This window comes from Alloalcanivorax dieselolei B5 (assembly GCF_000300005.1).
GTDB classification, from domain to species: domain Bacteria; phylum Pseudomonadota; class Gammaproteobacteria; order Pseudomonadales; family Alcanivoracaceae; genus Alloalcanivorax; species Alloalcanivorax dieselolei.
The window spans coordinates 3,153,573-3,381,366 of sequence record NC_018691.1 but is presented as its reverse complement, the minus strand read 5'-3'; the positions used below and the strand labels follow the sequence as shown (position 1 = coordinate 3,381,366).

Below are 227,794 nucleotides of genomic sequence, written 5' to 3'. Positions count from 1 at the left end.
ATGGTGGTCAGCGTAAAGGTGAGGCCGAGAGAAAGGGCTGATCTGGGTCAAAGAAAGTGAGGGTGAGAGAGGCTCCAGCGGCCCGGACCTCGGGCACATGAAATCGGAGGTCGCTACAAGGCCGCTGTAGGAGCCAGCCTTGCTGGCGAAGAGGGCACAAAAAATTCGCCAGCAAGGCTGGCTCCTACAGCGGCTTCGTGGTTCGGCCTGTGGGAAACGGCCGCGATTCGCGTGCTAGTGACGGTCCATTCCGGGGGCGCCGTGCCAGTAGCCGTCGCAGCGCGCTTCGTCCACCAGGGCAAGCGGGTCCCGGTGGTCCGGCTGGCCCCGGCGCACTTGATCAAAAGCCGCCACCACGTCCGCCATGGGCTCGTTGGCTACCACCAGGCGCGCGCTGCTTATCCCCATTTCAGCCATCACCGGCAGTTCCCTGCGCAGGTCCTGGGGCCAGGCGGAGAGGGTCTGGACGCCATTGAGAGTGAACAGTCTTCGACCGTCCTGACTGAACAGGGGCAACCCCTGAGGGTCGTCCCGGCAGACAAACTGGCAGCGGTCCTTGGCATGGCCCCGCCGCCGGGCGGTGAAGCAACGGGCCGACCAGGCCAGCGCCAGATGTCCGTAGGCATGGACCTCGCACGGCAGAGCCAGACCCTGTTCCCGCAGTGCTGTCAGCAGAGCGGTGAGCGCCTGCCGGGACAGCTCCAATGGCGCGTGCCAGCGCTGCATACCGGAACCGGCCAGCAAACGGATGGCTTCCACGTTGTAGAGGTTGAGAGGCGCGCCGCCGATAAAGGGAAGCCTTGCTTCATTCAGCAACTGCACGGCGCTCATGTCATTGGCTTCCACCGGCAGTTCGCCGTTATCGCACAGTCGGCGCAGCGCGCGCAGATCGGCACCAGCCTCGATCAGGGTCTGCGAGGCCAGCACCACGGTCTTGCCCTGCGCGCGCAGTTCCCGGGCCAGCCCGAGCCAGTGATCCAGTTTCATGTCCCGCCGCCGCCCGCACACGGTCTCACCCAGATAGATCCGCTCCACCGGCCAGTCCGCCGCGTGCTCATAGAAGGTCTCGTAGTCCCGTTGGTGCCAATAAAACGGCACCGGTCCCAGGGCCAGTTCCAGCATGCCGATGCCTCCTATTTCCAGCGGCGCTCATAGGCGCCCAGAGTGGTGGTGGTGCCTTCGGACAGGTTGCCCAGAGCGCGTTGCCAGGCTGGATCCGGCTGGAACGTGGACGGCGTCCGGGAGAGACGGTCCAACGCCTGGCGCCATACCCGGGTGACTTCACGCACGTAGGCGGGACTGCGTTGCCGGCCTTCGATCTTCACCGCGGCGATGCCGAGGGCTTGCAGTTCTGGCAGCAGCTCCAGCGTGTTCAGGCTGGTGGGTTCCTCGATGGCGTGATAGAGCTCGTCATCGACCCGGAAGCGGCCCTTGCACAGGGTTGGATAACCGGCTTGTTCGCCAGGACCATAACGGTCGATGAGCACGCCGTTGAGACGGGAGCTGAGTCCGCCGTCCTGTTCTTCCCAGCGCACGTGTGCAGCCGGCGAGCAGGCGCCGTGGGTATTGGGGGATTCACCGGTGAGATAAGAGGAAAGATAGCAGCGCCCCTCCACCATGATGCACAGGCTGCCGAAGCCGAACACTTCCAGGGCCACCGGCGAAGCCGCGGCCAGTTGTTTTACCTGATCCAGTGACAGCACCCGGGGCAGCACCGCGCGGCGAATGTCGAAATGGCGATGATAGAAGTGCAAGGCCTCGGCGCTGGTGGCGGAGCCCTGCACGGACAAATGTCGGGGCAGGTCCGGGTGGCGGCGGCTGGCATACTCGAGCAAGCCCAGGTCCGCCAGAATCAAGGCGTCCACACCGAGATCCGCGGCCTGATCCACGGCCCGGGTCCAGAGCGGCCAGCCGTCGTTTTGCGGATAAGTGTTGATGGCGCAGAATACCCGGCAACCTTGCCGGTGGGCGTAGTCGATACCTTCCCGGGCCCGTTCCGGGGTGAAGTTGAGGCCGGCGAAGCGACGCGCGTTGGTGATGTCCTTGAAACCCATGTAAACCGCGTTGGCGCCTTCGTCCACCGCGGTTTTCAGTGCCGGCAGATTGCCGGCGGGGCAGACCAGTTCCGGGGAACCGTTCATGTCTCCTCCCTTGCCAGATGCTTTGGGCGGTCAGGGTAAAGCCGCCGGGCCGCACCGGGCTGACCTGGGTCAAAGGGAGGGCCGGACGTCAGACGTCAAGAACCAATTGATTCTCCATACGCTCAGCGTGACGTCGATCATGGGTGACCATGATCAGAACTCGGTCGTTCAAGGTGGAATGCAGCGTGTCGAACAGCGCGTCGGCGGTGGCCGGTTCCAGACCGGTGAAGGGCTCGTCCAGCAGGATCACCGGACTGTCCCGCAGCAGCACCCGGGCCAGTGATAAACGCCGTCCCTGCCCGCCGGAGAGGTGCATGCCGTTGGTGCCGATCCAATGATCGAGACCGCCGCGTTGTCGCACCAGATCCGCCAGCCGGGCCTGTTCCAACACTTGCCAGAGGCGCTCGTCGTTGGCGTCCGGTCTGGCCAGACGCAAATTATCCCTCAGGGTGCCGGTAAACAGCTGCTGTTGCTGTAACAGCAGGGCGAAACATTGGCGCCAGGCGTCGCTGTCCGCCCGTTCCTGGCTGACACCGCCGAATCGGATCTCGCCAGCACTGATCCGTTGCAGGCCCATCAGGCAATGCAACAGAGTGGATTTACCACTGCCGCTTGGACCGACGATGGCCAGCGGGACGCCGGCTCGCGCTTGCAGATCAAGACCGCTGAACAATGCTGGCTGACCCGGCCAGGCGAAACTCAGTCCGCGGACCCGCAAATGGCCGTCGGCCCGGGGAATCTCGCTGCCACAGGCGGCCGGCGGCGGGATCGGCGTGCCGGTCAGGGTGTCCAGGCGCGTCACGGTGGCGCGGGTATCCGGCCAGCCCTGCCAGGCCTGGGCCAGGGGCAGGGTCACCTCGGCGGCGGCCAATACCAGCAGCATCAGGGCTAGCGCCATCGGCGCGTCGATCATCTCCTGCCGCACCGGTGTGATCAGTATCAGCAGCATCGCCACCGCCAGCCATTGCATCAGACTCTGGATCAGGGTCTGGGTGATGGCGTGCCGCAAGGCCAGTCGATGTTCGAGTCCGGCCAGATCGGCCAGGCGGCGGCGCCACTGTTCGAGCAATGAGGGCCGCAGACCATAGGCGAGCACATCGGGCAGTCCGTGGAGAGTCTGTACCAGATCCCCGCGCAGTTGCTCGCGTTGCCGGGCCCGCTGTTCCAGTGGTTCGGTGGAAACTTTCGACAAGCGCCGCAGCAGCAGGAACATCACGATAAATCCGGCCAGCATGGCCAGGGCCGCCACCGGTCCGGCGATCCAGAATCCGGCGAGCAGCAAAACGACGGCGGTGGCGGTGGCCACCAGGGCGGGCTGACCCTGTCCGAGCCAGGCGTTCTCCAGACGCTCCACATCGCCCAGCAGACGCTCCAGCAAATGGCCGCTGCTCAGTGACGACAAGGGCCCGGGTATGCGCGGCAGAATCGCTGCGAACAATTGCGTGCGCAGGCGCTGCATCACATGGAAGGTGGCGTCATGGCTTACCAGCCGCTCGAAATAGCGGGACACGGTGCGGCCCACCGCCAGGGCGCGAATGCCGGCGCTGGGAACCAGCAGGTTGAACGCCACCGCCGGGCCGCCGGCGGCCAATCCGGCCAGCGCCGCGGCGCTGATGAACCAGCCGGACAACCCCAGTAGCGCCATGGCGGCAAGAGCGGTAATCAGTGCCAGTAACCCGGCATTGCGGAGTCGCGGGCCTTCCCCTTTGAATTGATGACGAAGCCAGGTGATGCGATCAGCCATGGGCCTGCCCTTCCATGGACACGGGTGAGGGGCCCAGCCACAGGCTCTGGTCGGCCAGGGTGGCGAGCGCCGGGGAATGGGTGGCGATCACCAAGGTGCGTTGTCCCTTGCGGGCGCGCAGCGCCGCGATGATGCTTTGCTCCAGTGTTTCATCCAGCTCCGCGGTGGGTTCGTCGAGCAGTAGCAGTGGTGCCGGACTCAGCAGTGCCCGGGCCAGCGCCAATCGGCGGCCTTGCCCGCCGGAAAGACCGCCGCCGTTCTCGTCCAGCGCGGTGTCCAGTCCGGCGGGCAAGTGGTCCAGGCCGCACTCGGCCAGTACTCGATGTAAAGCCGTGTCATCGGCATCCGGGGCGACCAGCCGCAAATTGTCCGCCACCGTGCCGTGGATGAACCACGGATGCTGCCCGGCCCAGGCCAGATTGCCGGTCGCCTGCGCCAGCAGTGGCGCCGGCCGGCCGTCATGGCGTATCTCGCCGGTGTCCGGTGCCAGCAGACCGGCGATCAGTTTTAACAGGGTGCTCTTGCCGGTGCCACTGTCGCCTCTGAGTACCAGGCACGCTCCGGCTGTTACGGTCAGAGAGCAGTCGTGCAGCAGAGTTTCCTCGCTGCCAGGGTAACGGAACGACACCTGGTCGAGGGTCAGCGTGGTGGCGGTGGTGGAGACGTCAGCGGAAACGGTGGTGGCGCCGCTATCCTGAAGCAGTGGCGCCAGGACCTCGGCGGCGGCGCGGGCAGCGGCGCGGTCATGATAGCCGGCCGCCAACTGACGCAACGGCTGATAGAACTCCGGTGCCAGCAGCAATAGCCAAAGTCCGGTGGCGAAATCGAGCCGGGGACCGGGACCGATGGCGATCAAATTGAGCAGGTGCAAACCCACATACAAGGCCACCAGGGCCACCGATAGCGCCGCGAAAAGCTCCAGCACGGCGGACGTAAGAAAAGCGATTCGCAGTACTTTCATGGTGCGTTTGCGATATTCGCCGTTGACCGTATCCACTGCCCGTTGCTCCGCCGCTTCACGGGCGAAGGCTCGCAGCGTCAGCACGCCACGCAGACGATCGAGAAAATAGCCGCCGAGAAAGCGCAAACTTTCCAGCTGTCGATCCGCCGCCCGCTGCGCGCCACTGCCCACCAGCATCATGAAGACCGGGATCAAAGGCGCGGTACACAGGAAGATCACACCAACGATCCAGTCCATGCTGAACGCGGCCAATAAGAACAACACCGTGGCCACGCTGGCCACTCGCCGTTGCACCGCGAAACCGGCGTGATAGCGACCCACCGCGCCGGCTTGTTCCAGCAAAGCGGTGCTGGCTTCCCCCGCGGTCAAGGTACCGCCGGCACCGCGCAACAATGCCTCCGCCACGGCGCCGCGTACTGCCTGGCTGATATCGGCGGCGGCGCCGGCACTGAATCGGGCGCGGGCGGCTCCGGCCAGGGCCCGCAACGCCAGCGTCAGCAATAGCAGGGAGGCGGGCAGCCATAAAGAGGGCTCGCTGTTGAGCAGACCAGCGGCGAGCCAGGCCAGCAGTCCCGCCTGAATGATCGCCAGCGGCGTATCCGCCAGCGCGCTCAGGTATAGCCAGCGCACCATGTTCTTGGCGTGTTGCCGTTGTGCATCCAGCCAGAGGCCCGGGCTGGCCGGGGGTTCCGCGGACGCCGCGGGAGAATCTTGATGTAAATCAATAGGCATGCCGGTTTTCAACTCTTCTCTGGACCGCCGACGTGAACAGGGGCAGGGCCGGTGCTATGCTGAACCCGGCTTCACCAGCGCGAACAACGATGGGGATCAATGGTAGACCCGATTGCTCAGGCTTTCACCCGCAGTCTGTAATCGCATGGATGAAAGTCAACTGGCAAATTTTTTATGGCCACCGTACATGGTGGCCACGCTGCGGGTCGTCGCGGGGCAACGTTAAAAATTACGCCCGGCAATTTTTAATCCTGAATCGTTTCTTTGTCGACACGGAAACGCTGCTTCCATCGTATACGCGCACCGGTAAACAGAGGGCCACGGAGGGTCTTCAGCAGGATATTTCTGCAGGCAAGGAATGGCTGGCCGTCAATATCTCCATGGGATGGAGCGGATCGGTTGAGTCCGATCCGGTTGGCGAACCGCCAATGTGTATTCAGGGGAGAAACGCAGATGATCGACGCTACTCTGGTTGAGTTGTCGCGGGCGCAGTTTGCCCTGACAGCAATGTACCATTTCCTTTTCGTACCTCTGACTCTGGGACTGTCCTTCATGATAGCCATCATGGAGAGCGTCTATGTCATGACCGGACGCACCATCTGGCGTGACATGACCAAGTTCTGGGGGTTGCTGTTCGGCATCAACTTCGCCATGGGCGTGGCCACCGGTATCGTCATGGAGTTCCAGTTCGGTACCAACTGGGCTTACTACAGCCACTATGTCGGTGACGTGTTCGGCGCGCCTTTGGCGATCGAAGGCCTGATGGCGTTTTTCCTCGAAGCCACGCTGGTCGGTCTGTTCTTTTTCGGCTGGGACAAACTGGGCAAGGTCCAGCATCTGGCGGTGACCTGGCTGGTGGCCCTGGGGTCGAATCTGTCGGCGTTGTGGATTCTGATCGCCAATGGCTGGATGCAGAATCCGGTGGGCTCCTTTTTCAATCCCGACACCATGCGCATGGAAGTCACCGATTTCGCCGCGGTGATTTTCAATCCGGTGGCGCAGGCCAAGTTCGTTCATACGGTGGCCGCCGGTTACGTTACCGGCGCTGTGTTCGTATTGGCGATCAGTGCCTACTATTTGCTGCGTGGCCGTTATAAGGCGCTGGCCAAACGCTCCTTCACGGTGGCGGCTTCGTTCGGACTGGCGGCGGCGCTGTCGGTGGTGGTGCTCGGTGACGAGTCCGGTTATGCCATCACCGAGAATCAGAAGATGAAACTGGCGATGATCGAGGGGATGTGGCACACGGAAGAGGCGCCGGCGTCGTTTTCCTTGTTCGGTATTCTGGACCGCGAGGCCCAGGAAACGCACTATGAGTTGAAGATTCCCTGGGTCATGGGGTTGATCGCCACGCGCAGCTTCAGCAAGGAGATTCCCGGCATCACGGAACTGGCGGCCCTTTCGGAGATGCACATCCGTGATGGTTTGCTGGCCTACGACGCGCTGGAAACCCTGAAGGTCGATGAGGCCAACCCGGAGGCCAGGGAGACTTTTCTTCAGAACCAGGAATATCTGGGCTATGCGTTGTTGTTGAAAAAGTACGTGGAGGATCCCCGTGATGCCAGCGATCAGCAGATCGTCATGGCGGTACAGGATTCGCTGCCCAATGTGTTCGCGTTGTTCTGGTCGTTCCGTTTCATGGTGGCCATCGGTTTCTACATGATCGCGCTGTTTGGCCTGGCGTTCTATCTGGTGTCGCTGCGTCGCCGGGTGCCACGCTGGTTCCTGAGGGTGTCCTTTTACACCTTGCCGTTGCCCTGGATCGCCGCGGAGCTGGGTTGGCTGGTGGCGGAATACGGCCGGCAGCCCTGGGTCATCGAAGGGGTGTTACCTACTTTCCTTGGCGTCAGTTCCATCGGCATCAGTGACATTCTCATTTCCCTGGGCGGCTTCATGATTTTGTACACGGTGCTGGCGGTGATCGAGGTCCGCCTGATGCTCAAGTACATCCGCCAGGGGCCGGAAGAGGACAGCGGTGACGATCCCGCCAAACTGGATGCCGGCCTGTCACCGGCCTTTGCCAAGTCCAAGGACTGAGGGAGGAAACGCCATGATATTCGATTATGAAATGTTGCGTTTGATCTGGTGGGCCTTGCTCGGCGTGCTGCTGGTGGCCTTTGCCGTCACCGATGGCTTCGACATGGGCGTGGCGGCGCTATTGCCGGCGGTGGCCCGAAGCGATGGCCAGCGCCGCCAGGTGATTAATACGGTGGGGCCGGTGTGGGAAGGCAATCAGGTCTGGTTCATCCTCGGCGGCGGCGCCATTTTCGCCGCCTGGCCGGCGCTTTACGCGGTCAGCTTCTCCGGATTCTATCTGGCCATGTTCCTGATTCTGTCGGCACTGATTATCCGGCCGGTGGCGTTCAAGTTCCGTTCCAAACGTGAGGAAACAGCCTGGCGTGCCCGTTGGGACGCGGCACTGTGCTTCAGCGGCGTGGTGCCGGCGTTGATTTTCGGTGTGGCGGTGGGCAATGTACTGCAAGGCGTGCCGTTTCATTTCGACAGCAGCCTGCGGCCTTTCTATACCGGTTCTTTCTTTGCGCTGTTGAATCCGTTTGCTTTGCTATGTGGTCTGGTCTCGCTGGCGATGCTGATGCTTCACGGTGCCACCTGGCTGCAGATCAAGGCGGATGGTGAACCGGCCGAGCGCGCCCGCAAATACGGCATGATCGCCGCCGTTGTCGTGATCGTACTGTTCGCCATTGGTGGATTCTGGGTCAGCAACATGGACGGCTACCGGATCGTCACGGCAATGGATCCGCAAGGGCCGAGCAATCCATTGCGCAAGGAAGTGGTGTCGGAAGCCGGCATCTGGCTGAACAATTACCGTGCCCAGCCGGTTCTATGGCTGGTGCCCCTGGCCGGTTTCGCCGGCGCCGCGCTGGCGTTGATGGGACTGTTCTGGCGTGTGGGTGCTTTGAGTTTTCTCGGCTCCAAGCTCTCGGTGGCCGCCATCATCACCACGGTGGGGGTGTCCATGTTCCCGGTGATTCTGCCGAGCAGCACCGATCCGGGCCACAGCCTGACCGTCTGGGACAGCTCCTCCAGTCATTACACCCTGGGCGTGATGCTGTTCGCCACGGTGGTGTTCCTGCCCATCATCCTGCTGTACACCGCCTGGGTGTATAAGGTGCTGTGGGGCAAGGTGCGCGAAAGCGACGTCAACAAGGACATGTACTGAGGAAACGAATATGTGGTACTTCAGCTGGATTCTCGGCGTGGGCCTGGCCTGTACTTTCGCCATCCTCAATGCCATGTGGTTCGAACTGTCCGAAGTGGACGAACAGGCCCGTGAGGCCGAAGACGAGGGATGATTGGGGGAAAGCGGGAACGGAAAGTGCCGCCGCCGTACCCCCCAACGACCGGACGGAGCGCGAACCAGGGGACGGGGAGCGGCGACGGCAAAGTCAGGCTACCGGTTCACCGTTTCCACGGTCTTGACCTGGGTCAAGGGAATACCGGTTAGCGCGATGGGCTGTTTTTCAGACGGGCTTCCAGATAGTTTTTCAACGCCAAGGCGTTGTTGTGCTCGGTATCGCGGGCGGCGTAAAGAAGCGTCAGAGGGCGGCCGGCACAAGTCTTGAGCAGAGCCTCGACCGGTTCCGGATTGGCTTCCAGCTCTTCATGATAACGGCACTGAAATTCTTCCCAGCGTTGTGGGTCGTGGCCGAACCATTTGCGCAACGCGGTGGAAGGGGCCAACTGTCGAAACCAGTGATCGGCGGCCACGTGATCTTTCTTCATGCCCCGCGGCCAGGCGCGATCGACTAGCGCGCGATAGCCGTCGCTGTCGTCCCGGGCGTCGTAGACGCGTTTGCATTGAATGCGAGAGGGCAGTTGCATGATGGAACCCCGATGACCTCAATGAGCCGTGGCGGTGGCCGCGCCGCCCAGGCGTGCCAGCGTCTCCATCGCTTCCTCGATGATGCGGTTCAGACGTTGCTCCGCCGTTAGCATTTGATGAATCTGTCCACAGGACTGACCGGCGTACAAAGCCATGTCATCCAATTCTCCACGGGCATCCGCCAGCGGTGAATCCGTGGAGAACAGGTAAACCGGTTGCCCGTCCTGTTCTCCGATAATCTCGGAAATATCCGAATGCCGCAAATCCTCGTATTCCCCTCGGGTAACGCGGTTGCGCAACACTCGCACCGGAGCGGGTTCATGCCAGTTGCGGGAGAAGTGGTGGCAGTGAACGGTATCGTCGGCGCCGGCTTGAATCAGTCTCTGTTGATGATGAACGTGAGCGTTGGCCTCCTCGGTGGCAAGGAAGGCACTGCCCAGGCTGGCGCCTTGGGCGCCAAGAGCCAGGGCCGCCACCAGTGACCGGCCATTGGCGATGCCGCCGGAAGCTACCACGGGGACCGGGCAGGAAGGGATCAGCTCGGCCAGCAGACTCAGAGTACCGACCTGGCCGCGGACATGGCCGCCGGCCTCCCAGCCCTGGGCGATGATCACCTCGGCGCCGGCGTCGATGGCCAGCTCCGCGTCCCAGGGGCTGCCAACCTGATGAATAACGCGAACGCCTTCGCCAGTCAGGTGGCGTATCAGGGCGCTGTCCACATCCCAGAACAGCACCACGAACGGCACCTGAAGGGTCACACAGATTTGCACCTGCTGACGAAGCAGGGCGCGCTCGGTGGCCGCGGGAATCAGATTGACCGCGAACGGCTTGTCGGTGAGTTGTCGCAGCGCCTGGATTTCATTGCGGATCCGTTCCACCGGCTCGCGCACCATGCCGAGCACACCAAAGCCGCCGGCCCGGCACACCGCCGCCGCCAATCGGTGGCGAGCGACGCCACCCATGCCGGCCAGCAGGATGGGGAAGGTGCAGCCCAAGTGATCACAAAGCGGGGTGCGCAGTGCCGGTGGCGGTGTTACCACTGCCATATTTGATCGACCTGTTCGTACAGCTCCACCAGCGCGGCCCGGCCCAACAGCTCGATGCCGGCTTGCAGCGGCAGGTGGGCGAGACCACGTTCTTCCAGATCCTCGCGCACCGCATAGACGGGAACGCCGCTTTCGGTGAGGTTGGTCAGATCACGCAGCAGTTCCGCCGGCTGGCTTTGTTGCCAGCTCCCCAGCGTGAGCGGCGGCTGCCGCTGGTGCAGTACCGCGTACTGTACACCGTGACCGCTAAGCAGCACCTGCAAATCGCCGCCGGCGCCGCGCATGGACTGGGTCAGCCAGAGGATGGTGTCGTCCTGCTCTTCCACCGTGGTGCGGAACGCCTGATCGATAACCTGCAGTACTTTCATGGGGCTTACCTCGTGCCGATGGTCAGGGTGTTGAAGGCGTCGCTGGCGTAGCGCCACAGGTCCGGTGGTCCGCCCCGGCCGCAACCGTCGATGACGTCATTGACGCCGCGCTCGTCCACGCACAGGCCGCAGTTGATCCATTCGAAACCCAGCTCTTTGGCGGCGGCTTTTTCCTGCAGAGCACGGATCCATTCGCGGGTCAGCGGATGATCTTCTTCCGCAGCGTCACGGCCGTGCACCGCGTTGCCGTGGGGAGACTGTCTGGCGAAGGCCAGGGCCACGGCGCCCTCGTAAGCGAATATGCGCACCGAAGCGCCGCGTCCCAAAGCCGCGTCGAGTAAGCGAAAGAAGGTGACGGTACGCTCGCTTTCGAAGGGCGGATCCATGAAGGCGAAGGTCAGCGTTTTCGAGGTGCTCATGGAGCCTCCTAGTTCCAGATTACTTTGGCGCCGGCGAGCAGGGCGTCGACGGCATCGCCGACGTCACCCACCGCCACATCGGCTTTCAAATCCGGCGCTTCGATTTCGCGCTGTTTCAACGAAAAACCATCGGCGCTGACGGCGACGCCACTGGCGATCAGGGCGTCGAAGGCCTCGTCGCGGGCGTCCCGGCGGGCGGGCGCAACGCCGTTTTGTACTAATAGAACGCGCACCTGATGGCCGGCCTCAAGAAGTTGACGGGCCAATCGGTATTGCGCTGTGCAACGGACCTCGGTAAACGGGTCCTGGCTTTGAATAAACAGATAGTCGGACATGGGCGTCTCCAGGATCAGGAGCTGAGGGAAGTCAGTGGACGTTCTTCCAATAATCGCTTGCGCAGCAGGAAGTCGCCGAAATGTTCGCCGTCCCGGCGTTGGCCGGCATAGCGTTCGAGCATAGGCGCGAGCAACGCGAGGAAGCGTTCTTCGTCCACGTTGCCGGCGTACAGTTGCGCCAGCCGGTCACCGTGAAAGCTGCCGCCCAGATACAGGTTGTACAGTCCGGGGGCTCGGCCGGTGAGGGCAATCTCGGCCAGATAGGGCCGGGCGCAGCCGTTGGGGCAGCCGGTCAGACGCAGGGTGATGGGTTTCTCGCGCAGCCCATACTGACCTTTGAGCCGCTGAAACCGTTCCAGCAATTCGGGCAAATAGCGCTCCGCCTCGGCCATGGCCAGACCGCAGGTGGGCAATGCCACACAACTGAGGGTATGAGCCGCCTGGGCCTCCGGGGTGAGGCGCCAGTCCAGCCCCAGGTCCTCGAGGCGCCAACGTACCTGTTCGAGTTCGTGTTCCTCGATGTGGGTCAACTGCAGATTCTGGTTGGTAGTCAGCCGCAGGCGGCCGCCGTACTGTTGCAGAAAACCGCCCAGTTGCGTGCGCAGGGCATCGTCCACGCGACCGCTTTCCACATAAAGGGTGGCGTGCCAAAGACCATCGTCGCCCTGTTGCCAGCCGAGTCGGTCGCCGTTGTGTTCGAAGTGGATGCCGCGGGCCGGCTCCAGCGGGCGACCACGATGGCGTTCCAATTCTTCCAGGAACCAGGGCAGGCCGAGACGGTCGAGGGTGTACTTGAAACGGGCCCGGTGGCGATCCTGCCGATCACCGAAGTCGCGTTGGATGCCCATTACCAGTTCGGCGAAAGCGGGCGCTTCATCGGCGTCGATAAAGCCGATTTCCTCCGCCAGACGGGGATAGCTGTCCTCGCGATTGTCCAACTGGCCCATGCCGCCGCCGACACAGACGTTGAAGCCGATCAGATCGCCGTTGTCCACCACCGCGATATAGCCCAGATCCTGGCCATAGATGTCGACGTCGTTCACCGGCGGCAGCACGAACCCCACCTTGAACTTGCGCGGCAGATACAACTCGCCGTAGACCGGCTCCTCGTCGTCGCGGACCGGCGTCGGTTGCCGGTACCAGATGTCCGCATAGGCGCCGGTTTTCGGAATCAGACGATCGCTGGTGATTTGCGCCAGTTTCTGTAGCCGCTCATGAGCCTGGGACAAGTACGGATTGGCGCCGCACACCACGCCGCGACTGTCGTCGCCGCAGGCGGCGATGGTGTCCAGCCCCAATGGGAGCAGCCCCTGGATCAACGGGCGCAGATGCGGTTTGCGCACACCATGCAATTGAAGGGTGCCACGAGTGGTGATGCGCAGACCCCGTTCGGCGTAAAGACGGGAAAGACAGTCCAGGCCCAGCCATTGGTGTTTGTCCAGCACGCCGCCGGGGATGCGCAGCCGCACCATGAACTGGTAGGCCGGTTCCAGGCGGCGCTGGCGGCGATCAGCGCGGCGGTCGCGGTCGTCCTGCTGATAGATGCCGTGAAACTTCATCAGCAGAGGGTCCTCGCCCGGCACCGCGCCGGTGAGCAGGTCGTCGAGCCCCTCGGAGATGGTACCGCGAAGGTGACGGCTGCGGGCCTTCAGTTGTTCGTTCTCGTTCAGTCGTTCCAGCGGCTGACGGAGATCGGGGTGGGGATCGCTCATCACGCTCTCCTCAATACAGGTTGCGGTGCAGGCGCTTTTCCCGGCCCAGTTGTTTCCAGGCGCCGTCTCCCTGGCGCTGGTCCAGGGCGGTTTTCAGTCCGCTCTCAAGGTCGCTCAATCGACCCTTGTCGCCGCACAGGTAGAGGTGTGCGCCCCGGTCGATCCAGGTGCCCAGGCGATCGATCTGGTCGAGCAATGGGGTGATCAGGCCGGCGCCGGGCTGGTCTTGATAAAACACGGTATCCACCCGTTCCAGCACACCGTCGGCGCGGGCCTGCTGAATATCCAGTTGATAAAGAAAGTCGTCCTCGAAGCGCTGTTCGGCGAACACCAGCCAGCAGGGCGGACGTTGGGATTGTTGCGACAAGGCTTGCAGGAAGGCGCGATAGGGGGCGATGCCGGTACCCTCGGCGATCAGGATCAGCGGCGCGTCGTCGTCCGGCAGCCGAAAGCGCGCATTGCGGTGCGGATACAGACGGACCGGGTCGCCGGGCTGTAGGTCCAACAGGTATCGGGAGGCGATGCCCTGCTCATGCCGCTCCCGGAAAGGATAGTGGAAGGCCTTGACGGTAAGATGCAGCTCGTCGTCCAGCACCGCCAGACTGTTGGCCACGTCGTACAGACGCGGCTGCAGTGGCCGCAGGGCTTCCACCAGGGCTTGTGCCGGCGGGCGCGCCGGATACTGGTGGAGCAGGTCGAGCAGTTGATGGTCTCGCAGAAACGCCCGCTGCCGACGGCTCTCCGCCTGACACAGTTCGAGCAGGGCCGGAGCCTGGCTTTGCTCCGCCCAGAAAGCAAGAAAGCTGGTGCCGGCGATGGTCAGATCCCGCGTCTGACGCAGCGCTTGCACCAGGGGCTGAGCGTCATCGTTCACGGTCACCGGTTGCTCGCCGGACAGCTCGCAGGCGTCCAGCACCGCCGCCACCAGCTCAGGCGGGTTGTCGGCCAGAATGCCGACGGCATCGCCGGGGAACAGGTCCGGAATCGCCTGATCCAGAGCCAGTTCCAGATGGTGTATTGGCTGGGCGCGATCCGCGGCGCTCAGATTCTGGTTGACCAGTACCTCCACCGTTAGTGGATGGTGTTTGTCGTAGCTGGGAGGGCTGGAGGTGGGTGCCCGGGCCGGGCCCTGTGCAGTGTCCGTGGTGTTGGCTTTGGGCAGTTTTTCCAACAGGCGGGCGATCCAGTCCCGGGCTGGCTGTTCAAAATCCACGTCACAGTCCTGCCGGGCGATTAGCCGTTCACCACCGAGGGCCTCCAGACGCTGGTCGAACTCCTGGCCGGTGACACAGAAGCGTTCGTAGCTGCTGTCGCCCAGGGCCAGTACGGCGAATTTCAGGTTCGCCAGTTGCGGTGCACCGTCACCCATCAGGCCCTGATAAAAGTCCTGGATGGGTTCCGGCGGATCGCCGTCGCCATGGGTGGCGGTGATGATCACCAGATGATCCCGGCGCGCCAGCTGTCGGGGGCGCAGACGGGCCAGATCGACCACTTCCGTGGCGATGCCGGCGTCACCGCAGTGCTCGCTCAAGGTCCGCGCCAGATGCCGGCAGTTGTCGGTTTCCGTGCCGTAACCGATCAGTACCGGCTGGGTGCCTTCCGTTCCGGCAACGGCGGCCGGCGCGCTGTTGGCGGCAGCGAGATAGCCGCTCAACCACCAGCGTTGCCGCTCATCCAGGGTCTCCAGCCATTGCCGGAGCTGGCTCCATTGAGGGTCGGAAAAAGGGGGCGGTGTGGCTTGCGCCGTCATTTCCGGCTCCGTGTTTCAACATCAGGCCGACAGTATGAGTGTGTGTTTTGAATACGAATAATGAAATAGAATGCGGTTTAACTTTAAAGAAATTGATATAAGTCATGGATATCGATCTGGCCCGCACCTTTCTGGAGATCGTCCGCACCGGCAGTTTCATGGCCGCCGCCGAACGGTTGCACATCACTCAGACCACGGTGACCGCCCGCATCCATAACCTGGAAGGCCAACTGGGCTGTCGCCTGTTCGTGCGTAATCGGGCCGGTGCCCGCCTGACGCCCCATGGTGAGCGCTTCACTCCGCATGCGAGCCAGCTGGTCCGCACATGGGAAGCCGCGCGACGGGAACTGCCGCTGCCGGAGGGGGCCGAGGACATGCTTGTGCTGGGCGGTGAAACCAGCCTATGGAACCCGCTGCTGCTGAACTGGGTTACCCGTTTGCGGCAGCAGCATCCGACCGTGGCTACTCGCGCTGAAGTGCATGACAGCGAGGCCTTGCATGAACGTCTCGAGCGCGGAGTGTTGGACGCGGCTCTGGTGCACCGACCGGCCTATTGGCCGGGGATGCAAGTAGAGCAACTGCTGGAGGAGAAGCTGATTCTGGTACGCGCGACACAGAGTGAAGAACCGTATGTTTATGTGGATTGGGGCGCCGATTTCCGCAAGCAACATGATATGGCCTTGCCGGAACGTGCCCGGGCTTCCATTTCCGCCAATTTCGGCCCTTTGGCCATCCAGCTTTTGCTGCAGCAAGGCGGCAGTGGTTATTTCCGTACCCGAGTGGCCGAGCCTCATCTGCGGGAGGGCACCTTGGAGCGGGTCGCCGATGCGCCGGAATTCACCTATCCCGTCTATCTTGCCTATGCCCGGGAAAAACGTGGTCCCTTGCTGGATGCCGCTTGTCTGGTGTTAAAAGCGGTGGCGGCAGAAAGCGCTGACTGGTCATCGTGAAATTGAACCCCGTTGCGGACCCGAGGCCGTCCCGGGCGGGACGCGCCGCCCCGATCAAGCTATCATGCGGGGCCAATTTTCATCATTCCGCCGGGTCCGGCCCGGCGTGACTGGGAGAGAGATTATGCAAGACGTGGTCATCGTCGCCGCCACTCGCACCGCCGTCGGTGCTTTCCAGGGTTCCCTGGCCAATCTGCCCGCCACCGCCCTGGGTGAAGCGGTGGTGCGCAAACTGCTGGCGGATACCGGGGTGGCGGCGGATCAAATCAGCGAAGTGATTCTCGGCCAGGTGCTCACCGCCGGTGCCGGCCAGAACCCGGCGCGTCAGACCGCGATCAACGCTGGCCTGCCGCAGCAGGTGCCGGCGCTCACCATCAACAAGGTATGCGGCTCCGGCCTCAAGGCGGTGCACCTGGGCAGCCAGGCAATCCGCTGCGGGGAAGCTGACATCATCATCGCCGGCGGCCAGGAAAACATGAGCTTGGCGCCTTATGTGCTGCCCAAGGCCCGCACCGGTCTGCGTATGGGGCACGCCTCGCTGGTGGATTCGATGATCCAGGACGGCCTGTGGGATGCCTTCAACGACTACCACATGGGCATCACCGCCGAGAATCTGGCGGAGAAATACGGCGTTACCCGGGAGGAGCAGGACGCCTTCGCCGCCGCCAGCCAGGCCAAGGCGCTGGCCGCCATCGAAAGCGGCCGCTTCAAGGACGAGATCACGCCGGTAACGATTCCCCAGCGCAAGGGCGACCCGAAGATATTCGACACCGACGAGCAACCGCGCGCCGGCACCACCGCCGAGAGCCTGGCCGGCCTGCGTCCGGCGTTCAAGAAGGATGGCACGGTGACCGCCGGTAATGCCTCCACGCTGAATGATGGTGGTGCCGCGGTGATGTTGATGAGCGAAGCCCGCGCCAGGGAACTGGGGCTGCCGATCCTCGCGCGTCTGGCCGGGCAGGCCAGTGCCGGTGTGGATCCGGCGATCATGGGCATCGCGCCGGTGTCCGCCACCCGCCGCTGCCTGGAACGGGCCGGCTGGACCCTGGATCAGGTGGATCTGATCGAAGCCAACGAAGCGTTCGCCGCCCAGGCGCTGTCCGTGGGCAAGGAACTGGAGTGGGACGCGGAGAAGGTCAACGTGAACGGTGGCGCCATCGCTCTGGGCCACCCGATCGGTGCGTCCGGCTGCCGAATCCTGGTCACTCTGCTGCATGAAATGCAGCGCCGTGACGTCAAACGCGGTCTCGCCACGCTGTGTATCGGTGGCGGTCAGGGCGTAGCTCTGGCGGTGGAACGCTGATCATAACGGCAACGATGGCGGCGGGCCGTCGTCGTTGCCGTGTTATTCCCGCCGCTCCGGTTCGCTCCTTGGCGGCGCCGCGCAAGACTCCCGCAGCACCAGATCGGTGTGAACCGCGATACGGTTGCTCTCTCCCTCCGGAGGGCGTCCCTCCATTTGCGCCAGCAGCAGATTGACCAGTCCGAAGGCCACTTCTTCCGCATTCCATTTCAACGTGGTGATCGGCGGTTCGTGCACCAGAGTCCATTCGCTGTCGCCGATACTGATCAGTGACAGGTCATCGGGAATGGAACGATGTTGCTCCCGAACCGCGCGTAAGGTGCCGGCGAGAATGCGGGTGCCGAGCACGATGAGTGCGGTGGGCGGTTGCTCTTGTGTCAGCAGTGAGCTGACCTCGGCGGCGGCATCCAGGCCCTGCCACTGGGGACGGACAATGGCGTTGTCCCGTGGCAGGCCGGCTTTCTCGAACGCCTCTCTGAACCCGGCGATGCGTTCTCTGCCAGGCCAGAGTTTCACCAGTGGTGTCAGCAAGGCAATGCGCTGGTGACCCAATTCCAGCAGATAACGTGTCGCCTTGCGCACGCCACTACGGAAGTTCGTTGCCACCGCTGGAATATGAGCAGGGAAGTCACCGCCGATCACCGCCACCGGCGCGCCGAAATGTTCAATGGCGCTGACCAGCGGCGCGCTGACTTCACTGCCCGGTGCCAGTATCAGACCATCGACGCGGCGGCGTTTGAATTCCTCGATGGCTTCCATTTCGGATTGCGGCTGGTCGGCACCGAAGCTCGCCAGCATCAACATCAGGCCACGGCTGCGTAGCCGCGAAGCCACGGCGTTGATGATCGCGCCGTAGAGGGGGTTGGACACATCGGTCACTAAAAAGCCGATGGCGCGGGTTGAGCGGGTACGAAGACTCCTTGCCAGCCCGCTGGGTTGGTAACCCAATTTGGCCATGGCGGCGTCCACCTTGCGTTTCATGGTATCGCTGACCGCCAATCCATTGATAACGCGGGACACGCTGCCCACGGAAACCCCCGCCTCGCGCGCGACGTCCTTGATGGTTGATGTCGTCATCCGTTTTTCGAGCCCTCTTCTCCGTGACTGTCTGCTCGCTCACCCGGAGAGTGAGGTCCGCGGAGCAGTGCGAACGCTGGGATTGTATCGTTTCAGGTATCGCCGTGTCGCGCCGCTCCGTGGGGAGGATTACATCAAGGAGGGCAAGTATAACGTGATCTCGGGAAACAGGATCAGAATGGCCAGGGTCAGAATGTCCATGGCGATGAACCAGGTGACGCCGCGAAAGATCTGTGCCAACCGCACCTTGTCGCCCGCCACCGACTTGATGATAAAGACGTTGATCCCCAGAGGCGGAGAGATCAGGCCGATTTCCAGATACTTGATCATGATGATGCCAAACCAGATCAGGTCGTATTCCAGCCCCTTGATGATCGGCACCACCACCGGCAACGTCAGCAGCATGATCTCGATGGCGCCCATGAAGGTACCCAGAAAGACATAAAGCAGTGACAGCGATACCAGAATCACGATGGGTGGCACGTCGTTGAATCCGGCTGCCCAGTTGGTGAGATCACCGGCGATGCCGGTGAGCGCGGTGAACGTGGTGACCATATAGGCGCCGATGATGGCGGCGAACAGCATAGACGTGCTTTTCAAGGTTTCCTTGAACGCATTGGAGGCGTCGGCCATGCCTATCCGCCGGCTCAACAGACAGAGCAGGAAAGCGCCGAACGAACCGACCCCGCCGGCTTCGGTGGGCGTGAACACCCCGGTGTAGAGACCCGTCACCACCAGCACGATCAACACGATCATGCCCCAGGCACCCTTCAGGGAATGGATCTTCTCACGGAAGCCGACACGCGGCACCGGTGGCGCCAGGTCCGGGTTGAGCCGGCAGCGCAGCATCACCATTGCCACATAGATGCCCAGGGAAAGCAGCCCGGGAATCACCCCGGCGACGAACAGCTTGGCGATGGATTGTTCGGTGAACACTGCGTAGAGAATCATCAGGATACTCGGCGGAATCAAAGATCCGAGAGTGCCGGAGGCAGCCACCACGCCGGCGGCCAGGCCCTTGTCATACTTCCAGTTGAGCATTTCCGGCAACGCCATTTTGCCCATCGCCGCCGCCGTGGCCAGGCTGGAACCGCTGATCGCGGCGAACAACGCGCAACCCACCGAGGAGGCCACCGCCAGGCCGCCGGGGATCCGTGCCAACCACAGGCGCGCGGTGGCATAGATGTCCCGGGTGAAGCCGCCTTCCGTGGCCAGATAACCCATCAGCAAAAACATGGGAATGGTGGTGAAGGTGTATTCCGCGGTGCTGGAGTAGGGCAGCTCTCCGAGAAAGGTGTTGGCGGACTGAAACGCGCTGGCGAACATCATGGTGTCGTCGCCCCGGGCGGCGAGCACCAATACCAGACCGCCGTAACCGGCGGCCACCAGGGAGACGGCGATGGGGATACGCAGCAGCAAGGCCAGAATCATTAACGTGGTGACAACAATGCCGATCGTTTGAGGTTCCATCACCGTTTATCTCCAGACTGATCCCGCCGTCCGAAGCGATCCACCTGATCGTCCAGACCGGCGTTTTCCAGGGCCAGCTGCAATTCTGATTCCGCCTGCTCCGGTTGTGACGAGGGCCAGATCAATTGCGTCAGCATGCGCAGGCACCACCAGCCCAGACCGAGGGGGATCAACATGCGTGCCGGCCATTCCGGGATATAAAGAATGGCGCTGAAGCCGTAGCCGCCGGTCTTGAACGACTCGTGGGCGCTGAGCCAGCCGAGCCAGGCCATGTGCCCGAACACCAGGATGCCCGCCGCCAGGCCGGCGCAAAAAAGCGCCTTTTGGACACGGGCGGGCAGCAGGTCGGTAAACACCGTCACTTCCAGATGCGCACCCATGGATTGCACATAGCTGAGCGGCAGGAACACTATGGCCACCAGCATCATTTCGCTGACAATCAGGCCGTCCGGAAGCGATTGCTGAAACAGCGCCCGGCCAACCACATTCACGAAGGTCAGCATCATCAGCGCGGCCAGTATGAGCTGGGCCAGGAAGACCAAAATCGTGTCGATCCGATCCATCGCCGTGGTGATCGTCGCCGCCAACTTGTTGCTCGCCATTACCGAGCCCTCCTTATTGCGGACGTTGACGGTCCCAGGGGTAGCCTTCCGCCTCGACTTCACGGGCGACCTTCTCGATCTCCTCTTTGTAAGCCTGGTGCAGGTCTCCGGCGTGTCGGTTCCAGCGCGACATCTGTTTGATCATTTCATCGTCGCCCAGTGCCAGGCCTTTCTCCCACGCCTGCCGTTGCGCCGGGGTGAGTTCCTGGAAAATTAACGGGTTGTCGGGATCGTTCTTGAGAAGCTCACGTTGCTCCGCTTCGTCTTCGATGCCCGCCCTGGCCATGCGCACCATCAACTCGGTACGCAGACCATCGAACACGGCCTGTTCTTTTTCGCTCAGCCGCTGCCAGGAATTGAGATTCATCATCACCACGTTGGAGTTCTGCCCGACCTTGGGCTCCACCACATACTTGCTGACTTCGTTCTGGCTGTTGGGGCCGATTAGCGGTACATAGGTCATGGCGCCGTCGATGGTGCCCCGGCCCATGGCCGAATAAATCTCGGAGAAATACAGGCTCACCGGGTCCACCTTCCAGTCGGCCATTTTGGCAACTTTGGCCATGGTGCCGGGCATGCGCACCTTGTCCCCCTGAAAATCATCGGGGGTGGTATAAGGGTGGGTTTTACTGATTAGAACCTGCGGACCGTTGGAGAGGTGCACCACATACTTCATGTTGTTCTTCTTCTCTTCCTCCCGCAGGGGCGGGAAGTTCTCCCGAACCCGGCGGAATGCCTCCGTCACCACGTAGGGGTCACTGGAGCCGATCCTAGTGTTCTCCATGTACCAGAGGGGAAGTTTGTCCGGCGTGTAAGCCGGGGACATGTAAGCGAGATCGGCGATCCCCGCGGTGACCGCCTGAGCGGCATCCTTGAGTTTCACCAGGCTTTGCATGTAGTAGATCTTCACCTCCACCGAGCCGCCGGTCTTTTCCTTGACGGTGTCGGCCCACCATTCCCAGGTTTGATGCACACGGCTGCCGGTGGGAGCCAGGGGCAAGGCGAACGAGAGCGTCTTGGTCGCCGCGAAAGCGTTTCCTGCGAGGAACGTCGAAAGCGCCAAAACCATTGCGATACCGGTTTTTGTCATTTTCATCATGGTCTTTACCTGTCTTTTTTATCGCCGATGATGGCAGTGAAACACGGCCTGGCGGCCGCTATTCATTGCCCTCCAGATCAATCTCGAAATTCTCCAGGAAGCGCGAGACCATCATGTAGAAGCCGATGAGCAGGTGGAGCTCGACCAACTGCTGCTCGCTCATCATCGATTCCATCTGCCGAAAAGCCGTGATGCCGGCCTTGGTGTTGAGGGTGACGGTGTCGGTGTAGTGCAGCACGGCCCTTTCTTCATCGTTGAAAACCGGGGCATCGGGGCCGTCATAGAGAGCATTGATTTTTTCCTGGGGAACCCCTTCCTTGGCGGCCAGACGCTTGTGCTGATGCACCTCGTAACCGGCCCGGCAAAGGATGCCCACGCGCAGAATCACCAGCTCACGCAGTTGCGGATCGAGGCTGCCCGTGCGTAGCAGGGCGCTGCCCAACGCCAGAAACCCTTCCGCCGCTGGTCCGCCGTGGGCGATCATCCGATAGATGTTTAGCGGCGGGCGCGAACCGATCATCGCGCGCAGCGTTTCGGGGATGTCGTCCATGTTCTTGTAATCGATACGAGCCATTGTTTCTCTCCAGATCGTTAGAAGATGCCGTTACCCAGCCCGCCATCGACGAACAGAGCGTGCCCGTTGACGTAGCTGGACTCGTGGGAAAGCAGGAAAAGCATGGAATAGGCCACTTCCCAGCCCGTTCCCTGGCGGCCGAAGGGCACGGTCACGGCGCGGTTGGGACGCCTTGCGCTGGCCGCTCTTCCCATCGGTGTGTCCATCAATCCAGGGGCGACCGCGTTGCAGCGTATGCCCTTGGCATGCCCGGCCATGGCGACGCTTTTGCACAGTGAAAGCTGTGCGGCTTTCGACGTTTCGTAGGCCGGATTGCGGCCCGTGGGGCGCTGGCTGGCTAGCGAGGAAGTCAATACCACGGCGCCGCCTTCCGTCATCAGGGGCAGGGCGGTCTGACAGGCCAGCATATGACTGCGCAGATTGACCGCGTGCTCGAGGTCCCAGCTTTCCGGCGTGATTTTGTCAAGAGGCAGGCCATGGCTGATACCGACGTTCAGCACCAGCCCGTCCAATTCACCCAGCGCCGCTTTGGCGTCATGAATGAGTTGGATCACCTGTTCCGGCTTGGACACATCCACGACGTGCGCGCTGGCTTGGCCGCCTGCCTCTCGGACCCGGCGCGCGGTGTCCTCGACACTGGCCTGATTGATGTCCGCGCAGGCCACCTTGGCGCCTTCACGGGCGGCGAGAATGGAAATCGCTCTGCCGTTGCCGACCGTCACTTCCTCGTCGTCGCTGTCGCGCTGTCCGGCGCCGATCACCAGGACATGCCGTCCGCTCAGACGGCCACGGCCGGGCGACAAGCCTATGGCTTCCTCGAACATCTGCGTGACGGGGTTGATCTCTCTCTCCGGAATGTTCATGGGCAGCCTCTCCTGTGCGGTGCATGGCAATATTGGCATTGAGACGAAAATGAAACGATTCAAAAAATGATTTTAGGTAGGTTCCAGTATTTCAATGAATAACCCTATATTATGGTTTTTATTGGAGTCAATAAAAAATGAATCGATTCAATTTTGAGTCAAAAGATGCATGATGAGCACCGGCTGGCGCCGATCAGCAGCGGAAAATGGGGATCGGAACGGCATGATTTGCCGGGAACATTTGCCGGCACGAAAGTGGGGGGAGGGGAGAAAGGGCCGCAATGAGCGGCCTTGAACGTCGAGGCCCGGATAAGATGGGCCTCAGTGCGGTGTCTCGATCGGAGGAGATCCGGAGGCGTTTTTGTTGTTAGCGGGTCATGCCTTTATAGGCCTGATAGCGCGAACCAGCTTCGTATTCCTCCACCCGCTCTTGAGCCAGGGCCTTGAACCCGTCCGGCTCCCAGGTGTATTCCTTGCGGCCGTCGTCGCGGGGGATGCTCAGCGTTACCGGCTTGCCGGCGATCAACGCCGCGCTGATGTCGTGAGCGGCGTCCACGCCCTTGAACGAATAATGGGTGTGGCCCTCCAGGCAATTTTCCGAGGAGGGGAATTCCTGACCATTCACCTGCATCAGACGGGAGGGATCCGGGGCGCTCAGAGTCATGGTTTTACCGTCGTTCTGACCACAGCTTTCCGCCGGCGCATCGAACACGCCGAGGAACTGTTCGGTGCTGCCGATGATGGTCTCGAAGGTGAAGATCATTTGCATCTCACCGTCGGTGGACAGCGCGGCCACGGACAGACGATTGTCTTCTTCGGCCTGAGCCACGGTTTCCCAGGTGCCGCCTTCGGCTTTGCCGAGCGGATACAGATCCTCGGCCAGAGCGGACGGGCTGAGCAGAGGGAGGGCGATCAGGGGGATGAGTACGCGTTTTTGCACAGGGGGGCTCTCCTTTGCGCGTCGAAAACGCGCAAGTTTAGGCGGCCCGTGCGGCGTCTTCAAAGGCACCCTCTGGAACGGTGACCTGAGTCTCAAATGAGTGGCATCGTATCCGGTGTCAGCTTACCCGCCGTTGTTGGCCTGCCCAGAACGGTTTGCGCAGCTCGTATTTGAGGATCTTGCCGGCGCCGGACATGGGCAGGGCATCGCGGAACTCGATGCTCTTGGGGCATTTGTAGCCGGCGATCAGGTCACGGCAGTGAGCGTCGATGCGCTGCTCGTCCAGTTGCTGACCGGGGGCCGTTACCACCACCGCATGCACGCGCTCACCCCAGCGTTCATCGGGTACGCCGATCACCGCGCATTGGGCGACTTCCGGCAGCTTCAGCAGGGCGTTTTCCACTTCCGCGGAATAGACGTTCTCGCCGCCGGTGACGATCATGTCCTTGATCCGGTCGACCACGTAGATAAAACCGTCCTCGTCCATGTAGCCGCCATCGCCGGTGTGCATCCAGCCGTTGCGCAGGGCCTCGGCGGTCTGTGCCGGCTTGTTCCAGTAGCCTTCCATGACCATGGGGCCGCGCGCGATGATTTCGCCCACCTGGCCCGGCGGCACGTCGTTATCGTTTTCGTCGACGATGCGGACTTCCGCGTTGGGCAGCGGATAGCCGGCGGACTTGAGTTTGCCGGCGCGGCGTCCCTCGGCGGTGTGGTGCCAGCCGCTGAGGATCGAAATCACCGGCGACAGCTCGGTCATGCCGTAGCTCTGCGAGAATTCCGCGCCGGGCAGGACTTCCATGGCCCGCAGCAACAGCGCCTCGTCCATGGGGGAGGCGCCGTAGCGAAGGTACTTCAGCGCTGAAAGATCGTGCCGGGAGAAGTCCGGATGATCCAGCAGCATGCGCAGCATGGTCGGTACCAGAAAGGTTTCTTCCACGCCTTCCCGCTCGATGGTGTCCAGCACCACCGCCGGATCGAATCCCGGCAGAATCACATGGGTGCCCTGGCGCACCGCGATCTGCACCACCGAGGCCATGCCGGCCACATGAAACAACGGCGAGGAGTACAGCGCCACCGGATGACGGCTGCGTTGCACCGCCGCCATCTGACCCAGGGTGCCGGAGTACAAATTGCGATGGCTGAGCATCACCCCTTTGGGCGCACCGGTGGTGCCGCCGGTATATAGAATGGCGGCCAACTGTTGGTGACTGGCGATCTGGTCGTCCAGTTCGGGCGCGTCGGCGATCCAGCTTTCGTAGCCGGTGAGATCCGCCGGTGCGTCGTCGTCCAGATAGATCACTTCTTCCAGAGCCTCGGACAACTCTCCCAATCGCGGCACCATGTGAATAAAGTTACGGTCCACCAGCAGCACCCGGGTGCCGCAGTCATCCAGAGAGTAGGCGATCTCCCTCGGGCTCCAGCGGATGTTCACCGGGTTGATCACCGCGCCGCGCCACCAGCAGCCGTAAATGCTTTCCAGGTAACGGTCCGAGCCCAGGGCGAGAATACCGACGCGGTCGCCGGGTGCCACGCCGAGTCCCTGCAGGGCTCCGGCCATCCGGGCCACCCGCGGGACCCACTCGGCGTAGCTGTGACGCCGGCCGTCGCAAACGGTGGCGGTGCGCTCGGGGCATTGTTGCAAGGCCTTGTGCAGGGATTGCGTGAGGTACATGAGAGATTTTCTCCAGGAACCGTTACATGAGGTTGGGCAGGAAGGTGACCAGATCCGGGAACAGGATCAGGATGGCGACGGTGATGACATCGAGGACGATGAACCAGGTCACTCCGTGGAAGATCTGGCCGAGGCTGACGGAGCGGCCCACCACACCTTTGATGATGAAGCAGTTGATCCCCACCGGCGGTGTGATCATGCCGATTTCCAGATACTTGATCATGATGATGCCGAACCAGATCAGGTCGTATTCCAGCCCCTTGATGATCGGGATCACCACCGGCAGCGTCAGCAGCATGATCTCGATGGAACCCATGAAGGTGCCCAGGAACACATAGAGCACGGTCAGCGACAGCAGGATCACCACCGGTGGCACATCCAGGTTGCCGGCCCAGGAGGTCAACTCCGAGGCGATGCCGGTGAGGGCGGTGAAAGAGGTCACCATGTAGGCGCCGATCACCGCGGCGAACAACATGGACGTGGTCTTCAGGGTTTCGTTCAGGGCGCTGCGGGTTTTTTTTCCGTCCAGACGGCGAGTGACGATACACATCAGGAACGCCACCGCGGCGCCCACCGCGCCGGCTTCCGAAGGTGTGAAAATACCGCTGTAGAGACCGATCACGATCAGCGCGATCAATGCCAGCATGTTCCAGCTTTTCTTCAGCGCCGCCATCTTCTCGGCCATATCGACCTTCGGCACTGGCGGCGCCAGTGCCGGATTCATTTTGCTGCGAAGCATGACGAAACCGACATAAATACCGAGGGACAGAATGCCGGGAATGATGCCGGCGATGAACAGCTTGGCGATGGACTGATCGGTGAATACCGCGTACAGGATCATCAGAATGCTGGGCGGAATCAGCGAGCCAAGGGTGCCGGAAGCGGCCACCACGCCGGTGGCGAGGCGCTTGTCGTAGCCGTGCTTGAGCATTTCCGGAATCGCCATGCGGCCCATGGCGGCGGCGGTGGCGAGGCTCGATCCGCTGATCGCGGCGAACAGCGCGCAACCCACCGAGGAGGCCACGGCCAGGCCGCCGGGGACCCGCGCCAGCCACAGCCGGGCGGTCTGATAGATATCACGGGTGAAACCGGCTTCGGTGGCCAGATAGCCCATCAACAGAAACATGGGAATGGTGGTGAAGGTGTATTCCGCGGTGGAGGAATAGGGCAGATCCGACAGGAACTGATTGGCGGTGCTTAAACCGCGCGCCAGATCGAACTCGCCGGTGCGTACCGCCATGACCAGTACCAGGCCGACATAACCGGTACTGACCAGAACCACGGCAATGGGAATACGCAGCAATAACAGGGCCACCATTACCACGGTGACCACAATGCCGATCGTAACCGGATCCATTGGATCTCCTGTTGTTATCGTTCTTGAAGGGGCGATGCGCCCGAAATATTCAGAGGGCCTGTGCTATCCCGATAATCAACAGTCAGGCGTCCTCGGATTCGCGCAAAGTGCGTTCCACCTCGGACTCCGGCGGCTCGCGGTTCCAGGGCATCAGCAGTTGAATCAACATGCGCACGCACCACCAGATCAGGCCCAATGGAATCAAGGCGCGCACCGGCCACTCCGGTAACTCCAGCGTGCTGGCATAGGCGATTTCTCCCCACTCATAGGATTCCCAGGCCTTGCCGGCGCTGAGCCAGGCCATCCAGGCGAACATGACGATGCCGATGATCAACCCGAGCGAGACCAGGGTTTCCTGTAGCCAATGGGGCAGGTGATCGGTGAGCACGGTGACTTCGATATGGGCGCGAATGGACTGGACGTAGCTCAGTGGCACGAACACGATCGCCACCATCAGCATTTCCGAAAGCAGCAGATCATCGGGGACCGGGCTGCGGAAAAAACTCCGCCCCACCACGGACACAAAAGTGATGCCGACCATGGCGGCGAGCAGGGCCTGGGACAGCCATACCAGGACCTGATCCACCCGGTCCATCATACGAACGGGCCACGGCATTCGAGACATGGATCAGTTCCCGGCGACTTTTTCGGATTGCCAGGGGTAGCCGTTATCCGCCACTTCTTTTTGCACCGCGCGCAACTCGTTCTGGAAGCTTTCGAAGACTTCCAGGGCACGGGGGTCACGCTTCGCCAGTTTTTCCGCGTAGGCGCGTTCGACCGGTTCCAGGGCGGCTTGCCAGGCTTTTTGCTGTTCCTGGGTGAGGATATGGAATTCGGTGGGGAATTCCTTATTGGTACGCATCATCTCACGCGCATCCTCGGCTTCCTGGAGACCGGCGCGGGCCATGCGGGTGCGGTACTCATCGTTCAACTCGGCAAACACCTGCTGTTGTTCCGGCGTCAGGCTGTTCCAGGTATCCAGATTCATGTTGACCACCACCATGGACTGGCCGATACCGGTTTCCACCGCGTACTTCGCCACTTCGTGGTGTTTGTAGGGAGGCATCAGATAGGTGTAGGTCTGGGCGCCGTTGATGGTGCCGCGATCCATGGCGGAATAGATATCGGCGAATGCCACCTGCACCGGTGTCACGTTCCAATTGGCCTGCTTGGCCGCCTGTACCGCTCTCGGTGTCATGCGGACCTTGTCGCCGTCGAAGTCATCCGGCGTCAGATAGGGACGGCTGGTGCTGGCGTTGACGCGCGGACCGCTGGAGTAAGCGATCAGATGCACCATGTTGTTTTTCTTCAGTTCCTCGGCCATGGCTGGGGTTTTTTCCAGCACACGGTGCCAGGCTTCATTGGCGATGTAATTGTCACCGGAGCCGATTTCGGTCTGCGACAGCGTCCACAGCGGGAAGCGGGATTCCACGTACTCCGGGTTCATCGGCGAAATGTCGGCGAGCCCGGAGCCGAGCGCCTGGGCGGAGTCATGGTACTTGACCAGGCTTTGCAGCCAGTGGACTTCGATTTCGATTTCGCCGTTGGTGCGTTCCTTGACCTCATTGGTCCACCAGCGCAGCACCTCGTTGCTGGGGCGGTCGGTGGGAGGTGCGGGGGTGGCGTAATGGAGCGTACGGGTGTCCGCGCCGGCCAGAGCACTGGTGAGGGAGAAAGTGATGGCCGCGCCCGCGACCATCAGATGTTTTTTCAGCGACATTGGTAGGGCCTCCGCTATTACTATTCTTATTTAATGGGTCGATCCATTACATTCGAGGCAGAGGCGGCCAGCGGGCCGCCCTATTCGAATTTCAGTCTGTCGGTCCCCCGGTTGGGCAACAATGACCTATCGCGACAAAAGATTTGGCGTAAAGCGCCAGCGGGTTCAGCGTTCCGCCACCTTATCCCGTTCCCAGGGGTAGCCGCTTTCCTTTACTTCCGCCGCCACTTCCCCGAGACGCTCCTGAAAGCGCTCGAACACCGATACCGCCTGGGGTGCGCGCTTGCCGGTTTTTTCCGCGTAGGCGCGTTCTACCGGCAGGTAGCCAGTTTCCCATTGGGCCCGTTGCCGGGCATTGAGAATGTGGTATTCGGTAGGGAATTCGCGGTTGCTCCGAATCATCTCCCGCGCCTGTTCCAACTCTTCCAGGCCAGCTTCCGCCATCCGCAATTCCAGTTCCCGGTTCACTTCCTCGAACACCTTTTGTTGCTCCGGGGTCAGGCTGTTCCAGGTGTCCAGGTTCATTGCTTCCAGGATCATGGCTTGGCCGTTACCGGTTTCGACGATGTGCTTGGCGACTTCGTGGTGTTTGAACAGCGGCACCAGATAGGCGGCGGACTGGGCGCCGTTGATGGTGCCGCGATCCATGGCGGAGTAAATGTCGGTGAAGGTCAGATTGATCGGTGTCACCTCCCAGTCCGCCTGCTGCGCCGCCTGCACGCTGCGCGGCGTGAGCCGCACACGGTCACCGTCGAAGTCTTCCGGCGTCAGGTAGGGCCGGGTGTTGCTGATCAGCACCCGTGGCCCGGTGGAGTACACCGCCATGAACGCCATGTTGTTGCGCTGCAGTTCTTCCTGGAGAGCGGGCGTGTTCGCCATCATCCGCCGCCACGCCTCGGCGGCGATATAGTGATCCCCCGGACCCACCTCGGTTTGTGACAGCGCCCAGAGCGGAAAACGGGCGGCGGTGTAATCCGGTGTCATCCCGGCGATATCCGCCAGGCCGGAGCTGATCGCCTGGGCGGTATCCGCGTATTTCACCAGACTCTGCATCCAGTGGATTTCGATTTCGATCTCGCCGTTGGTACGAGCCTTGATCTGTTCGGCCCACCAATGCCGGGCCCGATTGTTGGGGCGATCGGTGGGCGCTACGGCGGTGGCGTAATGCAGGGTCCTCGGCTCGGCCTGGACCGACGGGGAAAGACACCACAGCGACAATGTGGAAAGAACGCACAAAACACGAACAAAAGGCGTCATGGCATGGCCTCCGGTATTGTTATTGTTCCGATCATCCCGGCGGTGTTCCGGCGACGAACAGAGCGTGTGGAGCGGCGGACGGCGAGGTTCCCCACTGCAGGCCTGATTCCAGTCTGAAGGGGCGGGGCGCCGCCACAATGGCCGGCTCCGACAAAGCCATTGGCGAAAACGATCAAGGCCAGTACGGGGGGCGGGTTTATATCGTGGCATAGAAGGACCAGCATTACTCTCCATCTTGGACAGCGAAGCCGCGTTAGGCCTTTGCGGGAACGCCGTGAATACGTCCCTGTAGGCTCCCGGTCGAACGTCCCTGTTCGACAGGGTCCCACAAAGGGCTAACGCGGCTTCGCTTCGAGGTAACCGGCGGGCATGGGCGTTCTTACGAGCGACGCCAAACCATTAAGGAGAGGTGGGGGAGCCATCTCTCCTGTCCAGAAAGATTCGTCGTCGTTGGAGCCCGGAACGCTGCGGCTCACTCGAAACGGGTCTGCACGGAGGCCTTCCGGGACCCTGTTTGACAGGGACGTCAAACCGGGAGCCTACAGGGATGTATTTACGGCGATCCCGGAAGGCCTCCGTGCAGACCCGTGCCTTGATGGAGATATCCGCTTCCGATCAATCGCGATATCGGGCAGGGCGGAAAGGTTGCGATTTGTGCTCGTTTTGTTATGTTATAACAAATTGGCGCAATGCCATGGAAAACCGGTTCTTCAGGGCAAGCTCCGGCGGTTTTTCGTATCATGGCACTTTTCCCGGACCCGACTGTTTTCCTATGACCGATACCCTGACACTTTGCCGCCCCGATGATTGGCATCTGCATTTTCGTGACGGAGCCATCCTGGCCGAAACCGTGCCGGTGACCGCGCGGGTGTTCCGCCGCGCCATCGTCATGCCCAACCTGACCCCACCGGTCACCACCGTGGCCCAGGCCGAGGCCTATCGTCAGCGCATCGTGCCCCACATTCCCGCCGGCGTGGAGTTCGAACCGCTGATGGTGCTTTACCTCACCGACCAGACGCCGGTGGAAGAGGTGGAAAGGGCGGCCGCCAGCGGTTTTGTGCATGCTTTCAAACTGTACCCCGCCGGCGCCACCACCAACTCGGATAGTGGCGTTACCGATCCGTCGCGGATCGCCCATCTCTATGAGGCAATGGAGAAGCACGATGTGCCGTTGCTGGTGCACGGTGAGGTGACCGAGGCGGAGATCGATGTGTTCGATCGCGAAAAGGTCTTCATCGACCGTTATCTCACCGACATTCGCCGCCGCTTCCCGGCCTTGCGTATCGTCTTCGAACACGTCACCACCGGCGAAGCGGTGGATTTCGTCAAGGAATCCGGCGACGCCACCGCCGCCACCGTGACGCCGCAGCATCTGATGATGAACCGCAACGATCTGCTGGTGGGAGGCGTGCGTCCGCACAACTATTGTCTGCCGGTGCTCAAGCGCCGGACCCATCAGGAACGTATTCAACAAGCGGTGCTGGAAGGGCATCCGCGCTTCTTTCTCGGTACCGATTCCGCGCCGCATGCCCGTGACAAGAAAGAAGCCGCCTGCGGTTGCGCCGGCTGTTATTCGGCGCGGGCGGCCTTGCCGTTGTACGCCACTTTCCTGGAGCGCCACGGCGCGCTGGACAAGCTGGAAGGTTTCGCCAGCCATTTCGGCGCGGATTTTTATCGTCTGCCGCGCAATCCGGACACCGTCACGTTGCGGAGGGATCCCTGGGCGGTGCCGCAACAAGTGCGGGCCGCGGGAGAGGAACTGGTGCCGTTCCTGGCCGGTGAAACGCTGCCCTGGTCGGTGGCGCCGTGACCCTTTTGCCGGTGGTGGTGCTGACCGGATTTCTTGGCAGCGGCAAAACCACGGTGCTGAATCACTGGCTGTCCAGACGCGATGATCTGGCGGTGATCATCAATGAACTGGGGCAGGTGGGCATCGACCAGGCGCTGGTGGGTGAGACATCGGTGCCGGTGAGTCTGCTGGCCGGCGGCTGCGTTTGCTGCACGGTGCAGGGCTCGTTGCGCACCACCTTGCGTAATCTGTTCATGGCCCGTGCCGCCGGGGACGTGCCGCGCTTTTCCACGGTACTGGTGGAAACCACCGGCGCCGCCGATCCCTTCGGCGTCACCTCGGTGTTGGAACAGGACCCGTGGCTGCGGCGCCATTTCCAGCTGCGATCGGTGATCACCACGGTGGACGCGCGATCCGGCATGGCGGGGTTGAGCCGGCATCCCGAGGTGATTGAGCAGGTGCGTGCCGCCGATGTGCTTTTGTTAACCAAGGCGGATCAGGTGGAAGCGGAACAACGCGGGCCGCTGGAAGCCGCCCTGGCGGAGCTGAACCCCGGCGCCGAACGGCGGTGGAGCGAGCAGGGGCGGGTAGAACCGACGTTGCTGAATCGCGGCTTTCCACGCCGTTGCCGGGTCACCGGGCAATTGAGCGCGGTGGCCGACCCCGCCGTCCCGCCGCTGGCTGCGGCATCGCTGGCAAGCCGGCACCGGTTCCACGCCGCAGATCTGCGCTGGCGCGGCGCGGTGGACTATTTCGCGCTGCAGTCCTTGTGGGCGGACCTGCTGGAGCAGTGTGGACCGCATTTGGTGCGGCTCAAGGCGCTGGTGGCTGTCGATAAACTGGACGGACCTTTGCTGGTCCAAGGTGTGGGTGGCCAGCCGCTGGAGATGTCGCCGCTGCCGTCGTGGCCGGGTGATGATGACGACAGCCGGCTGGTGCTGATTACCGATGGCGACGACCCGGCCTTTCCCGGCCAGTGTCTGGCGGCGTTCCGCACGGCTCTGGACCGCATACGGCACTGATATTCCGCATTTGAAGAGGAGCACCACCATGCGACGGTTGGCGATAGCGATGGCGTTGAGCACTTCGGCGGGGTTGGCCCAGGCGGCGGGCCCTCATGTGCACGGACAAGGCAACCTGGACCTGGCTATGGCCGGCGGCACGCTGCTGGTGGAACTGTCGCTGCCGGCCGCGGACGTGGTGGGTTTCGAACATGCCCCAAGGGACGACGAGCAGAAGGCGCTGGTGGAAGACGCCCTGGCCCGGCTGGGCAAGGGCACCAATGTGCTGGAACCGGCGCCCGCCGCCGCCTGCACGGTAGCTCGCGAGAGCGTGCACAGTGGCCTCTCCGATTCCGAAGCCGAAGAGCATGATCATGGAGAAGAAAGTCATGATCACGACCACGGCGGCCATGCCGACTTCGAAGCGCGCTATCGCTGGCACTGCGATCACCCGGACAAACTGGCGTGGATCGATGTGCCGTTGCTGGAATTCCTTAACGGCGTCACGCTCAAAGTGCAACTGGTCACCGATCAGGGCGCCCGTGCTGACAGCCTGAAGGCGCCCCACACCCGGTTGTCCATGGACTTGCGATAGTGGGACGTGCGATGAGGGTAGTGCAATGAGGGAAGTGCAATGAGCACCGAAGTGTTGCGCTGCCAGGACCTGCGTTTCGGCTGGCGTGATAGTCCGGTACTGATGCTGGAATCGCTTTGCGTGGCCGCCGGGGAGAGGGTGTTTCTGGGTGGTCCCAGCGGTTCCGGCAAATCCTCGTTACTGGCCCTGATCGCCGGTCTGGTGTTGCCGCAAGAGGGCTACATAACGGTGGCCGGACAGGATCTGGCGAGCCTGTCCGCCGCCGGCCGCGATCGCTGGCGCGCGCGTCACCTGGGCATCATCTTCCAGCAGTTCAATCTGGTGCCGTACCTGAGCGGCCTGGACAACGTGCTGTTGGCCGCTTCGCTCTCCGGCATCGGCCGCGCATCCGGCAAGGAACGCGCTCTGGCCCTGGCGGAGCGCCTGGAGCTCTCCGAAGCGCTGCTGGTTCAGAAAGCTATCGAGCTGTCGGTGGGCCAGCAGCAACGGGTAGCGGCGGTGCGAGCGATGATCGCCGAGCCGGCGCTGCTGATCGCCGACGAGCCCACCTCGGCGCTGGATGACCGCCGCCGTGACCACTTCATGACGCTGTTGTTGCGTGAGAGCGAGCGCCAGAACAGCGCGGTGTTGTTCGTCAGTCACGATCAACGGCTGGCGGCGCATTTCGACCGGCATCTTGATTTGCCCACCCTCAACGGAGCGACGCCATGCTCTGGCGATTGACCCTGCGCAGCCTCTGGCACCGCCGCGCCACCCTGGTTCTGGTGGTGCTGGCCATCGCTTTGAGCACCGCTTTGCTGGCGGGAGTGGAGCGGGTCCGCCAGGAAACCCGTGACCGGTTCACCAGCACCGTTTCCGGGGTGGATCTGATTGTCGGCAAACCCAGCGGGGCTCTGAATCTGTTGCTCTATAGCGTATTCCGCCTGGGCGAGCCGGTGGCGAATATGGACTGGGAAAGCGTCGAGGCGATCACCGAGCGGCCGGAAGTGGCCTGGGTGGTGCCCATTTCCCTTGGTGACAATCTGCGTGGTTTTCCGGTGGTGGGGACCACCACCGATTACTTCCGTTACTACCGTTATGGCCGGGACGAGACGCTGCGTTTCAGCGCTGGAGAGCCGTTCGATGATGTGTTCGACGCGGTGCTGGGCGCCGGGGTGGCGGCGCGGCTGGGACTGAAGGTGGGCGACGAGGTGGTGCTGGGGCACGGCACCGGCACGGTGTCGGTGCGGCGTCATGACACCATGCCGTTCAAGGTCCGTGGTGTGCTCGCCGCCACTGGTACGCCGGTGGACCTGTCGGTGCATATTTCCCTGGCGGCGATGAGCGCGATCCACCTGGATTGGGTGGCGGGGACACCGCTGCCGGGCCGCCACACCAGCCCGGATCAGGCCCGCTCCCGCGATCTGCAGCCGGATTCGGTGACGTCGTTGCTGGTGGGGCTGAATTCCCGGGTCGCGGTGTTCCAGATGCAACGCTGGATCAATACGCGGGCGCCGGAGCCGCTGCAGGCGGTGATTCCCGGCGTCGCCCTGGGCCAGATGTGGCGCATGCTGGGAATGGTGGAGCAGGCGCTGAGGGTAATCTCGGTGGCGGTGCTCGGCGTCGCCCTGCTGGTGATGCTCAGCGCCTTGCTCACTGCCCTCAACGAGCGGCGCCGGGAAATGGCGATTCTCCGAGCTCTGGGCGCGCGGCCCTGGCAGATCGGACTATTGATGGTGGGGGAGAGCGCTTTGCTGTCCCTGGTCGGCGTGGTGGCGGGCGTGCTGCTGTTGCAGGGCGTGGCCGCGTTGGCGATGCCGGTACTGAGTGAGCGCCTGGGCATGGCGCTGAGTCTGTGGCGGCCGGCGCCGCTGGAGGCGTTGTGGTTGCTGGTGGTGCTGGTCAGCGGCACCCTGGTGGGATTGATTCCGGCCTGGCGGGCCTATCGTCACACCCTCAGTGACGGGCTCACGCCACGCTATTAGAGAGGTCGAGAGAGTATGAGATTCGCTTTGGTGGTGGTGTTGGCGATGCTGACGCTGATGGCGCGGGCGGCGCCGGTGACACTGGAATGGGACCATCTGATACCGGAAGACTGGAACCCGGAAAAGGAAGTCAACGAACTGGCCGAGCGTATCAACCGCACCGAGGACGAAGACCCCGAGGCGATGTCGATCATGGACGACATCCAGGCGCTGTGGAACAGCGCGCCGTTGCAGCAAAGTCTGGACGACAAGGACATCCGGCTGACCGGCTTCGGCGTGCCGCTGGAGGGCGACGCCGACCATGTGCGCGAATTTCTGCTGGTGCCGTATTTCGGCGCCTGTATTCATGCGCCGCCGCCGCCGCGCAATCAGATCATCCTGGTCCGCGCCAGCGGCAAGGGCGTGCCGCTGGATGCCATCATGGGCGCCTTGCAGGTCACCGGCACGCTCAAGGTGACACCGGAAGAAACCGAGTACGGCCAGGCCGGCTACAGCATGAAAGCCAGCGATGTGAAAATTATCTCCGAGCCGATGTATTAGGCACCTGAATTTTCGTTTGCCTGAGTGGTCGGACGTCAATTCCAAGGCAGCTACGAAGTACCTGTAGGAGCCAGCCCTGCTGGCGAATCACTACGGCGGCGGGAGACAAAGCCCTTCGCCAGCAGGGCTGGCTCCTACAGTGAGGATAGGGGCCAAAGCCGCTGCGTGAAACGCTCCCTCTCCGCAAAACAATGTCTAACGTGTAGGAGCGGCCGGACGGTCGCGATATGCTGTCGGCTGATCTGGAATGATGGAGTCAGCCATGCCGCAACACATGGACAACGCCGAACAGGCGGTGGACCGGGTTCTTGAACTCACCGGCGGCGAGGTGCGCCTGGGACTGCCGCTGGGTCTGGGTAAACCCAATCGCTTCGTGAATGCCTTGTACCAGCGGGTGAAGGCCGACCGGTCCCTGTCCCTGGAAATTTATACTGCTCTGTCCCTGGGGCGGCCCGGTGCCGGCAGTGATTTGGAGCGGCGTTTTCTCGAACCGTTCGCCGACCGTGTGTTTGCTGATTACGAGGAACTGGATTATTTGCACGCGGTGCGCAAGGACGCCTTGCCGGAGAACATCCGTGTGTTCGAGTTCTTTTTCCAGCCCGGCAGCTTGCTGAACAGCACGGATGCCCAACGGCATTACATCAGCGTCAACTACACCCACGCCGCCCGTGACATCAATGCCCGGGGCGTCAATGTGGTGGCGCAACTGCTGGCCACACGGGAGCGTGATGGGCGGCGCCAATACAGCTTTTCCTGCAACCCGGAGGTGACTCTGGAGTTGCTGCCCATGCTCAAGGCGCGCCGCGACGCCGGCGAAACCATCGTCGCGGTGGGACAGGTGCACCATGATTTGCCGTTCATGGAGAACGATGCGTCCCTGGGCCGCTGGTTGCCGGAGATGGATATTCTGCTGGATGACGAGCAGGCGCAGACCCGTTTGTTTTCCACCCCGAACATGCCGGTCAGCCACCAGGACCATTTCATCGGTTTGCACGCCAGCACCCTGGTTCGCGATGGTGGCACCCTGCAGATTGGTATCGGCGCCCTTGGCGATGCCCTGGTGCATCACACCCTGCGCCGTCAACACCACAACGATGAATATCGCGCTCTGCTGGGGCAACTGCCGATGTCCGACAGCCAGCGGCAACTGATCGAACGTGAGGGCGGGGTGGGGCCGTTTCAGCAGGGGCTTTACGGCTGCAGCGAAATGATGACCCATGGGCTGCTGACCCTGATCGATGACGGCATTATCCGCCGTGCGGTGTATGACTGGCCGGCGCTGCAACGGCGGGTGCTGGCGGACGCGGCGCTGACGCCGACCCTGGCGTTGCTGGATGATATGCGTGACAGCGGGGATCTGCCGGCGCGCCTCGGCGCCGACGATCTGAGCCGGCTGCGCCACTACGGTATCGTCCAGGAAGCACTGACGTTGCGCGACGGCGGCGATAACCTGTCGCTGCCCAACGGCGTGGTGGTCCCCAATGATCTCGAGGACGGCGCCACCCGCGAGGCGCTCAAGGCGGTACTGGGACGCGGACTGCTTGGCGGCACCGTCATGCACGGCGGTTTCTTCCTGGGGCCGCGGGCGTTCTACCAGCGTTTGCGTGAACTGGACGACGACACCCGCGCGGCCATCAACATGACGCGGGTGAACTACATCAACGACCTGTTCGGTGAGGAGGCGATCTGCCGTTTGCAGCGGCGCGATGCCCGTTTCATCAATAGCGCTTTTTCCATCACCCTGCTGGGCGCGGCGGTGGCGGACCAATTGGACGATGGCCGCGTACTCAGCGGTGTCGGCGGTCAATACAACTTCGTCGCCCAGGCCCATGAACTGGCCGGTGCCCGTTCCATTCTGATGGTACGGGCCTGGCGTGAACGTGGCGGTGAGGCGCAATCCAATGTGGTGTTCTCCTACCCGCACAACACCATTCCCCGGCATCTGCGCGATATTGTGGTGACCGAATACGGGGTCGCCGATCTACGCGGGCGCAGTGACGAGGAAGTGGTGATGGCGACGCTCAATATCACCGACAGCCGCTTTCAGGCGCAGCTGCTGAAACAGGCCCAGGAAGCGGGCAAGTTGCGGCGGGATTACCAGATCCCGGAACCGCATCGCCATAATACCCCGGAAGCGCTGCAGCGTCTGGCGGCCCGGGCCGGTGCCGGAGCGCTGCCGTCGTTCCCGCTGGGCAGTGATTTCACCAATACTGAACAGCGCGTTCTGGAAGCGCTGACCTGGCTCAAGGCCAAGGTCAGCCAGAAGGAATACCTCAAGCTGGGCCGCAAGGCGCTGTTCCAGGATTACCACGCGGAACGCTACGGCGAGGAACTGGCGCGGATGGGACTGGCCGACCCGGACGGCCTGCGCGAGCGGCTGTATCAGCGTCTTCTGCTGACAGCGCTGGAGGCGACGAAGCCTCGCTAGAGTTGACAGTTGATAGTGGACGGTTGACAGCGAGAAAAGACAATAACTAGATCTTTAGCCGCTGTGGGAGCTTGCCTGCAAGCAAATATCGCTAAACGCCTGGGCGTGCCCCATTCGCTTGCAGGCAAGCTCCCACAGAAAACTGCCTCAGCGGTTGTCGCCGCCGTTGTTGTCTTCGCTGTCCTTGTCCTTGCCTGGCCGGCCCCGTCCGGACAACACCCGCCAGAACGGAATGCGGCGGGTCACCGCCACCATTTCATCCACGGTATCGCCGATACCGGAGAGCCGGTCCACGGTGTCGCGCAGTCCCACCAATTGGTCCACGTGTTCGGAGATCTTGAACACCACCATATAGAACTCGAGCAGGGCGCGCAGTGCCGAGGCCATGAATAGGAAGCCCAGTGGCGCGCCGATGAACAGGAAGAACAGGCCGCGCCAGGTGGAGGTCATGAACGCTTCCACGGTGAGATACAGCAGCCCCAGAGCGATGGCGGCAAGCGCCACGCCGTACACGCCGGGAATCACCTGGATGATCATGTAGCGGTCGAAGCGAAAGCTCACCAGCTCCTTCCAGTACTGCACCATCCAGAACAGGCCACGGCGCAGTTTTTCATTGAACGGATCGTGGGCCGGCGGGGGCCGGGTATCGTCGGCGTCGGGCGCGGTGTCATCGTTGTGCGGATCTACCATTTGGCGTATTGCTCCTCGACAAAGCCGGGCTGACCGGACAGGGGCAGGGTGGTGCCATCGGGTAGCCTGAGCTCGCCGTGGAACACCCCGAACAGTTGATGGAAGTTGCTGGCGAACAATCCCAGATTGAGGCGCTCGCGGTGTTCGCCGTGTGGCTCGAAGCGCAGTTGCAGGCGGCCGCAGCGGCTGCGCATCCGCCACGGGGCCATGAGGTTGTCCCGCTGATAGTCGAAGCTGACGCCATCGAGCTTGATCAGGCGACCGTCCAACCACAGGCAGTTTTCATTGACGCTGGTTTCGTTGACGCCGCAGGACACGTTCAGGCCCACCCGGTGACCGTCGATGCAGGCGGAAAAACAGGCCCAGTTCCAGAAGGTTTCCCGCCGCATGTAACCGGCGGAAAAATCGTGGTGGCCACCGACATTAGCCAGATCCGCCAGTGACCATTCGCGACCGCGCCAGCGCAGTCGGCCGCGCAGACCGACACCGGCCACTTTGTTGGCGTAGACCCAGCCGTTGACACCGGTGCGGGTGCACAGGGACATGGGCTGGTAGCCTTCCGGCTCTTCCAGCGCCACATCCAGTTCCAGCCCGGCGCCGCGCACGGTCAGGGATTTCTCCCGGGTGCCGCCGTCGGCACGGTAAGCCAGGACGATGTCGGTGCCGCCACGGCGGAAGCGGCTTTCGCCGTTCACCGGCGAGTCCGACATACACAGACCGCGCCCCAGCGGCGCCCGCCAGGTGTGTTCTTCCAGGGTGCCGGTGGCGGGTTGGTAAATATAGAGAAAAGCCACCCCCAGATAAGCGGTGTCCGCCAGGGCACAGCCGATCAGCAGATCGTCGCTGATCACGCCGAGATACTGGAACTGCTTGTAATGGAAATGACGAGCCCGGCGCGAGGCGGGCGACCCCATCGGCGTTCGGTAATCGCAGGCACGGCCGTTGATGGTGGTGACGGAATCGGGGAACAGGCCGAGCCGGACCTGTCCCCGCGGCCCGACCAGCGGTTCAGGCAGGGGATCGAAGTTCATTAAAAGGCCAAGAGTCCGGCACCAGAAAGCCCGGTGCGTTGTTGTCGGTGCGAATCATCACCACGGATTGTTTGCGCTGAACATAGTCTTGCAGCTCGGCGGGGGCAACTGGCGAGGTAAAATTGTCCGACAACAGTTCGGGAATGGCCCAAAAGGCCCGGGGTATCGGGCGGGCCGGGGAGTTCCAGTGCCCGGCCCGGCACCAGAAGCCACTTTGATGCCCATGAGCGGCCTGTGCCGGTGACGGACAGGGTGGCGCCGGGTAGAACAAGCGCCCGCGAGTCAGCGCCTGCCGATGGTCGATGGGGGCGATCGGAGGTTCCGCCGCGCTCACGTCCAGGCTGCGGGGTAGCTGGTGCTGAAACAGGTGTTCGGCTTTGCTTTGCAGGGTGTCGCGTGGATTGGGGCCCGGCCATTGGCCGTCGTGGCCGAGAAAGAATTTCAGCGCCAGCTCCCAGTGCAGGCACCGACCGCTGCCATGGTCGAACAGCACCATGTCCAGCTCTCCCAGAGTGCGTCCCTGTCGGCGCAGAGGGACGTTGCGCGCCAGCAGTTCAAGGCGCTGACTATGGGCGAGCAGGGCAGCCACCAGGGCTTCGAACCAATGGCCGAGACGACCTTGCACGGGAGGGGCGCCCGCCGCCGCGGCCCGATGCGGCCAGTCAGGGTCCTCGGTCAGGCATTGCTCCAGCAGAACACCGGCATCCTGGTCGGCGCCCGCTGGTGTGGCGAAGAGAGGCGGGGCTTCGATCAGCCATTGAAACAGGCGGATCGCCGGTGGCCCCTCGAACGGGATGGAGGGATCAGTGTTGATGGTTCAGTGTGTCCTCCAGGACTTCCCGAACTTCTTCGGCCCAGGCCAGCCAGGCCTCCTGGTCGAGAATGCCCCGGCGCAGGGTCAGATGTTGAAAGCGGCTGTTGCCTTCACTTTGTCGCTCCAGCTTTCTGGCTTCGGCTTCGAAGTTGGCGAGTCGCTCCTTGCGTTGCTGGACCAGCTGATCCAGCTCGCCAAGCAGGGTTTCCGGGTCGGCCAGGGCGCCCCCGGCGACTTTCACCATGAAGGCGTCCCGGACCCGGGCCGGCGCGGCCGGGCGGCGCAACCATCGCACCAGTTCCTGTCGCCCCTCATCGGTAATGCGGTATAGCTTCTTGTCTGGCTTTCCGTCCTGGGGCACATGGCGGTAATGCACCATGTTCTGTTCGTTCAATTTTCCCAGTTCCAGATAGATCTGCTGGTGGGTGGCGTTCCACACCAGGCCGATGCTGTTGGCGAACTCCCGCGCGAGGTCGTAGCCGCTGGCTTCTTCGTCTTGTAACAGGACAAGAATGGCATGGCGCAATGACACGGCTGGCTCCTCGTTTTTGTTTATCGGTCTCTCTACTGCGATAGTAGAGAGCGAAATTGTGCCTGCGCAATCCGTTGTATAAGCAGTTTTGTAAAAACTTAGTGAGGTTATATCCCAGCCTGATACCCAGGTAATACTTTGTTATGAAAGCGTTTTATTGATGAGTACAACGGATACATTCAGTGACGACATGTGCACAAAAAGGAGAAATAAACAAGGAAGCAAAGCACAAAATCAGAACGTCATCTGCATGCCACAATAATAGTGCACGGAATGGAGCAACTGCTGGCGCTCCAATTTGGGGATGACCTTGCCGATAACGCCAAAGCTGGCGCGGCGAGTGGTATCGATGCCAACGGCGGCTACTTTACGCAAAATGGGGCCAAAATGAAGCAGGGCCACCGGTTTTTCGAAGTACCAGTCCAGAGCGACCTCGGTCATTTCACGCAAATAGGCGACCAAAGCGGCGCGGGCCTCGGCCTCTCTGCCTTCATCCGCCAGCCGCCGTGCCTGGCGGCCCTTTTCCGCCAACGCCTCGTCGATGGGGAAAGCGACGTACCAGGTGCCGCCGTCCTCCGATTGGAAACGGATGTCATCCATGTAGCGGGCGGCGGCCTGATTTTGCTCCAGATCCATCTTTCTGGCACTGCGGCCCACCACCAGGCCGGTAGCTTTGGCTATGGTGTCGCAGGCCATGCGGATCAGGCGGGTCTGCCCGCTGCCAAGACCGGCCATCGCCGCCGGTTTGAGGAAAAAAGTCCCCAACGCCTCCTCGACGAAGGTCTTCATGATTGTTTCCACGGTTTCAGGCTCCGCTTTCCGCGCGCCCTCGTTCATGCGGCGAATAAAGCCGTCGGTGGTCCGGTGGAGGGTTTCGCTGGAGGGAAAAGCCACGTAGGTCTTTGTTGTCATCGTTTGCTTCCGGTCTTCAAGGAACAAGGACAGAATTAGGGTGAACAGGCCCTGGCATATTAGCGGTTCCCGGCCGGCGCGGGCACGACCGCGGCGTCGGCACACCAGGGCCGGATCGGCAAACGGCGGACCGATCGGCTCTTTCTTTTGCCCGGCGAATGCCGGATGATGCGCCTCCTGACAAATCGGAGAGACGGATGATAACGGTGGTCACACCCGACGCGGAACAGGTTACGCGTTGGCTGCAGCAGGCGAATATCCAGCACTATATTTGTGATCAGTGCCATGGGTTGCACCTGAGTGAGTTGCAGTCCCGGGAAGGGGTGGTGGACGCGCGCTTGTTCGTCGAGGAAGACGGTTTGCTACTGACCAGCGAACTGGAGATTCGCCCCGGCGCCCTGTTCGCGGTGCAGGCGGAGCTTTCCGCTCTGAACATGCAGTATCCGTCCCTGAAGCTGTTCCTGGACGTCAATGACGACTCCATGCCAAGGCTGGTGGCCTGCGACCTGCTGCTTGGCCGTCAGGGCGTCACCTTCGATCAGTTCATCTATTTCGTGCAGGCCACCGTGGACGGCACGGTACAACTGCTGGAAGAATGCCAGCAGGCGGGCTGGCTGTTCTGGCCTGACGAAGAGGGTGCGCCCGCGGAACCGGGCGCGCTGCACTGAGCGTTTCCGGACGCTTGAGGATGAGCGTCCCGAGACGCTTGAGGATTCACCGAGGATCCTTCGCTGGAACCCACAATCAGCCCTTTCGATGCGCAGGCCGGTGAGCGGCGGGCGCAGCTTATCGACAGCCTGGTGACCCGGCATTACGCGGTCATGCCGGGCTATTTCCCCACACCCCTGATCCGGGCCCTGCGCCGCGAGGCGTTGTTGCGTGATGCCCGTGGCGAATTTCAGGAAGCCGGTATCGGCCGCCGCGAGGATCACCAGCACGACCAGCGCGTGCGCCGTGACCGCACCTGTTGGCTGAACGGCTCGACCCTGGCGCAATGCCGCTTGCAGGAAGAGCTGGAACAGCTGCGGCTGGCGGTGAACCGGGAGCTGTTTCTCGGGCTGTTCGATCTGGAAGCGCACTTCGCCATCTACGATCCCGGGGCCTTTTACCGGCGCCACCTGGATGCCTTTCGCGGTAATTCCGGCCGCGTGTTATCGGTGGTGCTGTACCTGAATCAGAATTGGAACAGTGACCTGGGAGGCCGCCTGCGTCTGTGGCCGGAACCGCACAGCCGGGTGGTGGATACGGAGGTGGAACCTATGGGCGGCACGCTGGTGTGCTTCCTGAGCGAGCACATTCCTCATGAGGTGCTCCAGGCCCAGGCCCGGCGGATCAGCATCGCCGGCTGGTTCCGCTGCAACAACACCACCGCCGAACGGCTCGATCCGCCACGTTGAAAAGGGATCCGCTGGCACGCAACACGCCAGCACGCTTGCACGCTAAGCAGGGCGGCATCGAGGACCCTGCGTAGTGAGTTCACGAACCGGCTTCTGTTGTGACTTCCCAAGCACTCAGGCCTCTCCGTCTGACTTCGGGCTGGCAAGCCTGGCGTGCAAGCGTGTTGCGTGCCAGCGGAAACGGTGTATCCCCCCCTTGAAATCGCTTCACCACCCCCCATTTATCTCCCCGTGACCACAGCCGGCTGAAGTGTCACGTCCCAAACAGGCGTCCCGATGAACGGGATGTCCGGTAAATTGTCCACCCCTTTGCCTGCGGGGAACGGGTGGTATGAATCTGGAGACGACGTGATGAATACTTTGGCACCTCTTTTTCGACACAGTGTGGGTTTTGACCGCTTTGACGAGTGGCTGGACGGCCTGCGTTCCGATCAGTCCGGCGGTTATCCCCCGTACGACATTATCCGCGACGCTGATGGCCGCTATCAGGTGGTGATGGCGGTGGCCGGCTTCCGTGAGGCCGAGCTTACCGTAACGGTGCAGGAGAATGTTCTGCGCATCACCGGTAAACCCGGCGCCGAGGAGCAACAGGGCCGCACCTGGCTGCATCGCGGTATTGCCCGCCGTGCCTTCGAGCGCACCTTCCGATTGGCCGATCACGTGCAGGTGGACAACGCCGCGCTGAATGATGGCTTGCTGGTGGTGCATCTGAAACGGGTGGTGCCGGAATCCGAGAAAGCCCGTCAGGTCCCGATCAACAAGGATTGATACCAATATACTCAGGGGCCGGTAACACCTGCCCCTGACATTCCCTTCCGTTATCAGGCTCCCCTCTATATAGCCAACTTGTCTATTCAGCGCCCTGACACCGTTGTCGGCGGCGGCGCAGAATCGAAGACACAAGCCCGGAATGCGCGCCCCCTGACGGGAGAGCGCGTGATTCCGGCTGCGGACAAGGAGGCGGACCCATGAAACGCTTGTACTACGTTACCGGCACTCTCGACAGTGTCCAGAATATCTCCCGGGATCTGGACGTGACCGGGATCGACGAAGGCCGCATGCATGTTCTGGGCAAGGATTCCGGCCCGGTGATCCGGGCCCAACTGCACGCCACCACCATCTGGGAAGATACCGAGATCATGCATGCCGGTTTTCTCGGCGCGCTGTTCGGCGCGCTCGGCGGTTTCATCATCGGCTCGGCGCTGGTGGCGATGGAACCCTGGGGCCAGCAGCTGGCGCTGAGCGTGGTGGTCTTCAGCACCCTTTTCTGCATGTGCTTTGGCGCTTGGCTGGGCGGCATCTACGGCATCTCCAGCCGCAACCATCACCTGCAGCCCTACTGGAAAGACGTGGAGGACGGCAACTATCTGGTGATGGTGGATGCCGATACCGAGGTCCAGGCGCGCCGCGTGGAGCGGATGATGGAGCAGCGTCACCGTGAGGCCAGGGAAGTCGGTCACGAGGACGGTTTCAGTCCGTTCAATTGAACTTGCAATGGCATAAACGTTTGGCCACAATGCGCGCTCGCCTTCACGGGCGCGTTATGGCCGACCTGCCGGTCCCCTCGCAACGATAAATCGCGCAACCCGCCAGGCCCGGAAGGGAGCAACGGACGCGGTGGACTTGTGTGCCGAGGTGCGGCTGGCGGGAAGGCCTCCATCTCCCCTTTTCTCACCCGCCATCACGGCATTCTCTTCCCACGCTGTTGCAACCCGGCCAGATTCGCTAGCATACGGCATTCGCAAAGCTTATCGCTTTTGCGAAGCCCGCATCCTTTTGGCTGGAGTACCATGAGTTACCAGGTTCTTGCCCGCAAGTATCGCCCGCGCACCTTCGATGAACTGGTGGGCCAGGAACACGTTTCCCGGGCGTTGATGCACGCGCTCGATCAGGATCGCCTGCACCACGCCTACTTGTTCACCGGTACCCGTGGTGTTGGCAAGACCACCATCGCCCGCATCCTGTCCCGCTGCCTCAATTGCGAGGAAGGCGTCAGCAGCCGCCCCTGCGGTGTTTGTCCCACCTGTCAGGAAATCGGCGAGGGCCGTTTTGTCGATCTGATCGAGGTGGATGCCGCCAGCCGCACCAAGGTGGAGGACACCCGTGAGCTGCTGGAAAACGTGCAGTACGCGCCCAGCCGTGGCCGCTACAAGGTCTATCTGATCGACGAAGTGCACATGCTCTCCGCGCACTCGTTCAACGCGCTGCTGAAGACGTTGGAGGAGCCGCCGCCCCATGTGAAATTCCTGCTTGCCACCACCGATCCGCAGAAACTGCCGGTGACCGTCCTGTCGCGCTGCCTGCAGTTCAGCCTCAAGGCGTTACCGGCGGAACAGATCGCCCGCCACCTCAAGGATCTGCTCGAGCGGGAAATGATCCGCTTCGAGGAGCCGGCGCTGCTGGCGCTGGGTAAGGCCGCGCGCGGTTCCATGCGTGACGCTCTCAGCCTCACTGACCAGGCCATCGCTTTCGGCGGCGAGCAACTGACCACCGGCGCCGTGTCCGGCATGCTGGGTACCGTCGACCGGGCTCATGTGCGGACCTTGTTGCGGGCGCTGGCCGAGGATACGCCGGCGGCGGTGCTGAACGCGCTGGCGTCGGTGTCCGAACACGCCCCGGATGAATTGGCATTATTGGACGAACTGGTATCGGCGCTGCACGAACTGGCGGTGATCCAGGCGCTGGGCGAAGGCGAGGACGCCGACATGCAAGCGCTGGCCGGGGAGTTCACCGCCGAGCAGGTGCAACTCTATTACGATGTGGCCCTGCGCGGCCGTCGTGATGTGCAGGATGCCCCGGACAGCCGCGCCGCGCTGGAAATGACGCTGCTGCGCATGGTGCTGTTCTCACCCAAGGGCGTGCTCGCCGCGGGGGAGGGCAGCGCCCCGGCAAAAAAGCCTCGGCCCGCCCGTAACGACGCCCCCGCGGCGTCGGGCCCCGGCGCTATGAAGGCCATGCTGGACGGCGGCACCGCCAGTGCCAACCAGCAACCCGGGCCGCAAGAGGGCGCCACGGTAAGCGCGCCGCCGGCTCAACAGGCGATGGCGGCAAAACCGGAGCCCGAGCCTGCTCCGGCCCCGCGGCCTGAAGCCCGCGACCAGCCTCGGAATGAATCAGAGCGCCCGCGGGAGCCGGCACCGCGGTCGGAGGCCGGAGCGGCAGCCCTGTCGCAGGCTTTGGAGACCGCGCCAGCGGCGCCTGAACCCGAACCCAGGCCTGAACCGGAACCCAAGCCGGCGGCCGCCGAGCGTCCCGCACGCCAGCAGCCGGATCCCGAACCGTTGGGCGAGCCCCGGGACAACAGCGAAATCGGTTCCTGGTGGGCGGCGCTGTTGATGCGGCTGCCGCTGGATGGCGCCGTGCGCCACCTGGCCCGCAACGCGGTGCTGGCGGAGCGTGACGAGCATCAGTGGACGCTGGAACTGAGCAGTGGCCACCAGGTGCTGGTCAACAATGAGCGCCTGGAGGAACTGGGCGGCGCGCTCAGTGATTACTTCCATCGCCGTATCCGGGTCCAGGTGCGTTACCATGAAGCGGTGGCCGGCACGCCGGAGCTGCTGGACCAGCAGCGCCGTCAGGAGCGGCTGGAAGAAGCGCGGGCATCACTGCTCGCCGACGACACCGTGCAAACGCTGATGAGCCGTTTCGGCGGCCGCCTCGACGAAGACAGTATCCGCCCCCGCGACTAGCCGCCGCCGGGGCCCCGTAACAGGTACCAAGAAGATGGACTTCGACATGAACGACCTTCTCAAGCAGGCTCAGGCCATGCAGGAGAAGATGAAAAAAATGCAGGAAGACGCCGCCAATGCTGAAGTCACCGGCGAAGCCGGCGCGGGTCTGGTCAAGGTGGTGATGAATGGCCGCCATGACGTCAAGAAAGTGGAGCTCGACAGCAGCCTGATGAGCGAGGACAAGGAATTCCTCGAGGATCTGTTGGCCGCCGCCGTCAACGATGCGGTGCGCCGGGTCGAGCGCAACCAGCAGGACGCCATGAAGAACATGGCCGGTGGCGGCCTTGGTGGCTTCCCGTTCCCGGGCCTGTAACGGATTGATGTCATGAAGCATCCGCCCCTGGTGGAATCCCTGATCGAAGCCTTTACCTGTCTGCCCGGTGTGGGCCCCCGGTCCGCCCAGCGCATGACCTACGCGTTGCTGGAACGTGGCCGCGAGCAGGGGCGTGAACTGGCCGGCGCATTGCAGGCGGCGATGGACGGCGTCAGTCACTGCGAACGTTGCCGCAACTATGCTGAGCGGACCAATGCCGAGCAGAATCTGTGCGCCATTTGTCAGGATCCGCGCCGGGATCCGTCGCTGATCTGTATTGTGTCCTCGCCGGCCAATGTGTTGGCAGTGGAGCAGTCCGGCGAATTTCGCGGTCATTACTTCGTGCTGATGGGCGAGCTGTCACCACTGGACGGCGTCGGGCCCCGGGAACTGGGCCTGGATGTGCTGGAGCAGCGCCTGCGCGACGGTGAAATCCGCGAGCTGATTCTGGCCACCGGCACCACCGTGGAAGGTGAAGCGACCGCTCACTATATCCTCGATCTGGCCCGGGAAGCCGGCGTCAGTGTCACTCGTATCGCTCAGGGGGTGCCCATGGGCGGCGATCTGGAGTTCGTTGACGGCGCCACCCTGGCCCAGGCCTTGCGTGCCCGCCGTCCGTTCGCGGATTAGCGGACAATTGAATTTTTGTGATGGAAGCCTTGGTGCTTCGTAGCGGGGTCTTGCGGGTCCCCCGGGTGTCCATGACCCGCCGTAAATACGTCCCTGTAGGCTTGCGTTCGGCGTCCTGCCTCACACAGTCATGGACACCCGGGGGACCCGCAAGACCCTCAGTCACAGCCAACCGAAGGGTTCTTCTTTCTTTTTTACCGTCGTCAAATTCGAAGCCGGACATTTCAGAACTTGAGGAGTGTTGCCGGTCAGGGCCTTCCAGGACCGTGTTTGGCCAGGGATGGCCAAACCCGAGCTTACAGGGATGTACTTGTAGCGTGTCCTGGAAGGCCCTGACTGGCAACACTCCCCCTCTAGAAAGGAAAAACGCCAGATTGAAGGGAAACTCTTCCCGCTAATCCGCGATGAACCTTTTTATGCTTGTGAGGGGGGAGCCCGGGGGTTTTATCTTTTGGCGTCCGACGTGTCTTTTATTGCGCCCCCTCCCGCACCATGTAACAGTCTCCCTGGCTCGGAAAAATACAGAATAAGGAGAACAGCATGGCTTCGATTATCCTGCCCCGCGTGTTGGAAGTGGGCGCCGGCGCCATGGCGCGCCTGCCGGCGGTACTGCAAGGGCTCGGTTGCCGTAATCCGCTGATCGTTACCGATCGGATGATGGCGCAACTGGGTTATCTGGAGCGCCTGCGGGGGCTGCTGGCGGAGGCGGGCATGGGTGGTGATGTGTTCGCCGATACTTTGCCGGAGCCCACCGCCGCTTCCCTGGAAGGCGGGTTGGCGATGGTGCGCGACGGTGATTATGACGCCGTGGTGGCCCTGGGTGGCGGCAGCCCCATCGACAGCGCCAAAGCCATCGCCGTACTGGGCAGGCATGGCGGCATAATCAATGATTACCGCTTTCCGCGTCAGGTGGATGAAGCCGGCTTGCCGGTGATCGCCATTCCCACCACCGCCGGCACCGGTTCGGAAGCCACCCGTTTCACCATCATCACCGATGAACGCACCGATGAAAAACTGCTCTGCGTCGGCGCCGCCTTCATGCCGGTGGCGGCATTGGTGGACTACGAACTGACCGTGTCGGTGCCCCCGCGTACCACTGCGGACACCGGCATTGACGCCATGACCCACGCCATCGAAGCCTACGTCAGCCGCAAGGCCAACGGTTACAGTGACAGCCAGGCCCTGGCGGCGTTGCGGTTGATTGGCCCTCATCTGCGCCGTGCCTATCACGATGGCGAGGACCGGGCGGCGCGGGAAGCGATGATGCTCGGCGCCACTCTGGCCGGGGTGGCTTTCTGCAACAGCTCGGTGGCGCTGGTGCACGGCATGAGCCGTCCCATTGGCGCTTTCTTCCATGTGCCCCACGGCTTGTCCAACGCCATGTTGCTGCCGGCGGTGACGGAATATTCGTTGCCGGCGGCCTCGGCCCGTTACGCGGATTGCGCCCGCGCATTGGGATTCGCCGGGCTGGATGATGACGATGCCCGCGCCAACGCCAAACTGCTGGATACTCTGGTGGCGATCAATGACGAATTACAGGTGCCGACACCGGCGGGCTTCGGCATCGACCGCGACCGCTTCTTCGAGGTGCGTCACACCATGGCGGAGCAGGCCCTGGCCTCCGGTTCGCCAGGAAATAATCCTCGGGTGCCGGAAGCCGAGGAGATCGTGCGGCTCTATGAGGCGCTTTGGTGACTGGAGCAGTAAACGGCGCCAAACACGGTCCTGGAACGCTGCCCGCCGACTCTCCACGAGCTCTGCAACGAAGCCGCTGTAGGAGCTTGCCTGCAAGCGAATCTGTTCACCGGAAGCCGAATTCGTTTGCAGGCAAGCTCCTACAGCGGCCTTGTCGTCCGGTCCGTGGGAAGCGGCCGGGCGGCGCTCCGCTTTAGCCGCGAATGGCGCGTTAGCGAGCCGCCGTTGACGAATTCGACCTCCAGATTGCGCGTTCCGGTCTTTGTCCGGTCAGGCGGGTTTTGCTACCTTGTGAACCAAGCAAGCGCTAGGTATGGCTGGCGCCAGGGCGAAATCACAGGAGGTTCCGTGTCCGCACTCGATTATTTCAATGACACTCACCGGATGGTTCGGGAAACCGTCAAGGCCTTCGTCGAGCGGGAGATCCGCCCGCACGTGGATGAGTGGGAGGAGGCGGGGACTTTCCCCCGTGAGCTGTACGTCAAGGCCGCTCAGGCGGGGCTATTGGGGATTGGCGCGCCGGAGCGTTGGGGTGGCACTGGCGAGGACGTGTTCATGAAGGTGGCCGCCTGCGAGGAGATGGTGCGCTGCACCTCCGGAGGCGTCGGCGCCAGCCTGGGCTCCCTGGACATCGGTTTGCCGCCGGTGTGGAAGTGGGGCAGTGAAGCGCTGCAGGAACGGGTGGTGCCGGCGGTGCTGGCGGGGGAGAAAATCTCCGCGCTGGCGATCACCGAGCCCGGCGGCGGTTCCGATGTGGCGAATCTGCGCACCCGGGCGGTCAAGGACGGTGATCATTATCGGGTGAACGGCTCGAAAACCTTCATTACCAGCGGCGTGCGCGCGGACTATTACACGGTGGCGGTGCGTACCGGAGACGCGGGATTCGGTGGTATCAGTCTGTTGCTGGTAGAGAAAGGCACGCCGGGTTTCACGGTGGGCAGACAGTTGAAGAAAATGGGCTGGTGGGCGTCGGACACCGCCGAGCTGTTCTTCGAGGATTGCCGGGTGCCGGTGGAGAATCTGATTGGCCCGGAGAACGGCGGTTTTTACTGCATCATGAGCAACTTTCAGATGGAGCGCCTGATTCTGGCCGTCACCGCCAATATGACCGCCCAGGTGGCGTTCGAGGAAGCGCTGGCCTATGCCCGTGAACGTCAGGCGTTCGGGCGACCGCTGGCCGGTTTCCAGGTGACCCGCCACAAGCTGGCGGAAATGGCCACGGCGGTGAAAGCGAGCACCGAATTCACCTACCGGGTGGCGGCGCGCATCGCCGCCGGCGAGGATTGCGTGCTGGATGTGTCCATGGCCAAGAACCAGGCCACCCAGTGCGCGGACCGGGTAACCTGGGATGCGGTGCAGATCTTCGGTGGCAGCGGTTTCATGCGCGGCACCGTGGTGGAACGGCTGTTTCGCGACAACCGCATCCTCTCCATCGGCGGCGGTACCTACGAGATCATGAACGAGATTATCGCCAAGCGACTGGGGCTGTAGGGGTAACGCCGGCCAGCCTCCGGCGCTCAGGTGCACTCCGCCCGTGACGGCTCCAGCTTGCAGCGAATCCGTTTTTGCAGGTTGAGCATGTCGGCATTGTAGAAACCCTGCTGCTGTAGCTGAACGCGGGCTTCCTGCATCATGACTTCGTATTCCTGCTTGTCGGCGTCGGGAATCTGTACCCACCACTTCTTGTTGACCGCCTCGGCCTCACGATCCAGTTGCTCGATCACCCGATCCAGAGTGTTGTAGAAGTACTCGCGGGATTTTTGCGCGATCTCTTCCGGGAAACGGGCCTTGGTGCCGATCAACTGAATCGAAAGCTGCATCAACGGATAATCGATGATGCCGCCGTCCGGGCTCAGGCCCTTGTACAGTTCCAGTATTTCATAGGCGATCAGCGGGGCGGCGATCACGTCGACCACGCCGTTATTGAATTTGGTGGAGAAATTGGTGATATCGGAGGACACCGGTGTGGCGCCCACCTGAGCCACCATGATGGCCTGGGTTTCATCGAACTCCAGCACCGCGACTTTCTTGCCCGCGGCCTTGGCCAGCGAATTGATTTCCCGATCGTTGACGAAGATGTAGGCGGCGCCCGCCGGTGCCACGCCGAGCACTTCATAATCGCCGCTGGTCATGGGTTTGGCGCTGCGCGGATCGGACAGAACCTGCAGCAGCACTTTCATATGATCCATGGTCGGCAGGCTGCCAATGGAATCGATGGTGCCGCTGTATTGATTGAACTGGCGGCCACGCAGGCCGGTGATCAGGGACGCGTCGCAGACCCCGGCCTTGAGATCCTCGGCGGCGATGGCTTCATTGGTATAAGCCACCAGTTTGGCTTTCAACCCCCATTGCAGCGCGGCGGTCTGCCAGTCCTTCATGGCGGTCATCACCGGACCGACGTTACCGGCCAGATCGAACACGCAGATACGCCTCTCAATCAGATCGGCGGCCTGGGCCAGGGGGACGGTCAGCATGGCGCACAGCGCCAATGCTACGCGAAGACTTGTTATCATGGTTATTGTCCTGCTTTTGAGTAAAGTTGGATCATCCCTAAGAGATAGATCATGGCGGTGGCGGGCATCACCGCTCAATACCGGAGCGACAGCCGATGACGGCGCCCCGGTCTTCAAAATGACGGACGTTTCGGCAGGTGCGTAGACCGTGTTATTGAGGGCGTCCTTGGGAAGACGGCCACGCCGGCGCGATTGCCTCCGGCGTGGCCGTTCCGACTCGGAACTGCCGACTTAGAACCGCCGACTCAGAACTGCCGACTCAGAACTGATAGTTCCCGAGCCGGTTGGCGTGCTGGCGATAAAGGGTGACCGGATCGGTACTGAACAGGTCATGCAGCCCGAGCACCTGATTCACCTCATCCAGATGGTTCATGCGATAGTCGTCGCGGATCACCATGCCCAGGTGGCTGGAGCAACTGCTCACCAGCCCATCGTTTTTCTCGCCGAGGAAAACGATGGCGGTGGCGCCGAGCAGGACGTCGGAAGGGTCGAGGAAATTGGTCAGCGGCTTGGCGCCACTCCAGGAGAAATAAGAGACACCATTGCTGCCTTCCCTGGGACCCTCGCCGCAATACTCACTGGGCATGCCTTCCGGGTATTGCTGGTTGAAGGCGATGGTCTCTTCGGTGGTGAGCGCCTTCAAGGCCGCCAGGATGTCCTGTTCATTGCCGCCACCGGAGAACAGATCGATCAGCCCGGCCAGGGCATTACCGAGAAAGCCGATCAGATCACCGCTGAAAGGCACGTCGTCCACCACGCCCTGCAGCACGTCCGCCAGCCGGGCGCCCCAGTTGACGCCGCCAACACCGGTGGCGGAGGCGACCATGTCCGGGTAGACCGAGGCCACGTAGCGGATGGTGGGGCTGCCGTGACTGTGACCGATCAGGTTGACCTTGTCGGCGCCGCTGATGGCAAGAATATCCTCCACCTGTCGTGCCAGCTGCTCGCCGCGCACCTCGGTGTCCTGGGCGGCGGCGACCTGGGTCACGTAGACTTCGGCGCCGCTTCGTCGCAGTTCCTCGGGGATGCGATACCAATAGTCCACGCCAGCGGCGGTATCGAAGCCGAACAGGCCGTGCACCAGCACGATGGGATAACGGGTTTCGGTGTAGTCGTCGGCATGGGCGGCGGTCAGCCACGAGAACAGCAGGATGCCGAGCAGAGCCTTCAGCGCCACTGTAGTGACGTCAGCCTTCAGCGGATTTGCTCTCAAAAGAGTCTTGATTGACGTTTTCATAAGCTTCCCTGTTTGTCTGTTGTTTTCGGTATCGTTTGTCGAGCCCGTCGCGGATGAACCAGAACATCAACCGCGCTGCGCTCTTTCTTGCCAATGACCGATTCCATCGGCCACCCTTTACGGTCATGAAAGGAACCCGGCGGGTTCCGGACTGTTTGCCAACAGCCTGCTATGATCCTAACCAGAGCGAAACAGGTGTTCACTAATAAAAATGTCGTAATCCGACGAGCGGCACTTGCCGTCAGAGTGACGGTGTGCGGGTCGGGAACGGTTGCCGTCGAGGGCTGAACGTGACCAAAGGACGTATATACACAATCCTCATCGTGCTGCTGGCGCTGGCGGGCCTGGGCATCTGGGGGTGGCCAGGAGGCGATGGCCCCACGCCCGTGGCGGGGTCGCGCCAGACCCCGCCACAAGCATCGGCGGCATCGGCATTGCACGATTACGCCGGGCGCGGCCGGGAACTGGCCGATTCGCCGCCGCCGTCCTGGCGCGGCACCCGGCCGGACGGGGCTCTGGCCGAGGACGAGAACGGCGACCTGATCGTCAACGAAGCGCTGCGTCGTCGCTTCGATTATGTGTTGTCGGCCTTGGGCGAAGAGGATCTGGAGACACTCAAGGCGCGCCTGGCGGCGGATTTCGAGGCCCGGCTGTCGCCGTCGGCGGCGGCCCGGGCCTGGGCACTGCTGCAACAGTATCTGGGCTATCGCGAGGCGCTGGCGGAGCTGACACCGCCGGGGCGGGATCCGGCCGCGTTACGCCACAGTCTTGAACAGCGACAGGCATTGAGAGGCCGGTTTTTCGACGCCACCACCGCCGAGGCGTTTTTTGGCTTCGAGGACCGTTACGCGGATTTCGCCCTGCAGCGGCGCCGCATCCTTGAGGACAACGAACTGGACGAAGCCACCAGGAGTGAGCGTCTGGATGCGTTGGAAGCTACCCTGCCGCCGGATTTGCGTGAGCAGGTGCGCGCCTCGCGGGAGCCGATGGAGGTGCATGAGGAAGTGCGGGCGTTGCGGGAACAGGGCGCACCGCAGCGGCGGATCGACCAATTGCGTGAGCAACGGCTGGGCCGGGAGGCGGCGGACCGGCTGGCGGAACTGGACCAGCGCCGGGCGCTCTGGCAGTCCCGTTACCAGGATTACCGCGAGCAGCGTCGCGCCATTCTGGAAAGCGGTCTGGCGCCGAGCGATCGGCAGGCGGAAATAGAACGGTTGCGGGAGCGTTTGTTCGAGGCGGGAGAGCGGCGCCGGGTGGAAGTCCTGGACCGGAACCCGGAGCCGGATTCCTGAATCCCCCGGTGGCGGGCGCCACCGGGGGGAGGCCGTCAGGCTTTGCCCTGATTGGCCACCGCTTCGGCGGCCGCGGCGGCGGCTTCGGCGTCGCCCAGGTAGTAGTTTTTGATCGGCTTCAGGTCGTCGTCGAGCTCATACACCATGGGAATACCGGTGGGGATATTGAGTTTGACGATTTCCTCATCGGAAATATTGCCCAGGTGTTTGACCAGGGCGCGCAGGCTGTTGCCGTGGGCGCAGATCAGCACCTGCTTGCCGGCGCGGATATCCGGTTCGATCACGCTCTGGAAGTAGGGGACGAAACGGGCCACGGTGTCCTTGAGGCTCTCGGACAGCGGAATCTCGGCGTCGCTGAGACCACGATAAACGCGGAAACGGCCCGCGTAACGCTCGTCGTCACGCTCCAGCGGCGGCGGCGGGGTGTCGTAGCTGCGGCGCCACACCAGTACCTGCTCGTCACCGTATTTGGCGGCGGTTTCCGCCTTGTTCAGGCCTTGCAGGGCGCCGTAGTGACGCTCGTTGAGGCGGTAGTCACGCACCACCGGGATCCACATCTGATCCATGGTGTCGAGGATCGTCCACAGGGTGCGGATGGCGCGCTTGAGCACGGAAGTGTAGGCGATATCGAACTCGAAGCCCGCTTCCTGCAGCAGGTCGCCGGCGGTTTTCGCTTCCGCCCGGCCTTGCTCGGTGAGATCCACGTCCTTCCAGCCGGTGAAACGGTTTTCCTTGTTCCAGACGCTCTGTCCGTGGCGGACCAGTACCAGTTTCGTGCTCATGGTTGATTCCTGTGCGGTTTTCAAGGCGCGCCAAGGTTAGCAGAAAGCGGATTGCGGGCACACCTCCGGGCGCCTTCGCATGGAGCCGGCGGGGCCTTGCCCGTATAATGCGCCCCATTCGAACGAGCCGGGAGCGGCATGAGCTATATATGGTGTGACAAAGACGAGCAGATCCAGGACTGGGCGCCGCCGGCGGGCCCGCTGTACCTGGATACCGAGTTCATGCGGGATCGGACTTACTGGCCACGGCTGGCTCTGGTGCAGGCGCACGATGGCGATGCCATCCGTCTCATCGATACCACCGGGGTGAGCGCGCCGGTGCTGGGCGCGGTGCTGGCGGACCGGTGTCTGGTGATGCACTCCTGTTCCGAGGATCTGGAAGCCTTGCAGTACTTCACCGGCGAATGCCCGAAGCACATCGAGGATACCCAGATCGCCGCCGCCCTGGTCGGCGAGGATATGCAAATGAGTTACCAGCGGCTGGTGGAACAGCAACTGGGGGTCGCGCTGCCCAAGGGCGCCACCCGTACCGATTGGCTCAGGCGGCCGCTCAGCGCCGAACAACTGAGCTACGCCGAGGAAGACGTGAAGTACCTGCCCGAAGTGACCGGCCGTTTGCGCGAACGTCTCCGCGCCCTGGGCCGGGAAGCCTGGTGGCGGGAAGAGTGCGATCGCCTGGTGGCGGACGTACGGCGGCGCGGGCAGGGCGGTGAGCCGTGGCATGCGGTCAAAGGCGCCGGGGCCCTGCAGGGCGAGGAACTGGCCGCCTTGGCGGCGCTGGCGCGCTGGCGCGAAGAGATGGCCCGGCAGCGTGATCTGCCGCGCAGTTTCGTGCTCAAGGACCCGGTGATGCTGGAGTTGAGCCAGCGCCGTCGCCTGGACCGGAGCGCGCTGCAATCGTTGGGATTGCACCCCAAGCTGATTCAGCGTGACGGGGAGCGGATCATCGCCTGTCTTGAGCAAGGCCGCCGGGAAACGCCGCCGGAGCCGCTGCCGGAACCGCTGGCCCGGCCGCAGCGGGATCAGGTCAAACAATTGCGCGACCGGGTGACCGCTCTGGCCAATGATCTGGGATTGCAGCCGGAGGTGCTGGTGCGGCGCCGCTGGCTGGAGGCGCTGGTGCGTGATCCGGAGTCCTTGCCCGAGCCGTTGCGCGGCTGGCGCCGGGAGCCGGTAGCCGAGCCGTTGTTGGAGATGCTATGACATTGCAAGGCAAGTTGTTCTGTTCTATCTACCGGAGCAGCCGTCGGTCTGAGATGTATCTGTTCGTGGCTCGCGCCAGGGGGCTGGAAGCGGTGCCAAAGGTGTTGCTTGAGCAATGCGGCAAGCTGCTGCACGTCAGCGATATGATCCTGGATCCCAAGCGGCCGCTGGCACGGGCGGATGTGAGCAAGGTCATGGATGAGGTGCGTGATAAAGGGTTTTATCTGCAGATGCCGCCGCCGCCGGACGAGGATCTGTTTCTGGCCGCCGGCCACCCCGACAACCCGCGCGGGAAGCCGTCGTGACGCTGACGGATCCGCCTCTGCGCGAACGGTTCTGGACGCTGCCTCTGGGACAACTCAATGCGCGGGAATGGGAGGCACTGTGCGACGGTTGCGGGCGCTGCTGTCTGGTCAAGCTGGAGGACGAGGACAGCGGCGAGGTGGTGTTCACGGACCTCAGTTGCCGCTATCTCGATACCCGCCGTTGCCGTTGCCAGGTCTACGCGCAGCGGCGGCGCAAAGTGCCGGGGTGTCTTCAGGTAACCGAAGAGATGGCCCGGTCCGACTGGCTGCCGGTCAGTTGTGCTTATCGACTGCGAGCCGAAGACAAACCGCTGCCTGAGTGGCATCCGTTGCTATCCGGGGATCCGGGCTCGGTACGTGACGCCGGGATCAGCGTTGCCGGCCGCGTGGTTCCGGAAAACCGGGTTCCAGAGCGGGATTGGGAAGACCATGTCATCCATTGGGTGGAAAACTGATCCGGACGGACTCGATAGAGAGGCGAGCCCGGGACGTATAGAATGGCTCGAGTACTAAGGGCCTGTGTAGGCTTGAGAGCGTGAATGGGCTCCAGGGAGTAATTGTGACAACGAACGCCTATATGATGGGATGGCTGGCATACGTTTTGGGAAGTCTGGGAGTGCTGGTGGTACTGTGGTATCTGACCAGCCCCCTGATGTCCTGGTTGAAAACCCTGCTGCGGGGTCTGGCGACCGCCATACTGCTGACACCGTGGCCGGTGGCGGCCAATCAGGAAGAATGGGCTCCGGCCTGGGTGGTTAGTCTGTTCGACGGCCTGTTCGCCGGCAACGACAGCGGCCCCTGGCGGGCGGTGGCGCCGTTGGTGGCGGTACTGCTGGTGGCGTTTATCGTTGCCTTGCTGGAGTCCTGGCGCCAGCGCCGCAAAGCGGTGGCCGGGGCCGATGAGGATTATGACGACGACTGACTGCGTTTTCTGCCGGATCCTGAACGGGGATGCCCCCGCCAGCGTGGTGTACCGGGATGAGCGGGCCGTGGTGTTGCTGGACCTGTTTCCGGTCCGCGAAGCCCATTGCCTGGTGATCCCGGTGGCGCACCATGCGCTGCTGGAAGAACTGGAGCCGGAGCTGGCCGCCCATCTTTTTGAGCTGGCGCGACGCACTATCCGTGCTCAGAAGCGGGCGGGGCTGGACGTCAAAGCTCACAACGTGGTGGTCAACGATGGCCGCGAAGCCAACCAGCACGTGCCCCATGTCCATCTTCATGTGATCCCCCGCCGTGGCGGCGATACCCTGGCCACCGCGCTGACCTGGGGGACCCGCATGATGAATGTGTTCGGGCTGTCGAAACGGCGCCATCGTCTGGATCGCCTCGCCGGTCTGCTGGCCGAGCATTTCCCTGGTACTGAAAGCTCCAAGTACTGAACGCGGTCAGGACATCACGGTTCGTGGATCATTGCTGTCCCACAGTTTTGGGGCAGCCCGCTTACACGCAACACGCTGGCACGCTAACACGCCAATCGCGACTCAGCCGCTCCTGCAAAAACCTCTATAACCCGTTGTAGCGACCTCTGGCGCCATGTCTCTGACGCTGCGGCAGGCTTGGGATTTGGCGTGCCAGCGTGTTGCGTGTAAGCGTGCCTGCGAATTATGCGACACCCGTGGGCCCACGGACCGGGATTCTTATTTGGCTCAATACTCCCTGGGCCGGCGACAGGCGCGGACTCTTAGCGGCCAGCGTACCTTGCGTGTTTTTTCTCCCCACGCCTGCTCCAATCGCGGCAGGAAATCCCGCAGTGGATCCTTGCCGAAGCGGCGCGCTTTCGCCAACGCCGACCAGGTGTCCAGATAGGCGGCCAGATCACGCCAGTGCCAATGGCGTTCGATACCCAGGCTATCCGGCGCCTTGTGTTCCGGCCACGGCAGCGTCACGTTACGATAGCCGCTGACCACGCTCCAGCGCGCCGCCGGCCACCAGGGCGCCAGGACCCGGTCGTGAAAGTCGTCGATCAAATCCGGCAGCCCCTCCACCTGGCACAAGCCATAGCTGATGATGGCCAGCAGCGCGTCTTCGCGCAGCACCCGTTCGGCTTCCTTGAAGAACATGGGCAATGGAAACCAGTGCAGCGCCTGGGCCACGGTGATCAGGTCGAAGCTGCCATCGGCGAAGGGCAGGGCGTCGGCGCGGGCGGCCAGATAGCGGCTGGCGCCGGCCGGGGCGCCTCGCAGTTGAGCGAGGCTGAGGTCGGCGCCGATGACGTGCTGGAAATGACCTTCCAGGGAGCGGCACGCCTGGCCGGTGCCGCAGCCCAGGTCCAGCGCCCGCTGGTGCTCGAAACACTGATCACCGAGCCAGCGGAACAGGTTTTCCGGGTAGTCCGGCCGGTGCAGATGGTACTGCCCGCCCCGTTGAAACAACGAGGGACGGTCAGACATCGGGATCGTCGAACCGGGCCGCCCAGAGGGCGCCGTCGGTTCGCTCCAGATCAAGGGCGATGCCCGCGGACCAGCGCTGCGTGCCCTCGGCACACCAGGCAATAGTACCGAACAAATGCAAGGCTTCACCCTGGTTGGGTAACTGCAGCCACAACTCCACGTCGGTGTCGGGACGGATCGAATAGGGCAGTTCCACGCCCAGACCGGCGCGGGATATATCCCGGCATGTCAACGTGAGATCGTCGTCCTCCGTCGGTGGATCCTGGCGCAGACGCATGTTCAGGCCGTTCGGAGCGCGGTGGCGCGAATGACGACGTTGTTCCTTTACGTGCTTCATCGGCTTCACCCATAGATGAGACGGTCCACCAGGGCGGCGGCACCGGCGATGCACAGGGTTACGGCGACCAGAAAGAGCAACAAGAATAAGGCGGGACGAACGCTTTTCGGCAACGGCTCCGTGGGACGGCGCCGGTACTGTTCTTCGCGGGTCTTGTCATTCATAAGCCGGACCTGCTTTTTTCGTATCAGGGGGCCTGATTATCCGCTATCGGCGCGATGAAGCAAGGCCGATAGCGGAAGCGAGTGGTCACATGGCGATCTGGATTTTCTGGAACAGCCACTGATGCAGGCCTTCCGACAGTAACGGCAGATAGCTCACCAGCAGCAGGGCGGTGAACATCACCGCGATCGGCAGCAGATACTTCTCGTAGCGGCGGAAGAAGGAGCCGTGCTGAAGTTTGGCGCTCTCCACTTCATCGTCGCCCACCACCTGACGAGTGAGCAGATGGTTCACCGCCACCGGCGGAGTCAGATAGCCCAACTCGAACGCCACCAGGGTGATCATCCAGAAATGCAGCGGATCGATGCCGTTGTTGAAGGCGACCTGGGCGACGGTGGCGTTGACCAGCACCACGGCGCCGAAGGGCTCCATGATCATGCCGAGAATCACCATGGTCACCACCAGAATACTGGTGGCGATCCAGATCGAGGAGAACGATTCCGGTAGCATTTCCACCAGCCCCGAGCGTTCGATCAGCCCGCCGGTGCCCACCGACAGGGCCATCAGCATCAGCATGGCGCCGATGTGGGTGGTAGTGTCATTGGTGGCGAAACGCAGGGACCCTTCCAGCTTTTCGGAGACCCCTTTCTCGGGGGCGTAGTGCGGATCCACCGCCTCGCTTTTCGCCATGCGAGGTGCGATCAGATAGTGCACCAGCAAAAAACCAGCCAGGAACAGGTTGCGTGAAAACAGGCCCCACAGGTGATTTTGCAGCGTAATGTGGGTCCAGCCGGTGGGTAACTCGCCGCTTTGAAGGGCCTGGTAGCCCTGCCAGAGATCGTTGAAGGACAGTGCGATCATGGGCACCAGGAACAGGGCGAACAGATGCAGCAGGTGATGGCTGAGTTTTTCGTAGAACAGCACGGCCAGCAACATCACGGGCAGGATGATGGGGGCGGAGAACTCATCCAGTTGACGGTCCAGCACGTCGCTGAACAGTACCAGCACGGCGCCAACGACAATGGCGTAAGGCAACAGTGGCACCAGACGTTTGAGGCTGGCCGGCACGGCTTCGGAGAACGGGGCGATGCGGGCCGGCGAGGTGCGCGCGAACTGACTGTAGATGAAGAACAGCAGCAAGCTGAGCATGAATACCTTGAGGCCGGAGCTGAACAGTTCGGTGGTGGTGACGTTCTTGTTGAGCGCGGCGATGATCACCACCAGCAGGCAGGGGCGTAACACCACGCCCATGGAACCGGACATGGCGGTGGTGGCCAGGGCCAGCTGTTTGCGGGCGCCGGCCCGGATCATCTCATTGTAGACGGTGGCCCCGGCGGCGATCACGAAGATACCGGAGGCGCCAGTGTAGGCGGTGGGCACGGCGGTCACCGCCAGTACCACGAAGGCCATCAGTTCCGGTGACATGCGCCAGGGCCGCAGCACGTCGAACACCAGATGGGTCAGCCGGGTTTGTCTGAGCATCATGCCGATCCAGATGTACAGCGCCAGATTGAGAAACATGGTGGACATTTCCATCATGATGCCCAGATACACGGCGATGCCGTGATAGTAGCCCTGGCTGATGAACTGGGAGGACGCGGACAGACACATGAAGGTATAAAGCGGAATAGTCAACAGGGCCTTACCCCAGGAGCCGCCGGATTCCAGTCCCTTGGGAAAGCGGATCAACTGATACAGCGACGCCGCGGTCAGCACGGCGAAGCCGGCGATCCAGAATTGATGCAAGTAGAAGTGGCCGACCCGGACGCCGGATTCCATTGCCGCCGCTTCCTCGACGCGATAGACGGTGGCCGACAGCAGCAGCAGGGCATTGGCGGCCAGTTGCGCGCTGGTGGAGACAATATGGTCCTTTACCGTACGCTGCGGACGCAGGGCGATATGGTGCCGGCCCAGCGTGGTGCGGGTGGCGCAGATCATCAACAGCAGGCAAAGTAATAAGCGCTTGTAATCGCCCAGTGAGGACACCACCCAGGCTACGCCGCCTTCCACGTTGCGAAACATCACCACCGAAGGGGTGACCCTTTCCTGAATGATTTGGTGGCGGTCCCATTTTCCCCGGCAATTCTCCCGTGACCGCTGCAGTGACTGACGGATGGCGTCTTCGTTGACGCTGGGCGTGCCCAGCACGCCGGCAAGTGGATCGTTGGCGGCTTCCGCCTGCCGCCGTTGCAGGGTTTCCCGGGTCAGCTGGCTGATATCCGGATCGGGATTGCAGGTCGGTTCCTCCATGAGACCGGCGCCACGCAGCAGAAAATAACTTTCCCAGGTGTTTTCCCCGATCTTGAGCAACTGTGAATGGATGATCTCTCCGGATGAGAGAAACAGTGCCAGCAGCAATACCAGCAGGGTGGGTAATGAAGCAAACCACTCGGCCGGCGACCGCCGAAGCCAGCGCCCGCTGCCCCTCTTCGCGGTTTCCCCCATGGCTCTTTCTTCCATCGCCCCTTCTCCTTTTTTTGGCTACAGGTTGTTGTTATTGGTGTTGCGTTGCCTTTTTTGTCTCTTTGGTGTTGAACACAAAAAGGGCCCGTGAGAGCCCCTTGCTGTGATTTTGGTGTTTATTGACACCAGGTGGTTACATGGTCACTTGTATCTTATGGAACAACCACTGATGCAGCCCCTCGGACATCAGCGGCAGATAGCTAACCGCCAACAGTGCCGTCAGCATGACCGCGATGGGCAGCAGGAACTTCTCGTAGCGGCGGAAGAAGGTGCCGCTGTGAAGTTTGGCGCTTTCCACCTCGTCGTCACCCACCACCTGCCGGGTCAGCAGGTGGTTGAGAGCCACCGGCGGGGTCAGGTAACCCAATTCGAACGCCACCAGTGTGATCATCCAGAAGTGCAACGGATCGATCCCGTTGTTGAACGCCACCTGGGCGATGGTGGCGTTCACCAGAATCACCGCGCCATAGGGGTCCATGATCATGCCGATGACCACCATGGTCACCACCAGAATGGTCATCGCGATCCAGATCGAGGAGAACGCCTCGGGCAGCATTTCCATCAGACCAGAGCGTTCGATGATGCCACCGGTGCTCACCGACAGAGCCATCAGCATCAACAGCGCGCCGATGTGAGTGGTGGTCTCGTTGGTGGAGAAGCGCAGAGAGCCTTCCAGTTTTTCCGAGACGCCTTCCTCGGGCGCGTAGTGAGGGTCGGTATCGCCATTGCCTTTCATGCGCGGCGCCACCAGGTAGTGCACGACGATAAAGCCGCCAAGAATCACGTTGCGCCAGAACAGTCCCCAAAGATGATTCTGCAGCGTCACGATGGTCCAGCCAGTGGGGATCTCTCCGCTTTGCAGGGCCTGATAGCCATGCCAGGTGTCCATGAAGGACAGCGCCAGCATGGGGATCAGTGCCAGCGCGAACAGGTGCAGGAAATGACGGCTGAGTTTTTCGTAGAACAGCACGGCCAGCAGCATCACCGGCAGGATGATCGGGGCGGAGAACTCATCCAGGTGGCGGTTGAGGACGTCGCTGAAGAAAACCAGCACGGTACCGACCACGATGCCGTAGGGCAGCAGTGGTATCAGCCGCTTCAGACTGTGCGGCAGGGCCTCCGAGAACGGGGCGATACGGGCCGGCGAGGTGCGCGCGAACTGACTGTAAATGAAGAACAGCACCAGGCTGAGAATGAAAATCTTGATGCCGGAGTTGAACAGCTCGGCGGTGGTCACGCTCTTGTTCAGCGCGGCGATGATCACCACCAGCAGACAGGGGCGCAGCACCACACCCATGGAACCGGACATGGCGGTGGCGGCCAGGGCCAGTTGTTTGCGCGCGCCGGCGCGGATCAACTCGTTGTAGATGGTGGCACCGGCGGCGATCACGAAGATACCGGAAGCACCGGTGTAAGCGGTGGGGATGGCCGCCACGGCCAGCACCACGAAGGCCATCAGTTCCGGTGACATTTTCCATGGCCGCAGTACATCGAACACCAGATGGGCCAGTTTGGTCTGCTTCAGCATCATGCCGATCCAGATGTACAGCGCCAGGTTCAGGAACAGCGTGGACATCTCCATCATCATGCCCAGATACACGGCGATGCCATGGTAATAACCCTGGCCGAGGAACTGCGCCGACGCGGTCAGAGCCATGAAAGTGTAAAGCGGAATGGTAAGCAGGGCCTTGCCCCAGGAGCCACCGGATTCCAGATCCCGGGGGCGGCGCATCAACTGGTACAGGGAGGCGGCGGTGAGAATGGCGAAGCCGGCGATCCAGAACTGGTGCAAATAGAAATGGCCGACGCGCACGCCAGACTCCATGGCGGCGACTTCCTCCATGCGATAAACGAAAGCGGAGGAAAGCAGCAGCGCATTGGCGATCAACTGTGCGGTGGTGGAAACAAGATAATCCTTTACCGTCCGTTGCGGCCGCAGGGCGATATGGTGCCGGCCGAGAGTGGCGGTGGCGGCGCAGATCAAGACCAGAAGACACAACAGAAGACGTTTGTAGTCGCCGAGAGTGGAGACGATTTTCGCCACGCCGCCCTCGACGGTGCGGAAGGCGATGACACCGGGTGTAACCCTTTCCTCTATGGTCTGGAAACGCTCCCAGCGAGTCCGGCAGTTTTCCCTGGAGCGTTCCAGAGACTGGCGGATCGCGTCCTCGTTGACCTCCGAGGTGCCGAGCACGTCCGCCAGTGGATCATCAGCGCTTTCCTGCTGGCGCTTGCGTACCGTTTCCCGGGTGAGCTGATCGATGTTCGGGTCCGGATTGCAGGTCGGCTGCTGCACCATGCCAGCGCCACGCAGCAGGAAATAACTCTCCCAGGTATTTTCACCTATCTTCAATAATTGGGAATGAATAATTTCACCGGAAGAAAGAAAAATCGTCAGCAGCAGGATGATCAGGGTCGGCAGGGAGGATACCCATTCCTTGATGGAACGGTTCGCCACGGTAAAGGTTGGTTTATCCATTTTTCACCCGGTTTTTGTTATGCCAGCAATGAGATCGCCGCGTATGAAAACGACCTTTTCGAGCGAGCATATACTTCACCCCTTCGCGCCGGTATGGCCGAAGCGCCGGAAGTGGTGGAGGGAATGGAGAACGGGGCCGGATGCCGGCCCCGCGGTTTCAGATGTTACTCTTGAGGGTTGGCGCATTCCGCGCGGGAAGGGTCGTACTTGCAACGTACCTTCAGTAGAAGGCTGGTCAGGTCCTTGCTGTAAATACCGTCCTGGGTCATCTCGATACGAGCCTCACGCAGCATCTCGTCATAGCCACGCTTGTCTTCCTCGGGCAGCTCGATCCACCACTTCTTGTCCACCTCGTTTTCCGCGTTGTTGATGATGGTCATGGCGCGGTCAAACTGGCCGAACATAAACTTGCGGGACTGCTTGACGAAATCCTCGGAGAAGCGGTCCTTGCGCAGCACGATCTGATTGGTGAGCTGGCCGAGCGTATAGCGAATGATGCCACCGTCGGGCTGCAGCCCCTTGTACAGTTCGAGCGCGGAATAGGCCACCACCGGAGCGAAGCAGATATCCACGGAGTTGTTGTTGAAACGGCCGGCGAAGTTGGTGATGTCCGACAGCACCGGGGACATGCCCACCTTGGCGGCCATCTGCGCCTGGGCCGGGTCGTATTCCATCACCGAGATGGACTTGCCGGACAGGGCGTTGACGTTGTTAATGGCCTTGTCCTTGACGAACAGATAAGCCGCGCCCATGGGCATCAGGCCGCCAATGGTGTAGGGGCCGGAGGCCATTTTTTCGTTGATGGACGGGGTGTCGCTGGACAGCACCTGGATCACGGTGCGCAGATGCTCGTAATCCGGAATCGCGCCGATCGCTTCCATGCTGCCGGAGTAGTGGTTGAACTGGCGTACCCGCAGACCGGTCAGCACCGCGCCGTCGCACTGCCCGGCCTTGAGGGCCTCGGCGGTGATCTTCTCGTCGGTGTAGGGCTTGAGGTCGATGTCGGCTCCCCAACCGGCGGCGGCGGTACGGTAGTCCTTCATCACGTTGTAGACGTCGCCACTGGCACCGATGATGTCAAAGACACACAAGGTCCGTTTCTCGGCGGCATTGGCGCCGGCGGCGGCCAGGCCCAGTACGGTCGCCATCACGGCGGTTAACGCTTTCTTGTAGCGCATGAGATCGTCTCTCCTGGTTTTTTTGATTATCGGGAGGCGGGCCTTCCAGCGGGGAAAGGCCCTCCGGTCCCGTTACAGCAGATCGTCGATGTCAACTTTGGAGCCGGAAGAGGGCTGGTCATCCCAGAAGGTGCCCAGGCCGTTCACCGGAGTCCGCTTGCCCGTGGCCTCGGTCCACATGCGATCGGACAAGCCCTGTATCAGGACACCGGCGATGGCGTCGATCATGGCGTAGTCCGGGTCCAGATTTTCGTCGTTGGCGGCGAAATCGCGAATCGCTGTGCGCAGACGATCGTTGTCGCCCTTGCTGTAAGCGCTCAGCGCCAGGAAAGCGCTGCCCAGACGCACACCTTTTTCGAAGCCCATTTCGGCGGATTGTTCCAGCTTCGGCCAGGGTTGAGCGCCTTCCGGAGCCAACTGTGGCAGCAGGTTCCAGATCGTGGCACGCAGGCCTTCCGGCGCGCCCCACCAGTTCTCGTTGCTCAGGCAGGAGGCGTTGCGGGCGACTTTGCCAACGATATCCCGCGGCACACCGACCACGCCGTCGGCGGCACCGTCGGCCACCAGTGCCTGGGCGCCGGCAATGTTACCCACCAGCCAGACCAGTTGATCCAGTTTGCGATTCAGTTTGGGGCACTCGCCTTCTCCCACCTTGCCGTATTCCACTTCCAGGCGCTGGTAGGCGGTGAGCAGTCGCTCGGCGGCCAGGGCGGACCAGCGTTTTTGCTCGATGCGGGCATCCTGGGCTTCGGCGACCCGGCCTTCCTTCATGGCACGCAGGTAGCGCAGCTCGGATTCCAGCGCAAGCTGTTCGGCGCACACCGCCGAGGTGACGAAGGTCATCACACCCAGGCGGCCGGGATGGGAACCCACGGTTTCGAAGGACATCAGGAGAGGAGTCTGGGCTTCACCCATGATGCAGCCCATGCGGACATCGTCGTAGGCCAGCATATAAGGCAGTAATTCCGCCTGGCCGAAGCTGACCAGAATATCCCCGGTGGTTTTATAGATCATGCCACAGCCCTGCAGCGCCAGCAGGGCGCCGCCGACGATCAGTACACGCGCGGGTCGTAGCACTTTGGTTATTAGAGAACGCATTCCTTTTAGCTCCTTTTTATTGTTCTCGACGTGGAAAATTTGACGGTACACAACGCACGCCCGTTGACACAAGCGCCAATTACAAAAATGCATGTAAGCCATTACATATGGACGCCAGCAAGGGGATCATGGATTTGCACGGGACCAGGGGAAATGACCGTACGTCGGCGCTCTCCTGTCGGAACAGCCAATGAAGTTTACCTAAACGCTGGGCCTCCCGGGATCTTGGTAATAAAATCAGACGGTTACCTTTTAACTTCGGGATCTTTGAGTGGACACTCGTGAACCAGAAGAAAAAAAGGGGACAGAAAGACCGACTGGTCATAATTAACCTCGAGGTAAAAATCGTCGCGGTTTTTATGGTTACCCTTTTCCGGTAGTTTACCGGCCCAGGGCGATTCATTTTTTAAACAGGGACACAGACGTGATGACACAGCCTTCTTCGGTTACCGGCGCTCGCGCCGATCTGTTGCGTGAGCGCTCCGGCCTGGCGCTGGCAAGGAATACAGCCAGAGGCGCCCTGCGTATCATCGAGACCCTTGGTGTGGTGGGCCGCCAGGGGCTGGGCTGGGCGCTGGGTGATCGTGACGCCCTGCCGGAACGGCTGCGCGCCACTTTTGAATCCCTGGGCGCGACGTACATCAAGCTGGGGCAGTTCATCGCCAGCTCGCCGTCACTGTTTCCGGAAGAGTACGTGGAGGCATTTCAGAAATGCCTGGATCGGACTCCGCCGCTGTCCTTCCACTATATCCGCGGGGTGGTGGAGGAGGAGCTGGGCGGCAGCCTTGAGCAGCAGTTCGAATGGGTGGATCCACAGCCGCTGGCCAGTGCCTCCATTGCCCAGGTGCACGCCGCGCGCCTGCACAACGGTGCCGAGGTGGTGATCAAGGTGCAGCGCCCCGGCGTGCGCAATGTGTTGCTCACCGATTTCAATTTTCTCTATTTCTCCGCCCGGGTGATCGAATCACTGGCGCCGGGGTTGAGCCGTTCGGCGCTGTCCGGCGTGATCGAGGAACTGCAGGCGGGGATGATGGAGGAGTGCGATTTCCTGCAGGAGGCCCGCAACCTGGAGCAATTCAACGACTTCCTGGCGCAGACCGGTAACCGCGCGGTGGTGGCGCCGCGGCCGATCCGTTCCCACACCACCACCAGGGTATTGACCATGGAACGGCTGCACGGCATGCCGATTACCGACCTCGGCGCTCTGCGTGAGTATACCGACGACCCCGCAGGAGTGCTGATCACCGCGCTGAATACCTGGTTCTCCAGTCTCATGCTGTGCGATTTCTTCCACGCCGACTTGCACGCCGGTAACCTGATGGTGCTGGAAGACGGCCGTGTCGGCTTCATCGACTTTGGCATGGTTGGGCGCATTCGCCGTGAAGCCTGGGAGGGCATGTCCGGTTTCCTTGAGGCGATTGGCAATGGTGACGTCCAGACCATGGCCCGGTCCATGGTGATGGTGGGCATGACCCGGGAAGCAGTGGACGTGGACGCGCTGGCGCGGGATATCACCGCTTTACAGGACCGCCTCACCCGGGTGGATCCGTCATCGCTGGTGCAGGCCGACCGTAATGATCGCGAGGTCAATCGCTTGCTGATGGATCTGGTGCGCATCGGCGAGGATCACGGTATCCGGTTCCCGCGGGAGTTCGCTCTGCTGCTCAAGCAGTTTCTCTATTTCGACCGCTATGTGCAGGCGCTGGCGCCGGAGCTCGATCTGTTCAACGATCAGCGCGTGGATATGTTTGGCGCTCTGGAACAGATTCCCACGGAAGATGCGTAGGCGGAGCGACCGGTTCACTCCACCGGATTGGCACACTCGGCGCGGCGTGCGTCCAGCTTGCAACGGATCCGTTGTTGCAGGTTGAGCATGTCGCCGTCGTAGTAGCCCTGCTCGCGCAACTGCAGGCGGGCATCGCGCATCATCACCTCATAGTCCTGTTTGTCCCGGTCCGGAATCGGCACCCACCAATGATCCTGCACCTGGCGGGATTCCAGATGCACGCGATCCATCATCTTCTGGTACCCCTCGAAGAACAGCTCCCGGGAGATCTGTGCCATATCCGCCGGGAAGCGATCCTTGTGGCCCACCAACTGCAGGCTGATCTGCGCCAGCGGGTAATCGATGATGCCGCCGTCCGGCGTCATGCCCTTGTACAGCTCCATGATCTGATAGGCGGCCAGCGGTGCCGCCAGCACGTCCACCACGCCGTTGTTGAATTTGTTGGGCGCGCTGACCAGATCCGATGGCACCGGCGATGCCCCCACCTGGGCCACCATCTCCGCCTGCGTCGGGTCGTAATCCAGTACCGCCACTTTTTTGCCGGCGGCCTTGGCCAGGGTATTGATGCGTTTGTCGTTGACGAAAATATAGGCGGCGCCGGCGGGGGCGATGCCAAGGATCACGTAATCGCCTTCCACCATGCGTGAAGCCGATTCCGGGTTGGCCAGCACTTCCAGCAGGATGCGCATATGCTCTTCACTGGGCACGCCGCCGATGGAATCAATGGTGCCGGTGTACTTGTTGAACAGCCGCGCGCGCATGCCGGTCATCAGAGCCGCGTCACACTGCCGCGCCTTGAGCGCCTCAACCATGACCCGTTCATTGGTATAGGGCTCGAGATCGATGTCCAGGCCGTACTCCAGGAAACGGGCCTTCTGATCCTGGGCCACGGAGAAAATCGGCCCGTTGCGGCCGACCAGGTCCCAGATGCAGACGGTCAGATGACGGCGTTCCTGGAACGCCTTGGTGACGGCGCCGGGCGCGGGTTCGGCCATCGCCGGGACGGCGGGGCCCAACAGCGCCAGCAATAACGCAGTGGTATATTTCCAGCCATGGATCATGGTCCGTGTCTCTCCGCCCAGAGTCTAGGAATTGGAGCACTCACCGCGTGACGGCGTGTATTTGCAGCGGATCCGCTTCTGCATGTCGAGCATGCGACCGTCGTAGTAGCCTTGTTTGCGCAACACATTGCGGGCGTCCTGCATCATGCTTTCGTAAACGCGGCGCTCCTTGTCCGGAATATGGATCCACCAGCGATCCGGCACCCGATCTTCCTCTATTTTCACCCTTGCGCGGATGCGGTCGTAGGCTTCGAAGGACGCTTCGCGTACCAGTTGGGCGATCTCGTTGGGGAATTTGTCCAGCCGGCCCACCAGCTGCATGCTGATCTGCGCCAGCGGAAAGTCGACGATGCCGCCATCCGGCGTCATCCCTTTGTACAGCTCCAGAAGCTCATAGGCGATCAGTGGTGCCGCCAGAATATCCACCACGCCGTTGTTGAACTTGTTCGGGGCGCTGACGATATCCGAGGGCACCGGCGTGGCGCCGATACCGGCGACCATCTCCGCCTGGGTTTTGTCGTAGTCCAGCACCACCACTTTCTTGCCGGCGGCCTTGGCCAGGGAACTGATCTGTTTGTCGTTGACGAAGATATGGGCGCCGCCGCCGGGGTACACGCCCATGATCACGTAGTCGCCATGCACCATCTTGTCCGCCTGGCTGGGATGGGCGAGCACTTCCAGCAGGGTGCGCATGTGGTCATTGTCCGGCACCCCGCCGATGGAATCGATGGTGCCGGTGTAGACATTGAAATTACGGGCACGAAAGCCGGTCATCAGCGCCGCGTCGCAGCGGCCGGCTTTCAATTCATCCACCATGATCGACTCGTTGGTGAACGGGATCATTTCCAGGTTGATGCCGTATTCCAGCGCCAGAGCCCGCTGTTCCATGGCGGCGTGAAAGATCGGTCCATTGCGGCCGGCGATGTCCCAGATACAGATTTTACGCTTGAGCGCGGTGCCCGGCGGCATCTGATCGATGCCCACCAACTTGCTGATCGCCTTGAGCCGTACCCGCACCGGCATGTCCCGTGAATAAAAGACGCTGGCCAGTTCCGATACCAGTGAATCACTGATGGTGACCCCGGGCAGCAGCTTTTCCATCTTCGCTTTTTGTTCCGGCGACAGGCGCAGGTCTTCGGCGCTGACGGTAACGACACCAGCGAGCAGGACGAGGAGCGTGGCGGCCCTTAGCAATAAGGCTTTCATAAAGGTCCCTTTTTGTTGTTGGCGTGGGCGCTATGACACGAGGGCCGCTTTCTCGGGCCCGTGCAAAAAGTAATAGCACAGTTGCTTCCGTTGCCGGGCACCATGACGACGTTTGGCTTTGTCGCTATAGCCAAGGGGATGTTGCATATGGGGAGGGGGGCGGCCCGTGGGCCGCGATACGTTATTTCGGCTGCGCGTCCAGGGAAATGCCATTCACGTTGCTGCTGTCCGGGCCCAGCAGATAAAGATAGACCGGTAACAGCTCTTCCGGTGTTTTCAGCGTCATCGGGTCTTCGCCGGGGTAGGCGTTGGCGCGCATGGCGGTGCGGGTGGCGCCGGGGTTGACCGTGTTGACGCGGATCTTCGAGGTATTTTCCAGTTCCTCCGCGAGCACCTGGGCCAGATTCTCGGTGGCCGCCTTGGACACCGAATAGGCCCCCCAATAGGCGCGCCCGCGCCGGCCGACACTGGACGAAGTGAACAGGATGCGGGCGTCATCGCTGTTGCGCAGTAACGGCAACAGGGCCTGGGTCAGATAGAAGGCGGCGTTGACGTTTACCTGCATGACCGAGTCCCAGGTGTCGGCGCTGTAGCCGTTCATTGGGGTGATGTCGCCAAGCAGCGAGGCGTTGTGGAGCACGCCGTCCAGGCGCCCGAACTCTTTCTCGAACAGGCTGGCCAACTCCAGATAATCACTGGGGCGCGCCACCGTCATGTTGACCGGCGCCAGCGCCGGCTCCGGGCCGCCGGCGGCTTTGATTTCATCGTACACCGCTTCCAGTTTGGACTGGGTGCGGCCGAGCAGAATCACGGTGGCGCCGTGCCGGGCCAGCCCCAGGGATACGGCCCGGCCAATGCCGTCGCCGGCGCCGGTCACCAGGATGATGCGATCCTTGAAGGCGTTATCCGGACATTGATACGTCACCGCTTGGCGATTCAGGGACTGCAGATCGTTCATGCCAGACTCTCGCTTGTCAGGGTTTTCAGTAAAGGTAACAGGTCGTCGCCCTGTTCCAGCAGATGGTCCGCCTGCCAGCCGCGGGGGTCGTCATCGGCGTCGATGTAACCGAACGCGGCCACCGCGGTGGCCATGCCGGCGTTTTTGCCAGCCTGAATGTCGCGCAGATGATCACCGACGTAAAGGCAGGCGGCGGGGTTAACACCATCGCGCCCGGCCGCCATCAGCAAACCCTCCGGGTCCGGTTTGCGCTGCCGCACGTGATCCGGGCAGATCACCGCGCCAACCCGTGTTGCCAGACCCAGACCCTCGAGCACCGGCAAGGTGAAGCGTTCCGGTTTGTTGGTGACGATGCCCCAGGGCAGGCCCTGCTGGTCGAGCCAGTTCAGCGTGTCGGCCATGCCCTCGAACAGCCGGGTGCCCACCGCCAGATGGCCGGCGTAGGCATCGAGCAACTGGTTCAGGTAATCGTCGAAGGCAGCGTCTTCGGGGCCCAGGCCAAAGCCGAGTTCGGTCAGTGCCCGGGCGCCGTTGGACACATTGGCGCGCACCGCCGCATAACTCACCGCCGGACGACCGTGCTGTGCCAACAGGTGATTGAGCACACTGTAAAAGTCCGGCGCGGTGTCGATCAGGGTGCCGTCCAGGTCGAAGTAAACGGCCTGCAGAGATTTCATGGAGCCTCGCTCGTGTTTGACGCCGGGTGTCAGACCGCTGTCACCGCGTGCATCAGATAGTTGACTGACACGTCCCGGTTCAGTTTGTACACCTGGGTGACCGGGTTGTAGGTCATGCCGGTGGTGTCGCGCACATCCAGGCCGGCGTCGCGGGACCAGCCCGCCAGTTCAGACGGGCGGATCAGCTTGGCGTATTCGTGCGTGCCACGAGGCAGCAGGCGCAGCACGTACTCGGCGCCGACGATGGCGAACAGAAACGATTTCGGGTTGCGGTTGATGGTGCTGAAGAACACCTGACCACCGGGCTTGACCAGCGCGGCGCAGGCGCGGATCACGGAAGACGGATCCGGGACGTGTTCCAGCATTTCCAGACAGGTGACCACGTCGTACTGGCCGGCCCGTTCAGCGGCGATGTCTTCCGCCGGGGTTTGCAGATACTCCACTTCCACGCCGCTCTGTTCGGCGTGCAGCCGCGCCACGGCCAGCGGTGCTTCCCCCATGTCGATGCCGGTGACGGTGGCGCCACGCCGGGCCATGCCCTCGGAGAGCAGGCCGCCGCCGCAGCCGATGTCGATCACGCTTTTGCCGGGCAGATCCACCCGCTCATCGATGTAGTTCAGGCGCAGTGGATTGATGTCGTGCAACGGCCGGAATTCGGAGTTGGGATCCCACCAGCGCTCCGCCAGGGCGTTGAATTTGGCGACTTCACTGTTGTCCACATTGCGGTGGGTTACTTCGTTCATTGGCTTTCTCCGGCGATTTTCCGTTGCCATTGTTGAGCATTGTGCACCAGTTGGGCCTCATTGAGGGTGAGCAGGTTCCGCTCTTTCAACAGGGCGCGGCCGGCGACCCAGACATCGGTGACCTGATCACGGCTGGCGGCGTAGACCAACTGGGCCACCGGATCGTAGACCGGCTGGGTTTCCAGGCGGGCCAGGTCCACCGCCACCAGATCGGCTTGTTTGCCCGCTTCCAGGGAGCCGATCCGGCTATCCTGTCCCAGGGCGCGGGCGCCGCCCAGGGTGGCCATTTCCAGAATCTCGGCGGCGGGCAGGGCGTCCGCGCGCAGGCTGACGCCCTTGGCCAGGAGGGCGGCGCTGCGCATCTCACCGATCATGTCCAGGTCGTTGTTGCTGGCGGCGCCATCGGTGCCGAGGGCGACATTGACGCCGGCCTGGCGCAGTTTGTACAGCGGCGAGAAGCCGCTGGCCAGTTTCAGGTTGGACTCCGGGCAATGCACCACATGGGTGCCGGTTTCGGCCAGCCACTGGATTTCCTCGTCCAGCAATTGGGTCATATGCACGGCCATCAGGCGCGGTGTCAGCAAGCCCAGCCGGCGCAGCCGCGCCAGCGGCCGGTCACCGTTGTGCTCCACCGCCTGCTGGATTTCGCCGGCGGTTTCGTGCACGTGCATCATGATTTGCAGGTCCAGTTCCTCGGCCAGGGTCAGAGCCTGTTCCAGCGGGCCGTCGGATACCGTGTAGGGGGCGTGTGGGCCGAACCCCAGGGACAGCCGCGGCTCATGGCGCCACTGATCGACAGCGTCGGTGGCCAGCCGTAAATAGTCCTCCGGCCCGGATCCCATCGGCGTGGGGAAGTCCATTAGCGGACAGAAAATAGCCGCCCGCAGACCGCTTTCCAGGGTGGCCCGGGCCACCGCGTCGGGAAAGAAATACATGTCGGCAAAGCAGGTGGTGCCGGCGCGGATCATCTCCGCCGCCGCCAGCCGGGTGCCCTCGTAAACAAACGGGTCACTGACCCAGCGCCCTTCGGCCGGCCAGATGTGTTTTTCCAGCCAGGTCATCAGCGGCAGATCGTCGGCGAGGCCGCGAAACAGGTTCATGGCGGCGTGGGTGTGGGCGTTGACCAGACCCGGGATCAGCAGGTGCCGATCCAGCCGGCGGACCTCCGTGGCCTGCCATTGTTGGTCCGCCAGCGCGCTGGGCAGCAGGTCGACGATGGTATCGCCGCGCACCACCACGGCGTGCTGTTCCAGTACCGTGGTGTCCGGCGCCACCGGCGCCACCCAGCGGGCGTGCAGGATCAGGTCGGCCTGATTGTCGCTCATTCAAGGCTCCTTGCTTCAGCCGGGGCCGCCGCCGGACGGCGGTGGCCATGGTGGTGGCTATTGTGTGGTGGCCAGTATTGTGGCGGCGAGTATAGCCTGTCCCGGGTGTGTGATCCCACTCAAGCAGGCTCCTGGGACCAGCCGGAATACTTATTCAGAGCTTCTCAAGCTGTGCTATCATCGTTGACTTTTCCGGGAGCGTCACCCACGCCACCAAGGATACAAAAGGAACGCCATGACGGACCTCGCAAAAGAAGTTACACCCGTCAATATCGAGGACGAACTGAGACAGTCGTACCTGGATTACGCCATGAGCGTGATCGTCGGGCGCGCTTTGCCCGACGTGCGCGACGGCCTGAAACCGGTGCACCGGCGTGTACTGTTCGCCATGCACGAGCTCAACAACCATTGGAACCGGCCGTACCTGAAGTCCGCCCGGGTGGTGGGCGACGTCATCGGTAAGTATCACCCCCATGGTGACTCCGCCGTATACGACACCATCGTGCGTATGGCCCAGCCGTTCTCGCTGCGCTACATGTTGGTGGACGGGCAGGGCAACTTCGGTTCCATCGACGGCGACTCCGCCGCGGCCATGCGTTACACCGAGGTGCGCATGGCCAAGATCGCCCACGAGCTGCAGGCCGATCTGGACAAGGAAACGGTGGATTTCGTCGACAACTACGACGGCACCGAGCGGATCCCGGAAGTGATGCCCACGCGGGTGCCGAACCTGCTGGTCAACGGCTCTTCCGGTATCGCCGTGGGCATGGCCACCAACATTCCGCCACATAATCTGGGCGAGGTGATCGACGGCTGTCTGGCACTGATCGACGATGACAGCCTGACCCCGGACGACCTGATGCGATACATCCAGGGCCCGGACTTCCCCACCGCGGGTATCATCAATGGCCGCGCCGGCATCGTGCAGGCGTACCGTACCGGCCGGGGCCGTATCTACGTGCGCGCCCGCGCCACCGTGGAAGAGGCGGACAAGAGCGGCAAGGAAGCGATCATCGTCACCGAGCTGCCGTACCAGGTGAACAAGGCGCGGCTGATCGAGAAGATCGCCGAGCTGGTCAAAGACAAAAAAATCGAAGGCATCACCGAGCTGCGCGACGAGTCCGACAAAGAGGGCATGCGCATCTACATTGAGCTGCGTCGTGGCGAGAACGGTGACGTGGTGCTCAACAATCTCTATCAGCAGACGCAGATGGAGTCGGTGTTCGGCATCAACATAGTGGCGTTGGAAGACGGCCAGCCGAAGACGCTCAATCTGCGCCAGCTGCTGGACGCTTTCCTGCGGCATCGCCGTGAAGTGGTCACCCGCCGCACCGTCTATGAATTGCGCAAAGCACGGGAAAAGGCGCATTTGCTGGAAGGCCTGGCGGTGGCTCTGGCCAATATCGATCCGGTGATCGAACTGATCAAGGCGTCGCCGAGCGGCGCCGAGGCCAGGGAAAAGCTGCTGGCCAAGGGCTGGGCGCCCGGCGATGTGCTGACCATGCTGGAACGCGCTGGCGGCGAGGACATCGCCCGCCCGGACAATCTGGACGAGCAGTTCGGTCTGCGTGACGGGCTTTACTACCTGTCTCCGGAACAGGCCCAGGCGATCCTCGATCTGCGCCTGCAGAAACTGACCGGCCTGGAACGGGAAAAGCTGGTCACCGACTACCAGGAGCTACTGGAGCAGATCCGCGAGTTGAGCCTGATTCTGGCCGACCCGGAGCGCCTGCTCGAGGTGATTCGCGAGGAGCTGCAAGCGATACGTGACGAGTACGCCGACGAGCGCCGTTCCGAGATTCAGACTTCCCGCTCCGACCTGAGCATGGAAGATCTGATCGCCGAGGAAACCGTGGTGGTCACACTCAGCCACGGCGGTTACGCCAAGGTCCAGCCCATCGACACCTATGCCGCGCAGCGTCGCGGCGGCCGCGGCAAGGCGGCGACCACGGTGAAGGATGAGGACTACGTCGAGCAACTGCTGGTGGCCGGCACCCACGATACGCTGCTGTGTTTCACCAGCATCGGCAAGGTGTACTGGCTGCGGGTGTTCGAATTGCCGCAGGGCGGGCGTAACTCCCGTGGTAAGCCGATCATCAATTTGATCCCGGCACTGCAGAAGGAAGAGCGAATCACCGCCATCCTGCGCCTGGACGCGGAAATGGTGCGGCAGCAGGGTAATACCGAGGACGAAGACGAGGCCGAGACGGACGGCGCTGATGTCATCGAAGACGCCGAGGGTGTGGAAGTAGAGGATAGCACTCCCGGTCCGTTCATCTTCATGGCCATTTCCAATGGCGTGGTCAAACGGACCGAACTGGCCAAATTCGCCCGGCCGCGCAGCAATGGTCTGATCGCGGTCAAACTGCAGGAAGGCGAGCACCTGGTGAATGTGGCCATTACCCAGGGCGCCGAGGATGTGGTGCTGGTGGCCGGCAACGGCAAAGTGGTGCGCTTCCAGGAATCCAAGGTCCGTGTCATGGGCCGCACCGCTCGGGGTGTGCGCGGCATGAAAGTCGCCGATGGCGAGGAAGTGATCGCGCTGATCGTGCCGCAGGAAGGTGGCCAACTGCTGACCGCGTCCGAGCACGGCTACGGCAAGCGTACCGATATGAGCGAGTTCCCGACCAAGGGGCGCGGCACCCAGGGCGTGATCGGCATGGTGGTCAATGAGCGTAACGGCTCTCTGGTCGGCGCCGCCCAGGTGTTCGGCGAAGAGGACATCATGCTGATCTCCAACCAGGGCACACTGGTGCGTACCCGGGTCGATGAGGTCAGCCATCTGAGCCGTAACACCCAGGGCGTGCGCCTGATCCGTCTTGGTGACGGTGAGGCGCTGTCCGGTCTGGCCACCATCCCCGAGCTGGAAGGCGCGGAGGCGGTCGTCGACGACCTGGAAGAGAACCCGGAAGAAGACGGAAACGGAGAAGACTGAGGTTCCGTTACCTGCTCCCGGCATGACCATTCCGGCCCGGTTCGACCGGGCCGTTTTATCGATACGGAGAAACTGAATGTCCCGCGCTTTCAACTTTTGCGCTGGTCCGGCGGCGTTGCCGGAAGCGGTGTTGCGTCAAGCCCAGGAAGAGTTGCTGGATTTTCGCGGCACCGGCATGTCGGTGATGGAAATGAGCCACCGTGATCAGGTGGTGGTGGAGCTGGCCCGGCGTGCGGAACAGGATCTGCGGGATTTGCTGGGTATCTCCGACGACTACGCCGTGTTGTTCCTGCACGGTGGCGCCAGCACCCAGTTCGCCATGGTGCCGCTGAACCTGATGGGGGACAACGGCAAGGCGGACTACATCAACACCGGTCAGTGGTCGAGCAAAGCGATCAAGGAAGCGCGCCGTTACGGTGACATCAACGTGGCGGCCAGCAGCGAGGATCGCAACTTCAGCTACGTGCCGCCGCAAGCGGACTGGACGCTGTCCGCCGATGCCGATTACGTGCATTACTGTCCGAACGAAACCATTGGCGGCCTGGAGTTTGACTTCATTCCCGAGGTGGACAAGCCGCTGGTGGCGGACATGAGTTCCACCATCCTGTCCCGGCCCCTGGACGTGAACCGGTTCGGCCTGATCTATGCCGGCGCGCAAAAGAATATCGGCCCGGCCGGTATCACTCTGGTGATCGTGCGCCGCGATTTGCTGGGACGCGCGGGCGCCAGTGTGCCGGCGATGCTGAACTATCAGATCCACGCCGACAACGACTCCATGTACAACACGCCGCCGACCTTTGCCTGGTATCTGGCTGGTCTGGTGTTCCAGTGGCTCAAGGACCAGGGCGGTCTGACCGCCATGGCCGCGATCAATGAGCGCAAGGCGAAGCGCCTGTACGACTTCATCGATGCCAGCGGTTTCTACAGCAACCCGGTGGAGAAGGCCGATCGCAGCCGGATGAACGTGCCGTTCGTGTTGGCCAACAGTGATCTGGACAAGGACTTCCTGGACGAGGCGGGCGCCGCCGGTCTGCATAATCTGAAAGGCCACCGCAGCGTGGGCGGCATGCGTGCGAGCATCTATAACGCGGTGCCGGAGGCCGCGGTGGAGGCCCTGGTGGCGTTCATGGCGGATTTCGAGAAGCGACACGGATAAGCGCCGGTGCGCGAAACGCTGACACGCTTGCACGCAACACGCTTGCACGCCATGTTTGATGGCATTGGCAAAAGCGGTGAGCGCGGTGGTGCCCGGCGAGACGATAGGAAACAATAGTGGCACAGTCCCAGCCGTACGCTCACATGCAGCGTGCCAGCGTGATGCGTGCCAGCGTGTAAGCGAGACAGACAATGACCGATTCGTTGGACAGCCTGAGGGATCAAATCGACGCTCTGGATCAGCAACTCCAGACGTTGCTCAATCGTCGGGCCGAACTGGCCCACGCGGTGGCGGATGTGAAGCGCCGCGAGGACAGCAACCCGGTGTTCTATCGTCCCGAACGCGAGGCCCAGGTGCTGCAGCGTATCAAGGAGCGCAACCAGGGCCCCATCGACGGTGAGGCGATGGCCCGGCTGTTCCGCGAGGTGATGAGTATTTGCCTGGCGCTGGAACAACCCATGCGGGTGGCGTTCCTGGGGCCGGAGGGCACCTTCACCCAGCAGGCGGCGCTCAAGCACTTTGGCCACGCGGTGGAAAGCGTGCCGCTCGGCGCCATCGACGAAGTGTTCCGGGAAGTGGAAGCCGGGGCCGCCCATTACGGCGTGGTGCCGGTGGAAAACTCCACCGAGGGCATGGTCAGCCATACCCTGGACACCTTCATGTCCTCCAGCCTGAAAATCTGCGGTGAGGTGGAGCTGCGCATCCACCACCATTTGCTGGCCGGACCTCATACCCGCCGTGACAAGGTCACCCGCGTCTATTCCCACCAGCAGACCCTGGCCCAGTGCCGCCAGTGGCTGGACGCGCATCTGCCCACGGTGGAGCGTATTCCGGTGAGCTCCAACGCCGAGGCCGCGCGGCGGTTGCGCGACGAGTGGAACGCCCTGGCCATCGCCGGTGATATGGCGGCCGAGCTTTATGGTCTGGAGCGGGTGCAAAGCAATATCGAGGACCGCCCGGATAACACCACCCGCTTCCTGGTGATCGGACGCCAGGACACGCCGCCGTCCGGCCGCGACAAAACCAGCATGCTGGTCACCGGCAAGAACCGTCCGGGGTTGCTTTCCGACATGCTGCTGCCGTTCCGCGAACAGGGTATCAACCTGACCCGCCTGGAAAGCCGCCCGTCACGTACCGCCAACTGGAGTTATGTGTTCTTCATCGACTGCGAAGGGCACAAGGAAGATCCATTGTTGAAGAACGTACTGGAAAGGCTGGAAGGGGATGGCAACACCATCCGTATTCTGGGCTCCTATCCCAAAGCGGTATTGTAGAAAAGGTCGGACGTCCGGCCTGAACAAACAGGAAACATCATGACCTGCGATTACATCAAACTGGCCAACGGCGGCGTGCAGCGGCTGCAACCCTATTCCCCCGGTAAACCGATCGAGGAGCTGGAGCGGGAACTGGGTATTCGCGACATCATCAAACTGGCCAGTAACGAGAATCCTCTGGGGCCCAGCCATAAAGCGTTGGAAGCGGCGAAGCGGGCGCTGGAGCAGGTGCACCTCTATCCCGACGGCGCCGGCTTCAGCCTGAAGGCGGCGCTGGCGGAAAAGCTCGGCGTCAACAGTAACCAGGTTACTCTGGGTAACGGCTCCAACGATATTCTCGAACTGGTGGCGCGGGCTTATCTGCAGCCCGGTGAAGAGACCGTTTACGCCGAATACGCGTTCGCCATCTATCCGCTGGTGACGGTGGCCTGTTCGGCCAAACCGGTGATGGTGCCGGCGCATCTCTACGGCCACGATCTGGCCGCCATGGCGGACGCCATCAACCAGAACACCCGCATCGTGTTCCTGGCCAACCCGAATAATCCCACCGGCACCTGGTTCAATGATGTGGCGCTGGACCGTTTCCTCGAGCGGGTGCCGGAAGATGTATTGGTGGTACTGGACGAGGCTTATTTCGAGTATGTCGAAGAGTCTCATTACCCGGATGGCCTGCGCCGGCTGGCGCGCTATCCGAACCTGATCGTTACCCGCACCTTTTCCAAGATTCACGGGCTCGCCGGGCTGCGGGTGGGGTATGCGGTGTCGCATCCGGACGTGGCCGACATCCTCAACCGGGTGCGCCAGCCGTTCAACGTCAATATTCCCGCCCTGGCCGCCGCCGAGGCGGCGCTGGACGATGTCGACCACCTGGAGAACTCCCGTTGCGAGAACACCGCTGGTCTTGGCCAGTTGGTGGAAGGGCTGAACCAGCTCGGGCTGGAGCATATTCCCTCGGTGGCCAACTTCATCACCGTGGATTGCGCCGGTGAGGCTTTGCCGGTGTACGAGGCGCTGCTGCGTGAAGGTGTCATCGTACGCCCGCTGGGCGGCTATGGCCTGCCCAACCACCTGCGCGTCACGGTGGGCACGGCACGGGAAAACGAACGTTTTCTGAACGCCCTGGCCAAGGTCATGAAAGCGGGGGCGCGCTGATGAGCCGTGGCGCCCCGCTGTTTCGACGGGTGGCGATCATCGGGCTGGGCCTGATCGGCGGCTCTTTCGCCGCCGCTTTACGGGAGCGGGGCCTGGCGGGCACGCTGGTGGCCGGCAGCCGTTCCGCCCGGACCCTGGAACAGGGTCTGGCCATGGGGCTGATCGATGAAGGCAGCCAGGACCTGGCGTTGGCGGTACGTGGCGCCGATCTGGTATTGCTGTCGACGCCGGTGTCGGCGATGGAGCGCTCTCTGGCGGCGCTGGCGCCGGGGCTTTCGGAGCGCGCCATCGTCACCGATGGCGGCAGCGTCAAGGGTAGTGTTATTGCCGCTGCTCGCCGGACGCTGGGGGATCATTTCCCCCGCTTCGTGCCCGGACATCCCATCGCCGGCAAGGAAACCAGTGGCGTGGCCGCCGCCGACGCCGGCCTCTATCAGGATCACCGGGTGATTCTCACGCCACTGGCGCAGACCGATCCGGCGGCCACCCGCGCGGTGCGCGAACTGTGGACCGCGCTGGGCAGCGAAGTGCTGGAGATGACGCCGGAACATCATGACCGGGTGCTGGCGGAAACCAGCCACTTGCCCCATCTTCTGGCGTTTTCCCTGGTCGATACCCTGGCACGCCAGGGCGACTCCACGGAGATCTTCCGCTACGCCGCCGGGGGATTCCGCGATTTCACCCGCATCGCCAGTTCCGACCCGGTGATGTGGCACGATATCTTTCAGGAGAACCGGCAGGCGGTGCTGGATGCCCTGGCCCTGTTCCGGGATGGCATCGACGGTTTCCGCGACGCCATCGAAGCCGGTGACTCCGACGCCCTGATGGGTATCATGACCCGCGCCAACACGGCACGGGCCCATTTTCTGGCGCTCAATGCGAGGACCTCCTATACGCGGGCGCGCCATTCGGATAACGAGAGCAGCATGAGCGATCAGCACGATCCCACCTTCGTGGTTCAGCCCGGTGGCAGCCTGCGGGGCCGCGCCCGGGTGCCCGGCGACAAATCCATTTCCCACCGGTCCATCATGCTCGGCGCTCTGGCCGACGGGGTCACGGAAGTGGAGGGCTTTCTTGAAGGGGAGGACGCGCTGGCCACTTTGCAGGCGTTCCGTGACATGGGCGTGGTGATCGAAGGCCCTCATAACGGCAAGGTCACCGTGCATGGGGTCGGCTTGGACGGCCTGAAGGAACCGGGCAAGCCGCTCTACATGGGCAACTCCGGCACCTCCATGCGCCTGCTCACCGGGCTGCTGGCGGGCCAGGCGTTTGATGTGACCCTCACCGGTGACGCTTCGCTGTCCAAGCGGCCGATGGAACGGGTGGCCAAGCCGCTGCGGGAAATGGGCGCCAGCATTCAGACCGGTGACGGCGGCCGTCCGCCGGTGCGGATCCGTGGCGGGCAGACGCTCAAGGGCTTCCACTACGATTTGCCGATGGCGTCCGCTCAGGTCAAGTCCGCGCTGTTGCTGGCGGGGCTTTACGCCCAGGGCGAGACTTCGGTGACGGAACCGGCGCCGACCCGCGATCACACCGAGCGCATGCTCACGGGTTTCGGTTATCCGGTGCGCAGTGAAGGGCCGTTACGCGCGGTGACCGGTGGTGGCGCTCTGCGCGCCTGTCATCTGGAGGTCCCAGCGGACATTTCTTCCGCCGCTTTCCTGCTGGTGGGCGCTTCCATTGCGGCGGACAGTGACGTGCTGCTGCCCCATGTCGGCATCAACCCGACCCGTACCGGCGTGATCGATATTCTGCGTTTGATGGGCGCCGATATCACCCTGGAGAATCAGCGTGACAGCGGCGGCGAGCCGGTGGCGGATCTGCGGGTCAGAAGCGCGCCGCTCAAGGGCATCGAGATTCCCGCCGAACTGGTGCCGCTGGCCATCGATGAATTTCCGGCGATCTTCGTCGCCGCCGCCTGTGCCGAAGGGGATACCGTGCTGCACGGCGCCGAGGAACTGCGGGTGAAGGAGTCCGACCGCATCCAGGTGATGGCCGACGGCCTGAGCGCCCTGGGCGTGGATCTGGAGGTGTTCGAGGATGGCATCCGCATCACCGGCGGCGCCCTGGGCGGCGCCGAGGTGGAATCCCACGATGACCACCGGATCGCCATGAGCTTCGCCATTGCCGGGTTGCGCGCCACGGCACCGATTACCATTCGCCATTGCGCCACTGTGGCCACCAGCTTCCCCGGGTTCGCCGACCTGATGCGGTCGCTGGGGCTGGGCCTGGAGGTTCGATGATTCCGATTATCGCCATTGACGGACCGGTTTCCTCCGGCAAGGGCACCGTGGCGCGGCGGGTGGCGTCCGCGCTCGGCTGGCATCTGCTTGATTCCGGCGCCCTGTACCGGGTGCTGGGGCTGCATGCGCAACACCAGGGGGTGGCCCTGGATAACAAACTCGAGCTGGTGGACCTGGCGGAGAGCCTGCCGGTACGGTTCGTGGAGCGGGGCGGGGACACCCGCGTGGTGCTCGAGGAAACCGACGTCAGCGAGGAGATCCGCCAGGAAAGCGTGGGTGAACTGGCCAGCCAGGTGGCGGTATTGCAGCCGGTTCGCGATGCCTTGTTCGCGCGTCAGCGGGCGTTCGCCCAGGCGCCGGGTTTGGTGGCGGACGGCCGTGACATGGGCACGGTGGTGTTTCGTGATGCCCCGCTGAAGATCTATTTGACCGCCAGTGCCGAGGAACGTGCCCGGCGGCGCTATAATCAGTTGAAAGAAAAGGGGTTTGATGCTACCCTCTCGGCCCTTGTGGAGGATATTCGTACTCGTGATGAGCGGGATATGAAGCGTTCCGTGGCACCGCTGAAACCGGCGGAGGATGCCCTGGAACTGGACTCCACGGACCTGACTGTGGATCAGGTGGTCGCGCGTATCCTCGATGAGGCGGCGGCCCGCTCACTGATCTGACGATCAGGCACAATTGGTTTTCAGAGCCCGAACCGGCTCTTGAAACGGCTTCGGACGCGCCCTGATCGTAGCGGTGCGGCTGGAGCCGTTGCTGCATAACGAACGCCAGCCTCTTACAGTAAACCAGCTTGGGGTGGTGGTCGCTTTATCAATAACCCGCGTCTGCTGGCTGGCGCGTGTATCGTGAGACGTTTTTTCATGACTGAATCTTTTGCCGAACTTTTTGAAGAAAGCCTCAAGGACCTGGACGTTGCCCGTGGTTCCATCATCCGCGGCACCGTGGTCGCCATCGACAGCGACTGGGTGGTGGTCAACGCCGGCCTGAAATCCGAAGGCATCATCTCCCGCGACGAGTTCATCAGCGAGAGCGGTGAACTGGAAATCGCCGAAGGCGATGAGGTGGAAGTTGCCGTTGACGCCATCGACGATGGCATGGGCTTCACCCGCCTGTCCCGTGAGAAAGCCAAGCGCGCCGAAGTCTGGGGCGAACTGGAAGTGGCTTTCGACAAAGACGAGATCGTCAAAGGTCATATCTCCGGCAAGGTCAAAGGTGGCTTCACCGTGGATATCGGTCCGATCCGCGCGTTCCTGCCAGGTTCCCTGGTGGATATCCGCCCGGTTCGCGATGTCACCCACCTGGAAGGCAAGGATCTGGACTTCAAAGTCATCAAGCTGGATCCGAAGCGCAACAACGTGGTGGTTTCCCGCCGCGCGGTCATGGAAGCGGAACACTCCGCCGAGCGCGAAGCTCTGCTGGAATCTCTGCAGGAAGGCATGGTGGTCAAGGGTATCGTGAAGAACCTGACCGACTACGGTGCGTTCGTGGATCTGGGCGGCATCGATGGCCTGCTGCACATCACCGACATGGCCTGGAAGCGCATCAAGCATCCCAGCGAAATCGTCGAAGTGGGTCAGGAAATCGAAGTCAAGGTACTCAAGTTCGACCGCGAGAAAATGCGTGTCTCCCTGGGCCTCAAGCAGCTGGGCGAGGATCCGTGGCACGACATCGTGCAGAAGTACCCGGAAGGTGCCCGCGTCAAGGCGCGCGTTACCAACCTCACCGATTACGGCTGCTTCGCCGAGATCGAGGAAGGTGTGGAAGGCCTGGTTCACGTTTCCGAAATGGACTGGACCAACAAGAACATCCACCCGTCCAAAGTGGTAGAGATCGGCGACGAAGTGGAAGTGATGATCCTGGATATCGACGAAGATCGCCGTCGTATCTCCCTGGGCATCAAACAGTGCCTGTCCAATCCGTGGGAAGCCTTCGCCACCAACTACCAGAAAGGCGACCGCATCTCCGGCAAGATCAAGTCCATCACTGACTTCGGCATCTTCATCGGCCTGGAAGGCGGTATCGATGGTCTGGTGCACCTTTCCGACATTTCCTGGGAAGAAGCCGGCGAAGACGCGGTACGCAACTTCAACAAGGGTGACGAGCTGGAAACCGTGGTTCTGTCCATCGATGCCGAGCGCGAAAGAATTTCCCTTGGAATCAAGCAGTTGACAGACGATCCGTTTGCTCAGTATGTTGCTGCAAACGAGAAGGGCAGCATCGTTAAGGGTACGGTCAAGGCCGTGGACGCCAAAGGCGCCACCGTCGAGCTGGCTGAAAACGTGGAAGGTTACCTGCGTGCCAGCGAGATCAGCCGTGATCGCATTAACGACGCTTCCCAGGTTCTCAACGTGGGTGACGAGGTGGAAGGCCGAATCACCAACATCGACCGTAAGAACCGTTCCATCAATGTGTCCGTGCGCGCCAAGGATCAGGTTCAGGATCGCGAGGCCATGGACAACCTGCAAGGCCAGGATGCCAATGCTCCGAAGACCATTGGTGACCTGATCAAGCAGCAAATGGAAAACAGCAACGAGTCATAATGGCTCCTCCCGGGGGCCGGCCACGAGGCCGGCCCCGCTGGGCAGGGAGCCCAGGGGAGTAGGTTGTAATGGCATCTGCGTTAACCAAGTCCAAACTCATCGCTCGGATCGCCAGAACTTACACCAGCAATGATCTCTCCACCAAGGACGTGGAACTCGCCATCAAAGCCCTGATCGACTACATGGCCGACGCCATGGTAGAAGGCGAACGCATCGAGATTCGGGGTTTCGGCAGCTTCTCCCTCCATTTCCGCGCACCGCGCGTGGGCCGTAATCCGAAGACCGGCGCCAGCGTGGAGTTGCAAGGCAAATACGTTCCCCACTTCAAATGCGGCAAGGACCTGCGTGAACGGGTCAATCGTGCCATGCAGGACGATGACGGGGGCGACCATAACGAGCACCGGAGCGAGCGGCGCCACCATGCCAGCCACAGCGCCAAGGCCATCCGGGGCTGATACCGACGACACCGGGGCCTGACCGACATGCGAACTCTCTACCGTGCTCTGTTGATTCTGGTACTGCTGGCCATTTTCCTGGCCGCATTCTTCTTTGTTACCGCCAACACTCAAATGGTGACTCTGGATATGTTGATCCAGGGATGGCGCTGGCAGGTCAGCCTTGGCGTGCTCGCCGTGGGTCTGCTTGCCGTGGGCCTGTTGGCGGGACTGCTTATCGGGCTGGGCTTTAAAGGACTGCGTGGGTTGTTTGGAAGCCGTTCATGAGTGAACCCCTATGGCTGATACCGCTGTTCTTCTTCGCCATCGCCATGGGATTCTTCCTGGGCCGGCGTGAAGGCAAGCGGCGGCAACGGCGGCGCATGGCGTCGCTCTCCCAGGAATACGTGGCCGGGCTCAATTTCCTCCTCAACGAGGAGCCGGACAAGGCGGTGGAAGCCCTGCTCAGCAGTCTGGAAGTCAGCCCCCAGACACTGGAAACCCACCTCAGCATGGCGCGCCTGTTTCGCAAAAGAGGCGAGTTCGACCGTGCCACCCTGATCCATTCCCATCTGCTGGAAAGCGGCGATTTGCCACGGCCCACCCAGGAGCAGATCCAGCTTGAGCTGGCCGAGGATTATTTCGCCGGCGGGCTGTTCGATCGCGCCGAGGAAGTGCTGCTGGAAATGCTCGACCAGGATTGCGAACAGCGCGAGCAGGTAACGCGCCAACTGATGAAGCTCTACGAGCAGGAGCGAGACTGGCCCAATGCCATCGCCATGGGCGAGCGGCTGATCAAGGGCGACGCCAAGATCGCGCCGATTCTGGCCCAGTATTGCTGCGAGGAGGCGGAAGGGCAGGTGGCCCGTAGCGAGCTGGTGCCGGCCCGTCGCACATTGCGCCGCGCCCTGGGCTTCGACAAGGAGTGCGTACGCGCCAGTGTCGATCTGGGACGCCTGGAAATGCGGGAACAGAACTGGGAAGCGGCCATCGCCGCCTTCCGCCGCATCTGGGACCAGGACCGCGACTTCTTCGATGAATACCTGGACGATCTGCGTCAATGCTATGAGCAACTGGAGCAGGCAGAGGACTTCATCCGCATGCTTGCCGACTACAGCGCCGAGCACCCCAGCACGGCCCGGGTGCTGGTGCTGTCCGGTCAGCTCAAGGAGCGCTATGGCGATCGCGAAGCGGCCAAATTCATCGCCGAGTACATGCAGGCCAACCCTTCCGTTCGTGGTCTGGATCGCCTGATCGACATGAATCTGCAGGTGGCTGATCAAAGCGAAGCCCGTGAACAGCTGGAGTTGCTCAAGCAATTGACGCAAAGGCTGATGAGCGACCGCACCATCTATCAATGCCGTCGTTGCGGCTTTACCACGCCACTGCTGCAATGGCGCTGCCCGAGTTGCCGCCGCTGGGGCACCATCAAACCGCGATCCGAAGGAGACGCCAAATCGTGACCCCCAGCAGTCCCATTATCGTTGCTCTGGATTACCCCCGTGCCGAGGATGCCCTGGCCATGGCGGCGCGGCTGGATCCCGCCCGGGTGCGGGTAAAAGTGGGCAAGGAGCTGTTCACCCGGGCCGGTCCCGATGTGGTTAGAGCGTTACAGGACCAGGGCTTTGAAGTGTTTCTGGACCTCAAGTATCACGACATCCCCAATACCGTGGCCGGCGCCGTGCGCGCTGCCGCCGAACTGGGGGTGTGGATGGTCAATGTGCACGCCAGTGGTGGCAAGCGCATGATGAGCGCCGCCCGGGAAGCGCTGGAAGGCGCCGCCCGCCGGCCCTTGCTTACCGCGGTGACGGTATTGACCAGCCAGACCGGGGACGATCTGCGCGAAGTGGGCATCGCCCGTGCCGCCGAGGAGCAGGTGATGGCACTGGCGCGGTTGACCGAGGATAGCGGTCTGGATGGCGTGGTCTGTTCCGCTCTGGAAGCGCCGATGCTGCGTCGCGCCCGTGGCGAGAACTTCCTGCTGGTGACGCCGGGCATTCGTCCCGAGGGCAGCGCCAGCGACGATCAGCGCCGCATCATGACCCCGCGCCAGGCTCGCGAGCAGGGCGTGTCCTACATGGTTATCGGCCGCCCAATCACCCAGGCGGCGGAGCCGACGGCGGTGGTGGACGAAATCTTACAGAGTCTGTCCTGAAACACTGACGCAAACTGTCTGAAATGGCGGACAGCCTGCTCCGTGCGTCCCGTTTAGAGTGTCTTCTCCAACAACAAACCTTAAGGAGAAGGGAATGAAACTCTATCGTGCATTGTGTTTGGTGGCGGCGCTGCTGGGATCAGCGGTCTGGACCCAGACCGCCCAGGCGGCGGAGGATCCGGCGCTGGACAGCGCCACGGCTTCGGCGGTGGTGGAACAGACCGTCAACCTGAATCAGGCCACGTCGGCGGAGCTGCAATTGCTCAAGGGCGTCGGTCCGAAAACCGCCGAGGCGATCATTGCCTGGCGGGAACAGGAAGGGCCGTTTCAGGATGTGGAGCAATTGCTGGCGATCAAGGGCATTGGTGAGAAAACCCTGCAGGCGATCCGCGACCGGCTGACGTTGTAAGGTAATGCTGTCCCACAGTCGTGGGGCAGCTCGCTTACATGCAACACGCCGGCACGCTAAACCCAAGCCTGCTGCCGGCGACAAGGCCTCTGTAGGAGCTTGCCCTGCAAGCGAATTGTTCTGCGGTCAAGACTTCGCTTGCAGGGCAAGCTCCTACAGAGGCTTCGTAGTTCGATCCGCGGGAAGCTGCTTTAGCGGCGAATGGTGTGTTAGCGTACCGGCGTGTTGCGTGTAAGCGATATTCTTGCTTATGTCGGCCGCTGACTCCGCGGAAACTCGCAAAGATCGGCGATAATGCACTCACCGCACTTAGGCTTGCGAGCCACGCAGGTGTAGCGCCCGTGCAGAATCAGCCAGTGGTGACAGTCGCGTTTGAACTCCTCCGGGACCACCCGGAGCAGGCGCTGTTCCACCTCGTTGACGTTTTTCCCCGGCGCGATGCGGGTGCGATTGGACACCCGGAAAATATGCGTGTCCACGGCGATGGTGGGCTCACCGAAAGCGGTGTTGAGCACCACGTTGGCGGTCTTGCGACCGACGCCGGGCAGCGCCTCCAGGGCGGCGCGATCACGCGGCACTTCGCCACCATGAAAGGCGAGCAGCTGCTCGCACAGTTTGATGACGTTATTGGCCTTGGAATTAAACAGCCCGATGGTTTTGATATATTCCTTCAAACCGTCCACGCCCAATGCCAGAATCGCTTCCGGCGTATTGGCCACCGGAAACAAGCGATCGGTGGCCTTGTTGACGCCGACGTCGGTGGCCTGGGCGGACAGCACTACCGCCACCAGTAACTCGAAAGGGGTGTCGTAGTTCAGCTCCGTGGTGGGATGGGGACGCTGTGCCCGCAGACGGCGGAAAATTTCCGTGCGTTTCTCGCGATTCATGCCTGCTCCTGAATCAGATCGCCGCAGTATAGCGAATCAGTGCGCTATCGCCACGTCGGAACGAACCGGACATCCCCGCGTCAAAAGCAGATTGCCCGGACCCCCGGTAAGAGGGCGAAGAAAAAGGGAGTGAGTATGCAGTTTTCCGCCATGGAAACCCTGATGGTGGCCCTCATCGTACTGGTCGTGGGGCAGCTATTGGTTCATCGATTCCGTATCCTGTCCGACCTCAATATGCCGGAACCGGTGGTGGGCGGGCTGCTCGCCACGCTGCTGGTCACCGGTCTGCAGCTGGCGGGTGTATCGCTGACCTTCGACGATGCGCTGAAAGGCCCCGCCATGCTGTTTTTCTTCGGCGCGGTGGGGCTGGCCGCGGATTTTCGTTTGCTGCGCCAGGGCGGCTGGCCGATGGTGGTGTTCGCGATTCTGGTGATCATCCTGGTGTTTCTGCAGGACGTGGCCGGTGTCCTGATGGCCAAACTGCTGGGGCTGTCACCGTTTTACGGCCTGCTGGGAGGCTCGATCACCATGACCGGCGGTCATGGCACGGGTATCGCCTGGGGCGAAGTGTTCAGCAACGACTTTGGTATTGGTGGCGCCAGCGAACTGGCCGCGGCATCCGCTACCTTTGGTCTGGTATTCGGGGCGCTACTGGGCGGGCCGTTGGCAATGATGCTGATCCGGCGCTATCGGTTGCAGGTCCCCGCCGGTCGCGAGGACGGCGAATACGATGGCGCGGAAAAGCCCCGCCCGATTGCCGCCGCCAGCGTGGTGCGTATTCTCATGCTGTTGTCCATCGGTGTGGTGGTGGGTTCCGTGGCGGAACACTACTCTCAGCACTGGGTGCGTCTGCCGACCTTCGTCTGGGTGCTGTTTGTCTGCATTCTGCTGGGTAACCTGGCGCGCCGTCTGTGGCCGGTGAATGACGCCACCATCGAGATGGTGGGCAATACCTCGCTGAGCGTGTTTCTTGCCATCACGCTGATGAGTCTGCAGTTATTGCAATTGGTGGATCTGGCGCTGCCGATGCTGGCCATGCTGCTGGTCCAGGTGGCGTTGGCGGTCAGCTTCATTGTCTTTATCACCTTCAGAGTGATGGGGCGTAATTACGATTCCGCGGTGCTGTGCGCGGGCCATTGCGGCTTCGCCATGGGTGCCACGCCCACCGCGGTGGCCAATATCCAGGCGGTGACGCAGCATCACGGTCCCTCGCCGTTGGCCTTCATCATTATTCCGGTGGTGGGTGGCTTCATCGTTGATATCGTCAACGCCACCATCATTCAGGGGTTTGTTTCTGTACTTGGAGGGTGAAAAGCAGTTGACAGTTGATAGTGGACAGTTGACAGCGAAAAACAAAGAAAAGACGAAACAGCCTGATCTTTAGCCGCTGTGGGAAGCTTGCTTGCTAGCGAATGGGGTTCGCTCAGGTGTTTGCAATATTCCTGTTTTTATTTTTTCGCTGTCAACTGTCCACTATCAACTGTCAACTGCAAAAAGGCCGCTGGAATCCTTTCCAGCGGCCTTTTTGGTTGTGAGCGCTTTTCGGTTTTAACGTCTTTACTGGGTGATGACGTGGCCGTCTTCAACACGCAGCCGGTCACCCGGTTTGTTGTCCATTTTGATGGTGTCTTCCTTACCATCGAACACGTAAGTGACCTGGTAACCCTCCACGGAGCTCTTGTTGTCCATTACCGTGTTACAACGTCGCTCGGTAGTTGTGGTGGTGTTGTTCTGTTGCATTTTCTTTTGCGCCTGGTTGCCGGCGATACCGCCGACAATGGCACCACCCGCGGTGGCCGCGTCCTTGCCGCTGCCGCCACCGAACTGATGGCCGATCACGCCGCCGACCACGGCGCCAATGGCGCTACCGGTAATACGATGTTGATCCTTCACCGGAGCCTGACGTTGTACCGCCACGTCCTGACAGACCTCGCGGGGTTCCTGCCATTTCTTGACGATGGGGTCCACCTTCGTCACCTCGGCATAGCCGGACTGTTTCGGGGCTATTGCCTGGTAGGCGCCATATCCGATCCCGGCCACGGCAACGGTACCCACGACGGTCAAAGCGACAAGGGCTGCACTCTTCATGGGGGGTCTCCTGTTATTAAAGTTTGCCGTTGTATGGACTTATTATCGTGGATTTTGGCCAGCCCGTTGTATAACAGTAGTAAAATCGCGACTGGCGACACACCAAATTTTTGGCTATCAGAGCGGCTTTTCAGGCGAAAGACAGGTGAAACCGGCGTGACCCGCCGGTTCCGATCAACTGACTTTACCGGTGGTGCGGACGCGGCGGCTGCCGGAGGAGGAAGGGGCTTCACGGCGCTGTTTGGCGGCTTTCATCCGTTTGTCGATAACATTCTTGCCGGCGATGATCAGGCCCAGCCCCAGGAAGGCGCCGGGGGGCAGGACCGCGAGCAGGAAACCGCCGTAGTTGGGGATGATCTCGATGCGCAGCTGTTCCGCCCAGGGGCCCAGCAGCAATTGCATATTGGCGAACAGGGTGCCGGCGCCGACCACTTCGCGCAGCGCGCCGAGAATCACCAGCACGATCAGAAAACCCAGGCCCATCATGAAACCGTCGGTCACCGCCGGCAGCAGCGCGTGCTTGCTGGCGAAAGCGTCGGCGCGTCCGAGCACGGTGCAATTGGTCACGATCAAGGGAATAAAAATCCCCAGAATCTGGTACAGCTCGAAGGTGAACGCCTGCATCAGCATCTCGATCACCGTCACCATGGCGGCAATGATCATGACGAAAGCGGGCAGCCGTATAGCGTCGGTGACGTAGTGACGGATCAGCGACACGGCGGCGTTGGACCCCATCAGTACCACCAGCGTGGCCAGCCCCAGACCAAGGGCATTGACCACCGAACCGGTTACCGCCAACAGCGGGCACAGGCCGAGAATCTGCACGGTGGCCGGATTGTTATTCCACAACCCATCGCGGGTGATCTTGCCGTAATCCACGTCAGCCATCACAGCTCTCCGTTGTCTGCGCTTGGGCGGGCGTCTTGAACACCTCATCTCCGTGTGCCTGATAGTAACGCAGGGCGCCATGTACGGCGCTTACCACCGCCCGGGGGGTGATGGTGGCACCGGTGAAACTGTCAAACCGGCCGCCATCCTTCTTCACTGCCCAACCTGGAGTGGATGGCTGTTCCAGGGACGCGCCATTGAATCCCAGAATCCAGTCGGATTTGCGAATCTCGATATTATCGCCCAGGCCCGGTGTTTCATTATGCGGTGGCACCACTCGCACGCCGAGTATGGTGCCGTCATGGTCGACACCGACGATCAAACGGATATCACCACCGTAGCCGTCCGGCGCCACCGCTTCCAGTACCGCGCCGCTGGCCTCGCCGCCAAGACGGGCGCGGTAGAGCTGATGTTCGCCGTGGCCCAACAAAGGGTCGGTGACGGTAATGCTGTCATCCAATAGCGGATTGTCGTGCCGGGCCGGCGGCATCACCTGGGCCAGAGCGTCCGCCAGGGCGCTTTGCCGGTTGCACTCCACTCGCTGCCGGGTGGCCTGGTTGGTCAGTGCCAGAGTGGCGGCGGTGCCGATGGCGAACAGACCGAGAATCACCGCGTTGCGGGTAATTGCCTGGCCAATCATGAGCCGGCTCCCCGCTTGGCGCGTTCGTGGCCATAGGTGCGTGGCCGGGTGTAGTAGTCAATGAACGGCGCCGCCAGGTTCAACAGCAGCACCGAGAACGCCACCGCGTCCGGATAGCCGCCGAAGGTGCGGATCACCCAGATCAGTATTCCGATCAGCGCGCCGTAAATCAGACGCCCGCGTGAGCTGGTGGCGGCACTGACCGGATCGGTGGCGATGAAAAAGGCGCCCAGCATGGTGCCACCGGAAAACAGATGAAACAGCGGATCGGCATAACGCAGCGGGTCGATCTGCCAGGCGATCAGCGCCGGCACCGCGAGGCCGGCGAGAAAGGCCAGCGGAATGTGCCAGCCGATCACGCGCCGGAACAGCAGATATACCCCGCCGAGCAGAAACGCCAGATTGACCCATTCCCAGCCCAGCCCGGCCCAGCGACCATGCAGAACAATCATACGGTCCAGCGCATCGGCGTTGCCGGCGAAGGTTCGAAAGGTGTCCAGAGGGGTTGCTCCGGAAAGGCCGTCAAGCGCGCCATGGCCGAGGAACTGAAGCACGCTTTCCAGAACATCGGGGGTGCGATAGGGAGCGCCGCCGACCCAGTTGGTCATCGCCACCGGGAAGGAGATCAGCAACAGCACGTAGCCGATCATGGCCGGGTTGAACGGATTCATACCCAGGCCACCGTACAGCTGCTTGGCGACGATAATGGCGAACGCCACGCCGATAAACGTCAGCCACCAGGGCGCGGTGGGGGGCAATGCCAGAGCCAGCAGCACGGCGGTGACCACGGCGCTGCCATCGCGTAAGTACAAAGCGACAGGGCGGCCGCGTGCACGCAGCATGGCCGCTTCACAGAGTAGCGCCACCAGTATCGCCCAGATCACGTTCAGCAAAGTGCCGATGCCGAACAAGAGCGTCAGGATCGCCAGGCCGGGCAGGGTGGCGTAGATCACCTGGCGCATCACCATGCCGGTGTCGACCGGGCCGCGCGCGTGGGGCGAGGAGGCGTTGATCAGCGCCATGTGCGTTGCGCTCCTGGTGTTCCGATAGGATTCATTCTTCCGCCAGTCCGTGTTCTTCCAGGGCCTGTTTCAGGGCCCGCCGCGCCAGATGAGCGTCGTGTTCCAGGGTGCCCAGTTCCGAGGTCAGCCGTTTCAGGGTGTCTTCGTCGGCGGTATCGCGCAGGTGTTTCAACTCGTCGCTCTTGTCCCGCAGTGCCGTTTCCGCGCGGGCGGCGTCCAGCTTGAGGGTTTTCAGGTCCTTGCCGGTATGGGCGAGCAGCGACGCCTTGGTTTCGTCCATCAAGGCGTCCAGGGCATCGCGGGTATGATCGGTTTTGGCCTTGAGTTTTTCCACCCGGGCTTCCATCGTAGCCAGGTCCACCGCGCCGTCGCGGCGGGCCCGGTCAAGGGCGGAATGGGCTTCCTTGTATTGCTTGTGCGCCATCTTGTAGGCGGTCTTCAAGGCATTCAGGCGTTTTTGCCGTTTGGCCGTTTCTTCGTCGCCTTCTGGCTCCTGACCGCCGACACTGGCCGGTTCGGTCGTTGTCGGCGCGGCTGTGGCGGCCGGGGGCGGCGGCGCTGTTTTTGGCGTGGCGGGCGCCGCGGTCTTGGCGTCCCGCAATTGTTGCTTGAGTTCGTCCGCCTTGGCTTTCAGGCGGTCCGCTTCAGCGCGCAACCGGGCCACATCATCGGCTTCGTTTTGTTCCGCTTCCTTGGTCGCTTTCACCGCGGCCTTGTAGGCGGACGAGGCCTCGGCCACGGCCTTTTTCAGTGCCTCCACCGGATCCGGGGCGGCCGTGGGGGCTTCTGCGGGCTTCCCGGCGCGAGCATCACGCAGGGCGGCCTTGAGCCGGTCCGCCTCTGCTTTCAGGGTATCCGCCCGGCTTTGCAGTGCGGCGGCATCCTCCCGCTCTTCCGCCAGCGCGGCCTTGGCCTCGCGCAGGGCGTTCTTGTAAGCGGCGGAGGCGTCGGCGACCTGTTTCTTGAGGTCCGCCTCGGCCTTGGAGGCGTCCAGAGAGGCTTGCTTGAGGGCGGCGGCGTTGTCTCCGGCGGGCGCGGGGGCGCGGTTGGCCTGCTGGCGCGCGCGGCGGCGTGCCTCTTTCTCCGCCTGCTCCTTTTCCACCCGTGCCTGCCGGGCCTCGAACCGCTCACGGGCCCGGTCCGCCTTGGCCCGCTCCGCCGCCTGGGTACGGATCTCACCCTTGGCGTAGCGGTAATACTGCACCAGCGGAATATGGCTGGGGCAGACATAGGCGCAGGCGCCGCACTCGATGCAGTCCATCAGATTCTGCTGTTGAGCCCGCTCCAGATCGTCGTTCTTGGCGTACCAGTACAGCTGTTGGGGTAACAGACTGGCGGGGCAGGCATTGGCGCAGGCGCCGCAGCGGATACAGGCCTGTTCAGGCTCCGGTTCCGGCAGCAGATCAGTGGATGCGGCGATCAGGCAATTGCTGGTTTTCACCAGTGGGATCGCCGGATTGTGCAGGGTGAAGCCCATCATCGGGCCGCCCAGTACCAGCCGTTGCAGTCGGGTCTTGTCGACACCGGCGTGTTGCAGCAATGCCGCCACCGGGGTGCCGAGCAGAATCTCATAGTTACCCGGCCGCGCCACCGCGTCCCCGGTCACCGTGGTGATACGGCTGATCAGCGGCTCGCCGTCAAACAGGGCTCGCTTCAGAGCGTAGGCGGTGCCCACGTTCTGGCACACCACGCCGACCTGGATCGGCAGACCGCCGCTGCCGACTTCCTTGCCGGTGAGTAACTGAATCAGCTGTTTTTCGCCGCCGGAGGGGTACTTGGTGGGTACCACGCGGACGTCGATATCGGCGCCGACGGCGGCAGCCCGCAGAGCGGCGGCGGCCTCCGGTTTATTGTCCTCGATGCCGAGCAGGGTCCGTTCCGGGTTCAGCAGGTACTGCAGCACCTGGATGCCCTGAACGATGTCCGCCGCTCTTTCACGCATCAGACGGTCGTCGGCGGTAATGAAAGGCTCGCACTCCACCCCGTTGATGATCAGTTCGCGCACGCGCTGATGATCACCCAGTGACACCTTCACCGAGGTGGGAAAACCGGCGCCGCCAAGGCCAACGATGCCGGCCTCGGCGATACGTTCCAGCAATTCACCGGGGCTCAGTGCGAAAGGGTCATCCAGCGATGCCCGATCTCCCCAGCGATCCTCGCCGTCCGGTTCCAGCACCAGACATTGGGCGTCCATGCCGGAAGGGTGCTGGATCGGGCGCGGGCCGATGGCAACGACGGTGCCGGAAGTCGGCGCATGGAGCGGAGCGCTGACGGTGCCGTTGCCTTCGGCCAAGTGCTGCCCCTTGAGCACCTTGTCACCGACCTGGACCAGGGGCCGGGCGGGGGCGCCGATATGCATGTTCAACGGCAATATCAGCTGCGCAGGAAGCGGGCCGGGGAGGATCGGTGTGGTGTTGGACTCACTCTTGTGCTCTGGCGGGTGAATGCCGCCGGGGAAGTCGAAAATCTCGCGGCTGCCGCCCCGGAACAGTTTCGCCAACATCACAGATTCACCACGTCGATGCGTTGTTCGGGGCTTTGGCCGGCGCCGGCCGGCCGCTGCCAGGTCCAGGTTCCGAGGGTTGGGGCCACCGGCACCATGTCGATGCAGTCCACCGGGCAGGGCTCCACGCACAGATCGCAGCCGGTGCACTCATCGACGATCACTGTGTGCATCAGCTTGGCGGCGCCGACGATGGCGTCCACCGGACAGGCCTGGATGCACTTGGTGCAGCCGATGCACTCGTCCTCGCGGATATAGGCCACTTTCTTCACCGTGGCATCCTCGCTGCCATCGTCGTCCAGCGGCAGCACCTCGCGTCCGAGCAGTTCGGCCAGCGCTTCCACCGTGACCTCGCCGCCGGGCGGGCAGCGGTTGTGTTCCTCGCCGTTGGCGATGGCTTCGGCATAGGGACGGCAGCCGGGATGGCCGCATTGGCCGCATTGGGTTTGCGGCAGCAGGGCGTCGATCTGATCGACAATGGGATCACCCTCGACCTTGAACTTCTCCGAGGCGAAGCCCAGCGCGGCGCCGAATACGGCGGCCAGTGCCAGCAGTGCGGCGATGGCAATCAGGATCGTGGTCATGATCGCGCCTCCGGACGAGCCGGGCGCTTGGCGTCCAGTCCCTTCATAACTTCACCAGCCCGGAAAACCCCATGAACGCCAGTGACATCAGACCGGCGGTGATCAGGCCGATACTGGGGCCGCGAAACGCTTCCGGCACGTCGGCGGCGGCGATTCGCTCGCGCATGGCGGCGAACAGTATCAGCACCAGGGAAAAACCGAGGGCGGCGCCGAACCCATAGGTCAGCGAGGTCATGAAGGTGGCGTCTTCCTGGCGCACGTTCAGCAGCGCCACGCCAAGCACCGCGCAGTTGGAGGTGATCAGCGGCAGGAACACGCCCAGCACCCGATACAGCAGCGGGCTGGCCTTCTTGACGAACATCTCGGTGAATTGCACCGCCACCGCGATCACCAGGATAAAGCTGATGGTACGCAGGTATTCCAGCGACAGCGGCTGGAGGATATAGGCCCAGGTGAGGTAGGCGAGCACCGACGACAGCGTCAACACGAACGTGGTGGCCAGGGACATGCCGATGGCGGTCTCCACTTTATTGGAGACACCCATGAACGGGCACAGGCCCAGGAACTGGACCAGCACGAAGTTATTCACCAGCACTGCGCTGACAAGAATGAGCAGGTAGTCGGTCATTACAGAAGCCCGTCCGGCCGCTCGACGCCAAGGCGTCGCAGGCCTGTTTTCTCACCAGTTTACGAAGGCGGCATAGTATGGGACAGGGAAATATGCCGAACAAGACGGTTTTGTTTGCCCTACCCGGCGGTTTCGTTATAAGACATCGCCTCTTCGGCTGGATTATGCGGCTATTTTCCTTTTGGAGGCTTGTTGTGAGTCAAGTGCCGTTCCGTTCTCCGGTAGGCGACCGATATCCTGGTTACCGGGGCTGGCCATGGCCGGCTCGACCGGGACCGGCGGACCGTTTTGTGGCGGCTGGGCTGGACATTAACCCGCCTTCTCATGCAGGGTAATGGGGCGCGCGAGTCATGAATAAGCGGTTGTCCCGGCGACGGCCCGCTGATGTTGAACAAGCGTAAAAAGTGTCGTGTTTTCCATACCGCACCGCGTTTTTCCCGGGGGAATGAGATAGGGTACACGGCGTATCGGACCTGAAGATGAATTTCAATGGAGATGTTATGAAACTTTTTCGATTGCTCGGCGTGGCCCTGACGGCTTTGACTCTGAGCTTGCCGCTGGCTGCTCAGGCGCAGCAGGCTGGGCAGCCGGATGAAGTGGCGCAGCTGGCCAGTCTGGTCAATCTGACCGACGATCAGCAGAAGGAAATCCGTGGTCTGATTCAGTCCACCGATGCCGAGGTCCGCAAGCTCCAGGCGGAAGCTCGCAGCCTTCAGGAAAAGCTGCAAGGCGAAGTGAAGCCCGGTTACAGCGAGCGCAATATTACTCGCACGGCGAAGAAACTGGGCGAAGTGATGGGCGAGATCACCGGTAAAACAGTACTGCTGCAAGCTCAGGTGGAATCGGTGATGACCGAAGAGCAACGCGCCGAGCTGCAGAAGAAAATGGAGGAACAGCAGCGTCAGATGCAACAACGTATGCAGCAGATGCAGCAACAACAGCAGCAACAACGCTAAACGCGAGGTTGTCTGGCAAAAAAAAGCGGGCCAAAGGCCCGCTTTTTTTGTGGCCACCGTCCATGGCCGTTTTGTTCAGCCCACTTCCATGCCGGGTTCGGCGCCGCTGTCCGGGGACAGCAGGAAGATATCCTCGCCACCGGGGCCGGCGGCCAGAATCATGCCTTCGGAAACACCGAATTTCATCTTGCGTGGCGCCAGATTGGCTACCAGTACCAGCAACCGGCCGTCCAATTGTTCCGGGCTGTATTTGGCTTTGATACCGGAAAATACGGTGCGCTCGCCGAGTGCGCCGACGTCCAGCCGCAGACACAACAGTTTATCGGCGCCTTCCACGTGGGACGCTTCGATCACCCTGGCGACGCGCAGCTGCACTTTGCTGAAATCACTGATATCAATGTGACCATCACTTTGCTCCGCCGCCCTGGCCGCTCTGTCGTCTTCCTTTTTCGTTGCCGCCGCCGGCGTGGAATCCTTGGACGCTTCCAGCATGGCTTCGATATGAGCCATATCCACCCGCGCCATCAACGGAGTGAACTTGTTGATCGGGTGCTCCAGCAGCAGCTTGTCGGCATCCGCCCAGGTCATCGGTTCGACCGCCAGGAATTGCTCCGCCCGTTCCGCCAGACCCGGCAATACCGGTTTCAGATACAGCGTCAGCAGACGGAACACGTTCAGGGCAGTGGTACACACAGCCAGCACTTCCTGTTCCCGACCCTCTTCCTTGGCCAGGGTCCAGGGGGCCTTGTCGGCGATGTAGCCGTTGGCGTGATCGGCCAGCGCCATGATCTCGCGCATGGCCTTGCCGAACTCACGTTGTTCATAGAATTCGGCGATGCGAGGGGCCGCTTCCTGGGCTTCTCGCACCAGTAATGGATTATCCATCTGGGCACTCAGAGTACCGCCGAATTTCTTGACGAAGTTACCGGTGCGGCTGGCGATGTTCACCACCTTGCCGACCAGGTCGGTGTTTACGCGCTGGGCGAAGTCGGCCAGGTTGAGATCGAAGTCGTCCACCCGGTTGTTGAGTTTGGCGGCGAAGTAATAGCGCAGGTACTCCGGGTTCAGATGCTCCAGATAGGTGCGTGCCTTGATGAAGGTGCCGCGGGACTTGGACATCTTGGCGCCGTTCACGGTGACGAAGCCATGACTGAAAATGGCGGTGGGTTTGCGCAGCCCGGCGCCGTCCAGCATCGCCGGCCAGAACAGGCCGTGGAAGTTGATGATGTCCTTGCCGATGAAATGATACAGCTCGGTCTTGGAGTCCGGTTGCCAGTACTCATCGAAATCCAGCCCTTCACGTTGGCAAAGGTTCTGGAAGCTGGCCATGTAACCGATCGGGGCGTCCAGCCAGACATAGAAGAACTTGCCCGGATAGCCGGGAATTTCGAAGCCGAAATAGGGGGCCTCCCGGGAGATGTCCCAGGGCTGCAGGTCTTCCATCCATTCCTGAAGCTTGTTGGCCACCCCTTCCTGGAGGGAGCCGGAGCGGGTCCATTCGCGCAGCAACTGTTCGAACTGGGGCAGGTCGAAGAATAACTGAGTGACGTCTTTTTCCACCGGAGTGGCGCCGCTGATGGCGGAATAGGGCTCGATCAGCTCCGCTGGCGAGTAGGTGGCGCCGCACACCTCGCAGTTGTCGCCGTACTGATCCGGGGATTTGCATTTCGGGCAGGTGCCGCGGACGAAGCGGTCGGCCAGGAACATGCCCTTTTCCGGGTCGTAGAGCTGGGTGATGGTCTTCTCGACGATGTAGCCGGCGTCCTTGTTACGCTGGAACACCATTTCGGAGAGCGCCTTGTTCTCCGGGCTGTGGGTGCTGTAGTAATTATCGAAGCGGATCAGGAAGTCGGCGAAATCCCGTTCGTGATCGGCTTTCACCTGGGCGATCTGCTGCTCCGGCGTGATGCCGTTTTCCTGCGCCTTGAGCATGATGGCGGTGCCGTGAGCGTCGTCGGCGCAGACATAAAGGCAATTGACGCCACGCAGTTTCTGGAAGCGCGCCCAGATATCGGTCTGAATGTATTCCAGCAGATGACCCAGGTGAATCGGGCCATTGGCGTAGGGCAGGGCGCTGGTAACCAGGATCTTACGGGTTTGGTCGCTCATGGAAGACTACATCGTGGACGGAATCGGACCGGCTATGATACTGGCCATGGCGGTTATTTTCACGCCTGATTCGGCCGCGCCGGCGGATACAAAACGGGTTTGGGGGCGACCCGCGGGAGAATCGGCTAAGGCGCGCTCAGATTGGCGATGGCCCGGTTGCGTTGCAGCGCCTCCAGCACCTGGTCGCGGGAGACCGGTTTGCTGAGGTAGTCGTCCACGCCGGCTTCCCGCGCTTTCTGCACGTAGTCGTTGGTGGCGTGGGCGGACAGCGCGATGATCCAGCTCGGGTCCACTTCCCGGTCCGCCTCGAACTGGCGGATCTCGCGGGTGGCCTGATAGCCGTCCATGACCGGCATTTCGCAGTCCATGAAGATCACGTCCCAGCCCCCCGGCGTCTGCATCGCGTGTTCCAGCGCCTGGCCGCCGTGGTCGAGGAGGGTGGCGTGAATGCCCAGTGAACGCAGGATGGAGTCGATCACCAACTGGTTCACGGCGTTGTCTTCCACCACCATGACATTCAGTCGGGACAGCGGTGAGCCGCCGACGGTGGGGCGCGGGTCTGCCTCGGGGGTGACCGGTTGCTGCTGCCGCAGCAACTGGCCCAGGGTGTTTTTCAGGCCCCGGGACGATACCGGTGTTTCCAGCAGCAGCATGTCTTCCGGCAATTCACCTTCCAACTGGGCGCCAATGGTCTGCAGGATCATCAGGGGCGGATTGCCGAAGGCGCGTCGCGCGGCAAGCAGGTCGTCGCACAGCTGCAGGTTGTCCTCCGCCGCGATCAGGAGATCCACCTCAAGGTCCGCCGGGCGGGTGTTCAGGGCTTCGCGGGCATCGCTGTTCTCATACACTTGCAGGCCCCAGCGGGTGAGCAACTGGGACAGGCTCAACGACAGGGCCGCGTCCTGATTGAGCAGCATGACCTTGCGGCCGGCCAGAGGCCGGTCCTGCCGTGGACCGCGCTGAACCCGGGTGGGCAGGGTCAACCAGAAGGTGGCACCGCGCCCCAGCGAGCTGGATACGCCGATCTCGCCGCCCATCAACTGCACCAGCCGTTTGCAGATGGTCAGCCCGAGTCCGGCCCCCTGGGCCTTGTGGCGGGCGCCGTGGGGGCTCTGGTTGAACACTTGGAACAGATTGCGCTGTTGCGCCTCGTCCAGGCCGAGGCCGGTGTCCACCACCTCCATCATCAGCACGCAATAGCCCTGGTCGTCGGGTGACTGACGCACGGTCAGGTGCAGGGCCACCTGGCCGCGGTCGGTGAATTTGAAGGCGTTACTGAGCAGATTGGTGAGAATCTGCTTGAGGCGGATCGGGTCGGCCTGGATGTGCTGCGGCACCCGCGAGTCAATGTAGGTGTACAGAGGCAGCCGTTTTTCGTTGGCGCGGGCGGTGAACAGCCGCACGCAATCATCCACCAGGGCCTCCAGGTCCACTTCCTGAAGCTCCAGTTCCAGCTTGCCCGACTCGATGCGCGAGTAATCGAGAATGTCATTGATGACCGTCACCAGCGACTGGGTGGACTGATAAATGGTGTCCACATACTGACCCTGCTGGTGCGTCAGATCAGTGCGCCGCAGCAGGTCGGTCATGCCGATGATGCCGTTCATGGGGGTGCGGATTTCGTGGCTCATGGTGGCCAGGAACTCGCTCTTGGCCTGGTTGCGGGCGCCGGCCTTGAACGCTTCCATCTCGGCCACCGCCTTGTCGCGCACGGAATGGGCGTGGGCCTCCTTGAGCCGGGTGATGCGCCGGGCCAGCGCCAGGGACAACAGCACCACATCCAGGAACACGCCGATTTGCGCCAGATTCTCGGTGAGCGTGGTCCGTGGCAGTACGCCGTATTTGTTCAGCGCCATGGTAGCGGCACCGATCATGAAGCAGGTCCAGGCCAGAGTGAAAATGCGCGCGTCGGGATCCCCAGCCAGAGCCCGGGCCACCGCCACCGCCATGATGCTGACATCCATGACCAGGATCGCCAGCACGCAGATCGGGATCAGCGTATCGCGGCTGATGAAGGGGGCCGCCAACAGCAGCACCACGCCCACCGTCACCAGCCCCCTGAGCAACTGGGCCAGCGGCGGCGCCCGCTCCGCCAGACTGAGGAAATTGAGGCTGAACAGCGACGGCATGATGACGATCAGCGGCAGCAGGTAATGCACCGAGTACTGACTGATCAAAGCGGAACCCGGCCACAGATATTGCTGGCTGAACCCGTGTAACGTGGCCATGAACAGGGTCACCACCAGGGACCAGCAAACGTACAGCAGATAAACGCGCTCGCGGATGGTGAAGAACAGCACCAGATTGTAGAGAATCATCACCAGCATGCCGCCGAAGAACAGGCCTTGCAGCAGCGTCCTGTGCTGCAACTGCTGATGAAAACGCTCCGAACTGAGCAACTGCATGGGCAGTTGAATGCTGTGGGCGGAATCCACCAGCATCAGTACGGTGCGCGGCTCGCCGGCGGGCAGCTTTAACGGGAATGCCGGCAGGGTGTGGTGGTCCGGGCGCGCCTGGAAGGGCAGATCGATCCCGGCCCGATACTCCGAGAGCAGCGCATTTTGCCTGTCCAGCACGTACACTTGTAGCCGCCCCAACAGGCCGTAGGGGATTTCCAGGCGCCAGTCGGTGCGCGCTGGATCCCGGTTCTCCACGGGCAGCCGGAACCAGCAATGGTCCCGGGTGAAGCCGAGATTGGGGGCGTGCTCACCGGCCGGTTGCCACGGCCAGCGTTGCGGATCACGGGTCAGGGTGTCGCGGTCGGGTACCTGATTGGCCGGGGCGCAGAAATAGTCCAGGTGGGAATAGGGCGAGAGGTCATCGTCGCCGTTGTTGATGACCACCGCTTCCACGGCGTGCGCGCTTACCGACAGCAGTAAGATGAGCAAGCCCGAAAGTGCGAGCCAGATTGAACGGTTCGGTGCGTCCTTGATCAAAATCGTTGTAACCCGATGAGGCGATCCATCCGGATAGTATTAATTAAGTATGGCGGCCTTGCCACCGTGAAATAGAAAGCCAAAGTAGGGGGGAATGTGAAAGTCCACTCATTTTCGGTGGGACCCGTGGTGGGAGCGGTAGCGCCACGGCGGGTGCGTATATTGGGGGTGATGCCGACCGCGTCGCTGGTGGCCGGGGAAAAGAAGGCATTGGGGAGGATTCGCTGGCGCCGCGAAGGGGAACACCACTGGCGCGGGCCGAAGCATTTTCGCATCAACGGCAATTTCGACAGCAGCGGCGTGGTGGTGCTCTCGGAACTGGAGCCGGGATGCCGTTACCAGTTCCAGGCCGGCTGGGTCAGTGACAGTGCCGTGGCCGATACGGCATTGCAATGGGATGGGGCCGACGACGGGACCTTCCGTACCTCGCCGCTGGATGAAAAAGCACCGGCGCGGTTCCTGTTCGGCTCCTGTTGCTACCGCTTCGTCGGACCCGACCGGGAAGTGGAGGACGCCCGGGCCGACCGGGTGTTCGCCACCATGGCCGGCGTCGCCGAGCACGAGCCCACTGATTTCGTCATGTTTGGCGGCGATCAGGTCTATGCCGATGCCACCTGGCGGTTGGCGGCGGCGTCCACCCAACAGCATTACTTCGACCTGTACCGGCAGAGTTTCGGTCAGCCCAACATCAAGCGGCTGATGTCCCGCTACAACCAGCACATGATCCTTGATGACCATGAAATCGAGAATAACTGGCCGGCGCGGGCGGACGCCGATCTCTGGACCAGCAAGTACCCGGCGGCGATCAAGGCCTACCAGATCTATCAGGCCTCGCATTCGCCGGCGGTGCCGCTGAACGACGCCGGCACCCGGCTGGACCGTGATCCGGATGCGCTCTGGTACCGCTTCCGTTGGGGCTGCGCGGACTTCTTCATGATGGACCTGCGCACCGAGCGAGTGCTGAGCCGCTGGCCATGGCAGAAGCGGATTACCTCCAAGGCGCAGGAACAAGCGGTGCTGGAGTGGCTTAATACCGAACCTGACAGAATCAAATGTCTGGTGTCCTCGGTGCCGCTGTTCCCGGAACAACGCTGGCCGTTCCGCGGCAACGACGCCTGGGAAGGGTTCCGGGGACAGCGTCAGCGGCTGCTGGAGGGTATTCGTGATGCCGGCTGTCGGCGTGTACTGGTGCTCAGCGGCGATGTGCATGCCTCGCTTTACGCACGCCTGGATGCCCGTGGCCGCGCGCCGGTGCACGCCTGGATCTGCTCAGGGCTGTTCTGGCCCACCGCGCTGATGGCGTTTCGCTGGTACCGGCCGATGATCCGTGATCAGCACAGCCTGCGCGGTTTGAGCCGGTTATCGATGGGCAAGGTGTCGGTGCCCGGCGAAGTGCATAGCCGTGATGCGTTTTCGCGGATTGTGCTCGACGATAATGGCGCCTCGCTGACCGCCTACGACCGGCATGGCGAGCCGCTGCCGCAGGTGGGCCGGGAAATCCAATGGTGACGGCGGTTTTTCCCCGCTCGTCACCTGGGCCATAATGGCGCCCCTTTTTTCGACCGGAGCCGTCATGACCGAGCCTTCCCCCGGCCAGGTATTGCGAGAAAAACTGAATCAGGAAACCGCTCCGATACGCTGGTCCGAACTGCAACCGTTCTTCGCCCGGGGCCAGGTGGTGGCGGTGGCCGGCCACCTGGACCTGATCGATGTGGCGGCGGCGTTCGCCGAGGATCAGGCGGCGCAAATCGCCGCCTGGCGACACAGCGGCGCAGTGGATCTGGTCCAGGATGAGCAGGCGAAGGACTGGTTCGAGACCGATCAGGAGCTATGGACTCTGGTGGTCAAGCCCTGGGTGCTGGTCCAGCCTATACCGCTGCACTAAGCTCTCCAAAGCGCTTGCGTCGACTCTGATCTGTCCTGATAATACTGTCCAAAAGAACAGTATTTCGAGGGTGGATCATGGCCAACCAAACCGGTAATCGGGGTACCCTGAGCGAATGCCCGGGCCGTTTCGCGGTAACCCGGATAGAACGGGATGAGCCCCCGGCGGCGCGGCCCACCCGTTACCATCGGGAAATCGCCCGTTCCGTTATTACCCATAATCGCAGCCCGGATCTGCACTTCGACAGCAGCATCAATCCCTATCGGGGCTGCGAGCATGGCTGCATTTACTGTTTCGCCCGCCCCAATCACGCCTATGTGGATCTGTCCCCGGGGCAGGATTTTGAAAGCGAGATTTTCTGTAAGGACAACGCCGCCGAGGTGTTGCGTGATGCGCTGCGCAAGCCGGGCTACCGGTGCCGTCCGCTGGTGATCGGTACCGCCACCGATCCTTATCAGCCGGTGGAACGGGAGCGGCGCATTACCCGGGAGATCCTGCAGGTGTTGTCCGATTGCGCGCACCCGTTCAGTCTGATCACCAAAAGCGCTCTGGTGCTGCGGGACCTGGATCTGATCGCGCCGATGGCGCGGAACGGGCGGGCCAGCGTGGCGGTGTCGGTGACCACCCTGGACAACGCGCTGAAGAATCAGTTGGAGCCACGTGCCACCGCCGGCCGCGAGCGGGTGCGGGTGGTGCGGGAGCTGGCCCGGGCCGGTGTGCCGGTGACGGTGCTGGTGGCGCCGTTGATTCCGTTCATCAATGATCACGAGTTGGAAGATATCGTCGAGCAGGTGGCCGCCGCCGGTGCCCGCAGCGCCGGTTATGTGGTGCTGCGTCTGCCCCATGAACTGGGCGCTCTGTGGGAGCAATGGCTGCAGGCGCATTATCCGGATCGCGCCGGACGGGTGATGGCGACGCTGCGGGAGCTGCATGGCGGCGCCGCCTATGACAGCCGTTGGTTCCATCGCCATCAGGGTAAAGGGCCCTGGGCGTCGTTGTTGTCCCAGCGTTTCCGCAACGCCTGCCAGCGCCACGGCTTGGCGCCCCGGGAAGGTTTCGAGCTGGATGTCTCCGGTTTTCGACCACCGGGCCTGGAAGGCCAGATGAGCCTGTGGGGGGATTAGGATGTCTCCCGGTGCCCGCCGTCTGCGCCATTTTGAACAGGCTTTTACGAATCGACACTTAAAGATGCAGTGAAAAAAGCGTTAACTGAGCGCATCTGAATCATCAACGGAGCGGGGTATGGAAGCGGTACTGATCACTGGCGCAAGTGCCGGTATTGGCGATGCTTTCGCCCGGCAATTGGCGGCGGAAGGGTATAATCTGGTACTGGCGGCGCGACGTTTGCCTGCCCTGCAACGATTGGGTGAGGAACTGGCGGCTTCGTTCAATATCGAGGTGGTGGCGCTGGAATGCGATCTGGCCAGCCCCGATGCGGTGTCGCGCCTGATACACGACCTGGATACTCGTGCGATTCGGCTGGTGGGGCTGATCAATAATGCCGGTTTTGGTGACCGGGGGCCGTTCAAGGATCTGCCATTGCCACGGCAGATGAACATGATCCAGGTGAACGTCAATGCTCTGGTGGCGCTGACCTGGCAGGTGCTACCGCAACTGAGCACCGCCCGCGATGCGTTCATCATCAACGTGGCCTCCACCGCGGCCTTTCAGGCCGGGCCGAATATGGCGATCTACTACGCCACCAAGGCGTTCGTGCTGTCCTTCAGTGAAGCCCTGCATGAGGAATTGCGTGGGCAGGGCATTAGGGTCAGTGCGCTTTGTCCCGGCGCCACCCGTACCGAATTCGCCGAGCAGGCCAACATGAGCGGGACCCGGCTGTTCAAGGCCGGTGCCATGCAGCCCGGCGATGTGGTGCGTCAGGCTCTGGAGCACCGGCGGCGGGCCATCGTGGTAACCGGCTGGCGCAACCGGTTGCTGATCTGGCTTGGCAAATTCTCCCCACGTCTGGTGACCCGTCGTATTGCCGCCTGGTTGCAGGCCTGATGTGAGAGCCTGTTTGCGATCTATACGCCACCGCGTTGCTGCTGGAAAAACCGTCAGACGGCGTCGCGGACTGCAGGCTTTGGTGGGGCCAAAGGCAAAGGCCGGGGCGTCGTCTGACGGTTTTTCCAGCGCAACCCGAAGGGCCGGGCCCCTTTTGCCGCCAGGCCGTGATTACGCTTGTTTATGTAGAATGACTACACCGCACAATCGAAATCACGGCCTGACGACACTTTCTACCAGGTGAGAAGGGAACTCCGGCGCGGCGGTGTATAGATCGCAAACAGGCTCTAAGGAGACCGATCATTGTCGTTGTTGTGGAATCGGCCGGAGCGGCCAAGCGCCACCCTGGTGCTGGCCCATGGCGCCGGGGCGCCGATGGACAGTCCGTTCATGACGGGCATGGCGGAACTGCTGGCGGAGCGGGGTATTCAGGTGGCCCGCTTTGAATTTGATTATATGGACCGAAGGCGCCGCGAAGGCATCAAGGCACCGCCGGACCGGGCCGCCAGATTGCTGGCCCGGTTCGACGCCGTTGTCGGTCAGGTGCTCGAGGAAGCCGGCACCGGATTGCCACTATGGATTGGCGGCAAATCCATGGGGGGCCGCATGGCGACGCTGCTGGCGGCGGACACCGAAGCGGACAAGCAGCCCTGGACCGGCGTGGTGGCCCTGGGCTACCCGTTTCATCCGCCGGGGAAGCCGGAACGTACCCGCACTGAACACCTGCCGTCGTTGTCGCGGCCGACGCTGATCTGCCAGGGAGAGCGGGATCCGTTCGGCAAGCCGCCGGAAGTGGCCGGTTATGCTCTGGGCAGCCGGGTGACGGTGACCTGGCTACCCGATGGCGACCATGACCTGAAGCCGCGCAAATCGGCGCCGGTAAGCCATCAGGACAACCTGCGTGAGGCGGCGGATCGCATCGTTGAGTTCATCGATGCACTAGCGGATGTCAGGCGTCCCGGGCCGGTTTTTCGGTGATCCAGAGGTGGATGGTGCCGGCCACCACCACGGTGCCATCGTCGCGCCGGGCGGTGACAGTGACCGGCAGATCCGGGCCGTTTTCCCAGGCATCGGCGGCCACTTCGGCGGTGGCGACGATGTCGCTACTGGCCTTGGCGGTGTAGTGCACGTCCATGCCCTTGGGAATCCAGCGCAGGTGTTTGGGAATGGACGCTTCGGCCATGGCGCCCATGGCGGCTTCCAGGGCATTACAAATGGCGATGACATGAACCGTGCCGATGTGATTCTCCACTGCCTTGCGTTTTTTGATGTGAACTTCGCAGTAGTTGGGACGCAATTCGGCGATCAGGGGCCGGACGGTGCGGAAATAAGGCGCCTTGCGGCTGAAAATCAGGGAAAACAATTCCCGCCCCTTGGGAATCCGTCGGGTTTTGCGGTACAGATTAAGCAGATAATTGTCGCTCATGGGGGCTCTCCAGAAAGGAAGGCCCCGATTGTGCAGGCGCTGATTCCCGGCACAATGGCCGTGGAAACCCCGGCGGCGGTCTCGTCGTCGATAATTGAGCCGGGCCGGGGTTTGGCTGGCGGTATCGACAAAGGCCATCCCGGGACAGTAGCTATCTCGGGACAGTAATAGTGCTCTCACGGACACAAGGAACAGGAGACTGACATGGACACCCCATTACAGTGGTGGCGCCGCCAGGGCTGGGGCCGGCGTACGGTGGTGATCTGCCTTTTCCTCTACGTGTTGTATCTGGTGGTGGTGGGACTGATCCTGCCCGGCTGGCTGCGTGGCAAAGCGGAGGAAGAGCTGTCCTCGTTGCTGGGCCGGACGGTGACCGTGGAAAAGGTCAGTCTCAATCCCTTTGTGTTATCGGCCACCGTGGAAGGGTTCGATATCGCCGACGACCGTACCGACACTCTGCTGGGGTTTCAGCGTTTGTTCGTCAATGCCCAGTTCTGGTCTTCGCTGTTCCATTGGCGCCCGTGGGTCAGGGAAATCAGCCTGGATGGGCTGGACGCGGGGCTGTGGCGGGGCAAGGGCGGCGAGCTGAGTATCGACGATATTCTCGCCAGGCTTTCACAACCGGCCGCCGATGCGGACAGCGCTGATACGGATAACGCCGATAAGAAGAGCCCCGATACCGTGGCGGACAGCGAACCGGAGCAGCAAGATGTCGCGCCAGAGCAGGAGCAACAGGAACCCCAAGAGCCACAGGAACAGCCGGTAGCGGAAGAAACACCGACCGGCGAGGCTGACGGGGCGCAACAACAGGAATCCCCGGTGCCGGCGCTGACCGTGGACGTGCTGCAATTGACCGCCGGCCAGGTGCGCTTCATCGAGGCCACCGGCGAGGAACCGGTGACACTGACGCTGCCGGTGGAATTCAAGGTCGAGGATCTCACCACCCGGGCGCCGGAGCAGGAAGACAATCGCTATGCCCTGAATATCGAGGGGCCGGATGGTGGCACGCTGGAATGGAGCGGTCGCTTTAATCTCCTGCCGTTGAGCACCGATGGGCAGCTGAGTATGACCCAGGTGGATCTGGTGTCCTTTGCTCAGTTGTTGCGCTCCCAATTCGATTTCCGCATTCCGTCCGGCCATCTGGCGTTGAGCGCGGATTACCGGTTCTCGGCGGAACAGGGGCAGGGCCTGACGGTGAGCAACGGTTCTTTGGAACTGGATAACCTGGTTATCCGCCGTGCCGGCCAGGAAGAGGCCAATCTGACCCTGCCACGCATCGCCGTCAACGGTGTAAGCCTGGATACCGTGGCCCGTGAGGTAATGGTGCCGGAAGTGCGCATCAGTGACGCGGTGGTGAAAGCGGAGCTGGATCAGGAAGGGCTTGATCTGGCCACCCTGTTCCTGCCGCGTAACGCGTCCGAAGAGGACGATGAAAACACCGAAGACAGTGCCGGCGCACCCTGGCGGGTAACCTTGCAAACGGTGGCGTTGGAACAAGCGCAACTGACACTGCTGGACAAAACCGTGAATCCGGCCACGCCGGTGGCGCTGACCAACACCAATCTGACCGTCACCGATGTGACCGTGGGCGACCAGATCAGCTGGCATTGGCAGGGCGACGCGCTGCTGGCGGAGAGTGGCCAGCTCAATCACAGCGGTGAAGGCAGTCTGTCGCCGCTGAACGTCTCCGCGGCGATCAAAGCGGACGCTATCCCGCTTCCGGCGTTCGCGCCCTGGGTGAAACAGGCGGTGCCGATCACCATACGCAGCGGCCAGGCCAGTGCGGACGTGAAAGTGGATGTGTCCGGCGAGGAACCGGTGGTGACCGTGTCCGGCGGCGCTGGATTGAATAATCTTGACCTGCTTGAAGGAAATGGCCAACGCTTCGCCAGGCTGGCGGCGATGCAGGCCAGCGGTGTGTCGGTCAACACCGCCGAGCATCGCGCCACGGTGGCCAATATCGATATCAGCGGTTTGGATCTGGTCAATCGCGTGGACGCCCAGGGCCGGGACCTGGTGTCGCGGCTCGATACTGGCGGTGGTGGCGGTGACACCGGCGGGCCAGCCTGGCGGGTTGGTCTTAAACAGGTCCGTGTGAAGAATTCGAAGCTGGCGCACAACGATGCGTCGCTGTCGAAACCGTTCGCCATTTCCCTGGAACAATGGAACAGCACGGTGCGCAATTTCGACACCGGCGGGGGCCGTGCCGCGATCACCTTGAATGGCAAGGTGAACGGCAACGCGCCTTTGAAAGCGGAAGGCACGGTGTCACCGGATCCGTTGTTCCTGGACCTGAAAATGGATTTCCAAAGCTATGGTATGGAAGGGCTGACACCCTATACCGGGCGCTTTCTCGGCTACGCGGTGCGCCGTGGCCTGCTGAGCGTGAACTCCACGTTGAAGATCGAAAACAATCAGTTGGAAAGCCGCTCCACGGTGGCCGCCGACCGCTTTTTCCTGGGTGACCGGGTGCAGAGCGACGATGCAGTGAATGCGCCGGTGCGGCTGGGTTTGTCGGTGTTGCGTGATTCCTCGGGCATGATCAATCTTCCGCTGAATGTGTCCGGAGATATGAATGATCCCAGTTTCAGTGTTGCCGGACTGGTGTTCACGGTGATCAAGAATGTATTGGTGAAGGCCGCCACCGCGCCATTCTCGTTGTTGTCCAGTCTGGCCGGCGGCAAGGATCTGGAGCAGATCGCGTTTCCCGCCGGTGAAGCCGTGCCCGGTGCGGAGACCCGGCAGAATCTGGCGACTTTGAATGAGGTGCTCAGCAAAAGGCCGGGCCTGTCGGTGGCGCTCAGTGGACAAACCAATGACGAGGATCGGGCCGCCTTTGCCCGCCAGGCTCTGGGAGAGCAGCTGAGTGAAGGCCTGTTCCGTGGTGACTGGCCGGGGGAGCAGGCGGCTCTGGCCGATAGCCGCTGGGGCAAGCGCATCGTCAAGGAATTTGAAAAACGATTCGATACCGACAGCGCCGAGTTGGGCGTGGAAGGCCGCGATGACCAGGCCGATGCTCGCCGCGCCCAGCTGGCCTGGGATCGGCTGGTGGAAGCCGCCGCCAAGGACGTCAGCGCACAGACGCTGCGGACATTGGCGACCCAGCGGGCGGAGAACGCGCGCAACGAACTGGTGGAGCAGCATGGGCTGGATGCGGGCCGCGTCCGTCTCGGCGAACCGGCCATGGACGGTAAACTGGCTGGCATTCAACTTGGCCTGGGCAACGATTAAATGAGTTTGATCTGGGAGCAGCAGCACGACGGGGTGTGTTATCAGGTGCGTCGCCGGCGAACGACTTTGGAGCTGTACGCCAATGGGGTGCAGCACTCCGAATTCCACCCCCGTCGCCTGGTCACCGGCAGTGTCTGGGATCTGTTGTGGCTGCCGGCCTTATTGGGAGAACCGGAGCGGCTGCGGCGGGTGCTGGTGTTGGGATTGGGAGGCGGCACGCTGATTCCGCCGCTGCGCCGGTTACTGAAGCCGGAGTGTCTGGTGGCGGTGGAAATGGACCCATTGCATCTGACCGTGGCGCGGGAAGTGTTTCAGGTGATCGATGATGATATGGAAACCGTGGAAGGTGATGCGGTGCGGTGGCTGCGTGATTACCAGGGGCCGCCCTTCGATCTGATCATCGAGGACCTGTTCGCGCCCAGGGATGAATCGGTAACGCGGGCGGTGGCGGCGGATCGCGACTGGTGCGACAGCTTGAGCCGGCATGTTTCCGAACAGGGTGTGCTGGTGATGAACTTCGGTGATTATCGCGAGTTTCGCGACAGCCACGCGGCCGGTTCCGCCGCCATGGCCGGTTGGGCCAGCCGTTTTCGTCTGTCCTGCGGTGATTGCCACAACGCGGTGGTGGCGTTTTCCCGCTTGCCGGCGCGCAGCGTTCACTTGCGGCGCCGGGTGCAGGAGCATCCGGCGTTGGCTTCATTCGTGCGCGACGGACGCCTTAACTACCATATCCGCCAGCTGAACTAGCCCCTTTCATTTCCGCACCAGAGCTTCATCGCTTTGCAAAAGCGCCTGGGAATAATCCGCGTTGCGCTCCGCTGGAGTGGTCAGATGCACTTTTTCGTCGGGCGCATGCAGACCGGCGAACAATACCCGGTAGGTGAGCACCGCCTGTACATACTCGCGGGTTTCACGGAAGGGGATTGACTCGATCCATACGTCCATCGGACGGGCGTCGCCTGATTCCGGCAGCCACCGGGGAATACGGCCCGGGCCGGCGTTGTAGGCGGCCAGTGCCAGAATCCGGTTGCCGTTGAAACGGCCCAGCATATCGGAGAGGTAGCGACTGCCCAGATTGATGTTGGTCCGCGGATCAAACACCTGATCACGGGACGGTGCCGGCTGCTTCTCATCCAGCGCGACCTTGCGCGCGGTACCGGGCATCAGCTGCATCAGGCCCATGGCGCCGGCATGGGACTGGGCGCGGGGATTGAAGGCACTCTCGCGGCGGGAAATGGCCATCGCCAGCCATGGGTCCAGTTTGTGGCGGGCGCTGGCACGGGCGAATTCCTGGCTGTAGGCGGCCGGGAAGCGCCAGGCCAGCGTGTCCCAGGCCTTGGCCTGGATGGAAGCCTGCACGGTCAAATCGTACCAACCCTGTTCCAGCGCGTACTGGGCCAGACGGTCCTGATGGGGCCGGTCGTTGTGCAACATCAGCCAATGCCATTCTTTCCAGGCGGCGCCGTACTCTCCCATATCACGCAGTAAACGCACGCGGATCACGCCGGGGGGCAGGGTGATATTGGCATCGGGTTGGTAGGCGTGCTGATTGAAGCTGTAGCTCTGTCCGAGGCGATCGGCGGCCAGAAAACCATAGAAATTCCGTTGTTCGGCGGCCTGTTGCCACAGCGGTGTCGCCTGGTTCCGCTGGCCGTTTTCCCAGGCGGCGCGGCCGGCCCAGTAACGCCAGCGGCTGTCGCTGGCTTCTTCGTCGGGCAGATGTTGAATCCAGCGCGCCACGGCGGGCCAGTCCTGTTCGATGATGGCACGGCGAATACGCTGGTCCAGCAGGGCGGTATCGGGGTGATCCGACAACCAGCGGTCCAGCCAGTCCTGATTCTCGCGAACGCCGCGAATCGTGGAATAAAAGGCAATTCGGTTGCCAGCGGCATTACGCAGGTCCGGATCAGTGAGCCCCCATCGTCTGGCCCTTTGTTCGAAGGCCTGGCGGGCGCCGCTGGTATTGGTGTAGGCCATGCGCTGCAGGGCCGCGGAGATCAATTCCTGGCGCCGGGTGGCGGGCAGAGTCGCCGGCAGGTCTCCGACCTTGTCCGGATTATGATAAAGCTGCTCCAGCCATTCACCGGCGGTTTGGTCGGGCTCGTCGAGCATGCGCTTGAGGTAGCGCATCAACCCGGTGGCCCGAGCCTCGAACGCCAGTTGCATGCGTTGCCAGATCTCCTCCTGACCGATGACGCCGGCGGCCCGGGCGGCTTCGAACAGCGGATCACAGGCGGAAGGACGGGATTGGCCGGCCAGCCAGATGTCACGGGCGTCCTGCAGCGCGGCGTCGCGATTACGCCGCAACTGGGCCCGTTGGTAGTAACAGCGGGCTTCGATGGCGCTGGGAGGGCTGTCCATGGCCTCGGCGGCGGCGTCCCAGCGACCGGCCTTGGCGTAGGCGATCAAGGCAATCTGGCGGATGTCCGCCGGCAACGGGGATCGGGGATAGCGGTTTTGGTAGTCGCGCAGACGCGACGGATTCAGTTCCGGCAGGTCTCTGCGCAGGTGGTGGAACTCGAGATAGTCGCGCAGCGGGTAATCCTGTGCGATGCGCGGCTCCAGCCGTGCCAGTGTTTCCCAGTCATTGTCGCGAGCCGCCCCTAATGCGTCCTCGAAGCTTGTGTTCACGGGTTGTGCGGCGCACGCCAGGGCGCTGCAAGCGAAACTGAAAACCAGTACGGCGCGACGGATCATCCTGCCTCCATTCGTAGGGTGATCTCACCATTCTAGCGAGGCGCGGCCGTCAGGCGTGCGCGGCGAATGTAAAACTTGAGGCGGCGCTGGTACCCGGGTTTATACTGTCGCCCCTTTTTCGCCTGCCCCGACCGGTGACCGTGATGGAAAACAGCACACGACTTTTGCAACGCCAGGCGTCCGCGCTGGCGGCACGCCGGGTCGGGGTGGTGGAGGCCGATGACGCGGCCCTGGCCGATCTGCCGTCGGCATCCCTGTGGCGGCATGCCGATGACTTTACCGTGGCGGCGGATCAGTGGCGGCCGTTGCCGGAAGTGCCGGAAGACACCGATCTGTTGATCCTGCCGCTGCCGAAGGCGGCGGACCGCATGACGCTGCTGTTGCGGCATCTGGCCGGCGTGATCCGCAAGCCGCTGTCACTGTGGCTGGTGGGACCCGCCAAGGGCGGGATTCGAGGTGGCGTCACCCGGCTCAAGGAGTTCGCCGATGACATCCAGCTGCTCGACAGTGCCCGCCATTGCAAACTGTACGAGGGGCAACTGAGGCCCGGGCCGCCGCTATCCCTGGCGGAGCAGGCCGTGGTGATCGACGTGCGCGGTGCACGGGTGACCAGCTATCCCGGCGTGTTCAGCCACGGCCGCCTCGACGAGGGCAGTGACTTGCTGCTGGATGCCCTGGAAGCCGCCGATGTCGGTGGTGGCAAGGCTTTGGACATCGGCTGCGGTGCCGGCGTATTGACGGTCTGGCTGGCCCGGGCCGGTTGCCGGGTGCAGGCGCTGGATCCGAGTGCCACGGCGGTGACCGCCGCCCGCGCCACTCTGGCCGACAACGGTTTGAGCGCCGAGATACAGGGCGGCGATCTGTTTGACGGGATCACCGGTCGTTTTGATCTGCTGGTGACCAACCCCCCGTTCCATGATGGCCGTGAGCGTACCACCCAGATCACCCGCCGTTTGATTCGGCAGGCGCCGGAGCATCTGCAAGCCGATGGGGAGCTGTGGCTGGTGGCGAACCGGGAATTGCCCTATGCCCAGTGGCTGGACGACGCCTTCCGGCAAGTGACGGTGATGCGGGAAACCAATCGCTTCCGGGTTTATCGCGCCCGTCGCTGAGGGCTCAGGCTCAGGCGGCGCTCAGCATCCCTTCCGCGCGCATCCAGTCGATGCATCGACGCAGCATGACCTCCAGTGGTACCTGATCGTCAAAGCCGAGCTCCTGTACCGCCTTGGCGCCGCTGACCCGGCTGCGCGTGGAAATCAGCGCCACCTTTTCCGGCGTCAGACGCGGCTCGTCACCGGTGAAACGGGCGGCGATGGGAGACAACTGCCCCAGCAGGCCCAGCGCCCAACGCGGCGTTACTTTGCGGGGCGCGGGCCGGCCCAGCAGCCGCCCGATGGTTTGCGCCAGTTCCAGAAAACTGGCCTCGACGCCGGCCAGGATATAGTTGTGTCCGTCCCGTCCCGCCTCCCAGGCCGCCAGATGGGCCCGCGCCACTTCCTCCACCGCGCCGAAATTACCACCGCCAGGGGGAACGCCGGGCAGACGGCGCTGATCGATCAGGCTGATCATCTGCGACCAGTTATGCGTGTCGCCGGCGCCGATGATGGCGCAGGGGTTGAGGATCACCGTACTGAGACTCTGACGGGCGCCATCACGGACCTCTTCTTCCGCCAGATATTTGGTGCGGTTGTAACCGATCCAATCACTGGCGGCGTTGGAGGGGATTTCCTCGTGGATAATGCCATCCTGCTGGCCCCAGGCGGAAATCGAAGACGTATGAATCAACCTGCCGGCTTGGTTGCGCAGGGCGGCGGTGACTACCGCCCGGGTTCCCATGACATTGTCCTGATACTGCTGATCGCGGCGGCGGCGCCAGAGACTGGTGTTGCCGGCTACGTGGAACACCGCGTCCACCGCCGGCGGCATTACCAGAGTGAGCTCGGTGGCGTTGTTCAGCGGCGCGTGAACAACCTTCAGGCCCGCCTCCCGCAGCGCCTGGCCATCGCTGCCCGGGCGTAGCAGGGCGGTGACTTCCCAGCCCTGTTCCACCAACAGGCGGGCAAGATGGCCGCCGAGAAAGCCCCGGGCTCCGGTGATAAAGGCGCTGGGCATAGAGTCGCTCCCCGTTCATGGTTTGTCTCCGGTTATCGCCTAGCGCGAGGAGCGTGTAAAGCCCGGACCCTCTTCGCGCAGCCGCAGGAAGCTGGCGAACCGGGGCAGGCCGTGGCGGGTGTGGCCGTGATATTTGTAAGTGACGACGCTGCCGATGGCCGGCGGCCGTGCTCGCAACCCATCGCTGAAACCGGTGCCCAGACGGAAATGACGCCCGCCGGGTGTTTTCACCAGCAATGCCCCCATCATCCCGGTGTACTTGCCTTCACCGGGGATCACCGCGACCACTTCCGCTTCCGCGTCCAGATAGGGTTTCACCTTGAGCAGGTCGTTGTTGCGTTCGCCCCGATAAGGGGCGCCGCCACGATGCAGCATCAGGCCTTCGCCACCCGCCGCCACCACCTGCTCCAGATCGCGCATCAGCGAGGCATGGTCGCGTCCCTGGCGCTGGTCGACCATATGCAGGTGGGGCAGGGCGGCATCGTCAATCAGTTTGCGCAGACGCGGCAGGCGCTGATCGAACGGGCCCGCGGATGAGGGCAGATCGAACGCCATGAAATAAATGTGCCGCCAGGGTTCCGCCGGCGGCGTGCGCCGGTTGAGTATGCCCACCAACTGGCTGAAGGTGCCGCGCCCCATCCACAGCTCGCCGTCCAGGGGCTGCCCGGGAAAACCTTCAGTAAAATCCGGCGGGGCATCGATCACGTTGCCGTTGCGTGACAGCAGCCGCTGGCCGTCCCAGTAAGCGCGCACACCATCCAATTTTTCACTGACCCAGTAACCGGTCAGGTCAATGCCTTCTTCATAAACACTCGCTTGCATCAGCGCCGGCGCTTTCGCTGCCCGGGCCGCTTCCGCCATTACCAGAGCAGCGGCGATCAATAATGCGCCGATGAAATACAAAATTGGGCGGGACATCCTTGTTCCTCCTGGTCATCCGTTGACGGGAACCAGTGTAGAAGAGGGCGAAGGGCCAAGAATGCAGGCTCAGGCTGAAATTCGTGTAGGACTATTGCTGCCTGCCAATGGTGATTTACCGACAAGCTATCGGATGAGAGCGCGCCATTAATATATGTATGAGCAGTCATAATACTTTTGGCGAGTTGCACTTTATTGATGGTTAGTATCCAGTAACCCCGTCGGTATAGAAAGACATGAAATAATCCAAAATAGGTTCTCTGATTCATATATCAGGCGGGGTTCTGTCCGCGGCGGCTCCCCGATAAGGCGAATAATAAAGAGAGGATGATTTTATGGATGGCATCACCGAAGAAGACAGCTGGACTTCGGACGGCGGAAGATCCGTCGGTTTTTTTGATCGTGAAAGAACCATCGCCGGTCCCCGGTTCAATCGCTGGCTGGTGCCCACCGCCGCGCTGGCGATTCATCTGTGTATCGGGATGGCCTATGGCTTTTCGGTCTTCTGGCTGCCGATGAGCAACGAAATCGCCAACCCGCCGGCCAGCTGTGCCGACATCGGCCTGATGCAGGCGCTGACCACCACCACTTGCAACTGGACGGTGGCGCAGGTCACTTATGTGTTCGGTATCTTCATCGCCATGCTGGGTGTCTCCGCCGCGATCTGGGGCGCATGGCTGGAGCACGCCGGGCCACGCAAGGCCGGTTGCATCGCGGCGCTGTGCTGGGGGGGAGGCATGATCGTCGGCGGTATCGGCGTTATGGTCCATCAACTCTGGCTGGTCTATCTGGGCGCCGGGGTACTCGGCGGCGTGGGGCAGGGGCTGGGCTACATCACGCCGGTGTCCACCCTGATCAAGTGGTTCCCGGACCGGCGCGGCATGGCCACCGGGTTCGCGATCATGGGCTATGGCGGCGGCGCCATGGTCGGTGCGCCGCTGGCGGTGTTGTTGATGGGATACTTCTCGGCGAATGGCGGCACCGGTGTGGCCATGACACTGATCGTCATGGGCATCATCTACATGGTGGTGATGGCCAGTGGCGCCCTCGGCTTCCGGGTGCCCCCCAATGGCTGGCGGCCACAAGGCTGGCAGCCTCCCGAGGATCACGGCGCCAACGCCATGATCACCAAAGGTCATGTGCATTTGAACCGCGCCTGGAAGACCCGACAATTCTGGTTGATCTGGGGCGTGCTGTTCCTGAACGTCACCGCCGGCATCGCCGTCATTTCCATGGCCAGCCCTATGTTGCAGGACGTGTTCGGCGGCAGCCTGGTCGGTCTTGATGATGCTTCCGCCACTCTGTCCGAAGCGCAGAAGGCGGCCGTTGTCGCGGCGGCGGCGGGTCTGGTCGGGCTGATCAGTCTGTTCAATAGTGTTGGCCGTCTGTTCTGGGCATCGTTATCCGACAGGATCGGACGCAAGAACACCTACCACTGTTTCTTTGTGATCGGCATTGCCTTGTATTGTCTGTTGCCCACCTGGGGACACCTGAACATGGCGGGTGTGTTCGTGATTTCCATCTGCATCATCCTGAGCATGTACGGTGGCGGTTTTGCCACGGTGCCGGCTTATCTGGCGGACATATTCGGAACTCAGATGGTGGGGGCGATTCATGGCCGCCTGCTCACCGCCTGGACCGCGGCCGGTCTGATCGGTCCGCTGATCATCGCCGCTCTGCGCGAAGCTCAGCTCGATGCCGGTGTGGCGCCCAGCCTGGTTTATGACCGCACGCTTTATATCATGGCGGGGCTGTTGCTCCTGGGTCTGATCTGCAATGCGCTGGTGCGTCCGGTGAAGGCATCCGACCAGATGACGGAAGAGGAAGTGGCCCATGAGCGATCGCTGCAGCATGAGCATCGGGTAACCGCCGATGCGAACACCGCCGCGCGTGGCAAGTTCGGCATTATGGGCGTGCTGTGTTGGCTGGGCGTCGGTATTCCGTTTCTGATCGGTTTGTATATCGCGTTGGAGAAAGCGGCGGCACTGTTCTAGACCGGGCCGGGTCCGGGATGCCGGTCGCCGGCCAGCAGTTGCGCGAAGGTACAGACCTCGCCGCAGCGGTCCGGTGCATAACCCGGCAAGGTGTCGAGTTCGTCACCGAATTCCGGCGAACGCATCAGGTCCAGCAACTGGCGCAGGGTGTCATGCTCGAGTTTGTCCTTATGACAGACCAGCAGGTAGTGCTCGTTGGCCAGTTCGATGAACTCGAGTCCGAATTGACGGGCCGCCGCCTCCACACCAAACCCGGCATCCGCCATGCCGGCGGCCACATAGGCGGCAACGGCGGTGTGGGTGAATTCCTCCTGATCAGAGCCGCGGATAGCGTCGAGGGCGATACCCTGTTCCCTCAGCAGCAGGTTGAACAGGACACGGGTGCCGGAATAGCGGTCGCGGTTGATGAAGCGGATATCCGGGTTGGTCAGATCCCGCAGGCCGCCGACGGCCGCGCGGTTTTCGTGGCGGACGATCAGGCCCTGTTTGCGGGTGACGAAACGGATGACCCGCAGGTTGTCGAGATCGAGCTGATGCTGGTAGATCGCCATGACCTGATCCGCCAGCCGCGGGCACACCGGAAAATGAAAGCTGGCGAGATCCGATTCGCCTCTGGCCAGCACATTCAGCGCATTGGCCGGATTGGTGTACTGCAAATCCAGCTCCACCCAGTCCGAGAAATCCGGCAACAGCGCCACCGCGTAACCGTGGCTGGCATGCAGGCGCAGCACCGGGTGCGCACCGGCGAGCAACTGTTGAAGCTGGGTGTTGAGTTCGGAGGCCAGGCTGTGAATCTGCGGTCCGAGGCGGGCCTTGAGGCGCTGTTCGGACCACAGCAGCTTTTCACCCAGGGGCGAGAGTCGGGTGCCATGCCCCTTGCGCATCCGCACCAAGGGGAGGCCGAAGAAGTCGGCACCGCGATTGAGGAGGTTCCAGGCGTGGCGATAGGAAATGCCGGCGTCCCGCGCGGCCATGGTCAACTTGCCGGAGTCGCGCACCCCTTCGAGGAGGCGAAACACCACCGGATCAAACAGTTCGCCCTGTTCGGTGGTGAAGACCCAGGCGGGTGAAATACGCAGCTTTTTATTAGGCATGACAGTTCATATTTTTAGACGTAATGGAGAGTGCTAGGTTTGATAAATAGCCTGTTGCGCCAAAAAAATTAGGATTGGTTATTCATATGTATAAGCACAATAACCACACTGACCAGAGCTTGTCCATGTCCACTCCGGAAGAGCGTTGGCCGCCGGCGTGGACGCCGGAGTTGATCCAGCGGGAAGTCGATGCCCTGAAGGACAAACCCGGAGCCATGTTACCGATCCTCCATGCAATCCAGGATCGCTTTGGCTATATCCCGGATGCGGCGGTGCCGATCATCGCCGAGGCGATGCGCCATACCCGTGCCGAGGTCCACGGCATTATCCGTTTCTATCATCATTTTCGAACGCACCCGATCGGCAGCCATGTGGTGCAGGTGTGCCGCGCCGAAGCCTGCCAGGCGGTTGGTGGCCGCCGGCTTGAAGCGCATATCAGGGATAAGCTGGGCGTGGATTTTCATCAGACCAGCGACGACAACGTCTTCACCCTCGAGCCGGTGTACTGTCTGGGCAATTGCGCCTGCGGGCCGTCGATTCGGGTGGACGACGAGATTCATGGCAGGGTCACCGCCGCCCGATTCGATCAATTGGTGGACGAGCTGGCCACGACGGTGGTGGAGGTGAAGTGATGACGGTGACCGTTTATGTGCCCCGTGATACCACCGCCCTGGCTATGGGGGCGGACCGTGTGGCCGCGCGGATCGAGCAGGAGGCGCAGGCGCGCGGTCTGGACCTGAAGCTGGTTCGCAATGGTTCGCGTGGTCTGTTCTGGCTGGAGCCGCTGGTCGAGGTCGAGACCGCCGAGGGGCGTGTCGCCTATGGTCCGGTAGCGCCGTCCGATGTTGCTGAACTGGCCGACACCGGCCTGTTCGAAGGCGCCCAAACTCATTCGCTGGCCCACGGCCGCACCGACCGGATTCCCTACCTCAAGGCGCAGCAACGGCTGACGTTCTCGCGCATTGGCATTACCGATCCACTGTCCATTGACGACTACCGTGCCCACGGTGGCTTCGCCGGCCTGGAAAAAGCGCTGCCGATGACGCCCCAGGCGATTGTCGATGCGGTCAAGGCGTCCGGTTTGCGCGGACGCGGCGGGGCTGCCTTTCCCACCGGCATCAAATGGCAAACGGTCCACGATGAGCCGCCTGGTCAGAAATACATCGTCTGCAATGCCGACGAGGGGGATTCCGGCACCTTCGCCGACCGGCTGGTGATGGAATGCGATCCCTACATGTTGATCGAGGGCATGACCATCGCTGGGCTGGCGGTGGGCGCCACCCAGGGCTACGTCTATCTGCGTTCGGAATACCCGGTGGCCCACCGGTTGTTCAGCGAAGCTCTCGAGCGAGCCTGTCAGGCGGGCTACCTGGGCAGCGATATCCTCGGCAGCGGCAAGCGTTTCGACCTGGAAGTCCGTCTTGGCGCGGGGGCTTATATTTGCGGCGAGGAAACCTCGCTGCTGGACAGTCTGGAAGGCAAGCGTGGCATGGTGCGAGCCAAACCGCCTCTGCCCGCGATCCAGGGGCTGTTCGGCCGACCCACGGTGGTCAACAACGTGCTGTCACTGGCGGCGGTTCCGTACATTCTGGATCAGGGGGCTCAGGCCTACGCTGACTATGGTATGGGCAAGTCCCGCGGCACGCTGGCGCTGCAATTGTCGGGCAACGTCAAGCGCGGCGGTTTGGTGGAACTGGCCTTCGGCGTGACCCTGCGCGAACTGATGGAGGACTTCGGCGGCGGCACGCTGAGTGGCCGGCCGCTCAAGGCGGTGCAGGTGGGAGGGCCGCTGGGGGCCTATCTGCCCGAAAGCCAGTGGGACAGTCCCATCGATTACGAAGCCTTCGCGTCGTTCGGCGGCGTGGTGGGTCACGGCGGCGTGGTGATGTTCGACGATACCGTGGACATGGGCGAGCAAGCCCGTTTCGCCATGGAATTCTGCACCGTTGAATCCTGCGGCAAATGCACGCCGTGCCGCATCGGCGCGGTGCGCGGCGTGGAGGTGATCGATCGCATCCGCGCCGGCACCGAGCGCGACGCCAATCTCCAGCTGCTGTCCGAGCTTTGCGAAACCATGGTGGACGGTTCGCTGTGCGCCATGGGCGGGATGACCCCTTTCCCGGTGCAGAGTGTGCTCAAACATTTTCCGGACGACCTGATCCACCCCCGTGGAGGTACGCCATGTTGAATTATTTCGATCCGCGCCAGCCGCACGCCCATCCCGATCCGAACCCCGACCGGGACCTGGGCACGCCAGCCAGATTCTCCGAAAAGCAGGTGGCTCTGACCATCGACGGTCTGGAAATCAGCGTGCCGGAGGGCACCTCGGTGATGCGTGCCGCCGCCCTGGCCGGTATCACCATCCCCAAACTGTGCGCCACCGACAACCTGGAAGCGTTTGGTTCCTGCCGTCTGTGCGCGGTGCATATCGAGGGCCGGCGCGGCTACCCGGCGTCGTGCACCACGCCAGTGGCGGAGGGCATGGCGGTCACCACGCAGAATGACAGGCTGGCCGGACTGCGCCGCAATATCATGGAGCTGTACATCTCCGACCACCCGCTGGATTGTCTGACCTGTCCGGCCAACGGCGACTGTGAGCTGCAGGACATGGCCGGCGCGGTGGGACTGCGGGAGGTGCGTTATGGTTTCGAGGGCGCCAACCACCTGGACGCGGAGACGGACGCCTCCAACCCTTACTTCAGCTTTGATCCCAGCAAGTGCATTGTGTGCTCCCGTTGCGTGCGTGCCTGCGAGGAAGTCCAGGGCACCTTCGCGCTGACCATCGACGGCCGTGGCTTCGACTCCAAAGTGGCCGCCGGCCAGGACCAGGATTTCATGGATTCCGAATGTGTCTCCTGCGGAGCCTGTGTGCAGGCCTGTCCCACCTCGACGTTGATGGAAAAGAGCGTGATCGATCAGGGGGTTCCGGAACACAGTGTGGTCACCACCTGCGCCTACTGTGGCGTGGGGTGTTCGTTCAAGGCGGAGATGAAGGGCGACCAGTTGGTGCGCATGGTTCCGTACAAGGGCGGCGCCGCCAATCACGGCCATTCCTGTGTCAAAGGCCGCTTCGCGTTCGGCTACGCCACCCACAAGGATCGCATCCGGACGCCAATGATCCGGGACTCGATCGACGAGCCGTGGCGGGAGGTGTCCTGGGAAGATGCGATCCAGTTCTCCGCCCGGCGCCTGAAAGAAACGCAGGCGAAGTACGGCCGCGAAAGCATCGGCGGCATCACTTCCTCGCGCTGCACCAACGAGGAAACCTATCTGGTGCAGAAGTTGATTCGCGCCGCCTTCGGCAACAACAACACCGACACCTGCGCCCGGGTGTGTCATTCGCCCACCGGTTACGGCTTGAAGACCACGATGGGGGAGTCCGCCGGTACCCAGACGTTTGATTCAGTGATGCAAGCGGACACTATTCTGGTGATCGGCGCCAACCCCACCGATGCCCACCCGGTGTTCGGTTCACAGATGCGCCGCCGGCTGCGCGAAGGTGCCACCCTGATCGTCGCCGACCCGCGCCGCATCGATCTGCTCAAGACACCCCACGGTGGCAGGGCGATGCACCTGGCCCTGCGCCCGGGCACCAACGTGGCACTGATCAACGCTCTGGCCCATGTGGTGGTTTCCGAAGGGCTGGAGGACCAGGCGTTCATCGCCTCCCGCTGTGAGTCCGGGGCCTACCAGGCCTGGCGCGACTTCATTCTGGAACAACGCAACTCGCCGGAAGCATTGGAAGCGGAAACCGGCGTGCCCGCCGGCAAAGTGCGCGAAGCCGCTCGTGCCTACGCCACCGCGGGCAACGGGGCCATTTATTATGGCCTGGGCGTCACCGAGCACAGCCAGGGCTCCACCATGGTGATGGGCATCGCTAACCTGGCCATGGCCACCGGCAACATCGGCCGCGAAGGCGTCGGCGTGAATCCGTTGCGCGGCCAGAACAACGTGCAAGGTTCCTGTGACATGGGCTCCTTCCCGCATGAATTGCCCGGCTATCAGCACGTGGCCGACCCGGTGGTGCGCCAGCGTTTTGAAGCGGTCTGGAAAGTGAAAATCGACGACGAACCGGGGCTGCGTATTCCCAACATGTTCGACGCCGCCATCGCCGGTACGTTCAAGGCGCTGTATGTGCAGGGCGAGGACATTGCCCAGTCGGACCCGAACACTCAGCATGTGGAGGCGGCCCTGACTTCGCTGGACTGTCTGATCGTGCAGGACATCTTCCTCAACGAAACCGCCAAGTACGCCCATGTGTTGCTGCCCGGTTCCACCTTCCTGGAGAAGAACGGCACCTTCACCAACGCGGAGCGGCGTATCAACCGGGTGCGCAAGGTCATGCCGCCACTGGCCGGCAAGGAGGACTGGGAGGTGACCCAGGATCTGGCCAACGCCCTGGGCTACCCGATGAACTATTCCCACCCCTCCGAGATCATGGACGAGATCGCCCAACTTACGCCCACCTTCACCGGCGTCAGCTACGCCAAACTGGAGGAACTGGGCAGCATTCAGTGGCCGTGTAACGACACCCATCCGGACGGCACGCCCACCATGCACCAAGTGGACTTCCCCATTGGCAAGGGCCACTTCGCGGTCACCGAGTACGTGGCCACCGATGAGCGCGCCAATCGGCGCTACCCGTTGTTGCTGACCACCGGTCGTATCCTCAGCCAGTACAATGTCGGCGCGCAGACGCGGCGTACCGACAACAGTCTGTGGCATGAGGAGGATGTCCTTGAGATCCACCCCAGTGATGCCGAGGTGCGTGGCGTTCGCGATGGCGACTGGCTGGGCGTCGCCAGCCGCGTGGGGCACACCGTACTGCGTTGCAAGGTCAGTGACCGTATGCTGCCTGGCGTGGTCTACACCACCTTCCACCATCCCGGCAGCGGTGCCAATGTGATCACCACCGACAACTCCGACTGGGCCACCAACTGTCCGGAGTACAAAGTGACGGCGGTGCAGGTGGAGAAAGTCACGCAACCGTCGCAATGGCAGCAGCACTTTCAACATTTCGACAAACGGCAAAAGGCTTATCTTGAGAGTACGGGGAGTATGGAGAGCATAGAGAGCACCGATCGGGAAGCGGCCTCCACATCCAAATGATTCTTTGTCGGGGAAACCGATCCATGAGCGAACACGGGCTGCAACACCTGATCAAGATGGTCAATCAGATCAGTGTCAACATGGCCGCCCAGGGCGGCGAGGACCAGGCCGCGGAACAGGTGGCCGGTCACCTGAAGAAATTCTGGGCACGCAGCATGAAGGAACAGATTATCGACTATGCGGAGCGTGATGGCAGCGAACTGGCACCGCTCTCAAAACGGGCGGTTGAGCATTTGAAGGCGGCGCGCAAGCCTTCCTAGGTTGCCTCACTTGAGGTGTTTGCCCAGGGCCGGCTTATTTCCCGGTTTGCTCGCTGGGGGACGGACTGAACAGCCGGGGAACGCCACGGTGGGGTTGGTGAATCAGATTCAGCCGGCTGCGGCGTGCCTGCCGTACACTCAGCGATGATGGCGCGGACAGACTCACCAGGGTGCCGGCACCGGCGCGCACCGCTTTGTGGATCAGCTCCAGACCGCAACGGCTGGTGATGGCGAAAAAGCCGTCGGCCGGATCCAGACCCGCGCGGGCGCAGGCGCCGATCAGTTTGTCCAGGGCATTGTGACGACCGATGTCCTCGCGGCACAGGCGTGTTTTACCGGCACCATCCACATAAACCGCCGCATGCATGGCGCCGCTGTGGCGAGCGAGCGCCTGTGTTGCCTGGAAGCGTTCACGCAACCCCGCCAAATGGGCCAGCGGCGGTAGTGGCGCCGTGTCCCGTGCGGGCAGTGGCGGCAAGGCCTGATCCAGGGCTTCCACCCCGCACAGGCCGCAACCACCGCTGCCCGCCTGACTGCGGCGCCGTTGTTTGAAGGTGGCGAAGGCGCGGCCGCTCAAGGTCACGTCAACCTGGATCGCATCTTCCAGTGGTGTCAGATCGATGTCGTAGATCGCTTGATGGTTGTCCACCAGACCCGCGGTCAGCGTGAAGCCGGTAACGAAATCCTCCACATCGTTCGGGGTCGCCATCATCACCGCGTGATTGATGCCGTTATAGCTGATCGCCACCGCCACCTCGGCGGCAAGGGGCTGATCACCGGATCCTGGCTCGGGGCCGTATTCCAGGTAAGCGTAACGGGGGGACGGATCCACCAAAGGCGTATCTTCATCGGGGGAACGCCCGGCGCCGGGCCGGGAAGACGTCATGGTTGCTACCTCATGCGTTCAGGACGTGTCCTGCGTTGTTCTGTTATTCCAACCCGTAGAATAGGACGATTCGGACCCTGGGTCCAAAGCGTCAGAGGCTTTATTCAGGGCCGGCTATTGCTGCAGTTTATCCAGCAGTTTCGCCAGAGTGGTCACCTCGGTGGCGGTCAGGCGCTGTTCCAGACATTCCTGAATAACCCGGCCATAGACCGGCCACATGCGCTGCAGCAGCCGGCGGCCGGAACGGGTGATCAGAACCCGGTTGCCCCGGCCGTCTTCCGGACTGGCCCGCCGGGCCACTAACGCCTCCTTTTCCAGGCGATCAAGCAAGCGGGACAGGTTGTGCTTGGGCAGCAGCATGCGTTCGCCGATCTCGTACTGCCGCAGGCCGTGCCGTTTGCGATGCAGCTCCAGCAGCACGTCGTACCACGCCAGGGGCGGCAGTTCCGCTGCTTTCAGTGCCGATTGCACCCGTTCCTGCCATTGCGTGTGGACGCGCAGCAGTCGGGCCCAGACGGCAATCGTGTGTTCCGTGGGAGTCGTATTCATGTTCATCAGAATAACGATAGCTGGTTGCAAGTGCAACCGGTTGGGCGTAGGGTTGTTCTGGTTGTATTTGCAACCAAATGGAAAAAGGAGTGGAACCATGAACGACAGCATTCAACGTGATGAATTGAAAAAGCGCCTGGATAACGGCGACCCCATGGTGCTGGTGGAAGCCTTGCCGGAGCGGCATTTTCAGAGTGGTCATCTGCCCGGGGCGATCAATATCCCGCATGAGCAGGTGAGTGCCCGCGCCGGCACCATGCTACCGGACAAGGACGCCACCATCGTGGTGTATTGCGCCAATACCGGTTGCCAGAATTCGCGCATCGCCGCCGGCTTTCTGCGCGGCGCCGGTTACCGGAACGTATTGGAATACGTGGAAGGCAAGGCGGACTGGCAGGAAGCGGGCTATCCGCTGGAGACCTGATACCGCCGGCAGGGGAGGGCGCCGCCGTGCTGTTGGCGGTGCCCCTTTCTTTTGGTTTTCAGTGGCCACAGGGCTTTCAACGAAACCAGAACCCGGCCAGAGCGGTGTCCGGCAGGTGTACTTCGAGGGTGTCGCCGTCGGTGTACAGCCCGTCAACTTTCAGATAACCGTTCAACGGTGCTTCGGCACAGGACGAGCTGGTCACGGAGATCGCCATTAGCCGGCCATCCGGCGCCGCGGCCCAGCGGCCCGCGCTATGACAAGCTTCGCTTTCCACCTCAAAGGTGCCATCGCTGTCAGCATTCAGGGTGGCGATGCCGTCGTCTCCCCGATGCTGATAGGCTCCGGCCAGAGCCGACAAATCGGGCGTTGCCGGCAGGTCGCTCCGTGGATTCAAGGTCACCGGAATATCATTGAAGCGACAACTCAATGTCGCCGCTTCGGCTTCACAGCTGCCCTGATCGGTGAAGGTCAGCAACGCCGCCTGCGTATCGTGAACGCCGGTATAACGGCTCGTCTGGTCGTTGTCGTCCCGTAAAACCAGCGTCAGGTTTTGTTCGTCGATCACCGTTACGGTGGCCAGAGCCGGCCGTCCTTGCTGGTCCTGGTAGACCCCGGTGTATTGGCCGCGCAGGCCGCTGGTATTGTCGTCGCGGTGATTGCTGTCGCCGCCACAGGCCGTCAGCAGTAAAGCGATGGCGGCGAGCAAAGCGCCGCCTGGCAGAATGGATGGGTTCGAGTGCATGGCGGTGCTCCTCAGCGGCTCAGAGCGTCAAGTTTGCGGGCGGTGAGGGCGGTTTTGGCGCGGCTGGCCTGCACCTGGGCATCGATGGTGCTGATGGTGATATAGCCCTGGTTCACCAGCCTGCCCTCGGCGTCGGCGCTGTCGTCGTCCACCAGGTCACCACCCATGGCGACGGAGATGCCCGCACGGCCGGCATAGGTTGCTTCGGCGATAGCGCGAGCTTCCTCCAGTGACATGCCGGTGCTCTCGGCGATACCGGCGGCGATGTAAGTCATGGACGTTTCATCCTGGGACATATCTTCGACGAACTGAGGGTTGATACCGCCGGAGTTCCAGGCCACCCGGGTGAAGCGATAGCCGTTGTGGTCGGTCACGTTCGCCGGCGTATTCACATTGAGTCCAGTGAAAGGCGGCAGCAGCGCCTCGCCCTGGCGGCGGCTGCTCTCCAACTGCGCGACGATCTCGACGACGATGCCGGCTACCGCGCCGGCCTTGTCCTCGTCACCGTCGGCGGCACTGACGGCGATGGCGGGAATGCCCCGGGCGATGGACACCATGGTGGCGCCCAGGGTGCCGGAGGTGTTGTTCAGGTAGCCCAGGTTGTTGCCTTCGTTGGGCCCTGAGATGACCAGGTCCGGCTCGCCGCCCCAGATAGCGGGGGCCAGCACATCGATGCCGTAGAGCGCCGCCATTACCGGCGTACCTTCCACGAAGTCCTCGAACGGCACGGTTTCATCGGTGTCACCAACGCAATATTCCTGCTGGGCGGCTTTGCTGGTGTCCACGCCAACCGCTTTGAGGAAACTGATTGAACCGCCCTTGCCACTCTGACCGGTACAGGGCGCGGACATGATCACGTCGTGGCCATTGGCACGCAGGGCATCGGCCAGGGTCTGGATATTGGCGGTATGCCAGCTGTCGTCGTTGGTCAGCAGAATGTTCAGCGCGCTGGCGGGTCCGCTCAGCAACAGGCCGGCAAGGAAGGCCCAGGGCGTGAAAGAGGTGAGCTTCATGAATGGCTCCTGATCGTTTCGGGTTGTGGGAAAAAATCAGGGGGCAGGTTGGTCGGGGCGGATGTCGGATCGATTAAAAAGATATCCCAAGGGTGCTTGGAGATATCCCGGAAGCCTGGGTTTACGCGGGTTCGGCGTCGGTGGTGGAGATCAGGTCAACAGTGACGGCGGTGGGCGGCAATGTCAGCCGGTAGCGGGAACGAGCCTGGGCGCCATGACGTTCGCTGACGAACAAATAGGGAGCGGCGAGGGCTTCACCAAGTACCGCCACCAGCTCCTCTTTGATGCGGTTGCGGTTCTGATCCAGGGTTTTCGCGCGCAGGCCATGGTCGAGCAGATCGTTGATCGCTTTGGGGTGTCCTTGCTGCGTTTGCATGAACCGCGCCAGCTGTTCGCCTTGCTCCCGGTCCGGCCGGTTGGAGGGTGGATTGAGTAGCCAGCCGTCACCATCCCGGCGTCTGAGCGCGTACCAGGCATAGTAAAGCAGGGGAGTACGTGGCAGCGGGATGGCGATACCGCGTACCCGTACCTGGCCGTTAGCCAGGTCGACATGCAGATGGTCCTCGGAGCGGGCGCTGGCATGGGCGGCCACCGGGTCATAGTCAAGCCGTCGCAGGGCAAGCAGGAAGGCGGCGTGACGGTTCGCGGGCAGATCCGCGCTTTGCGGCATCAAGGCCCAGTCCCGCAGCGTTTCGAAAGGACGATCCACTTCTTTCACCAGGGTTTCGAGCAGGTGGGCCTGCGCGGCATTGAACCCGGATCGCAGAGGCGCGACCAGCCTTGCCGCCTGCCGTCGGGGCAGGCCTTCTTCCATCAGCTTTTGCCGCCAGAATCGCTGTTTGCGGGTCAATGGTGCCGGCAGCCACAGCAGGGCAGCCAAAGTCAGGACGCCCAGGCCGAGGCCGCGCAGCGCCAGAGGGAGGGCACGGGGCGAGCAATGCAGGCTCAGGCTCGCCTGCAGAGGCTGATTCTGGTGCCGCCAACGGATGTCGAAGTCGGCGTGATCTGACGCGGAGTCGGCCGCCGTACCCAGATAATCAACGCTGACGGCGCACTCCGCCGCTGCCCAACCGGTGGCCGATGGTAGAGGGTTCAAGTATTGCTCGAGGCGTCGTCGAATGTGTTCCATGGCGGCATCACGGTCATCGCCGTTGATCAAGGCCTGGTCCACCGCCGGGGGCAGGATCCGCCCCAGCCTCCTTTCCAGTTCATGGGTAGTGGAGAAAACGGCGGTGAACCAGGATAACGCTGCCATGAACAGAGACAGCACGGTGGCGAGCACAACCAGGCGGATTCCCTTCATGAGGCTTCGCAACTGGCGCCGGGCGCTTTGAAATGCGGGTTAATATGCTGGTAAAGCGGTTGTAACACCGTCAGCGCTTGCAACACATCGCAACGCAATGCCCGCGGATGTCGACGGTGAAGGAACCAGGCGCCGGAGGGCGCTTGATCGGTAATCAGCAAGCGGTGGTCCGCCGGAATGGTTAGGTCACCAGCGCGGGGCACGCCGCTGATCAGATCCACCTCCCCGGACAGAAATGCCCGGTACTGACTGTCACGATCGATGAAGTAATGGATATCCAGCGCTTTGGCATCGATGCCCGCCGCATGCAGCTGACCCAGCGGCGATTGGAAGCCGGACTGACTGGCCTGATCCCGCAATAGCCCCAGGCGTTTGCCGGCGAAATAGTCCGCCGATAATTGCGGCTTGTCCTTATTGCTCAGCCAATACACGGAATACCGTGGCGTGCGCTGCACCTGGCGATAATAGTCCTGATAATTGGACAGCAAGCCCTTGAGGACGCGCTCCCGATTCCACAGCAAATCGAAGCGATCCTCCACCAAATCTCCGCCGCTCAATTGCCCGCGGGGCTGCCAGGAAATCTCCACCGCCGCGAATTGGCGGGAGAGAGTGGGCGATGCGCAGAGGCGGTCCGCCAGAGCCTGGGCACCGTAGTTGGTCACCGTCAGGATATGGAACGTGTCCGTTGCGTGGCCCCCGGCGGTCTGGCAGCGATAGACGTGCAAGGGCCCCAGCGCTATTGGCGCCACGGGCATCCACGACAGGGCCACGGCCATGACGCTTCCGGCGAGCAGAATCAGCGCCACCGATGTCAGGTAAACAGGTTTGGTCATCAAGGAAACGAAGTGTTTGGCGGTATCTTGGTTTGATGACAGGCAGGTTAAAAGGGAGCTGTGACCGTTCCGTGACAGCCGTTTCCGGTGCTGGGAAGACGCTGCACGGCCATAAAAAATCGTCAGGAACGATTTTTAACGTTGCTTTGCGACGGCCCGAAGGGTGACCGCCATGGACGGCGGTCATAAAAAATCGTCAGGAACGATTTTTAACGTTGCTTTGCGACGGCCCGAAGGGTGACCGCCATGGACGGCGGTCATAAAAAATCGTCGGGAACGATTTTTAACGTTGCTCTGCGACGGCCCGAAGGGTGACCGCCATGGACGGCGGTCATAAAAAAGGGGTTGATTTTTGATCGTCGCTCCCTGATGTTGGATCAAGTCTGTTTACGGATCGGGAGGGGCCGCGCGGTACGAACCGGATCGGTGCCCCCCGTAGAGAACGACATCCAAACCGATACTATTCGATAACAAAAGGTAGAGGCCAATGATGGATATCAGTACCACCCTGCTGGGGCAGATGGCGGTCGTCTGGGCTGTGCTCTGTGCAGTGATTTCCTATTTTCTGGCACGCAAGAAAGTTCGCGCGCCGATTCTTGCCGCCGTACTGGGTCTGTTCATGTCCCTGGTGCCGCCGTTCGCTTTGGTATACATGGCGGTGCTGGCGTTCCTGCGGCCGGAACCGCGGCACAACCAGGTTTCCGCCTGACCCGCTATCCTGCGGCACTTAACGGCTTCGATCCCTGGCTTCCGACGGCCCCCTCGCGTCTGTCCTGAGCCATTGGATCTCTCACAAGCGCGCTTCCGGCGCGGATCTGTTGCATTCGTCTCCCGCGGAAAGCATGCTGATCCAGGCATGAATCCCATGGGAATTTTGTATGTATCGCCTCCTTGCTATTGTTCTGATGCTTCCCTTGAGTGCTTGTATGTCCAACACCACGGAACAGGATAATCCGGCCGAGGCTGTCGGCATGGCCAACCCGGCTTCGCAGTACTGTGAAAAGGTGGGGGGCGAACTGGAAATCCGCGACGAACAAGATGGTCAGGTGGGCTATTGCCATCTGCCGGACGGCCGTGTCGTCGAGGAATGGGCGCTGTATCGCTCTTCCGTCAAAAATTGATGACGCCATAATCGGGACGCCATTGATGCCCCGGATGCCCGGGCATTCGGTCGGGTTAGACGACGCATGACGAAAAGTGCCGTCGGACAGTGGACATGGCATAAGGCGTTAACTATATTGCCGTTTCGCCAAGGCGGGTGTAGCTCAATGGTAGAGCAGAAGCTTCCCAAGCTTACGACGAGGGTTCGATTCCCTTCACCCGCTCCAAACTGAAAGGGCCGCCTTATGGCGGCCTTTTTGGTTTGGCGTGTTTTTTAGCCATCCAGTACTGAGCGGACAGCGTGTTGATGCCGTCTTGCAGCTTCTCGGAGGAAGACGCTCCGCCCATTCTCTACGCCACGGGCGTTGTAGCGTCGAATGAACCGTCCCAAGGAATCGTAAAGGTATCGGGTTATGTGGAGCGCATCGGCGCGCCCGGGGGAGTGGCCGGCATCACCGGCGATCCCACATTCACCGGACGAGGTAAAACGATCAGCATCGCTATCCGTGGCCCCGCCATCGGAGGTGGGGAATCTCCTCCTCGCCCGGCGACGCTGACTTACGAACGGGCGGACGGGGGCAAGCCGTTCCTTCGAGGGAATTTGGCAGTGCGGTCCGTGACCAATGGCCTCGTTTCTCGTCGCGGCTGGTCTCAAGTACTGGCGTGAGATAGCGGGCCATGCCCGCTTGAAGCAAACTTTGCGGATGGTGTCCGCCGGTTAGGGACTATCCGCTGCGGCCGTTGGGAAGGCGGCGCTAAGTTCCGCCTCCTTCGACTGTTTATCATAGATGCAGACATAGCGATCAAGTCCCGCATCCGTCCGATGATAGACAAGGGCTGTGCCGTAGCTTTCCGAGCCAAACGGATTGACCTCGACCAGAATGGTGCCCTCCTTCGGGGACAACGCCTCGCAGGCGGCTTGCACATCAGTGCGGAACTCGGCCCATGCGTCAGCCGACGAGGCATGGGAAAAAGCGGGCAAGCCAAGCGCCAGAAAACTGGCAAGGATGAGGGAGCGAGTCATCGTGGTCTCCGTATCGGGGTAAGGGCCTGGGTAGATCGCGCGGCTTTTTCACGAAGATATCATCAACCGATTCCTGTTCATACGTCGGGCCATGATTTTTCAATTCGAATAATTCCTTTAAAAACAGAAGACTATGGAGGGTTGGAGTGGCTCCCGAATCTTTTCCTCATCCACCACAAATAACACCTCGGCCACCAATGGTGGAACGGGCCCTGTCAGGATGCGGTATCCTTTCTTCCTGGAAAGCGATTTCATGAAGACCAACGGATGAAGGACGCGACATGAGGAAGTGGTTCTGGGGAGTGGCGGTGCTCTTCTTGCTCGCCGGTTGTGGTGGCGGCAATGATCTGACGGCGGTCACGCTGGACAAGTTCACGGTGATGTTGATTGACGGCAAGGAGAGGAAGGCCGCGATCTGCCTCAGGAAGCTCAATGCCCAGGGTGATGGCATGATTGCCGGCTGTGGTGAGTGGACGCCGATCGACGTGGTGCATAAGACGCTTTAGTGACGCGGTGAGTGGCCTTTATGGTAACAATTGATGTTACAATAAGGCGAAACAGCATTCACGGCGGCTTCCATGTCCTCTTTTTCCGATTCCCAATCCGTTGCTCGCTACGCTGATGGTCCAGTCAGACAGGTGCCGGGTTTCCATGCGCTGCAGAGAATGGCGGAGCTGCTGCTGGCGGAGAGCGTCCCCGAACAGGGGCATATTCTGGTGTTGGGTGCCGGTGGCGGCCTGGAACTGAAAGCCTTCGCGCAAGCCCGGTCCGGATGGCGTTTTTTGGGTGTCGATCCCTCGGAGCGGATGTTGAAGCTGGCGGCGGATACGCTGGGCCCGCTTGAGGACCGTGTGGCGCTTCTCGAGGGCTATATCGACCAGGCGCCGGACATGGCCTTTGACGGTGCCACCTGCCTGTTGACCTTGCACTTTCTATCGATGGAGCAGCGCCGGCACACGCTCGCGGCGCTGCGGCGTCGCTTGAAACCCGGAGCGCCGCTGGTGGTGGCCCATCACAGTTTTCCCCAGGACGAGGGTGGGAAACGGCGCTGGCTGAAGCGTTACGCTGCTTTCGCGGCGTCGTCCGGGGTTGCCGGAGTCGATGCCGAAAGAGCCATCGACGCCATTGGCGCCCGGCTGCCCTTGCTTGCCCCGGAGCAGGAGGAGGCGCTCCTGCGGGAAGCGGGCTTCGAAGGGGCGGAGCTGTTCTACGCGGGGTTTACCTTCAGGGGCTGGGTTGCTTACGCGCCTTGAGAGCCGTTAGAGCCGGAATGCTTCCAGCCGCTCCACCTGTAAGCGCAGTCCGTCTTCACCCAGGTAGTGCGCGAGTTTGCCCTGTCTCACCTTTTCCAAACTCGTACGCAATGACGTCAGCAGTGCTTGCTGTTGTTCCGGCAGGGTAGCGCGTTGCTGTACGGACAGCTGTTCGGCGATGCAGTGGGCGCTGTCGGGGACGCCATGGAAGACGCAGCGCAGTGTTGCCTGTACCGAGGCCTGGTTGGGGTGGGTCAGCAGGCGGACCACCAGTTCCTTGGGAACGGGACCATTAACGTCGTCCAGCAGACGTTCGGGGAGCGGCGGATTACGGTCCAGGAGTGCCTGAAAGACTGCCCAGGCATTGCTGATGACGGCCAGGGAAAGCGGGCCCATGTCGCCGCGTAGCGGAATATCCGGTGCGACGCCGCGGTCGAGCAATTGCGTCAGCAGGGCGGCGTCGTCCTGTTGAATGGCGTGGCTCAGCGCCAGCGTGGCAAGAAGCGGGTAGTCACTCAGGGTGTCGGCTTCGAGCGCGCCACGCCAATCCAGCACGGCACGCCGGTAAAAGCCGATTACCTTATTGGCCAGAGCGTCTGGCAGGCCATGGTCTTGCCGGCGGCAATCCAGATACTCCAATAATTCCAGGCCTGTATCGGCGCTGTCGTCGGAGGCCGGATCTTTTTCCAGCCCGAGACATTGGAAAGCGTCCCGCAGGGTCGGCGCGATGGTGGCCAGTCCGTCTCCGTGCATGGCGTGGCGCCAGGCTGGCGGCAAGCCCATTTTCCAGGCCAGAGCGTGGCCGTAATCCAAGGCGTTATCGTCGGTGACCACATAGATCCGGTCGCAGTATTCGAAGCCGCCGATGGGCAGAGCGTCGATTTTACCGTCCCAATTTTGTCCACGAGCCTCGGCGGCCTCTTCAGCAAGCGCCTGTTCGTGTTCGATCCAGCCGGGCAGATCGCGATAGCCGTCGCTGTCGTGATAAAACAGCTCGGCCCAGGAGATGGCTTCCTGGTTGCCGTTCATGGTCAGCCGCAGGTCGTAGTCCAGGCGGCCGCCGGCGGTGAGCCGCCAGAGCGACAGCAGATCCTCGGGCAGGGTGCCACGGAGGTGTTGGCGGATGTCCCTCAGAGCGTCATCACTGATGGGCGGCTGTGCCTCGAAGATGACGCGGCCGGCCCAGATCACGATATTGTGTTCGCGCAGTTGCGCCAGCTCGTTCGGAGTAAAGGCGTGAGCGGTGTCCATGCCCGGTGTCACCAAGTCTGTTCATTGGAAAGAGTGATCTTAACATGGCCCCGAACGGTGTTTGGTGTCATCCAACGTCATGGCCTCTTGCTCGCCCGAGTGGCGGGCCACTATCACATCGAATCCGGTGCCTTCTTTGACGGGTTGATGACGGACGGGTTGATGATAATAACCGGCTTGCCGAAGCCGGGCTGTTGCCCGCGCTCTTTGATGGCGTCCGCGGCCTGATGGAAGCCGTAGCGGTCGCCGACCACGGGATGAATCCGATGGCGGGTCAGGAAGGCCAGGAAGCGCTGGAACTGGGTTCGGCTGCCGGCGCCACTCACGGCGCGCAGAGTGAGGCGCCGGGCCAGCAGGGGGCCGATCAGATCACCATGGATCTCGCAGCCTCGCAGGAAACCAACGATCGCCATGACACCGTTGTCGGCCATCATCGCCACGGTGCGCAGTAGCTGATCGCCTCCCAGAACCTCGACGGCGAGGTCCATGCCCTTGCCGTCCGTCGCCTCCCGCACGGCGGCAACCAGATCGGTGGTGGCGCGATAATCGATGATTCGTGTGGCGCCGAGCCGTCGCAGCGTCGCGTGATGCTTGCGCTTACTGGTCATGAGCACGGTATTGGCGCCGAGCGCGTGGGCAATCTGCAACGCCATGAGTGAAACGCTCCCTGTTCCCTGTATGAGAACCCACTTGCCATTCAGATTGTCCGGTTCCCCGAGCGCGGTCCAGGCGGTGAGCCCCGAGACGGGCAGGGTGGCCGCTTCGACCAACGTCATGTACTCCGGTACCGGCAAGAGCACGTCTTCGGGCAGCGTCACCGTTTCGGCCAGCCAGCCGTCATGGGGCCCGCCAAGCTTGGTGGCGTGGTAGGACGACTGGAAGGGGCCATCCAGCCAGCCGGTGGTGTAGTGACCCACCACACGGTCGCCGGGGGTGAATCTACGAACCCCGGCTCCGATGGCTTCCACCGTCCCGGCACCGTCGGACAGGGGCACGAAGGGTTTGGGCAGGTCGGCTTGATAGATACCCTGGATCAGCGCGAAGTCCCTGTAATTGATGGAGGCGGCGTGGGGCCTGATTCTGACCTCGCCGGGCCCCGGTGGTGTAGGCGCGCGATCAGTTCGGGTGAGCGCGTCGAAGCCGATGGCGGTCAATTGATAGGTGTTCACGTGAGTCTCCCGATGAGGATGGATGACGGGACTATGTCATTGATGCAAACGCAAAAGAACCGCTAAAAAAGCAAGTCAGTTTTGTGTAAAGTGCAACAATGAAAGACGCGACTCTCTCAGAATTGACGGCCTTGGTCGCCGTGGCGCGCAAGGGCAGCCTGACCGCGGCGGCGGAACACCTGGGCATTAGCGTGGGGGCCGTCAGCCGCCGTCTGGCCGGGCTGGAAGCACGGTTGGGGGTAAGGTTGCTCAATCGCTCCACCCGGGCGGTACGGCTTAGCGCGGCGGGGGAAACCTATCTGTCACGTGTGGTGCCGGCTCTGGAGGCCATCACCGAGGCCGGGGAGCTAGTGCGGGCGCAAACCCTGGGACCCAGTGGGGAAATCCGGGTCTCCCTCCCGGTCAATTTCGGGCGCGCGCATCTGGCGCCAAGACTGCCCGAATTTCTCATGCGCTATCCTGAGGTTCACCTGGATGCCCAGTTTGAAGACCGCTTCGTTGATCTGGTGGCGGAGGGCTTTGATCTGGCCATCCGCATTGGCCGGCTGGATGATTCCCGGTTGGTGGCACGACGCCTCGCCAGTGACCGTCGGGTGCTGGTGGCTTCCCCCGCCTATCTGGAGAGCGCTGGGCGGCCTCGGCATCCCAGGGATCTGCTCGCTCATCAGTGTTTGCATTACACCAATTTCCGCGGGCCGGTGGTCTGGTCGTTCCATAAAGCCGGCAAGCAAGTGGATATTCCCGTCAGGGGGCGCTTCACTTCAAACTATGGCCTGCCTCTGACCATGGCCGCCGAGCAGGGGCAAGGACTGGTACACAGTGCCATGTCCCTGGTCGGGGAAGCGATCCGGGATGGGCGACTGGTGGAAGTACTGCCGGGTTGGCGGCTTCCGGAAATCGGCATCCATGCGGTCTATCCGGGACGCAAGCATGTGCCCGAAAAAGTCCGTGTTTTCATCGATTTCGTGGCGGAAATATTGAATGGCGCGGCGTTCAACCGGGCCTGATGGCATGGTGATCGCCGGGGCAGGGGCGCGGCAAGACGGTCTGTGCGGCCCATGGACGACGGCTGCCGGGAGCCGCCGTCGCCGTTTGCCGGGCCGGAGGTTTATTTTTGCGGCTGCTTGACCATGCGCAGATAGGGTTTTTTCTCGTCCCAGCCTTCGGGGAACAGCTTTTGCGCGTCCTCGTTGCTGAGCGAAGGAACGATGATGACGTCGTCGCCGTCGTTCCAGTTCACCGGCGTCGCCACTTTGTAGCCATCGGTGAGCTGCAGGCTGTCGATGACCCGCAGAATCTCGTCGAAGTTGCGGCCGGTGCTGGCCGGGTAGGTGATGGTGAGACGGATCTTCTTGTTCGGGTCGATGACAAACACGCTACGCACGGTCAGGGTGTCGTTGGCGTTGGGATGGATCATGCCATACAGGTTGGCGACCTTGCGGTCGGCGTCGGCCAGCAGCGGGAAGTTCAGAGCCTGTCCCTGCGTTTCCTCGATGTCACCGCACCAGGCATTGTGATCATCGAGCGGGTCCACTGACAGACCGATGACCTTGGCGTTGCGTTTCTCGAATTCCGGTTTCAGCCGGGCCACTTCTCCCAGCTCGGTGGTGCACACCGGGGTGAAATCCTTGGGATGGGAAAACAGCACCACCCAGTTGTCCCCGGCCCATTGGTGGAAGGAAATCGGACCCTCGGTGGACTCCTGGTTGAAGTCCGGCGCGGTATCACCCAATTGCAGTGCCATGCTAAGCCTCCTTTTTATTTGGCTGATAGCTATGTTGGCTGACAGTTATGTTCGTTGACAGCTCCAGAGAACATAGAGGTTCATGATGACGCTTTAAAGGGGGGCAGCAAGACGGAATTGCGCTAAGCATCTTCTTCGCGCTTATTAGTGTGAACCGGCCCTAGTGCGACAGATCGTTGGCGCTGACGCGACGGCGCTCCGGATCGTCGGGGGAATACGCCAGCTGCAGCCGGTTGAGGGTGCGCTCCTCCAACTGATCCAGCCGTTGGCGGCAGGCGAGGAAGGTCCGGCTGATGCGGGTGGAGTTGCCGATCACGTCGAGTTTCGGCCAGGTGGTGCGTTCGCCCAGGCTGATGAAATTGCGCACATCGTCCATGCTGGGGTTGCGCAGTATGCGCAGCAGATTCAGCGGCTGGCGTGGTGGAATCAGATTGATATCGCCGATGTAGCGTTGTTTGACCACGTTTTGCGCCTTGCTGATCAGCAGCCCCAGATCGTTGGAGCGCACCCGCCGCTGCGCCAGTTCCAGTGCGTAGTTCAGGTTCATGGACAAATTGCGCACGCCCCAATCGGCCAGGGTGCTGAAGCTGGAATCGGTGCTCTCGCTGCGCGACAGGAACGGCACTACATGGGGGTTGGTCTGGCTGACGATGGAATGATTGACGCCGAACAGGCGCGCCAGGCGCCGCACCGGCAGGTCATCCTGGATCGAGCCATCGACGAATTTGCGCCCGGGAATGTAAGGGACCCGCTCGCCGTCGATGTTCTTGGCCCACAGGTTCACCGGAGGATAGATACCGGGAATCGCACAGCTGGCCAGGGAAGCCTTGCGGATCAAAACGTTGGGCGAGGTGCGCCAGTTCAGCAGCCGGCTATGCTGGTTGCGGTCATAGGGGCTGACGGTGATGTTGATCTCGCGTCCGGTCTTGCGATAGGCCTCCTCGAAGGTGAGGTCGGGAATGTTCTCTTCCAGGCAGGCTTCCAGATGATCGCCGTCCAGTACCGGAGTACCGCGTACCAGGCCCTTCCAGCCGGCGGCGCGGAACGCTTCCAGATAGAGGTTCTCCGGGCGCAGTTTTTCCGCCAGCTCATCATTGCTGTGCGTGCCGACCACCGACGCGACGATACTGCCGGCGCTGGAGCCGGAGATCACGCACGGTAACAGGCCCTGTTCCCACAGGCTTTTCACCACGCCCACATGGAACAGCCCGAGGGCGGCGCCACCGGACAGCATCAGGCCGCTCTGCCCGAACGCCTGGCCGGTGGTTTCGAAGAAATCCAGTTTCTGTTTCAGGCCGAATTGTTCGAAGGACTCGTCGCACAGATAGTTCAGGGCGGCGCAGACTTCGTCCAGGTAGCGCTCGATCAGATGTTTGGTGCCGACCCGGCTGTGACGATACAGCGCCGGGTTGGAGATGTTGCCGAGATTGCCGTGCAGGCCCTCGTGGAGGTGGAACACCAGCTTGTTGACATTGTGCCGCTCGCGGGCCTGGCGGATCTGCCAGAGCCGGTTGCGGATCAGTTCGTAATCGTAGTGCGGGGAGCGGTCGATGTCCTTCCATTCGTCGGCGCCGGATATCCGGTCGTGTTCCAGACTGGCTTCCATCCACACCTGATAGGTGGTGGCGTTGGCGATGTCGCGCTCGAGCTGCTTGAGCGTCCGATTCATGCGGATCTCCCTGGCTGACGACCGGCCCGTGGTTGGGCCGCCGATCTCGCTGCCGGCCCATCGGCGGACCGGAGATGTTTATTGTTGAGTACTTCGTGTTGAGTGTTCCGTGTTGAGTGTTCCGTGGTTACGCCAATACAGCATTAGCACAACCGGATTGCGATTCAGTGTAGCCGTCCCTTCCGGCGGCATCGGTTCTGGATTGTCGGACAATACTGTAAAAATCGACATTGGCTAATGGCATGGTTGCCGGCGGCGAAGGCGTCAGATCAGGGAGAATGAATTGGTGCGAAAGGGGCAAACGCACAGAGCCGCTGCCAGCGAGCGGCTCTGTGCTGAAGGGAGGGGTGATCAGCGCAGCTGGAAGGTAACCATCACCTGGGCACTCAGGTCCTGCTCGCCGGGGCGATAGCTTTCCTGTACCGCGTCCTTGGCCATGGCGGCACGCATCATCGGTACCGGATGGCTCTGGCTCTGCACATTGATGGTAATGGCCGGGCCGAGCTTGCGGTCCGCTGCCTTGGCGACGATTTCAGCCTTGGCGCGGGCGTCTTCCACCGCCGCTTCCAGCGCCTGCTGGTTCAGCTCGGCGGCGTTGCTGATATCGGTGCCGGCCGGGGAAATATCCTTCAGGCCCAGTCTGGTCAGGCCGTCGGCCAGTTCCGCATAGACCTCGATGCCCTTGACCTGGAAGCGCACTTCCCGCGCCACCTCATGGCCGATCAGCTTGCGTTCCGGCTGGTACTGCCACTGCGGGGTAACGCGAATATCGGTGGCGGTGACGTCCTGCTCCTCGATATCCAGGGAATCGGCCAGATCCAGCATGGCCTTGACCTGATCGTCCACGCGATCCTTCATGGTGGCGATGTCGTCACCGGTCTCCCGGGCGGTGGCCTGCAGATTGAAAATATCCGGCTGACCGCTGACCTTGCCCTCACCGGACACGGTGATGGTGTCGCGCTCGCCGGTGGCGGTGCCGCTGTCCGTGCCGCAGGCGCTCAGCCCCAGCACGGCCAGAGCGACGACGAAAAGAGCCGGTTTGTTGCGCATTGTGATACTCCCTTATTCATTGGTTAGTAATTCCGGTTGCGACCTTGGTTGTGTTCCCGGGGAACTTTATCATTCCTGGTTCATCATCAGGAGGTTCCATGGCGGAAGTCGAACAGGCGGTTAGACAGGTTCTTGGCGATTTGATCCCGGAAGATTTGCAAACCGACCTGATCAGCGCCGGCGCCCTGTCGGCGCTGAGGGTGGATCAGGATCAGGTGCGGCTGGAGATTACCCTGGGCTACCCCTGCGCATCGGTGCTGCCGGCGCTGCGCGAGCGTATTCGCAGCGCGGTGGAAGCGGTGATCGAAGGGCGACGTTTGCTGCTGGCGGTGACGGTGGCGATCAAGCCGCACCGCGCCCAGGGCGGCATGCCGGCCATGGCCCAGGTGACCAACGTGATCGCGGTGGCGTCCGGCAAGGGCGGCGTGGGCAAATCCACCACCGCGGTGAACCTGGCCCTGGCGCTGGCCCGGGAAGGCGCCCGCGTCGGTATTCTCGACGCGGACATCTTCGGCCCCAGCCAGCCACTGATGCTGGGGCTGCCGGAGGGTACGCGACCACAGGTGCGTGACGGCAACCGCTTCGTGCCGGTGGAGGCCCACGGTCTGCAAAGCATGTCCATGGGCTACCTGATCACTGAGCAGACACCGGTGGTCTGGCGTGGCCCCAAGGCCAGCGGCGCGCTGACGCAGATGATGCAGCAGACCTTGTGGCACCAACTGGATTATCTGATCGTCGATCTGCCGCCGGGCACTGGTGACATCGTGCTGACGCTGGCGCAGAAGGTGCCGGTGGCCGGTGCCGTGGTGGTGACCACGCCCCAGGACATTGCCTTGCTGGACGCCACCAAAGGGGTGGAGATGTTCCGTAAGGTGGATGTGCGGGTGTTGGGCATCATCGAGAACATGGCGGTGCATGTGTGCAGCCAGTGCGGTCACCAGGAGCATGTGTTCGGGGAAGGCGGCGCGCGGCGGCTGGCGGATCGTTATCACACCGAGGTGCTGGGGGCCTTGCCGTTGTCGCTGAAGATCCGCGAGCAGGCCGACGCAGGCCGGCCCACCGTGGCGGCCGAGCCCGACGGCCCGGAGGCCGCGCTGTATCTGGCGGCGGCCCGGCGCCTGGCGGCGCGGTTGTCGCTCACCGAGGAAGGCAAACGCGGTTTCCCGAAAGTGGTTACCCAGCATTAGTGGTCACCCAGCATTGAGGCCGAAGGGACTCCTTCTGTACCATTGGCCGATTCACCCCATCACTGGACAAGGCTTGTCATGAGTATTAAATCCGATCGCTGGATCTCCCGCATGGCCCGCGAGCAGGGCATGATCGAACCGTTCGAGGCCGAGCAGGTGCGCGTCGACGGCGAGGGCAACAAGCTGATTTCCTATGGCGTGTCCAGTTATGGCTACGACGTGCGCTGCGCCGACGAATTCAAGGTCTTCACCAACATCCATTCGGCCACGGTGGACCCGAAGCACTTCGACGAGAAGAGCTTCGTCGATATCAAGGGCGATTCCTGCATCATTCCGCCCAACTCCTTCGCGCTGGCGCGGACGGTGGAGTATTTCCGCATTCCCCGCAATGTGCTGACCATCTGCCTGGGCAAATCCACCTATGCCCGTTGCGGCATCATCGTCAACGTGACGCCGCTGGAACCGGAGTGGGAAGGGCACGTGACCCTGGAGTTTTCCAACACCACCACGCTGCCGGCGAAAATCTACGCCAACGAAGGCGTGGCGCAGATGCTGTTCCTGGAATCCGACGAGGAATGCGCGGTGTCCTACATGGACCGTGGCGGCAAGTATCAGGGTCAGCGTGGCGTGACGCTGCCGAAGGCCTGATGTTTGACAGGAGGTGTCCCGCGGACCGGATTACGAGGCCGCTGATGATTCGCCAGCAGGGCTGGCTCCTACAGCGGCCTTGTTAGCGATCTCTGAAGGTCCGTCCGCGACGTTTTTCAATTCCCGTAGTCGATCATGATCAGCTCGCCGCGCAGCAGCGTGCTTTCGATATGGCGGGCTTTCACCACCATGTAGTCCTTGGCCGGTGCCACCCAGAACAGGGTGCGGCGTTTCTCCTTGCGGTCGCCTTTGCGGCGCTTTTCCACGATCAGCGTGTCCAGTTCCCCCATGGGGGTGTCCAGGGTTTCCCGGTCGATGACGATGAAATGATGCTGGCGGACACGATCGCCGTAGACGCTGGTGGCGGTGTATTCCTTGTCGCCGGTGGCGAACACGCAACGGGCCCGCAGCAACATGGTCAGCTCGTCCAGGGCATCGGCGGGAATATCGAAACTCTCCTTGCCCTCCTTGCTGTCGCTGTTGACCGCTCTGGGAGGCGACCAGGAAAAGTCGGTGTGGTGATAGCGGTGCTTGCCGAACCCCTGGAACTCATGCACATAACGTTCGGTGCGCGGCTCACAGTCGTTCCATTCGAACCAGCTCTCCTCGGTATTGGTGAGCATGAACGAGTCCGCTTCGAACAGCATGCGGTAACGGTCTTCTCCCGGCGCGGGTTCCAGCACCAGAGTCGCCTTGATCGGCGTTGGAATTTTGTTGACGTGGATGCGGTATTCGGCGGCGAACGGTGCCAAGGGTTCGGCCGCCAGAGCGGCACCGCCAGGTAACGCCAGAGCCAGTGCCAGGAGCGCGCCGCGCATCACGGTAGTGCTCCCTGCAGCGTCATCACATGACGGCCGTCCTCGTTTTCCTGCACCAGTTGCACCAGCATGTAGCCGTATTCCGGTGCGAACCACAGCCAGGTCTGGCGGGGGCTGTTACCGCTGCGGTCGCGGCGTACCTTCACCGTGGTGATCGGCTTGCCGTCGAGGCTCAGGGTTTCCTCGCCCTCGACCAGATAATGCTGGCTTTCCAGTTCCCGCTCATCGGCCACATGCAAGGTCAGATCCCGTTCGCCCCGGGCCAGCCGGCACTGCAGGGCCAGGGTCAGGGAAATCTTGTCGGTGACCGCGGCCGCCGGCACCGGGTACTGGCGATCCGCCTTGCCGCTGCGTTTGGCGGTGGCGGTGGTGCCGCCGGCCGGAATGCTTACTTCCGCTTCCTTGAGCCGGCCGAGTCCCTTGCGCCGGTAACCGTAGAAGCGGCTCACCGGCGTGCACCCGTTCCAGACGAAACGGGAGGTCTCGCGAATTTCACCGAGCACGTTGCTGGCCACCACTTCCATCTGCCATTGTCCGTCGCCGAGGGCTTTCAGCGTCCGGTTGGCGGTGACCGCGAAGGGAATGCCCTGGGCCTTGAGCCGGTATTGCAGCTGGAACGGGGTAATCGGTGGTTCGGCGGCGATGGCCGGGGCCGTCGCCAGGGTCAGCAGCGCCAGCAGGGCGCTAGTGAGAAACCGCCGGTGCCCATTGCCGGCCTTGTGGGGGTAGGATTTCGCCATCCAGTGCCACTCCCTGTGTGGTCAGACGCAGACGCCCGGCGGCCCGCCATTGCAGGACCTCCGGATAAAGTCCGTGCTCGCATTCCTGTACCCGTTTGGACAGGGTTTCCGGGGTATCGTTCGTCAGTATCGGTAAGCGCGCCTGAGCAATCAACGGGCCGCCGTCCAGTTCCTCGGTGACGAAGTGGATCGAACAGCCGTGTTCGCGGTCGCCGGCTTCCAGCGCCCGGGCGTGGGTGTGGAGCCCGCGGTGCAGCGGCAGCAACGAAGGGTGGATATTGATCAGCCGGCCGTCATAGTGGCGCACGAAGTCACTGGAGAGGATGCGCATGAAGCCGGCGAGCACCACGGTGTCGGCGCCACGGGCATCCAGCTCGCCGATCATGGCGTGATCGAACGCGGGCCGGTCCGAGTAATCGCGATGATCGATCACCGCCGTGTCCACGCCGGCCCGGCGCGCCCGCTGCAGGCCGCCGGCATCGGCCCGGTTACTCAACACCAGAGCAACGTGGGCGTCCAGGGAACCGTTATCGATGGCATCCAGAATGGCTTGCAGGTTGGTGCCGGAACCGCTGATCAGCACCGCCAGACGGTGGGTCACGGAGTGAGCCCCTCCATCACCACTTCCGCAGCGCCGTCGTGGGAACGGATGTCGCCGATCAGAATCGGCTGTTCGCCGGCGGCTTCCAACTCGGCCACCGCCTGATCCACGTGGTCGGCGGGCACCACCACCACCATGCCGATGCCGCAGTTGAAGGTGCGGTACATCTCCATTTCCGGTACCTGACCCTGTTCCCGCAGCCACTGGAATACTGGCGGCCAGGTCCAGGTATTGGTATCGACCACCGCGCGCGTGCCGTCCGGCAGCACCCGCGGCAGGTTTTCCGGCAGACCGCCGCCGGTGATGTGCGCGAGAGCGTGCACCGGCACGGACTTGATCAGGGCCAGCAGGCTCTTCACGTAAATGCGGGTGGGTTCCAGCAGATGCTCGATCACCGGCTTGCCGTCCAGATCGGCGCTGGCGTCACCTTGTTCGAGAATGCGGCGCACCAGGGAGTAGCCGTTGGAATGGGGGCCGGAGCTGGCCAGACCGATCAGTTTGTCGCCGGCCTGGACGCGGCTGCCGTCGATGACACCGTCGCGCTCCACCACGCCAACGCAAAAGCCGGCCAGGTCGTAATCCTCGCCCTGGTACATGCCGGGCATTTCCGCGGTTTCACCGCCCACCAGGGCGCAACCGGCCTGCACGCAGCCTTCGCCGATGCCTTCCACCACCCGGGCGGCGGTGTCCACATCCAGCTTGCCGGTGGCGTAGTAGTCAAGAAACATCAGCGGTTCGGCGCCGCCCACCACCAGATCATTCACGCACATCGCCACCAGGTCGATGCCGACGCTGTCATGGCGGTCGTGATCCATGGCCAGCCGCAATTTGGTGCCGACGCCGTCGGTGCCGGCCACCAGCACCGGGTTCCGGTACCCTTCCGGCAGTGCGCAGAGAGCGCCAAAGCCTCCCAGACCGCCCATCACTTCGGGCCGGCCGGTGCGCTTGGCCACCGGTTTGATTCGTTTTACCAGCTCATTGCCGGCATCGATGTCCACGCCGGCGTCGCGGTAGGTCAGCGGCCGTTTCTGTTCGCTCATGGGGCACTCCAGATGGTGAAGGCGCGTATTCTAGCAATCGCGGACCAGGAGTGGAAACGGGCCGACGGACGGTTCGCCAGCGGCGTTCGGATAGGGGATAATGGCGCGCCCAATCAAGGCCCGCTGGACCGAACTGATGACCCGATTACTGTGCTGCATACTGTTATTGCTGGCCCTGGCGCCGGGCGCGGGGGCCGATACCCTGGGGCAGGTGTCGCTGCCCGTGAGCGATGGGCCCGGTGGTGAGGCGCCCGGCGACGAGGCGCTCCGTGCAGGGCTGGAAACACTGACCAGACGCCTGACCGGCCAGGCCGAGGTGGCCGACCTGCCCGGCGTGGCCGGAGCTCTGGCCACGCCGGATCGCTGGCTGCAGGCTTACCGCTATCAGCAGGAGGGTGATGCCACCCGGCTGGAATTGGAATTTGACGGTGCCGCCCTGCGCCGTTACCTGGCCAACCAGGGTGCGCCGGTGTGGCGGGGAGAGCCGCCCACGGTGCTGGTGTGGATGGTGGCGGGCAGCGGGCGCGGCAGCGTGGTCAGTGCCGGCGATGATCTGGCCGATGCGATGACGGACGTGGCGGCGCAACGCGGCGTGACGTTGCGCTTCCCGGCCTGGGACGAACAGGACCGCGAGGCGCTCACCGTGGCGGACATCCGTGGCCGTTTCGATGAACCGGTGCTGGCGGCGTCGCGCCGTTACGGCAGTGACTGGGTGGCCACCGCGGTGTTGTACGACGGCCGTCAGGAGACCCTCAACTGGCGTTTGATGGAAGGCCGCGAAACGGTGACGCAGGATCGTGATAACGGTGAACGAGGGGCATTGCTCTCCGCCATGGTGACGGCGGTGGCCGATACCCTCAATGAGCGCTATAGCAATGAGAGCCGCGCCGCCGACGGCCAGCAAACGGACCCACCGACCTCTCCGTTGACCTCTCCGTCCGCCACGTCCGCCGGCATCGGGCCGGTGGTGCCCGGTGGCCCGGCGCCGTCCGCCACCGGACCGGACAGTTTCGATGACATGACGTTGCTGGCGGTACGCGGGGTTGGCTCTCTGCGTGACCTGACCGCTTTGCGTCAGGCGCTGTCCCAGGCACCCGGCGTGGTGTCGGTGGAGGTTCGCTCCCTTGACGGCGATCAGGTGTTGATCCAATTGAGCCCCGCGGGGCTGACGCCGGCCCGGGATGTGGCCGGCCTCAGCGAATGCGGGGACAGTCAGGGGCGTGCCCTGTATTGCTGGCAACCATGAGCAACCAGTTACCGCTGGCCCTGCAATTGCGTGAAGGGCATGACCTGGACAATTTTCACGCCGGTGACAACGGCCTGGCCCTGGCCTCGGTGAAAGCCGCGGCCCAGGGTGAGGAACATCAGGTATTGCTGTGGGGCGGCGAGGGCCAGGGCAAGAGCCATCTGTTGGAAGGCGCGGTGCGTCACGCTCAGGCGCTGGGCCGTTCCGCCTGTCTGTTGCCGGCCAAGGAGCTGTTGCCGCTGGTGCCCGATGTCTTTGACGGCATGGAGCAATTCGCTCTGCTGGCGCTGGACGACGTCGACCAGTTCGCCGGCCAGCCGCGCTGGGAAGAAGCCCTGTTCCACCTCTATAACCGCGTCATGGCCGGCGGTGGCGTGCTGCTGTTTACCGCTTCCGCTTCACCGGCGGCAACGCCCTGGCAATTGCCGGATCTGGCCACGCGGCTGGCGGCGGGACCGGTGATCCGGCTACAACCCCTGGATGAGCAGGCGCTGACGGAATTGGTGGTAAGGCGCGCCGGTGAGCGCGGTTTACGCATCAATGGTGAAGCCGCCCGTTATCTGGCCATGCGCAGCGAGCGCTCACCGGCGGCGCTGCTGGAGCGGCTGGCCACGCTGGATCATATGGCGCTGGCCCGTCAGCGTGCGCTGACCATCCCTTTCATCAAGGATGTTTTTGATTGGTGACCCCGGCGGGGATCCGCCTTTTTTCCTATACTAGCGAAACAGCACCGAACACCCTCGCGTGATCTCGTGATCACCACTAAGTCGATAAGGAGACGCTATGGATATCAGTTCCGGTTGGGATCTAGTCATCATCGGCAGTGGACCGGCGGGGGAGGCGGCGGCGATGCAGGCGGCCAAGGGCGGTCTGCGCGTTGCCATGATCGAGAGCCAGAACCGGGTTGGCGGTAACTGCACGCATTGGGGCACGATCCCATCCAAGGCGCTGCGTCACCAGGTGCGTCAGGTGATCCGCTCGCAACGCAATCCGTTGCTGCGTGGTCTGATCAATCCGCGTCAGGTGCAGTGGCAGGACCTGATCCGCCGTAGCGGGGAAGTGATCGACTCCCAGGTGCAAGTGCGCACCGACTTCTATATTCGTAACCGGGTACGTTTATTTTCCGGGCTCGGTTATATCCAGGGGCCGGGCGAAGTGCGCGTGGATGATCCGGTTGGTCGTCAGTGGCTGTTGCGTACCCGCAATATTCTCATCGCCACCGGCTCGCGGCCTTATCATCCGGCGGACGTGGACTTCGACCATCCGCGCATATATGACTCCGACACCATCCTCAACATGGCGCACACGCCACGTAACATCATCGTCTATGGCGCTGGCGTGATCGGCTGTGAATACGGCTGCATGTTCACCGGCCTGGGCATGCGCGTGGACCTGGTCAATAACCGGCAGCATCTGCTGGATTTCCTCGACACGGAAATTTCCGATGCGCTCAGCTACCACCTGCGCGATGAAGGGGCCACGATCCGTCACAGCGAGGAATACTCGCGGATCATCGCCGACGACGACGGTGTGACTCTGGAATTGCGGTCCGGAAAACGATTGCGCGCGGACGCGCTGCTGTGGTGTAACGGCCGCTCCGGTAACACCCAGGATCTGGGTATCGAGAATCTGGGGCTGGAAGCCAACAGCCGCGGTCAGTTGAGCGTCGACGAGCGCTATTGCACGGCGGCGGAGAACGTTTACGCGGTGGGTGATGTGGTGGGCTGGCCGTCCCTGGCCAGCGCGTCCTACGACCAGGGACGGTTCTGCGCCGAGGGTATCGTCACCGGCGGTCCGGTGAAGCAGGTGGAGAATGTCCCCACCGGCATTTACACCATCCCCGGTATCAGCTCGGTGGGGCAGACCGAACAGGAACTCACCGAGTCGAAGGTGCCCTACGAAGTGGGGCAAGCGTTCTTCAAGAATCTGGCCCGGGCGCAGATCACCGGTGAGCGGGTGGGTATGCTGAAAATCCTGTTCCACCGCGAGACCCTGGCGGTGCTGGGGATTCACTGTTTCGGTTACCAGGCGATGGAAATCGTGCATGTGGGGCAGGCGGTGATGCGTCAGCCGGCGCCGAACAACACGCTGCATTATTTCGTCGATACCACCTTCAACTATCCCACCATGGCGGAAGCCTACCGGGTGGCGGCGATCAACGGAGTGAACCGGGTCAGACGCTGAAACAGGCCGGACGAAACAGGTCTGACGTCCGACCTACCTCTGTGCGCGGCTGCGCTCGTAAAAAAACTCCCGGTTTTTCTGCCGCGCGTCGCTGCTTTTCTTCAACAGCGCCAGGGTGACGCCGGCGCCGCCCTGATTCTGCGGCGCGCTGTGGAAGGCCAGCACCTCCGGATACTCGGTGAGCCAGTGCAGTACGTAGCTTTTCAGCAGGCCGGGGCGCTCGCTGTGCTGGCCTTTGCCATGGCTGATTTGCACGGTGCGCAAGCCCTGGACCTGTGCCTCCTGGAGAAAGCGGAAGACCTGCTCGCGGGCATCGAGCAAACGAACCCGGTGCAGGTCCAGATGGGCCTGGGTTTCGTATTTGCCCAATCGCAATTTGCGGAACACCCCTTCCTGCACGCCGTTTTTCTTCTGCCCGACGATGTCGTGGGGGCCGGCTTCCGGAACGAATTCCGGCAAGGTCAGGGGGTTGCCGTCCCGGGCGGCACGGGCGGTGGCGGCGGCGCGGCGTTGCTGCTGGGCCAGGCTGGGGGGCTGAGGGCGGCTCAGGCGCACGCGACCGTCGTCCTTGAGCGGTGCCACACCGGTCATTTCTTTGCGAAACAGATCGTCGTCATGGTCGTTCATGGCACCCTCCGGACACGGAACTTTATTTGGATGTTACACAAAGTCTCGGGGGATGGCAGCGGCGGGATGTCGGCCTCGTGGCGAGGGAGAAAGGCGGAATTCGGAAAAAAGCACCACAGGGGGTATGCGAGCATACCCCTTGGGGACCGGGAGAAAAGGTCGATCAGTGCGAGGGACGCGGTGATCGGGGGCGACCGGGGGCCTCCGCAGCCTCGTCATCGGTTTGATGGCGATGCTTCTTGGCGTCCCGCTTGCGACGTTCCTTCGCTACCCGACTATGCTCTTCTTGCCATTCTTTGGCGTCGTAGTCATCAAAGTGGCGACGACTCATGTTCAGTACTCTCTGTTCTGTACTCGCAAAAAAGATCCGTAATACAAAAGACTCGTAATAACAGGCGCGGCGAAGCCGCACCACCTATATAGCACCGAACCCGGCGCCGGAGAAGAGGCGCAACGCAATATTCATACGACCCTGTTCACACCGCCCGGGGAGCGGTATCGGGTTCCTGGTAGGCGTAGTCCAGATATTCCAGGATCGAAGTCGATTCATAACGCTCTTCGCCAGTGTTCGGATCCACCAGATACGGGATCGCCACCATGTCGGTGATGGTGATCAGACGCCGCCGGTTGCGCTGGCTGGGCCGGTAATTCAGGTTCAGGCGGTCGCGTACCGCCGGCAGCACCCAGTCCATCCAATGGTCCCGGCCGCATTGCCGGATCAGGTACGGCAGTTGCATCTCGCACAGCCGCTCCCGCACCAGGCGCGCAAACGGACTGGCCTCGAAGGAGTACAGTTCCAGCGGCCGCTCCGCCAGGCCGGCGGGGCGCGCGCGCAGCCCACGGCGGCCACGGGGCACCGACGCGGTGAACGACGACACTAACCGCAAGCGGGAGGCCAGCCCGCGCCCGGGCGGCAGGCGGTCGCCGTATTCCCGGTGCAGGTAATCGATAATGTCTTCCGACTCATACAGCGCCGCGCCGGTGTTCGGATCCATCAGGAACGGAAACCGGGTTTGCCCACCGAGATTTTCCACCAGAGGCCGGTAGCGGTTGCCGCCTTTGGGACAAGGGAAAATCAGCACGTCCAGATCCAGCTCGGTGAGCGTTTCACGCACCAGCCGGCAATAGGGACAGGCTTCAATGTCGTACAATTCCAAAGGCTCTTCCGGCTGCCTGTCACGCGGGCGGGTGGCAATGCCCCGGCCATTTTGCGCGGCGCTGGAAGCCAGTGAGCGGGCGATATCCAGATATGACATAAGGCTCCTCCTTGTTCCGCTCTACCTTGGCCATGACGCCGCGTCGGAACAATGGCCCTGGCGCCGGTGAGATCATGAACAGGCTCTAGGCGCCAGGAGCGGTGTCGCCGTCAGGCCGATTTTTGCCGCGGTGCCTGAGCCAGAGCCTGTTCATACAACTGGTTCACGTAGGGCCAGTTGACCACTTTCCACCAGGCGTCGATGTAGTCCGGGCGCTTATTCATGTAGGTGAGATAGTAGGCATGCTCCCACACATCACAACCCAGAATCGGTGTGCCGCGCACCTCGGCGGTGTCCATCAGCGGATTGTCCTGATTGCCGGTGGAGCTGATCGCCAGATCACCGTCCGTGGTAACCGAAAGCCAGGCAAAACCGGAGCCGAACTGGTTGATGCCGGCGTTGGCGAAAGCGGTTTTGAATTCATCGAAGGAACCGTATTTGGCCAGCAGAGCATCCGCCAGCGCGCCCACCGGATCGCCGCCGCCATCCGGTGACATCACGTTCCAATACAGGGTGTGGTTGTAATAGCCACCGCCGTTGTTGCGCACCGCAGGCGGGTGTTGGGAAATGCGGGCGAAAATGGTCTCCATTGGTTGTTGTTCCAGATCGCTGCCGCGAATGGCGGCAACGAACTTGTCGTAATAGGTGCGATGGTGGCGGGTGTGGTGCACGCGCATGGTGGTCTCGTCGATCACCGGTTCCAAGGCGTCGTAGGCGTACGGTAAGTCCGGAAACTCATGAATCATGGTAACTACCTTCTAACGTTAAAAGACGTGTGGCGTCCTCCAGCGCCTGCTGCTGATGTGGATCGAGCGATCCGGCGCCGGATTGATGCAAAGCCAGCAACCGCACCCTCAGCCGGCCAAACTCGCCCAGCGCGCAGCCGCCGATACCCCGTGACAACGCTCCGTTCATCCACAGGGCCAGATGCAGACAGCCTTCCAGCAGGACATCCCGGATCAACTCCGGTCGTTCGCGCCGGGCGTGGGTGTCCGCGAGGTTCTGAATGGCGATGGAATACAGAATCAGGGCGTCGGTGTCGGCGGGGCGCCGGCATTGGAGGGCGGTTGCCAGGGCGCTGATGGCCTGGCGGTAGCGGTCCTGAGCTTCGGCGTAGCGTTGCGTGGCGAAGGCTTCGTTACCTAGCCGGAGCAGGGCTTTGCTGTCCATTCCGTTAATCGTAATGCGAATTAATATTATTTAAAAGGGAGGCAAGAGACGGAATGCTGTCTTTTTCGCTCAGTATCCGTGATCGCTCCCGTCATTGTGGCCGTTTCGGCCCTGGGGCACTCTGTTCGCCTCAATATCTGTTCACCTCAATAATTATCGTTACCCCGGAACGCCGAGCCTGCTCAGGCCGCGAGGGCGAGAGGAACGCTTACATGACCGAAGCCTATATTTACGATGCCATCCGCACCCCCCGTGGGCGTGGCAAGAAGGATGGCTCCCTGCATACCGTCAAACCTCTGGATCTGGTGGTGGGGTTGATTGATGAATTGCGCGATCGTTTCCCCAATATGGACGTCAACCGCATCGACGATGTGTTGCTCGGCGTGGTCTCGCCGGTGGGGGATCAGGGAGCCTGTATCGCCAAGACCGCGGCCCTGGCCGCCGGTCTGCCGGAAACGGTGGCGGGCTATCAACTGAACCGGTTTTGTGCGTCCGGCCTGGAAGCGGTTAACACGGCGGCCCAGAAAGTGGCGTCCGGTTGGGACGATCTGATTCTGGCCGGCGGTGTTGAAGCCATGAGCCGGGTGCCGATGGGCTCCGACGGCGGCGCCTGGGCGATGGATCCGATCACCAACTACGAAACCGGCTTCGTGCCTCAGGGCATCGGCGCCGACCTGATCGCCACCATCGAAGGCTTTTCCCGCCGCGATGTGGACGAATTCGCCGCTGAGTCCCAGGCCCGCGCCGCCAATGCCTGGGAAAAAGGCTACTTCCAGCGCTCCGTGGTGCCGGTGAAGGACCGCAATGGCCTGGTGGTGCTCGACCGGGACGAACATGTGCGCGCGGGCACTACCGCCGATGTGCTTGGCAACTTGAATCCGTCGTTTGCCGTCATGGGCGAAATGGGCGGATTCGACGCCGTGGCGCTGCAGAAATACCACTGGGTGGAGAAGATCGATCACGTGCACACCGGCGGCAACTCCTCCGGCATTGTCGATGGCGCTTCTCTGGTGGCCATCGGCAATGCCCAGGTAGGCAAGGATTACGGCATGACACCGCGAGGGCGAGTGGTGGCCACCGCCATCAGCGGCGCTGATCCCACCATCATGCTCACCGGCCCGGCGCCGGCTTGCCGCAAGGTACTGAAGAAAGCCGGCATGACCATCGATCAGATCGACCTGGTGGAAATCAACGAAGCCTTCGCCTCCGTGGCCATGCGTTTCATGAAGGACATGGGCCTGAGTCACGACAAGGTGAACGTCAATGGCGGTGCCATCGCCATGGGCCACCCGCTGGGCGCCACCGGCGCCATGATCATGGGCACCGTGCTGGATGAGCTGGAACGTCGTGACCAGAAGTACGGACTGTGCACCCTCTGCGTGGGCGGTGGCATGGGGATCGCCACCATCATCGAGCGCCTGTGAGCCGGACGGAGAGAAAAGAATCATGAATGAGCAAACCCTTAACGACAAAGAAAGCACCATCCGCTGGGAACAGGACGCGGACAATATCGTCACCCTGGTCCTGGATGATCCCAAGCAATCCGCCAATACCATGAACGAGCGCTACATGCGCTCCATGGCCGCCACCGTCGAGCGGCTGGAAAAAGAAAAGGACAACATCACCGGGGTGATCATTACCTCGGCGAAGAGCACCTTCTTTGCCGGCGGCGATCTGAACGATCTGATCCAGGTAACGCCGGAGCGGGCGGCGGAATTTTCCGCCGGTGTGGAAACCGCCAAGGCACAGCTGCGTACCCTGGAAACCCTGGGGATTCCGGTGGTGGCCGCGTTGAACGGCACCGCCCTGGGCGGCGGTCTGGAAATCGCCTTGTCCTGTCATCACCGTATCGCGCTGAACAATCCGAAAGCGGTATTCGGTCTGCCGGAGGTGACCCTGGGGCTGTTGCCCGGTGGCGGCGGTGTGGTACGCACCGTGCGCATGCTGGGGATTCAGAACGCTCTGATGCAGGTCCTGCTGCAAGGCCAGCGCCACAAGGTGGACAAAGCCAAGGCGCTGGGTCTTGTCGACGAAGTCGTGGATACCCCGGAAGCGATGCTGGAACAGGCCCGTGCCTGGATCAAAGCCAACCCCAAGGCCAAACAGCCCTGGGACGAGAAAGGCTACAAGATTCCCGGCGGTTCGCCGAGCAACCCCGGTTTCGCGCAGAACCTGCCGGCGTTCCCCGCCAATCTGCGCAAGCAGCTCAAAGGCGCCAATTATCCGGCACCGCGCAATATCCTGGCGGCGGCGGTGGAAGGCGCCCAGGTGGACTTCGACAATGCGATCAAGATCGAGGGCCGTTACTTCGTTGAGCTGGCTTGCGGTCAGGTGGCGAAGAACATGACCACCGCCTTTTTCTTCAATCTGCAGGCCATCAACGCCGGCGCCAGCCGTCCCAAGGATGTGCCGAAATACAAAGCGCAAAAAGTGGCGGTGCTCGGTGCCGGCATGATGGGCGCGGGGATCGCCTACGTCACCGCCCGTTCCGGTGCCGAGGTGGTGCTCAAGGATGTTTCTCTGGAGAACGCGGAGAAAGGCAAGGCGTACTCCGAGAAGCTGCTGGACAAGGCGGTGTCCAAGGGCGGGATGAGCAAGGAAAAGAAAGAAGAAATCCTTGCCCGTATTACGCCCTCCGCTGACGTTAAAGATCTGCAAGGCGTGGACTTCGTCGTCGAAGCCGTGTTCGAAAACACCGACCTGAAGCACAAGGTGTTCCAGGAAATCGAGGACGTGGTCAATGCGGACGCGGTGCTGGGCTCCAACACCTCGACGCTGCCGATCACCGGCCTGGCGGAAGGGGTGAAGAAACAGGACAACTTCATCGGCATCCATTTCTTCAGCCCGGTGGATAAAATGCCGCTGGTGGAAATCATCCGTGGTGAGAACACCAGCGACGAAGTGCTGGCCAAGGTGTTCGACTACACTCTGCAAATCAACAAGACGCCGATCGTGGTCAACGACTCCCGCGGCTTCTTCACCAGCCGGGTGATCGGCACCTTCATCAACGAAGCCATCGCCATGGTCGGCGAAGGGCAGAACGCCAACTCCATTGAGCAGGCCGCCACTCAGGCCGGCTATCCAGTGGGCGCGCTCAAGCTGATCGATGAGATCAACATGAAGCTGTCCCTGAAGATTGCCGGTGAGTACAAGCAGGCGGCGCAGGCGCAGGGCGGTAGCCCCCAGGCCCATCCCGCGCTGGCGGTGATGGAGAAAATGGTCAACCAACTGGATCGCCCCGGCAAGCTGGATGGCAAGGGCTTTTATGAATATCCGGATAATGGCAAGGCGCACCTTTGGGCCGGTTTGAAGGAGCAGTTCCCGGCCCGGGAAGCTATTCCGTTCCGGGATATGCAGGAGCGGATGCTGTTCGCCGAAGCCCTGGAAACGGTCAAGTGCTTCCAGGAAGGGGTGATCGAGTCCGTTGGCGATACCAACATTGGTTCCATCTTTGGCATTGGTTTTCCGGCCTGGTCCGGCGGTGTGGTGCAGTACATGAACCAGTACGAGGGTGGTCTGCGCGGCTTCGTGGCCCGTGCCGAGGAACTGGCCGATCGCTACGGTGAGCGTTTCAATCCGCCGCCGCTGCTGGTGGAAAAAGCGGAGAAAGGCGAGATCTTCAAATAGTCCGCCGCTTTCGTTGGAAACGCCGAAGCCCGGGTCGTTTGATCCGGGCTTTGTGCGTTATGAGGGCGGCGGTGCGCTCGATAACCATTCTGGTTGCGATTCGTTATTCCGCTAGCTGTTCTCTAACTCTTTGAATTAAATGATAAAATCTTCGCCAGGGCTGGCGTGTCGCAACGAGGAGCGTCATACTGCGCACGTTGTCCGGTTATCTGTAATTCGAGGAGTTTTTCCATGAAGGGCCATCCTGATGTGATCAAGTGTTTGCAGGAGCTGCTGCGCGGCGAACTGGCCGCCCGTGACCAGTATTTTCTGCATTCACGCCAGTACGAGGATCAGGGGTATGGCCGCCTCTACGAGCGCATCAACCACGAGATGCAGGAAGAGACCGAACACGCGGATGCCATTCTGCGGCGGCTATTGTTCCTGGAAGGCGTGCCGGATATGACGCCCCATGCCATGTCTGCGGGCCGCACCGTCATGGAGATGCTGGAGGCGGATCTGCGTCTCGAATATAAAGTGCGGGAAGATCTGGCCAAAGCCATGGCATTGTGTGAGTCGGTGGGGGATTACGTGACCCGGGAAATGCTGCGCCAGCAGTTGCAGGACACGGAAGAGGATCATACCCACTGGCTGGAACAACAGCTGCGTTTGATCAAGCACATCGGCGAGGAAAACTACCGCCAGTCGCAAATGTCCTGACGGCGCGGTCGCCGGATCGCCGGCCCACCACTGGGTAAAAGTGGGTAATGACTTTCTGCTGACTGTCATCGCCACCGGCGTCATTGTCTCCATCGTTGGCGGATCCTGAATCGGGCGCGCCATCGGTTCTGTTGTCACGACCCGGTAAGACGACGTTGGGGAAGTTGTACAGCGGCATCGGCGACCCTCTCCACGACATATCCGGCGTCCTCGGCGATGGCGTAAATACGTCCGGATCCCCAGGTGTTCTGCCAGGGCAGGCCAAGAAAATAGAGGCCGGGACTGGCGGTGACGCCGCGTACCTGTTTCGGGTAACTGGTGGCGTCGAAAGCCGGTGCATCGATCCAACTGAAGTCCGGAGCGTAGCCGATGCACCAGATCACCGCGCCGATGTTCGCCGCTTCCAGGTCCAGGCACGTCACCGGGTCGCGAGGTGGTTCCCAGACCGGTTGGTAGGGTTGCTCCTCCGGTGCAATGATGCCCTGTTGGGCGATGTACTCGTCGATGTTGCCTTTGATGCGGGCGTTGGTGGCATCGGCGGCATCAAGGTTGTGCTTGAGATCGTTGCCGAAATGCGCCACGCCAGCGCCGATGTCATTGAGCCGGCCGTGGAGCCGCATGCCTTCCAGGGCAAAGCGACGCAAGTCGATGTCGCGGCCACCGTCGCGGCCGGTGACATAGTGATTGGCCTTGGCGCGCACCTGTTCCTCGGTGAGGTGCTCCTGCACTGGAATGCGGTAATGGCCCATATCGTCGAGCCAGTCCACCACGTCGCGGCCGCGATAGAAGCGCGATACTCGCGGGGCCGGGCCCACCGCCAGATGCACGTCACGTCCGGCAAGGTGCAGGTCCTCGGCGATCTGGCAGCCGGATTGGCCGGTACCCACCACCAGTACGGCGCCGTCGGGGAGGGCATCCGGATTGCTGTAGGCGGAGGCGTCCAGCTGATGAATCGAAGGCGGCAGATTGGCGGCGTACTCGGGAATTTTGGGGAGGTGATAGCTGCTGACCGCGATCACCACCTGGTCGGCGGTGAGCGGCCCATGATCGGTTTCCAGGCGGTAGCCGCCCACATCAAGGGCAATCACCCGGGTAACGGTGACACCTTCGAACAACGGCGGTTCGAAGGCGGCGCGAAAGCGCTCCATCCAACTGATGATCTCGTCCTTGACCATGAACCCGTGCGGATCGCCGCCGTCATAGGGGTGATCGGGCAAGCGGCACTGCCAATTGGGCGTGACCAGGCAAAAGCTGTCCCAGCGCTGATGTTTCCAGGCGTGGAAGGCCTGATGTTTTTCCAGGACCAGATGATCGATGCCGCGCTGTTGCAGTAGATAGCTGGCGGACAGGCCGGCCTGCCCGCCGCCCACCACGATGACCGGATAGTGGTGGCGCGGGAAATACTGAATCGAGGCGTTCATGGGAATCAGGACTCCTTGGTGGTAACAGCAACGGTGGTAACGGCAACCGGCGGGTCGATCCGTGTCACGGTGACGCGGGCGCGCGCCTGGTTGGCGAACTGGCGACCGCGGCGTTCGATGGCCAGCAACTGACTGTCGGCGCTGCTGCAGCGGTAACCGTATTTGGCTTCCACCCGGTCGCCGGCCAGGGTCAGGGCGTCGTGGCTGAGGCGCAGGAATTCAGCCAACGGATAGCTCTCGCCGGCGTGGAAATAGTCCCGCACCACGGTGGATGGTGAGTAGCAGTGCATTTCGCTGCCATCCGGCCAGTGCAGATCAAAATGAACTTCAGGCATATCAGCCTCCTTGGTGGATCGCGCAAAGCGATTGGGAACGTGGTGTGCTACCGATGAACGGCTGGCGCCGCAGGTCCCAGAACAAACCCCGTTTGCCGTTGAGCGACAGTTCGAAGCGGCCGCTGGCGGTCACCGTGCCGACCTCGGCGGCGGCCAGATTTCTTTCATGGAAGGCGCGCAGCACCGCGGCGCGGTGCGCCGGTGCCACCGACAGCACGAAACCGTAGCTGGGAAAAGTGCGCAGCCAGCGCTCCAGCGGCACGCCGGCGGGACGGGGCAGGGCATCGAGGTCAAGCACCGCGCCGACCCCGGAGGCTTCCAGCAGCATCAGCGTGGTGCCCACCACGCCGGCCATGCTGATGTCCTTGGCGGCCCGGCACAGGCCTTGTTCGGCCAGCATCGGCAGGATTTCAAGATCGCCGCGCAGACGCTCGGCCGGCGCTTCACTGCTGGCATCCCAGTTGTCAGCCACCGGACGATAGCGGCCACGCGGATCGTAAACCGTGATCAGGCTATCTCCGGGATTGGCGTCGAAACTGGTCAACAGGGCCCGGGCGCGTCCCAGAATCGCCACCGCCAACTGGGGGCGATCGGTGCGAACGTTGCTGTGGCCGCCGACCACCGGCACACGGTATTTCGCCGCCGCTTCGCGCAAACCGCCCAGTATCGCGTCGGCGTGTTCCGACCCATCACTCCACAGGGCATCGACCACCGCCAGCGGCCGGCCGCCCATGGCGTAGATGTCGCTGACATTGACCATCACGCCGCAATAGCCGGCGAAGGCCGGCTCGGCGGCGACGAATTCATTGATGAAGCCCTCTATGGCGATCAACAGGTGGCCGTCGCCGTCGCGCAGGGCGGCGCTGTCATCACCCAACGGCAGGGCACCGCTGTCCAGCCCTGCGAGGCCGGCGATCATGGGCTGAATATCACGTTTATGGGCGAAGGCGTTGCTGTCGCGCAAACCGCGCATCAGGGCATGCAGATTCACGATGCCCTCCTGGCACGGGTCAGTAGCGGCAGGCGCCCTTCGGGCAGGGGCGGATAGTGGGACAGGTCGGCGCGCATCAAGGCGTGTTCCAACCCGTGCAGGGTCTGATACCGCAAGGTACGCCAGTGCAGTCGCTGAAAGAGCGCTTCATTGGCGGCCTGTACCTGGGCGAAAAAACTCTCACAGCCCAGCGCCCTGGCGTGGCCCACCGCCAGCCGGATCAGTGCGCTGCCCAGGTGGGCATCACGGCGATAGCCGCGCGCCACCGCCAGGCGCGAGCCGTACCAGATACCCGGGCGGTCGCTGTGGATGCGCACCGTGCCGACCACTTCCTCCGGGCCACCGGCCACGTAGGCGAGGGCGACGATGGTGATGGCGTGATGATCGTGGGCATCGTCGTCGTTGTCCTCGAACAGACGCTGTTCCTGGCAGAACACCGTTTGGCGCAGCGTGCGCGCGGCGCGGTATTCCCACGCCTCGGTCGTGGTTTTCACCGCGTATTCGCAGCTGCGGAATGGTTTGACCGGTTCCAGGATCATGAGGCGGCCTCCTCCTCGAACGCGGACAGTGACGAACAGGCGCCGCAGCGGCCACAGCCGGCCTTGATCTCGGTGGAGCGCAACTCCGCCTTGCGTAACAGCGTGCCAAGCGGTTCCAGAATGCGCTTCATGTGTGCCGCCGTCGGCGCTGGGTGATGCGCCAGTGGTGTGCCGGAGATTGGCACGAACGGCACCACGAAGGGATAGACGCCCAGAGCCACCAGCCGCTCGCATAAGGCGAGAGTGGTGTCGACGGTGTCGCCCAGCCCGGCCAGCAGATAGGTGCTCACCTGGCCACGACCGAATACGTCCACGGCGTCGGCGAACGCCTCCAGATAGTGTTCCACGGTGATCGATGACTTGCTCGGCATGAGGGTCTCGCGCAGCGCCGGGGTGGCGATTTCCAGGTGCATGCCCAGGCTCTGGATGCCGCTGTCGCGCAAGCGGCGGAACCAGGCGCGATCATCCGGTGGTTCGCACTGACCCTGGATCGGCAGATCGACGGCGGCGGTTACCGCTTCGGCGCTGTCGCACAGCACCCGGGCGCCGCGATCCTGCAGATTCGGGGTGCCGGTGGTCATCACCATATGTTTGACGCCGTCCAATTCCACCGCCGCCCGCGCCACCTCGGCGAGTTGCTGCGGGGTCTTGTGGGCGATGGTGCGGCCTTCGTCCAGGGACTGGCCGATGGCGCAAAACTGGCACGAGATCTTGCGATTGTTGTAGCGAATGCAGGTCTGCAACACGGTGGTGGCGAGCACATCCTTGCCATGCAGGGTGGCGATGTGGGAGTAGGGTATGCCCTCGGCGGTTTTGAGATCGTAGAAGCGCGGCGTATCGGTGAACGCCATACGCGCGATTTCCTGGCCGTCGCGCGATACCCTGGCGCCATCCAGACGATAGGGTGAGTTACCGGCACCGGCGGTGTGCACCGGGATCATTACCACCTTGCCGCCGATCTCGACGGCCTTGTGATCGGACGGGCCGGCGCCGCCGCGCCGGCTGGGGGCTCCGGCGGCAGGATCGGTCAGGCGTACACCCCGGGTTTGCAGTTCATTGATGAGCTGCCGCTCGGAGAGCTTGCTGTTCGCACTCATCGTCGTCGCTCCTGGCAATGGCAAAGGCGGGATCGCTGTCGCCGCCGTATCGGGTGAGATCGTGGGAGGTGGCCGCCGGACGGCGGTCAATCATCAAGCTCAGTAGTTCCGGGCGGGCGTAATGGCCGACCGAATCCATCATCCGTTTGCGTTTGAGGATCAGGCCCATGTCCAGCTCCGCCACGCACAGGCCTTCGCCTTCGGTGAGGGGCTGGCCGAGTACCTTGCCCTCCGGTGATACGATCATGGTCATGCAACCGCCGCGCAGCGCTTTCTGTTGCGCCGGATCGGTGGTGATCGCTTCGATCTGATGGTTTTCCAACCAGCCGGTGGCGTTGACCACGAAGCAGCCGGACTCCGCCGCGTGATGACGCATGGCCGCCTCGATCTGATCGGCGAACACCTGGCCGACCATGGAACCGGGGAATTGCGCGCAGTGAATTTCCTCGTGCTGAGTCATCAGCGCGTAGCGCGCCAGCGGGTTGTAATGCTCCCAACAGGCAAGGGCGCCGATGCGACCGACGCCACTGTCCACCACGGTGAGGCCGCTGGCGTCGCCTTGGCCCCAGATCATCCGTTCATGATGGGTGGGGGTGATCTTGCGGCGTTTGAGCAGCAGACGGCCGTCACGGTCCAGCACCACCTGGGTGTTGTACAGCGTGCCCTGATCCCGCTCGTTGACGCCCAGCACCACCACCATGGCGTGGCGGCGGGCCAGGGCGGCGACCCGGTCGATCTCCGGGCCCGGTACCGTCACCGCCTGTTGATACAGCGCGAGATGGTCCGGGCCGGAGAACGCCGGCGCGCGCACGAACGAGAAATACGGGTAGTAGGGCACCAGGGTTTCCGGGAACACAATCAGTTCCACACCCTGTCCGGCGGCCTCTTCGATCAGGGCGCAGACCTTGTTCAAGGTGCCGCCGGGAATTTCCAGGTCCGGGGCGACCTGGGCCGCCGCGGCCGTTACCGTGCGAGCATCGCTCATCGCGCCTCTCCGGTTACAGGGTCCAGGTGTCGAGGATGAAGGCGTTGTCCCGGCGATGAAGCAGTACCAGATCCAGAACGTCCAATGGATTGATTGGTGTGATCCCCTCAATCAATGACGGCTCGCCGTGCCCATAAAGGGCTTGAAGAGCGAAGCGGCAGGCGTAGACCTTGCCGCCTTCTCCCATGAACTTGGTGATCTGATTATTGATCGCCATATGCCCGGGGAACGCCTCATCGCCGAGGGTCGGGAAACCACGCTGGACACCCAGGGTGACGCCGGGACCATAGAGCAGTACCGAGGTGTCGAACCCTTTGCGCAACAATCTTGTGGCCTGCAACATATTGACCAGGCCAATGGAGCCTTCAAAGGCAACGGTATGAAAGGTCACCAATGCCTTTTCTCCGGGCTCCGCCTTGACGTCCTCGAATACCTTTTCTTCGTAGTCGACAAAAAAATCACCTTTCTGATGTGCTGCTTTGCTTACGGTAGGCATAACGGTCTCCTCGGAGTGATGGAAGCAATGGGGGCGGTCCGTATCTGGTCGCCATCCTCTGCGTTAACAATCTCGGCATTAACAATTGCAATCAAAGTGCCAATCAAATAAAAAATTGATTGATTGGTTGGTCTGGTTTTGCGCTAATGCACCGTGCTCTTGGCGACTTTTTCGTCAATGGTAGGAAGAGCGGACCAATCAAAGTGGGCGGTGGGAACGGGGCAGTGGCTCGCGAACTGATCCGTGTCGGTGCGGGTTATGCCCCTCGGTGGTGCGAAAACGCTGATTTTTGGAGATGGGAAAAAGTGAAGAACGTCCGTGACGAGCCCTGGCGGCCTATTCTCAAGGACGGCGACAAGCCGATTTATATCCGGATTGCCGATGCCATTACCGATGACATCCTTGCCGGGCGGCTGGCGGTGGGAGAGCGGTTGCCGCCGTTGCGGGACCTGGCGGGATTGCTGAGTCTGAACTACGCCACGATCTCCAAGGCCTACAACGAGGCCCAGCGGCGCGGTTTGATTTATTCTCGGGTTGGACAAGGCTCTTTTGTGTGTCGGCCGGGGGGAATAAGTCGTCGCGGCGCCAGCGCCGACCGCGCCGTGGATATGACCATGAACCTGCCGCCGGAATCCGGGAACCCGCTATTGCGAGAGCGCATGGAGGCGGGGCTGCGTGCCCTGGGGCCGGACCTGCAGCCATTAATGCGCTACCAGGGGTTCGGTGGGTCCGCCGAGGACAAGGCGGCGGCGGTGGCCTGGCTGCAGCGCCGCCCGCTGACCATTGATGTTGATCGGGTTCTGGTCTGCCCGGGCGTACAGAGCGCGTTGCTGGCGGTGCTTGGCAGTCTCGCCCGGCCCGGAGATGTGGTGGTGTGCGAGGCACTGACTTATCCGGGCCTGCGCGCCATCGCCGGCCAGCTCGGGATTCGCTTGATCGGGTTGCCGTTGGATCAGGACGGTATCGACCCGGATGATCTGGCGCGGTTATGCGCGGAGCACCGCCCCAAGGCGCTGTACTGCAATCCGGTGTTACTCAATCCTGCGGTAGTGACGCTCAGTGAGGAGCGCCGCCAGCGGCTGGTCCAGGTCGCCCGGCGCTATAGCCTGCCGATCATCGAGGATGATGCCTATGGTTTGTTGCCGACCCACCGACCCACCGCGCTGGCCGCCTTGGCGCCTGAGCTGACCTACTATCTCTGTGGGTTCAGTAAATCGCTTGGAGCGGGACTGAGAATCGCATACCTGGTGTTGCCTTCAGCGCGTCTGAAATCCCGGTTGGCGGTCACGTTGCGGGCCACCACGGTAATGGCTTCTCCGGTCACGGCGGCTTTGGCCTCGTGTTGGGTGCAGGATGGAACGGCCGATCTGGCGGTTTCTCTGACCCGTAAGGAATCGCAGTTGCGGCAGGCGCTGGTGAACGAAAACCTTTCGGGAGCCGATTACCAAACCCACCCCGAAGCGTTCCACGTGTGGCTGCGAATGCCCGGGCCCTGGAGCCGGGTGGCCTTTGCCGCGCGCATGAGAGCGCAGGGCATCAATGTCGTGGTCAGTGATGCCTTCGCGGTGAATGGCAAGCCGCCGGAGGCGGTGAGATTGTGCCTTGGCGGGCCGATCAGCCGTCAGGATCTGGCGCACGCACTGCATTTGATTGCCGACACTCTGGATCAGCCCGGTGCGGCCAGCGCCGGTTTTTTCTGAGCCAGTGGCAATCAACAGGGATCGCAAGCCCGGCTAATGGAATAATGTTAGTATTGTTCCATTAATTTTTGTAAAGGGTGGAGAAGGATGGCGGCAGCAAGGAAACCCACGCGTCGTAAGAAGAGCAAGGCGGAAGAGATTTCCGGAACCAAATTGGAGCTGACCCTGGCGGCGGAGAAGGTCTTTGCCATCCATGGCGTGCAGGGCGCTTCCTTACGCCAGATTCGTGAGGAGGCCGGACAGAAAAACGAATCGGCGATCCATTATTATTTCGGTTCCCGGGAAGCGATCATCGAATCCGTTTTGTCGTTGCGTGCGAATCCCCTTGATCATGCCCGCCAGACCATGTTTGACGAGATGAAGCGTGGCAACGGCGGAAGGCCTTTGTCCACCGAACAGACGGTACGCTGCGCCATCATGCCATTGGCGTGTTACCTACTGGATGATGGAAATCGTAGTTTCTATCTGCGCTTCCTTGTGCAACTACGTATGGAGCGCAAACTCTGGCTGTATTTCAACAATATGTATGGAAAGGGAATGGAGAAGTGCCTGGCTGCTTTACGTGAGAGCCGTCCCTATATTCCTCGGGCAATCATTGAGCAACGCTTCCTCAATATGCAGTATATCCACACTAACGGCCTGGCGGCGCTGGAGCGCATTCTGTGGGAAAAAGGGGAGGATTTCAGGTATGAGGAAGGCTGGATTCGCGTGGAAGATATGATTACCTCCACCGCGGCGATGTACGATGCGCCCCTGTCACCAGCCACGCTGGCAGCCATTCGGGAAGCCGGGGCGCGCCATGGGTTGCCAGCCTATATTGAGGTTTCCATCTACGGGGATACTGCCTATGGTGGCACCGAGGGTGTTGATCCTGGTGCCACTTAAGCGCCGTGAGAATTAAAAAAGCTTTATCCGATACCAACTTGATTTCGAGAATAGCCCTCGCCACCGTCACCGCCCAGTGCCTTCAGTGAGGCGTTGGCGGCATCGGTGAAAATGCCCCTGGCCATCAGCGAGGTCTCTGCTTTGGCCCGTACCTGATTCACAGCCGCGCGAACCCGGTGAGCTTCCTGATTCTCCGGTTCCGCGCGCACCGCCATTTCACTGAGGTGGCCGGCCAGGCGCAGATCGCCCTGGTCCAGGTGCTTGGCCGCGGCCTGTGTCAGGGCTTGTGCTCCGCCACAGAGTTCCGCCAGGGCACCGCTTAGCGCGTCCGGGTGTGCCGGCTTCAAGTGCGCTGGATTGCCGTCATACCAGCCACCGTACAAACGCCAGACATTGCGAATCAGAAACTCCGGATCATCGTAGGAAGGATGCAGATAGGGCCGGTCGAGCAGACCTTCGGGCAGCGTCATCTGTTGCACGATATCGGCCAGGGGCAAGCCCTGGTTCATACCCTCCAAAGTCTGGTCATGGATGGTCTCCAGGAAAGTGGCGGTGTCGTCCAGTAGTGTGGCGACACGGTCGGCACCGAACACCGCCGGTCCGTGGCCGGGCACCAGCACTTCCGGTTTCTTTGCTGCCATGGCGCGTAAGGCTTGCGCCCATTGGTGGGCAAAGCGCTGGACCTTTTGTGGGTTGCCGGCATTGGGCGCTGCCCAGATGATGAAATCCCCGGTAATAACGGTACGGTCCTCCGCAATCCAGCTCCAGGTATGGTCGTCGGTTTCACCCATGCCGTGGTTGAGCTCCACCTGGTTGTCGCCGCATTCCAGAATCATCTGTTCTTCATAGAAGCGGTCCGGGTAACGGTACTCCTCCGGCCAGTGGAAGCCCGCCACCTTGAACTGCCGGCCGTTGATGCGTGCATTCCATCCAGCGCTGCTCTGATAGCGCTCGAAACGGCGGCGGATGTTGGCCTGGCCGATGACCTCGGGTTTGGGCTCCCCGGCTTGTTGTGCTTCCTGGTCGAACAGTGGTGTGCCAAAGGCGTGGTCCAGATGGCCGTGGGTATAGACGACATGACGGATGGGCTGGTCCGACCAGGCGCGGATCGCCTTATGAATGGCGGCGGCGGTATTGCGGCTGCCGCTGTCGAACACCACCAGGCCCTGTCCGGTATTGAGGACGGTGACGTTACCCACCACGCCTTTCGAAGCGATGTAGACCAGGTGGTCATTGATCGGTATGACCTGGCTGCCGTGCAGATGGCGATTCCAGTCACGGCCGAAATCAAACCGGTCCCAGCAGGCATCGCCGATAGCTCTGAGTTCTTCGTTGATCACTTGAGGTCTCCTCTGAGGGTGAAAATCAGGAACAGAGTGCTACCTAAAGTAATGTCACTTCATTAGAAAAGATAGGTGAAATTCATGTTCTCGCATTACTTTTTAGGGGAATCATGTTTGGTTTAGAGATGGAAGTGGCGAGTCGAAGTTTCTTTGGGGTGAGATTCTGCATGCCGACATCTGTGCGTTTTTTTCATGTTAATTTAAGGTAAAATAAAATAAATACAATGACTTATGGTTTTTACAGGATAAAAATTTGCGTCTTGAACGAATGTTCACTTATGCCTCTTTGGGCAGTGTCAGGCAATGAATAAATTGTCATGGCGTTTGAGGTATTGGTAACAATCTAATTGACAGTCATTAAATCGGCATGATCTGATGAGCGCACAAAAAAACCAAGGTGGACTTCGATGTCCACGGGAGAGGGAGAGTGCTCACAGATTCAAGTCGTCGGCTTGGCTTGGCGATTGCCGTGGTTCTGGCCGCCATCAGTATTTATACGTCTCTTTTCGGGATCTTTGATCCGAGCTATCAGCGTCCGCTGACGTTCGCTGCTTGTATTCTCGTCGCCGTACTGGTCAAACCGTTGGTGGTGGCGAATCCGCCACGTACCGCATTGATTCGCACCTTGTTCTGGCTCATCGACCTGGTCCTGGTCGGTGCGATCTTGTTGGCGGTCGCGCGTTTTCTGGCCTTCGCCGGTGATATGGAAAACATGCTGGTCGACTACAGCCGCACCGATCAGTTGATCGCGCTGACTGGCGTGGTGGCGGTGATTGAACTGACCCGCCGGGAGTTCGGCCTCGGGCTGTCCTTGTTCGCTGGTGTGACCTTGCTGTACTGCCTGTGGGGCGATCTGCTGCCCGATGCCTTGCGCCACGCCGGCTTTTCCCTGGATCAGATCATGCAGGGAATGTGGTACGGCTTCAGCGGCGTATTCGGCACGCCGGTGGCGGTGATGATCGAGTTGCTGTTCATCTACATCATCTTCGGCGTCATGCTTGAGGCTACCGGCGCCGGACCGGCGCTGGTGCGTATGTCCATTCGTGTCACTGGCCGCCTGCCCGGTGGTCCGGCCCACGCCGCGATCTTTGCCAGCATGCTGTTCGGTACCATGTCTGGCAGTGTTACCGCCAACGTGGCGGGGACCGGCGCTTTCACCATTCCGATGATCAAGAAGCGCGGTTTCAGCCCCGCCTTCGCCGGTGCCGTCGAAGCCGCCGCGTCCACCGGTGGGCAGGTGATTCCTCCGGTAATGGGCGCCGCCGCGTTCATGATGGCGCAGCTTACCGGCACACCTTATCTGCTGATTTGCGTGGCGGCGTTATTGCCGGCGGCGTTCTACGTGATCGCTCTGTTCGCGGCGGTGTACTACGAGGCTCGCCGGCTTGGTATCAAGCCCACTCCGGAGCATGAATTGCCGGTCCTGACCAAGGACGACTGGCTGCGTTCGCTAATGTTCGTGGCACCGGTTTTGACGGTGATTCTGGTGCTGGCCGCGGGCCGCTCGCCGGCCATGGCCGGGGTGTGGGCGACGCTGGTGGCCATGGCCTTTGGTTTCCTCAATCCGGAAATTCGCCGCCGTCCCTGGGCGTTGATCGGCGCTTTGGCAAAAGGCGGCGTGGCCGGCTCGCGCATCATGATCGCGGTGGGGGCCATTGGTATCGTCATCGCCGGCATGGACCTCACAGGTCTGGGACTGAGCTTCGCGCAGGCGGTGGCCGGGCTGGGCGAGAGCAGTTTGCTGTTAAGTCTGATATTGACCGCGTTGGGCTGCCTGGTTCTCGGTATGGGCATGCCGACTTTGCCGGCCTACCTGATCATCGTTTTGGTCATGGGGCCGGCGCTGACCAGCTTTGATGTGCCGCTGCTTTCCGTGCATCTGTTCGTTCTTTATTTCGGGGTGCTATCCGCCATCACGCCGCCCGTGGCCCTGGCGGCCTTTGCCGCGGCGCCATTGGCCGAGGCCAACCCGATGAAAGTGGCCATGCTCTCCGTACGTCTGACTCTGGTCGGATTTCTGGTGCCGTTCCTGTTCGTATTCAATCCGTCGCTGCTGTTGATCGTGGAGGGCTTTGATCCAATGGATCTGGCCTGGGGCGTGGTGCGCCTGACTCTGGTGGTGTGGGCGGTAACCACAGGGTTCGCCGGATTTGGCGGTGAGCGGCTGAGCATGTTGGCGCGGATTCTGAGACTGGTGGTGGCGGCATTGCTGATGGCGCGCGGCACCTCGGTGGAACTGGTCGGTCTGGCTCTGGCGCTGCTTATCCTGCTGTTCGATTTCATGCCGCACCGCAGGCCGCGTTGGCTTGGTTGCGCATCGGCGGATAAGTGAAAGACAGATAAGTAAAAGAGAGAGGGGCTCAGCTGAGCCCCCAAAAGGAGAAAAGAATGTTTGGATTGAGAACGATAAAACGGGCGGCCTGTGTACTGACCGCCACCCTGGCGCTGGGCCAAGCCGCGCAGGCGCAGGAGAGCCATCTGCGCATGCAGACCGCCACCCCCGGCTCGGGATACTACGTTTTCTCCGTTACCTTGCAGTCGATTCTGCAGAAGAAACTGCCGGTGAAGATCAATATGACGGCCGGTGTCACCGGGCCGCGCTCGCCCCTGGACGCCGCGCGCGGACAAACGGATCTGTTCATCAGCAGCCCGTCCATCAATCATTTCATGCGCACCGGCACGGGTATGTTCGCGAAAATGAAAACGGCCCCGGAGCTGTACAAGAACGTCAGGCAGATCATGACGTTCCCGGCCGGACCCTACCATATCGTGGTGCACGAAAAGTCCGGTATTCGTTCCCTTGAGGACATCAAAGGGCGGCGCATCTTTCTCGGCGCCCCGGGCGGGGCGGCGACTCTGGTGGCCATCTCCATCGTCGAAGGCGCTACAGGCTATAAAGCCGGCCAGGACTACGAGCTGGCGAAACTGGATTGGAATTCCGGCCTGCAGGCTTTCCAGGATGGCCATGTGGACATGCTGGTGATGCCCACGCAACTGCCGTCCGCCTCAATGGAACAGATGGCATTGCTCGAGAAGGTGCGCTTTCTGGGGATTCCCGATGCGGCCTTCGAGTCCGATCAGATGAAAGAAATCATGGCTCTGCCGGGAAGAACCCAGGCCACTATTCCAGCTGGTATTTACGGCGGTAATCAAACCAATGAAACGGATGTAAGAACGATTGGTTCCTGGGCCGGCCTCGGTACCCGCAAGGATCTCGATGAAGAGTTGGTGTACCAGATTATCAAGACCCTGTTCGAGAATCTGGATGCCTTCCACAGTGCTGCGAAGTTCATGGAAGAGATCACTCTGGAGAATGCGCTGACCGAGATGAGGACGCCGCTGCACGCCGGTGCGGTTCGTTACTATCGGGAGGCCGGCGTTGACCTTCCGGATCATCTGATTCCACCGGAGGCACGCTAATGAATGCCGCATCAGAACACGCCATTGAGGATCTGGATCGTCTTTTCCGACCCCGCTCGGTGGCGGTCATCGGCGCCAGCGCCACGCCGACAAAAATCGGCGGCCTGCCGATCGCGTTCCTGCTCGCCCAAGGCTTCGAAGGCCCCATCTTTTCAATCAACCCGAAGGCCTCGGAAGTGCAGGGGCTTAAGGCCTACGCCCGCATTGGTGAAGTAGCCGGTCAGGTGGATCTGGCCATCGTCGCGGTGCCGGCAGCGCTGGTCGATCAGGCTGTGGACGAAGCCATTGCCGCCGACGTCAAAGGTATTGTCCTGTTTTCATCCGGCTTCGCCGAGATCAGCGAGGAAGGGCGCCTGGCACAGGAAGCCCTGATGGCTCGTGCCCGCGCGGCCGGTGTTCGTATTCTTGGACCGAACTGTCTCGGTTTCATGAATCTTTCCGAGAAGGTGTTCGCGACGTTCTCACCCGTGGTGGGGCAAGGTGTGACGCCAAAAGGGCGTATCGGCCTGATCAGTCAGAGCGGTGCCTATGGCGCCTATGCCTTTACCTTGGCCCGTCAACGCGGTTTGGGGTTGAGCTACTGGATCACCACCGGCAACGAAGGCAACGTGGATTTCGCCGATTGCCTGAGCTGGCTGGCGCGGGATCCGGACACCGATGTGATCCTGGGCTATATGGAAGGTTGCCGCGACGGCCGCAAACTGGAAGCCGCCCTGGCCGAGGCCCGCGCCGCTGGCAAGCCGGTGGTGATGACCAAAGTGGGGCGCACCGATATCGGTGCCCAGGCCGCCGCGTCTCATACCGCCGCGCTGGCCGGCGAAGATGCGGTCTTTGATGCGGTGTTCCGCCAGTACGGTGTCTATCGGGCTTATTCCATCGAAGAGTTTTTCGATGTGGGCTACGCCTTTTCCGTGGCGGGTATCCCGGGCGGGGAAAACCTCGGTGTGTTCACGGTGTCCGGCGGTGCCGGCGTGCTGATGGCGGACGCCGCCGCCGATGAAGGGCTGGCGCTGCCAGAGCTTAATCAAAAAGCTCAGGACCGCATCCGGGAATTGGTTCCGTTCGCCGCGCCACGTAATCCAGTGGACATCACCGGGCAGATCACCAACGACATCGGTCTGTTCGAGACCAGCCTCGATATCATGCTCGAGCAGGGTGATTACCACCTGGTCGCCGCCTTCCTGGCGGCGGCTGGCCAAGGTCCCATGGGGGAGCACATCGCCGAGCAGATCGGCCGGGTTCGCGACCGGTATCCGGATCGGGTGTTCTGTGCTGTATCGGTATTCAAGGAGCCGGTGCGCGCCTTGCTGGAACGTAATCGCTGTCTTGCCTTCGAGGATCCTACCCGTGCCATTCGCGCGCTGTCCGCCCTGGCCTGGTTTGCCCGGCAACGGCAAAAACCGGCGGTGCCGGTGGATTCGTACGACGCCAGCGTAACGTTGCGTACCGGCAGTTATTCGGAGGCGGACAGCTTCCAACTGCTGGCCGACTTCGGAGTGCCGGTGCCGGAATCTCACCTGGTCGCCGATGGTGCCGAGGCCCAGGCTCGGGTAGCGCAGGACTCCCGCGCCTGGGTGGCGAAAATCGCTTCCCCCGACATTCTGCATAAATCCGACATCGGTGGCGTGCGCCTGAATCTGCGTGGCGCCGAGGCCGTTGGCCAGGCCAGTGATGAAGTGCTCGCCGCGGCCCGTCGCGCCTGCCCGAAGGCACGTATTGATGGTGTGTTGCTCTCTCCGATGGAAGAACAGGGCGTCGAATGCATCGTCGGCGTGCAGCGGGATCCTGCCTTTGGGCCAGTGGTGATGCTGGGACTTGGTGGCGTATTGGTGGAGGTGCTCAAGGATGTCAGCTTCCGCAGCGCGCCGCTGAACCGGGACATGGCCATGGACATGATCAACGAGCTGCGCGGTAGAGCGATTCTTGACGGTGTCCGTGGGCAGCCGCCGGCGGACATCGGCGCCCTGGCCGATCTGCTGGTTAAAGTGTCGCACTTCGCCGTGGCCGCCGGGGACAGTCTGGAAAGTCTGGACATCAATCCGGTGCGCGTGCGTGCCGAGGGGCAGGGCGTGGTGGCATTGGATGCCCTGGTCATCGGGCGCTGATATAGGGCGCCCGGAATCAAGTAACAGCTAGATAAAACAACAAATCGGGAGATTGGAATGAAACTGAAACACCCTTTGATCCGCTGGGCGAGTGGTCTGGTACTCCTGGCAACCGCATCGCTGGCCAGTTATGCCAATGCTGATACCAACCTGCGCATGCATACCGCTCAGCCGGGATCGTCGCCTTACGTCTTCTCGGTGACTCTGCAATCCGTGTTGCAAAAGCACCTGCCGGTTCGCATCAACATGACCTCCAGCATGGCGTCCACCCGCTCCACCCTGGACGCGGCGAAGGGGCAGGTTGATCTGTATATCGGCAGCCAGTCCATCAATCATTTCATGAGCACCGGCACGGGTATGTTCAGCAAAATGTCCAGCGCGCCGGAACTGTTCAAGAACATCCGTACCATCATGAGCTTCCCGCTCGGACCGTACCACATCATGGTGCACGAGAAATCGGGTATCCGTTCTCTCAAGGACATCAAGGACCGTCGTGTCTTCATCGGCCCGCCGGGTGGTGCCGCCACTCTGGTTGCCTTGTCGATCATCGAAGGCGCCACCGGTTACAAGGCGGGTGAGGATTACGAGATGGCAAAGCTGGACTGGAACTCAGGGCAGCAGGCATTCCAGGATGGCCAGGTGGATATGTATATCGGCCCGACCCAGCTGCCGTCCGCCTCCATCGAACAAGTGGTGCTGCTGCAAAAGATTCGATTTCTGGGCATCCCCGAGGAGGCTTTCGATAGCGAGCCGATGAAACAAGTGATGTCGTTGCCCGGCCGTACCGTTGCGAAAATTCCCGCCGGCATTTACGGCGAAAACCAGACCAACGAAGGCCCGGTAAAAACCGTCGGCACCTGGGTCACTCTGGGCACGCAGAAGGATCTGGATCCCGAACTGGGTTATCAGATCACCAAAACCATTTTCGAGAATCTTCAGACGTTCCATGACGCCGCCAAGTTCATGGACACCATCACGCTGGAGAACGCACTCAACCAGGTGAACACCCCGCTGCAGGCCGGGGCCTTACGGTACTACCGGGAAATTGGCCTGGATGTGCCGGATACGATGGTGCCGCCGGAAGTTCGTTGAGAAGCGCAAAGAAAAACCTGGACACTCTCCGAGACCTTGATGCCGGCATTGAGCCCGGATGGCCTTGGGCAGTCCTTTGAAAAAGAGTAAGAGGAAGCAACATGAGCAGTGAATTTACGCCGGTGTCGCCGGCCGAGCTGAAGTCCGCGGCCAAGCGCGCGTACATCTACACGGTTCCGCTGGTGATCATGGAAACCACCCGTAAATGGCGTATGGGCGCCGGGGCCAACGTCTTCAATCATGCCCGCAAGTTGCTGACGCACCGCAGCCGCTGGGTAACCACACCGAACAACGACACCCTGTACTCCGATGCCTGGCTGGATCTCTCCAAAGGGCCGGTAAAGATTACCGTGCCGGCCACTGGCGAGCGCTACTTCTCGTTGGCGTTCATGGACATGTACACCAACAACTTCGACATTCTCGGTACCCGCACCACGGGGAATAACGGCGGTGTTTATACCGTGGTCGGTCCGAATCAGGCGGTGCCGGAGGGTGCCACCAATGTGGTCCGCGCACCGACGCCCAGAGTTTGGGCGCTGGCGCGTATTCTGGTGGATGGCCCCGACGATCTGCCAGCGGCCTGCGCCGTGCAGGATGGTTTGTTCGTTCACGACGGCGCCGCCCCCGAAGATGTCGCGCCGGGCGACCCGGTACAGCGCTCGGCCGACTGGCCTGAGTATCTGGCCACTGCAAATCGCTTGTTACGCCGTGAGCCGCCGCCGGTTACCGACGGCCTGATTCTGGAGCAGATCCGTGCAATGGGTATCGGTCCAGATCAGATGTTCGACGCGGATGCTTTCGACCAGGAACAGGCGGAAGCGATTGAGCGGGGCGTGGAAGAGGCCAGGAACTGGCTGGTTCAGATCCAGCGCGCGCGCCGCAGCGCCATTGATGGCTGGACTTATCCCAGCATGCGCAATGGTGATTATGGCCAGAACTATACGCTGCGAGCAGTGGTATCGGTGGGTGGCCTGGGCGCCTTGCCGTTGGAAGAAGCCATCTATATGCGTGCCGAAGGGGACGCCGAAGAAGGGCTGTTCGATGGCAACCAGAACTATCGTCTGCATTTCCCCGCCGGCGCCATGCCGCCGTTGAATTCGTTCTGGTCCCTGACACTGTACGAAGCCATGGACGACGGACAGTTTTTCTTTGCCGATACCCCGTTGCGCCGCTACGCCGTGGGGGATCGCAGCCCCGGCCTTCAGTACAACGAGGACGGCTCTTTGGATCTCTGGATCGGTGCACGCAGTCCCGGCGCGGACCGGGAGAGCAACTGGTTGCCTGCCAACGAGGGACCTTTTGCCCTGTTTTTCCGAGGTTATATGCCGAAGGCGGATCTGATGGAAGGCCGTTACCGGCTGCCGCGCGTCGAACGCCTGTAAACACTGAATCACCTGTTTTTTCCTTTTTTCCAACGGCACCACCGGTGGCCGTTACGGGCGTCCCTGTGCCCGCCCCGCCGCCGGTGATAACGCAGGAGATATGTCATGACGGGCAACAGCAACAAGCAGGAATCGCCGATCCTGGGCGAATTTCTGCTCGCCAACAAGGATCTCAAGACGATCGCTCCCGGTGTCCATTTGCTCGGAGGGCAGGGCAACAGTGTGGTGGTGGAAACCGCTAATGGCGTGGTGGTCACTGACTCCGGCCCCGGCGGCAAGATCACCCGGTCGATGATCGAACACATTCGCCAGCTTACCGATAAACCGGTGCTGGCGATTGTCTATAGTCACGGCCATTTAGGTTACAACCACGGTGCTCACAGCTGGCTGGCGGACGCCGCCGAGCGCGGTCACCCGCGGCCGAAAATGGTGGCTCAGGCCAACCTGCCGCGTCGCTATGACCGCTACCAGGAGACCTGGGGCTTGCAGGCGCATCTCAATGGTCTGCAGTTCAATTCCCAATTTCCGGAAACCGCGCCGCAAAAATGGTTCACCTATCCGGATGTCACCTTCCGCGAACGCTATGTCATCGAGGGTGGAGATCGTCAGGTGGAGATTCTGGAATCGCCTTCGGAAACCGATGACGCCATGGCGTTGTGGTTGCCGGAGGAAAGGATCCTTTATGCCGGCCCGGCCTTCATCAAATCCATTCCCAATATCGGCACGCCGCTGCGCACGCTGCGTGATCCGGTGCGCTGGGCGGAAACCATGGAAAAGCTGCTGGCGCTGGAGCCGGAAATGCTGATTCCCGAATTCGGCAAGCCGATCGAAGGCCGGGAAGCGGTTCGTGAAGCGATGGCCCTCACCATCAAGGCTTTGCGCTATCTGCGAGAGGAAACCGTGAAGCGAATGAATCGCGGTATGACCGAAGCGGAGATCCTGCACGACATCGCCTACCCGGATGAGATCTTTGGCCATCCGTTGATGAAGCCAAGCTACGGGATGCCGGAGTACATCGTGCGCGATATCTGGCGCTCGGAGAACGGCTGGTGGGACCGCAATGCCACCCAACTGCATCCGGGGGAGCCTGATGCGGTGGCGGCCGCGCTACGCGAGGCAATCAGTGACCCCGAACAGGTGCTGGCGGTGGCACGGCGCAAGCGGGAGGAAGGCCAGCCGCAACTGGCTTTGCATGTACTGGATCTGCTGTCTCCGGAGCGGAGCCAGGACGAAATCGGAGCTCGTGCCCGCGCCCTGAAGGCGGAAATTCTGGAACAACTAGCGGAGGCCTCTCCGTCTTTTGTCTCCGCGCAAATCTATCGTTCGGTGGCGACGCGACTGAACGGGAGATAACTCCGGGTTCTGACCCGTACTAATGAAACAACAAAAAACGATTCGAGGAGAAACTAATGACAATCCGTCCTCTTTTCACTGCGGCAGGCTCCGGTCTGCTGATGGCTTTGCTGCCACTGTCAGCACAGGCTGCGGATATTCAAGTTCTGGAAGACGTTATTCATCCGGAACAGGCGATTAAAAAGAAGATGGAGTTGTATGGGGCGCTGCGCATGTCGGTGGACTACGTGGACTCCGATGTCAGTGATGCGCAAGCGGACACCTCGCCGCTGCTTTCCGAAGGCGGAATCGGTGTCTCCAGCAACACCACGATGATTGGCTTTCGCGGTGAGGTGCCTTACAACGAGGATTATACGTTCCTCTGGCAGTACGAGCAGCAGGTTGACATGGATGACACCGACGGTAATGACGTCTGGACTACCCGTGACAGCTTTCTGGGATTGGGTACACCAGTGGGCACTTTCCTGGTGGGACGCATCAACACGCCATTCAAGAACCTGGGAGTGTCGTATCTCGGTTATTTCAACACCACGGTGGCTGACTCCCACGCTATTCTCGGCGCACCCTCGGCGGGCGCCGGCGGCCGACTGGATTTGTTCGGCGCTAACAGCCTGAACTGGAAGTTCCGCCTGGCTGGTGTCAACGTGGCTTTGCAGTATGCGGCTGATCAGGCCGGCTCTGTTAATAGCGCGGATGATAATGATCGCGACAGTTCAAGCATTTGGTTGGACTGGAAGGGAGGCGGACTGCAGTTGAGCAGTGCCTATATTCATTACTCCGATTTTGCGACCAGGGGGAGCCTTGATGCTTGGCGCGTGTTCGCCAAATATAAATTCTCGGCTTTGACTCTTGGTGCTATCTACGAGGATATCAGTCCGGATGATTTCGCGTCTCTCGATCGCGAAGCCTATGGATTGCAAGCGCAATATACGGTGGCACCACGTTGGAATCTGGCAGCGCAGTGGAACCACGCTGAAGAGTCGGAGGCTGGAGACGATGAAGCGGATCAGTACAGCGTTGGTGTATTCCATTCCCTCAGTGATTCGGTATTGCTGCATGCCATGTACACGGTGACTAAAAACGGCGACAACGCCGCCTACCGTGGCGTGGATTATGCCCACGGCGACAAAGTGGGCACGTTGGCCGGTCGCGATCCGTGGGCTCTGTCCATCGGCGCCCAGTTGAAGTTCTGAATGCCGTTGTTCACTGGATGCGGTGTGTTCTCCGGACATCCTCCACGTTGTCCGGGCGGTGTCGAGACTCTCCGGGGCGGATGCTCTCCCCATCGCCGGAGTGGTGTCGAATGTAGTGTCGATTGTGACACCGCCTGCCGTGTCCTTTTTTGCGCCGGCCTTTGGCCGGCGCTTTTTTATGACCACCGTCCGTGGCGGTCACCCTTCGGGCCTTCGTGGAGCAACGTTAAAAATTGCTCCCGGCAATTTTTTAACCCTCCAGAGCAGACGGGGTCGGCTCAGTCGCCCCAAAACCAGTAAACCATCAACAGGAGTGCTTGAAGATGACGGATCCGAGCCGATCGGAGGAAATCCGATTCCGACAGGAGATTCGCGAGTTCGTGGCCAGTGAAGTGCCGGAGTCCATTCGCCTGAAAGTGGAACAGGGCAGGGACGTCAGCCGTGACGAGACGATCGCCTGGCAACGCAAGCTGGTTGCCCGGGGCTGGGGTGCGGTGCATTGGCCGAAACGCTGGGGGGGCACGGACTGGAGTCTGCAAAAGCGATTTGTCTTCGAGGAAGAGATGGCACTGGCCGGAGCGCCTTCCATACCGCCTTTCAATACCCGCATGCTGGGGCCGATCTTGCTGGAATACGGTACCGAGGAGCAGAAGGAGCGCTTTCTGCCCGGCGCTTTGAACATGGATCAATGGTGGTGCCAGGGCTATTCGGAGCCTTCCGCGGGGTCGGATCTGGCGGCGCTGCGGACCCGTGCGGTTCGTGAAGGGGATTACTACCGCGTCAACGGTGGCAAGATCTGGACCAGCTATGCCCACTATGCCGACTGGATGTTCTGTCTGGTGCGCACCGACCCCGAAGCCAAGAAGCAGAAAGGTATTTCCTTCCTGCTGCTGGATATGCGCAGTGAAGGGGTCGGTGTCGAGCCGATCCACCATTTCTATGGCGCGCACTTGCTCAATCAGGTGTTGCTGGAAGATGTCAAAGTGCCGGTGGACCAGCGTATCGGCGAGGAAAACACCGGCTGGACCACGGCCAAGGCCTTGCTCGAGCACGAGCGACTGGCCACCTCTCGTCACGCCGAGGCGCGCCGCAAACTGGGCCGTCTGCTGGCGCTGGCCAACACCAACCAGGATGCCTCTGGCACCTTGTATCAACGAGCGGATCTCAACGCGCGCATCGCTCAAGTGGCGGTGCAGGTCAAAGCTCTCGAATTCGCTACCCGCCGTGGTCTGGAAATGCTGATTCGCGATGGCCGTATCGGTGTCTTCGCCTCATCACTCAACCTGAAAGGGGTGGCCATTAACCAGGCGGTGGATGAAGCGATCATGGACATCGCAGGTGTTGATGCGCTCGCCGCCGATGCCGCCTATGACGACTTGGCCCGGGACCTGTTGAACGACGGCGGCGACGCCCGCTATGTGGCGGAGTCCCGCTACTACCTGCGAGGGCCGGCCATCGCCGCCGGCTCCAATGAAGTGCAGCGCAATATCATCGCCAAGCACGTGCTCGATCTGTGAGGTATCCCATGGAGTTTATGTTGACCGAAGAGCAGCAACTCATCGAAGACACGGTGGCACGGTTGCTGGAAAAACAATGGGACCCGCGCCGGGATCAGGCGCTGCTGTCCGCCGACGTGGCCCGCCTGCCCTTGTGGCATGAACTGGCCGAGTTGGGTCTGTTGGGGATCGCGTTGCCCGAGGAGTACGGCGGTGGTGGTATGGGGCCGGTGGAGCTGACGGTGTTGTGCCGTCGTTTTGGCCGGGACCAGCTGCGCTCGCCTTTTCTCTCCTCGTTGATCCTGGGCGGCACCGCGTTGACGTGCTCGCCGTCGAGTGCCTTGCGGGATCAATGGCTGCGACGGTTAGCCACCGGCGACGCAGCTTTGACACTGGCCACATTGGAAGATGGGGCCGGGTATGACCACCATCACACGGCAATCGAGGGTCAGCGATGCCAGCAGGGCTATGTGTTGAATGGCCGTAAAAGAGCGGTGATGGATGCCGCAGGTGTCGACGCGTTCATCGTGTCCTGCCGATTGAATGGTGAGCTCGCGCTGGTGCTGCTGGCGCCGGAGACGGAGGGAATGGCGGTGGCTTCCTACGCGGCCTTTGATGGCAGCAGCCTGGCGACGCTCACCTTCAATGGCGTTTTGCTACCGGAAGAGGCAGTGCTGGCCCGCGGCGCGGAGGCACGGGCGGCACTGGATGCGGCGCTGGCCCATGGTGCCCTGGCTGCGGCGGCGGAAACCCTGGGCGCGTGCGAGGGAGCCCTGGAGCAGACCCTGGATTATCTGCGACTGCGGGAGCAGTTCGGCACTAAATTGGCTCGCTTCCAGGCTTTGCAACATCGCGCCAGCGATCTGCATGCGGATCTGGAAATGCTGCGCTCGCTGGTGTCCGGTGCGGCACAAAGTCTGACCCACGAACCGGCCCACGCCGACGCCTTCGCGGCAATGGCGCTGGCGGTACCGGTGGGTGACCGCGTATGCCGGGAGGCGATTCAGATGCACGGTGGCATCGGCATGACTCTGGAACTCGGCATCGGCCGTTATCTGTTGCGCGTGAACGCACTAAGCCGGTTGCTCGGTGACGCCACGCATAACGGACGACTTTATCTCGAACGTATGGAGGCCTGAGACGATGACGGAACAAGCGGTATTGATGGAAACCCGGGAGGCGGTGGCGGTGGTCACCATCAACGCCTACGCCATGCGAAACGCCATGGGCGCGCCTGGAGTGCGTGAGGGGCTGTTGGAGGCCATGGAGCGGTTTGAAAACGACGACAGCCTGCGCGTCATGGTGTTGACCGGAGCGGGGGGAGTGTTCTCCGCCGGTGGTAACCTGGATGCGCTGCGCCGCATTCGTGACGTGGAGAAAATCCGCCAGCGTCTGGAAGCGGGCGGCCCCTTGCTGCAACGCATATTGACGTCGGAAAAGCTGTATATAGCGGCGGTGGAAGGTCCCGCTTTCGGTGCCGGTCTGGGGCTGGCCGCCTGTTGTGATTTGATGGTGGCCGCGGAGGGTGCCCGTTTCTGCGCCGCTCAGATTCGTGTCGGCGCGGCGCCGGATGGCGCCCTTTGGTGGGCACTGCCTTTTCGTGTGGGTGCTGGCCGGGCGCGCCGGATTCTGCTCACCGGTGAGGAAGTGTCACTGGACGAGGCAATTCATATCGGTCTCGCTGACGTGCGCGCGGAGCAGGGCGCGGCTCTGGAAACTGCGCTGAAACACGCCCGCCGTCTCGCCGCCGGACCGCCGTTGGCTCAGGCCACGATCAAGCGGCTGTTCACCGCGCTGCCGGCGGATCTGGTGGAGCGTCTGCGGGTGGAGCGGGAAACCGCGGCGGAAACGTTCGCCTCCGAGGACTTCGTCGAAGGCGCCAGCGCCTTTCTGGAAAAACGCCGGCCTCACTTTAAAGGAGGCTGATTCGCTGGATGTGAGGGCATCGTGGTCTTTTCCTGTGTGGAGAGGGCGCAGGTCCGCCACATACTGATCGATGCTAAGGAGCGCCTTACGAAGCCGCTGTAGGAGCTAGCCCTGCTGGCGATTTTTTTGGCTTTGTGCCCTCTTCGCCAGCAGGGCTAGCTCCTACAGCGGTCTTGCGGTGACCTCTGAATTCATGTCTCCATGGTCGGTAAGCAAGATTGAGGTTTGGTATGCCAGCGTGTTACGTGTAAGCGAGCCGGCGAACAGTGGGACATCGGGCTGCCTTCGGACGGCTTTCATAGCCCACCGTCCGCCGCCAGTTTCACGTAGCGGGCGTCAAAGCGCAGTTTTACGTTGTGCTGGTCGCCGAGCCGGCTGCCGTCGTCAAAGGCCATGCCGATGGCATCGGGGCTGGGAGTGCTTTCTCCCAGCAGGCCTTTCTCGAAGGAGAACCGCCGCACTTTGTTCATGGTCTCGCGCAGACCGGGGGCAGCGGTGAAACGATGGGCCTCGGCCGGGCTGTAAAAGATATGCGTCAGCGCCAACTGAGCGTCATAGCCGGCCAGGTCGGTGCCGGAATCACGGGCCATCTCGGCACGCGCGTCGGCGGCGGCATCGGTGTCGGATCGCATCAGCGCCAGGGTCTCGAACCAGGCGCCCGTGAGTGCCTTCGCCAGCGCCGGATTGTCTTTCAGCACTTCGGTTTTCGCCGCCATCATGTCGATGATCTCACCCGGAATCTGTTTTGAGGTAAACACCTGAACCGCATCCGGGGATTGCGCCATGATACGGCTCAGTTGCGGGTTCCAGGCCGCGGCGGCGGTGACATCGCGAGTCAGGAAGGAGGAGGCCGCGTCGGCGTCGGAGGTGTTCACCACGGTGACGTCCTTCTCCGACAGACCGTGCATATCCAGCGCCCGCGCCAGCAGGTAGTGGGACACGGACAGCTCCACCAGATTGACACGGCGGCCCTTGATGTCCCGCATGGTGGTGCCGTTCTTCAATACGATGGCATCGTTGCCGTCGGAATAATCGCCGAGAATGAAAGCGGTGGTATCGACACCGCTGGCGGCGGGCAGGGTGAGGGCATCCATATTGGTCATGGTGCAGGCATCGAAGTCACCGGCGGTGTACTGGTTGATTGATTCGATGTAGTCATTGAACTGCACCATCTCGATGTCGATGCCGTACTTGTCCGCCCATTTATCGACAATGCCGTGTTCGGCGGCATAACCCCAGGGCATCCAGCCGGAGTAAATCGACCAGGCCACTTTGAAGCGGGTTTGCTGGGCGTTGGCCTGTAGCGGCCATAACAATGCCAGCCCGGCGATGAGCAACAGTGCATGCAGCCAGGTTCGCGTTGGTTTACCTGTCATCAGTTTTCCCATGAAGGCACCTCCAGATGGGGTTGGGTTAACGAAGCGTTCGGGTGTAGCGGGTAAGGGTGTCGCTTTCCTGTTGGAACCAGGCGCGGGCGTTGTCGTCGGCGGGGGTGGCCAGCGAAAAAACAAAGCGGGCTTCGGCACTGTCAACGCGATAACGTCGCAGGCTGTTGCGCCCTTCGATTTCAAGCCGTTGCCACAGTTCACCACTGGCGTGGGGTTCAAATCCGTCCAGCGGCATCAGCGGCTGACCTTGACGTTCCGGTTGCAAAGTGTGGGTGATGGTGAAGCCGTCGGTCAGGTTGCCGTGGGCAAGGGAGGTTTCGAATGCCAGCAAGGCGTCACTATCGCGGATGCCGGACAGCAGGCGCTGGCGCAGGGCATTGGGGCGAGCGTCATCGATGCTCTCGGCGCGGCCGCGTACCAGAGCGGCGTACTCGCCGCAAATGATCACGCCGCCGCCGCGATGCAGGACCTGATCAGTCTCCAGGTTCCGCTCCTCGATCAGTTCCAGCCCCACCAGTGGTCCGGCGTCTGATGGTTGCAGGCGCCAGTCCTCCATATAGATGCCGCTGGGTGCCGTTTCGATCAGGCAGTTCCCCACCCGCTGCAAGAGCGCCGGTTCCGGCCAGCGCGTGTGCAGCTGAAAGTCGCTTCCGCCGGACCAGCTCAGCTGCTGGCCATCCCAGTGAGTGTGGGCGAACCAGCCTTCGCTGTTGGCACGGGCGTTTTGTTGTGAGGGCTTCTGATCGGAGAAGGGGGCGGCGGAAAGCAAGGCATCTGTTTCGGGCAGACGCAGGTCGACAGTGAAATTGCGGCTTTGTATCCAGAACACCCGGGTGCGGGTATCGCTCTCGCCATTGGCGAAACTGATACAGTGGCGCCGAAAGCAGCCGAGCATCCAGTCTGGTACCGATCTTTGCGGGACCGTGGGGAAGCGTTGGAGCCATTCATTCAGATGCATGGGGCCGCTCCGCTTCGTCATTGTCCGCCAGCCGCCCGAACGACGCCAGCGCCCGGGCCGCATCCGGCAAGGCGAGGGTGCCTGCCTGCCATTGATCACGCAGATAGCGGAAGGTCTGAATGGTTTGCGCATACAGGTGCTCGCCACAGACAACCGGTTGATAGCGGTCGTTGGTGACCCCCTCCGCCGGCGGCAAAACCGGGGCGATCACGGTGTCGTAGTCGCAACTGCAGAACAACGGAAAAGAGTAGCGCTCCTCCGCCACCTTGCGCACCCGATGGGAGGTGGCGACGAAAGCGCCGTTGCTGAGCACTTCCATCATGTCGCCGATATTGACCACGAAGCAGCCGGGTTTCACCGGCACGTCGATCCACTCGCCGGCGCCGTTCATCACTTCCAGCCCCGGCGCGGTGGGCAGCAGTAACGTGAAACACTCATAGTCGGTGTGGGCGCCTATGCCGGGACGGTCCGCCGGCGTATCCGGATCGAACGGGTAGTGGATCAGCCGCAACTGGCTGGGCGGCGTGGTGATCTGATCGGTGAACGTGGTTTCCGGCAGGCCCAGTGCCAGGGCAAAACCGCGAAACAGGTGTTGCCCCAGCGCCAGGGCCGCATCGTAGTAGGCCTTCACATCCTCTTTGAAGCCGGGCAAGGAGGGCCATTGATTGGCGCCGACCATGGGCCATTTGGTCGGCTCGCGGGTAAGGTCGAAGCCCACGTCATAGGCCTCCTTTTTATCCACTTTACCGCCGTAGAATTGCTCCTCGCCCTCCGGCACATAGCCGCTGTGGTTGTGCGACTGGCCGATGTAATCGCGCATCTTTTCCGCCAGCGGTTGGGCGAAGTAGTCGCGGGTCCGGGCCTGTAAACGTTCGATCAGCGGTGTGGGAATACCGTGACCCGAGAGGTAGAAAAAACCGGCCTCCCGGGCCGCCTGGCCAAGGTTGGCGGCGGTGGCCTGGCGTGTCGCCGGGTGATCGGCGCGCAGGCCGGTGATATCGACCACCGGGATGGATTGAAACGCGGTGTGGCGGGATGAATAGTGGCGGGATGAATACATGACGACGCCTCCTTTTCTTCAAGGGCAGAAAAAGCGGCTGGCCGTCCAGCATGGTTCCGGCAAGGGCCGGCCGGGTCGTCCCGGTGTAAACTGTCACCAAGCAGAAACCGTGCCACTGCATTGCCAGACTCGGGCCGCCTGGCGCCGGGCCTGGTTTCATCAGGGATTCCGCCGCCCCGGGAAGGAGAGCAAAGCCGTCGCTTGGAAAATCGCCATTGCCTTGCTTTGGGGCACTGAAGGATCGCGACTTGACCTTTATAGCAATTGAGAATTATTCTCATGTTCTGAATTGGCTATAGCGTACCAACGACGGAATCCCGCAGGGGAGGGGCGAACGGATGGGGGCGACGAGCTACCTGAAACGTGATCTGGTGGCGGTGCTGTACAGCGATCACCACGGCTGGCTGCTGGGTTGGTTGAGAAAGAAGCTGGGCTGTTCACAGCGCGCGGCGGACATGGCCCATGACACCTTCGTGAGAGTGCTGACCAGCTCCTCGGATTTGCAGGGCGTGCGTGAGCCACGCGCCTTTCTCACCACCATCGCCGGTCGTCTGATCATCGACGATGCCCGGCGCAAAAAGGTGGAGCAGGCGTACCTGGAAACCTGGATGGCGCTGTACGGGGACTGCGCCTCGGCGCCATCGTCCGAGGAACTGGTGGCAGTGGTGGAACTGCTCACGGAAGTGGCGGGCTGGTTGGAGGATTTGCCGGCGAAGCCACGTCAGGCCTTTATAATGAGCCGTCTGGACGGACTGTCCCATGCCGAGATCGGCGAACGGCTCGGCGTATCGGTGAGCATGGTGAAGAAATACGTGGCGCAGGCGTTATTGCACTGCCTGGCTCTGAACGAGACCGATTGAAGCATGACCGAGGGAGACGAAGGGCCTTTTTTGCGCGAGGCGGCGGAGTGGATCGCCACTCTGCACTCCGGGGCCGTCACCGAGGAAGAACGGGAAGCCTGCCGCCGCTGGCGTCGGGCCGATGCCCGTCACGAGCGTGCCTATGTGCGCGCCGAATCCCTGTGGCATCGTCTCGAACCGGTGTCCGGGCGGCATCGCCCGGAAGCCGGCCCGGTGCTGGGTAAAGTACTGGGGCCGGTGCGCCGCAACCGCCGCACCAGTTTGCTGGCGCTGGCCGGACTGCTTGGAGTGGGCCTGGCCTGGTGGCCGCTAGCGTCCTTGAATCTGACTTCCGATTATCGCGCCGCCGTTGGCGAACAGCGTCAGGTGACCTTGCCGGACGGCAGTTCACTGGTACTGAACAGCGGCGCCGCCGTTGATGTGGATTACGACGGCGACGAGCGTCGGGTGATTTTGCGCGATGGCGACGTTTACGCCACGGTGGCGCCAGACCCCGACAGACCCTTCGTGGTGGCCACCGGCCTGGGGTCGGCCCGTGCCCTGGGAACCCGTTACGCCGTCAGTTTGCGTGACCGGCGCATGGCGGTGGTGGTGACCGAATCCAGCGTGCAGGTGTGTGCCGCCACACCGCCACCGCCGGCCCGCCACGCCTGTGTTGATGCTCATGCGGGTCAGCGCACCGCCACCGACGGAACGATCATCAAATCACCGCGCGGCGTCGATGTGCGCCTGGCCACCGCCTGGCTGGACCGGCGTCTGGTGGCCGACGACCAACCCTTGACGGCGGTGCTGGAGGAACTGGCGCGTTATCGGCCCGGATTGTTGCGATTCGACGATCTGGAACTGGCGGGGCTGCGTGTGTCCGGCGTTTTCCCGCTCGACGATACCGACCAGGCTCTGGCGCTGCTGGCGGATTATCTGCCGATTCAAGTGACCAACTACACCCGCTGGCTGACCGTGATCGGCCGTCGCTGACACATAGCGTGTGAATGGCGGTCCGCGGACCGCCCCTGCAAAAAGGTCTGACGTCCGACCAGAATTTCTTTCCCCATCACTGTCCCTTTCCCGATCTCGCCCGTCATCACAGATGAACAAGGATGAGAATGGGAATTGATATTAATGCAGCGCTGTCTCCGACCCCGCTTCGCCATGGGCCTCCTGGCGGCGGTCTTTCTGCTTGGCGGCCCCGGCCAGACCCGGGCGCAAGCCGAGGCGTCCTCCGTGACGCAAAGACACTACCAGATACCCGCCGGCGCCCTGGCACCGGCGTTGAATCGCTTCGCGCTGGAAGCCGGAGTGGTGATGTACTTCGATCCTGGCCTCACCGAGGGCAAACACACTCGCGGACTGCGCGGACACTATGCCGTGCCGGATGGCTTCGCCGCGTTGCTGCTTGGGACCGGGCTCAGCGCCGAGCCGGAAGCGCGGGGCCAATATGTATTGCGCCGAGAAGGTGGGGAGGGCGGCGATGGCGCCAACTCTTTGCCACGGGTGACCGTCACCGGTGAGCTGGACCCGCGCGGGCGGGCCTATCGCACGCCGGGGTCCATGACGATCATCTCCCGGGACCAGATCGACCGGATGCCGCCGCGCAATACCTCCGATGTGTTGGCGGCGGTGCCCGGCGTGCATACCTCGCAAAGTCGCCAGGATCCGGGGGTGTCGGTGAATATTCGCGGTCTGCAGGATTTCGGCCGCGTCAATGTGATGATCGACGGCACCCGGCAGAACTACCAGCAAAGTGGCCACGGCAGCAACGGCCAGGTGTACGTGGATCCGGAATTGCTGGCTGGCGTGGATATCAGCAAAGGCCCCAGCTCCGGCGCCGGCGGCGCGGCGGTGATCGGCGGCATGGTCAACTTCCGCACCCTGGACGTGGACGATCTGCTCGAGCCGGAGCAAAAGGCGGGCGGGCGCGTCAACGCCACCACCGGTGACAATGCCTACCACTTTTCCGGCAGTGTCGCCGGCGCCGTACGCGCCAGTGACAACGTGGATCTGATGGCGGCGGTGAGCCGCAAGAACGTGGGCGCGTTCAAGAAAGGCGAACGGGGCGGCAACAGCGGCGGCTACTGGCACGGCACCAGCCAGTTCACTGGTCAGGAGCAGTGGTCCGCGTTGCTGAAAAGCACCTGGCGTTTCGCCGACAACCAGTCCGTTAAATTCAGCTACATCGGCCTGCGAGCGGATTTCGATGAAGGCAGCAATACTGCGCCCGGCAGTGACGCCACCGATGAAAACCAGATCCACTCCGACACCTTCCTGATCAACTACGCCTTCTACCCCGGTAGCCGCTGGTGGGACCTGGACGCCAGCCTCTATTACACTCGCACCCGCAACGACGAGTATCGCCCGGACGATCCGGACGACGACTACGGCGAGTTTGATCTGCGCTACGAAACCAACACCGTCGGCGGCACCCTGGTGAACCGCATGGAGGTGCCCGTCGGCGATTGGCGCGGCTCTCTGGACTTAACCTATGGTGGCGAGTTCTACCACGACTGGACCCGGCCGGATAACAGCGGCGATGAGCGTGGCGCCGATTGGTTTTCCGGCCCGACGCCGGAAGGGGAGCGTTCCGTGATCAGCGCCTTCACTACGGCGCGCCTGGCCCATTACGACGGCTGGGAACTGACCGGCGGTGTGCGTTACGACTGGTTCCGCCTCGAAGGCGACGGCGAGATGTTTGTCGGCCGGCATAAAAATGAAGACGGCGTGCGTCCACCTTACACCCTTTTGTACAGCAAGTTCGACGTGGCCCGCCACGATGGCTTCGTCTCGCCGACTTTGAAAGCCGCCTGGCAGGTGGCCAACCCGCTGCAACTGTTCGCCAGCTACGGCCAGGGCGTGCGGCCGCCGGCCATCACCGAGTCGATCATGTGGGGCGCCCACATCGGCAATACCTTTCCGTTCTTTCCCAATCCCGGTCTGGAACCGGAACGTTCTCGTACCTGGGAAGTGGGGGCCAATCTCAACTGGCAATCCTTGTTCAAGAACGGTGATCGCCTGCGCATGAAGACCGCCTGGTTCGACACCCGCGTCAAGGACTACATCACCCAAGGGCGGGTCATTGGGCCTGCCCCTGGAGCCAGCACTTCCCAATCCCTGGCGTTCGTCAATCTGCGGGACGAGGTGCGTTTCTACGGCTTGGAATGGCAGGCCGAATACGACGCCGGCGGCTATTTCCTCGAAGCCAGCTGGACGCGGACCCTGCACGACCTGGGCCGGGGCGGTTATGACCCTTACCCGCTCGGCTGCTTTACTGATTGTCTGCCAACCACGATCGGCGACGCCAATGGCGGCGGCATGTTCTATCTGTTGCCGCCGGTGAAGAAAGGCACCTTGAGCGCCGGTCTGCGGCTGCTCGATCGCAAACTCACTCTCGGTGCCCGGGCCCGCTACGAAGACAACGATGGCCGCGGCGGCAGCGCCTACGAAGACGTGGTGGACTGGACCGTCTACGACGCCTGGGCCAGCTACCAGCCCAATGATCGCCTCACCCTGCGGCTCGCGGTGGACAACCTGCGCGACCGCAACTACGCCGAACTCAACGGCCTCTCTTACTGGATCGCGCCGGGCCGCACCGTCACCGGCACGGTCTCACTGAAATTTTGAAGGAAGGAGTGTTTCGATGACGCGAATCGTTTCTCAAGGCGCACGCCCCTGGCTCAGTAGCCTCGGTACGACCTTACTGTTTATGACCTCTTCGGTGATGGCCGATATGGCGCCGCGCGTATTGCATGTGTTTTCCAATGAGGGGGGGCAGCAGCCTCACTCTCCGCCAATCTATTTGAATGCCAGGGAATCGCGCACATTGGTTGGGGTAGTGCCTGCCAGTACGGACTCAGTCGGGCACTACTATGCCCTGGACTTCGCGGCGGGGGTGCCCCAGTTCTCCTCCAGCCTCTTGGCCGAAGGGGGAGCCAGCGGGCTCTATACGGGATTGGTGGAAGATAGTACCGGTGATGTGATTTTCGGAACCAATCCATTTTCTTTTCCGCAGTTTCCTGCCGAGCCCACGGTGTTTCGTTGGACCTTCGCAGAGGTGCCGGTGAACGCCGTGGCCACACCAGCTGACCCGGGCGACGACAGCGACGGTTTTGGCTCATCGTTCGAACCGCGTGGCCTATTCTCCGTGGACACCGACGACAACGTGTATTTCGGCGGTGGAGGAGGGAGAAACGGTAACGGGTTGTTCCGGCTCGCGGCCGACGGCACCTTGGTGCGTTTGGTGGAATTCGAGAACTACGCGGAAGGCTCCGGTAACAGCACCGTTTATAAAAAGGGACAGTATCCGGCGGCCCTGCTGGTGGATGAGGCCAATCGCACCCTTTACGGTATCAATGTACGCGATCAGTCCGCTGGCGCGGGCGATCCGGAAGGGCTCCCCGATGGAGACGAAAGCGCGGGCACCCTGTTCAGTATCGACCTGTCCGACGTAGCCACCGATGGCACCACGCCGGTAACGATCCTGCATACCTTCGCCAAAGAGGCGGAAGGGGAAATCAAGGGAAGTGATTCAGGGCAACAAGCTCTGGTGCAAGTCGGCGACTGGCTGTACGGCACCACAACCACAGCTCTGTGGCGATTTAAACCCGGCACGCCAGGCAGCTTCGCGCTGGTGCATACCTTTGCTGAAGAGCAAGACGACGGTATCACGCCCTGGGGGCCTTTGGTCCTGGCCGCCGACGGCCATGTTTACGGCACCGCCCGGCGCACGGTGACGGCGGAAGATGAGCCCAGCGGCGCCGGCGTCCTGTTCCGGGTGATGATCGGACAAGCCGATAATCACAGCGACGACGAATACGAGATCCTGCACCGATTCGATGTGGAAATCGACGGCGCCTTCCCGGTCGGGCTTACCGCTGGGCCGGTAGTGGAACAGATGCAGACCCTGTACGGCGCTACTAAGCGCGGCGGTAATTCCGGCGATGCCTTGAACACCAACGACGCCGATGGCTATGGCACCCTTTTTGCCGTTGATATCGAGCTACCGGTGACCGCCGATATTCAACTCAGCGCCGATCCACAAACCATTACCCTGGGTGAAAGCACGACCCTGACCTGGTCGGTGAGCAATGCCGACAACTGCGCGGGCGATGGCGACTGGGGCGGTAACAAAGCCAGCGAAGGCAGCGAATCCCTCACGCCCCCCCTGGACGGCGAATTCACCTACATCCTGGGGTGCACGGACGGCGGCGACGAACGGGTGGAAGCCAGCGTCACCGTTACCGTCGAACCGGTGGATAACGGCGGCAACGGCGGTGGTTCTTCCGGCGGTGGTGGCGGTGGCACCTTGTCTTTGCTGTGGCTCTCCGCGCTTGGGTTCCTGGCGGCCCGGCGTCGTCGTGCCGTGAATCTCTGAATGGCGAGCGACGGGCTGGCCCGCCGCTCAAAAGGCAACCGAAAGCCAGCCGCCTCGCGCCAGCCTCGGACGCCCCGGCGCATAAGTGCCGGGTACTCACCCCATAACGGGGTACATCAAATATAGAGCTACAGGAGTATCTGAAATGAGCGTAACCGTAACTTACTCAGCGACGTTTGGTGATTACAGCGGTAACTATGGCCCTGACAGTATTGCCGGCTGGAATGGCGCGGATGACCTGTTCAGTGATAATACCGGGACGACCGTGTTCAGCGAGGAAGATGGCTTCTTGCCTGCTTTCAATCGCCTGTTCCAAATCGCCGATCACAGCGATAACCCCGGTGCCTTTGCTGGTGATGAAGATCCGAACCCGGTAGTGGATCTGGGTATCTGGGATGCCTTTGGAACTTTCTCAGGCACCCAATATGCTTCCTCCGGCGAATATGGCGGCCTGGATCTGGGCTTTATCGTCGAAGCGGCGGACGGCTCCTACCTCAACTACACCTTCTTCGCCAGTCCCACCCATACCCTCTATGGGGAGATCGGTTCCATCACCTTTGGTCTGGGTCTGGAACAGGACAGCAACGGCCTGTACTACTTTGAGGAAGAGCTGGTGACCATCGATGGCCTGGACTCCATCGGCCTGAACGGTGGTCTGGACGCCAACGGGGATGTGATCGACCGCACCACCGAGCTCAACGATACCCACAATATCGTTAACGGCCTCAAGGATGGCGACGCCTCCGCACTTTGGGCAGCACTGGATGCAGCCGGAGTGAGTTCTTCAATGACCGAAGTTCTGGGTGTTGCCGAAACCACCGATGTTGAGTTGGAACTGGCGGCTTAATGGCTGCTGACATGAAGTAACGGAACGCCCGCCGTCATTGGTGGGCGTTTCTTATGATCTGGGAAAAGAATCTATGTTGCGCGTACTCAGTGGTCTGTTGTTGGGCTCTCTTCTGCTTCAGATTCCACCGCTACAGGCACAGACGGTGATGCCGGAGATGACGGTGCTGCGAGCGCTTGGGATGGAGTCCCTGGATGGCGTGGAACAAAAGGCCGGACATCCTTTGATGCCGCCCATTCTGGCGAATAACGGCCGGCTGTATGGCGCCGCCTATAACAATCCCAGTATCTACTCGTTGCCAACTTACCCTGCCCAGTATGTGGATGTGGCGGATCTGAAGGAAGCCTTTAACGTTTGGCCGGATAGTGGCCCTCAGATGGGGTTGGTTCAAGACGAAACGAACTATTTTTATGGTGTGGCGACACCTCGGGCCGATAGTGAAGAGAGTGCCCAGGGTATCCTGTTCCGGTTGGAATTCGATGGTACCCACCCGGAATTGATCTCGGAGGATCTGGTTCGGCCCAATGGTGCTTTGATCATCAAGGACCGTATTCTTTATGGCCTGGATGAAGGGCCAGAGGGGAACGGGCGTCTGTTCGCCTTCGACCTGGATGCGGCAACACCGCAACTGGAAACGGTATATGCGTTTTCCGTGGGGCCTCAAGGGATGCGTCAATTTCCCAATGGCATGATGTTGGGGGTTGATGGTTGGCTTTACGGCATCACCGCTTATGTCCGCGGTATTATTGGAGCCCCCGGCACGCCCTCGGAACTTGCGACACCGACGGGCACCGTCTATCGACTCGACCCGATGGCGCCGGAAACTTTCGAAATCCTGCATGTCTTTACGCTCGAAGAGGGCGAGGTGCCCTGGTACGGGTGTACTGAATGGCAGGAAGCGGGCGCCACGCAGCGAAACTGTGATTATGATCTGGACGTTGCGACCCTTGCCTGGCCCGTGGAGGGAGCGGACGGCTCCGTTTATGGCGCCCTATCCGTGGCGTTCTGCCAGGCTCGCAGTAGTTCCTCGACTCCGACCAGCTGGGACGCGGTGATTGCATTGCCGTTATGTACCGGCATCGATGGCGAATATACCCCTCCATTCGGTCATCCCCACCAGGGCCAGCCGCCTTACTACGATGGTCCTAACTGGTACGGCGCTCTGTGGCGTCTGGATGTCGGGCAGGGTGATTTTTCCGTGATCCATTCGTTCTCGGGGAATGATGGGGGCCAACCTCGCGGCCCCATGGTGCAAGCCTCGGATGGTTTCATCTACGGGACAACCCAGGCCGGCGGTGTGTGGAGTGGCGGTACGATTCTTCCCGGAGAGCCCGTGGAAATTCCCGCCAGGGAGTCGATGAACCGTTTCGGTGTACTGTTCCGATTCGACCCGCAATCCAATGAGACCGGCAAAGGTTTTGAGGTGGTCCATCGGTTTATTGACGGCAGTGATGAACAAGGCAATGTTCGCTATGACGGCCGCCGGCCGGTGGGCTTGCATCTAGGGAGCGATGGTGGTCTTTACGGGGCCACCACCGGCGGTGGCGAGCCCTACAAAACCAGTTTCGGTGATATCTATACCCGTAAAGGCACGATCTTCCGTCTCAGCCTGGACCCGGAAGAAGCGCGATCAAGAGTCACCGTCACCATCACCCCCGGCGAAATCGAAGAAGGGGACACCGCCTTGCTGCAATGGAGCACGGTGGAGGCGTCCAACTGCACCGCCAGCGGCGGCAGTGACGGCGACGGCTGGACCGGTGCGCGGGAAGACAGCGGCTATCTTCAGGTCAGTCCCGAGCCGGGTACCTATTATTACACTCTGACTTGCGAAAACACTCTGACCGGCGGCCAGGTCGGCGACGTGGCCTCTCTCGGTGTCGGCGCGCAGGACCGCACCACCGACGAACAAACCCGAGAGTACGGCAACGGCGGCGGCAGCCCATCCTGGTGGTTACTCGCGGGCATGGGGGTGTTGCTGGCGGCCCGTTCCAAGTGGAGCGCCCGGCGATGAAAAAGACCAGGGACGATCTGCGCGCGGCGCTGGCGTTGCAGCGCGGCACTTTCGTTTCCGTCGGCGTGTTCAGCGCGGTGATCAATCTGCTGATGCTGGTGCCGGCGCTGTATATGTTACAGGTCTACGACCGGGTGCTGGCGTCCGGTAATGGCGTGACCTTGCTGATGCTGACGGTGATCGCCCTGGGGTTGTACGCGCTGATGGCCGCGTTGGACTGGTTGCGCGGTTTGCTGGTGATTCGTGTCGGCGAAGCCCTTGACCAACAATTGGGCGAGCGTGTTTATGACGCTGCCGGCCGGCATGGTTTGCAGGGCGGCAATCTGTCCTCGGCCCAGGCGTTGTCGGATCTGAATCAGCTGCGCCAGTTCTTCGCCGGCAGTGCCTTGTTCGCGTTTTTCGACGCCCTCTGGGCGCCGCTCTATTTGATCGTGCTGTTTCTGTTTCATCCGCTACTGGGGGCCTTGGCGTTGCTGGGCGCTCTGGTATTGCTGGCGCTGGCGTTCGTCAACGAACGCTGGTCCCGGGCGCCGTTGAACGAAGCCAGTGCCTTGTCCATCAACGCCGGCCGCCTGGCCCAGGAACACTGGCGCGGCGCCGCCACCATCAAGGCGTTGGGTATGGGCGGCCGTCTGCGCCGCCGCTGGCGTGAGTTGCAGGACGGTTACGTGGACCATCAGCACCTGGCCAGCGAACGCAGTGTGTTGATCAGCGCGGTGACGCGGGCGCTGCGGCTGGCGCTGCAATCACTGATGCTCGGCGCCGGCGCCTGGCTGGCGATCCACGGCCAGGTCAGCGCCGGCATGATGGTGGCCGGTTCGATTCTGGTGGGCCGCATGCTGGCGCCGGTGGAGCAGGTGGTGGGCGCGTGGCGTCAGTGGAGCGGTACACGCATCGCGGTGAATCGCTTGCAGGCGCTGTTGCAGGCGCACCCGCAACCGGCGCGGGGGTTGAGTCTGCCACGCCCGCAAGGCACGTTGACGGTGGAAGGTCTGACGTTGATGCCCCCCGGCGCGGAACGTCCCAGTCTGACCAATGTGCGTTTCGAGCTGACGCCGGGAGAAGTGCTTGGCGTGGTCGGGCCTTCCGGTTCCGGCAAGTCGTCCCTGGCGCGGGCGCTGGTGGGATTGTGGCCGCCGCGCGCCGGCAAGGTTCGTCTGGACGGCGCGGACCTGCACGGCTGGCCGGCGGACGAATTGGGCCCGGCGATCGGCTATCTGCCGCAGGAGGTGGATCTGTTCGCCGGCACCGTGGCGGAAAACATCGCCCGCTTCGGCGAACTGACCGGCGGTGCCCAGCAGGCGGTGATCGATGCGGCGCGTCGCGCTGGCGTGCACGACATGATCCTTCGTTTACCCCAAGGCTACGACACCGTGCTCGGCGAGGATGGCGGCGGCTTGTCCGGTGGTCAGAAACAGCGGGTGGCGTTGGCGCGAGCGCTGTACGGCGAACCGGCGCTGTTGGTGCTGGATGAACCCAACGCCAATCTCGATGACGTCGGCGAGGCGGCGCTGGCGGAAACCCTGAAAGCTTGGAAGGCGCAGGGCCGCACCGTGGTGTTGATCACCCACCGGGCGGCGGTGCTGGCGGTCACCGACAAGGTGCTGGTGCTCAAGGACGGCGTGATGCAGAAGTTCGGCGTTACCGCCGAGGTGATGGGGCAGCGCCGGCCGGCGGCGAAACAAGCGCCCCGCGTGTCCTACAGCTTCGGCGCTGAAGGAGGCGGGGCATGAATGCACGCATGGAACCGCCGCCGATGGAGGCCGCGCCGGGCGCGGGGCTGCGCCGCCGTGGTCAGCGCAAGCTGGTGTTGTGGGGCGGCGTGACGCTGCTGGGCGGGTTTGCCGCCTTTCTGCTGTGGGCGGTGCTGGCGCCATTGGATGGTGGCGTGGCACTGGAAGGCACGGTGACCGTGGACGGTTATCGCAAGCGTATTCAACATCCTGCTGGTGGTGTGGTGGCCGAGGTGCCGGTGACCGAAGGAGAGAGCGTCAGCCAAGGGCAGACACTGCTGAAACTGGACGCTCAAGTGGCGCGGGCGGAGCTGGCTTCCGCGCGGTTGCATCAGGCCATGGCGGTGGCCGGTATCGCCCGCCTGGAAGCGGAAAGACAAGGGCTTGAGACCCTGGTCCTGGACCCGGCACTGACGCGGCAGGCAGCCACCGACCCGGTACTGGCCTCGGCGCTGGAAGCACAGCGGCAGCTTTTCCGCAGCCGCCGGCTGGCGCTGCAATCCGAACGCGCCGGCCTTGAACAGGCGATGGCCGGTGCCGAGGCGCGCTGGCAGGGGCAGCAGGCCCAACAATCCGGTTTGCGGCAGCGTCTGGCCTTGCTGGATCAAAGACTGGCGGCGTTGCGGCCATTGGCGGAGCAGGATTACGTGCCTCGCAACCGGGTATTGGAACTGGAAGAGGAGCGGGCGCGCCTGAGCGGTGAGCTGGCCGCCACCGGTGCTTCGGCGCGGGCGGCCCGGGCCGGTTTCGGCGAGGCCCGGGCCCGGCTGGACGCCCTGCGTGACAACCAGAACCGTGACGTGGAGCAGGCGCTAGCCGAACACCGCTTACGGGCCGCCAGTGAAAGCGAGCGGCTGGCCAACGCCCGTTTCCAACTGGAGCACAGTGAGATTACCGCGCCGGTATCCGGCCGGGTGGTGAACCTGCAGGTGCTGACCCGAGGCTCGGTGATTCGCCCCGGCGATACAGTGATGGAAATTCTGCCGGCGGATGAGCCGCTGTGGGTGGATGCCAGGGTACCGGTGGATCGCATTGACTCGGTGCACGCCGGCTTGCCGGTGGAGTTGATGTTCACCGCCTTTAATCGGGCCAGCACACCACGCATTCCCGCCACGGTGGCGCGGGTGTCACCGGACCGGCTGGAGGATCCGCACAACGACCAGCCTTATTACGCTGCCCGCCTGCGGGTGGATCAGGAGGCTCGCGCCGCGCTCGGTGACCTGGTGGTGCAGCCGGGCATGCCGGTGCAGGCCTTCGTGCGTACCGGTGAGCGTTCGCTGATGAGCTATCTGTTCAAGCCGTTGCTGGATCGCATCCCGCTGGCGCTGGAGGGGCAATGACGTCGATGACCTTCACCCTCTCCCCCGACCCCTCGGCTTTGGCATCCTGCGTCGCTCTACCTCCTGCGTCCATGCAGCCGTCTCCCCTCAAGGGAGAGGGGGAGGCAAGACAAAACCGCACAACGACCAGCCTTATTACGCTGCCCGCCTGCGGGTGGATCAGGAGGCTCGCGCCGCGCTCGGTGACCTGGTGGTGCAGCCGGGCATGCCGGTGCAGGCCTTCGTGCGTACCGGTGAGCGTTCGCTGATGAGCTATCTGTTCAAGCCGTTGCTGGATCGCATCCCGCTGGCGCTGGAGGGGCAATGACGTCGATGACCTTCACCCTCTCCCCCGACCCCTCGGCTTTGGCATCCTGCGTCGCTCTACCTCCTGCGTCCATGCAGCCGTCTCCCCTCAAGGGAGAGGGGAGGCAAGACAAACCCCTCTATTCGGTCCCCTCTCCCTTGAGGGGAGAGGGACAGGGAGAGGGTGAACAGCCCCCCGCCAAGCCCTTGGCCCTCCGCCGGTCTCAACCCTTGGCCTGGCTGCTGCTTTTGCTATGTCTGAGCCCGCTGGCGTCAGCGTTGACGCTGGAACAGGCGTTCGATGCGGCGCTGCGCCACGAGCCGGAGTTCCAGGCGGCGATCCATGACCGTCGCGCCGCCGGTGAATTCAAGGTGCTGGGCCGGGCCAATCTGCTGCCGACCTTGGCCTACAGTTACTCCTGGGGCAAGAACTGGTCCGAAGTGGAACAGGATTCCCTGTTCGGGCCGGTAACGGAGGAACGGGATTATCGCAGCTACAGTTCCTCGTTGAGACTGGAACAGCCACTGTTCGATTACGGCGCCTGGGTGGCGCGGGATATCGGCCGTTTGCGAGCGGCGCGGGCGGAACTGGAATTCGAGGCTCGCTTGCAGGAACTAGTGGTGAAAGTATCGCGGGCCTACACCGACACCCTGGTGGCCTGGTCCCGGCGCCGCTGGGCGCGGGAACAGACGTCGGTATTGAAGGCGTTGCTGGAGCGTAATGAGGCATTGCGAAAAGCCGGCGAAGGAACCCTGACCGAGGTGCTGGAAACCCGTTCCCGCCTGGCCCTGGCCCGGGCCGAGCGGCTCGCCGCCGAGGAGCGGGCGAAGGTGGCCGAACGCCGTTTGACGCAACTGACCGGTGTGGATCTCAGCGGCTGGCAACCACAGGCGCAAGGCGCGGTATCGCCGTTGCCGCTGGACGGCGATCTGGCCCGCTGGCGCGAACAGGCCCTGCGTCACAGTCCGGTGCTGGCGGTGCGGCGTGAAGACGTGACGTTGGCGGAGCGAGAGGTGGACCGGCAGAAAGCGGGTCATTGGCCCACGGTCAGTCTTTACGCCAGCACCCGGCGCACGGATTCCGATAGCGAGAACACTTACGGTCAACACTACGATACCGACAGCGTCGGCGTGCAGGTGCAGGTGCCACTGTACGCCGGCGGTGGTGTGGCGGCTGCTCGCCGTCAGGCCGCCGCCCGCCAGGATGCTGAACAACAGCGGCTGCTTTCCGCCCGGCAGCAATTGTTGTTGGCGGTGGAGCAACGCTTTCGCGATTGTCGTGGCGGTGCTTCCCGCCTGGAAGCGCTGGCCGAGGCGGTGACGAGCGCCGAGCAATTGGTGGAAGCCACCCGCCAAAGTCTGCGCGGCGGTGAGCGAAACAACCAGGACCTGCTGGAAGCGCGTCGGCAATTGCACGAGGCCCGCCTGGAATGGCTCGGCGCCGGTTACGATTATCTCAATGCCTGGCTGGAGCTGCATCAGCAAAGCGGGGTTCTGGGCGTGCGGGAACTGAAAACCGTGGACCGGGCATTGTCCTTTTCGCCGGCTCACTCGTCATAACTTATAGAAGCCTCTTTATCGGCATCCCCCATTGGCATCGCATATAGGACTCATCATGACTCAGGCCGACACTGTGGAACTTATGGAAAAACCCCTGTCCTTGTGTCTCAAGGAAGGCACCCATCAGATCCATGAAAACCTGGATAACCGTTTGTCCGGCTTCGCGCCGTTCGCCGACGAGCAAAGCTATCGCCGCTTCCTGCGCATGCAGTTACGGCTGCAATGCGCCACCGCGCCGTTATATCAGGCTGAGGAACTGCAAAAGCTGTTTCCCGGCCTGGCGGAGCGATCGCGCTTGCCGGAGGTGGAAGCGGATTGCCGTGATCTGAAAGTGAGCGATTCCGATCTGTCCTTCGATCGTCTGGCCGGCACCACCGCCCTGATCACCGGCATGCCGGCGGCGGTGGGTTGGTTATACACCAATGAAGGTTCCAACCTGGGCGCGGCTTTCCTGTTCAAACTGGCGCAGGACAAACTGGGACTGAGCGAAAGCCACGGCGCCCGGCATCTGGCCGGGCACCCGGACGGACGCGGCCTGCACTGGAAACGTTTCAAGGCGCAACTGGACGCGCTGGCGTTCACTGACGAGGACAAAGCGCAGGCGGTGCGCGGAGCGCGGGAGGCCTTCGCCTTCGTCAACTCGGCGGTGGAAGAACTGATGGCGGATTTGCCGCGCCCGGCGTGAACGGCATGCGTATTTTGTTATGGCGGGCGCTGGCGTTATTGGCGCTGGCCATCGCCATGCTGGGGGTGGTGTTGCCCGGGCTGCCGACAGTGGAGTTCCTGCTGTTGTCGGCCTGGGCCGCCGGGCACGGCTGGCCGGCCCTGGAGCGGTGGCTGCTGGCCCATCCCCGTTTCGGGCCGCCGATCCGCCGCTGGCGGGAGCATGGCGCGATCTCCCGTCACGCGAAATGGATGGCGACGCTGACCATGTCCCTTGGCGTGATATTGATTCTGATCTCTTCCCTGCCGCACTGGGCCAAGGGCCTGCTGCCGCTGACCATGGCGATGGTGCTGCTGTGGCTGTGGCGTCGCCCGGAGCCGGGAGCGGGGTATCAGACCGATGAGTAGCTATCGATCACCCGGCGATATTGGCTTGGAGCCGCACCGATATGCTGTTGAAAGAAGCGGGTAAAATGGCCTTGTTCGGAAAAGCCCAAGGTTTCCGCCAACTGACATAAAGTGCCGACGCGCTCATGTTCCAGCCAGCGGAAAGCGTGGCGCATGCGTATGTCATTCAGCATCAACATTGGTGACATGCCGGTATCATGACGGAATAACGTGAAGAAATGTGCCCGCGACAGATCGGCGATACGCGCCGCGTTCGCCAGGCATTGGGGTTCGTTGAAGTGGCTTTGCAGGTAAGCGCAAGCACGGCGGATGCGGGCGTCCTGAAAACGGTACCGTGGCATACAGGCTTGTCTTTTCAGTTCGTGCCATTGGGAGTGGTCCTCGATCAAGGCGATCAGAAAGTCGAACAGGAGCGATTCGATGTGTTCTCTGAGTACCAGATCGGAGGAGTAGCACTCGGCAATCAGGCAGTCGGCCAGGCGTCGATGTGTACTGCTCAATGCGATATGCGGCCGTGAGAAAAAGCCCGGGTGGGCACAAAGGGCCAGTGATTTCTGAATATTGGTGAGCCAGGTGGGCTCAATGTAGAGCGCCAGGATTTGAGTATTGGGGGTGTTCGGCTGGTGATCGTAGAAATGGGGCTGCCAGGCATTGACCAATACCGCGCCGCGGTCGGTGAGAGGTACCCGGTGACCATCGACATTGAAATAGGTGTCCGCACCGGACACCTTCACAAGCACATGGCACTCGTGGTGGGAATGCGTGGTCAACGGGCGGTCCATATCGAGCAAGGCAACGCGGCCGAACAAACCATGGAATACGCGTCGGGCAACGGACATTGCTAGCTTCCTCCAGGCTGCCCCTGATAACAGGGTCGTACGATATTGTCCGCCAGTGCTCGAGCCGGTTGTCCGGAGAGAGCGTCTGTTCCGGCGGCCGGGCCCAGAGCGATGACGGAGTCCGTGCTAGAGTTCATCTCTGGCCTTCCCCCGGTAAACGCGCAGTACATCGGCCATCACCGCCAGAGCAATCTCCGCCGGTGTTTTGCTACCCAGGCCAAGGCCAATGGGCATATGAATGCGCTGGATTTCCTCATCACTGAGTCCGCCCACCCGTTTCAATCGTTCCGCTCTTTTCGCGGATGTCCGTACCGAGCCCATCACGCCGATATAGAATGCCGGCGTATGTACCGCCTCCATCAAAGCCAGATCGTCGATTCTGGGATCGTGGGTCAGGGCCACCACGGCGGTGGTTTCGTGGCAGCCGCCGGAGGCGATATAGAGAGAGGGAAGGACGGGCTGTACCGGGATGTTATCAATCAGCTCTCCTTGCGCTTCTTCACGGGGATCACAGGCGATAATCTCGCAGCCCAATTCGCGGGCGTAGCTGGCGCAGATCCGGGCCACGGGGGAGACCCCCGCCAGCAATAGCCGTAATACCGGGCCGATCCGGATCTCCACCTGCTCGTCCTTTACCCGGGCCGCCTCGCCACCCTGGTCGGCATGCAAGGTAGCCTCGCCGGTGGTGAGATCCACACGGCGCAGCTGGCGCTGCTGGCCGTGCAGAGTGGCAAGCAGGGATTGCAGATGGGAAAGCCAGTCCTGGCTGGGAAGCCGGCGTTCTATGAGGACCTGAAGCATACCGTCACAGGGCAGACGGAAGCGGCGCCGCTCATCCTCGTCATCCCCGTAGCGAATGATTTGCACGGTGTCGCGGAAGGCGCCCCGGCACAAACTGGCCAGGAATTCCTCCTCAACGCAACCGCCGGACAGGGAGCCGGTATAGGCACCGTCGGCGCGCGCTATCAGCATTGCTCCAGGCGGACGCGGCGCGGAACCGAAAGTGGAAAGTACCGTGCACAGCCAGACTTCATGGCCGTCCCGCGCCCATTGCAGAGCTTGTTCCATGACTTGCAGATCAAGGTGTTGCATGGTGCGGTTCCGGATCCGCCCCTGGCTCTTCCCGCCAGCGACGGACAATGCCCAGTTCGATGTCGAACAAGTCCAGGACTCGCCCCAGACTGTGATCGACCATTTCGTTCAGGGACTCGGGCCGGGCGTAGAAGGCCGGCACTGGTGGCGTAATGATGGCGCCCAGTTCCGCCAACTCCATCATGGTACGCAGGTGATTCCGATGCAGCGGCGTTTCCCGGACCATCAGCGCCAGGCGTCGTTGTTCCTTGAGAATCACATCCGCCGCGCGGGTCAACAGGGTGGAAGTGACGCCACTGGCGATTTCGGACATGGAACGTATGGAGCAGGGCGCCACGACCATGCCCATGGTCTTGAATGAGCCGCTGGCGATGGCGGCGCCGATGTCCTGATTGGAGTAGTGAACGGAGGCCATATTCTTGAGTTCCGACCAGGACAGCCCTGTTTCGTGCGCTACGGTAATCAGGGCGGATTTGCTGACCACCAAATGGGTTTCAACGGGTGTGTCGCGCAGTAGTTCAAGCAGGCGCACACCGTAGACGGCACCGGAGGCGCCGGAGATACCGATGATCAATCGTTGTGATCGGGAATCAGTCCAGCTCATGATCGAGGGCGCCCTCCTTATAGAAGTGAATGGCGTTGAGGCCGGTCACCAGAGTCTTGCCGATGATGTCCACGAACAGCCGGGCCGCGGGGGACAACGGACGGCGGCTATCGTGCACGCACACCATGCTGCGAGTCAGTCCCGGACTGTCCAGCGGATAGGCGCGCAAGGCGCCTTCCTCCAGGCCCGGGCGCAGCACCGTGGCGGGCAGTATGCTGACGTAGTCGCTGCGGCGCAGAAAACTCTCGATCACGGTAAGGTCGTCGAGTTCGAGTTCCGGGGTCAGTTCCAGCCCCAGCGCCGCCATGGAATGATCGATGACAATGCGCAGGCCATGTAGCCGCGAGGGCAGCACCAGTTTCAGTTTGCTCAAGGCCGACAGCGGTACCGGCGCCGCTACCCGCAGGCGATTGGCGGCGCCGGTGGCCACCAGCAGTTCTTCGTCCACCAGATCAATGCGGGCAAGACGTTCCTGCTGGAAACTCTGGTTGATGACGGCGAAATCGAGATCGCCGGAGAGCACCCGGTCGATCAGGTTCTGGCTGTAGCCATAGCTGATCTGCAGTTCCACATTGGGGTGATGCTCGACAAAGTAAGCCAGGGTGCTGGCGAGGGCCTGATTGGCCGCCGAGGCAATGAGGCCGGCATGGATGCGTCCACTGATTTCCCCGTTGCGGTGAATGAGGGTTTGCCGGGCCTCCAGGAGTTGGCCGAGTAGCGGCATGAACAGACGGTACGCTTGCTCGCCGGTCTCGGTGGGGATCATGCCTTTGGACGTACGCTCGAACAACGGCTGCCCGAGTTCCTCCTCCAGTTTCGAGATCTGCATGGAAAGGGCGGGTTGCACAATATTGAGCTGATGGGCGGCTCGTGTGACCGACCCTTCCTCGTAGAGGCAGGTAAAGTATTTTAGCTGACGTAGCTCCATCATGGCCTCGGTCTTGCCGGCTAGACCGCCCCGACACTCTGATAGATATGTTTGAGTTCGGTGAAGTCCAGCAGGGCGTCATAGCCGTGCAGTCGCCCGAGGCCGCTTTTGCGATAGCCACCGGTTTCCGCCTCGGCGAACAGTTTGTTGTGGTCATTGATCCATACTGTACCATTGCGCAGCGCTCGAGCCATGCGCCATGCGCTGTCCGACTGACGCGTCCAGACAGAGGCTGAAAGGCCGAAAACTGTATTGTTGGCCTTGGCGATGGCCTCGGCTTCTGTCTCGAAGGGTTCGAGCACAAGGAGCGGCCCGAAGATCTCTTCCTGACAAAAAGGCGCGTTTTCGTCGGAATGGGCGACAAGCGAAGGGGACATAAAGGCGCTACCGTTCGGGCCGGCCAGTTTCTCGCCTTTTAGAACCACTTCGTCCGCCAGATCGAAGCTCCTGGAAATTTCGTCCCAGACTTTGTCGCGGGAGGCGGCATCAATAAGTGGACCCATTTCGACACCCGCGTCCAGCCCGTTGCCGATCTTGGTGCCAGAGAGAGCGGCGGAGAGCGCGGCTTTCATCTCCTTCATGCGTGAGGCGTGGACGAGTACACGGCGGGCGGCTGTGCATTGCTGACCGGAAATGATCATCGCCGCGGCGGCGATCTTGGGGGCGACAGTCTCGATTTGCGCATCCTCCATGACGATGCAGCAGGACTTTCCGCCGAGCTCGAGCGAGAGTTTCTTCATGGTCCCAGCGGCGGCGCTCATGATGCGCTGGCCAACGAGGTTGGAGCCGGTAAAGCTGACCACATCCACGTCGTTGTGTGTCGTCATTGTCTCAGCGATTTCATGACCGGTTTCGAGGACGACATTGACCACGCCGGGCGGCAAGCTTGCATCGGCGATCAGTGGTGCCATACAGGCCGCCGTGAAAAGAGCGGTTTGCGGCGCGGGTTTGGTGATGGCTGTGCAACCTACCGCGAGTGCGGGCGCCAGGGCTCGGATCAGCAGAACCGCCGGGGCATTCCACGGGATGATGAGAGACGCCACACCCGCCGGTTCGCGCAGTGTGATGGAGATTTCACCGGGCGCGACCTCCATAGCCCGCCCGGGATTGTGGCGGCTCAGCCCAGCGTAATAGCGGATTTCCGAAATCGCGCCGGCGATCTCGCCTTTGGCCTGTGCCAGTGGTTTGCCGTTTGTCGCCGTGAGCAGGGTGGCCAGACGCTCCTTGTCTCTTTCCAGGGCATCGGCCCAGCGCAGAAGGACCATCTGCCGGGTACGGGGATCCTGTGGCCAGAGCGTGGTATCGAAAGCCTTGCGTGCGGCGGCAATGGCCGCTTCGGCCACCTCCCGATCTCCGACGGAGAAGGTCCCGACAACTTCCCCGGTTGCCGGGTTGACGGACCGGGCCTTGCTGTTACCTTCGAGCGAATGTCCGCCAATGCTGTGCAAGGCATGGGGAAGTTTATATGCCCGGTTATTCGACATGATGGAGTGCTCCTTGCAGAGGGGGGGAGGTGACCTCGGCCTCCCGGGGCCGGCGAAGCTGAAGAGCGAGCATGCCCGCTACGAGGACAAAGCCCGCGAGGTCGGTGATCAGATTCGGGGTGATTAAAAGAATGGCGCCGACGAAGCCGGTGAGACGTTCGATGCGGGTAGAGTGGCGCAGGTGCATCCCGACGGCGGTGCCGGCCATGGTGTAAACGCCGAGAATGGAAGAAAGCGCTACCAGCAGAATCTCGTACCAGGCTCCGTTCATCACCAGCGCCGGGTTGTAGACGAAGGCGAAGGGAACGATGAAGCCCGGAAGCGTCAGTTTGAAGGCGGTCAGCCCGGTGCGGGTGGCGTCCGCTTTGGCGAGCGCGGCGGCCGCGTAGGAAGCCAGCGCCACCGGCGGTGTCACGAAACTCAACAGTGCGAAGTAGAAGATAAACAGGTGCGCGGAGAGCACGTAGATACCCATCTCGCCGAGCGCGGGTGCCATCAGGATGGCGACCATGATGTAGGCCGAAACGGTCGGCATTCCCATGCCGAGAATGATGCATGCGAACATCACCGCGATCAGGGACAGAATCATGGAACCGGAGGCCAGGGTCAGAACGAACTCCGTGAACTTCAGGCCGATGCCGGTTTGCACGATGATCCCGATGATCAGCCCGGCGGTAGCGCAAGGGACAGCGACGACGATGATTGACTTCGCGGCCTGAATGAAGCCCTCGAACATTTTCCTTAGCCCGATCCTGGTTTCCCTGGTGAGCAGGCTGGCCAGGACGGAACTGACGAAAGCGTAGATCGCTGACATCATCAGCGAGGCGCCTGATACCATCATGCCGATGAGAACGGCCAGCGGTAGAAGAAGATGGATGCGCTTGAGAAGACCCTCGCGGATATTGGGCAGGTCCGCCTTGGACATGCCACTGAGACCTTCTTTTTTTGCGGTGAGATCGACGGCGAAGAGAATGGCGAGGTAGTAGAGCAGAGCGGGAAGAGCCGCGCCCTTGAGGATAGTGACATAGTTCAGACCCGTCAGCTCGACCATGACGAAGGCCGCCGCCCCCATGATTGGCGGCATAAGCTGCCCGCCCGTGGAGGAGGCAGCCTCGACAGCGCCGGAGAAATGCGGCTTGTAGCCAAAGCGCTTCATCAATGGAATGGTGAAGGTGCCCGTGCCGACCACATTGGCGACAGCCGATCCGTTGATTGATCCCATCAGACCAGAGGAAATGACCGCGCTCTTGGCCGGGCCGCCACGCGAGCGTCCGGTCAGTGCGAAGGCGAGGTCGATAAACAGTTGCCCGCCACCGGAAAGCTCAAGGAAGGTCGCGAACAGAATGAAGTAAAAAATATAGGAGACCACGGCCCCAAGAGGCACGCCAAAGACACCGTTGTTCGACAGCACTTCGATATCGATGAAACGGCTGAGCCCCAGACCTGAATGACCGATGCCCGAAGGGAGATACTGGCCGAGGAAGGCATAGGCGATGAACGTCGCCGCGATGACGAAGAGCCCCAGACCCGCCACACGCCGGGTTGCCTCCAATAAGGTAACGACCAGGGCCGTGCCGGCGACCAGATCAAACAGGGTGGGACGGTCGACAAAGGCTATCCTTGTGAGATAGCGATCATGATTCATTGTCAGATAGACGACCCAGCTGATTGTGATGACAATCCACAGCACATCCGTCGCCAGTTTTACCCGGGTCACGGTGTCCTGCTGTTGGCCAAACACCAGAAGGAGCACGGCGCCGAGAAAAAGCACATAGTGCATGTGCAGGGGAAGCGGCTGCCAGATCACACTGTACAGTTGAAGAGCGGTGATCGCCAAGGCGATCATACGTACGCAGAAGGTCAGGGCTTTGGTCATTTTTTTATCCCCAGCCGCCTTTTTCGCAAGCTGAACTTTATTGGCATAAACCGGCTTCCGAAAAAGCAGTGACTCATTCGATCAGGCCGGCTTCGCGGTAGTAACGCGCCGCGCCCGGGTGCAGAGGAATGTTCCCGTTCACGGCAGCCTTGCCCGCTTTGGCGGGGTCAAACGCGGAGAGAGAAGCATGAGCGGCGCGGATACGGTCCGGGTGTTCGATCACGGCCTTGGTGATCGCGTAGGCCACGTTATCCGGCATATCGGCGTTTGCGATGACGCCCGTGGGATAGCCGACGGACGGCACCGCGGTGTCAACGCCATCGAATTCCTCAGGTTTGATCGACAGATCACCGAGAAGACCATAGTCGTTCTCGAGCACGTTCATCTGTTTTTCACCGAGTGGGATGAACTTCACCTTGCCGCTCAGGGCGAGCTCCATGACGTCGGGCTGCTTGTAGCCAATGTTATGGATGAAGATGTCCGCCTGACCGTCACGCATCTGCTGGATTGCGACCGGAAGGTCAACGTGGGTTACGCGCCCGCCGGCTTTTTCGAGATCGCTGTAGCTGGTGCCATAGGCTTCGAGCGCCATATGAGCCAGCGCCTCGCCCGCGCCGCCACGTTGCACCGTCACCAGACGCGCTTTCTCTTTGCTGAGGTCGGCAAGACTGGCGATGCCGCTGTCCTTGCGCACAACGATACCCAGACGGTGAGGCTGGTTCAGACCGCCGAACAGAGCACGGATATTCTGGTTTTCCTCGCTAAAGGTGATCTTGCCGTTATAGGCCCAGTTCGAGAGGGCCGAGAAACTAAGGCCCATGTCCGCTTCGCCACGATTAACAAGGATGGGGTTGCCTACGCCTCCCTGATATGGGAGCACCTCCACTTTTGAGCCCTCCGGCAGCGCTTCCTGGGCCAGCTTGGACAGCGCGGTGGCGTAGATGTACCAGCTGCCGCCAACATTGAACGACGCCATCTTCAGATTGACGGCATTCTGGGCGTAGGCGGATTGCCCACCGAAGGCGGTTGCAAGCGCCAGCATGCCGCCGGCGATCAAGGATTTCAGCTTTGTTTTCATTGTATTTTCTCCTTTCTTTTTTTTGAAACCAGTCAGGCTTTAGTCGTGTCGTCTATGTTCGGCGATAGGCTGACCCGGCGATGGGTGGATGCTCACGGATGAAGTGCTCATCAACTTCGATACCGAGGCCTGGTGCCTCGGAAGGCGTGAAGGTGCCTTGAACTGAAATCCGGCTCTGGCCAAGAACGAGATCGTCGCGTAGCGGGTTGAACTTGGAAACGTCTGATTCGAGGTATCCGCCGTCCTCGATCGCGCACAGGAAATGAAGTGTCGCGGCGGCATTGATCGCGGTCATGGAGGCGTGCGGATGAACTTCCAGACCGTTGGCAAGCGCCAGGGCGGCAATACGCAGTCCCTCGGTGATGCCGCCAACTTTCGAGAGATCCGGCTGAATCTCGGTGACGGCGCCTTCAGCGATCAGGTTGGCGAATTCCTGGCGGGTAAACAGATTCTCGCCCGCCGCCAGCGGTACACGTGCAAGCGAGGCGGCGTCTTGGTAGCGACGCCTTTCCTGCGGCATGAAGGGTTCTTCGAGCCAGCGCACACCAAGTTCGGCAAGGCGGGGCAGGACGCGGCGCACATCCATGGGTGTATAGAGAGAATTGGCGTCGGTCAAGATCTCGATCTTCTCGCCGAGAGCGGTACGCAGCGCTTCGAGGCGGGCGAGATCGCGTTCCACCGTATCGCCGAGACGTTGCTTGATTGCCCGGTATCCGTTTGCAACCAGAGTTTCGGCCTCTTGTACCAGTACCTCGGGTTTATCCCAGCCCAGTGCGATGCCGCCGGCGTAGGCAGGAATGGGTTTGGGTGCGCCGCCAAGCATCCGACAAAGAGGTAAATCGACGGCCCGTGCGCGAATATCCCAGAGTGCCATATCGATCCCGGAAATTGCCAGGGCGGCGGCCCCCGAACTACCTTGAGTGAGCCGCAGCATCCTTGCCATGCGTGTGTTCAGTCCCACCGCGTCGCTGGCGTCAAGCCCCTTGAGATCATGAGCAAGGGTATCGTTGATCATCGTGGCGATTGCGGTGTGCGCCCGCCCGTGGTGCGCCTCGCCCCATCCGGTGAGTCCATCCATGGTCCGTACGCGTACAATAACCGCATCGCGTTTGATGGTATGTCCGACACCGAGAGTTACCTGTGCATGTCCGGGCAGAGGCACGGAAACGGCAAACGCTTTGACCTCGGCAATCCGCAGCGCGCCGCGCGGAGTATCTACCTGGTACGTTCTCGGGATAGTGCCGGTGTGGTCAGTCACGGAGAAGGTCCCCAATCTTCGCATCGACATCCAATACATTGTCGATGTCGATTTCTTTTTCACCCGGAACGCTGATGCGTTTGAATCGGAAGGGGGGCGCGTCTATCGCGGCGGTGGCGTCGATTCCCATCTTCGCGCCGAAACCTTCATCAGTGGAAGGGTCGAGCTTGGAACCCTGAGAGCCACTGATGACGATCAGATCCTTATCCGCCTGAAACCGCGTGGCGATGGCCCACTCCACCATCTCGGCATCGAAAATGTCCACGTCTTCGTCGACTACGACGACGTGCTTGATATCGTAATGCGCGGCGAAGGCGCCGAGAATGACGTTCTTGACTTCTCCGGGGTGGCGCGGCTTCATCTGGACATAGAGGTGGTAGCGGCAGGTACCACCTGGTGCCAGATGCACGTTACGCACATTGGGAAACATCGCTTGCACGGTGTTCAGGATCGTTGCTTCTCGTGGGATGCCCCCGAGAATGAGATGTTCAAGCCCACCGCCAACGATGGTATGGAACAGCGGAGATTGTCGTGTCGTAACGCAATCAACCTCAATTACGTGACGATCCGCGCGTGGCCCATAGTACTGCGGAAACTCGCCGAATGGCCCTTCCGGTCTCAGGGTGTTCGCCAGAAGGCGCCCTTCGATGACAATCTCGCTCTCGGCGGGCACCAGGATATCCTTGCCGAGACAGCGTGCTACTTCCAGTGGCGCACCACCGAGCGCACCGGCGATCTCGAGTTCATCCACATCCATCGGTACGATCGCCTGAGAGGCAAGCATGCAGGCCGGGGAAGCGCCTATAACAATCGCCACTTCGAGGTCATTCCCCGCTTCCTCGGCCGCGGTGAAATAGGACAGAGTATGACGCGGCAGAAGAAGTGCCCCGAGTTCACGTGGGCCGGAGACCTGAAGTCTGTGGATCGACACGTTCTGGACGCCGGTTCGCGGGTCCCGGCAGATCATCAGACCCGCCGTGATATAGGCGCCACTGTCGTGTTCATTGTGAGTGGGGATGGGCAGCAGGCGCGTGAGGTCGATGTCTTCGTGGACAAGATCCTGACAAGGCGCCTTCGTCACCTCTATCGAGGGGATGGGGCAGGCGGCGGCCCGCTGAAACTCTGGCAGGAGTGCTTCGGGTTCGATGCCGAGCGCCTCCGCCATCCACTCACGGCGTGATAAAAGACCTGAGACGACGGTGCCGTTTTCCCCGCCCCTGGGGCGGGGAACAATTAGGGCGCGGGTACCATCGAGCCGATTGGCAAGACCGGCGACGCCGAATTCCAATGGCATTCCGGGTCTGGCGACAGCCAGACGCTGGGTTGCCGCCAGATGCCTCAGCCACGTGCGAAGTCCCATATCGCGCCGCCCGGTCTTTGTGCTCTCTGGTTGGTGGCCGGGAGTATCAGGTGCGTTCATTCGATGTCCTCCTGTTGAAGGCAACTGTAGGCAGGGCGAAGGAGTAGCGTCTATTAACATTGGATTATCGCCTCTATAACGATGCGTGATGACTTGAGTGTCCAGAGAAGTTGGCGGGTATCCAAAACGCCGCCTTATCCCTGACAGGGTCAGGGATAAGGAAAAGGTCAGGCTCTTCGCCGAGGTGCTAAAAGGTCGCCGGGGAGTTAAATGGAGTGCGGTCATTTCCGATTAGAATATGAATTCCGCTCCGACGGACACGGCCAGAGGATCTCCGCCAGGCGCCGTGGCGATCAGATCACCATGGGCGTAGTCCCCGGAACGATAGGCGCCATTTTCGCCGTTGCGTGTGATGGTGGTGGCAAAGTACACCACCAGGGGGTTGAAGATCTGTTGGTGAATCGCCACCGTGAATTGGTCGGCGTCATCGTCGCCCGCGGCCAGTTTGGACTCATTCGCATGCATCCATTGAGCGCCGATCGTGGTGCGTGGAAGAATACGGTGTTGAATATAAATGCCATGGGCGGATCGGGAGAGAGTGCCGGAGGCCACTTCATCGTCGGCATCCATTTCTTCATAAATGCCACCTAACAATGAATTGCCCAACATGTAGCGGACGCCTAGCCGCCAGCCTTCCAGTTTGCCGCCGTGGATTTCGGAGTATTTGCTATAGGCACCAGAAAGCGTCAGGTTGGAAACGGTATAGAAAATGGAAGTGCTGTACATATCGGCATCGTTGTCATCAATATAACCGTCGGTACCGTTCACTGAACTACCATCTGGAAGGGTATAGTCACCGCTGTCCTGGTCCAGGGCGTACTGCGCGGCCAGTTTCACACCGGCGACTTCCCCGTTCCAGTACAGTGAATTCGCCCCCCTAAGGTCCATGCGGGATCCACCGGCGGAGCCTTTGCCAAGGATGGCGAACGGGTCGGCCACCGTGCTGACATAGAGACTGTTGGCCAGCGCCATTTTCTTATAGGGCGTGTCCATGCGGCCAACTCGGAATACACCGATCGGGGTCCTCAGTCCCAGATAGGTGTCGCGGTTGGCGAGAGTATTATTGGCACTGGTATCAACGTCGACAGTTTGCTCCATCTGCCATACCACCGTGTAGGGTTGGTTTTTTATTCCGTAGGAGCCACGAAAGCCAATCAGCGTGGCATTGCTGGAGATGCCGGTGCTGCCGTCCGTTAAACCCTGGGATGGTCTTTCCGGGGCGCCGTTCAGATCCGAATCAGCATAGTCGATGGAGAGTCGGACCTTTCCGTATATCTCCAACGATTCCTTGGTGTCAGGATCGTTGTCAAAGTCCGTGGATATGCTGGCGGGCCAACATATCGAGCTGGACAGAGTGGCGAGAAGAAAAATAAGGAGAGTAAAGGTATGACGCAAATATTCTTTGGTGGATATCATTGTAAGGCCTTTGTTTTATTGTGGAATTTTTTTGCTTGTCTGGGGGACGGGTTTTCGGTTTGTTTTGATTTGAAGATGCGAATCGGGCCAGGATGAAATATCAGAAGACCGTGCTCATACCCGTGCCTTCGGTTTATTGGTTTTCATGGAGTCGGACTTTTAGTTCAGGCGGGGTTTGGGAAGCGATAAGCATGGGCATGTCGACAACTGACATCAGGGATGTCGGCGACGGTCGAGGCTCCCGACTGTGCCATTGCCACGGCGAATTCCTCGCGCAATAAGTCGGCGAAATGGGTACCCCCCTTTTCCCCAAGCGCCGCCAGGGCATAGAGAAAGCCACGTCCTGAAAATGCGGCTTCCGCGCCGAGCGCCAGTGCGCGCATGACGTCAAGACCGGAGCGGATGCCGCTATCGAAGAGCAGCCTTGCACGCCCGTTCACTCGGTCGCGGATGGCCGGCAGGACGTTGATGGGGCTTGGGGCCGCATCCGACTGGCGGCCGCCGTGGTTCGAGATAAGGATGGCATCCGCGCCGACATTGACGGCGGCCTCCGCGTCCTCGGGGTGCAGCACGCCCTTGACGATCAGAGCGCCGTCCCAGATCTTGCGCATTAGCGCAATCTCGGCCCAGGAAAAACTGCCGATCAATTCCTTCTGAACGAACCCCGCGACGCGATCGAGCGTTGCCGCCCCATCCACATAACGGTTGATATTGGCGAACTTCGGGGTGCCATGCCGCACAAGTGCCCTGGCCCACGCGGGCGAGGTGGCGACTTCCCAGACTGTTTTCAGGGTCGGACGGAATGGTACGACCAAGCGGTTGTGCAAATCCCGTGGGCGTTTGGCACGCACGGGCGCGTCGAGTGTCGCCACGATCGCGGCTATCCCCGCGGCTTTCGCACGGCGGACCATGTCAATGGTTACGCGGTGATCGTCGCGAGGAAACCCATAGAGCTGCAACCAGGTACGCTCGCCGCCGGCTATGTCAGCAACCTCCTCAAGAGGGGAGTTGGCCAGAGTGCCGGTAATATAGGGAATGTTCGAGGCCTTTGCGGCCCTTGCAAGACTGGTTGTCGCGCCTGGCCAGATCAAGGCATCCATGCCCACCGGCGCAATCCCGATGGGCGCCATGAACCGGGTACCGAAGAGCGTTGTAGTGGTGTCGGCCTTTTTCAGATTTCCATACCGTGGAATGATCTCGACCGCATCAAGGGCACGACGGTTTGTTTCGATCCCCCGATCAGCGCCGGTACCACCCTGTACGAAGTCGAATGCGAATTTCGGAACGCGGCGCCGTGCACGCGCTTCAAGGAATTCATAGGTGGGGGCGGCATAAGTCATATGGGCGCTATTACCGGTTTTTGATCCAGGGCCCCAAGCCGGTTTACCCATCTTGATGTCCTCGGCCTTGGTGGCTCGGATTGAGGAGCATTCGTCGTTCTTTCTGTACCGTCGCCATCTTTCTGGAGGGCGGCGGCAAGGTGGTGGATTTTCCGAGGGGTTTCGTCCGGGCAGGCAAGAAGGGCATGTCGGCGTCTCTTTGTCGATTTTTGTTTGACCGTCATGCTATAAGCCGGATCGATGCCTTCCTATTAAGCATTTCTGATGCACGCCATCAGTGCTTGAGATACGCCCGTGACTTCCTGGAGGTCGCCGGGGAAGCCATGCCCTCATAGCTTTTTGTCTTTTCGCTGTCACCTGTCGGCTGTCAACTATCAACTGGTTCTCCCGCCCTATAATGTTCGCTGATTGGAGGAATCATTATAAGTTAATGGGAAGCTTGAACCGCGTCGTGCTAGCGTCCGGAACCAGGTTGTAAATAACAATAACCAACAGCAACGAAAAAAGGTTGTGCCAATGAACAAAACAAGATTTGGATGCCGGGCGTTGATGTGTTTGTTGCTGGTCGTTCTGACCAGCGTGGCGGGAGCCAGGGAACTGAAGCTCGGTTTGATCGTTCCCGGAAGCCATGCCTGGAGCAAGGCGGCGGAAACGTTTGGCGAGGATCTGGAAAAACAATCCGGCGGTGAATACAGCGTGGCGGTGTTCCCGGCCGGCCAATTGGGCAGTGAAGCGCAGATGTTGCAGCAGTTGCAAACCGGCGCTTTGGACATGGCCTTCATGACCGCTGCCGAGGTAGCCAACCGGGTCCCCGACCTGGGCGCGCTGTTCGCCCCTTATCTGGCGGAAAACGTCATGGAAGCAGACCGACTGCTTAACGGTCCCACTGCTCAGGCCCTGCTGGAGGAATTGCCACGCAAGGCCGGGGTGGTCGGCCTGGGTTATGGCGTTGCCGGCATGCGTCTGATGCTCACCGCCTTCCCGGCGGAGGATGTGCAGGGGATTAACGACCATAAAATCCGTATCACTCCCTTCCCGCCGGTGCAGGACTTTTATCGTTTGCTCGGTGCTGTTTCCACACCGATGCCGGTTACCGACGTTTACGATGCTCTGGCCAACGGTCAGGTGGATGGCGTCGACGCGGACCTGGAACTGGTCTGGAAACTGCGTCTTTACGAGCGTGCCAAGACGGTGCTGCGCAGTAACCACATGATGTTTCCGGTGGTGGGATTGATCTCGGCGCGCACCTGGTCGCAATTGGACCAGGACGACCGCGACCTTATCCGCACTCTGACCCGCAAGCGTCTGGCGGAGCTGGCGCCGTATTACCAGAAGTCCCAGGCCGAGACCCAGGCCCAGATCGAGGCCAAGAACGTCAAGGTAATCGAGGTGGGGCTTGATTTCTTCGGCGACAAGCTGGATCAGTGGGAAGAGCTCTGGATGAAGAAGACGCCGGTGCTTGGGGAACTCCGCGGGGAAGCCGCCGAACTGTAACCCCGATAGCGGAAGAGCGACTATGATCCAGGTGTTAAGTGATTTCCTGGGCCGCTTGGAGCGCGTGGTTCTGCGTGCCCTGGTGGTGCTGATACCGGTGATGATTCTGGTCAACGTGGCGGCGCGGGCCTTCAGGGCTCCGATTTTCTGGCTCGATGAGCTGGCGGTCCTGACCATGGTGTGGCTGGCCATGATCGGTTTGAGCGTCACCCTCAAACACCGTGACGCGGTGGCGGTGACCCTCCTCACCGACGCGGTGCCGGCGGCGGCCCGGAAGGGACTGCGATTGGCCTCTGATCTGGTGGTGCTGGCGTTCGCGGTGATTTTTTTGATTCTTTGCTACCGCTGGTTCGATCCCATCGGGTTGGTGAACAGCGGCCTCGACCTGGAAGCCTTCGCCGCCGAAACTTTCAACTACATGTACCAGGAGCCCACCGCCACCTTGGGCATCGCCAAGTTCTGGTTCTGGCTGATCATGCCGGTAGTGGCGTTCACCGCCAGCGTGCATGCGCTGGCCAATTTATTGGTCACGCTGCGTGCGCCAGGCGCGGACTTTCAGCAGGTCCGGCCGGGCGCGGAAGGGGTGGATTGATGCCGGTGATCGCACTTTTCGTGGTGTTGTTATTCATTGGTGTGCCCATCGCGCTGGTGCTGGCGGTCAGTGCCATGGGCTATATCCAACTGAGTGACAACAGTGTGCTGTTTCTCTCTTATCCACAGCAGTTTTTCGGTGGGCTGGACAAATATGGTCTGCTGGCGATTCCCCTGTTCATGCTGGTGGGTGAATTGATGAACGAAGGCGGACTGACCAGGCGTCTGGTCGCTTTCGCTTCGGTGTTCCTGGGTTCGGTGCGCGGCGGGCTGGCCTACATCAATATTCTCGCCAACATGATGCTGGCGTCGATTATCGGCTCCGCCAACGCGCAAGTGGCGGTGATGGCACGGGTGATGGTGCCGGAGATGGAGCGCAAAGGGTATAAACGGGATTTCGCCACCGCCACCACCGCCGCCGGCGCGTTGCTGGCACCGGTGATTCCGCCGTCCATGCTGTTCGTTATCTTCGGTGTCTTAGCGCAGATCTCCATTGGTGACCTGTTCATTGCCGGCATTATTCCTGGTCTGATGATGACGGTGGGCTTCATTCTGGTCATCGCGATTCTCGGTTTTATTCACGAATATCCCAGGAACGAACGCCTGACCCCAGGCCGGATTCTGCATGATCTGCTGGCGGGCCTGCCATCGCTGAGCGTGCCGGCGGTGATGATCGGCAGTATCGTCGGTGGCATTGCCACGCCCACCGAAGCGGCGGCGGTGGGGGCCGCCATGGCGGTGCTGGTAGGACGCTTCGCCCACGGCGAGATGAAGTTGCATCGCATGGGGGACATGCTGTTGCGGGTGGGCATCAACAGCGGCGTGGTGCTGGCGCTGGTGGCTGCCGCCGCGGTATTCGGCTGGGTGATTATCTACGAACAGATTCCCCAGCAGCTGGGTGACCTGATGCAGAGCATGACCTCCGATCCCTTTGTCTATCTGTTGCTGCTGATCGGTCTGTTGCTGCTGGTGGGCATGGTCATCGATGGTATCGCGGCGCTGATCCTGTTGGTGCCGATCGTGCTGCCGGTGGCGCAGTCGGTGTACGGCATCGACCCCTATCATTTGGGCGTGGTGATGTGCATCAACCTGACCCTGGGCCTGCTGACGCCGCCGGTGGGGGCGGCGCTTTATGTGGCGTCCCGGGTTACCGAGTGTCGCCCCGGCGACATCATTAAATCGTTGTTGCCGTTCCTGCTGGTCACCCTGGTGGTGATGATCCTGATCTCCTGGCAGCCGGATCTGGTCACGGCGTTTCTTTCTTAAACGTTATGCTTGGAAGTAACGCTTAAAAGTAATTTTGATGAAGGCAAGGGAGACTGGAATGACCCGAATGAAGGATAAAGTGGTGATCATTACCGGCGCCGCCCAGGGCATCGGAGCTGTCTATGCCAAGGCCCTGGCCGCCGAGGGCGCCCGGGTAGTGATCGCCGATGTGCTCGATGGCGCGCCCCTGGCGGAAGAGATCAATGCCTCCGGCGCCGAGGCCATGGCGGTGCGCGCCGACGTTGCCGACGAAGTGTCCGCGAAGGCGATGGCGCAGGCCGCGATGAAGCGCTTCGGACGCATTGATGTACTGGTCAACAACGCGGCCATCTATGCCTCGCTGGAAATTCAGCCGTTCGAGGATATCGACCTGAACGAGTGGGACAAGGTGATGGCGGTGAATGTGCGCGGTCCCTTTATCTGTGCCCGGGCGGTGGCGCCCCGCATGAAGGCGCGTGGTTACGGCCGTATTATCAACATCTCTTCGGGCACGCCGTTCAAGGGCACGCCCAACCTGTTGCATTACGTCACCTCCAAGGGCGCGGTGCTGGCCCTGACCCGGGCCCTGGCCCGGGAATTGGGCGAACACGGTATCGCCGTGAACACCCTGGCGCCGGGGCTGGTGCTCAGCGAAGGGGTGATCGCCAACCAGGCCATGCGTGACAAACTCACCGCTCCGGTGCTGGCCAGCCGCGCCCTCAAGCGTGACCAGACCCCGGAGGACCTGATCGGCCCGCTGCTGTTCCTGGCCTCCGATGAGAGCGCCTTTATGACCGGCGAAAGTGTGGTGGTGGATGGCGGTTCGGTGATGCACTGAGCCGCCGTGAGGATCAGGGTTTGAGAATGCCCGGATCCAGAGGCAGCTCGATCAGGAAGGGACATTGCGCCGATAAAGCGCGCTCGAACACCGCCTCGAAATCCCCCGTCTTCGTCACCCGTTCCGCCTCCGCGCCGAAGGCGCGCGCCAGGGAAATCAGATCCGGATTGACCAGGTCGGTACCGTAACGGCGGCCCGGATACTGCCGCTCCTGATGCATACGAATCGACCCGTAGGAGCCGTTGTTGACCGCGATGACGATCACGTTGGCGCCGTACTGGGCGGCCGTGGCCAGTTCCTGGCAGGTCATCAGAAAGCAACCGTCGCCGGCGAAGCACACCGCCGGCCTTGACGGGTTGTCGAGCTTGGCGGCGATCGCCGCCGGCAGGCCGTAGCCCATGGACCCGGAGGTCGGCGCCAGGGCGCTGCCCAGGGCCCTGAACGGATAGAAGCGGTGCACCCAGAGCGTATAGTTGCCGGCGCCGTTGCTGATCACCGCTTCCGGAGGCAGCCGTTGACCCAGCCAACGAACGATGCGTGCCAACTGAACTGGCCCTGGTGACTCGGTGGGGCGTACCCAGCCGCGATGAACCTGGCTGGCCCGCTCCATCCAGGCACGCCGTTCATCGTCCGGGAGGCGATCGGTGTGCGGCGACAGGGCTGCCGCGAATGCCTCGACGCCGGCGCAGATCGCCAGATCGGTCTGGTAGACATGCCCGAGCTCCTCCGGTTGTGGATGCACATGGATCACTTGCTGGCGCGGCCGGGGCACGGACAGCAGTTGGTAATGGCGGGTGGTGATGTCGCCCAGCCGGGTACCCACCGCCAGGATCAGGTCCGCGCCCTGGATCAGTTCGGCCAGCGCCGGGTTCATGCCCAGACCGGCGTCGCCGGCATAGAGTGGGTGGGTGTTGTCGAAGCGATCCTGACGACGGAAACCGGTGATCACCGGAATACCCCGGGCCTCGACGAAGTGCGTCAGGGTGTCCCGGGCCTCCGCGCTCCAGCCGCTGCCGCCGAATATCGCCAGCGGCCGCCGTGCCGCCGCCAGGCGGCGCTCCAGATCCTCAACGTCGCGGGCCGCCGGGTGGCTTTGCGCGGCGTTGACCGCCGTGGGGGCCGCCGCCGTTTCCACGTTTTCGTAGAGAAGGTTCTCGGGGAGTCCCATTACCACCGGACCTTTGCGGCCGGCCTGAGCGGTGGCGAAGGCCCGGTTCAGGTGTTCCGGCAACCGCTCGGCGTGCTGCGCATCCAGGGCCCATTTGGCTACCGGACCAAACAGGGCGGCCACGTCCACTTCCTGCCAGGCCTCGCGCTGTTGGAAGTCGCTTGGCACCTGACCGACAAAGACCAGCAAAGGGGTGGAATCCTGGGCCGCCACGTGCAGGCCGGCCAGGGCATTGGCGCTGCCCGGTCCGCGAGTGACGAAGCAGACTCCGGGGCGGCCGCTGAGCTTGGCGTGGGCCTCGGCCATCATGGTGGCGCCGCCTTCCTGGCGACACACGACCAACTGAATGTCCTGGGCGTCGTGGAGGGCATCCAGCACCGGTAGAAAGCTCTCTCCCGGTACCGTGAATACCCGGTCCACGCCATTGGCACGCAGTCTGTCGACGATCAATTGGCCGCCGTTACGGACCTGGTTGCTGTGTTGATTCATTGCGCTTGTTCCGCTTCGTCGTAGTACTTTCTGGCACCCGGATGCAGCGGTGCCGCCAGGTTTTCTCTGGCGGAGGCACCTTCCAGGGTCCAGCCGGCCATGGAACCGAAGGCGCTCTTGACTGCCTTCCGGTGATCCATGATCGCCTTGGTGATGGCGTAGGCTTCCTGGTCGGACATGTCGGCACCGGCGTAGATGGAGGTGCTGAAACCCACGCCCTTGACCGGCTCGCTCTGGCCTTCGAACAGGTCCGCCGGCATGGTGGCGGTGACGAAGCCGTATTGCTCCAGGTACTTCACCGCCTTGTCGCTGAGGCTCAGGAAACGCTGCCCCGGGGTGATGGAAAGCTGCGCGGTGTTGGGGTGGCCGGCGGTGGTGATGCCGATGATCATGTCCAGTTTCCGGTCGCCGAACTGATCCTGCAGAATGCTCAGGCTGGAGCGGGTGACACTGCCGCCAAAGGCTTCAATGTCCTCGTAGCCGAGATCGTTGGCGGCCAGGATCAACCGCGCGATGTATTCATTGAGGCTGCCCTGGGGACCGGTGCCGATGCGTACTGCGAGCTTCTGTTCCTTGATGTCGGCCAGGCTTTTGATATCGCTGTCGGTCTGCACGGTAATCCGCTGGTAGTACTGGTCCAGGCCGCCCACCAGACCACGGATATTGTCGATCTTCCGGTCGAACGGGCCGAAACCGCGTCCGGCCCAGGCGGCCACCGGTGGAAAGATCAGGCCGATATCGGCCCGACCGGCGGCCAGCAGTTTGGTGTTGGCGATCGCCATTGGCGTGCCCTGAATATCCACGGTGGAACCTTGCGGCAGGGCGTTGAGCAGCTCGGTGCGCAGGGCACCGGCGTAGGCGTACCAAGTGGTGCCGGTGGGGCCGGCGGCGAACTTCACCTTGATCGGATCCGCGGCCAGGGTGGGCCCGGCCAGGGCGAGCAGGGTGGCGAACAGGGCGGCCAGCAGGGCACGAGGATTGAGAGGTTTCATTTGTTGTTCTCCTGATTCGTGAGCAAGAGTTAGGCGGCCCGGCAAGCGGCATCGCGTTTACGGCGCCACAGCTGCCCGCCCCAGAGGACGGCGAGCAGCGCCAGGCCGATCAGTGAAATGATCGGCTTGGGAGTGATCAGCATGGCGGCGGCGACCAGCAACAACAGCGATTCGGCCCGCGTGTTGGGTGCGCGCAGATAGCCGGCCACGCAGCCGGCCAGGGCGTAGCAGCCGACCGCCGCGGTCACCGTGGCGGCGACGATGTTCTGCCAGTCGCCCTGCAACAACAACGCCGGACTGAAGGCGAAGGCGAACGCCACGAGGAAGCCGGCCAGGCTATAACGGAACGCCGCCCAGCCGGTTTGCCAGACGTTGGCCTTGGCGATGCCGCCAGCGACGAAGGCGGCCAGCGCCACCGGCGGCGTGACCATGGAGAGGGCGGCAAAGTAGAGCACGAAGAAATGCGAAGACAGCTCTGAGATGCCCAATTTGTCCAGGGCTGGAATGGCGAGGATGGCCCCCATGATGTAGGCGGCGGTGGTGGGCATGCCCATACCCATGACGATCACCATGACCATCACCAGCAACAGGGCGGGAATGGTCATGCCACCGGACAGGGCGGTCACGAAAGTGCCGAAGGTGAGCCCCAGATTGGTGGTGGAGGCGATACCCACCACGATGCCGGCACCGGCGCAGGGAATGGCCACGGCGATAGCACCGCGCGCGCCGGAGGCGAGCGCCTGCAGAGAGTCGTCGAGCGCGGTACCCACCGCACGCAGCAAACCGCCGGCGCCGCCGGCGCGCAAGCCTGCCCAGCCGCGTCCGCACAGCCCCAGCAACAGGGTCAGCCAGATCGCCTCCAGGGTGGCGGAGCTGAGAGCCCGGCCGGCCATGATCTGGTAGACCAGCACGAACACCGGGATCAACAGATAAAGCCGCTTGAGCACGCCGGCCCAGTTGGTTTCGATCTCTTCCTGGTGGAGTCCGGTGAGGTTATTGCGGCGTGCCAGCAGATCCACCACGAAGTATAACGCCAGGTAGAACAGCAGGGCGGGAATGATCGCCGCCATCGCCACCTCCGCGTAGGGCACCCCCATGAACTGGGCGATCAGGAAAGCGGCGGCGCCCATCACCGGCGGCATCAACTGCCCGCCGGTGGAAGACGAGGCCTCCACGGCGGCGGCCTGTTCGCTGCTCATGCCGGAGCGCTTCATGGCGGGAATGGTGAACATGCCCATTACCGCCGCGTTGGCGGTGGCGCTGCCGCTCACCGAGCCAAACAGGGTGGAAGACAGAATCGATACCTTGGCCATGCCGCCGCGCAACTTGCCCACCAGCAGCACGGACAAGTCCATGAACAACTGACCGCCGCCAAAGAACTGCAAAAAGGCGCCGAACAGCAGGAAGTAAAACACCTGGCCGTAGGAGACGATGCTGGGGATCCCGAACACGCCCTCGTTCTGCATCGTCTGCATGTCGATGAAGGTCTCGAAGAACAGCCGGCCGGGCTCACCGTCGTGGCCGATAATGCGCAACAGTGGTAATTCGCGCAGCAGCGGGCCGCAGAACTGATAGACCAGGAACACCAGAATCACCGTGGTCAGGCCCATGCCCAGGGAGCGGCGCACCGCCTCCACCACCAGTGCCAGGGTGGCCACGCCGACCATCAGGTCGCGTGGAGCGGGGGGATCCACCATGGCGATACGGGTGGTGAGCATCTCACCGCTCAGGTAGTAGTGCACGGCGATGGTGGCGGCCACCACCACCAGCAGATAATCGCTGGCCCGGAACAAAGTGAAGCGACCGTCCTCCCGGGGCCTCAACGGATGGATGATGAAGGTGAGAATGACGCCGAACATCACATGGATGGGCACCGCCACGATCAACTCCAGGGGCGTACCATAGACCATCCAGATCTGGAACAGGGCCCACAGCAGGGCGACCAGGGTGGCCGGAGTCATAAATTTTTTCATGTCCCCACCTCCGCGCTCCGGGTGGCACGAGCCGCGCTGATCTCGCCAAGCAGCACGGATACTGCCACGCCCGATATCAAGGCCCAGAATGGTGAGCTGACCCCCAGCAGGGAGAATTGGCTCATGGCCACGGTGAGGGCCACGAAAGCCCCCACCTGGCAGGGACTATTCTTGCCAAACGCCTGCTGAAAAGCACCCAGCAGCACACCGATCATGGCGAGACCGGCGATCACCATGATCAAGGCCTTGGGCAAGGCAAGAATGAAGGGGACGGCGAGGCCGGCGAACAGACCGAACAGCATGAACAGCGCGCCGTTGATCAGCGAGGCGCCGTAGCGCAGACGTGGATCGGCACCGGCCTGCTCCGAAGAGCAGATGGCGGTCATGGGCCCGGCAATATTGGCGTTGTGGCCGCCCAGCAGGCCGGCCAGGATGCCGCCCACGCCACTGGCGATGGTCATGCGGTTGACAGGCGGCTCATAGCCTTCCGCCATCAGCACGCCGATGGCCTGGGCGTTCTCGGCGCCGATCACCAGGGCGGTGAGCGGCACGGCGATGGCGAAGAACGCCTGCCAGGAGAACGCCGGCGCGGTGAAGCTGGGCATCACGAAACCCAGACTCACCTCGGTGGGTTGCAACTGGCCCAGCCACAAGGCGATGCCCAGACCGACCAGGCCCGCCACCAGCACCGGCGGTACCGAACGTAGCAGCCGGCCGGTAAGGAAGAACGCCAGGGCGGCGATGCCTGCCACCCAGGGCGCCGACACTACCGAGTCCACCGCGCCGGTGGCGAAACGGAACAGGGCGCCGGCGATCATCGCCATGACGATGGGGACCGGCAGCCAGTGAGCGAGGCGGCCGATCAGACCACTGGCGCCCAGCGCCAGTACCATGACGCCGCTGGCGATGAAAGCGCCTACCGCTTCGTTAAAGGGAATGGTCTGCAGGGACGCCGCCAGGATGGCGGCACCGGGGATGGTGTAGGCACCGCTGATCGGCAACCGGTAGCGCAGGGAGAAAATCACGCTGATCAAACCGCCCAGCACGTAGATGGCGAACAGCCAGGCCACGGTTTGCGCGTCGCTGAGATGGCCACTCTCGGCGGCGTTCATGACAATGACCGCCGGGCCGGTGCAGCCGAACAGAGTAGCGACCACGCCGGTACTGATGGTGCGGGTGTTGAGGGCGGCACGCAATGGGGCGACGCCCCGATTGGGCAATCGGGCGTCGGTACCGCTGGCGGGTATTTTCTTGGGCATGGTGCTGCCTCCGTTTTTTGTTATAAGCCGGGCAGGCCGGGGCAGGGCCCCGGCGGGCGGTTGTTCGTCCGGATCATTCTCTGTGGCTATTCTCCACGAAAGACCGCCGGGCGTTTTGCATGGAAGGCCTCCACGCCCTCCTTGAAGTCCGCGGAGCTGCGCAGGCGACTGTAGCAGTGGCCTTCCATCTCGATGGCTACTTTGAGCGGTGAATCCTCGTTATCGTTGATCAGCTTCTTGGCGGTGCGTTGGGCCAGTGGTGAGAAGCGGCGCAGTTCTTCCACCAGAGCGTCGGTGGCGCTTTCCAGCTCCGTGTCCGGCACGCACTCGGTGACGAAGCCCCAATCAAGAGCTTGTGCGCCGGATACCCGCTTGGCACGCATCACCATATGCTTGGTGCGGGTGATGCCGATCATCTTTTGCAGGCGGGCAGAGCCACCGGAGCCGGGGATCTGTCCCAGATTTTGTTCCGGTAGGGCGTAGCGGGCGGTCTCGGAGGCAATACGGAAATCGCAGGCCAGCGACAACTCGAAACCGACACCGAAAGTGTAACCCCGGTTGGCGACGATGACGGGCTTGCTGCAGCGTTCCGCAGCGGCCACGTTCCAGGCCAGTTTGGATACGTGCTCCGGAGATGCCTCCAGGAAGCCGCGGATGTCGCCGCCGCTGGAGAAATGCTGACCCTCGGCGCGCAGCACGATGACACGCACATCCGGATGGGCGTCCAGGGCCTCGAACACCTGGCGCAGGTCCTCGCGCTGACTCATGGCGATGACGTTGTAGGGGGGGCGGCCGAGGATGATGTCGCCGCGTTCCTGGTCGGTGTGCAGTTCCACCTTGAAGCCGTCGAAGTCGGAGGCCAGGTACTGATCAATCTCATTGGGGGTCATGGTGATTTCCTCTGCTAACGAATCAGGACTGCTCGGCGGGCTGCGGATCACCGTAGTCGGCGATCAGAACACGGCGCAGTATCTTGCCCACCGGTGATTTGGGTATCTGGTCGATGAACTCATAGCGGCGCGGGCGCTTGAAGCGTGCCAGACCGGAGGCGATGCAATGGGCATCCAGTTGTTCCGCGCTCACCGGGTGCCGAGTCTTGATGAACGCCGTCACCAGCTTGCCCCACTGTTCGTCGGGCAGGCCCACCACGGCCACTTCCTCCACCGCCGGATGCAGGGACAAGGCATTCTCGATCTCCGCCGGGCTGACGTTCTCGCCGCCGGTGATGATCAGGTCGTCCACCCGGCCGGTCACGAACAGGTCGCCGTCCTCGTCGAAGAAGCCGGTGTCACCGGTGAAGTACCAGCCGTCGCGGATCGATTTGGCGTCCGCGTCCGGGCGCCGCCAATAGCCCTCGAAGGCTTCATCGCTGGCCAGGTCGGCGATGATCTGGCCTTCCTCGCCGGCCGGGACCTCCTCGGCTGGTGTGTCCGTGTTCAACGGCACTACGCGGATGCGCTGGTTGAGGGCGCCGCGCCCGGAGGAGCCCGGCTTGCGGTGGGCGGCCTGGTCGATGGTGAAGGTGTAGATTTCCGAACTGCCGTAATGATTGACGAACAGCTCGGGTTGAAAGGCGGCTTCTACCCGTTGCATCAGGCCGTCACTCATGGGCGCTCCGGCGAAGCCGATCTTGCGCACGCTGGCCACCCGTTCCGGGCTGAACGCCGGATGCTCGATCAGCATGTGATACAGGGTGGGGACCAGATAGAGGTTGCTGATGCGCTCGCGCTCGATGGCGTCCAGAGTGGCTTCCACGTCGAAGCGGGGAATGCATACGAAGTGGCCATCCAGCAGTGCCATCGCCAGCAGTGAGCGCACGCCCATGGTGTGATACAGCGGCATTACACCCAACGTGCATTCGCCATGGGCGTAAAGGTTCTGGGCCACATGGGCGAGAGCGGCGGCGCGTTCGGCGCGGTGCCGTCGGGGTACCCCCTTGGGGTGGCTGGTGGTGCCGGAGGTGTACAACATCAAGGAGCCGTCGTCCGGGCCGGCGCGCAGAATGGTGTCCGCCGGTGCCTGGGCGCACAGATCCTCGAAGGTGTGCGCCGTATCGAACGGTTTTCTGCCCACGCTCACGCAAGGGATCGCCGGAGCGCCGAGGGTCGTCACCGCGTCGAGCACCGCTTCGTCGTGGAGCAGAGCACGGGCGTCCGCGTTGTCCAGGCTCCATTGCAGATCGTCGGCGGAGCAGCGCCAGTTCAGCGGCGTCATTACGATGCCGGCGCACTGACAGGCCCAGTGCAGGGTGGCCATCTGCCAGCGATTCTGCATGGCGGCGAGCAGATGATCTCCCTTGTTCAACCCCAGTGACTGCAGGCCGTGAGCGGCGCGCTGAATGATGTCGAACCAGGCCTCGTAGGTGAGGCGCCGTGGTCCGTCGCTGATCGCCGTGGCTTGCGGGCGGCGTTCCACCGCTGCCAGGAAGCTGCGTCCAAGATCAAACATCGTTGTGATTCTCCAAGGCTTGTTGTTGTGATTCGCCCTCACGGCGTTGCTTGGCTACCTCAAGTACCGCGCGAACAATGCCGGTGTAACCGGTGCAGCGGCACAGATGCCCGGAGAGCATGTCGCGTACCTGGGCCTCGTCCGGGGCCGGCCCCCGTTGGAGAAACTCCACGCAGGACATCAGGATGCCGCTGGTGCAGAAGCCGCACTGCAGGGCGTGATGGCGGCGAAAGGCCTGCTGCAGATCGTTCATCACATCATCGCGGGCCAGGGATTCCACTGTATCGATGCGGCGGCCATCGGCCTGTACCGCGAGCATCAGACAGGAGCGCGAGGCGACGCCGTCCACCAGTACCGTGCAGGCGCCGCATACGCCGTGTTCGCAGCCCACATGCACGCCGGT

Annotated in this window: 206 protein-coding genes, 1 tRNA gene, 1 other RNA gene and 1 pseudogene (1 of these 209 running past the window's edge); 101 read left to right on the top strand and 108 right to left on the bottom strand. The window is 62.0% G+C overall.

Annotated features, from left to right (window positions below):
• Window positions 1-234: 234 nt before the first annotated feature.
• The 4 genes from B5T_RS15075 to cydD all read right to left on the bottom strand — a co-directional run bounded on the left by B5T_RS15075 (window position 235) and on the right by cydD (window position 5,578).
• Window positions 235-1,122 (bottom strand): U32 family peptidase, encoded by an 888-nt coding sequence (locus B5T_RS15075; protein WP_014995387.1) that lies wholly within the window; start codon window positions 1,120-1,122, stop codon window positions 235-237.
• 11 nt (window positions 1,123-1,133) lie between these two features.
• Window positions 1,134-2,141, bottom strand: coding sequence for a ubiquinone anaerobic biosynthesis protein UbiU (gene ubiU / locus B5T_RS15070; RefSeq protein WP_014995386.1), 1,008 nt, complete (start codon window positions 2,139-2,141; stop codon window positions 1,134-1,136).
• 88 nt (window positions 2,142-2,229) lie between these two features.
• Entirely contained in the window at window positions 2,230-3,885 is a 1,656-nt protein-coding gene (cydC, locus tag B5T_RS15065) for a thiol reductant ABC exporter subunit CydC (protein WP_014995385.1), read from the bottom strand.
• On the bottom strand, window positions 3,878-5,578 hold the full coding sequence (cydD, locus tag B5T_RS15060) for a thiol reductant ABC exporter subunit CydD (protein ID WP_014995384.1): 1,701 nt from the start codon (window positions 5,576-5,578) through the stop codon (window positions 3,878-3,880). The genes cydC and cydD overlap by 8 nt, the downstream gene beginning before the upstream one ends.
• Before the next feature lie 56 nt (window positions 5,579-5,634).
• On the opposite strand from cydD, the gene B5T_RS23240 reads away from it, so the two are divergent.
• From B5T_RS23240 to cydX, 4 genes are read left to right on the top strand one after another with little or no spacing between them, the layout of a single operon-like run.
• Entirely contained in the window at window positions 5,635-6,054 is a 420-nt protein-coding gene (locus B5T_RS23240) for a hypothetical protein (RefSeq protein ID WP_148279274.1), read from the top strand.
• A complete protein-coding gene (locus tag B5T_RS15055) occupies window positions 6,032-7,612 on the top strand; it encodes a cytochrome ubiquinol oxidase subunit I (protein ID WP_014995383.1) in 1,581 nt (526 codons plus the stop codon). Before B5T_RS23240 ends, B5T_RS15055 begins: the two co-directional genes overlap by 23 nt.
• Before the next feature lie 13 nt (window positions 7,613-7,625).
• Window positions 7,626-8,756: a cytochrome d ubiquinol oxidase subunit II gene (cydB, locus tag B5T_RS15050; protein ID WP_014995382.1), complete on the top strand. Its 1,131-nt coding sequence runs from the start codon at window positions 7,626-7,628 to the stop codon at window positions 8,754-8,756.
• A gap of 10 nt (window positions 8,757-8,766) precedes the next feature.
• On the top strand, window positions 8,767-8,889 hold the full coding sequence (gene cydX, locus B5T_RS22785) for a cytochrome bd-I oxidase subunit CydX (RefSeq protein WP_014995381.1): 123 nt from the start codon (window positions 8,767-8,769) through the stop codon (window positions 8,887-8,889).
• Between the two features lie 148 nt (window positions 8,890-9,037).
• On the opposite strand, the gene B5T_RS15040 is transcribed toward cydX, so the two are convergent.
• The 7 genes from B5T_RS15040 to B5T_RS15010 are packed head-to-tail and all read right to left on the bottom strand — an operon-like array spanning window position 9,038 to window position 15,049.
• A complete protein-coding gene (locus B5T_RS15040; RefSeq protein ID WP_014995380.1) occupies window positions 9,038-9,418 on the bottom strand; it encodes a DUF488 domain-containing protein in 381 nt (126 codons plus the stop codon).
• 18 nt (window positions 9,419-9,436) lie between these two features.
• The gene (locus tag B5T_RS15035; protein ID WP_014995379.1) at window positions 9,437-10,465 is read right to left on the bottom strand and encodes an NAD(P)H-dependent flavin oxidoreductase; all 1,029 of its coding nucleotides are present in this window, start codon (window positions 10,463-10,465) and stop codon (window positions 9,437-9,439) included.
• Window positions 10,453-10,833 carry a DsrE family protein gene (locus B5T_RS15030; protein WP_014995378.1) on the bottom strand — a complete coding sequence of 127 codons (381 nt, stop codon included), beginning with the start codon at window positions 10,831-10,833 and terminating at the stop codon, window positions 10,453-10,455. Before B5T_RS15030 ends, B5T_RS15035 begins: the two co-directional genes overlap by 13 nt.
• A gap of 5 nt (window positions 10,834-10,838) precedes the next feature.
• On the bottom strand, window positions 10,839-11,252 hold the full coding sequence (locus tag B5T_RS15025; protein WP_014995377.1) for a DsrE/DsrF/TusD sulfur relay family protein: 414 nt from the start codon (window positions 11,250-11,252) through the stop codon (window positions 10,839-10,841).
• 8 nt (window positions 11,253-11,260) lie between these two features.
• Window positions 11,261-11,587: a DsrE family protein gene (locus B5T_RS15020; RefSeq protein WP_014995376.1), complete on the bottom strand. Its 327-nt coding sequence runs from the start codon at window positions 11,585-11,587 to the stop codon at window positions 11,261-11,263.
• 14 nt (window positions 11,588-11,601) lie between these two features.
• Window positions 11,602-13,299, bottom strand: coding sequence for an NADPH-dependent assimilatory sulfite reductase hemoprotein subunit (locus tag B5T_RS15015; RefSeq protein ID WP_014995375.1), 1,698 nt, complete (start codon window positions 13,297-13,299; stop codon window positions 11,602-11,604).
• 10 nt (window positions 13,300-13,309) lie between these two features.
• A complete protein-coding gene (locus B5T_RS15010) occupies window positions 13,310-15,049 on the bottom strand; it encodes a diflavin oxidoreductase (protein ID WP_014995374.1) in 1,740 nt (579 codons plus the stop codon).
• A 104-nt stretch (window positions 15,050-15,153) separates the two neighbouring features.
• On the opposite strand from B5T_RS15010, the gene B5T_RS15005 reads away from it, so the two are divergent.
• Complete coding sequence (locus B5T_RS15005; RefSeq protein WP_014995373.1) at window positions 15,154-15,999, top strand: LysR family transcriptional regulator; 846 nt, start codon at window positions 15,154-15,156, stop codon at window positions 15,997-15,999.
• A gap of 124 nt (window positions 16,000-16,123) precedes the next feature.
• Window positions 16,124-17,302 (top strand): acetyl-CoA C-acetyltransferase, encoded by a 1,179-nt coding sequence (locus tag B5T_RS15000; RefSeq protein ID WP_014995372.1) that lies wholly within the window; start codon window positions 16,124-16,126, stop codon window positions 17,300-17,302.
• Between the two features lie 42 nt (window positions 17,303-17,344).
• On the opposite strand, the gene B5T_RS14995 is transcribed toward B5T_RS15000, so the two are convergent.
• From B5T_RS14995 to B5T_RS14940, 12 genes are all read right to left on the bottom strand, one after another.
• On the bottom strand, window positions 17,345-18,379 hold the full coding sequence (locus B5T_RS14995; RefSeq protein ID WP_014995371.1) for a LacI family DNA-binding transcriptional regulator: 1,035 nt from the start codon (window positions 18,377-18,379) through the stop codon (window positions 17,345-17,347).
• Window positions 18,380-18,508: 129 nt separating this feature from the next.
• The gene (locus B5T_RS14990) at window positions 18,509-19,849 is read right to left on the bottom strand and encodes a TRAP transporter large permease (RefSeq protein WP_014995370.1); all 1,341 of its coding nucleotides are present in this window, start codon (window positions 19,847-19,849) and stop codon (window positions 18,509-18,511) included.
• Complete coding sequence (locus B5T_RS14985; RefSeq protein WP_014995369.1) at window positions 19,849-20,451, bottom strand: TRAP transporter small permease; 603 nt, start codon at window positions 20,449-20,451, stop codon at window positions 19,849-19,851. The genes B5T_RS14990 and B5T_RS14985 overlap by 1 nt, the downstream gene beginning before the upstream one ends.
• A gap of 13 nt (window positions 20,452-20,464) precedes the next feature.
• On the bottom strand, window positions 20,465-21,550 hold the full coding sequence (locus B5T_RS14980) for a TRAP transporter substrate-binding protein (protein WP_014995368.1): 1,086 nt from the start codon (window positions 21,548-21,550) through the stop codon (window positions 20,465-20,467).
• 58 nt (window positions 21,551-21,608) lie between these two features.
• On the bottom strand, window positions 21,609-22,124 hold the full coding sequence (locus B5T_RS14975) for a carboxymuconolactone decarboxylase family protein (protein WP_014995367.1): 516 nt from the start codon (window positions 22,122-22,124) through the stop codon (window positions 21,609-21,611).
• Window positions 22,125-22,141: 17 nt separating this feature from the next.
• Window positions 22,142-22,987 carry an SDR family NAD(P)-dependent oxidoreductase gene (locus B5T_RS14970; RefSeq protein WP_014995366.1) on the bottom strand — a complete coding sequence of 282 codons (846 nt, stop codon included), beginning with the start codon at window positions 22,985-22,987 and terminating at the stop codon, window positions 22,142-22,144.
• A 367-nt stretch (window positions 22,988-23,354) separates the two neighbouring features.
• A complete protein-coding gene (locus tag B5T_RS14965) occupies window positions 23,355-23,927 on the bottom strand; it encodes a hypothetical protein (RefSeq protein WP_014995365.1) in 573 nt (190 codons plus the stop codon).
• Window positions 23,928-24,045: 118 nt separating this feature from the next.
• Window positions 24,046-25,599: an acyl-CoA synthetase gene (locus B5T_RS14960; RefSeq protein ID WP_014995364.1), complete on the bottom strand. Its 1,554-nt coding sequence runs from the start codon at window positions 25,597-25,599 to the stop codon at window positions 24,046-24,048.
• Window positions 25,600-25,621: 22 nt separating this feature from the next.
• Window positions 25,622-26,956: a TRAP transporter large permease gene (locus tag B5T_RS14955; protein ID WP_014995363.1), complete on the bottom strand. Its 1,335-nt coding sequence runs from the start codon at window positions 26,954-26,956 to the stop codon at window positions 25,622-25,624.
• Between the two features lie 82 nt (window positions 26,957-27,038).
• Window positions 27,039-27,581 carry a TRAP transporter small permease gene (locus B5T_RS14950; protein WP_148279273.1) on the bottom strand — a complete coding sequence of 181 codons (543 nt, stop codon included), beginning with the start codon at window positions 27,579-27,581 and terminating at the stop codon, window positions 27,039-27,041.
• 3 nt (window positions 27,582-27,584) lie between these two features.
• On the bottom strand, window positions 27,585-28,676 hold the full coding sequence (locus B5T_RS14945; RefSeq protein ID WP_014995361.1) for a TRAP transporter substrate-binding protein: 1,092 nt from the start codon (window positions 28,674-28,676) through the stop codon (window positions 27,585-27,587).
• 165 nt (window positions 28,677-28,841) lie between these two features.
• Window positions 28,842-29,933, bottom strand: coding sequence for a TRAP transporter substrate-binding protein (locus B5T_RS14940; protein ID WP_014995360.1), 1,092 nt, complete (start codon window positions 29,931-29,933; stop codon window positions 28,842-28,844).
• Window positions 29,934-30,705: 772 nt separating this feature from the next.
• Here B5T_RS14940 and pyrC point away from each other — a divergent pair.
• The 7 genes from pyrC (at window position 30,706) to B5T_RS14905 (ending at window position 38,250) form a co-directional block, all read left to right on the top strand.
• Window positions 30,706-31,743 carry a dihydroorotase gene (gene pyrC, locus B5T_RS14935; RefSeq protein ID WP_014995359.1) on the top strand — a complete coding sequence of 346 codons (1,038 nt, stop codon included), beginning with the start codon at window positions 30,706-30,708 and terminating at the stop codon, window positions 31,741-31,743.
• Window positions 31,740-32,744, top strand: a complete 1,005-nt coding sequence (locus B5T_RS14930; protein WP_014995358.1) for a CobW family GTP-binding protein — start codon at window positions 31,740-31,742, stop codon at window positions 32,742-32,744. The genes pyrC and B5T_RS14930 overlap by 4 nt, the downstream gene beginning before the upstream one ends.
• A gap of 28 nt (window positions 32,745-32,772) precedes the next feature.
• On the top strand, window positions 32,773-33,318 hold the full coding sequence (locus tag B5T_RS14925) for a DUF2796 domain-containing protein (protein ID WP_014995357.1): 546 nt from the start codon (window positions 32,773-32,775) through the stop codon (window positions 33,316-33,318).
• Window positions 33,319-33,357: 39 nt separating this feature from the next.
• Entirely contained in the window at window positions 33,358-34,041 is a 684-nt protein-coding gene (locus tag B5T_RS14920; protein WP_014995356.1) for an ABC transporter ATP-binding protein, read from the top strand.
• On the top strand, window positions 34,026-35,282 hold the full coding sequence (locus B5T_RS14915) for an ABC transporter permease (protein ID WP_014995355.1): 1,257 nt from the start codon (window positions 34,026-34,028) through the stop codon (window positions 35,280-35,282). Before B5T_RS14920 ends, B5T_RS14915 begins: the two co-directional genes overlap by 16 nt.
• 15 nt (window positions 35,283-35,297) lie before the next feature.
• Window positions 35,298-35,822, top strand: a complete 525-nt coding sequence (locus tag B5T_RS14910; protein WP_014995354.1) for a DUF3299 domain-containing protein — start codon at window positions 35,298-35,300, stop codon at window positions 35,820-35,822.
• 262 nt (window positions 35,823-36,084) lie between these two features.
• Window positions 36,085-38,250 (top strand): acetyl-CoA hydrolase/transferase C-terminal domain-containing protein, encoded by a 2,166-nt coding sequence (locus B5T_RS14905; protein ID WP_014995353.1) that lies wholly within the window; start codon window positions 36,085-36,087, stop codon window positions 38,248-38,250.
• A 147-nt stretch (window positions 38,251-38,397) separates the two neighbouring features.
• Here B5T_RS14905 and B5T_RS14900 read toward each other — a convergent pair whose 3' ends face one another.
• The 5 genes from B5T_RS14900 to B5T_RS14880 all read right to left on the bottom strand — a co-directional run bounded on the left by B5T_RS14900 (window position 38,398) and on the right by B5T_RS14880 (window position 42,229).
• Window positions 38,398-38,940, bottom strand: coding sequence for a DUF4282 domain-containing protein (locus B5T_RS14900; protein WP_014995352.1), 543 nt, complete (start codon window positions 38,938-38,940; stop codon window positions 38,398-38,400).
• Window positions 38,934-39,971, bottom strand: a complete 1,038-nt coding sequence (locus tag B5T_RS14895; protein ID WP_014995351.1) for a DUF2804 domain-containing protein — start codon at window positions 39,969-39,971, stop codon at window positions 38,934-38,936. Before B5T_RS14895 ends, B5T_RS14900 begins: the two co-directional genes overlap by 7 nt.
• Window positions 39,949-40,722, bottom strand: a complete 774-nt coding sequence (locus B5T_RS22360; protein ID WP_229682958.1) for a DUF1853 family protein — start codon at window positions 40,720-40,722, stop codon at window positions 39,949-39,951. The genes B5T_RS14895 and B5T_RS22360 overlap by 23 nt, the downstream gene beginning before the upstream one ends.
• 52 nt (window positions 40,723-40,774) lie before the next feature.
• Window positions 40,775-41,317 (bottom strand): PadR family transcriptional regulator, encoded by a 543-nt coding sequence (locus B5T_RS14885; RefSeq protein WP_014995349.1) that lies wholly within the window; start codon window positions 41,315-41,317, stop codon window positions 40,775-40,777.
• Window positions 41,318-41,551: 234 nt separating this feature from the next.
• On the bottom strand, window positions 41,552-42,229 hold the full coding sequence (locus B5T_RS14880; protein ID WP_014995348.1) for a hypothetical protein: 678 nt from the start codon (window positions 42,227-42,229) through the stop codon (window positions 41,552-41,554).
• Between the two features lie 197 nt (window positions 42,230-42,426).
• Here B5T_RS14880 and B5T_RS14875 point away from each other — a divergent pair, with 197 nt between their 5' ends.
• The 10 genes from B5T_RS14875 to B5T_RS14835 all read left to right on the top strand — a co-directional run bounded on the left by B5T_RS14875 (window position 42,427) and on the right by B5T_RS14835 (window position 51,486).
• On the top strand, window positions 42,427-42,897 hold the full coding sequence (locus tag B5T_RS14875; protein WP_014995347.1) for a YbjN domain-containing protein: 471 nt from the start codon (window positions 42,427-42,429) through the stop codon (window positions 42,895-42,897).
• Window positions 42,898-43,029: 132 nt separating this feature from the next.
• The gene (locus B5T_RS14870) at window positions 43,030-43,626 is read left to right on the top strand and encodes a 2OG-Fe(II) oxygenase (protein ID WP_229682957.1); all 597 of its coding nucleotides are present in this window, start codon (window positions 43,030-43,032) and stop codon (window positions 43,624-43,626) included.
• A gap of 351 nt (window positions 43,627-43,977) precedes the next feature.
• On the top strand, window positions 43,978-44,394 hold the full coding sequence (locus B5T_RS14865) for an Hsp20 family protein (RefSeq protein WP_014995345.1): 417 nt from the start codon (window positions 43,978-43,980) through the stop codon (window positions 44,392-44,394).
• A 200-nt stretch (window positions 44,395-44,594) separates the two neighbouring features.
• The gene (locus tag B5T_RS14860) at window positions 44,595-45,113 is read left to right on the top strand and encodes a hypothetical protein (protein ID WP_014995344.1); all 519 of its coding nucleotides are present in this window, start codon (window positions 44,595-44,597) and stop codon (window positions 45,111-45,113) included.
• Between the two features lie 66 nt (window positions 45,114-45,179).
• Window positions 45,180-45,276, top strand: an RNA gene (gene ffs / locus B5T_RS22780) — signal recognition particle sRNA small type.
• Between the two features lie 140 nt (window positions 45,277-45,416).
• Complete coding sequence (gene dnaX / locus B5T_RS14855; RefSeq protein ID WP_014995343.1) at window positions 45,417-47,315, top strand: DNA polymerase III subunit gamma/tau; 1,899 nt, start codon at window positions 45,417-45,419, stop codon at window positions 47,313-47,315.
• 34 nt (window positions 47,316-47,349) lie between these two features.
• On the top strand, window positions 47,350-47,670 hold the full coding sequence (locus tag B5T_RS14850; protein WP_014995342.1) for a YbaB/EbfC family nucleoid-associated protein: 321 nt from the start codon (window positions 47,350-47,352) through the stop codon (window positions 47,668-47,670).
• Window positions 47,671-47,682: 12 nt separating this feature from the next.
• Window positions 47,683-48,300, top strand: coding sequence for a recombination mediator RecR (gene recR / locus B5T_RS14845; protein ID WP_014995341.1), 618 nt, complete (start codon window positions 47,683-47,685; stop codon window positions 48,298-48,300).
• A gap of 540 nt (window positions 48,301-48,840) precedes the next feature.
• Entirely contained in the window at window positions 48,841-49,995 is a 1,155-nt protein-coding gene (locus B5T_RS14840; RefSeq protein ID WP_014995340.1) for an iron-containing alcohol dehydrogenase, read from the top strand.
• 348 nt (window positions 49,996-50,343) lie between these two features.
• Window positions 50,344-51,486: an acyl-CoA dehydrogenase family protein gene (locus B5T_RS14835; RefSeq protein WP_014995339.1), complete on the top strand. Its 1,143-nt coding sequence runs from the start codon at window positions 50,344-50,346 to the stop codon at window positions 51,484-51,486.
• Window positions 51,487-51,512: 26 nt separating this feature from the next.
• Here the strand turns inward: B5T_RS14835 and B5T_RS14830 are convergent, their stop codons facing one another.
• Both B5T_RS14830 and B5T_RS14825 read right to left on the bottom strand, forming a co-directional pair.
• Complete coding sequence (locus B5T_RS14830; RefSeq protein ID WP_014995338.1) at window positions 51,513-52,508, bottom strand: putative solute-binding protein; 996 nt, start codon at window positions 52,506-52,508, stop codon at window positions 51,513-51,515.
• A gap of 259 nt (window positions 52,509-52,767) precedes the next feature.
• Window positions 52,768-53,745 (bottom strand): lipase family alpha/beta hydrolase, encoded by a 978-nt coding sequence (locus B5T_RS14825; RefSeq protein ID WP_085942843.1) that lies wholly within the window; start codon window positions 53,743-53,745, stop codon window positions 52,768-52,770.
• A 290-nt stretch (window positions 53,746-54,035) separates the two neighbouring features.
• On the opposite strand from B5T_RS14825, the gene B5T_RS14820 reads away from it, so the two are divergent.
• Window positions 54,036-55,037: a lipase secretion chaperone gene (locus tag B5T_RS14820; RefSeq protein ID WP_014995335.1), complete on the top strand. Its 1,002-nt coding sequence runs from the start codon at window positions 54,036-54,038 to the stop codon at window positions 55,035-55,037.
• A 35-nt stretch (window positions 55,038-55,072) separates the two neighbouring features.
• Here the strand turns inward: B5T_RS14820 and gpmA are convergent, their stop codons facing one another.
• Window positions 55,073-55,819, bottom strand: a complete 747-nt coding sequence (gene gpmA / locus B5T_RS14815; RefSeq protein ID WP_014995334.1) for a 2,3-diphosphoglycerate-dependent phosphoglycerate mutase — start codon at window positions 55,817-55,819, stop codon at window positions 55,073-55,075.
• A 138-nt stretch (window positions 55,820-55,957) separates the two neighbouring features.
• On the opposite strand from gpmA, the gene rnd reads away from it, so the two are divergent.
• The 5 genes from rnd to B5T_RS14790 all read left to right on the top strand — a co-directional run bounded on the left by rnd (window position 55,958) and on the right by B5T_RS14790 (window position 58,706).
• The gene (gene rnd / locus B5T_RS14810) at window positions 55,958-57,022 is read left to right on the top strand and encodes a ribonuclease D (RefSeq protein ID WP_014995333.1); all 1,065 of its coding nucleotides are present in this window, start codon (window positions 55,958-55,960) and stop codon (window positions 57,020-57,022) included.
• On the top strand, window positions 57,019-57,327 hold the full coding sequence (locus tag B5T_RS14805; protein ID WP_041717052.1) for a YcgL domain-containing protein: 309 nt from the start codon (window positions 57,019-57,021) through the stop codon (window positions 57,325-57,327). Before rnd ends, B5T_RS14805 begins: the two co-directional genes overlap by 4 nt.
• Window positions 57,324-57,782: a YcgN family cysteine cluster protein gene (locus B5T_RS14800; protein WP_014995331.1), complete on the top strand. Its 459-nt coding sequence runs from the start codon at window positions 57,324-57,326 to the stop codon at window positions 57,780-57,782. The genes B5T_RS14805 and B5T_RS14800 overlap by 4 nt, the downstream gene beginning before the upstream one ends.
• Window positions 57,783-57,886: 104 nt before the next feature.
• Window positions 57,887-58,249: a hypothetical protein gene (locus B5T_RS14795; protein WP_229682956.1), complete on the top strand. Its 363-nt coding sequence runs from the start codon at window positions 57,887-57,889 to the stop codon at window positions 58,247-58,249.
• The gene (locus tag B5T_RS14790) at window positions 58,236-58,706 is read left to right on the top strand and encodes an HIT family protein (protein ID WP_041717051.1); all 471 of its coding nucleotides are present in this window, start codon (window positions 58,236-58,238) and stop codon (window positions 58,704-58,706) included. The genes B5T_RS14795 and B5T_RS14790 overlap by 14 nt, the downstream gene beginning before the upstream one ends.
• 267 nt (window positions 58,707-58,973) lie before the next feature.
• Here the strand turns inward: B5T_RS14790 and B5T_RS14785 are convergent, their stop codons facing one another.
• From B5T_RS14785 to B5T_RS14760, 7 genes are all read right to left on the bottom strand, one after another.
• Complete coding sequence (locus B5T_RS14785; protein WP_014995328.1) at window positions 58,974-59,717, bottom strand: class I SAM-dependent methyltransferase; 744 nt, start codon at window positions 59,715-59,717, stop codon at window positions 58,974-58,976.
• The gene (locus tag B5T_RS14780; protein WP_014995327.1) at window positions 59,710-60,054 is read right to left on the bottom strand and encodes a PilZ domain-containing protein; all 345 of its coding nucleotides are present in this window, start codon (window positions 60,052-60,054) and stop codon (window positions 59,710-59,712) included. The genes B5T_RS14785 and B5T_RS14780 overlap by 8 nt, the downstream gene beginning before the upstream one ends.
• Window positions 60,055-60,059: 5 nt before the next feature.
• The gene (locus tag B5T_RS23415) at window positions 60,060-60,218 is read right to left on the bottom strand and encodes a hypothetical protein (protein ID WP_014995326.1); all 159 of its coding nucleotides are present in this window, start codon (window positions 60,216-60,218) and stop codon (window positions 60,060-60,062) included.
• Between the two features lie 85 nt (window positions 60,219-60,303).
• On the bottom strand, window positions 60,304-62,676 hold the full coding sequence (locus B5T_RS14775) for a TRAP transporter large permease subunit (protein ID WP_014995325.1): 2,373 nt from the start codon (window positions 62,674-62,676) through the stop codon (window positions 60,304-60,306).
• 136 nt (window positions 62,677-62,812) lie between these two features.
• Window positions 62,813-65,158: a TRAP transporter large permease subunit gene (locus B5T_RS14770; protein ID WP_014995324.1), complete on the bottom strand. Its 2,346-nt coding sequence runs from the start codon at window positions 65,156-65,158 to the stop codon at window positions 62,813-62,815.
• Window positions 65,159-65,322: 164 nt separating this feature from the next.
• Complete coding sequence (locus B5T_RS14765) at window positions 65,323-66,336, bottom strand: putative solute-binding protein (protein ID WP_014995323.1); 1,014 nt, start codon at window positions 66,334-66,336, stop codon at window positions 65,323-65,325.
• Between the two features lie 72 nt (window positions 66,337-66,408).
• A complete protein-coding gene (locus tag B5T_RS14760) occupies window positions 66,409-67,434 on the bottom strand; it encodes a hypothetical protein (RefSeq protein ID WP_014995322.1) in 1,026 nt (341 codons plus the stop codon).
• 427 nt (window positions 67,435-67,861) lie between these two features.
• On the opposite strand from B5T_RS14760, the gene B5T_RS14755 reads away from it, so the two are divergent.
• The gene (locus tag B5T_RS14755; protein ID WP_081586894.1) at window positions 67,862-69,220 is read left to right on the top strand and encodes an ABC1 kinase family protein; all 1,359 of its coding nucleotides are present in this window, start codon (window positions 67,862-67,864) and stop codon (window positions 69,218-69,220) included.
• A gap of 14 nt (window positions 69,221-69,234) precedes the next feature.
• Here B5T_RS14755 and B5T_RS14750 read toward each other — a convergent pair whose 3' ends face one another.
• The 6 genes from B5T_RS14750 to B5T_RS14725 all read right to left on the bottom strand — a co-directional run bounded on the left by B5T_RS14750 (window position 69,235) and on the right by B5T_RS14725 (window position 75,190).
• Window positions 69,235-70,281, bottom strand: a complete 1,047-nt coding sequence (locus B5T_RS14750) for a putative solute-binding protein (RefSeq protein ID WP_014995320.1) — start codon at window positions 70,279-70,281, stop codon at window positions 69,235-69,237.
• Window positions 70,282-70,305: 24 nt separating this feature from the next.
• A complete protein-coding gene (locus B5T_RS14745; RefSeq protein WP_014995319.1) occupies window positions 70,306-71,487 on the bottom strand; it encodes a putative solute-binding protein in 1,182 nt (393 codons plus the stop codon).
• Window positions 71,488-71,668: 181 nt separating this feature from the next.
• Window positions 71,669-72,445, bottom strand: coding sequence for a YciK family oxidoreductase (locus B5T_RS14740; RefSeq protein WP_014995318.1), 777 nt, complete (start codon window positions 72,443-72,445; stop codon window positions 71,669-71,671).
• On the bottom strand, window positions 72,442-73,122 hold the full coding sequence (locus B5T_RS14735; protein WP_014995317.1) for an HAD-IA family hydrolase: 681 nt from the start codon (window positions 73,120-73,122) through the stop codon (window positions 72,442-72,444). The genes B5T_RS14740 and B5T_RS14735 overlap by 4 nt, the downstream gene beginning before the upstream one ends.
• 29 nt (window positions 73,123-73,151) lie before the next feature.
• On the bottom strand, window positions 73,152-73,865 hold the full coding sequence (gene ubiG, locus B5T_RS14730; protein WP_014995316.1) for a bifunctional 2-polyprenyl-6-hydroxyphenol methylase/3-demethylubiquinol 3-O-methyltransferase UbiG: 714 nt from the start codon (window positions 73,863-73,865) through the stop codon (window positions 73,152-73,154).
• Window positions 73,862-75,190: a TRZ/ATZ family hydrolase gene (locus B5T_RS14725; protein WP_014995315.1), complete on the bottom strand. Its 1,329-nt coding sequence runs from the start codon at window positions 75,188-75,190 to the stop codon at window positions 73,862-73,864. The genes ubiG and B5T_RS14725 overlap by 4 nt, the downstream gene beginning before the upstream one ends.
• A gap of 235 nt (window positions 75,191-75,425) precedes the next feature.
• Here B5T_RS14725 and gyrA point away from each other — a divergent pair, with 235 nt between their 5' ends.
• The 12 genes from gyrA to B5T_RS14665 all read left to right on the top strand — a co-directional run bounded on the left by gyrA (window position 75,426) and on the right by B5T_RS14665 (window position 89,494).
• Window positions 75,426-78,125 carry a DNA gyrase subunit A gene (gyrA, locus tag B5T_RS14720; protein WP_014995314.1) on the top strand — a complete coding sequence of 900 codons (2,700 nt, stop codon included), beginning with the start codon at window positions 75,426-75,428 and terminating at the stop codon, window positions 78,123-78,125.
• Window positions 78,126-78,201: 76 nt separating this feature from the next.
• A complete protein-coding gene (serC, locus tag B5T_RS14715) occupies window positions 78,202-79,281 on the top strand; it encodes a 3-phosphoserine/phosphohydroxythreonine transaminase (RefSeq protein WP_014995313.1) in 1,080 nt (359 codons plus the stop codon).
• A gap of 191 nt (window positions 79,282-79,472) precedes the next feature.
• Complete coding sequence (gene pheA / locus B5T_RS14710; protein WP_014995312.1) at window positions 79,473-80,555, top strand: prephenate dehydratase; 1,083 nt, start codon at window positions 79,473-79,475, stop codon at window positions 80,553-80,555.
• Between the two features lie 39 nt (window positions 80,556-80,594).
• On the top strand, window positions 80,595-81,707 hold the full coding sequence (hisC, locus tag B5T_RS14705; protein WP_014995311.1) for a histidinol-phosphate transaminase: 1,113 nt from the start codon (window positions 80,595-80,597) through the stop codon (window positions 81,705-81,707).
• Window positions 81,707-83,950 carry a bifunctional prephenate dehydrogenase/3-phosphoshikimate 1-carboxyvinyltransferase gene (locus B5T_RS14700; protein WP_014995310.1) on the top strand — a complete coding sequence of 748 codons (2,244 nt, stop codon included), beginning with the start codon at window positions 81,707-81,709 and terminating at the stop codon, window positions 83,948-83,950. Before hisC ends, B5T_RS14700 begins: the two co-directional genes overlap by 1 nt.
• Complete coding sequence (gene cmk / locus B5T_RS14695; protein WP_014995309.1) at window positions 83,947-84,618, top strand: (d)CMP kinase; 672 nt, start codon at window positions 83,947-83,949, stop codon at window positions 84,616-84,618. Before B5T_RS14700 ends, cmk begins: the two co-directional genes overlap by 4 nt.
• A gap of 198 nt (window positions 84,619-84,816) precedes the next feature.
• The gene (gene rpsA / locus B5T_RS14690; RefSeq protein WP_014995308.1) at window positions 84,817-86,496 is read left to right on the top strand and encodes a 30S ribosomal protein S1; all 1,680 of its coding nucleotides are present in this window, start codon (window positions 84,817-84,819) and stop codon (window positions 86,494-86,496) included.
• A 68-nt stretch (window positions 86,497-86,564) separates the two neighbouring features.
• A complete protein-coding gene (gene ihfB, locus B5T_RS14685) occupies window positions 86,565-86,951 on the top strand; it encodes an integration host factor subunit beta (RefSeq protein ID WP_014995307.1) in 387 nt (128 codons plus the stop codon).
• Window positions 86,952-86,978: 27 nt separating this feature from the next.
• Complete coding sequence (locus tag B5T_RS14680; RefSeq protein ID WP_014995306.1) at window positions 86,979-87,218, top strand: lipopolysaccharide assembly protein LapA domain-containing protein; 240 nt, start codon at window positions 86,979-86,981, stop codon at window positions 87,216-87,218.
• A complete protein-coding gene (gene lapB, locus B5T_RS14675) occupies window positions 87,215-88,393 on the top strand; it encodes a lipopolysaccharide assembly protein LapB (RefSeq protein ID WP_014995305.1) in 1,179 nt (392 codons plus the stop codon). Before B5T_RS14680 ends, lapB begins: the two co-directional genes overlap by 4 nt.
• Window positions 88,390-89,085 (top strand): orotidine-5'-phosphate decarboxylase, encoded by a 696-nt coding sequence (gene pyrF / locus B5T_RS14670; protein WP_014995304.1) that lies wholly within the window; start codon window positions 88,390-88,392, stop codon window positions 89,083-89,085. The genes lapB and pyrF overlap by 4 nt, the downstream gene beginning before the upstream one ends.
• A gap of 94 nt (window positions 89,086-89,179) precedes the next feature.
• Window positions 89,180-89,494 (top strand): ComEA family DNA-binding protein, encoded by a 315-nt coding sequence (locus B5T_RS14665; RefSeq protein WP_014995303.1) that lies wholly within the window; start codon window positions 89,180-89,182, stop codon window positions 89,492-89,494.
• Between the two features lie 248 nt (window positions 89,495-89,742).
• Here B5T_RS14665 and nth read toward each other — a convergent pair whose 3' ends face one another.
• A complete protein-coding gene (gene nth / locus B5T_RS14660) occupies window positions 89,743-90,381 on the bottom strand; it encodes an endonuclease III (RefSeq protein WP_014995302.1) in 639 nt (212 codons plus the stop codon).
• 135 nt (window positions 90,382-90,516) lie between these two features.
• On the opposite strand from nth, the gene gltS reads away from it, so the two are divergent.
• Window positions 90,517-91,692, top strand: coding sequence for a sodium/glutamate symporter (gene gltS, locus B5T_RS14655; RefSeq protein ID WP_014995301.1), 1,176 nt, complete (start codon window positions 90,517-90,519; stop codon window positions 91,690-91,692).
• A gap of 246 nt (window positions 91,693-91,938) precedes the next feature.
• On the opposite strand, the gene B5T_RS14650 is transcribed toward gltS, so the two are convergent.
• The 7 genes from B5T_RS14650 to rsxA form a co-directional block, all read right to left on the bottom strand.
• Window positions 91,939-92,469: a glycine zipper 2TM domain-containing protein gene (locus tag B5T_RS14650; protein WP_014995300.1), complete on the bottom strand. Its 531-nt coding sequence runs from the start codon at window positions 92,467-92,469 to the stop codon at window positions 91,939-91,941.
• A gap of 174 nt (window positions 92,470-92,643) precedes the next feature.
• Window positions 92,644-93,357 (bottom strand): electron transport complex subunit E, encoded by a 714-nt coding sequence (locus tag B5T_RS14645; RefSeq protein WP_014995299.1) that lies wholly within the window; start codon window positions 93,355-93,357, stop codon window positions 92,644-92,646.
• Window positions 93,350-93,997: an electron transport complex subunit RsxG gene (gene rsxG / locus B5T_RS14640; protein WP_014995298.1), complete on the bottom strand. Its 648-nt coding sequence runs from the start codon at window positions 93,995-93,997 to the stop codon at window positions 93,350-93,352. The genes B5T_RS14645 and rsxG overlap by 8 nt, the downstream gene beginning before the upstream one ends.
• Window positions 93,994-95,019 carry an electron transport complex subunit RsxD gene (rsxD, locus tag B5T_RS14635; protein ID WP_014995297.1) on the bottom strand — a complete coding sequence of 342 codons (1,026 nt, stop codon included), beginning with the start codon at window positions 95,017-95,019 and terminating at the stop codon, window positions 93,994-93,996. The genes rsxG and rsxD overlap by 4 nt, the downstream gene beginning before the upstream one ends.
• Before the next feature lie 31 nt (window positions 95,020-95,050).
• On the bottom strand, window positions 95,051-97,522 hold the full coding sequence (gene rsxC / locus B5T_RS14630) for an electron transport complex subunit RsxC (protein ID WP_014995296.1): 2,472 nt from the start codon (window positions 97,520-97,522) through the stop codon (window positions 95,051-95,053).
• Entirely contained in the window at window positions 97,522-98,106 is a 585-nt protein-coding gene (gene rsxB, locus B5T_RS14625; RefSeq protein ID WP_014995295.1) for an electron transport complex subunit RsxB, read from the bottom strand. The genes rsxC and rsxB overlap by 1 nt, the downstream gene beginning before the upstream one ends.
• Window positions 98,107-98,149: 43 nt before the next feature.
• Window positions 98,150-98,734: an electron transport complex subunit RsxA gene (gene rsxA, locus B5T_RS14620; RefSeq protein WP_014995294.1), complete on the bottom strand. Its 585-nt coding sequence runs from the start codon at window positions 98,732-98,734 to the stop codon at window positions 98,150-98,152.
• Window positions 98,735-99,234: 500 nt separating this feature from the next.
• Here rsxA and B5T_RS14615 point away from each other — a divergent pair, with 500 nt between their 5' ends.
• Window positions 99,235-99,690 (top strand): Spy/CpxP family protein refolding chaperone, encoded by a 456-nt coding sequence (locus B5T_RS14615; protein WP_014995293.1) that lies wholly within the window; start codon window positions 99,235-99,237, stop codon window positions 99,688-99,690.
• A gap of 75 nt (window positions 99,691-99,765) precedes the next feature.
• Here B5T_RS14615 and metG read toward each other — a convergent pair whose 3' ends face one another.
• Both metG and B5T_RS14605 read right to left on the bottom strand, forming a co-directional pair.
• Window positions 99,766-101,799, bottom strand: coding sequence for a methionine--tRNA ligase (metG, locus tag B5T_RS14610; protein ID WP_014995292.1), 2,034 nt, complete (start codon window positions 101,797-101,799; stop codon window positions 99,766-99,768).
• Between the two features lie 125 nt (window positions 101,800-101,924).
• Complete coding sequence (locus B5T_RS14605; protein WP_051015610.1) at window positions 101,925-104,687, bottom strand: hybrid sensor histidine kinase/response regulator; 2,763 nt, start codon at window positions 104,685-104,687, stop codon at window positions 101,925-101,927.
• Between the two features lie 144 nt (window positions 104,688-104,831).
• Between B5T_RS14605 and B5T_RS14600 the strand changes: the two genes are divergently transcribed.
• The 5 genes from B5T_RS14600 (at window position 104,832) to B5T_RS14580 (ending at window position 109,602) form a co-directional block, all read left to right on the top strand.
• Window positions 104,832-106,244: an alkaline phosphatase D family protein gene (locus tag B5T_RS14600; RefSeq protein WP_041717049.1), complete on the top strand. Its 1,413-nt coding sequence runs from the start codon at window positions 104,832-104,834 to the stop codon at window positions 106,242-106,244.
• A 64-nt stretch (window positions 106,245-106,308) separates the two neighbouring features.
• Window positions 106,309-106,620 (top strand): DUF2288 domain-containing protein, encoded by a 312-nt coding sequence (locus B5T_RS14595; protein WP_014995289.1) that lies wholly within the window; start codon window positions 106,309-106,311, stop codon window positions 106,618-106,620.
• A 77-nt stretch (window positions 106,621-106,697) separates the two neighbouring features.
• Window positions 106,698-107,744: a PA0069 family radical SAM protein gene (locus B5T_RS14590; RefSeq protein ID WP_014995288.1), complete on the top strand. Its 1,047-nt coding sequence runs from the start codon at window positions 106,698-106,700 to the stop codon at window positions 107,742-107,744.
• A gap of 118 nt (window positions 107,745-107,862) precedes the next feature.
• Window positions 107,863-108,624, top strand: coding sequence for an SDR family NAD(P)-dependent oxidoreductase (locus tag B5T_RS14585; protein ID WP_014995287.1), 762 nt, complete (start codon window positions 107,863-107,865; stop codon window positions 108,622-108,624).
• A 303-nt stretch (window positions 108,625-108,927) separates the two neighbouring features.
• Complete coding sequence (locus B5T_RS14580; protein WP_014995286.1) at window positions 108,928-109,602, top strand: alpha/beta family hydrolase; 675 nt, start codon at window positions 108,928-108,930, stop codon at window positions 109,600-109,602.
• Here B5T_RS14580 and B5T_RS14575 read toward each other — a convergent pair.
• A complete protein-coding gene (locus tag B5T_RS14575) occupies window positions 109,574-110,050 on the bottom strand; it encodes a hotdog fold domain-containing protein (protein ID WP_014995285.1) in 477 nt (158 codons plus the stop codon). The genes B5T_RS14580 and B5T_RS14575 overlap by 29 nt on opposite strands.
• 204 nt (window positions 110,051-110,254) lie before the next feature.
• Between B5T_RS14575 and B5T_RS14570 the strand changes: the two genes are divergently transcribed.
• Together B5T_RS14570 and B5T_RS14565 are read left to right on the top strand one after the other, a co-directional pair.
• Window positions 110,255-113,281, top strand: a complete 3,027-nt coding sequence (locus tag B5T_RS14570; RefSeq protein ID WP_014995284.1) for a DUF748 domain-containing protein — start codon at window positions 110,255-110,257, stop codon at window positions 113,279-113,281.
• Window positions 113,282-114,028, top strand: coding sequence for a spermine/spermidine synthase domain-containing protein (locus B5T_RS14565; RefSeq protein WP_014995283.1), 747 nt, complete (start codon window positions 113,282-113,284; stop codon window positions 114,026-114,028).
• Between the two features lie 6 nt (window positions 114,029-114,034).
• Here B5T_RS14565 and B5T_RS14560 read toward each other — a convergent pair whose 3' ends face one another.
• Entirely contained in the window at window positions 114,035-115,978 is a 1,944-nt protein-coding gene (locus B5T_RS14560; RefSeq protein WP_014995282.1) for a transglycosylase SLT domain-containing protein, read from the bottom strand.
• A gap of 143 nt (window positions 115,979-116,121) precedes the next feature.
• Here B5T_RS14560 and B5T_RS14555 point away from each other — a divergent pair, with 143 nt between their 5' ends.
• The gene (locus B5T_RS14555; RefSeq protein WP_014995281.1) at window positions 116,122-117,090 is read left to right on the top strand and encodes a methyltransferase; all 969 of its coding nucleotides are present in this window, start codon (window positions 116,122-116,124) and stop codon (window positions 117,088-117,090) included.
• A gap of 10 nt (window positions 117,091-117,100) precedes the next feature.
• Here B5T_RS14555 and B5T_RS14550 read toward each other — a convergent pair whose 3' ends face one another.
• Window positions 117,101-118,090 (bottom strand): NAD-dependent epimerase/dehydratase family protein, encoded by a 990-nt coding sequence (locus tag B5T_RS14550; RefSeq protein ID WP_014995280.1) that lies wholly within the window; start codon window positions 118,088-118,090, stop codon window positions 117,101-117,103.
• Window positions 118,091-118,129: 39 nt separating this feature from the next.
• Complete coding sequence (locus tag B5T_RS14545; protein ID WP_014995279.1) at window positions 118,130-119,008, bottom strand: DNA ligase; 879 nt, start codon at window positions 119,006-119,008, stop codon at window positions 118,130-118,132.
• Between the two features lie 335 nt (window positions 119,009-119,343).
• Here B5T_RS14545 and B5T_RS14540 point away from each other — a divergent pair, with 335 nt between their 5' ends.
• Window positions 119,344-121,002 carry an OFA family MFS transporter gene (locus B5T_RS14540; protein WP_014995278.1) on the top strand — a complete coding sequence of 553 codons (1,659 nt, stop codon included), beginning with the start codon at window positions 119,344-119,346 and terminating at the stop codon, window positions 121,000-121,002.
• Here the strand turns inward: B5T_RS14540 and B5T_RS14535 are convergent.
• On the bottom strand, window positions 120,999-122,096 hold the full coding sequence (locus B5T_RS14535) for a substrate-binding domain-containing protein (protein WP_014995277.1): 1,098 nt from the start codon (window positions 122,094-122,096) through the stop codon (window positions 120,999-121,001). The genes B5T_RS14540 and B5T_RS14535 overlap by 4 nt on opposite strands.
• A gap of 125 nt (window positions 122,097-122,221) precedes the next feature.
• Between B5T_RS14535 and B5T_RS14530 the strand changes: the two genes are divergently transcribed.
• Genes B5T_RS14530 through B5T_RS14515 form a run of 4 tightly spaced genes read left to right on the top strand, consistent with a single transcriptional unit; the run spans window position 122,222 to window position 127,465 of the window.
• On the top strand, window positions 122,222-122,728 hold the full coding sequence (locus B5T_RS14530; protein WP_041717615.1) for a formate dehydrogenase subunit gamma: 507 nt from the start codon (window positions 122,222-122,224) through the stop codon (window positions 122,726-122,728).
• Window positions 122,728-124,284 (top strand): formate dehydrogenase beta subunit, encoded by a 1,557-nt coding sequence (locus tag B5T_RS14525; RefSeq protein WP_014995275.1) that lies wholly within the window; start codon window positions 122,728-122,730, stop codon window positions 124,282-124,284. The genes B5T_RS14530 and B5T_RS14525 overlap by 1 nt, the downstream gene beginning before the upstream one ends.
• On the top strand, window positions 124,278-127,205 hold the full coding sequence (gene fdhF / locus B5T_RS14520) for a formate dehydrogenase subunit alpha (RefSeq protein WP_014995274.1): 2,928 nt from the start codon (window positions 124,278-124,280) through the stop codon (window positions 127,203-127,205). The genes B5T_RS14525 and fdhF overlap by 7 nt, the downstream gene beginning before the upstream one ends.
• Window positions 127,206-127,228: 23 nt before the next feature.
• Window positions 127,229-127,465 carry a formate dehydrogenase subunit delta gene (locus B5T_RS14515; protein ID WP_014995273.1) on the top strand — a complete coding sequence of 79 codons (237 nt, stop codon included), beginning with the start codon at window positions 127,229-127,231 and terminating at the stop codon, window positions 127,463-127,465.
• 34 nt (window positions 127,466-127,499) lie between these two features.
• On the opposite strand, the gene fdhD is transcribed toward B5T_RS14515, so the two are convergent.
• Window positions 127,500-128,351: a formate dehydrogenase accessory sulfurtransferase FdhD gene (fdhD, locus tag B5T_RS14510; protein ID WP_014995272.1), complete on the bottom strand. Its 852-nt coding sequence runs from the start codon at window positions 128,349-128,351 to the stop codon at window positions 127,500-127,502.
• A gap of 114 nt (window positions 128,352-128,465) precedes the next feature.
• Entirely contained in the window at window positions 128,466-128,900 is a 435-nt protein-coding gene (locus tag B5T_RS14505) for a MarR family winged helix-turn-helix transcriptional regulator (RefSeq protein WP_167321222.1), read from the bottom strand.
• A gap of 97 nt (window positions 128,901-128,997) precedes the next feature.
• Here B5T_RS14505 and B5T_RS14500 point away from each other — a divergent pair, with 97 nt between their 5' ends.
• Window positions 128,998-129,324 (top strand): rhodanese-like domain-containing protein, encoded by a 327-nt coding sequence (locus B5T_RS14500; RefSeq protein WP_014995270.1) that lies wholly within the window; start codon window positions 128,998-129,000, stop codon window positions 129,322-129,324.
• A 76-nt stretch (window positions 129,325-129,400) separates the two neighbouring features.
• Here B5T_RS14500 and B5T_RS14495 read toward each other — a convergent pair whose 3' ends face one another.
• The 4 genes from B5T_RS14495 to B5T_RS14480 form a co-directional block, all read right to left on the bottom strand.
• Complete coding sequence (locus B5T_RS14495) at window positions 129,401-130,069, bottom strand: hypothetical protein (RefSeq protein WP_014995269.1); 669 nt, start codon at window positions 130,067-130,069, stop codon at window positions 129,401-129,403.
• Between the two features lie 11 nt (window positions 130,070-130,080).
• Window positions 130,081-131,082: a 5'/3'-nucleotidase SurE gene (locus B5T_RS14490; RefSeq protein ID WP_014995268.1), complete on the bottom strand. Its 1,002-nt coding sequence runs from the start codon at window positions 131,080-131,082 to the stop codon at window positions 130,081-130,083.
• A gap of 121 nt (window positions 131,083-131,203) precedes the next feature.
• On the bottom strand, window positions 131,204-132,385 hold the full coding sequence (locus B5T_RS22355) for a hypothetical protein (RefSeq protein WP_051015499.1): 1,182 nt from the start codon (window positions 132,383-132,385) through the stop codon (window positions 131,204-131,206).
• Complete coding sequence (locus tag B5T_RS14480) at window positions 132,382-133,218, bottom strand: substrate-binding domain-containing protein (protein WP_014995266.1); 837 nt, start codon at window positions 133,216-133,218, stop codon at window positions 132,382-132,384. Before B5T_RS14480 ends, B5T_RS22355 begins: the two co-directional genes overlap by 4 nt.
• 487 nt (window positions 133,219-133,705) lie before the next feature.
• On the opposite strand from B5T_RS14480, the gene B5T_RS14475 reads away from it, so the two are divergent.
• The 3 genes from B5T_RS14475 (at window position 133,706) to B5T_RS14465 (ending at window position 134,546) form a co-directional block, all read left to right on the top strand.
• A complete protein-coding gene (locus B5T_RS14475) occupies window positions 133,706-133,927 on the top strand; it encodes a hypothetical protein (protein ID WP_014995265.1) in 222 nt (73 codons plus the stop codon).
• 217 nt (window positions 133,928-134,144) lie between these two features.
• Window positions 134,145-134,339: a putative hemolysin gene (locus B5T_RS14470; RefSeq protein WP_014995264.1), complete on the top strand. Its 195-nt coding sequence runs from the start codon at window positions 134,145-134,147 to the stop codon at window positions 134,337-134,339.
• A 133-nt stretch (window positions 134,340-134,472) separates the two neighbouring features.
• A tRNA-Gly gene (locus tag B5T_RS14465) sits at window positions 134,473-134,546 on the top strand.
• 491 nt (window positions 134,547-135,037) lie between these two features.
• Here the strand turns inward: B5T_RS14465 and B5T_RS14460 are convergent.
• The gene (locus B5T_RS14460) at window positions 135,038-135,343 is read right to left on the bottom strand and encodes a hypothetical protein (RefSeq protein ID WP_014995262.1); all 306 of its coding nucleotides are present in this window, start codon (window positions 135,341-135,343) and stop codon (window positions 135,038-135,040) included.
• A 281-nt stretch (window positions 135,344-135,624) separates the two neighbouring features.
• Between B5T_RS14460 and B5T_RS14455 the strand changes: the two genes are divergently transcribed.
• Window positions 135,625-135,849 carry a hypothetical protein gene (locus tag B5T_RS14455; protein WP_014995261.1) on the top strand — a complete coding sequence of 75 codons (225 nt, stop codon included), beginning with the start codon at window positions 135,625-135,627 and terminating at the stop codon, window positions 135,847-135,849.
• 72 nt (window positions 135,850-135,921) lie between these two features.
• A complete protein-coding gene (locus B5T_RS14450) occupies window positions 135,922-136,596 on the top strand; it encodes a class I SAM-dependent methyltransferase (protein ID WP_014995260.1) in 675 nt (224 codons plus the stop codon).
• Window positions 136,597-136,602: 6 nt separating this feature from the next.
• On the opposite strand, the gene B5T_RS14445 is transcribed toward B5T_RS14450, so the two are convergent.
• Window positions 136,603-137,847: an SMI1/KNR4 family protein gene (locus B5T_RS14445; RefSeq protein WP_041717046.1), complete on the bottom strand. Its 1,245-nt coding sequence runs from the start codon at window positions 137,845-137,847 to the stop codon at window positions 136,603-136,605.
• A 113-nt stretch (window positions 137,848-137,960) separates the two neighbouring features.
• On the bottom strand, window positions 137,961-139,016 hold the full coding sequence (locus tag B5T_RS14440) for a zinc-dependent alcohol dehydrogenase family protein (protein WP_014995258.1): 1,056 nt from the start codon (window positions 139,014-139,016) through the stop codon (window positions 137,961-137,963).
• 98 nt (window positions 139,017-139,114) lie between these two features.
• Here B5T_RS14440 and B5T_RS14435 point away from each other — a divergent pair, with 98 nt between their 5' ends.
• Window positions 139,115-140,023, top strand: coding sequence for a LysR family transcriptional regulator (locus B5T_RS14435; RefSeq protein ID WP_041717045.1), 909 nt, complete (start codon window positions 139,115-139,117; stop codon window positions 140,021-140,023).
• Between the two features lie 101 nt (window positions 140,024-140,124).
• Here B5T_RS14435 and B5T_RS14430 read toward each other — a convergent pair whose 3' ends face one another.
• The 3 genes from B5T_RS14430 to B5T_RS14420 all read right to left on the bottom strand — a co-directional run bounded on the left by B5T_RS14430 (window position 140,125) and on the right by B5T_RS14420 (window position 143,479).
• A complete protein-coding gene (locus B5T_RS14430) occupies window positions 140,125-140,760 on the bottom strand; it encodes a peroxiredoxin (protein WP_014995256.1) in 636 nt (211 codons plus the stop codon).
• 160 nt (window positions 140,761-140,920) lie between these two features.
• Window positions 140,921-142,429, bottom strand: a complete 1,509-nt coding sequence (locus B5T_RS14425) for a DUF3336 domain-containing protein (protein WP_014995255.1) — start codon at window positions 142,427-142,429, stop codon at window positions 140,921-140,923.
• 351 nt (window positions 142,430-142,780) lie between these two features.
• Entirely contained in the window at window positions 142,781-143,479 is a 699-nt protein-coding gene (locus tag B5T_RS14420; protein ID WP_014995254.1) for an SIMPL domain-containing protein, read from the bottom strand.
• Window positions 143,480-143,577: 98 nt separating this feature from the next.
• Here B5T_RS14420 and apbC point away from each other — a divergent pair, with 98 nt between their 5' ends.
• Both apbC and dcd read left to right on the top strand, forming a co-directional pair.
• Window positions 143,578-144,666 carry an iron-sulfur cluster carrier protein ApbC gene (gene apbC, locus B5T_RS14415; RefSeq protein WP_014995253.1) on the top strand — a complete coding sequence of 363 codons (1,089 nt, stop codon included), beginning with the start codon at window positions 143,578-143,580 and terminating at the stop codon, window positions 144,664-144,666.
• A gap of 78 nt (window positions 144,667-144,744) precedes the next feature.
• Window positions 144,745-145,314, top strand: a complete 570-nt coding sequence (gene dcd, locus B5T_RS14410; protein WP_014995252.1) for a dCTP deaminase — start codon at window positions 144,745-144,747, stop codon at window positions 145,312-145,314.
• A gap of 116 nt (window positions 145,315-145,430) precedes the next feature.
• Here the strand turns inward: dcd and B5T_RS14405 are convergent, their stop codons facing one another.
• Genes B5T_RS14405 through purM form a run of 4 tightly spaced genes read right to left on the bottom strand, consistent with a single transcriptional unit; the run spans window position 145,431 to window position 148,513 of the window.
• Entirely contained in the window at window positions 145,431-146,132 is a 702-nt protein-coding gene (locus tag B5T_RS14405; RefSeq protein WP_014995251.1) for a DUF3108 domain-containing protein, read from the bottom strand.
• Window positions 146,132-146,872, bottom strand: a complete 741-nt coding sequence (locus B5T_RS14400) for a DUF3108 domain-containing protein (RefSeq protein WP_041717044.1) — start codon at window positions 146,870-146,872, stop codon at window positions 146,132-146,134. Before B5T_RS14400 ends, B5T_RS14405 begins: the two co-directional genes overlap by 1 nt.
• On the bottom strand, window positions 146,817-147,473 hold the full coding sequence (purN, locus tag B5T_RS14395) for a phosphoribosylglycinamide formyltransferase (protein WP_014995249.1): 657 nt from the start codon (window positions 147,471-147,473) through the stop codon (window positions 146,817-146,819). Before purN ends, B5T_RS14400 begins: the two co-directional genes overlap by 56 nt.
• Window positions 147,470-148,513, bottom strand: a complete 1,044-nt coding sequence (gene purM / locus B5T_RS14390) for a phosphoribosylformylglycinamidine cyclo-ligase (protein ID WP_014995248.1) — start codon at window positions 148,511-148,513, stop codon at window positions 147,470-147,472. The genes purN and purM overlap by 4 nt, the downstream gene beginning before the upstream one ends.
• Before the next feature lie 100 nt (window positions 148,514-148,613).
• Here purM and B5T_RS14385 point away from each other — a divergent pair, with 100 nt between their 5' ends.
• From B5T_RS14385 to sthA, 3 genes are all read left to right on the top strand, one after another.
• Window positions 148,614-149,759 carry a DUF2066 domain-containing protein gene (locus B5T_RS14385; protein WP_041717043.1) on the top strand — a complete coding sequence of 382 codons (1,146 nt, stop codon included), beginning with the start codon at window positions 148,614-148,616 and terminating at the stop codon, window positions 149,757-149,759.
• Window positions 149,756-150,445: a DnaA regulatory inactivator Hda gene (hda, locus tag B5T_RS14380; RefSeq protein ID WP_014995246.1), complete on the top strand. Its 690-nt coding sequence runs from the start codon at window positions 149,756-149,758 to the stop codon at window positions 150,443-150,445. The genes B5T_RS14385 and hda overlap by 4 nt, the downstream gene beginning before the upstream one ends.
• A 97-nt stretch (window positions 150,446-150,542) precedes the next feature.
• A complete protein-coding gene (gene sthA / locus B5T_RS14375) occupies window positions 150,543-151,943 on the top strand; it encodes a Si-specific NAD(P)(+) transhydrogenase (protein ID WP_014995245.1) in 1,401 nt (466 codons plus the stop codon).
• 33 nt (window positions 151,944-151,976) lie between these two features.
• Here sthA and smrA read toward each other — a convergent pair whose 3' ends face one another.
• The 4 genes from smrA to B5T_RS14355 all read right to left on the bottom strand — a co-directional run bounded on the left by smrA (window position 151,977) and on the right by B5T_RS14355 (window position 154,996).
• A complete protein-coding gene (gene smrA / locus B5T_RS14370) occupies window positions 151,977-152,570 on the bottom strand; it encodes a DNA endonuclease SmrA (RefSeq protein ID WP_014995244.1) in 594 nt (197 codons plus the stop codon).
• A 476-nt stretch (window positions 152,571-153,046) separates the two neighbouring features.
• Window positions 153,047-153,826, bottom strand: coding sequence for a glutathione S-transferase N-terminal domain-containing protein (locus B5T_RS14365; RefSeq protein WP_014995243.1), 780 nt, complete (start codon window positions 153,824-153,826; stop codon window positions 153,047-153,049).
• A 110-nt stretch (window positions 153,827-153,936) separates the two neighbouring features.
• Window positions 153,937-154,572, bottom strand: a complete 636-nt coding sequence (locus B5T_RS14360; protein WP_014995242.1) for a superoxide dismutase — start codon at window positions 154,570-154,572, stop codon at window positions 153,937-153,939.
• Entirely contained in the window at window positions 154,562-154,996 is a 435-nt protein-coding gene (locus tag B5T_RS14355) for a hypothetical protein (protein WP_014995241.1), read from the bottom strand. The genes B5T_RS14360 and B5T_RS14355 overlap by 11 nt, the downstream gene beginning before the upstream one ends.
• A 212-nt stretch (window positions 154,997-155,208) precedes the next feature.
• On the opposite strand from B5T_RS14355, the gene B5T_RS14350 reads away from it, so the two are divergent.
• From B5T_RS14350 to B5T_RS23855, 4 genes and pseudogenes are all read left to right on the top strand, one after another.
• Window positions 155,209-156,420, top strand: coding sequence for an acetyl-CoA C-acetyltransferase (locus B5T_RS14350; RefSeq protein ID WP_014995240.1), 1,212 nt, complete (start codon window positions 155,209-155,211; stop codon window positions 156,418-156,420).
• Between the two features lie 22 nt (window positions 156,421-156,442).
• Entirely contained in the window at window positions 156,443-158,623 is a 2,181-nt protein-coding gene (locus B5T_RS14345; protein WP_014995239.1) for a 3-hydroxyacyl-CoA dehydrogenase NAD-binding domain-containing protein, read from the top strand.
• 231 nt (window positions 158,624-158,854) lie between these two features.
• Complete coding sequence (gene bfr / locus B5T_RS14340; protein ID WP_014995238.1) at window positions 158,855-159,322, top strand: bacterioferritin; 468 nt, start codon at window positions 158,855-158,857, stop codon at window positions 159,320-159,322.
• Between the two features lie 28 nt (window positions 159,323-159,350).
• Window positions 159,351-159,431, top strand: a pseudogene (locus tag B5T_RS23855) (RcnB family protein); the annotation flags it as partial.
• 25 nt (window positions 159,432-159,456) lie between these two features.
• Here B5T_RS23855 and B5T_RS14335 read toward each other — a convergent pair.
• The 7 genes from B5T_RS14335 to B5T_RS14305 are packed head-to-tail and all read right to left on the bottom strand — an operon-like array spanning window position 159,457 to window position 165,186.
• Complete coding sequence (locus B5T_RS14335) at window positions 159,457-160,743, bottom strand: MSMEG_0569 family flavin-dependent oxidoreductase (RefSeq protein ID WP_014995237.1); 1,287 nt, start codon at window positions 160,741-160,743, stop codon at window positions 159,457-159,459.
• 5 nt (window positions 160,744-160,748) lie between these two features.
• Window positions 160,749-161,078 carry an MSMEG_0570 family nitrogen starvation response protein gene (locus B5T_RS14330; RefSeq protein ID WP_014995236.1) on the bottom strand — a complete coding sequence of 110 codons (330 nt, stop codon included), beginning with the start codon at window positions 161,076-161,078 and terminating at the stop codon, window positions 160,749-160,751.
• 1 nt (window position 161,079) lies between these two features.
• Window positions 161,080-162,069 carry a sll0787 family AIR synthase-like protein gene (locus B5T_RS14325; RefSeq protein ID WP_014995235.1) on the bottom strand — a complete coding sequence of 330 codons (990 nt, stop codon included), beginning with the start codon at window positions 162,067-162,069 and terminating at the stop codon, window positions 161,080-161,082.
• On the bottom strand, window positions 162,066-162,608 hold the full coding sequence (locus B5T_RS14320) for an MSMEG_0567/Sll0786 family nitrogen starvation N-acetyltransferase (protein ID WP_014995234.1): 543 nt from the start codon (window positions 162,606-162,608) through the stop codon (window positions 162,066-162,068). Before B5T_RS14320 ends, B5T_RS14325 begins: the two co-directional genes overlap by 4 nt.
• Window positions 162,605-163,705: an MSMEG_0568 family radical SAM protein gene (locus B5T_RS14315; protein WP_014995233.1), complete on the bottom strand. Its 1,101-nt coding sequence runs from the start codon at window positions 163,703-163,705 to the stop codon at window positions 162,605-162,607. The genes B5T_RS14320 and B5T_RS14315 overlap by 4 nt, the downstream gene beginning before the upstream one ends.
• Window positions 163,662-164,690, bottom strand: a complete 1,029-nt coding sequence (locus B5T_RS14310; protein WP_014995232.1) for a Nit6803 family nitrilase — start codon at window positions 164,688-164,690, stop codon at window positions 163,662-163,664. The genes B5T_RS14315 and B5T_RS14310 overlap by 44 nt, the downstream gene beginning before the upstream one ends.
• A 13-nt stretch (window positions 164,691-164,703) precedes the next feature.
• Window positions 164,704-165,186, bottom strand: coding sequence for an MSMEG_0572/Sll0783 family nitrogen starvation response protein (locus tag B5T_RS14305; protein WP_014995231.1), 483 nt, complete (start codon window positions 165,184-165,186; stop codon window positions 164,704-164,706).
• Window positions 165,187-165,491: 305 nt separating this feature from the next.
• Here B5T_RS14305 and B5T_RS14300 point away from each other — a divergent pair, with 305 nt between their 5' ends.
• Both B5T_RS14300 and B5T_RS22350 read left to right on the top strand, forming a co-directional pair.
• A complete protein-coding gene (locus B5T_RS14300; RefSeq protein ID WP_051015495.1) occupies window positions 165,492-166,886 on the top strand; it encodes an aminotransferase-like domain-containing protein in 1,395 nt (464 codons plus the stop codon).
• An 87-nt stretch (window positions 166,887-166,973) separates the two neighbouring features.
• The gene (locus B5T_RS22350) at window positions 166,974-167,771 is read left to right on the top strand and encodes a TetR/AcrR family transcriptional regulator (protein ID WP_014995229.1); all 798 of its coding nucleotides are present in this window, start codon (window positions 166,974-166,976) and stop codon (window positions 167,769-167,771) included.
• Between the two features lie 23 nt (window positions 167,772-167,794).
• Here the strand turns inward: B5T_RS22350 and B5T_RS14290 are convergent, their stop codons facing one another.
• The gene (locus B5T_RS14290) at window positions 167,795-169,111 is read right to left on the bottom strand and encodes an alkyl sulfatase dimerization domain-containing protein (RefSeq protein ID WP_014995228.1); all 1,317 of its coding nucleotides are present in this window, start codon (window positions 169,109-169,111) and stop codon (window positions 167,795-167,797) included.
• Window positions 169,112-169,541: 430 nt separating this feature from the next.
• Between B5T_RS14290 and B5T_RS14285 the strand changes: the two genes are divergently transcribed.
• The 10 genes from B5T_RS14285 to B5T_RS14240 all read left to right on the top strand — a co-directional run bounded on the left by B5T_RS14285 (window position 169,542) and on the right by B5T_RS14240 (window position 183,081).
• Complete coding sequence (locus tag B5T_RS14285; protein WP_167321221.1) at window positions 169,542-171,446, top strand: TRAP transporter permease; 1,905 nt, start codon at window positions 169,542-169,544, stop codon at window positions 171,444-171,446.
• A gap of 56 nt (window positions 171,447-171,502) precedes the next feature.
• Complete coding sequence (locus B5T_RS14280) at window positions 171,503-172,534, top strand: TAXI family TRAP transporter solute-binding subunit (protein ID WP_014995226.1); 1,032 nt, start codon at window positions 171,503-171,505, stop codon at window positions 172,532-172,534.
• Window positions 172,534-174,639, top strand: a complete 2,106-nt coding sequence (locus B5T_RS14275) for an acetate--CoA ligase family protein (RefSeq protein ID WP_014995225.1) — start codon at window positions 172,534-172,536, stop codon at window positions 174,637-174,639. The genes B5T_RS14280 and B5T_RS14275 overlap by 1 nt, the downstream gene beginning before the upstream one ends.
• Window positions 174,640-174,696: 57 nt before the next feature.
• Complete coding sequence (locus B5T_RS14270; protein ID WP_014995224.1) at window positions 174,697-175,731, top strand: TAXI family TRAP transporter solute-binding subunit; 1,035 nt, start codon at window positions 174,697-174,699, stop codon at window positions 175,729-175,731.
• A gap of 101 nt (window positions 175,732-175,832) precedes the next feature.
• Entirely contained in the window at window positions 175,833-177,113 is a 1,281-nt protein-coding gene (locus B5T_RS14265) for a DUF1254 domain-containing protein (protein WP_014995223.1), read from the top strand.
• A 105-nt stretch (window positions 177,114-177,218) separates the two neighbouring features.
• Entirely contained in the window at window positions 177,219-178,466 is a 1,248-nt protein-coding gene (locus B5T_RS14260) for an alkyl sulfatase dimerization domain-containing protein (protein WP_014995222.1), read from the top strand.
• Between the two features lie 56 nt (window positions 178,467-178,522).
• Window positions 178,523-179,659, top strand: coding sequence for a porin (locus tag B5T_RS14255; RefSeq protein ID WP_014995221.1), 1,137 nt, complete (start codon window positions 178,523-178,525; stop codon window positions 179,657-179,659).
• 323 nt (window positions 179,660-179,982) lie between these two features.
• The gene (locus B5T_RS14250) at window positions 179,983-181,176 is read left to right on the top strand and encodes an acyl-CoA dehydrogenase family protein (protein WP_014995220.1); all 1,194 of its coding nucleotides are present in this window, start codon (window positions 179,983-179,985) and stop codon (window positions 181,174-181,176) included.
• Between the two features lie 8 nt (window positions 181,177-181,184).
• Window positions 181,185-182,294, top strand: coding sequence for an acyl-CoA dehydrogenase family protein (locus tag B5T_RS14245; protein ID WP_081586890.1), 1,110 nt, complete (start codon window positions 181,185-181,187; stop codon window positions 182,292-182,294).
• Window positions 182,295-182,298: 4 nt separating this feature from the next.
• A complete protein-coding gene (locus B5T_RS14240) occupies window positions 182,299-183,081 on the top strand; it encodes an enoyl-CoA hydratase/isomerase family protein (protein WP_014995218.1) in 783 nt (260 codons plus the stop codon).
• A gap of 296 nt (window positions 183,082-183,377) precedes the next feature.
• Here the strand turns inward: B5T_RS14240 and B5T_RS14235 are convergent, their stop codons facing one another.
• Genes B5T_RS14235 through B5T_RS14225 form a run of 3 tightly spaced genes read right to left on the bottom strand, consistent with a single transcriptional unit; the run spans window position 183,378 to window position 186,487 of the window.
• On the bottom strand, window positions 183,378-184,457 hold the full coding sequence (locus B5T_RS14235) for a putative urea ABC transporter substrate-binding protein (RefSeq protein ID WP_148279272.1): 1,080 nt from the start codon (window positions 184,455-184,457) through the stop codon (window positions 183,378-183,380).
• Window positions 184,458-184,494: 37 nt separating this feature from the next.
• Entirely contained in the window at window positions 184,495-185,427 is a 933-nt protein-coding gene (locus B5T_RS14230) for a hypothetical protein (RefSeq protein WP_014995216.1), read from the bottom strand.
• A complete protein-coding gene (locus tag B5T_RS14225; protein ID WP_014995215.1) occupies window positions 185,414-186,487 on the bottom strand; it encodes an isopenicillin N synthase family dioxygenase in 1,074 nt (357 codons plus the stop codon). Before B5T_RS14225 ends, B5T_RS14230 begins: the two co-directional genes overlap by 14 nt.
• Window positions 186,488-186,825: 338 nt before the next feature.
• On the opposite strand from B5T_RS14225, the gene B5T_RS14220 reads away from it, so the two are divergent.
• The 12 genes from B5T_RS14220 (at window position 186,826) to B5T_RS14170 (ending at window position 201,559) form a co-directional block, all read left to right on the top strand.
• Entirely contained in the window at window positions 186,826-187,347 is a 522-nt protein-coding gene (locus tag B5T_RS14220; RefSeq protein WP_014995214.1) for a sigma-70 family RNA polymerase sigma factor, read from the top strand.
• 3 nt (window positions 187,348-187,350) lie between these two features.
• Window positions 187,351-188,322 (top strand): FecR family protein, encoded by a 972-nt coding sequence (locus B5T_RS14215; RefSeq protein WP_014995213.1) that lies wholly within the window; start codon window positions 187,351-187,353, stop codon window positions 188,320-188,322.
• Window positions 188,323-188,466: 144 nt separating this feature from the next.
• Window positions 188,467-190,962, top strand: a complete 2,496-nt coding sequence (locus B5T_RS14210) for a TonB-dependent receptor (protein WP_014995212.1) — start codon at window positions 188,467-188,469, stop codon at window positions 190,960-190,962.
• Between the two features lie 445 nt (window positions 190,963-191,407).
• The gene (locus B5T_RS14205; protein ID WP_148279271.1) at window positions 191,408-192,712 is read left to right on the top strand and encodes a hypothetical protein; all 1,305 of its coding nucleotides are present in this window, start codon (window positions 191,408-191,410) and stop codon (window positions 192,710-192,712) included.
• Between the two features lie 145 nt (window positions 192,713-192,857).
• Window positions 192,858-193,559, top strand: a complete 702-nt coding sequence (locus tag B5T_RS14200) for a heme acquisition protein HasA (RefSeq protein ID WP_014995210.1) — start codon at window positions 192,858-192,860, stop codon at window positions 193,557-193,559.
• Window positions 193,560-193,632: 73 nt separating this feature from the next.
• Complete coding sequence (locus B5T_RS14195) at window positions 193,633-195,570, top strand: choice-of-anchor tandem repeat GloVer-containing protein (protein ID WP_014995209.1); 1,938 nt, start codon at window positions 193,633-193,635, stop codon at window positions 195,568-195,570.
• Entirely contained in the window at window positions 195,567-197,303 is a 1,737-nt protein-coding gene (locus B5T_RS14190; protein ID WP_014995208.1) for a type I secretion system permease/ATPase, read from the top strand. The genes B5T_RS14195 and B5T_RS14190 overlap by 4 nt, the downstream gene beginning before the upstream one ends.
• On the top strand, window positions 197,300-198,643 hold the full coding sequence (locus B5T_RS14185; RefSeq protein WP_014995207.1) for an HlyD family type I secretion periplasmic adaptor subunit: 1,344 nt from the start codon (window positions 197,300-197,302) through the stop codon (window positions 198,641-198,643). Before B5T_RS14190 ends, B5T_RS14185 begins: the two co-directional genes overlap by 4 nt.
• 154 nt (window positions 198,644-198,797) lie before the next feature.
• Window positions 198,798-198,950: a hypothetical protein gene (locus B5T_RS23410; protein WP_167321220.1), complete on the top strand. Its 153-nt coding sequence runs from the start codon at window positions 198,798-198,800 to the stop codon at window positions 198,948-198,950.
• A 209-nt stretch (window positions 198,951-199,159) separates the two neighbouring features.
• On the top strand, window positions 199,160-200,488 hold the full coding sequence (locus B5T_RS14180; RefSeq protein WP_014995206.1) for a TolC family outer membrane protein: 1,329 nt from the start codon (window positions 199,160-199,162) through the stop codon (window positions 200,486-200,488).
• A 55-nt stretch (window positions 200,489-200,543) separates the two neighbouring features.
• Window positions 200,544-201,173, top strand: a complete 630-nt coding sequence (locus B5T_RS14175; protein ID WP_014995205.1) for a biliverdin-producing heme oxygenase — start codon at window positions 200,544-200,546, stop codon at window positions 201,171-201,173.
• Between the two features lie 5 nt (window positions 201,174-201,178).
• Window positions 201,179-201,559, top strand: coding sequence for a YbaN family protein (locus tag B5T_RS14170; protein ID WP_014995204.1), 381 nt, complete (start codon window positions 201,179-201,181; stop codon window positions 201,557-201,559).
• Here B5T_RS14170 and B5T_RS14165 read toward each other — a convergent pair.
• The 11 genes from B5T_RS14165 to B5T_RS14115 all read right to left on the bottom strand — a co-directional run bounded on the left by B5T_RS14165 (window position 201,544) and on the right by B5T_RS14115 (window position 214,945).
• Window positions 201,544-202,398 carry a helix-turn-helix transcriptional regulator gene (locus B5T_RS14165; protein WP_014995203.1) on the bottom strand — a complete coding sequence of 285 codons (855 nt, stop codon included), beginning with the start codon at window positions 202,396-202,398 and terminating at the stop codon, window positions 201,544-201,546. The genes B5T_RS14170 and B5T_RS14165 overlap by 16 nt on opposite strands.
• Before the next feature lie 126 nt (window positions 202,399-202,524).
• Window positions 202,525-203,490, bottom strand: a complete 966-nt coding sequence (locus B5T_RS14160; protein WP_014995202.1) for an XdhC family protein — start codon at window positions 203,488-203,490, stop codon at window positions 202,525-202,527.
• On the bottom strand, window positions 203,477-204,094 hold the full coding sequence (locus tag B5T_RS14155) for a UbiX family flavin prenyltransferase (RefSeq protein WP_041717040.1): 618 nt from the start codon (window positions 204,092-204,094) through the stop codon (window positions 203,477-203,479). The genes B5T_RS14160 and B5T_RS14155 overlap by 14 nt, the downstream gene beginning before the upstream one ends.
• A complete protein-coding gene (locus B5T_RS14150; protein WP_014995200.1) occupies window positions 204,081-205,025 on the bottom strand; it encodes a LysR family transcriptional regulator in 945 nt (314 codons plus the stop codon). The genes B5T_RS14155 and B5T_RS14150 overlap by 14 nt, the downstream gene beginning before the upstream one ends.
• Window positions 205,026-205,042: 17 nt before the next feature.
• Window positions 205,043-206,506: an aldehyde dehydrogenase family protein gene (locus B5T_RS14145; RefSeq protein ID WP_014995199.1), complete on the bottom strand. Its 1,464-nt coding sequence runs from the start codon at window positions 206,504-206,506 to the stop codon at window positions 205,043-205,045.
• Complete coding sequence (locus tag B5T_RS14140) at window positions 206,496-208,382, bottom strand: TRAP transporter permease (RefSeq protein WP_014995198.1); 1,887 nt, start codon at window positions 208,380-208,382, stop codon at window positions 206,496-206,498. Before B5T_RS14140 ends, B5T_RS14145 begins: the two co-directional genes overlap by 11 nt.
• A 73-nt stretch (window positions 208,383-208,455) precedes the next feature.
• A complete protein-coding gene (locus B5T_RS14135) occupies window positions 208,456-209,460 on the bottom strand; it encodes a TAXI family TRAP transporter solute-binding subunit (protein ID WP_014995197.1) in 1,005 nt (334 codons plus the stop codon).
• A gap of 52 nt (window positions 209,461-209,512) precedes the next feature.
• Window positions 209,513-210,718, bottom strand: a complete 1,206-nt coding sequence (locus B5T_RS14130; RefSeq protein ID WP_202803011.1) for a mandelate racemase/muconate lactonizing enzyme family protein — start codon at window positions 210,716-210,718, stop codon at window positions 209,513-209,515.
• Complete coding sequence (locus B5T_RS14125; RefSeq protein WP_081586887.1) at window positions 210,711-212,138, bottom strand: UbiD family decarboxylase; 1,428 nt, start codon at window positions 212,136-212,138, stop codon at window positions 210,711-210,713. The genes B5T_RS14130 and B5T_RS14125 overlap by 8 nt, the downstream gene beginning before the upstream one ends.
• A gap of 231 nt (window positions 212,139-212,369) precedes the next feature.
• On the bottom strand, window positions 212,370-213,419 hold the full coding sequence (locus tag B5T_RS14120) for a porin (protein ID WP_167321219.1): 1,050 nt from the start codon (window positions 213,417-213,419) through the stop codon (window positions 212,370-212,372).
• 299 nt (window positions 213,420-213,718) lie between these two features.
• Window positions 213,719-214,945 (bottom strand): alpha-hydroxy acid oxidase, encoded by a 1,227-nt coding sequence (locus tag B5T_RS14115; protein ID WP_014995192.1) that lies wholly within the window; start codon window positions 214,943-214,945, stop codon window positions 213,719-213,721.
• Between the two features lie 465 nt (window positions 214,946-215,410).
• Between B5T_RS14115 and B5T_RS14110 the strand changes: the two genes are divergently transcribed.
• From B5T_RS14110 to B5T_RS14095, 4 genes are read left to right on the top strand one after another with little or no spacing between them, the layout of a single operon-like run.
• Window positions 215,411-216,388, top strand: coding sequence for a TRAP transporter substrate-binding protein (locus B5T_RS14110; RefSeq protein ID WP_014995191.1), 978 nt, complete (start codon window positions 215,411-215,413; stop codon window positions 216,386-216,388).
• A 22-nt stretch (window positions 216,389-216,410) separates the two neighbouring features.
• Window positions 216,411-216,980 (top strand): TRAP transporter small permease, encoded by a 570-nt coding sequence (locus B5T_RS14105; protein ID WP_014995190.1) that lies wholly within the window; start codon window positions 216,411-216,413, stop codon window positions 216,978-216,980.
• Complete coding sequence (locus tag B5T_RS14100) at window positions 216,980-218,245, top strand: TRAP transporter large permease (protein WP_014995189.1); 1,266 nt, start codon at window positions 216,980-216,982, stop codon at window positions 218,243-218,245. The genes B5T_RS14105 and B5T_RS14100 overlap by 1 nt, the downstream gene beginning before the upstream one ends.
• A gap of 58 nt (window positions 218,246-218,303) precedes the next feature.
• Window positions 218,304-219,062 (top strand): SDR family NAD(P)-dependent oxidoreductase, encoded by a 759-nt coding sequence (locus tag B5T_RS14095; RefSeq protein WP_014995188.1) that lies wholly within the window; start codon window positions 218,304-218,306, stop codon window positions 219,060-219,062.
• A 13-nt stretch (window positions 219,063-219,075) separates the two neighbouring features.
• On the opposite strand, the gene B5T_RS14090 is transcribed toward B5T_RS14095, so the two are convergent.
• The 7 genes from B5T_RS14090 to B5T_RS14060 all read right to left on the bottom strand — a co-directional run.
• Window positions 219,076-220,719: a thiamine pyrophosphate-binding protein gene (locus tag B5T_RS14090; RefSeq protein ID WP_014995187.1), complete on the bottom strand. Its 1,644-nt coding sequence runs from the start codon at window positions 220,717-220,719 to the stop codon at window positions 219,076-219,078.
• Window positions 220,716-221,711 carry a TAXI family TRAP transporter solute-binding subunit gene (locus tag B5T_RS14085; protein ID WP_014995186.1) on the bottom strand — a complete coding sequence of 332 codons (996 nt, stop codon included), beginning with the start codon at window positions 221,709-221,711 and terminating at the stop codon, window positions 220,716-220,718. Before B5T_RS14085 ends, B5T_RS14090 begins: the two co-directional genes overlap by 4 nt.
• Window positions 221,712-221,740: 29 nt before the next feature.
• A complete protein-coding gene (locus B5T_RS14080; RefSeq protein WP_014995185.1) occupies window positions 221,741-223,684 on the bottom strand; it encodes a TRAP transporter permease in 1,944 nt (647 codons plus the stop codon).
• Window positions 223,681-224,943, bottom strand: coding sequence for a benzoate/H(+) symporter BenE family transporter (locus B5T_RS14075; protein WP_014995184.1), 1,263 nt, complete (start codon window positions 224,941-224,943; stop codon window positions 223,681-223,683). Before B5T_RS14075 ends, B5T_RS14080 begins: the two co-directional genes overlap by 4 nt.
• Before the next feature lie 86 nt (window positions 224,944-225,029).
• The gene (locus B5T_RS14070; protein WP_014995183.1) at window positions 225,030-225,833 is read right to left on the bottom strand and encodes an enoyl-CoA hydratase/isomerase family protein; all 804 of its coding nucleotides are present in this window, start codon (window positions 225,831-225,833) and stop codon (window positions 225,030-225,032) included.
• Between the two features lie 22 nt (window positions 225,834-225,855).
• Entirely contained in the window at window positions 225,856-227,391 is a 1,536-nt protein-coding gene (locus tag B5T_RS14065; RefSeq protein WP_014995182.1) for an AMP-binding protein, read from the bottom strand.
• Window positions 227,384-227,794: the 3' portion of a (2Fe-2S)-binding protein gene (locus tag B5T_RS14060; RefSeq protein WP_014995181.1), read on the bottom strand. 120 nt of this gene lie beyond the right edge of the window; the window shows 411 of its 531 coding nt (coding positions 121-531); the start codon falls outside the window, past its right edge — the gene reads right to left on this strand; it ends in the stop codon at window positions 227,384-227,386. The genes B5T_RS14065 and B5T_RS14060 overlap by 8 nt, the downstream gene beginning before the upstream one ends.

What these genes read in the sequence shown, in the direction of transcription:
- B5T_RS15075 (WP_014995387.1), bottom strand. Translation starts at nt 1,122, where the DNA reads ATGCTGGAACTGGCCCTGGGACCGGTGCCGTTTTATTGGCACCAACGG.
- ubiU (WP_014995386.1), bottom strand. Translation starts at nt 2,141, where the DNA reads ATGAACGGTTCCCCGGAACTGGTCTGCCCCGCCGGCAATCTGCCGGCA.
- cydC (WP_014995385.1), bottom strand. Translation starts at nt 3,885, where the DNA reads ATGGCTGATCGCATCACCTGGCTTCGTCATCAATTCAAAGGGGAAGGC.
- cydD (WP_014995384.1), bottom strand. Translation starts at nt 5,578, where the DNA reads ATGCCTATTGATTTACATCAAGATTCTCCCGCGGCGTCCGCGGAACCC.
- B5T_RS23240 (WP_148279274.1), top strand. Translation starts at nt 5,635, where the DNA reads ATGCTGAACCCGGCTTCACCAGCGCGAACAACGATGGGGATCAATGGT.
- B5T_RS15055 (WP_014995383.1), top strand. Translation starts at nt 6,032, where the DNA reads ATGATCGACGCTACTCTGGTTGAGTTGTCGCGGGCGCAGTTTGCCCTG.
- cydB (WP_014995382.1), top strand. Translation starts at nt 7,626, where the DNA reads ATGATATTCGATTATGAAATGTTGCGTTTGATCTGGTGGGCCTTGCTC.
- cydX (WP_014995381.1), top strand. Translation starts at nt 8,767, where the DNA reads ATGTGGTACTTCAGCTGGATTCTCGGCGTGGGCCTGGCCTGTACTTTC.
- B5T_RS15040 (WP_014995380.1), bottom strand. Translation starts at nt 9,418, where the DNA reads ATGCAACTGCCCTCTCGCATTCAATGCAAACGCGTCTACGACGCCCGG.
- B5T_RS15035 (WP_014995379.1), bottom strand. Translation starts at nt 10,465, where the DNA reads ATGGCAGTGGTAACACCGCCACCGGCACTGCGCACCCCGCTTTGTGAT.
- B5T_RS15030 (WP_014995378.1), bottom strand. Translation starts at nt 10,833, where the DNA reads ATGAAAGTACTGCAGGTTATCGATCAGGCGTTCCGCACCACGGTGGAA.
- B5T_RS15025 (WP_014995377.1), bottom strand. Translation starts at nt 11,252, where the DNA reads ATGAGCACCTCGAAAACGCTGACCTTCGCCTTCATGGATCCGCCCTTC.
- B5T_RS15020 (WP_014995376.1), bottom strand. Translation starts at nt 11,587, where the DNA reads ATGTCCGACTATCTGTTTATTCAAAGCCAGGACCCGTTTACCGAGGTC.
- B5T_RS15015 (WP_014995375.1), bottom strand. Translation starts at nt 13,299, where the DNA reads ATGAGCGATCCCCACCCCGATCTCCGTCAGCCGCTGGAACGACTGAAC.
- B5T_RS15010 (WP_014995374.1), bottom strand. Translation starts at nt 15,049, where the DNA reads ATGACGGCGCAAGCCACACCGCCCCCTTTTTCCGACCCTCAATGGAGC.
- B5T_RS15005 (WP_014995373.1), top strand. Translation starts at nt 15,154, where the DNA reads ATGGATATCGATCTGGCCCGCACCTTTCTGGAGATCGTCCGCACCGGC.
- B5T_RS15000 (WP_014995372.1), top strand. Translation starts at nt 16,124, where the DNA reads ATGCAAGACGTGGTCATCGTCGCCGCCACTCGCACCGCCGTCGGTGCT.
- B5T_RS14995 (WP_014995371.1), bottom strand. Translation starts at nt 18,379, where the DNA reads ATGACGACATCAACCATCAAGGACGTCGCGCGCGAGGCGGGGGTTTCC.
- B5T_RS14990 (WP_014995370.1), bottom strand. Translation starts at nt 19,849, where the DNA reads ATGGAACCTCAAACGATCGGCATTGTTGTCACCACGTTAATGATTCTG.
- B5T_RS14985 (WP_014995369.1), bottom strand. Translation starts at nt 20,451, where the DNA reads ATGGCGAGCAACAAGTTGGCGGCGACGATCACCACGGCGATGGATCGG.
- B5T_RS14980 (WP_014995368.1), bottom strand. Translation starts at nt 21,550, where the DNA reads ATGATGAAAATGACAAAAACCGGTATCGCAATGGTTTTGGCGCTTTCG.
- B5T_RS14975 (WP_014995367.1), bottom strand. Translation starts at nt 22,124, where the DNA reads ATGGCTCGTATCGATTACAAGAACATGGACGACATCCCCGAAACGCTG.
- B5T_RS14970 (WP_014995366.1), bottom strand. Translation starts at nt 22,987, where the DNA reads ATGAACATTCCGGAGAGAGAGATCAACCCCGTCACGCAGATGTTCGAG.
- B5T_RS14960 (WP_014995364.1), bottom strand. Translation starts at nt 25,599, where the DNA reads ATGTACCTCACGCAATCCCTGCACAAGGCCTTGCAACAATGCCCCGAG.
- B5T_RS14955 (WP_014995363.1), bottom strand. Translation starts at nt 26,956, where the DNA reads ATGGATCCGGTTACGATCGGCATTGTGGTCACCGTGGTAATGGTGGCC.
- B5T_RS14950 (WP_148279273.1), bottom strand. Translation starts at nt 27,581, where the DNA reads ATGTCTCGAATGCCGTGGCCCGTTCGTATGATGGACCGGGTGGATCAG.
- B5T_RS14945 (WP_014995361.1), bottom strand. Translation starts at nt 28,676, where the DNA reads ATGTCGCTGAAAAAACATCTGATGGTCGCGGGCGCGGCCATCACTTTC.
- B5T_RS14940 (WP_014995360.1), bottom strand. Translation starts at nt 29,933, where the DNA reads ATGACGCCTTTTGTTCGTGTTTTGTGCGTTCTTTCCACATTGTCGCTG.
- pyrC (WP_014995359.1), top strand. Translation starts at nt 30,706, where the DNA reads ATGACCGATACCCTGACACTTTGCCGCCCCGATGATTGGCATCTGCAT.
- B5T_RS14925 (WP_014995357.1), top strand. Translation starts at nt 32,773, where the DNA reads ATGCGACGGTTGGCGATAGCGATGGCGTTGAGCACTTCGGCGGGGTTG.
- B5T_RS14920 (WP_014995356.1), top strand. Translation starts at nt 33,358, where the DNA reads ATGAGCACCGAAGTGTTGCGCTGCCAGGACCTGCGTTTCGGCTGGCGT.
- B5T_RS14915 (WP_014995355.1), top strand. Translation starts at nt 34,026, where the DNA reads ATGCTCTGGCGATTGACCCTGCGCAGCCTCTGGCACCGCCGCGCCACC.
- B5T_RS14910 (WP_014995354.1), top strand. Translation starts at nt 35,298, where the DNA reads ATGAGATTCGCTTTGGTGGTGGTGTTGGCGATGCTGACGCTGATGGCG.
- B5T_RS14905 (WP_014995353.1), top strand. Translation starts at nt 36,085, where the DNA reads ATGCCGCAACACATGGACAACGCCGAACAGGCGGTGGACCGGGTTCTT.
- B5T_RS14900 (WP_014995352.1), bottom strand. Translation starts at nt 38,940, where the DNA reads ATGGTAGATCCGCACAACGATGACACCGCGCCCGACGCCGACGATACC.
- B5T_RS14895 (WP_014995351.1), bottom strand. Translation starts at nt 39,971, where the DNA reads ATGAACTTCGATCCCCTGCCTGAACCGCTGGTCGGGCCGCGGGGACAG.
- B5T_RS14880 (WP_014995348.1), bottom strand. Translation starts at nt 42,229, where the DNA reads ATGACAACAAAGACCTACGTGGCTTTTCCCTCCAGCGAAACCCTCCAC.
- B5T_RS14875 (WP_014995347.1), top strand. Translation starts at nt 42,427, where the DNA reads ATGATAACGGTGGTCACACCCGACGCGGAACAGGTTACGCGTTGGCTG.
- B5T_RS14865 (WP_014995345.1), top strand. Translation starts at nt 43,978, where the DNA reads ATGAATACTTTGGCACCTCTTTTTCGACACAGTGTGGGTTTTGACCGC.
- B5T_RS14860 (WP_014995344.1), top strand. Translation starts at nt 44,595, where the DNA reads ATGAAACGCTTGTACTACGTTACCGGCACTCTCGACAGTGTCCAGAAT.
- dnaX (WP_014995343.1), top strand. Translation starts at nt 45,417, where the DNA reads ATGAGTTACCAGGTTCTTGCCCGCAAGTATCGCCCGCGCACCTTCGAT.
- B5T_RS14850 (WP_014995342.1), top strand. Translation starts at nt 47,350, where the DNA reads ATGGACTTCGACATGAACGACCTTCTCAAGCAGGCTCAGGCCATGCAG.
- recR (WP_014995341.1), top strand. Translation starts at nt 47,683, where the DNA reads ATGAAGCATCCGCCCCTGGTGGAATCCCTGATCGAAGCCTTTACCTGT.
- B5T_RS14840 (WP_014995340.1), top strand. Translation starts at nt 48,841, where the DNA reads ATGGCTTCGATTATCCTGCCCCGCGTGTTGGAAGTGGGCGCCGGCGCC.
- B5T_RS14830 (WP_014995338.1), bottom strand. Translation starts at nt 52,508, where the DNA reads ATGATAACAAGTCTTCGCGTAGCATTGGCGCTGTGCGCCATGCTGACC.
- B5T_RS14825 (WP_085942843.1), bottom strand. Translation starts at nt 53,745, where the DNA reads ATGAAAACGTCAATCAAGACTCTTTTGAGAGCAAATCCGCTGAAGGCT.
- gpmA (WP_014995334.1), bottom strand. Translation starts at nt 55,819, where the DNA reads ATGAGCACGAAACTGGTACTGGTCCGCCACGGACAGAGCGTCTGGAAC.
- rnd (WP_014995333.1), top strand. Translation starts at nt 55,958, where the DNA reads ATGAGCTATATATGGTGTGACAAAGACGAGCAGATCCAGGACTGGGCG.
- B5T_RS14805 (WP_041717052.1), top strand. Translation starts at nt 57,019, where the DNA reads ATGACATTGCAAGGCAAGTTGTTCTGTTCTATCTACCGGAGCAGCCGT.
- B5T_RS14790 (WP_041717051.1), top strand. Translation starts at nt 58,236, where the DNA reads ATGACGACGACTGACTGCGTTTTCTGCCGGATCCTGAACGGGGATGCC.
- B5T_RS14785 (WP_014995328.1), bottom strand. Translation starts at nt 59,717, where the DNA reads ATGTCTGACCGTCCCTCGTTGTTTCAACGGGGCGGGCAGTACCATCTG.
- B5T_RS14780 (WP_014995327.1), bottom strand. Translation starts at nt 60,054, where the DNA reads ATGAAGCACGTAAAGGAACAACGTCGTCATTCGCGCCACCGCGCTCCG.
- B5T_RS23415 (WP_014995326.1), bottom strand. Translation starts at nt 60,218, where the DNA reads ATGAATGACAAGACCCGCGAAGAACAGTACCGGCGCCGTCCCACGGAG.
- B5T_RS14775 (WP_014995325.1), bottom strand. Translation starts at nt 62,676, where the DNA reads ATGGAAGAAAGAGCCATGGGGGAAACCGCGAAGAGGGGCAGCGGGCGC.
- B5T_RS14770 (WP_014995324.1), bottom strand. Translation starts at nt 65,158, where the DNA reads ATGGATAAACCAACCTTTACCGTGGCGAACCGTTCCATCAAGGAATGG.
- B5T_RS14765 (WP_014995323.1), bottom strand. Translation starts at nt 66,336, where the DNA reads ATGCGCTACAAGAAAGCGTTAACCGCCGTGATGGCGACCGTACTGGGC.
- B5T_RS14760 (WP_014995322.1), bottom strand. Translation starts at nt 67,434, where the DNA reads ATGCGTTCTCTAATAACCAAAGTGCTACGACCCGCGCGTGTACTGATC.
- B5T_RS14755 (WP_081586894.1), top strand. Translation starts at nt 67,862, where the DNA reads ATGACACAGCCTTCTTCGGTTACCGGCGCTCGCGCCGATCTGTTGCGT.
- B5T_RS14750 (WP_014995320.1), bottom strand. Translation starts at nt 70,281, where the DNA reads ATGATCCATGGCTGGAAATATACCACTGCGTTATTGCTGGCGCTGTTG.
- B5T_RS14745 (WP_014995319.1), bottom strand. Translation starts at nt 71,487, where the DNA reads ATGAAAGCCTTATTGCTAAGGGCCGCCACGCTCCTCGTCCTGCTCGCT.
- B5T_RS14740 (WP_014995318.1), bottom strand. Translation starts at nt 72,445, where the DNA reads ATGAACGATCTGCAGTCCCTGAATCGCCAAGCGGTGACGTATCAATGT.
- B5T_RS14735 (WP_014995317.1), bottom strand. Translation starts at nt 73,122, where the DNA reads ATGAAATCTCTGCAGGCCGTTTACTTCGACCTGGACGGCACCCTGATC.
- ubiG (WP_014995316.1), bottom strand. Translation starts at nt 73,865, where the DNA reads ATGAACGAAGTAACCCACCGCAATGTGGACAACAGTGAAGTCGCCAAA.
- B5T_RS14725 (WP_014995315.1), bottom strand. Translation starts at nt 75,190, where the DNA reads ATGAGCGACAATCAGGCCGACCTGATCCTGCACGCCCGCTGGGTGGCG.
- gyrA (WP_014995314.1), top strand. Translation starts at nt 75,426, where the DNA reads ATGACGGACCTCGCAAAAGAAGTTACACCCGTCAATATCGAGGACGAA.
- serC (WP_014995313.1), top strand. Translation starts at nt 78,202, where the DNA reads ATGTCCCGCGCTTTCAACTTTTGCGCTGGTCCGGCGGCGTTGCCGGAA.
- pheA (WP_014995312.1), top strand. Translation starts at nt 79,473, where the DNA reads ATGACCGATTCGTTGGACAGCCTGAGGGATCAAATCGACGCTCTGGAT.
- hisC (WP_014995311.1), top strand. Translation starts at nt 80,595, where the DNA reads ATGACCTGCGATTACATCAAACTGGCCAACGGCGGCGTGCAGCGGCTG.
- B5T_RS14700 (WP_014995310.1), top strand. Translation starts at nt 81,707, where the DNA reads ATGAGCCGTGGCGCCCCGCTGTTTCGACGGGTGGCGATCATCGGGCTG.
- cmk (WP_014995309.1), top strand. Translation starts at nt 83,947, where the DNA reads ATGATTCCGATTATCGCCATTGACGGACCGGTTTCCTCCGGCAAGGGC.
- rpsA (WP_014995308.1), top strand. Translation starts at nt 84,817, where the DNA reads ATGACTGAATCTTTTGCCGAACTTTTTGAAGAAAGCCTCAAGGACCTG.
- ihfB (WP_014995307.1), top strand. Translation starts at nt 86,565, where the DNA reads ATGGCATCTGCGTTAACCAAGTCCAAACTCATCGCTCGGATCGCCAGA.
- B5T_RS14680 (WP_014995306.1), top strand. Translation starts at nt 86,979, where the DNA reads ATGCGAACTCTCTACCGTGCTCTGTTGATTCTGGTACTGCTGGCCATT.
- lapB (WP_014995305.1), top strand. Translation starts at nt 87,215, where the DNA reads ATGAGTGAACCCCTATGGCTGATACCGCTGTTCTTCTTCGCCATCGCC.
- B5T_RS14665 (WP_014995303.1), top strand. Translation starts at nt 89,180, where the DNA reads ATGAAACTCTATCGTGCATTGTGTTTGGTGGCGGCGCTGCTGGGATCA.
- nth (WP_014995302.1), bottom strand. Translation starts at nt 90,381, where the DNA reads ATGAATCGCGAGAAACGCACGGAAATTTTCCGCCGTCTGCGGGCACAG.
- gltS (WP_014995301.1), top strand. Translation starts at nt 90,517, where the DNA reads ATGCAGTTTTCCGCCATGGAAACCCTGATGGTGGCCCTCATCGTACTG.
- B5T_RS14650 (WP_014995300.1), bottom strand. Translation starts at nt 92,469, where the DNA reads ATGAAGAGTGCAGCCCTTGTCGCTTTGACCGTCGTGGGTACCGTTGCC.
- B5T_RS14645 (WP_014995299.1), bottom strand. Translation starts at nt 93,357, where the DNA reads ATGGCTGACGTGGATTACGGCAAGATCACCCGCGATGGGTTGTGGAAT.
- rsxG (WP_014995298.1), bottom strand. Translation starts at nt 93,997, where the DNA reads ATGATTGGCCAGGCAATTACCCGCAACGCGGTGATTCTCGGTCTGTTC.
- rsxD (WP_014995297.1), bottom strand. Translation starts at nt 95,019, where the DNA reads ATGGCGCTGATCAACGCCTCCTCGCCCCACGCGCGCGGCCCGGTCGAC.
- rsxC (WP_014995296.1), bottom strand. Translation starts at nt 97,522, where the DNA reads ATGTTGGCGAAACTGTTCCGGGGCGGCAGCCGCGAGATTTTCGACTTC.
- rsxB (WP_014995295.1), bottom strand. Translation starts at nt 98,106, where the DNA reads ATGACCACGATCCTGATTGCCATCGCCGCACTGCTGGCACTGGCCGCC.
- rsxA (WP_014995294.1), bottom strand. Translation starts at nt 98,734, where the DNA reads ATGACCGACTACCTGCTCATTCTTGTCAGCGCAGTGCTGGTGAATAAC.
- B5T_RS14615 (WP_014995293.1), top strand. Translation starts at nt 99,235, where the DNA reads ATGAAACTTTTTCGATTGCTCGGCGTGGCCCTGACGGCTTTGACTCTG.
- metG (WP_014995292.1), bottom strand. Translation starts at nt 101,799, where the DNA reads ATGAGCGACCAAACCCGTAAGATCCTGGTTACCAGCGCCCTGCCCTAC.
- B5T_RS14595 (WP_014995289.1), top strand. Translation starts at nt 106,309, where the DNA reads ATGACCGAGCCTTCCCCCGGCCAGGTATTGCGAGAAAAACTGAATCAG.
- B5T_RS14590 (WP_014995288.1), top strand. Translation starts at nt 106,698, where the DNA reads ATGGCCAACCAAACCGGTAATCGGGGTACCCTGAGCGAATGCCCGGGC.
- B5T_RS14585 (WP_014995287.1), top strand. Translation starts at nt 107,863, where the DNA reads ATGGAAGCGGTACTGATCACTGGCGCAAGTGCCGGTATTGGCGATGCT.
- B5T_RS14575 (WP_014995285.1), bottom strand. Translation starts at nt 110,050, where the DNA reads ATGAGCGACAATTATCTGCTTAATCTGTACCGCAAAACCCGACGGATT.
- B5T_RS14570 (WP_014995284.1), top strand. Translation starts at nt 110,255, where the DNA reads ATGGACACCCCATTACAGTGGTGGCGCCGCCAGGGCTGGGGCCGGCGT.
- B5T_RS14565 (WP_014995283.1), top strand. Translation starts at nt 113,282, where the DNA reads ATGAGTTTGATCTGGGAGCAGCAGCACGACGGGGTGTGTTATCAGGTG.
- B5T_RS14560 (WP_014995282.1), bottom strand. Translation starts at nt 115,978, where the DNA reads ATGATCCGTCGCGCCGTACTGGTTTTCAGTTTCGCTTGCAGCGCCCTG.
- B5T_RS14555 (WP_014995281.1), top strand. Translation starts at nt 116,122, where the DNA reads ATGGAAAACAGCACACGACTTTTGCAACGCCAGGCGTCCGCGCTGGCG.
- B5T_RS14550 (WP_014995280.1), bottom strand. Translation starts at nt 118,090, where the DNA reads ATGCCCAGCGCCTTTATCACCGGAGCCCGGGGCTTTCTCGGCGGCCAT.
- B5T_RS14545 (WP_014995279.1), bottom strand. Translation starts at nt 119,008, where the DNA reads ATGTCCCGCCCAATTTTGTATTTCATCGGCGCATTATTGATCGCCGCT.
- B5T_RS14540 (WP_014995278.1), top strand. Translation starts at nt 119,344, where the DNA reads ATGGATGGCATCACCGAAGAAGACAGCTGGACTTCGGACGGCGGAAGA.
- B5T_RS14535 (WP_014995277.1), bottom strand. Translation starts at nt 122,096, where the DNA reads ATGCCTAATAAAAAGCTGCGTATTTCACCCGCCTGGGTCTTCACCACC.
- B5T_RS14530 (WP_041717615.1), top strand. Translation starts at nt 122,222, where the DNA reads ATGTCCACTCCGGAAGAGCGTTGGCCGCCGGCGTGGACGCCGGAGTTG.
- B5T_RS14525 (WP_014995275.1), top strand. Translation starts at nt 122,728, where the DNA reads ATGACGGTGACCGTTTATGTGCCCCGTGATACCACCGCCCTGGCTATG.
- fdhF (WP_014995274.1), top strand. Translation starts at nt 124,278, where the DNA reads ATGTTGAATTATTTCGATCCGCGCCAGCCGCACGCCCATCCCGATCCG.
- B5T_RS14515 (WP_014995273.1), top strand. Translation starts at nt 127,229, where the DNA reads ATGAGCGAACACGGGCTGCAACACCTGATCAAGATGGTCAATCAGATC.
- fdhD (WP_014995272.1), bottom strand. Translation starts at nt 128,351, where the DNA reads ATGACGTCTTCCCGGCCCGGCGCCGGGCGTTCCCCCGATGAAGATACG.
- B5T_RS14505 (WP_167321222.1), bottom strand. Translation starts at nt 128,900, where the DNA reads ATGAATACGACTCCCACGGAACACACGATTGCCGTCTGGGCCCGACTG.
- B5T_RS14500 (WP_014995270.1), top strand. Translation starts at nt 128,998, where the DNA reads ATGAACGACAGCATTCAACGTGATGAATTGAAAAAGCGCCTGGATAAC.
- B5T_RS14495 (WP_014995269.1), bottom strand. Translation starts at nt 130,069, where the DNA reads ATGCACTCGAACCCATCCATTCTGCCAGGCGGCGCTTTGCTCGCCGCC.
- B5T_RS14490 (WP_014995268.1), bottom strand. Translation starts at nt 131,082, where the DNA reads ATGAAGCTCACCTCTTTCACGCCCTGGGCCTTCCTTGCCGGCCTGTTG.
- B5T_RS22355 (WP_051015499.1), bottom strand. Translation starts at nt 132,385, where the DNA reads ATGAAGGGAATCCGCCTGGTTGTGCTCGCCACCGTGCTGTCTCTGTTC.
- B5T_RS14480 (WP_014995266.1), bottom strand. Translation starts at nt 133,218, where the DNA reads ATGACCAAACCTGTTTACCTGACATCGGTGGCGCTGATTCTGCTCGCC.
- B5T_RS14475 (WP_014995265.1), top strand. Translation starts at nt 133,706, where the DNA reads ATGATGGATATCAGTACCACCCTGCTGGGGCAGATGGCGGTCGTCTGG.
- B5T_RS14470 (WP_014995264.1), top strand. Translation starts at nt 134,145, where the DNA reads ATGTCCAACACCACGGAACAGGATAATCCGGCCGAGGCTGTCGGCATG.
- B5T_RS14460 (WP_014995262.1), bottom strand. Translation starts at nt 135,343, where the DNA reads ATGACTCGCTCCCTCATCCTTGCCAGTTTTCTGGCGCTTGGCTTGCCC.
- B5T_RS14455 (WP_014995261.1), top strand. Translation starts at nt 135,625, where the DNA reads ATGAGGAAGTGGTTCTGGGGAGTGGCGGTGCTCTTCTTGCTCGCCGGT.
- B5T_RS14450 (WP_014995260.1), top strand. Translation starts at nt 135,922, where the DNA reads ATGTCCTCTTTTTCCGATTCCCAATCCGTTGCTCGCTACGCTGATGGT.
- B5T_RS14445 (WP_041717046.1), bottom strand. Translation starts at nt 137,847, where the DNA reads ATGGACACCGCTCACGCCTTTACTCCGAACGAGCTGGCGCAACTGCGC.
- B5T_RS14435 (WP_041717045.1), top strand. Translation starts at nt 139,115, where the DNA reads ATGAAAGACGCGACTCTCTCAGAATTGACGGCCTTGGTCGCCGTGGCG.
- B5T_RS14430 (WP_014995256.1), bottom strand. Translation starts at nt 140,760, where the DNA reads ATGGCACTGCAATTGGGTGATACCGCGCCGGACTTCAACCAGGAGTCC.
- B5T_RS14425 (WP_014995255.1), bottom strand. Translation starts at nt 142,429, where the DNA reads ATGAATCGGACGCTCAAGCAGCTCGAGCGCGACATCGCCAACGCCACC.
- B5T_RS14420 (WP_014995254.1), bottom strand. Translation starts at nt 143,479, where the DNA reads ATGCGCAACAAACCGGCTCTTTTCGTCGTCGCTCTGGCCGTGCTGGGG.
- apbC (WP_014995253.1), top strand. Translation starts at nt 143,578, where the DNA reads ATGGCGGAAGTCGAACAGGCGGTTAGACAGGTTCTTGGCGATTTGATC.
- dcd (WP_014995252.1), top strand. Translation starts at nt 144,745, where the DNA reads ATGAGTATTAAATCCGATCGCTGGATCTCCCGCATGGCCCGCGAGCAG.
- B5T_RS14405 (WP_014995251.1), bottom strand. Translation starts at nt 146,132, where the DNA reads ATGCGCGGCGCGCTCCTGGCACTGGCTCTGGCGTTACCTGGCGGTGCC.
- B5T_RS14400 (WP_041717044.1), bottom strand. Translation starts at nt 146,872, where the DNA reads ATGGCGAAATCCTACCCCCACAAGGCCGGCAATGGGCACCGGCGGTTT.
- purM (WP_014995248.1), bottom strand. Translation starts at nt 148,513, where the DNA reads ATGAGCGAACAGAAACGGCCGCTGACCTACCGCGACGCCGGCGTGGAC.
- B5T_RS14385 (WP_041717043.1), top strand. Translation starts at nt 148,614, where the DNA reads ATGGCGCGCCCAATCAAGGCCCGCTGGACCGAACTGATGACCCGATTA.
- hda (WP_014995246.1), top strand. Translation starts at nt 149,756, where the DNA reads ATGAGCAACCAGTTACCGCTGGCCCTGCAATTGCGTGAAGGGCATGAC.
- sthA (WP_014995245.1), top strand. Translation starts at nt 150,543, where the DNA reads ATGGATATCAGTTCCGGTTGGGATCTAGTCATCATCGGCAGTGGACCG.
- smrA (WP_014995244.1), bottom strand. Translation starts at nt 152,570, where the DNA reads ATGAACGACCATGACGACGATCTGTTTCGCAAAGAAATGACCGGTGTG.
- B5T_RS14365 (WP_014995243.1), bottom strand. Translation starts at nt 153,826, where the DNA reads ATGTCATATCTGGATATCGCCCGCTCACTGGCTTCCAGCGCCGCGCAA.
- B5T_RS14360 (WP_014995242.1), bottom strand. Translation starts at nt 154,572, where the DNA reads ATGATTCATGAGTTTCCGGACTTACCGTACGCCTACGACGCCTTGGAA.
- B5T_RS14355 (WP_014995241.1), bottom strand. Translation starts at nt 154,996, where the DNA reads ATGGACAGCAAAGCCCTGCTCCGGCTAGGTAACGAAGCCTTCGCCACG.
- B5T_RS14350 (WP_014995240.1), top strand. Translation starts at nt 155,209, where the DNA reads ATGACCGAAGCCTATATTTACGATGCCATCCGCACCCCCCGTGGGCGT.
- B5T_RS14345 (WP_014995239.1), top strand. Translation starts at nt 156,443, where the DNA reads ATGAATGAGCAAACCCTTAACGACAAAGAAAGCACCATCCGCTGGGAA.
- bfr (WP_014995238.1), top strand. Translation starts at nt 158,855, where the DNA reads ATGAAGGGCCATCCTGATGTGATCAAGTGTTTGCAGGAGCTGCTGCGC.
- B5T_RS14335 (WP_014995237.1), bottom strand. Translation starts at nt 160,743, where the DNA reads ATGAACGCCTCGATTCAGTATTTCCCGCGCCACCACTATCCGGTCATC.
- B5T_RS14330 (WP_014995236.1), bottom strand. Translation starts at nt 161,078, where the DNA reads ATGCCTGAAGTTCATTTTGATCTGCACTGGCCGGATGGCAGCGAAATG.
- B5T_RS14320 (WP_014995234.1), bottom strand. Translation starts at nt 162,608, where the DNA reads ATGATCCTGGAACCGGTCAAACCATTCCGCAGCTGCGAATACGCGGTG.
- B5T_RS14315 (WP_014995233.1), bottom strand. Translation starts at nt 163,705, where the DNA reads ATGAGTGCGAACAGCAAGCTCTCCGAGCGGCAGCTCATCAATGAACTG.
- B5T_RS14310 (WP_014995232.1), bottom strand. Translation starts at nt 164,690, where the DNA reads ATGAGCGATGCTCGCACGGTAACGGCCGCGGCGGCCCAGGTCGCCCCG.
- B5T_RS14305 (WP_014995231.1), bottom strand. Translation starts at nt 165,186, where the DNA reads ATGCCTACCGTAAGCAAAGCAGCACATCAGAAAGGTGATTTTTTTGTC.
- B5T_RS22350 (WP_014995229.1), top strand. Translation starts at nt 166,974, where the DNA reads ATGGCGGCAGCAAGGAAACCCACGCGTCGTAAGAAGAGCAAGGCGGAA.
- B5T_RS14280 (WP_014995226.1), top strand. Translation starts at nt 171,503, where the DNA reads ATGTTTGGATTGAGAACGATAAAACGGGCGGCCTGTGTACTGACCGCC.
- B5T_RS14275 (WP_014995225.1), top strand. Translation starts at nt 172,534, where the DNA reads ATGAATGCCGCATCAGAACACGCCATTGAGGATCTGGATCGTCTTTTC.
- B5T_RS14270 (WP_014995224.1), top strand. Translation starts at nt 174,697, where the DNA reads ATGAAACTGAAACACCCTTTGATCCGCTGGGCGAGTGGTCTGGTACTC.
- B5T_RS14265 (WP_014995223.1), top strand. Translation starts at nt 175,833, where the DNA reads ATGAGCAGTGAATTTACGCCGGTGTCGCCGGCCGAGCTGAAGTCCGCG.
- B5T_RS14260 (WP_014995222.1), top strand. Translation starts at nt 177,219, where the DNA reads ATGACGGGCAACAGCAACAAGCAGGAATCGCCGATCCTGGGCGAATTT.
- B5T_RS14255 (WP_014995221.1), top strand. Translation starts at nt 178,523, where the DNA reads ATGACAATCCGTCCTCTTTTCACTGCGGCAGGCTCCGGTCTGCTGATG.
- B5T_RS14250 (WP_014995220.1), top strand. Translation starts at nt 179,983, where the DNA reads ATGACGGATCCGAGCCGATCGGAGGAAATCCGATTCCGACAGGAGATT.
- B5T_RS14245 (WP_081586890.1), top strand. Translation starts at nt 181,185, where the DNA reads ATGGAGTTTATGTTGACCGAAGAGCAGCAACTCATCGAAGACACGGTG.
- B5T_RS14240 (WP_014995218.1), top strand. Translation starts at nt 182,299, where the DNA reads ATGACGGAACAAGCGGTATTGATGGAAACCCGGGAGGCGGTGGCGGTG.
- B5T_RS14235 (WP_148279272.1), bottom strand. Translation starts at nt 184,457, where the DNA reads ATGACAGGTAAACCAACGCGAACCTGGCTGCATGCACTGTTGCTCATC.
- B5T_RS14230 (WP_014995216.1), bottom strand. Translation starts at nt 185,427, where the DNA reads ATGCATCTGAATGAATGGCTCCAACGCTTCCCCACGGTCCCGCAAAGA.
- B5T_RS14225 (WP_014995215.1), bottom strand. Translation starts at nt 186,487, where the DNA reads ATGTATTCATCCCGCCACTATTCATCCCGCCACACCGCGTTTCAATCC.
- B5T_RS14220 (WP_014995214.1), top strand. Translation starts at nt 186,826, where the DNA reads ATGGGGGCGACGAGCTACCTGAAACGTGATCTGGTGGCGGTGCTGTAC.
- B5T_RS14215 (WP_014995213.1), top strand. Translation starts at nt 187,351, where the DNA reads ATGACCGAGGGAGACGAAGGGCCTTTTTTGCGCGAGGCGGCGGAGTGG.
- B5T_RS14210 (WP_014995212.1), top strand. Translation starts at nt 188,467, where the DNA reads ATGCAGCGCTGTCTCCGACCCCGCTTCGCCATGGGCCTCCTGGCGGCG.
- B5T_RS14200 (WP_014995210.1), top strand. Translation starts at nt 192,858, where the DNA reads ATGAGCGTAACCGTAACTTACTCAGCGACGTTTGGTGATTACAGCGGT.
- B5T_RS14195 (WP_014995209.1), top strand. Translation starts at nt 193,633, where the DNA reads ATGTTGCGCGTACTCAGTGGTCTGTTGTTGGGCTCTCTTCTGCTTCAG.
- B5T_RS14190 (WP_014995208.1), top strand. Translation starts at nt 195,567, where the DNA reads ATGAAAAAGACCAGGGACGATCTGCGCGCGGCGCTGGCGTTGCAGCGC.
- B5T_RS14185 (WP_014995207.1), top strand. Translation starts at nt 197,300, where the DNA reads ATGAATGCACGCATGGAACCGCCGCCGATGGAGGCCGCGCCGGGCGCG.
- B5T_RS14175 (WP_014995205.1), top strand. Translation starts at nt 200,544, where the DNA reads ATGACTCAGGCCGACACTGTGGAACTTATGGAAAAACCCCTGTCCTTG.
- B5T_RS14170 (WP_014995204.1), top strand. Translation starts at nt 201,179, where the DNA reads ATGCGTATTTTGTTATGGCGGGCGCTGGCGTTATTGGCGCTGGCCATC.
- B5T_RS14165 (WP_014995203.1), bottom strand. Translation starts at nt 202,398, where the DNA reads ATGTCCGTTGCCCGACGCGTATTCCATGGTTTGTTCGGCCGCGTTGCC.
- B5T_RS14160 (WP_014995202.1), bottom strand. Translation starts at nt 203,490, where the DNA reads ATGCAACACCTTGATCTGCAAGTCATGGAACAAGCTCTGCAATGGGCG.
- B5T_RS14155 (WP_041717040.1), bottom strand. Translation starts at nt 204,094, where the DNA reads ATGAGCTGGACTGATTCCCGATCACAACGATTGATCATCGGTATCTCC.
- B5T_RS14150 (WP_014995200.1), bottom strand. Translation starts at nt 205,025, where the DNA reads ATGATGGAGCTACGTCAGCTAAAATACTTTACCTGCCTCTACGAGGAA.
- B5T_RS14145 (WP_014995199.1), bottom strand. Translation starts at nt 206,506, where the DNA reads ATGTCGAATAACCGGGCATATAAACTTCCCCATGCCTTGCACAGCATT.
- B5T_RS14140 (WP_014995198.1), bottom strand. Translation starts at nt 208,382, where the DNA reads ATGACCAAAGCCCTGACCTTCTGCGTACGTATGATCGCCTTGGCGATC.
- B5T_RS14135 (WP_014995197.1), bottom strand. Translation starts at nt 209,460, where the DNA reads ATGAAAACAAAGCTGAAATCCTTGATCGCCGGCGGCATGCTGGCGCTT.
- B5T_RS14125 (WP_081586887.1), bottom strand. Translation starts at nt 212,138, where the DNA reads ATGAACGCACCTGATACTCCCGGCCACCAACCAGAGAGCACAAAGACC.
- B5T_RS14115 (WP_014995192.1), bottom strand. Translation starts at nt 214,945, where the DNA reads ATGGGTAAACCGGCTTGGGGCCCTGGATCAAAAACCGGTAATAGCGCC.
- B5T_RS14110 (WP_014995191.1), top strand. Translation starts at nt 215,411, where the DNA reads ATGAACAAAACAAGATTTGGATGCCGGGCGTTGATGTGTTTGTTGCTG.
- B5T_RS14105 (WP_014995190.1), top strand. Translation starts at nt 216,411, where the DNA reads ATGATCCAGGTGTTAAGTGATTTCCTGGGCCGCTTGGAGCGCGTGGTT.
- B5T_RS14100 (WP_014995189.1), top strand. Translation starts at nt 216,980, where the DNA reads ATGCCGGTGATCGCACTTTTCGTGGTGTTGTTATTCATTGGTGTGCCC.
- B5T_RS14095 (WP_014995188.1), top strand. Translation starts at nt 218,304, where the DNA reads ATGACCCGAATGAAGGATAAAGTGGTGATCATTACCGGCGCCGCCCAG.
- B5T_RS14090 (WP_014995187.1), bottom strand. Translation starts at nt 220,719, where the DNA reads ATGAATCAACACAGCAACCAGGTCCGTAACGGCGGCCAATTGATCGTC.
- B5T_RS14085 (WP_014995186.1), bottom strand. Translation starts at nt 221,711, where the DNA reads ATGAAACCTCTCAATCCTCGTGCCCTGCTGGCCGCCCTGTTCGCCACC.
- B5T_RS14080 (WP_014995185.1), bottom strand. Translation starts at nt 223,684, where the DNA reads ATGAAAAAATTTATGACTCCGGCCACCCTGGTCGCCCTGCTGTGGGCC.
- B5T_RS14075 (WP_014995184.1), bottom strand. Translation starts at nt 224,943, where the DNA reads ATGCCCAAGAAAATACCCGCCAGCGGTACCGACGCCCGATTGCCCAAT.
- B5T_RS14070 (WP_014995183.1), bottom strand. Translation starts at nt 225,833, where the DNA reads ATGACCCCCAATGAGATTGATCAGTACCTGGCCTCCGACTTCGACGGC.
- B5T_RS14065 (WP_014995182.1), bottom strand. Translation starts at nt 227,391, where the DNA reads ATGTTTGATCTTGGACGCAGCTTCCTGGCAGCGGTGGAACGCCGCCCG.